Genomic DNA, 230,686 nt, shown 5'->3' with positions numbered 1-230,686 from the left:
ATTCAGTCACCAATACCGGGTAAAATAGAAAAATGGTACGTAAAAGAAGGTGACTTTGTATCAAAAGGAGATACGATCTTGTTTGTATCAGAGATTAAGAATGAGTATTTTGATCCTAATCTAGTGGCACGTACAGGACAACAGATCAAAGCAAAATCTATGTCGGTAACTTCATACGAAGGAAAAGTAAAAGCACTAGAAAATCAGGCAGCAGCCCTTGTTAATGAAAGAAGTCTAAAACTACAACAAGCCAAAAATAAACTTTTACAATCCAAGCTTAAGGTACAGAGTGATAGTATTAATTTTGAGGCTGCGAAGACTAATATTACAATAGCAGAACGCCAATATAATCGTGTTGTTCAACTTGAAAAAGAGGGATTAAAAGCACTTACAGATGTAGAAGAGAAACGGTTAAAGTTGCAAGAAACACAAGCCAAATTGATCTCTCAAGAAAATAAATTGCTTGCCAGTAAAAACGAAATAATTAACGCCCAAGTAGAGATAAACCGCATACGGGCAGAGTATACAGATAAAATATCTAAATCCCAGAGTGATCGTTTTACAGCACAGTCAAATCAATTTGATGCAGAAGCGCAAGTAACGAAACTAGAGAATCAATATACGAATTATGAAATGCGTAATGATTTGTATTATATCAAAGCTCCACAAAGTGGTTATATTAATAAAGCGTTGAGGTCTGGAGTTGGTGAGACATTTAAAGAAGGAGATAAATTAGTAAGTATTATGCCTTCAGTTTACGATCTGGCAGTAGAAACGTACGTAAAACCATTAGATTTACCATTAGTTCATATTGGAGAAAAAATACGAATTCAATTTGATGGTTGGCCGGCAATCATATTTAGTGGTTGGCCTAATGTATCTTATGGAACATACGGAGGTAAGGTAGTGGCTATAGAAACTTTTATAAGTGACAATGGAAAGTATAGAATACTAATAGCTCCAGATCCAGATGATCATGAGTGGCCAAAAATCCAGATTGGTTCCGGAGCAAATACAATGGCCTTGCTTGAAGACGTACCTATTTGGTTTGAACTTTGGCGAAAACTTAATGGTTTCCCTCCTAATTATTATCAGCCTAATGGAAAAAAAGAGAAATCCGAAAAAAAATAACATGAAGAACTACCTGTTTTATGTCTTGTTTTTTATTGTGACTTCTATATGTTCTCAAGAAAACGATAATGTCGCTCTCAAGTTTAAAGAATACTTGGGATATGTAAAAAAATATCACCCTGTAGCTAAACAAGCACAGCTAAACATAGGGATAGGTCAAGCCAAACTTATGAAAGCCCGCGGAGGTTTTGACCCTAAATTAGAGATAGATTATGATCGTAAAAAATTTAAAGGACTAGAATATTACGATCTGTTAAATGCTACATTTAAAGTGCCTACGTGGTACGGTATAGAATTTAAAGGCGGTTTTGAGCAAAATGATGGAGATTTTTTAAACCCGCAGAACTCTGTCCCTCAAGACGGACTATTTAATGCAGGTATTTCTATTCCTATTGGACAAGGTTTAGTGATCAACGATAGAATGGCTACACTTCGTAAGGCTAAATTTTTTAGAGAACAAACAAAAGCAGATAGAGATATTTTAATTAATACTATCCTTTACGATGCATCATTGGCCTATTTTGATTGGTTAAAAGCATATAATGAAAAAGAAATATATGATAGTTTTTTAAAAAATGCTAAAATACGTTTTGAAGGTATTAAAAAAAGTGTGCTTTTAGGGGATAAAGCGGCAATTGATACCGTAGAAGCCAAAATTACATTTCAGAATAGAGCGCTTAGTCTTGAACAAGCAAAAGTGAAGCTAACAAAACAATCTTTAATCTTATCAAACTTTTTATGGTTTGAGAATAACATTCCGGTAGAGTTACAACCAAATGTCATTCCTGATCCCAACGTAGAAACAGATATTGATGTGACTTTAGAAATAGAAGGAAGTCCGTTAAGTGATTTTACATTAGAAAATCACCCTAAATTGAAATCATTAAATTATAAAATCGAAGGATTAGAAATCGATAGAAAATTAAAAGCCAATAAATTATTGCCTAAAATAGACCTAGAATATAATTTTTTAACCGAGACTCCAGAAGTGTCAAGATCTTTTACTACTGCAGAGTACAAGGGTGGTGTTTCATTTAGGTTTCCTCTTTTTCTACGAAAAGAACGGGGAGATTTAAAATTGGCCAAATACAAAGTGCAAGATGCCGAATTTGAATTAGAGACTACTCAACTACAAATCAAAAATAAAGTAATAGGTATTTATGCAGAGTTAGAGTCTTTTACAACACAAAATCAACTTATAGCAACGATTGTTACAGATTATAATACATTACTTGCTGCAGAAGAACGTAAATTTAGTTTTGGAGAAAGTTCTTTGTTTTTAATCAATTCTCGAGAGCGTAGTCTTATTAATGCTAAATTAAAATCAGTAGAGGTACAAAATAAGTTTTTTAAAGCTAAAGCGAAGTTGTTTAATAGTTTAGCCGTTAATCCGCAAAGTCTATAGCACAACCTATTTAATTTTGAAAACTAATTACGAAAACTTATTGCTTATGTTTTCGATAATTTTTAGGATAGATGTTTTGTTTTTGTTTAGTAAATTCAATTTTTGTCATAACTAAAAAAATGCAAGATGTATTATATAGGATTTGATATAGGTAGTTCTTCTGTAAAGGCAGCTCTAGTAAATGCAACAACAGGAAAATCCATAGCATCCGTAAATGAGCCTGAAGAGGAAATGGAAATTGTCTCAGTTCATGAAGAATGGGCAGAGCAAAATCCAGAGCTTTGGTGGAAACACGTTTGCACCGCTTCAAAACGAATACTTAAAGAATGCAAAGTAAATTCAGAAGAAATCATTGGCATTGGTATTTCGTATCAGATGCATGGTTTGGTATTAATAGATGATAAAGGTTCCCTGATTAGAGATGCGATCATCTGGTGTGATAGTAGAGCTGTTGCTATTGGTAATAATGCTTTTGAAACGATAGGAGAAGAAAAATGCATGAGTACACTACTTAATTCACCAGCCAATTTTACGGCGTCTAAACTAAAATGGGTTAGAGATAATGAGCCAGAAGAATATAAAAAAATTCATAAATTCTTACTCCCTGGAGATTACATAGCGTATAAGTTTACTGGTATTGCCAATACAACAAAATCCGGTTTGTCTGAAGGTACACTTTGGGATTTTAAAGAAGATAAGCCCGCGCAATGGTTATTAGAACACTATGATATAACTCCAGATCTAATTCCTGAAATAGTATCTACATTTTCAGATCAAGGAAAATTATCTCCAGAAGGAGCAGAGGCTAGTGGTCTAGTAAGTGGCATTCCAGTTTTATATAGAGCAGGTGATCAGCCTAATAATGCATTATCCCTTAACGTGTTCAATCAAGGAGAAGTAGCTGCAACAGGAGGAACTTCAGGGGTGCTTTATGCAGTAACAGATACGTTATATGCCAAAGAAGGATTAAAATTAAATAATTTTGCGCATGTAAATCATGATACAGAACAGGTTCGAATAGGAAAACTATTATGCATTAATGGTGCTGGGATTCAATATAGATGGTTAAAGAAGAATCTTAAATTAGAAACAGATTCTTATCAAATGATGAATACTTATGCTGCCGAAATTCCTGTTGGATCTGATAATTTGCAACTCATTCCTTTTGGTAATGGAGCCGAACGTATGTTTGATAATAAGACTATTGGGACCCATATTAGTAACCTTAATTTAAACATACATACACGATCACATATTTTAAGAGCAGCTCTTGAGGGAATAGCTTTTTCTTTTGTATATGGTATGGAGATTTTAAAAAAGGACGGAACACCAATCAAAATTATACGAGCTGGAAATGACAATTTATTTCGCTCAGATATATTTTCAAATACCGTAGCTACGCTCATAGATCAGGAGATAGAAATTTATAATACTACAGGAGCAATAGGCGCGGCTAGAGCAGCTGGATTGACTAATGGTAGTTTTAAAGATTTTGGAACAATAGTTACGCAAAATGATTATGTCAAGACATATTCACCTCTTAAAAATCAAGAAGAATATAAAGTAGCTTACGAGAATTGGAAAAAAGAATTAAAAAGAATTATAAAAAATGATATAGAGTAGTTACTTTTATCATAGATAAAGACTATATCAAACTAAGTCAAAGAAAGAACTGATATTAAGAAACTTAAATTTGAGGACAAAAAATATAAAGATAAAACAGAAATCATTTGGTTTTCATCAACAAAAAGAAGTTTTTGTTTTATCATTAGAAAATGACCACGGAATGCGCCTTCGCGTAACTAATTTTGGAGCAAGTATTATGAGTTTAGATGTTCCTGATATATCTGGGGGATATACGAATGTTGTTGCTGGGTTTGACTCAATAACAGATTATATACAAAAATCTAAAAATAAAGAGTCAAAATTTCTTGGAGCTTCTATAGGAAGATATGCAGGTAGGATTTCCAACAAAAAAATAGAAATAAATAATATAGATTATCCACTTTATCATGAAGAAGGAGTGCATTTACATGGTGGAGAACATGGTTTTGATGAAAGTGTTTGGGAAATAGCTTATATAGATGACGATCAATCTGCAATAACACTCTCTTACCAAAGTGAAGATATGGAAGAAGGGTACCCTGGTAATCTTAATGTAAAGGTAATTTATCAATTAACAAATGATAATGAATTAAAGATTACCTACCACGCAGTTTCCGATCAGGATACTATAGTAAACTTAACTAACCATGCGTATTACAATCTTAATGGTGAGGATTCGATAAAGGATCATACTCTTCAATTAAATTGTTCGAAGTTTGTAGATGTAGACGAAAAACAATTGCCAACAGGGATTTTAAAACCAGTAATAGGTACAAAATATGATTTTTTAGTATCAAAAGGACTTCATAAGCTAGAACCTGGTAATATTATTGATAATGCTTTTGTTTTTGATCCTGAACAAGAAGCTAAAGCTACTTTAATGTCTGAGAGAACAGGGATTAGAATGGATATTTTAACCAATCAACCAGCTGTAGTTATTTATACGGTAGAAGAATTCCCAGATTGGGATTTTAGAAAAGGAATAGCCTATACAGCGTTTCCTGCTATATGTTTTGAAACGCAAAACTTTCCGGATGCACCAAATTATGATCATTTTCCTTCGGCTTTTTTAAAAGCTGGCGAATTTTACGAAAATAGTAGTACTTTTCGTTTTAGTAAGATGATTTAGTAGCTTAGAGGTTTAGTAGTTTCTCGTTCTATAAGGTTGGTTTTGATAACTTTGGTAACGTGAGATGTTTGGGTGTTTTCATTTTCCAATTTTTCAATCAACATCTGTGTAGCGGTTTCACCTAAATAAATACCATGTTGGCTAATGGTTGTTATCGCGGGTGTAACATATCTTGGCAAAACACCATTTGTAAAACCGATTAAAGAAATATCCTCAGGTACCTTGTATGCTTTTGAGTGTAACATTCTTAGTGTATTTACAGCAGAATCTTCTTCTAAACACAATATTGCATCAACAACTTTAGAGTCTAGTAGAATTTTTAATAAAGTATCTATATCATTAAATTCATCTACTTTTAAAATCATTGACTCATCTAACGGGATACCAGCTTCACGTAAAGCTTTCTTATATCCTTCTAACCTCAGTTTACCTACACTAAGATTATGAATTGTAGATACAATGGCAATATTTTTGCATCCTGTTTCTATAAAATGATTAGTGGCGTTATATGCGCCCTCTTTATCATTAACAATGACTTTATCACAAGAAATCTCATCAGCTACACGATCAAACATTACAATTGGAATTCCTTCATTAATTGCATTTTGAAAATGACTAAAATTTTGTTTTATCTGTGTTTCTTCGGCAATTGATAGTATGAAACCATCTAATGCAGAGTTTTTAAGAAGCTCCATTGCATTAACTTCTTTTTCATAAGATTCATTAGATATACAAGTGATAAGGTTATATCCATTGGCAGTAGCGGTTTTTTCTATACCAACAAATACTTTAGTAAAAAAATGATTCAAAATGTTTGGAATGATTACGCCAATTGTTTTAGTTTTTTTTTGATTTAAATTAAGAGCAACACTATTTGATCTGTACTTATGTTCTTTGGCATATTCCTGAATTTTAGTTTTAGTTTTTGTGCTTATTTCATAACTGTCGTTTAAAGCTTTTGAAACAGTCGCAATAGAAACACTAAATTCATTTGCAATATCTTTTAGCGTTATTCTTTTCTTTTTTTTCATGAGATAAATATAGTAACCTTTTGCTTTAGCACCGAATTTAAGGCCTATTCTTCAAAAATGAGTCTAGGTTCTTAAGTTTTTTAATTCGTATAATTTCCAGAAACGAATCGCCATAATTGTTTCTAATCTAAAAATTATAAAACTATATAGATTTTTAGCATTTTTGGATTTAGAAATTTAATCGTTTCGCTATTATTAGTAAAGATTTTTTGCTAATCTTAATATTCTCTTTTAGTTAGTATTTTTGGAAACTACTTTATGATAATTTTAGCAGGGACTATACTCTTTTTTATGAGATATATCAGTTATTGTAACTTTATAAAATCACTATTTTTGAAGAATGAAGGTTTTTGAAAAAAACAATAATATTTTTAGGTTGCTTTCTGAGGCTATTTCAGAAGCTATAGTTGTTGTTAATAACGAACAAATTATTGTTGCTAATAATGGATCTGCAAATGAGATTTTTGGATATGAAGAGGATGAATTAGTAGGGAAACCATTAAATATTTTAATTCCTAAAGAGTATCATCATAGTCACGATGGGCATTTTGATAGGTTTACAAAACATAAATCTAAAAGGCACATGGGCACCGGGCAAGATCTTTTTGGAATACGAAAAGATGGTACTATTTTTCCTGTAGAAGCAGGACTTAATCCATTTACAATTTATGGCAGTAATTATGTAATGGCTTTGATTACGGATATTACCATTAGAAAACAACAACAACAACAGATAACAGAATTAAATTCTCAGTTAGAACGTAAAATCGAGTTGCGTACAGAAGAACTTCATAGTACAATAAAAGAATTAAAAGAAGAAGTTAAACTTCGTAAAGAAGCAGAAGCAAAAACTAAAGAGTCCTTAAAAAAAGAACAAGATCTTAATGAGTTAAAAACTAAGTTTTTATCGTTAGTGTCTCATGAATTTAAAACACCATTAAGCGGTATCCTTACCTCTGCCACCTTAATAGGTAAATATACCCAAGAAGACCAACAGTCTAAAAGAGAAAAACATTTGGGTACCATAAAAAACAAAGTAAAATATCTAGATACTATTCTAAATGATTTTTTATCTATCGAACGACTAGAAACAGGAAAAGTATCCTATAAGTTTAGCTCGTTTCCATTAAGTAAAGTGATTAACGAGGTAATTTATAACGCTAATATGCTTCTTAAAGATGGACAACGTATTAATTATCCTCAAGATGTAGATGATTACACTATAGATTTTGATGAAAAAATACTGGAACTAATTTTGTCTAACCTGATTCATAATGCTGTAAAATATTCAGGCGAGCATAGTGTTATTGATTTACAAGTAAAATTAGAAGAAAAAACACTAGTATTTAAAATTATTGATCAAGGAATCGGAATTCCAGAAAAAGAACAACAATTTATTTTTAAACGATACTTTAGAGCAGAAAATGCGTTGTTAGATCAAGGTACAGGAATAGGGTTAAACATTGTAAAAAGTCACATAGAAAATTTAGGAGGTAGTATAACTTTTACTAGCCAAGAAAATAAGGGATCTACTTTCATTTTAAAAATACCAGTTACTAATAATGACCAATCAGTATGAAAACTATATTACTAATAGAAGACGATACAGCATTAAGAGAAAATACCGCAGAACTGTTAGAGTTGTCTAATTATAATGTAATTACCTCTCCAAATGGAAAAACAGGTATTATTAAAGCTAAAGATGAGAAGCCTGATATTATCGTTTGCGATATTATGATGCCAGAGGTCGATGGCTATGGTGTTTTAGAAAGCTTGTCTGGTGATGCTTCGACAAGCCATATTCCGTTCATTTTTTTGTCGGCCAAGACTGAGCACAAAGAAATAAGAAAAGGTATGGATTTAGGAGCAGATGATTATTTAACCAAACCTTTTGACGAAGAAGAATTGCTTAGTGCTATAGAAAGTCGTTTAGCAAAAGCACAGTTGCTTGCTAATGTATTAGAAGAAAATGCAGTGACCGAACAAGGTACAAAAGAAGATAAAGGTTTAAGAAGTCTGCATGAGCTTAAAAATTTTTTTGATGACAACGGCGAAATTTCAGAATTTAAAAAGGGAGAAACAATCTACAAAGAAGGAGAGCACTCAAATAAAATTTATTTGATTTTAAAAGGAGTTATCAAAACTCATAAAATGGATGAAGGAGGCAAAGAACTTATTACCGCTTTGTATAAGGCAGACGATTTTTTAGGATTTACCTCTTTTATGGATACGATACCTTATCAAGAATCTGCAACAGCAGTAGAAGAAGCCGAATTGGCTGGTGTTTCAAAAAATGATTTAAAAGATATACTAGAAAGAAGTAAAAATATCTCTCTAGAGTTAATGGAATTATTAACAGATAATCTTTCAGAAATCAAAGAACAATTATTGCAAATGGCCTATAGCTCTGTGCGTAAAAAAACAGCCCAAACCATTTTGCAATTTGCACAAGTACTTAATAAGAAACCAGAAGACAGTATTAAAATATCAAGAAATGATTTGGCAAGCGTTGCAGGGATTGCTACCGAGAGTTTGATACGCACATTATCGGGTTTTAAAAAAGATAAACTTATTGATATAGAAGGTCGTAATATTAGAATTATTGATCTAAAAGGACTTCAGCTTATTGAATAATTAATACTGTTAATACAGAGTCGGTATTAAAAAAATTAATATTTTTGTGATAATGAGAAATGTATTTCATAAAATAATGTCGATAAGTATGGCTTTCGTAGTTCTTATAACTACGATGTCATTTACTATAGATATGCATTATTGTGGTAATACATTGGTTGATGTAGCATTGTTTAAAGAAGCCAAGTCTTGTGGCATGGAAATGCAACAATACAATAACCAAAATATAGATTTGTCGTTTACTAAAAAGTCATGTTGTTCAGATAAAAAGATAATTATTGAAGGGCAAGACAACTTAAAAGATACTAGCAAAACCATAAATCTTGAACAAGAGATTTTTATTACATCTTTTATTTATTCTTATATCAATCTTTTTGAGGGGATTGAAGAAACCAAGATTCCTTTTACAGCGTATTCACCACCCTATATTAAACAAGATGTACAAGTGCTACATCAGGTTTTCCTTATTTGATTTTTAGATTATGTTCCAAGTAAATAGATAGATGCATCTATTTAGTTAGGCCTTGAATTGATTTTGTAGTTTGTGAAATAACTTCGAAAACATCTATGTATTAATGTCTAAAAATCACATGTATGCTCAATAAAAGCATAAAATTCTTAATCGAAAATAAACTTGTCGCAGTAGTATTGTTACTCCTATTTGTAGGCTGGGGTATCATTAATACACCTTTTAATTGGGATATAGGTTTCTTACCAAGCCACCCCGTTTCTGTTGATGCAATTCCAGATATTGGAGAAAACCAACAAATTGTATTTACCAAATGGCAAGGTCGTTCTCCTCAAGATATAGAGGATCAAATTACATATCCTTTAACGACAGCATTACTAGGTGTTCCTGGAGTCAAAACTATTCGAAGTTCATCTATGTTCGGATTTTCGAGTATCTATATCATTTTTGAAGAAGATGTAGAGTTTTATTGGTCTAGAAGTAGAATTCTTGAAAAACTAAATTCTTTGCCAAATGGTTTGCTACCGCAAAATGTAAATCCCGTATTGGGACCAGATGCTACTGGTTTAGGGCAAATTTTTTGGTATACTCTAGAAGGTAGAGATAAACAAGGTAAGGTAACAGGAGGTTGGAATTTACATGAACTACGAAGTATACAAGATTATTACATTAAATATGCGCTATCTTCTGTAGGAGGAGTAGCCGAGGTAGCTTCTGTTGGAGGTTATGTTCAGGAGTATCAGGTAGATGTAGATCCTGAAAAAATGAGACAATATAACGTGAAATTAAAACATGTTGTAAAGGCGGTTAAAGAGAGTAATCAAGATATAGGAGCACAAACCCTAGAAATCAATCAAGCTGAATATTTTGTTCGTGGTTTGGGGTATGTAAAATCTATTGCAGATATAGAAAATGCGGTAGTTGCTTCAGAAAATTTCGCATCTCTAAAAATTAAAGATATTGCAAATGTTACGTTAGGACCTGCTAGCAGACGAGGTATTTTGGATAAAGAAGGGGCAGAAGTTGTTGGTGGCGTTGTCGTGTCTCGCTACGGTGCAAACCCAATGGAGGTCATCAATAATGTGAAAACAAAAATAGAGGAATTAAAAGAAGGATTACCGTCAAAAGTACTAACAGATGGTCGTGTATCTCAACTTACGGTAGTTCCTTTTTATGATCGAACAATACTTATAAAAGAGACACTAGATACACTTCATGAGGCATTGATTTTAGAGATTTTGATTACCATTTTGGTGATCGTTGTTATGGTTTTTAACCTAAGAGTTTCTATTTTGATTTCAGGAGTATTACCAGTTGCTGTTTTGATGGTTTTTGTGACTATGAAGTTATGTAATGTAGACGCAAATATAGTAGCGCTATCAGGTATAGCAATAGCAATAGGCACAATGGTTGATATTGGCGTCATCCTATCCGAAAATATGATACGGCATATGGATGATGATAAGTTGCGCTTTCGAGAAAATGGTATAGCATATACAACTAACGAGATTATGTATAATGCGACGACAGAGGTTTCGGGAGCTATCCTAACAGCAGTGCTTACCACAATAATTAGTTTTGTACCTGTTTTTGCAATGATAGGTGCCGAAGGAAAATTATTTCGTCCGCTTGCTTTTACCAAAACAATGGCCCTTTTGGCTGCGTTGATCATTGCTTTGTTTTTAATACCTCCATTTGCAGCGTATTTATTTAAAAAAAGAAATACCAAATTATCATTAAAATACATAATACATATTTTACTCCTAGTATTAGGAATAGTAGCAATAATTTTGGGGTATTGGTTAGGTGTCATCCTACTTGCATTTGGTATAGCAGGTATTCTAAAAATAAGAGGTACGCTTGATGAGATAAAGGGAAACTTAATTAAAGTAATCATTTCTGTCATTGCTATCATAGGTATTCTTGCCCAATATTGGCGACCCTTAGGTTTTGATAGAAGTATAGCTGTAAACTTAATTTTTGTGGCTATAATTTGTTTTGTGGTTTTGGGAATTTTTATAGTTTTTAAAAGATATTACGAGCAGATTTTGAGATGGGCTTTAGAAAATAAAGTATTGTTTCTTATCATTCCTACAATCGTCTTTATTTCTGGATTGTGGATAATGAATACTACTGGAAAAGAATTTATGCCATCACTAGATGAAGGTTCTTTTTTACTAATGCCTACTTCCTTACCACATGCTGGAGTAGAAGAGAATAAACGTGTGTTACAACAGCTAGATATGGCAGTGGCTACAATCCCCGAAATAAAAACTGTCGTTGGTAAAGCCGGAAGAATAGAGTCGGCGCTGGACCCAGCACCATTATCGATGTATGAAAATATGATTCAGTATAAATCTGAATATATGCGTAATACCAAATCAAAGAGACAACGTTACAAAGTAAACGAAGATGGGCTTTTTGTATTAAAAGATAATAGCTTTACAATCAATCCCAATTCAGATATAGATCATGAAAAAATCAAGCATTACGCTGATAAACTAAGAGATCCATTCACTGTTAAAAGAGAACACTTAGTTAAGGACCAAGATGGTGAGTTTTATCGTAATTGGCGCCCTCAAATTAAGAATCCAGATGATATTTGGAACGAAATAATAAAAGTTACGAGATTACCAGGAATAACTTCTGCCCCTAAATTGCAACCTATTGAGACCCGATTGGTAATGCTCCAAACAGGAATGCGAGCGCCTATGGGGATTAAAATAAAAGGTCAGAATTTGACTCAAATAGAGACTTTTGGTATACGATTAGAAACTATGCTAAAACAAGTAAAAGGTGTAAAAGAACAAGCTGTTTTTGCAGATCGTATTGTAGGTAAACCGTATGTATTAATTGATATCAAAAGAGAACAGCTAGCAAGGTACGGCATATCAATTACAGATGTACAACAAGTTTTGCAAGTAGCTGTAGGAGGGGTGCCTCTTACACAGACTGTCGAAGGTCGTGAACGTTACAGAGTTCGAGTACGTTATCCTAGAGAGTTACGAGGTAATATAGACGATCTTAAAACGATTTATGTTCCTTTAAAAAAGGGTAATCCAATACCTCTTGGCGAATTAGTTGATATTCGTTATGAGCAAGGACCACAAGTAATTAAAAGTGAAGACACATTCCTTGTAGGGTATGTGTTATTTGATAAGCTTGATGGTTTTGCAGAAGTCGATGTAGTAGAAAGTGCACAAGCTTTGTTTAAACAAAAGATAGCTACAGGAGAATTAATTATTCCCAAAGGAGTTAGTTATCAATTTACAGGAACTTATGAAAATCAACTACGAGCGCAAAAAACACTTTCGCTTGTAGTTCCATTAGCACTTATAAGTATCTTTTTGATTTTGTATTTCCAGTTCAAATCAGTGACTACGTCTCTTATGGTATTTACTAGCATTGCTATCGCTTTTGCAGGAGGCTTTATTATGATTTGGCTCTATGGTCAGGATTGGTTTTTTAATTTTAACCTGTTTGGGGAGAATATGCGAGAATTGTTTAATATGAAAACTATCAATTTAAGTGTGGCAGTTTGGATAGGGTTCATTGCATTATTTGGAATCGCGACTGATGATGGAGTAGTAATGGCAACGTATCTTACGCAAACTTTTGATCGAGATAAACCAACAAGCAAAAGTAGTATTCGAGATACAGCATTAGAGGCTGCTCAAAAAAGAATCCGCCCTTGTTTAATGACTACAGTAACAACAGTCCTTGCCCTGTTTCCTATATTAACTTCTACAGGTAAAGGAAGTGATATTATGATACCAATGGCTATCCCGATTCTAGGAGGAATGGTGATTGATGTTACATCTTATTTTATTGTACCTGTTTTATACAGCTGGAGAGAAGAATTTAAATTAAAAATAGCGAACAAATGAAAAATATTAAAATTACGATTTGTGTTTTGTTTGTTTTCACTTTTCACTTTATTGAAGCACAACAATTACAATCTTTTATTGAAGATGCAAAACGCAATAATCCAGAGATTCAAGGATACCTTCTTCGACACAATATAGCCGAGGAAAAAATAAATGAAGCCAACTGGATTCCAAATACAGAATTTAGTGCAGGTTACTTTGTAAGTGAACCAGAAACTAGAACAGGAGCACAACGTGCACGATTTTCGGCAAGACAGAAATTACCTTGGTTTGGTGCCATTACCGCTAGAGAAAATTACGCAAGTGCAATGGCAGATGCCGAATATGTAGAAATCGCCATTGCAAAACGAAAATTAACACTTTCTGTTTCTCAGTCATATTATAGGCTTTATACTATAAAAGCAAAACAAAAAGTACTCAATGAAAATATTCGACTCTTAAAAACATATGAAAAACTAGCATTAACATCGGTAGAAGTAGGTAAAGCTTCTGTGGTTGATGTGCTACGCCTACAGATACGACAAAATGAATTACAACAACAAGTAGAAGTATTAGATGAAGCGTATTTAGGAGAACAAATAACCTTTAATAAACTCCTGAACAGAGAAGGAAATGTTGTAGTTAATATCTTAGAAGAATTATCGTTACCAAAAGAAGATGCAGTATATGATAGCAATAGATTACCATTTAATCCAGAGCTACTTAAATACGATAAATTGTATGAGTCTGTAGTACAATCAGAAGTATTAAATAAATCTGAACATAATCCCATGATAGGTTTTGGATTGGATTATGTACCTGTTTCTGAAAGACCTGATTTGAGTTTTTCTGATAATGGGAAAGATATTCTTATGCCTATGATTTCGGTATCCATTCCTGTTTTTAATAAAAAGTATGATTCAAAAAGTAAACAGAATGAGCTTAAACAGCTAGAAATAACGTCTCAAAAGGATAATCGATTAAATGTTTTAGAGTCTGCTTTTGCGAAAGCAATATCAAGACGAAATCAAGCAAGGATACAATATAATATGCAAGTTAAGAATATAAAGCAAACCAATGATGCCGAAGAAATTCTTATAAAAGGCTATGAAGCCGAAGCTATTAATTTTAATGAGTTATTGGATATACAAGAGCTAGGTTTAAAGTTTAAAATCAATCAAATAAGTGCTATATCGGCATATTATGAGGAAAGTGCGATAGTTAATTATTTAATAGCAGAATAAGACAAAACAATGAAATTTAAAAAATTATTATTGTCGAAATAAACAAAATACAATGAGTAAAAAAATAAAATCAATTTTAACGGCCTTACTAGTAGTTACAACAGTTTTAATAATATCTTGTAAAGGCAGTACTACAGAAACTAATATCGAAGTGATAAACGAAAGTAAAGGTAAAGAATATACTGCTGCTTACGTTTGTCCTATGCATTGCAAAGGAAGCGGGAGCGATAAAGAAGGTAAATGCCCTGTATGTAGTATGGCTTATGTGCCTAATAATGATTCCGAACATGTTGATCATCAACATGAATAAAAACAACTAGTAATTCTGATAGCATATTTAAGAATAGTACAGAGGTATCATTACTAGATTAAAAAAGAAAAGAAAATGACAGAGATATATACAATTACAGGAATGACTTGTAATGGATGCCGAACAGGTGTCGAAAAAAAACTTAATGGAATACCCGAAGTAAAAATGGCCACGGTAAACCTAGAAAAAGGAGAAGCCATTATTGCGACAGAAAAACCGATTAAGATTCATGATTTAGAATCTGTACTACCAGAAAAATATACGATTACCCCAAAACGAGGGCATCCAGTTATAGAGAATGACTCATCTACGGTAAAAAAAACAGGTAAATCAAAGCTTGAGCAATTAAAACCTTTACTTCTTATTTTGGGCTATATTACAGTAGCGAGTATACTTATTCATCGTAAGGATTGGAATGTAAGCGAAATGATGCTTGACTTTATGGGGTTATTTTATATTGTATTCAGCTTTTTTAAATTATTAGATTTAAAAGGATTTCCTGATAGTTTTGCAATGTATGATCCGTTAGCAAAAAAGATTCCCATATATGGTCGAATATACCCGTTTATAGAAATGGGATTAGGATTACTGTTTTTATTACGATTTGAAATTTTTATAGCTCTCGTTGTTACAATCATCATTTTGGGTATAACTACAATAGGGGTTACCAAAACTTTGTTGGACAAAAAAGCTATTCAATGTGCATGTCTAGGAACAGCTCTTAAGCTACCAATGACTGAAGCTACTTTTATAGAAAATGCAATTATGATAGTAATGGCAGTACTAATGTTAGTGAATTATATAGTATGAATAAAAACATTTTATATCTCGGTATTGCAGTTGGTATAGGAGTACTTACAGGTTATGTATTGTTTGGTAGTCATAATGCTTCTACGGCACAAGAAAAAATGTTAGATGATCATGAACATGTAGCTTCTGATAACCAAATTTGGACGTGCTCAATGCATCCACAGATTATGCAATCAGAATCGGGTGATTGTCCCATCTGCGGAATGGATTTAATCCCAAGAACTTCTGGAGAAAGTGGTTTGGAACCGAATGAAATCAAAATGACCGAAAATGCAATGGCATTAGCAAATATTCAAACGAGTATTATAGGTAATGCATCAACAGGTAAAGAAAAGGAAACAATTTCATTATCAGGTAAGATTGTAATTAATGAAGATAAAGTAGCAATTCAACCTGCCCATTTTAATGGTAGAATAGAAAAATTGTATATTACTTCGATAGGTGAAAGTGTTAAAAAAGGACAAGCTGTCGCTACCATATATTCTCCAGAATTAGTAGCTGCCCAACAAGAATTAATGACAACCTATACGCTAAGAGAATCGCAGCCACAATTATATAAAGCAGTACGCAACAAGTTTAAAAACTGGAAAATTCATGATTCACAACTAGATGAGGTTATAAAAACTGGTAAAACAAAAACAAGTTTTACTATTTATTCCCATGTTTCAGGTGTTGTTAGTGAAATAGGTGTTAGCAATGGAGCACATATTATGGATGGAAAACCTATCTTTAAAGTAACAAACTTAAATACGGTATGGGCAGAATTTGATGTTTATGAAAATCAAATTTCTCAATTTAAGAAAGGACAAAAAATAAAAGTTTCTACAAATGCATATCCAAATAAGCAGTTTGATGCTGTTATTTCGTTTATTGATCCTATTCTTAATACAAGTACAAGAACAGTAACGGTACGCACAACATTAGAAAACAAGAAAAGTTTACTCAAACCTGGCATGTTTGTATCAGGAAAAATCCAAAGTTCGATTAATGTTACAGAAAAATTAGTAAGTATTCCTGCAAGTGCACTTTTGTGGACAGGAAAACGTTCTTTGGTGTACGTAAAAACAGATCCTAACAGTCCTGTTTTTGAAATGCGAGAAGTAATAATAGGCACTCGTAATACAGATTCATATACTATTGTATCAGGTTTAAAAAATGGAGACGAAATTGTTACCAATGGTACATTTACTGTGGATGCCGCTGCCCAGTTACAAGGTAAAAAGTCAATGATGAACAAACCAAGTGTCAAAACAATATTGAGTAAGGATAAAAATATAAGAACACAAGAAAATAGCGATAGTGATGTAATGATAGAAATGAAATTACCAGAAAGTGTTCAAATAGCTTTTCAATCTGTTCTTGTATCTTATTTACAAATGAAAGATGCTTTTGTAGCCAGTGATGCCAATCAAGTCTCAGTTTTTGCTAAAGCAACATCCGAAAAAATGCAGGGGTTAATGAAAAGTGATTTAGGTAAATTAGAAAAGGAATACTTTCTAAATAGTATTGATTTATTAACATCAATATCTTCAAATAAAGATTTAGAAAAGCAACGATCTTTTTATGTAACACTTAATGAAAATTTGATTGCGCTTATTACGAATGTTACATCATTTAAAAACACACTTTACATACAAAAATGCCCTATGGCAAATAGTAACAAAGGGGCCGTATGGCTTAGTACAGAAAAAGAAATACGTAATCCTTACTTTGGTGATGAGATGTTAACCTGTGGTAGCACAATAGAAGTTATTCCGAGTTTATAACGTATTAGGATACATAAAGAATGGCTTAATAGTATAGATAAAATCAGATTAAAATAAACAATAAGGATCAATAACTGTTCATTAACTTGTTGTTTAAAAATTTATTCGTTTTAATAGTCCTGATTTGGAAAGTATATTAGATAAAATTTCATCCTCATTTTAGTATAAAAATTCGTTGAAAATTATAGTTTTTATAAATTCTCATAGATTATAAATACATGTTTGGCTTGAACCAAATTGATAATCATAGTATATAATAAAGTATTTATTTTTAAGTAAAATATTAGGCTTTATATGAAAAAAAGATTTCAATGTTAAGTTGAGATATTTCACGTTTAATTTAGGTCACTTCACTTAAATTATTAGTAATTCAACATTAATATCGAATTATCTTCACTAAGAATTCTAATGTCATTGTTGTTTATAAAATTATATAGATATGTATGGTACTCACTTCATCACAATCTTTTTGGCTTGTTTTTGTTTTTTCAATATACAAGCACAAGAATTAACAGACGAACAAAAAGAACGACTCGAATACAAAGTTGATATTTTTTCCTCAGGCGAAAAAGAGTTACAAAGATTATGGTATGAAGACCGCATGGATAAAATGAAGTTACGCGGAGAACTTCGAAAAGATTATCATAATATAGTTGTTTATCATGCTTATAAAATGAAACGCCTTGATGACTTGGATAAAGGCTTAAATGATAATAAAATACGTAAGCAACTCCAAAAACAACTGTTGTTACTTCATGAAGATGTTGAGGATATTTTGAGTCTAGAACAATTCGAGATTCATGAGAAAAGTTGGGAGGCCATCTTGAAAGCTGTTTTATCAGAAAAAGAATTGAACTAAAGATAGTTAGTTTAACAAAGTACCCTTAAGGGTAATAGGTTTTAAGTATACGATTTTAAATAACTAAATAAAGTATTATGATCTGGATAGAATTACTTGTTGTTCTCTTTTTTATTTTTTTAGGTTCAAAAATGGGAGGTATAGGTATTGGTTATGCCGGTGGTGCTGGTGTCGTGGTATTGACTCTTATTTTTGGATTAGAAGCAGGTTCTGTGCCTGTAGATGTGATTTTGATTATTATGGCAGTAATTTCTGCTATTGCTGCAATGCAGCGTGCAGGTGGCTTAGATTACTTAGTTCATTTATCAGAAAAAATTCTCCGCAAAAACCCAAAACGAGTTACTTTTATCGCTCCTACGGTTACGTATTGGATGACATTACTTGCAGGTACAGGACATACGGCTTATGCAGCTTTACCTGTAATTACTGAAGTAGCAAAAGAAGGTAATATAAGACCTTCAAAACCTTTAAGTATTTCGGTGGTAGCATCTCAAATTGCAATTACAGCTTCACCGATCTCAGCGGCAGTAGTGATTTTTGCGAGCTTTCTTGAGCCTTTAGGAGTGTCCTATCTACAGTTGTTAGGTGTGGCAATTCCTTCTACAATTTTAGCCTGTATGGTTGGTGCAATCGTGGCTAATAGATTAGGTAAACCACTTTCAGAAGATCCAGTTTATCAAGAAAGACTTAAGGCTGGACTTGTGAAACAAAAAAGTGGAGAGCGTCAAGAAAATTCAAAAAGCTCAAAATATTCTGTTGCAATATTTGGGGCGGCTATTCTAATTATAGTTACCTATGCTAGTTTGATTTCAAAAAAAGTAGGTCTAATTGCAGATCCAACAATTGGGCGTAATCATGCAATAATGGCAATTATGTTGCTTGCAGCTATGGTTATAGCATTGGTTTGTAAGATTAAGCTTAGTGATATACCAGGAATGTCAACTTTCAAATCAGGCATGAGTGCATGTATTTGTGTTTTGGGTGTTGCCTGGTTAGGAGACACCTTTGTGAGCAATCATATTGAAGAAATCAAGGAAGCCGCAGGTGGATTATTGAATCAGTATTCTTGGTTGCTAGCTATTGTATTATTCTTTGCGAGTATGCTTTTGTATTCACAAGCGGCTACTACAACAGCATTAATGCCAGCGGCATTGGCTTTGGGAGTAAGTCCACTAGCAGCCATTGCGTCTTTTGCAGCGGTTAGCGCATTATTTGTATTGCCTACATATCCAACCTTATTGGCCGCGGTAGAAATGGACGACACAGGTTCTACCAAAATAGGAAAATATGTATTTAATCATTCATTTATTATACCGGGAACGGTTACCATTGCCGCAAGTGTTGCATTTGGATTTCTATTTGGCAGTATGATATTATAAAGCAATAAAAAAACAAGAAAATATATAAAGATGAAAACGAGAGTAGAAGAAGACTTATTAGGAAAATTAGAAATAGACGAAAGCCTATACTATGGAGTTCACACACAAAGGGCCATTAATAATTTTGAAATTTCAAATTCAGTAATAGGAGACTATCCATTTTTTGTAAAAGGATTAGTAGTTACTAAAAAGGCTTGTGCATGCGCTAATAAAGAAATAGGAACGATTCCATCCGATAAAGCAGATATGATTATTCAAGCATGTGATGAAATTCTAGAAAATGTATATAAGTATATAGCATACTTTCCTTCAGATGTATTTCAAGGAGGAGCAGGTACTTCTGTAAATATGAATGCCAATGAGGTAATTGCAAATGTAGGTCTTGTTTTGAATGGTCATGAGAAAGGAAGTTATGATATTCTACATCCTAATGATCATGTAAATAAATCACAATCAACGAACGATGCATATCCAACAGGTTTTAGAGTAGCTGTTTATTATTATATCAATCATTTGTTGGAAAAAATCAATGTGTTAACGACTAGTTTCGATAGAAAAGCTGCCGAATTTAAAAAAGTCATTAAAATGGGGAGAACGCAATTACAAGATGCTGTACCTATGTCTTTGGGAGATGAATTTGGAGCTTGGTCTTCTAATCTAAAAGAAGAAACAAAAAACTTAAAAAATTGTCGTGATCTCATTTTAGAAGTTAATCTGGGCGCTACAGCAATCGGAACACGAGTAAATGCACCAGATGGTTTCACAGAACTGTCCATAGGATATTTACAACAATTCACAAAAGCTAGTTTTGTGCCTGCAGCCAATTTGATAGAAGCTACTTCTGACTGTGGAGCTTATGTTATGATTTCTGGAGCTTTGAAAAGAACAGCAGTTAAGTTGTCTAAAATTTGTAATGATTTAAGATTACTTTCTTCTGGGCCCAGATGTGGATTAAATGAAATTAACCTTCCAGAAATGCAAGCTGGTTCTTCGATCATGCCAGCGAAGGTAAATCCGGTAATTCCTGAAGTAGTAAATCAGGTATGTTTTAAGATTATAGGAAATGATGTGACAATTTCATTTGCTTCAGAAGCAGGACAATTACAGTTAAACGTTATGGAGCCAGTAATAGCACAATGTATGTTCGAGTCGGTTGAACTACTCTCTAATGCTTGCGTTACTCTTGCTAAAAAATGTATTGATGGTATTACATCAAATGAAGAACATACCAAGCAAATGGTATTCAATTCAGTAGGGATCATTACTTTTCTTAACCCATACATTGGCCACCATATGGGTGATGTTATTGGGAAAGAAGCTGTTGCTACAGGTAAAAGCATTCGTGAATTAGTATTGGAGAAGGAATTGCTTTCAGAAGAAGAATTAGATAAAATTCTAAGCGTAGATAATTTGATGCATCCTAAATATACAGCTGCATTACATAAACAGAATTGATTGTTCAAAAAAAATAGAGAATTATAAACTCTTTTATTATGAAATTCCTAAATATAAAAATAGTGGCTTTTCTAATTGCAGTTACTTTAACTGCTGTTGGGTTTGCTCAAGACACAGACCTCCCAAATGTTAAAATTCTAGCAACAGGAGGTACTATAGCAGGGGCTGCTTCATCGGCAACTTCTGGTAGTTACTCTGCAGGTCAAATTGGGATTCAGACCATGATTAATGCAGTTCCTGGTATAAAAAAACTAGCCGATGTTTCTGGAGAACAAGTTGCCAATGTAGGGTCACAAGATATAACGGTAGAAATCTGGTTGAAATTGGCAAATCGTATTAATGAACTGTTAGCTTCTGATGATGTAGATGGTATAGTCGTAACCCATGGTACTGATACGCAAGAAGAAACGGCGTATTTTCTAAGTTTGGTTGTCAAAAGTGATAAACCAGTGGTTACTACAGGTTCTATGCGTTCCTCAACATCCATAAGTGCAGAAGGTCCATTGAATCTATACAATGCTGTTGCTATCGCCTCAAATCCAGAAGCCAAAGGAAAAGGTGTGATGGTATCACTTAATGATCAAATACATGCTGCTCGTGACGTGAGTAAAATGAATACGACTAATGTGAACAGTTTTCAATCTCCGATTAAAGGAATGTTAGGAGGTGTGTTTTACGGTAGACTAGGCTTTTTTCGTGAGCCTAACACTAAATTTGGAAACACTAGTAAGTTTTCGATAACTGGTGTTAAAGAATTGCCTCGTGTGGATATTATCTATGCCTATGCTGATATGTCTCCAGATTTAATAGATATGCATGTGAAAGCTGGTGCCAAAGGTATTGTAATTGCAGGTGTTGGAAATGGTAATATGACGGATGCAATCTTGAAAGCAGCTAAAAAGGCGTACGAAGACCACGGTGTGATTATTGTCAGAAGCACCCGAGCAGCCACGGGATGGGTTTTGCGAGACAATGAATTTAAAGATGCCGATTATCATACGATCGCATCAGGAGATTTAAACCCTGCTAAAGCGAGAATTTTATTAATGCTTGCACTTTCTAAGGGTGAAAAATTAAATGATATGCAAGAACTTTTTTATACGTACTAATTTAACAGAAATAAATTATGCCAATAAATCCGTTGTTTTTTAGAAAAACATTAGTTGCAGGAACAGGATTATTCTTATGTGTTTTCTTAATAGTACATCTCTCTGCTAACTGCATTCTTCTGCTGCCAGAAGATATCGCAAGAGGAATGTATAATTCATATTCGACTACATTAAGAGAAAACCCTTTGATAAAGATTGTTGCCTATTTGTTGTATCTATCTATTATTCTTCATGTGGTATATGCATTATTGATTACTATCAGAAACAGAAAAGCTAAACCACAAAAATATGTTATGAATCACGCTAACGAAAATAGCACCTGGTCTTCTCGAAACATGGGGGTTTTAGGAACTCTTATTTTGATCTTTATCGTGATACATTTAGTAAATTTTTGGGCGCGTATCAAATTAGGATTTGGTGATGCAGTAGGATTAGATATACAGGGAAATAAAGATGTATATGAAGTAACGTATAGTCTTTTTCAAAACATTTATTATGTTATTTTTTATACGATTATTTCGGTACCTCTGGCATTTCACTTGTATCATGGTTTTAAAAGCGGTTTTAAGACTTTAGGCTTTTATCATAAAAAAGGATTAAAGATTATAGCAAAGTTCTCTTTGGGTTATGCTCTCATTATGGGTATTGGTTTCGGGATTATACCATTCATTGTTTATTTCAAATAGTAGCAGTAGTATGAAATTAGATTCAAAAATTCCAGAAGGAAAACTAGAAGACAAGTGGCGTAACTATCAGGTTACATCACAATTAATTAACCCTGCCAATAAAAAGAAGTTAAATGTTATTGTCGTAGGTTCAGGACTTTCCGGTGCAGGAGCAGCTTCTACGCTTGCAGAATTAGGATATGATGTACAGTGCTTTTGTTACCAGGATTCTGCCAGAAGGGCACACTCTGTAGCAGCACAGGGAGGCATCAATGCAGCTAAGAATTATCAACATGATGGAGATAGTGTTTGGAGAATGTTTTATGATACCTTAAAAGGAGGAGATTTTAGATCTCGTGAAGCCAATACGTATAGACTTGCAGAATTATCAGCTCCACTGATTGATCATTATGTACAACAAGGAGTTCCCTTTGCAAGAGAATATGGAGGCGTATTGGTTAATCGCAGTTTTGGGGGAGTACAGGTACAACGTACTTTTTATGCCAGAGGGCAAACAGGGCAACAATTATTAATGGCTGCATATTCTCAGTTGTATAAAATGGTACGTGCTAAGAAGGTAAAAATGTTCCCACGTAGTGAAATGCTAGATTTGGTAGTTATTAATGGAAAAGCAAAAGGAATCATTGTTCGTGATTTGGTAACAGGTGAATTAAAACGCTACGCGGCAGATGCAGTAGTACTTGCTACTGGTGGATATTCTCGTGTTTTTAGATTATCTACACTGGCTATTGGTTGTAATGGTAGTGCCTTATGGAAAGCTCATAAAAAAGGTGCCTTATTTGCAGCTCCTAGTTTTACACAAATTCATCCTACAGCCTTACCACAATCCAGTGAAGCACAATCTAAGCTTACTTTGATGTCTGAATCTTTACGAAATGATGGAAGAATATGGGTGCCTAAACAACAAGAAGATGCCAGAAAAGCAAACGATATCCCTGAAGAAGAACGAGATTACTATTTAGAACGTAGATATCCAAGTTTTGGAAACTTAGCACCTCGTGATATTGCTTCGCGAGCCGCAAAAGAAAGAATAGATGCAGGATATGGCGTTGGTAGATTAAAGAATGCCGTATATCTCGATTTTAAACATGCAATCGAAAAATTCGGAATCCAGACCATAAAAGATCGTTATGGTAATCTGTTTACGATGTATAAAAAAATTACAGGGATTGACGCTTATAAAGAACCCATGCAAATTTCACCTGCAGCTCATTTCTCTATGGGTGGATTGTGGGTAGATTATGAATTAATGACGACTATTCCAGGTTTATATGCTATAGGAGAATGTAATTTCTCTGATCATGGTGCAAATCGTCTAGGTGCAAATTCCCTGCTTCAAGCGAGTATTGATGGGTATTTCGTATTACCCAATACAATTAATAATTATCTGGCAAGCGCTTTAAAAGAAGAGCATCCTACTACAGACCATCCTGAATTTGAAAAGGCTGAAAAAGAGGTGAAAGCTAGTATTGATAGCATTTTAAATATTAATGGAACAAAAACTGTAGATCATTTCCATAGAGAATTAGGCAAGGTGATGTGGCAAGAGTGTGCTATGAGTCGCAACAAAGATGGTCTTGAAAAAGCGATAGAACAAATAGAAATAATACGAAATGAGTTCTGGAATGATGTAAAAGTTACAGGAGATAGTAAAGAATTAAATACAGAACTCGAAAAAGCTTTACGATTAGCCGATTTTATTGAACTAGGTATCCTTATGTGTACCGATGCGTTGGAGCGTGATGAATCTTGTGGAGCACATTTTAGAGAAGAATTCCAGACTGAAGATGGTGAAGCCGTGAGAGTAGATGACGACTATTCATATGTATCTGCTTGGGAGTATGATGATGGCGATTTTAAGCTGCACAAGGAAGAACTAGAATTTGAATTTGTAAAACCTTCGGTTAGAAGTTATAAATGATATATTATGCAAGTAACATTCAAAATATGGAGACAGGAAGGACCTGACTATAAAGGAGCGATTAGAGACTATGAAGTTGACGGATTGACTGGTGATATGTCTTTTCTCGAAGCACTGGATCATTTAAATGAATTATTGGTTCTTAAAAACGAAAAAGTAATTGCTTACGAATATGATTGTCGCGAAGGAATTTGTGGGCAATGTGGCGTTTTTATTAATGGTCGTGCACATGGCCCACACGATAATATGACTACCTGTCAATTGCATATGCGTAGCTTTAAAGATGGAGATACTATTGTTGTAGAACCTTGGAGAGCCTCTTCTTTTCCGGTGATTAAAGATTTGATTGTAGACCGTTCTGCTTTTGATAGAATTATAGAGCAAGGAGCATATATAACCGCAAAAACAGGAACCGCACCAGAGGCCAATGCAATTCCTATACCCAAAGAAGTGTCAGATAACGCTATGGATGCTGCTGCCTGTATTGGATGTGGAGCATGTGTAGCTACCTGTAAGAATTCTTCTGCAGCCTTATTTACTTCGGCAAAGATTAATCACTTAAATCAACTACCACAAGGAAAAGCAGAAGAACACAAACGTGTACAAGAGATGACCTATCAAATGGAAATTGAAGGATTTGGTAGTTGCACGTTTACAGGTGCCTGTGAAGTAGAATGTCCAGAGGAAATTTCAATACTAAATATAGCAGAAATGAATGCTCGTAATGCTAAAGCTAAGTTATTTGGTTAACCCTGTTTTTTTAAAAATATATAAAATGAAAAACGCCAATTTACCTTTGATAAAAATACTAATGATTGTTATGGCTTTGTTCCTAATGAATGGAATATCAGCACAAACCACTATCCCTGAAGAAACAACAACTTCAGAAACTGAAACAAAAGACTCAAATTGGATAGAAGAAATCACCTCTCGGGTTACGCCTTATGGTACTATACGAATTGGGGCTGGTTTTGCCGAAGAAGGTGAAATAGGAATTTCTAATAATGCGCCTCGTATAGGGTTAAAATTTAAACATGCGTTGTCCAATGACGAAGCAGAAAATTTTAATGTTATTGGTGGGATTGAATTTGGTGTAAACCTGGTATCCAGAGACGATACGGTAGAGTTTGCGGTTGACCCTGGAGCAGGAATTGCACAAGTAGGGGATGCCGTTTTTGCAAGATTAGGATTTGTGGGAGTATCTTATCAAGATTTTGAATTTACATTTGGGAAACAAAACTCCGTGTATTATACTTTAGGTGCGAATCAGATAGATCGTTTCCTTGCCTTTGGAGGAGCTGCTATTGGTGTTTGGAATATCTCTGATGGAGGAATTTCGGGTACAGGTCGTGCGAATCAGGTTTTTATTCTAAAATATAAGAACAAAGGGCTTACATTAGGAGCCCAAATGCAAGCAAGAAACATTTCTGATAATAGTGAGAGTATAGATACTTATGGGTTTGGTGTGAACTATACTATTGATGGATTTACCATTGGAGCCGGTTATAATAAAGTGAATGACGGAGTTGAAGACCCATTACCAAATCAAGCAAAAGAGGGAGATGAAGCCTTCGTTACTTCTGCTTCTTTTGAAAAAGATCGCTTTACGGTAGCTGCATCTTACGCTATTTTAAAACAACATCAACAAGTTGGGGATATTTTTTACGATGCTACCGGTATTGAATTCTATGCTCGTTATAAATTCTCAACTAATCAAAGATGGCATGTTGCTGCTGGTTTCAATTATTTAAAACCAGACGATGATGAAAACTTAGGAGATTTCGATTCCAAATTCGGAATTGTGGAAGTTGGATATAACTTTAAAAAAGCTAGTCACATTTTTGTTGCAGCAGATATCGATCAAAGTGAGGACAGCAATGGAGATAGCCGTAATCAAAGTGTTTTTGGCATAGGAATCCGATTTGGGTTTTGAATGAGACAGAATACTAAACAAACTGATTATGGATAAAATTATAAACCTTAAGTAATTATGGAAATAGGTCCTAGGGACACTATCGTTATAGCTTGTCTAGTATTATTTTTGGGCAAGTACATTAATAAGAAAATATCTTTTTTTAGAGCGTATAACATTCCTGAACCTGTTACAGGTGGAGTGATTTTCTCTATATTTTTTGGTATTCTGTATACTATTACAGGGATAGAGGTAAACTTTACTCTTGAATTGAGAGATGCGCTTCTCATCATCTTTTTTATAACTATAGGACTTTCATCAAGATTGAAAACGCTATTAAAAGGAGGAAAATCATTAATCCTACTTTTAGTATTAGCAGTAGTATATCTTTTTATCCAAAACCTAAATGGTATTGGCATAGCTTACATCACAGGTATGCCAAGCGTGACGGGAGTTTTAGGTGGGTCTGTTTCTTTCAGTGGAGGACATGGTACAACTATTGCTTGGGTACCCACTTTTCAGAATGATTTTGGAATTTCGAATGCCATGGAGATGGGTATTGCCTGTGCAACTATTGGCTTAGTACTTGGGGGTTTTATAGGAGGGCCCATTGCAAAATTTCTAATAAGAAAACACAATCTAAAACCAAAAGATAGTAAACCAGTTACAGTAGGAGTCCTCCATAATAAAGGAGATACTGTCGAAATGAATTATAATAACGTTTTACAAATGATATACTTCATCTTCTCAACAGCAGGATTAGGTATAGGGATTAATGAGTTACTTTCTTGGATAGGACTTTCTCTTCCTTCTTTTGTCACAGCTTTGTTTGCAGGTATTATCGTTACTAATCTAATTCCCGTATTTTCTAAAAAAATTGATTGGCAGCCTGAAAACTCAAAAGCCCTGGCTATGGCTTCGGATTTATCTTTGGGGCTTTTCTTAGCAATGTCATTAATGAGCCTTCAATTATGGACTCTTGCCGATTTAGCAGGACCACTACTTCTAATTGTAATTGCACAGGTGTTAGTGATTTCTGGTTTCGTAATTGTAGTTGTTTTTAGAATTATGGGTAAAGATTATGACGCAGCTGTAATAAGTGCAGGGTATGCTGGATTAGCTTTGGGCGCAACACCTACAGCTATTGCCAATATGACCGCGGTGACTAAGAAGTTTGGAGGATCACCCAAGGCATTCATTGTTGTACCTTTGGTAGGTGCTTTTTTTATTGACCTCTCTAATGCTTTAATTATTAAATTTTTATTAAGTGTTTTTGGGTAGTTATTACTTGATTTATTATGATATCAGTTATGAAAAAACTTTATTTGATTATTACGTTACTAACCTATTTTTTTAGTAATTCACAATCTTCTTCAGATAACCTGGAAAACAATCCCCAAAATAGATTCAGATTCATAGAAGTGAAATCTCATTTTGGTGCTTTTCTAAAATCAGATAATGCCTTGGGAAATAGTGGTATTTTAGATAATGGTTATGGTGGAGTAACTGTCAAAGTTGGTTGGCAGCCTACAAATCCAGAAGGTTGGGCAAGTAGATATGGATATCCATCCTATGGTATTGGAGCATATGCAGGGTTTTTAAGTGATGCTAATGTTTTTGGAAACCCAAATGCAATCTACGGTTTTATGAATTTTCCTATATCAAGATCTGATAAAAGAAATATCTTTAGTATAGAACCTTCTATAGGGATTACGTATAATTTAAATCCTTTTGATGAAGAGACTAATGAATTAAACACTTCTATAGGGGCAAGAGCGGCCGTTTATTTTAATATTGATTTTGGTTTTGCGTATAAATTTACACGAGAATTAGATCTATTGTACGGGTTTGATTTTAGCCATTTTAGCAACGGTTCTACTTTTAAACCCAATAATGGTCTTAACCTTTATGGTATTAATTTGGGTATGCGCTACCATTATAATGCAGCTCAATTTAAAAAGGATAATGATCCGTATACAAATAATGTATTACCAGCTAGATTTAAACGCCCTGCTCGCTCTGCGAGGGATATGACAGGTGGAAATTTTATAAGTGTATATGTAGCAGGAGGTATTGGACAAACCGATAGAGAAATAGGTACGAATATAGTATTTGGAACTTTTTCTGGTGTTCTGGATTATGAGCATCAGTTTAATGAAATGCATGCAATAACTGGTGGTGTTGATTTCTTTTATGATAATCGTTTTCGCGATGTTGAAGCCTCTGAACGAATATTAGCAGGTATACATGCAGGTTATGATTTTTCATTCTGGAAATTAGCGGTTAAATTTCAGTTAGGAACCTATTTGTCTAATGATAAGGGAAAAGGAGGATATTTTATGAGACCTGCGCTACGGTATAACATTTCTAAGACTTTCTTTGCACAAATTGGTCTTAAAACACTAGATGGAGGTTCTGCAGATTATATAGAATATGGTTTTGGTTTAAGACCATTTAAGTGGTAATTTTCCTGCTGTTCTAATACTTTGTGTTAATTTACTTCAGTGTAATTCGCCCTTAAACTATTTTGAATAAAAATTATACAAACCTCTTTACCACCAAAAGTGAAGAGGCTTTTTTGTGTTTATAGCTCATTTATTATAATTTTTATATCCATTACTTCTACTAATCCTTTGTCTAAAAACGTCTCACTATTAAGTTAGGAAGCTTCACTTTCGTTCTTGGTCGTTTCACCTAAAAAGTCAATAATTAAGAGCTAATCTCAAAGTACATTTGTATAAGAAATAAGAATAAAAATTTAATTGAAACAATAAAATTAAAGAGATGGAAACAGTAAACTTAAAGGTTATTTATAATCACAAAAATGAGAACGAAACAGATACTGTAACTAAACAAAATATAAGAACTCAGTTTGTTAAAAGGTTAGAGATACAAGTTAGAAATTGGTATCACAAATTAGAACTCTTAGGTAGTGCAGCAGGTACAGCAATTAGAAACTAGATTACAGAAAAATTAGTAACAAACAAAAGCCATAAAAAGATGAAAAGGATAAAAATAATTGTAATAAAAATTTCCGAAAATATCTGGAATAGTATACTACATAAAGAAGGCTATAAAAATAGAGAAGAATTTTTATTGGAGTACAAGAATAACGATGATAAGTTTCTATTCATCTAAAGAATTTAGAAATCATGAAAACAAAATACAGACTATTAGGAACTTTGATGGTATTAATACTTTTTTCTAGTTGTTCATCTGTAAAAGTCACAGATTCCTGGAGAAATCTTGAAATACCAAAGATAAAAGGTAAAAAGGTGATGGTGGTAAGTAAAACTGATGATCAAACAGCTAGGATACGTTTTGAGAACGATTTAGTTGAAAACTTAAACAAAAAAGGATACCATTCGGTAGAGAGTTATGTTGTTTTTCCCAAATCATCACCCACCAAAGAATTGACTGAATCTGAAACACTTGAAATAAAGAAAAAGCTTAAAAATAATGGTATAGACGTAGTAATTGTAACAGTACTAAAGCATTGTGAAGAATACACAAAAACGACTAGTAAAAATGATTCCTTTTATGCGATATACCCTTCGTATTATGGATTAGGATACTATAGAGGATTTTATGGGTATTATGGGACTGTATATATGGATTCTGAACCGGTTACAGTACTAACAGAGAATGCTAAAAAATATATCCTTGAAACGGTAGTATATGATCTAACGCAACCAGAAGAAAAACAATTACTGTCTGTAATTACAACAGAGATTGATGATCCACAAACTCTTGGGACAGTATCGATAGACTTCTCTAAAAAGGTAGTTAAAGAATTAAATAAATAAATATTTTTTTCATAATTAGGTTAAGTTGATTGCGGACAGTCGGGAACTTAAGTAGGTGTTTTCGGCTGTCTTTTTTTAAAAGCCTATAAGATATGATAGTGATAAAAAGAAAATGTTGATTTAAATACAGATATGAAGAGTATCCCCCACACCTTCATTTCTACTTAGAAGCCTCTAACTCCCAAACGGAGGCTTCTTCATTTTCAAAAACAAATGATAAAAACATGAGTGGCAATTCTAATATTATCAATCCAATTTTCCGTAAATTTAACAATCACCAATTAAAGAAGATATTATTTACATTGAGCTCTAGAAAAATCAAACACATTGTGATTTTAAGAATAGCATTGCTTATTGCAATGCTGATTAGCTTACCAAGAACATTATCTTTATTTGATATTACTAAGAAGTTGATCGATTCTTTTACAGAGGTTTCAGTAAAAGATATTATGATTCGTTTCTTATTTCTTTTTATACTATCATTAGTTTCTCTAGAACTTAATACCAATTTTAAGAGTATATATAGACAGTATTCTCTATTTGTGAGAACTAGTTTAACCATTGCGTTTAATACCATATTATTTTTAGGAATAGTACAATTATTCGTTACCGTATATCCTTTGGTAACAGGGCAGGTTTTATCAGAATCAGAAATTGGATTTACGTACTTTGTGTATTTTGTAATTTTAATGATTACAATTTTTATAGCTAGAATTCTGAAATATCAAATAATACACCATGAAGATCTTTTAGAGAACGAAAAACTTAAACAACAAAATCTTCAAAAAGAACTAACAGCGCTAAAGAATCAAATCAATCCCCATTTTCTTTTTAATTCTTTAAATTCTTTAAATTCTATAGTACGAGATAATAAGGAGGCAACAATGTTTATAAAAAAGCTATCTTTTATGTATCGATACATTTTACAAAGTGGAGAAAGAGATGTAGTCTCTTTACAGGAAGAACTTAAATTCTTAGATAGTTATGTCTATTTGGTAAAGAGTAGATATCGAGATCGTTTTAAAATAGATATAGATATAGATGCAGAATATCTGGAAAAGAAAGTTCCTCCGTTAGCGTTGCAATTGTTAGTAGAAAATGCCGTAAAACACAATGAGATTTCAGAAAGTAACCCTTTACAAGTAAACATATATTCAAAAGATTCTGATATTTATGTTGAAAATGAGATGCGATTAAGAACCTCATTTGTTGATAGTACAGGTAATGGATTGATGAACTTAGATAAACGATATTTTTTACTAAAAAAACAACATATCAGCATTAGTGCTATAGAGAATGTATTTAGAGTGAAACTGCCTTTAAATTAAACATATGAAAGTAATAATTGTTGAAGACGAAATTGCAGCAAGTGATCAACTCATTTTTTTATTGAATACGATAGATTCAAATATTGAAGTGGTGAAGGTTTTGGATTCTGTAAAAACAGCAATCAAGTATTTTTCTAATATTTCTGATGCATCACTTATTTTTATGGATATTCACCTAGCAGATGGTATTTCTTTTGAAATCTTTGAACAGGTTAAAATAGAAACACCTATTATTTTTACAACCGCTTATGATCAATATGCAATTAAAGCATTTAAGGTAAATAGTATAGATTATCTCTTAAAACCAATTGATGAAGATGAACTTTCTGAAGCTATTCAAAAGTTTAAAAATAGATCTAATGAGGATAGTTCTTTAAATAATCAAATTCATGGAATGTTGCAAGTGCTTCAGGCTAAAACAAAACCGTATAAAAGCACTTATCTGGTACATCATAAAGATGAATTACTGCCTATAAAAATCGAAAATATTGCTTATTTTTATATAGATACGGGTGTGGTGAAGGCAATTACCTCAGAAAATAAGGCATACATCATTGATAAAAAACTAGAAGATATCGAAGATGAATTAAATCCCGAAGTTTTTAACCGAGTGAATAGACAATTTATCATAAATAGAAATGCAATTGAAAATATTAAACACTATTTTAATGGTAAACTAATCGTTAATATAAGTCCAATAGCCAAAGAGCGCATTGTGGTAAGTAAAGCCAAAGCTACGGGGTTTAAAAAATGGGTGGACTTGTAATTAATTTAATAGTAATTTTGATAGAACAGTTAAGTTTTTTTGTAAGTTGTTTTTTTATTCCTAAAATATGCTGTTACTGCTAAGAGTATCATAAGTAATGCTAATACATACACAAAATTAGGAATAGGTATTGGATCTCCTGCAGCATAGCTATGTAATCCAGATAAATAGTAGTTCACACCAAAAGAAGTCATAATAATAGACCAAAAAGCAAATATACTAGCGGTATTTAATACAAAATTACTTTTCAATGCTGGTATCAATCGCAGATGTAATACAATAGCATACACAATAACACTAATTAACGCCCATGTTTCTTTAGGGTCCCAAGCCCAATAACGCCCCCAAGATTCATTGGCCCAAATGCCGCCTAAAAATGTGCCAACAGTTAATACAAATAGGCCAATTGTCATTGAGATTTCATTAATATAGGTAAGTTCTTTAATTTTAATGTTGATAACATTCTTGGTTTTGTCTGTTCTGATAATTATTAGAATCAATGCCATAAGGCCTAATACAGCAGACAATGCTAGAGGAGCATAACTACTTACAATAGTTGCTACGTGCACTTTTAACCAAAACGATTTTAGTACAGGCATTAGATTTGTTATCTCAGGGCTTAACCAATCTAGATAACTAACAAATAAGAGTGCTCCAGAGAACAAGGTAGCCAATGGCAGAGCAAAATCAGATTTTCTAAAAGTAAGCAATCCACAAAGTAACAATACCCATGCTACAAATACGAGCATTTCATAGCCATTACTCCAGGGTGCGTGTTGTGCCACATACCAACGCAGTATAATATTTCCTGTAAATAGTAAAAAACTAATGAGCGTAGTAACAATAATAATATTCCAAGCCCACTCAATGCCTTTGCTATGTTTAAATATTTTGACCATTGCTAGTAAGAGTAGTACAAATCCTAAAGTAAAAAACACTTGGAACAACCAAAAATTGAGGTTTAATTCATTGTACCACAACTCGGCCGCTATGCGTTTATCACTCGGAATAATTTCTTTACCCAAAACGTCTTGAAACTTCTTTATATACATTAAGTTTTCAAAGGCACTCTCGTAATCTTTTTTCAGTAAAGCTGTAAAATATTGAGGAATAATTCCTTTTGCAAAACGTGCATCTTCTGGAGGGAAATCTTCAAAATTGTGGGAATAGCTATGCCATTTATTAGTGTCATCAAGACTATTAGGAAAAACCTTTAAATAATTTCCGGAGAACACATTATATAAAATATTGAAGCGCTCATCTACTTTAATCACTTCTTTGTCAAATTCAGAACGCTCGGCAGGTTTTTTCTTATTAGCTTTTTCTACTTCTTCGGCTAGTAAATAGACTTCTTCATTATCTAAAAACCCAGAGAAAGGAACTAATCCGTTATCACTTATCGGTAAATTCTTAAAGAGTTCGCCTCCTTTAGTAAGATCTACTTTGATAATAGGAATGTTTTGCCAAGTATTAGGATCCACGTGCATAGCCAAAAATGCTTGGTTGGCATCTAGGGTAATGGTTTCTTCATTTTGTACGAGTTTGAAGTAAGGTTTTCTAGACAGTTTTCTTAGAAATTCAGAAGCTAGGGTATTTATAGGTTTAATACGTCCGTCCAGATCTTGCACCATTAATCGGCCAAACAATTCGGAATGATTTTTATCAATACGTTGTTGTTCTATTATGGCATTGGCATTACCAGCCCAAGGTGTATTTTGAGCAACCACTTCCGAAGAAAAAGAAAGCAGTAATACCCCAATAATAGCAAATTTAGTTTTTAATTTTTTTAGCTTTTTATTCACCGCAGCATAGTGAGATTTCCTTCCAAAGAGCGTAAAAAACATTCCTATTCCCATCAATAGATAGCCTAGATAGGTAATTGTTGTTCCTAATACATCATGATTCACCGCTAAGACCGTTCCTTTTTCATCTGTATCATAACTTGCTTGATAGAAACGATATCCGCCATAATCCAAGACATTATTCATAAAGATGCGATAAGGCATTTTTATACTATTGTTTTTATCTAAAACCGTTACTTCACTTGCATAAGCAGATGGACTTGTAGATCCAGGATACCGTTCTAATTGAAAATCATTCAACTTTACGGCAAAAGGCGTTTCTATCGCCTCGGCGCCATAGGATACTATAATGTCGAGATCATTAATTTTTGTATCGTGCTCACTGGGTAAAAAACCATCACGGTATAACATGGTGACAGTTTTCGTGTTATCACCAATAGTAATATCTACTTTTACGGCGTCGTCTTTTATCTCATCATTGTCCTTAGGTTTGTCAGCAAGACTTACTAGTTCTAACTCTCCTTTCGGATAATACTTCATAGGCACAAAAGAAGCATCACCATCACGATATAAGGTTCGAATTACAAGTGGATATAAGCTATCTTTTTTAATAGTACTAGCGGTTTGTGTAGCCATCACAAAGTTGCCTAACTCACGAGGTGTTTTAATAAAGAGTTCACCATTTTCTTCGGAAATTGTAATAATATCATCTCTATTTATTCCAAAACCCACTAAATGTTGGTGTTCACCAATTGCTTCTATTTCTCCTTTTTCTAAAAATATATTCTGTCGACCTTTCCCTGCAGTAACCACCATTTCGATCATTGGTTTACCATTAGGAGAATTTTCTTTTACCTGCGGAATAGCATCTGCAATAAAGTTGTTATGTGAGATTTTTACAGGTGTTCCATTAATATTTGTGTTGATAGTAAAATCATTATTACTAATAGGAGAGAATTCAATTTTTTTGCGAACGACTCGAGTATTGGTTCCATTTGAGATTTTAGCTGTTAAGTAATTCGCGTCGGATATGATTATATTAGAACTGGCACCTTCTCTAATACGCATAATACCGCCATAAGAGCTATAACGTGTAATTCCCGCGCCCAATAAGATGATGATAAATGCCAAATGAAACATCAAAATTGGCCATTTTTCTTTACGCCATAACCTGTATTTAAAGGTGTTTAGAAAAAAAGAAATTCCTAATCCTATCATGACCATTTCAAACCACCAAGCATCGTAAATGACTTTCCAGGCAGTTGCTGTTCCAAAATCATTTTCAACAAAAGTAGCTACTGCCATCGATGTCGCAAAAACAAATAATAAAAGTACAGCAAGGTTTGGAGAGGATAGGAAGCGATATAATTTATTCATGTTTCAGTTTAAAATAAAAAGACACCATCTTAAATTGAAGACGGTACCTTAATTTTGTATGTCAATAGTATATTATTTCTCTTCTGAAGTAGCATTAGTTGCATCAATAGATGATGCCTTAGCATCCGGATATGTTGCTTCTCTTACGACAGCTTCTTCCATCCATTTCGGGAGTAAAGTTTTCTTAAACTCGGCTTTTTCGGCACGAAGCTTTTCCATATTTAAGCCTACATACTGTTGTGCTTTTTCTTTTGTAGAAATGTCTGGCATTTCAACTTCTTGATTATGTCCTAGGGTAGCTAGCATACGAACTAACTTAACACGTGCTTCTTGTGCAATTACTAAACCACTGGCTAATACTCTTACTGTTTCTATTGGAGAATGAAATGATGCTCCATGAGAAGCAGCTCCATAATCCCAGCGCCATTGAGCATGACGAATGTCTTGTAAGATCGGTGCCATCTGATCTTTGCTAGCACCAAGTTCCCAACATTTACCAGCTTCTACATGTGCTTTCACTAATATGCTTTCTAATTTTAATCTTGTTTCGTTTGCTTTACGTTGACGTTCGTATACATTTCGCACCAATTTGCCCTCTTCTTCGCGATGGCATACTTGACAAGCGTTTTGCATATTGTTTAAAGGAGATTGTAAGTGATGATCCGTAAACTTCTGCCCCCCTTCACTTTTATATGGCATGTGACAATCTGCGCAAGACACACCTCGTTGTGCGTGAATACCCGTTACAAAAGTTTCGTAACCTGGATGTTGTGCTTTGAGCATAGGTGTTTTGGAAATTTTATGTTCCCAATCGGCAAAAGCAATAGCATCATAATACTCTTCCATATCTTCAACACTCATTCCGTTTTTCCATGGAAATTTTAAATATGGAACACCTTCTTTTCCTGGTATTTTCTTGTCAAAATAATATTCTACATGACATTGTGCGCATACTAAAGAACGCATTTCATTGTGTGTAGCTTGATTGATGTCTTTGCCCATTGCATCAAAAGCCTCTACTAATGCGGGGCGGGTGATTCGTAATTTCATACTGTTAGGATCATGACAATCTGCACAACCAATTGGATTTACAATTTCTGCACCTTTATCTGCCCATTTTCCTTTGTAGAATTCTGCGATCCCTATTTCATTCATTAATCGAGGTACATCAGGACTTTTACAGGTCCAACAAGTAGCTGGCATAGGACCATCTCCTTTTCCTGTAGGACCTCCTGTTCTAAGCGTATTATGAATATCTTTAATGGCATAACCATGACCACGACCTTGATTATAATCTTTTGAAAAACCGTACCCGGCAAATAGAACCACTAAATTAGGATCTTCTTCAAGAACATCTCTCATATGCGAACCTCCTTGAAAGGAGGCAAATGTGGTATCTAATGTTTGTAATGATGATTGATATTCTTTAGGATAGTTTAAACCCCATACTTCATTTCTAGGTTCGTTTTCGCTTATGTTTACTTGAGGAACAAAGGCATACTTTGCTTCACTTTTTCTATTAATAATACTTGAAGCAAGTAAGCCTAATAAAAAGACAACGATGATAGTAACTATAAATAACACTTTGTTTTTCATAATGCTGTGTTTATTTTGAATCTATTTCTTTTTGTAGCCACTCAGGAACTACAGACTCTGCTTGGTCAGTAGGTATGGGAGCTAAATTATATTTTATAGTAGAAATACCTTGCTTTTTGCCATGAGGTATTTCTACATGACAGCTCCAACACTGTCTATTTGTTCTATTTTCTCTATGATCTTCGATCCATCCATCGTATTTAATTTGGGTAACTTGTTGCACATGACAGCGAATACAATTAGCTTGTACAACGCGTTGCGAAGCTTCTTTCATTTTTATAACATCAGGCTCAGCTCGCATTGTAAAAACAGATGCATGATAAGAACCGTCTTTGGCTTTGAAATAGTATTTGTTAACGATGTTATCATGAGGCACGTGACACGCATTACAGTTAGCTACTTCTCTATGTGAACTATGCATCCAACTGTTATAAACAGGTGTCATTACATGGCAGTTAACACACGTTTGTGGATTATCACCCAAATATGACACCACTTCGGATTCTTTAGCCATGAATAGCCCTAATCCAATAAGGCAGGCAATAAAAAATACTGCAATGGTGCGCCAATGTGTTCCTTTTTTTGGTAATATTTTATCTTGTATTGCCAAGTTTTGTGTGAATTAGTATTTAAATTTAGACAAATTTATTTTAAAACATATGCCTTTTATCTTTTAGTGTTAATATACCTCACATATTTGAAATCATAACTTGATTTGTTGCCCTTCTCTTGCTAAAAAACAATTAGGAAAACGTTCCTGACATTCTTTTTCCATGTTTCTTAGAAAGTCATCATTATGATCAGGGTCATGATGAGTTAGATATAGTTGTTTAACGTTAGCCAATTCTGCTACCTGAATTGCTTGTTCCCAACTGCTGTGCCCCCAACCACGACGAGTTAATAATTCTTGTGGGGTATACTGAGCATCATGAATCAATACATCGGCATTTTTGCAAAATTCGATCACCTTGGGGTCCAATTGTTCACCGTGTTCTAGGTCTGTACAATACACAAATATTTTGCCTTCTGTTTCTAATCTATAGCCATGTGCACCACCAGGATGTGTATGTTTATTCGCTATTATTTGACCGCCATCAAAGGAAATTCTATCTTCTTTAGTTGTTGTAAAAGTAAAATTAGCACCCATATCATCTATACTTATAGGAAAATAAGTGCTTTCCATTTGTTTGGCTAATATTTCTTTGAAATCATCTATTTTTGGAGCATCATCCCCAATAACAAAAAACTCTATTTCTTTGTTAAGGTCATACGCAGGGGCAAAAAATGGAAAACCCTGAATATGATCCCAATGAAAATGAGAGAATGTCAAATAAATCTTATTACCAGGAAAAAGCTTTTTAGAGATAAGTTCTTTACCAAGCTTTCGAATACCTGTACCTGCATCAAAAACAAGCACGCTTTCTCCTTCCTGTCCACCAGATACTAGTACACAAGTGGTATTACCACCAAATTCCTGAAAACCCGATTCGCAAACTGGTGTTGAACCTCTAGTGCCGTAAAATGTTATAATCATAAATAGAGTTTAGTGAAAAACAGAGGTACTACAGTAAATCACTTATTAATATTTTTGATTTCATCTTTATATGTTTCCTGATCTATTCCCTTTTCGATAACAGCCAACGATTTAGCCACTATGTACTTTACATTTCCTGAAGTAAACCCTATTGCTTTGGCCATTCTCTCTAGCCAAATGGTTTGTTGCTCTCCTGTAATGGTACTGTCTTCAGAAATTAATTTTGTTAAGGTATACATACTTTCTAGTCGCTCATTATAGGTGTTGTTAGGGTCAAGTGGGTAGGTTAAATAGTTTTGAATAATATGATCATACTCTTCTCGTGAAACCCCTAAGGTTTCAGCTAAATGAGCTAAAAAAGCTTTTTCTTCTTCTGATATTTCACCATCTCTTAAGGTAATTTTAACAACTGCGCCAAATTGATAATGATAGGTACTCTTTGATTGCATAATATCGTAGTAAATAATTGCTATACAATAAAATTAGTTTATTTTAATACATCACAGATTATCTTTTTAGATCATTTTTTAAATTTAAAATATTATGAAACTAAACATCACAGGCCTACTATTATTTGTTTTTTTAACTGCATTTGGTCAAACACAAAAGGAAAAACAAGTAGAGAGAGAAAAAAATAAAGTAGAAATCTTTACTTCAGACGAGAAAGATAATTTACAAGTATTTGTTGCCAAACAAGTAGAACAAATGAAGCTTTCTGAAAAGTTAAGAGAAGAGTATTATGGTATTCTTTTATACTATACAAACAAAATGGGTCGTATTGGTGACAAAAATAAAGGATATACTGAAGCAGAGAAAAAAACTAAACTTGACGCTATGGTAATCAATTTAAACGATGAGGTTAAAGAATTTTTGACAGAAGAGCAATATGCCATACATCGAGAAAGTTTTGGTAAAATTGTTACTAGTGTTTATAATAGAAAAGGTTGGACTAAGCAATAATATAATGGTTACCATATCTTAATAAGTAATGCGTATCAAAGGTATTTTCTTTATTTTATGTGTTTGTTTTTTCTCCATTCATATGTTTGGACAAGAAAAAGGAGCTCAAAAAGATCAAAATCCGACTATAAAAATTTTCCAGAAAGAAGAAATTGATTATATCAAAAAATGGATGGAGAACTTTATATTGGACAAAGAGATGACCCCAGAAATAAATGAACGGTTTAAGATTGTTACTTCTTATTATGGTTTAAAAATGAAGCTTCTAGGAGAAAATACAAAACTGACCAAGATTGAAATTATTGGAAAATTTAATATCTTGATAAAAGAACAAAATAATGACCTTAAAGAAATGTTGCCCGCAGAACAATTTGAGAGTTTCTCTAAGCTTTATGATAAAATATCTTGGTCTGTGAACAAACGATTACATCAATTATAATGATTATATTTTTTTAACTGACAATACACACGCATCATCTTAGTCATATGAAAAATTTAAGATTACTGTTCTTACTTACCTTCATACACCTATTGGGGTATTCACAATCCTCAAAAACGGTAACAATAGGTATTCTAGCCGATAAATCATCAGAAGAAACGAAGCCCTTATTAGCAAAACTTCAAAACGAAATAAAAGCTGTAGTCGGTCAAAGTGCTACTATAGTGTTCAAAGAAGTACTCGAAAATGGATTTAATAATGAACTAGCAAAATCAAACTATCAAACATTAGTAAACTCAAATGCAGATATTATATTGGTATTTGGAGTCGTAAATACAATAATGATTGATGAGGTAGATGAATATTCAAAACCTATTATTCTTTTTGGTAGCGCAAATAGTGACTTTTATGATTTTGACGAAGACCAAAAGACATCAACAGTAAATAATATCAACTATCTCATTGCTCCTTTTTCATATACAGATGATTTGGATGTTTTTAAATCCTTGTATAATTATAAAAAAGTAGGTATTATAATTGATGACTTTTTACCCGGTATATTACCTGTCAAAAACCTATTTAATAACTATTTTTCTAAAAATGGAGGTTCTTATACACTTATTCCTCTTCAGAAAGATGGTAGTATAACCAGTGATTTAAATGATATAGATGCAGTATACCTTGCAGGTGGGTTTTACCTAAATGATAATGAATTCAAAACTTTGGTAACTACTATTAATTCTAAGAAACTCCCTTCATTTTCTGTGTATAGCAAAGAAGATGTAGAGAAAGGAATTTTAGCATCTAATCAGCCAGAAACCAATATTGATCAATTTTTTAGACGTATTGCACTCAATGTAGAAGCAATTATTGAAGGAACAAACGCATCTACATTACCTATATATTTAAATTATAAGAAGAAACTTTCTATAAACTATAATACTGCAAAGCAAATAGGGTTTCCGTTGCGTTACAGTATGCTTGCTAAGGCAGACTTTATAGGAGGAGAAAATGATGTAAAAGTCGGCACATCATATTCTATTATTGATATCATGAAAGGAGTGGTAGCAAAAAACCTTTCTCTTGATGTAGAACGAAAAAACATCGAGTTAAGCAGTCAGGATGTAAAAACTGCTAAGAGTAGTTATTTGCCAAACATAACAGCTAATGGAAACGGTGTGTATCTGGACCCAAAGGTTGCAGAGATTTCTAATGGTACTAATCCCGAGTTTTCTACTTCTGGAAACGTAACTCTTGAACAGGTAATCTATTCAGAAGGAGCTGGGGCCAATATTACAATCAATGAAAATCTACAAAAAGCACAAAAGGAAACCTATAATGCAGCAGAACTAGATGCATTGCTTAATGCTTCGGTAGCTTATTTTAATGCCTTGGTTTTGAAAACAAATGTTGCGATTCAAAATCAAAACCTTCAAGTAACCAAAAAGAATTTAGAAATCGCAGATCAAAACTTTGCAGCAGGAGAATCGGGCAAATCAGATGTATTACGTTTCAGGAGTCAATTAGCGCAGAATACGCAAAGTCTAATCAATGCAGAAAATCAAAAGCTACAGGCTTTTAATACGATTAATCAATTAATGAATAATCCGATCGCAACCGAAATTGATATTGATGATGCCAAAATATCAGAAGGAATATTCGAAAATTATAAGTATCAGGATTTTCTTGAGATTTTGGATGATCCAAAATTACGCCCAGCTTTAGTTAAGTTTTTAGTCGAAGAAGGAAATAAAAATGCTCCCGAATTAAAAAACATCGGTTACAATATGGAAGCTACTCAACGTAATTATCGACTTAATAACTTAGGGCGATTTGTTCCAGTGGTAGCCTTGCAAGGGCAATATAATCTTGCTATTTCACAATCAGGTAAAGGAACAATAGTTCCAGAAGGCTTTCCTAACGCTCCTGATGGTACATACAACGTGGGTGTCAATCTATCATTACCGATCTTTCAACAAAATCAAAGAAATATTAATAGACAAACAGCAAAAATTCAAGAAGATCAATTATTGATACAGAAAGAGAATGTAGAATTAAGTATCGAAAAAAACGTAAATGATATTTTATTGGATATGACCAATCAGATTGCAAACATCGAAATATCTAAAGTATCAGAAGAAACTGCCAAAGAGAGTTTAGATCTTACACAAAATGCATATGCCCAAGGCGCAGTGCCGCTTATTCAATTAATTGATGCCCAAACCAATTATTTGCAGGCTCAGCTTGCCAGAGCAACGGCCAATTATGACTATTTATTAACGTCAATGCAGTTAGAAAGAGCCATCGGTTATTTCTTTTTAATGAATACAGAGGCAAACAACCAAGATTTTATTCAAAGAGCTAATCAATATATTTTAAATAATAACTAATTAACGATTATGAAATTCGTAAAACATATAGTATTAATAGTATTTGGATTTTTGATGCTTACTGCTTGTAAAGATAAAGAGGTACAAAAAGAAGAAGTATTGAGACCTGTAGAATATCAGGTTGTCGGAAATTTAAATTCGCAAAAGATTAGAACGTTTAGCGGTGTTGCTAAAGCGGGTGATGAAATTGAATTAAGTTTTAGAAGTACCGGTATTATCACAACTCTGGATATCAAAGTAGGACAGAAAGTGAATAAAGGTGATTTGATAGCTAAATTAGATAATGTGCAAGCTAACCTTGCCTATGAGCAGTCAGTATCAGCACTAAATAGTGCTAAATCTGCTATGAATACTGCCAAATCTAGTTTGGATCGTATTAAGGCACTTTATGAAAAAGGGAGTAATTCATTAAGTGATTATGAGTCTGCTAAAAATTCATACCAAAGTGCATTGGATCAATATGAATCTGCAAAACGTAACAAAAGCATTCAGCAGTCGCAAATTAGTTATGGATATATTAAAGCTCCTAAAACTGGAATTATAGCGGCAAAAAATAGTCAGCTCAATGAAAATGTAAGTGCAGGGCAGGTCATTGCGATATTAAATGCAGGGAATCACACTAATATAGAGGTTGGATTACCAGAAAATATAATTAATAAAGTAAAATTAGGAATGAATCCTGATATTTCTTTTTCTGCTTTGGCAGGAAAAAAAATGAATGGAACAGTTATAGAAATAGCCCCTGTTGTCGACGAAAATTCTGCTACATACCCTATTACAATCGACATTACGGATCCCACTAAAGAAATTAAACCAGGTATGACTGCTAATGTTACGTTTAATTTTAAAGAAGAAAATGCTGAGACAGAAACAGTCTTGGTGATTCCTGTAAAATCGGTCGGAGAAGATGGTAATGGTAATTTTGTTTTTTTAATAGATTCTCAAGATGAAGCTGTAGGGGTTGTGAAGAAACATTCTATAGAAATTGGAGAACTTACTACAGATGGCTTTAAGGTTAAAAGTGGACTTTCTGAAGGTCAAAAAATCGCCACTGCAGGACTACAAACTTTATTAGACGGTCAAAAGGTGAAATTACAATAATTACTATCAAAAGAAAAACATATGAATTTTGCTAAATTTTCTATAGAAAAAAATCGTGTTGCTCTAAGTATTCTTACAGTAGTGATGGTAATGGGTATGGTTTTTTATGCTTCGCTCTCACGAGATAGTATGCCGCCATATACTATTCGTGTGGCATCTGTTGTTTCATCATTTCCTGGAGCAAGCCCTGAAAGAGTTGAGGAATTGGTAACCGATAAAATTGAAAAAATAGCACAAGAACTCCCCGAGTTAAAAAAAGTAACTAGTACTTCAAGAACCGGACTTTCTGTAGTTCAAGTAGAATTAAAAATGGAAGTTACTCCCGAAGAGTTACAAGCTGTTTGGGATCGATTACGACGTAAGTTAAATTCAATTCAGGGGCTACCCAATAATGTACAACCACAGCTGAATGATGATGGTATTGGTGAAGTATTTGGGATTGCTGTAGGAATTACTAGCGATGGATTTTCATATGCTGCTATGAAAGAACAAGCAGATGACCTTCGTGATGACCTTATTAAACTAGAAGATGCTGCTAAAGTAGAAATTAATGGTGCACAAGAAGAACGTGTTTTTGTAAAATTTGATAACACAAAACTTAAAGCGTATGGATTAACTTCAAGCAGTCTGCAAGGGATTATAGCAAATACAAATATTTTGAATTCTGGAGGTGAGGTCAATATCGAAGAAGAACGAATTATATTAGAACCTACTGGTAATTTTAATACCATTTCAGATATTAAAAATACGCTAATCCCTCTTGGACAAAGTGGGCAAGTGGTTAGCTTAGGAGATATTACAATAATTGAAAAAGGATATATCAACCCTCCAAAACAAAAGGTGCGTATTAATGGTAGGGATGCCGTGTCACTACACATATCTTTAAAAGAAGGAAGAAATATTATCAAATTAGGAGAAGAAATTGACCTGTTATTAGAACAATGGCAGGAGAAATTACCAGTTGGATTAGAAGTGGCTAGATTAGCATCTATTGATCAATATATAGATCTTAAGATAAGTGATTTTTTAGGGAATCTAATGCAGTCTATCGCGATAGTACTAGCAGTAATGTTGATTTTCTTAGGATTTAGAACAGGAATGGTTATAGCGAGCTTAATTCCAATTGTTACTATTACCACATTAATGGTTATGGGGCTAATAGATGTTGGACTTAATCAAATAACACTTGCTGCCTTGATTATGGCTTTGGGGATGATGGTTGACAATGCTATTGTGGTTGCAGAATCTATTATGGTAAAAATGGAAAATGGTATTGATGTAAAAAAAGCGGCTATTGATTCTTGTGCTGAGTTATTTATGCCATTGTTGATATCTACACTAACGACTTCAGCTGCGTTTTTAGCATTTTTTATGGCAGAGTCTGTAATGGGTGATATCATGGGGCCGATATTTGTGGTTATTACTATTGCACTCTTATCTTCTTGGATCATTTCGTTAAGTGTTATTACTTTGTTTTGTGTGTTTTTTCTTAAAATTAAAAAACAAGAAGGTGGGAAAGTCGGTTTTTTAGATCGTATGATTAATGGATTAAAGTCCAAATATAAAGACCTTATTCTATTAGCTTTAGCATGGAAAAAAACTGTTTTGGCAAGTATTGTAGTGTTGTTCTTTTTGTCACTCTATGGCTTCACCAAACTAGCATTTGTGTTTTTCCCGGATAGCGATCGTAATATGATCACAATAGATATCAACTTACCTCAAGGAACCAAAATTGAAAGCACCACAGAAACCATATTAGCTATTGAAGAATTTATAATTAATAATTTGAAGGTCGCAAACGAAAAACCTGACGGTATTGTAGATTGGTCTTCATATATTGGTGAAGGACCATCATCCTATGATTTGGGATATAACGCAGATGAACCCAATTCTAATTATGCTCATATTTTAGTCAATACATCATCTTTTTTAGTGAATAATGATATGGTAAAGCAGTTGGATGCTTTTTGTTTTAAAACATTTCCTAATGCAGATATCAAAGTGGGGCTATTAGGGTCGGGAGGTGGAGGAACTCCTATTGAGATAAAAGTATCTGGAGATGACCCTGATAAATTGGCTAGTATAGCTGAAGAAATCAAATCAAAACTCTTTGGTATTTCTGGGACCAAAAATATTAAAGATGATTGGGGACCCAAAGGGAAAAAATTTGTAATTGATATTGATCAAAATAAAGCACAAACAGCAGGAATTACAAATCAAGATGTAGCAATATCATTACAGACTGTACTAGATGGTTTTCAGGCAGGAGAATTTAGAGAAAATGACAAGTCTATTCCTATTGTAATGACTAGTAATCAAGGAAAACAACAGTCCTTAGCTTCTTTAGAAACCCTAAATATTTATGGGCAAAACTCTGGCAAAAGTGTTCCTTTATTACAAGTGGCTAGTATTATTCCGCAGTGGCAATATTCCAAAATAAAAAGATTAAACCTTACACGAACGATTAATGTGTCTAGTGAATTAACTGAAGATGGAAATGCTTCAGAAGTTACGGCAGTCATAACTCCTTGGTTAAAAGAACAAGAATCAAAATGGGGAAAAGAATATACCTATACTTTAGGAGGAGATGCAGAAAGCAGTGCAGAGAACATGGGGGCTGTAGCAAAATATTTACCACTATCAGCTTTTATCATTGTGATGTTATTGATTATACAATTTAACTCATTTCGTAAAATGACCATGATTGTGACTACAATCCCATTAGGTGTTATCGGGATGGTAATTGGGTTGTTATTATTTGGAGTTCCTTTTGGTTTTATGGCTTTTTTAGGAGTCATCTCTTTAGCCGGAATTGTAATTAATAACGCGATAGTGCTTATTGATCGAATAGAAATAGAAGAAAATGAACTTAAACGAAAGCCACAGGATGCAATAATAGCAGCTTGTATACAACGTTTTCGACCTATTCTATTAGCAACTTTTACTACGGTGTTAGGACTAATTCCATTATATCTGGGAGGAGGAGAGATGTGGGAACCTATGGCAGTAACCATTATGATAGGATTATTATTTGGTACAGTAATTACCTTATTATTCATCCCCGCTTTTTATAGTGTTTTGTACAAAGTAGATTATAAGGAGTATGAGTTTGATGATAAACTTTTGGAGTAGAAAATCATTGAATAAGGGGTAAGTGACTAATATGTAGGTTGAGCTCATCTGTTGAACCATACTAAAAATTACAGTATGATGCGAAGTAAAGGTATGATAGTAGTTTGTTTTCTTCTTGTAATGAGTATGGTAAAAGCGCAAGAAAAAAATCATATTAGTATAGATCCTATTTTGCCTATTTTTGGAACTTTTCAATTTCAATATGAACGAGCCATTAGTGATAAAATAAGTGTTGGAGTTTCGTTTGGAGTAAAAACAACCTCTGGTGTATTTAGAATTTCAGGTATTGATATAAACAGAATTTCTACTGATGATTTTAATTTTAAAGGAGTAAAAATCTTACCAGAATTTAGATGGTATATTCAAAATACTACCAAAAAATTAAGCGGTTTTTATGTAGGAGTATATACAAAATATCAGAATTTCACAGATGAAATCTTAGGTGTTTATACCGATAATAATGGTATAGATAATGCTATCGAAATTGATGCGAAAATAATAACACTTAGTGGGGGGGTAGAAATAGGTTATAAATTTATGATCCGGAAACGTTTCTTTATCGATTTTTTGATCGCAGGCCCTGGAATTAGTGCTAATAAGATTAAACTTATAGAAAAACAACCCATACCAGAATCATTTTATGATGATGTGTCCGAAGTTCTTTCTGAATATGAACTTTTTGACAATCTTAATCTTGATTTCCGGATAAATGGAAATCAGGATACTGATATTATACTTCCGGCATTTCGTTGGGGAATAAAATTGGGGTATTCATTTTAAAACTTTTTGATGATAAGAAAACTATATCCATATCGTTTTGAGCTCTTTTTATTTAGTCAAATTACAATTCTATTTGGATCTTTAATAATTCCAGGAGATTTTTTTGAAATGATAATGTCACCAATATTATTTTTAATCAATTTGGTCGCTGGAATTGTCTTGATTTCAAGAAAGAAAAGACTTATGCTATTTTTTATCATTTTGTTAATAGTATCAGGAATTGTTTTTAGTACAGATTTATTTGAAAATAATAATAGTAAGTTTTTAGCTTTTTTAAACATGGGAACGTATTTCCTGTTTTATGTGATTGTTACTTTTGAAATTATAAAACAAATCTGGGAAACTAAGTCTGTCGATAAAAATGTGATTTTTGGATTGATTAGTGGATATATTGCATTAGGACTAATCAGTTTTTTTATTTGTTTAAGTATAGAAATGGCTTATCCAAGTTCTTTTGCAGGACTAAATGCGACTATCGATCAACCTCAATTGTTTACAGAACGACTAATGTATTATGCCTACATTACCTTAATGACGATTGGCTACGGAGAGATTGTGCCTGTAACCACATTAGCTCAAAAAGCTGCAATTTTAATAGGAATGATCGGGCAATTTTATTTGGTTATTCTAACCGCTATTGTAGTCGGTAAATACATTAGTAGAACTAATGATTAACAGTATTTAATGATCATAAAAACAATCTTTTTAAATTGGAAGAAATTAAAATTAGAACAAGTACTTTACTGCTAATATCGCTTAGCATATCTTTCTTAATCAACCTGAATAGATTTTTATTTATTGTATATCCGGATTTATCCTATTTTAACGATGTTGCCGCTGGTTCCATTCCTGTTTTTTTATTTCGTTTCATAAGTTTTGCGGCATATTGTTTAATTGTTTTATACCTTATTATATATTCAAAAAAGTATTTACAAAGGTTTTCTAAGTTAGTAAGAGTATTAGTTTTTATCGTAATTATTATTGCTGTACCTATTGCGACTTTTTATCTAATAATGTGGGTTCACCATTTAGTACTGTTTAAAGTTGTAGAGCCAGAAAGAGAAGGAATACGTTATGTCTGGGTCGTTATGTGTATAACATCTGTTTTGATTGGGTGGTTACTTGTATTTCAACGAAAACAGAAAATTAGTGTATTAGAAAAAGAACAACTAAAAAAAGAAAATATTCAAAATGAATTAGTAGCACTCAACAATCAAATCAATCCTCATTTTTTATTTAATTCGCTAAATACGTTAAAGTATATTATCGAAACAAATCCAAAAAGCTCTATAGTTTATGTGGATCATTTGGCTTCTTTATACAGATATATATTACAAAGTAAAGATAAAGGGCTAGTTACATTACAACAAGAGTTGCAGGTTTTAGAAGCGTATATAAGATTAGCCAGAATTCGGTTTGGAGATAATTTTAATGTGAATATGCAACTTTCTGTTCATACTAAAACCACGCTAATTCCTATACTCTCCTTACAATTGTTAATAGAAAATGCCATCAAACATAATGAAGTTTCTGAAGAATTCCCTTTAATTATAGATATTTATAATGAAGACGATAGTATAGTGGTCAAGAATAAGATTCAACTCAAAAGTAAAAGCAGCTTAACAACAGGTGAAGGCCTGAAAAACCTAAATAAAAGGTTTGAACTACTTAAAAATAAGGCGATTAAAATAGATGTAGATACTTATTTTATTGTAAAACTACCCATACATTAAATAATCTTTGATTTAGGTAAAAACGGGATAAAAAAGTAAATAAATAGCATCATTTATATAGTATTTTGTTAAATTTATAGATATGCCTAATCGAAACACTTGTATATAATGAAAGTTCTGATTATCGAAGATGAGGTTTCTGCAAAAAAGTATTTGATACAATTATTGAATAAAATTGACCCAAATATTGAAATAGTAAAGACTATAGATAGTGTTAAATCTGCTGTCAAATATTTAAAAAAAGAGAATGATTTTGAGCTTATTTTTATGGATATTCAATTGGGTGATGGGATCTGTTTTGAGATTTTTGAACAAACTTTCGTTGATATTCCTATTATTTTTACCACAGCATATGATCAATACGCTATAGAAGCTTTCAAGGTTAATAGTGTATATTATTTATTAAAACCTATTAAGGAAGAAGACCTTGAAAATGCATTATTGAAATTTAAAAAGACAAGAACACATATTAATCACCAACATGATCAATTAAATATATTTTTAAAGAAAATGCAAGGAGGATCTAAAAATAAACATACTACTACTTTTTTGATTTCCGATAAAAATGCACTGCTACCAATAAAAACAAAGGATTTTTCATTCTTCTTTATTGAATCAAACATAGTGAGAGGTGTTACATTTTCTAATAAATCATATGCCCTAGATAAAACAATTAGTGAATTAGAAGAAGAACTAGATTCTGAACTGTTTTATAGGGTGAATAGGCAACTGTTAGTAAATCGTAACGGAGTAGATAGAGTGTATAATCATTTTTATGGTAAAGTGAAAATTGATGTTACGCCAGAGTTTGATGGCCCTATTATTATTAGCAAAGCCAAGGTTAAAACCTTTAAAAGCTGGCTAGTGTCTCATTAAAACCTTAATTTAGTCAGTTCATGACTTAATTTAGACACTTCACTTTTTTTTGTTTTTTTTAGTATGGTAGATCGAATACATTTATATACGTATATCATCATTTTTTACATCGTCAAGTAGAGAATTAATAGATTTCATACCCCGTAATGAAGCAATTGTATTTTGTATATCAAGTATCCTATTTCAAACCACTACTTCTTAGATTAGAAAATTGTGGTTTGGACGTAGCGAGTACAATTAGAAAGTCTGAAATAAGACATTTTGATTTGTCTAATTCTAAAAATTACATACCTACAGGAGTAGTACACGATTTTTTAGTTGCATTAAAAAAAGAATGCAAAATCGATAGTTTTGTAGACTATTTATCTTGTGGTTTTTGTCTCTCAGAATTGGGTAGTTTTGGCACGTATATAAAAGGACAACCAACCCTAAAAAAAGCAATTAGTGAGTTTGTTAAATTTAGCAATATTCTTCAGACAAACCTTAAGGCGGATTTAAGGATACATAAAGATATTGTTGTCTTTTCTTTTTCTTTCTTAGAGAAATGTTCACATGGTAGTAGAATATCCGAGAATATTATATTGGTAATACTTTGTCAATTATTTAAAATGTACTTAGGGAATAACTGGAATCCTATTACCATTTACATACCTAATACGGCTATTTCCGATATTAAGTCTTTGTCTCCCAGAGGGAAATATTTCGTTCAAAATAATCGATCAGAATATAAATTCGTTTTTTCTAAATCATTATTAGATACCGAGGTTTGTGCAATTTCTTTAAATTCAAGTATAGTTCCAGAATGTCAAGAAACTAATATCATAAATATTATTGAACAAGTCATATCTAGCTATGAGTGCGGTTGTATTCCTTCATTAAAAACATTATCTATCCATTTTAATACATCAGAAAGTAGTATGAAAAGGCTACTTAAATCTAATCAAACTAAATTTTCTAATATTCTTGAGGAGATATTGTATAATAGGGCAATACACCTTCTTACAAAATCTGATATGAATATTAATCTTATTAGCGAAAATTTAGGCTATTCTGATAGTCCAAACTTTATTAGATCGTTTAAAAAATGGACGGGTTTAACACCTGGTATTTATAGAGAGCATCTCAGAGTATCTTGAATATACAAATTAGAATATCAAAACAGTTAAAATGTTTAAATGAGATTAATTATAGATTTTTATAATTTGTCTCGAATTAATAATCTCTCATCAAGGCTATTTCCTTTAATGTAAATAACTTTAATTTTCTACTTTTTATAGTTTGAGATCTCTCAAAATAACTTCTAAGTGATAAATAATCTAAAATAAATCATAACCGATTGAGTCTCGTATTTATCAGATTCGCATTCTAATTTGTACACTTCACTTTAATAGTATCTAATTCATGGATTTATCCTATATAATTTTGTGTTTCAAAATAAGATATAAATACGAACTACTTGTATAGAATGTTGATTTATAAATAGAAAATTGAACTGCTATGATTGAATTTTTTGCATCAGTCTTGAATATGTTTCTTAGGGAGAAAAAGGCTATCTCTCAAAAAGAAGAAATTGATATGGAAGTTTGGTTTGACCTTCATCTATCAGAGATGAACTTATCCAAAACAATACAAACGCGATACAAGAGTATTGTTTTTCATTCTTTTTTGAAACTTTGGGCGATTTGTAATAGTGACGAAGAACTTAATGCTAAGAAATTTATTGATAAATTTAATGAGGTTGTTAACCAAAAGGATGTTGAGGTAAGAAAAATTTTATCAAGTGATCAGTATAAACAACACCAGAGTAATTTTAATGAATTCATGAGAATTATTATCACTCGCTTAAATTAATATTGATAATATAATATAAGTATAGTAGTACTACGGTAGTTTAAAAAGCCTCATTAATCCCAAAATAAAAACCACTATTTCCATTTTCGCCAAATCCAGTATCTAATCGTAGCCAAGTACTTTTGTTTTTAAGTAACTTAAAACGTATTCCGGCTCCTGCACTAGGTTTTATGTTACTTATGCTAAAGAAATTTTCAGGAGCACTTGCTACTTCGCCTACTAGTCCAAAAGCTGCCATTGTCCATCGCGGTTTAAAACGCCATCGATACTCTGTTTGAATAATGTACATATGTCTGTCTGTAAATCTGCCGTAGAAATAACCTCTTGCGCTATAGCTTCCACCAAATTTTGCTAAACCTTGAAAAGGTGCGCCTCCAAAAGTATTTTCACTATATACTTGCATCGCCAAGATGCTTGTTTTGGTTAATGATTCATATGCGCGTAAATCCAAAAAGAATTTATTATACCCATGTGTAGCCCCTAGAAGTTCGCTCGAGAATTGTGCGTTAAGCTTGTAATAACGACCTGATAGAGGAGAGCCTAGATCATCTCTAGTATCTAAATTGAAGGTAACACCTAATCCACTAATAATAGCTCGATCACTTCCTAAAATTGTTCCAGATTCTAAAATCCCACCTTCTTCGACCTCAGTGACATCATGATTCTCAAAGACATATTCAAATCCGAAATTAAGATTTGGGGGTAAGCGTCTTAGATAACCTATTTTTAATTTATGCGAAGTCATGTTATACACTTCTTCATTTCTGTCTGGTGTGCTATTACCGATACCCCAAAATAAATTAGGGTAGATCTCCCAGGTATAGTCTATATTTATAAAATAATCACCTTTACCTAAATAGATTTCTGGTTTGACCTCAAATAGAAATTGCTCGTTTAGAGTATAAATTCCGCTAAACAGGATGTTTGATAGGCGATCATTGTAGATGTTTTTTTTATTTAATAAGAAAAATTGTCCTCCACCACCAAAACCAAATTCAGTTTCTGGCGTATAAAAGGCAATAGGAACTCCTATAAATTGAATACTTTTTGTACTAGCTATAGTATCTGTTTTAAATACCGTTTCCTTACTTTGGGACCTAACTCCATTAAAAAATAAGAGTAAGAGAGCAACTGTATATGTCGAAATTTGCTTTTTCATTAGAATTGATCTACTAAAATGTTAAAACCAAACGAAAAAGAAATACTATTCACAAAAATGGCCTCAGAAGTTATAGTGTTTATTGGGGTTGATTCTTGATCAATATTGATCCATAATAGGTTGGTTTTTAGTCCAATATCAAAAGTAACTACATCGAAAAATGCATATGAGTATCCTACTCCTAGTAGTGTTCCAAAACCACCACCTTCAGCCAATTCTTCTATAAAACCATTTGTTTGCTCTATTCGAGTGTTGTCTCGGTATAGTACATATCCAGGTGATGCTTGAAAAAAAAGAGATCCACGCTCTACCTTTGAGAGATAATATGAAACTATTGGCCCCAGAAATAAGTTCTCTGTAGTTCTCTCAACTATCCCCGAATTATTGCTTCTATTAGCACTAATTGTACCTCCTACTAAAAAACGATTTTTAATAAATTTTCCGGTGGTGAGATTAACTCCGTATTCATTGGTAGTTGTAGTTTCATTAGTATTTCTTAATTCAATGGTACTTGAGTTAATAGTGCCTGATAATCCGGTAAGCCATTTCCCTTTACGAAATGGCGAAACTATGGTGTCTTTATTTTGAATTTGAGCAGTAATAAGATTACTAAATAGAATAAATAGACTGATGCTTATTATTTTTATTGAGTAGGAATGTTTCATTAATAAAAGCTTTGTTTTGGTATATTTGGAAAAAATAGGTTATCTTTTTAATAAGATGATTTTTCCATCTCGCAATACTTTTATTTCTAAAGGATCTGTTGGTTTTAGATTTTTTCCCAATTCACCAAGTCTTATCAAAGTATCATCAGTAAAATCGAAAATAATATCATTAAAGGCAAGTATAATATCACCGCCTATTATTAGTTTTTGTCCGTCAATTATGATTTCAGTATCACCTCCTTGTAATCCCATTTTGTGTAAAATAGAACCAAAAACCACACGCTGCACTAATAAACCACTATTTTGAGGTACGTTAAACAACCGTTTTGTTTTACCTACTAGAGGAAATGCATCAAAACCTAACCAAGGTGTTCTATTATTTGTCATTAGGTTTTTAGTAATATTTGCTGTAGCAGCAAAACCAATACCTTCAAAACCCCCTGATTTGGTTAGAATTTGACTTACAACACCAATTACCTCTCCCGTCATATTAAACATAGGTCCACCCGAATTACCAGTATTGATAGCAGCATCAGTCTGAATAAATTCTGTTTGCGTAAAAGGGTTTTTTCCTTTTTTATTTCTAATAATTCCACTTACATATCCAGAAGATAATGAGTGACTATAACCAAAAGGGGCGCCTACAATAAAAATTTGTTCTCCAATTTTTAATTGATCAGAATCTCCAAAAGAAACAGTTACTGCATTCTTTTTCGGAAATTCTAGTTTTATAAGGGCTACATCGGCTGTTTTAAATGTAGAGATTACTTTTGCCGGGATAACTTCTCCGTCCAGAAATCGAACTCTTAATTGTTCTGCTATGTCCACAACATGAGAAGCAGTAATAATCTCCGTATCCGAAACCATAAATCCAGACCCTAATCCTTCAGAAGTTATTGTTTTAGTAATACCACCATTTGACTCTAGCTTTGCTTCCTGAGTGAAAATTACAACTACTGCAGGATTTACTTTTTCATAAAGTTGAGACAAGTCTTGAGAAGACAGGGTAAGCACAAAGAAACTCGTCATCAAAAACAGTAGATACTTCATAATAGTATTATATGTAATTTTCATAAAATTAAAGACTTAATACCAGAGGGTAATTATCATTTAAGTTCAGCTAAATTGTAAAGAATCTTAAATGAGTTGTAGACTTGAACTAAATTGATAACCGCTTTTTTTGAAGATGCTCTAAATTTATAAGGTAATAGTGATTTCTACACTGTTTTGATCTAACAAAGTTTAGTAACCTGATAAATGTCATGTTTTAATTTAGATCGATAGATGACCTTTATCCTATATAATTAGGAATAGACCTCTATTCAGAATAACACTAACAATAGTATGCCAATCAAAAGTTATCTCGCCCACCCAATAACAGGTATGAAAAATGACCTTATCGTTTCCTTGACCCAATACGAGCAATGTGAAGTGATTCCCGCAGAAAATAATGAAGTAGTCATTTTGATTACTGATACTCAGGATGACACTGAAGAGCATATACTGAAAGAAAAAATAGAGGCAATACCAAGCTTAAAACTGTTAGCTATGGTTTCTGGGTTTAATACTACAAAAAACTAAGCCAATGTATACATCGACACTTACCGATAGAAGGGAATTTATTAAGAAAATGGCAATACTCTCGGCAATGACCGCCGCTGCGACAATGTTTCCGGGAATTATTTTTGCCGAAGAACAAGAAAGTAACATTCCTGAAGGGGCAAATCTGGATTGGAAAAAAGGACCTTGTAGATTTTGTGGAGTAGGTTGTGGCATTTTAGTAGGTACAGAAAATGGAAAAGCAGTAGCCGTAAAAGGAGATCCCAACAGTTCTGTAAATAAAGGCTTACTCTGTGTAAAAGGATATCATCAAATTATGTGTATCCAAGCAAAAGATAGATTAACACATGCATTGGTAAAGAAAAATGGCGCTTATGTTAAAACTCCTCTTAATGAAGCCTTAGATATTGTCGCTAATAAAATGAAGGAGACCATCCAGGAGCATGGTAAAGATGCTGTGGCAATGTATACCTCTGGACAGTCAACAATTCCTGAAGGATACGTTGCCTCTAAGTTTATGAAAGGAGCAATCGGGACTAATAATCTAGATTGTAATGCTCGTTTATGTATGGCAAGTGCCGTAGCAGGTTTTTTAACCAGTTTTGGAGCAGATGAACCCATGGGATGTTATGAGGATATTGATCATGCCGATTATTTTATAACCTGGGGTAATAATATGGCAGAAATGCATCCGGTATTATTTTCAAGAATGTTAGAACAAAAAAATAGAAGAGGGGCAAAGATTATTGATTTTGCTACACGTACAACACGTTCTAGTACAGCATCTAATAGATCAATATTATTTGAACCTCAAACTGATTTGGCCGTTGCAAATGCTATTTGTTATGAAATTGTTCATAACGGTTGGATGAATAAATCTTTTGTAGAAAAGCATTGTAATTTTAGTAAGGGGTTAACTAATATGGGATATGGTTTAGAAGATAACTATTCTTTTAATGATAAACCCTCAACAATAGATTTTGAAGCCTATAAAAAATTCTTAGAAGAGTATACTCCAGAAAAAGTAGCCAAATACTCAAAAGTGTCTGTAAAAGATATTAAGTATTTAGCTGCTATTTATGGAGACCCAAATAAAAAAGTAGTATCCTATTGGTGTATGGGGATGAACCAACATACTAGAGGAACTTGGATGAATAATTTGGTATATAATATTCATTTACTTACCGGAAAGATCTCTCAACCAGGTAATGGACCATTTTCTTTAACAGGGCAACCTTCGGCATGTGGTACGGCAAGAGAAGTAGGGACTTTTACTCATAAACTGCCTAAAGGTGTTGTGACGAATGAAAAGCACAGACGTCTTGCAGCAAAAATATGGAAAGTTCCCTATGAACGTATTCCGCCGAAACCGACATACCATGCTACCGAGATGTTTAGAGCTGTAGATCGTGGAGATATAAAATTTATATGGACCCAGGTTACTAATCCTTTGGTTTCATTACCAAAAACAGGGAGATATCGACCAGGTATGGAAAAGGATTCTTGCTTTGTGGTAGTTTCAGACGTTTTCCCAACACCAACATCAGATGTAGCAGATGTAATATTGCCAGCATCATGGCATATCGAAAAAAGTGGATTATACGGAAACTCTGAACGCAGAACCCAGCATTGGGATAAAATGGTAGAAGGGCCAGGTGAGACTACTCCTGATGCCTGGATGACGATAGAGGTTGCAAAACGAATGGGATTTGGAGATTTGTTTCCGTATAGTGAAGAAAATCATGTTGAAGAAATCTATAATGAGTATAGACAGTTTCATGAAGGACCAAAACACGGAATGGCACCACTAGAGGTGTTAAAAAAAGAATCAGGTGCAATATGGCCGTATGTAGATGGTAAATCTACACAATGGAGGTTTAATGCAAAGTATGACCCAGCATGTACTAATGGAGAAGATTTTCATTTCTATGGTAAACCTGATGGTAAAGCTGTGATCTGGGAAAGACCTTATGAGCCAGCTCCAGAGGTTCCTGATGCAGCATATCCGTTTTGGTTAAATACTGGTAGAGTAATCGAACATTGGCATACAGGTTCTATGACTCGCAGAATTCCAGTATTACATAAAGCTATGCCAGGTGCTTATGTAGAGTTTCATCCTGAGGATGCAGAAGCACTGGGAATTAGGAATGGTGAAAATATTAAGGTTTCATCTCGTAGAGGTTCATGTGTGCTACCTGCATCTATTAATGAACGAGGCTTACCTACCAAAGGCCAAGTTTTTGTGCCTTTCTTTGATGAAAATATGTTGATTAATGATGTTACGCTAGATGCCTTTTGTCCTATTTCAAAAGAGCCCGATTATAAAAAATGTGCCGTTAAAGTTGAAAAAGCATAGGGTATGAAAAAGAGACTAGGTATCATTTCATTCTTTGTGATTTTATTCATCACCTTTATTGTAATCTGGAATTATAGTTACAAAAAAGGACTAGAAGAAGCATATATTCCGATTAAGGAGCAATCCCTGGATTTTGGTATTCCTTCTGAAAAAGGAGTATTTACACGAGCCGAATTTGCATTGGATTATCTTAATATGCCTGTCGACGAAGCACACCAGCGAAGTTTAGAAACATACTATGATAATCGTGCATACCCAGGTGCACCACCAAGTATTCCACATGAGTTACTAAAAGGCGAAAGAGGAATTGGTGGTAAGGCTTGTCTGCAATGCCATCAAAACGGAGGTTTTGTAGACAAATTTGATGCTTATGCTCCGGTAACGCCACACCCAGAGATGATTAATTGCAGACAATGTCATGTCGCTCAAAATACACAAACACTTTTTGCAATTTCGAATGCTACTAAAATACAAGCACCTAAAGCAGGAGTCAATAATGCATTACCAGGAAGTCCACCTATGATGCCACATGGTATTCAAATGCGAGAGAATTGTTTGTCTTGTCATGCCGGCCCGGCAGCACCAAAAGAGATTCGGGTTACACATCCCGAAAGAGTAAATTGTCGTCAATGTCATGTGCCAGATATTCGTGAATTTGCAGATGTAGAAATTTTTAGAAGAACTAATAATCATCAAAATGAGTAGACAAAATTATATATTTCTTCTTAGTTGTATTTTCATTTTTATGCTTTTTTCTTGTAAGCACGGAGAAGGAGAATATCATAGTCTCACAGATAAAATCGAAGAAAAAAGCAAAGATTATCATGGTATTCCAGTTTCGTCTGAACCATATATAGATGATCTTAAAACTGTAGAGATTACTGAAGGAGAGCATACGTTTTTAATACCTGAACGTAAAAGTCAAATAACATCATATGCCTGTACAGAATGCCATTCTAAACCCTTAGAACAAATGAAAGGATCCGATTTTAAGAAAGCGCATTGGGATATTGGGTTGGTGCATGCAAACAAGGTAACTATGAATTGTGCTACGTGTCATAACGGGAATAACATGGATAATTTGCAAAGTCTTACAGGTAATTCAATTGATTTTAATAGGAGCTATAAATTATGCAGTCAGTGCCATAGTCAGCAATTTGAAGACTGGAAAGGTGGTGCCCACGGTAAAAATATAGGGGGATGGGCTGACCCCAGAGCTGCAATGACCTGTGTAAACTGTCATAATCCACATAAACCGCATATCGAATCCAGATGGCCATCTAGATTTAATACACAAAAAGTAAAAGAAAGAGAATAATCCAATAGCCTTTTTATGGTGATTTTAATAAAACGTAAGTTATGAGTGGGATTGGAAAATATTTTAAGTTAAACATGAATAGTGCAACGAGACAAACAACTGGTGGGGCTTGTAGTTGCGGTAATACATCTGGAGGATGTGGTTCTCATAGCGCAGATACAAGTGAACCAGCTCCTATAAAATCATCTTGTGGTTGCGGTAGTGATTCAGGAGGCTGTGAATCTTATAATAAACCTGAGATGGGAGATCAAGAATTTTTTGAGGCGGCAGTAGATGCTTCTATCGGTCAGGAAACTAAAAAAGATGGTTTCGACCAAGTATTCGAGGTAAAAATGGATCGACGCACAGCGTTCAGGAAGTTAACCGCCAGCCTTATGATTGGGGCTGGTGCAGTAAGTACATCCTGTAGTGTTACTAGTGGAGAAGAATCTAAAGAAAAAGCGCAGATCGATTGGGAAGAGCAGTTTAAAGGAAACTATAAATTGATGACAGACGAAGAACGAAATGCTACGGTAAATCGTTTAGTGCGATCTTATGAGCTTCGTAAAAAAGAGAATATTACTATGAAATCCACAGATGCACTAAAAGATGTATTGTTTGGATATGCTTTTAATATTTCAAAATGTCAAGGATATATGGATTGTGTAAATGCTTGCGTTGAAGAAAATAATCAGGATCGTAATTCGCAAATGCAGTATATCCGTATTCATGAAATGAAAGACGGAGAAGGTTTTAAGTTTAACGAGGCCGACGATAACTATTATCATGAGGTACCGGCTGAAGGCCATTTTTATATGGGCACACAGTGTTTTCATTGTGATAATCCCCCTTGTGTAGATGTGTGTCCTGTGCAGGCTACATGGCGAGAAGATGATGGACTTGTGGTAATTGATTATGATTGGTGTGTGGGATGTAGATACTGTATGGCTGCATGTCCATACGATGGACGTAGGTTTAATTGGAGTACTCCTGAAGTTCCTGAAGAAGAAATCAATAAAAACCAACACTATTTAGGAAATAGAATGCGTAAAAAAGGAGTCATGGAAAAATGTACGTTTTGTGTACAACGATCTAGATCAGGAAAAGACCCAGCTTGCGTTGAAGCATGCCCAACAGGAGCAAGAATTTTTGGTAACCTTTTAGATCCTAATAGTACAATTAGATGGGTATTAGCTAATAAAAAAGTATTTAGATTAAAAGAAGATTTAGGTACAGAACCTAAGTTTTGGTATTTCATGGATTAAAATAACATGCGTGAGGGATAGTAGCGGCATCCTTTTTTAATGTCATCCTGAGCTTGCTAAAGGATAGTACATTTATAAAGATATAGCGAATAGCCCGACCGAAGCATAGCGAAGGGCACGGACAAAAAAAAGATAAAATGAAAACACTAAGAGTTTTTGGAAGTTTAGTAAAAGATAGCCTAGATATCGTTTCAAAAGGTTCTATGCGATATAATATTTGGATGGGAGCGCTGACTTTTATAATGCTTTTAGGAATGTATTGTTACTCAATTCAGTTAGAAGAAGGGCTAAGTGTTACAGGTATGACTGATCGTGTGAGCTGGGGATTATACATTTCTAATTTTACATTTTTGGTAGGAGTGGCTGCTGCGGCAGTAATGCTAGTGATGCCGACATATGTGCTTAAGGATATAGATTTTAAACAAGCAGTATTGATTGGCGAAGGGCTTGCCGTAGCCGCATTGATTATGTGTTTGGCATTTGTTGTCGCAGATATGGGGGGACCATCTGTATTATGGCATATGATCCCAGGGATTGGTGTTTTTAATTTTCCTGCATCGATGTTAACTTGGGATGTTATTGTGCTTAATGGTTATTTATTTATAAATATTAGTATTCCGTTTTATATCTTATTTAGACATTATCAAGGAAAAGATGCAAATCCAAAAGTTTATGTGCCAGGCGCTATTTTATCAGTGTTGTGGGCCGTAGGAATACATTTGGTAACTGCTTTTTTATATCAGGGGCTACAGGCTCGACCGTTTTGGAATAATGCATTATTAGGGCCACGTTTTCTGGCTTCTGCATTTGCAGCTGGGCCCGCGTTAATTATTTTGGTGCTAGCAATTATTAGAAGTTTTACTGCCTTTAAAATAGAAGATAAAACCATCAAAAAAATAGCACTAATAGTTACTGTAGCTGCCCAGATTAATCTAATTATGTTGGTTTCTGAGTTATTTAAAGAGTTTTATGCCCCCACACATCATAGTGAAAGTGCTTTTTATCTATTCTTTGGTTTAGAAGGAAAAACGGCTTTACTACCTTGGATTTGGACAGCAATTTCATTAAATGTATTAGCCACAGTACTATTAACTTTTGGTAAGCTAAGAAACAATTTTAAAGTGCTTTATTTTTGTTGCTTTATTTTGTTTGTAGCCATATGGATCGAAAAAGGATTTGGATTAATTGTTCCTGGATTTATCCCTGGACCTTATGGTAAAATTGCAGAATATACCCCAACAGGTATAGAAGTAGGAGTTACTTTAGGTATTTGGGCTTTGGGAGCATTTGTATTTACGATACTTGCTAAAACAGCAATTGGGATAGAAGTAGGAAAGTTGAGATTTAGGGCAAAAGAGTAAGGCAAGAAAGGATTTTATTCGGGCATAAAACCCGAATTATTTACCTAATTTTGACATCGATCGATTTAGTATATACAGATGAAAAAATTACGGCCTATTATGTTTGTGGGTACGGGCTCAGATGTTGGTAAAAGTATGTTAGTAACTGGTATATGCAGATTACTAAGGCAAAAAGGCTATTCTCCTGCACCATTTAAAGCACAAAATATGTCGCTTAATAGTTTTGTGACTCCTGATGGATTCGAAATTGGGAGAGCACAAGCAGTACAGGCGGAAGCCTGCAAAATCGAATGTTCTACAGATATGAATCCTATTTTACTAAAACCTTCAGGGATTCATAAATCACAAGTAGTTTTAAATGGTAAACCTATTGGAGACCAAACGACAAAAGAGTATTTTTTAGGAAATAATAAAGAGCAACTTTTTAAAGAAGCCAAACTAGCATTTGGTCGACTTAATGAAAAATATACCCCAATAGTGCTTGAAGGCGCAGGTAGTATAAGCGAACTAAACCTTAAAGATCGCGATATTGTAAATATGAAGATGGCCGATGCTGCAGATGCAGATGTGTATCTTATTGCAGATATTGATAAAGGAGGTGTTTTTGCAAGTGTTTATGGTTCTATTGCATTACTTGAACCTTGGGAAAAGAAATTGATAAAAGGAATTATTATCAATAAGTTTCGAGGGGATGTTTCTTTATTTGAAGAAGGAAAAAGTATTCTAGAAGAGTTAACTGGAGTCCCCGTTTTAGGAATTGTACCCTATGCAAAAGACATATATATTGAAGAAGAAGACTCTCTTGGATTAGAGAAAAAGAAAAATAAAGCACGTGACGGAAGCATTAATATAGCCGTTGTACTATTACCATATATATCAAATTATACAGACTTTAATGTATTAGAAAAAGATGCTAGAACACATTTGTTCTATTCAAATGATCCCAAGAATATTTCAGAAGCCGATATTATAATACTACCAGGAAGTAAAAACACGATCCAAGATCTTTTGTTTCTAAGAGAAAAAGGAATCGCCAAGGTTATTTTAGAAGCACATCGCTTACAAAAAAATATAATCGGAATTTGTGGTGGATATCAAATGTTAGGAAATACTGTGGCAGATCCTCTAGGAATAGAGAGTGATATTAAAACAATTCCTGGACTAGGAATTTTGCCGATAACTACAAAATTGACAGCAGAAAAAACAACAACACAATGTAGTTTTTCTTTTAAAGAATATCCTAATGTTATAACGGGATATGAAATCCATATGGGCGAGACTACCATTGAGATTCCCAGTCCATTAAACTATAGTGTAACTGGTACAGAGGGGTACTTGTCTGGGAACTGTTGGGGTACTTATATTCATGGTATACTAGACAACGCAATTGTTATAGAGGATTTATTAAAAGATTTTACAGCTCCAAAAGTGGAAACTTCTTTTGACTATAAGGCTTACAAAGAAGAAAACTATAATAAATTAGCTGCTCTATTAGAAAAACATATCGATGTTGAAGCCATAATTTCTGAAATGCAATACGTATAATGATCTACGGACACGGTGATGATGGGTATAAATATGAAATCGAATTTGAAGCTAATTTTAGCTCAAATGTATGGTTTGAAAGAACATCGATTAGGCTTATTAATTACCTTAAAGAACAGTTGCCAAGTATAGCTAATTACCCAACACCTAATGCAGACGAACTAGCAAAAAAAATCGCCTTACACCATGGGTTAGGTAACGATGCTATTTTGATTACAAATGGTGCTACAGAAGCTTTTTATACTATAGCATCTCTATTTTATGCTAAAAAGGTTGCAATAGGTATACCTACTTTTTCTGAATATAATGATGCCTGTGTGAAAAATAAAATGGATATAACTTTTTTTCAACGTACAGATGTGTTGCTCACTAGTTTTGAAGAAGACTTGGTATTTATTTGTAATCCCAATAATCCTGATGGTTTTAGCAACACAGTTTTAGAGATAGAACAGGTATTAAAAAAGTTTCCAAATACAATTTTTATCATCGATGAGGCTTATATAGATTTTACCTTTCAAATAACTTCTTGTATTTCTCTTTTAAGGGATTTTGATAATCTGATTATTGTAAAATCATTAACCAAATTGTTTTCTATTCCAGGATTAAGACTAGGCTATATTTTGTGTAATCCAGAAGTTAAACATAAGCTTCAACAATCCAAAATGCCATGGAGCGTAAATACAATGGCTATAGAAGCTGGAAAATATATCTTCGATAATTATGCTGAAATGTGTCCAGATATGGCAATGTTGTTAGCGTACAGTGAATCTCTTCAACGACAAATTAATATGTTAGATAGTTTTAGTGTTATTCCATCAAAAACGAATTATTTTTTGGTAAAACTAAAAAATCCAGATGCAACACAATTGAAAGATTATTTAGCACACACTCATAAATTGTTAATTCGGGATGCTTCAAATTTTAAAGGCCTAAATGCAAATTATATTAGGATTGCGAGCCAAGATCCAAAAAAAAATGAATTGTTAGTTAATGCATTAAAAGAATGGAGTATACACTATTAATAATTCCTTTAGTACTAGGATATTTATTTGATTTGATATTTGGTGATCCAAGATGGTTACCACATCCAATACGACTATTCGGAAATAGTATTGCTTTTGGTGAAAAAAAGATGAATAAAGGTAGTTTTGTTTTTTTTAAAGGAACTGTACTTGCAGTACTATTAACAAGTACTACTTTCTTATTTTTTTATAGTATTCAAAGAATAGTAGTAGAGTATTCTTTAGGTTACTATGTTTTTTCAAGTGTTTTTGTGTTTTATGCCCTTGCAAATAGGAGCTTGATTAGTGAGGGTAAAGCAGTCTTTAAAGCTTTAGCACAAAGCCTAGAAAAAGGACGAAACCGATTATCTTGGATTGTAGGTAGAGAAACTGATCAATTAAACGAACAACAAATAAAAGCAGCAGTTTTTGAAACCATGTCAGAAAATTTAAGTGATGGAGTGATTGCACCATTATTTTATTATGCGGTTTTAGGTGTTCCTGGAGCAATGGGATATAAAATGATCAATACATTAGATTCTATGATCGGATATAAAAATGATCGATATATTAATTTTGGAAAATTTGCTGCCAAGTTAGACGATATTGTTAATTATCTACCATCTCGAATAACTGCTTTTTTGATGTTGGTAGTGACTTTCAAGCTTCATAAAATCCCTTTTGTTTTAAAGTATGGAAAACAGCATTCTAGTCCAAATGCAGGGTATCCAGAAGCTGCCCTGGCAGCAATTCTAAATTGTAGATTTGGCGGACCTAATTATTATCATGGAAAACTAGTAGAGAAACCCTATATAGGAGTAAATGAAAGAGTAATAATGGATCATGAAATAAAGATAGTGACAAGAATTAATCAAAAAGTAACCTTTGTTTTTATAGCTATGATCTGCTGTTTTTTTTATTTTTATTATGCATAAAAAATATATTATAACTGGTGCTCCTGGAACAGGAAAAACAAGCTTGATTAATGAATTAAATGAAAGGGGATATTTATGTTATGAAGAAATATCCAGAAAAATAATAAAAGGTCAACAAAAAGTAAACGGAAATAAGACACCATGGGGGGACGTTTCTGGTTTTGTAGATCTGGTATATACACAAACCATTAAAGAATTAACTAATCCCGTAGAACAAAATACTTTTATAGATCGTGGGTTACCAGATGCAATTGCATATTTAAACGCTAGATCATTATCAATACCAAAGTATTTATCTAATTTTCCGTTTGATACTCATTATGAACCCATCATTTTTTTGGCACCTCCCTGGAAAGAAATTTACACAAATGATCCGCAACGTCCTCAGTCTTTTCAAGAAGCTAAGCATATTCATAAGCATCTTATAGAAGTTTATCAAAACCTTAGTTTTTGTATTAAAATCTTGCCTAAAGTAACTTTAACAAAACGTGTAGATTTTATTCGATCTATTATTTAAGCAAAACAATTATATTCGCTGCGGATTAATGGTTCTTGTAGTGATACGAGATTAAAAGGGAATTTGGTGAGAATCCAAAACTGTTCCCGCAACTGTAATACATTTCAAGAATTACTGTCAAAAATGCCACTGTATACTGCATATGGGAAGGCGATAGTAATACGTAAGTCAGGAGACCTGCCATATAATTTTTAATATAAACTCTCGGGTAAAGAGTTGGATATTTTAGAATAAAGTATGGGTTTTTGACTTTTAAAAAAGATATAACACTTATGTCTTTTGAACTTTATTTTTCTATTTCTAAAACTTTTCCTGCTTAATTACGATTTTTTCACAGATGAAAAAACACACATTATGCAGTGTATTTTTGTTGATGAACTTATTTGGTTTTTCACAATCACAAAGTATTGTAAAAGGTATTGTAAAAGAAAATACTACAGGTTTAAGTATTTCGGACGTTTCTGTAACAGTTTCACAGCAAAACATAGGAACTAGTACCAATGGTAATGGAGAATATTCTATTAGATTACCTAAAGGCCAATACATTATTGAGTTTTCTGCAGTTGGTTTCACTACGGTTTCAAAAAAAATACAACTAGAAGAAGAATTACAGCCCCTTTATGTTGGGTTAAAGCGTTCTGAAACCATTTTATCTGAGATTATTATCGAATCAGATAAAGAAAAAGAAATTGATGAACATACTGTTTCTAAACTCTCTTTAAAATTAAGACCTATTACAAGTGCACAAGATTTACTGAGAACAGTTCCTGGATTATTTATAGCGCAACATGCTGGAGGAGGTAAAGCCGAACAAATATTTTTAAGAGGCTTTGATAATGATCATGGTACTGATTTTGCAGTTTTTGTTGATGATATACCAATAAACTTAACATCGCATGCGCATGGACAAGGGTATGCTGATTTACATTTTCTTATTCCTGAAACTGTTGGTGATGCAAGTTATTATAAGGGGCCTCATAAGACATCTATTGGTAATTTTGGAGTTTCTGGAGCTGCCTCTTATAGAACTAAAAGTAGATTGAATAAGAATTTAGTGAAATTAGAGTATGGTCAATATGACTATGTTCGTGCTTTAGGTATGGTTACCTTATTAGATCAGAAGAACTTTTTGACCAAAAACTATGAGAACGCATACATTGCTATAGAAGGCACTTATAATAGAAGTTTTTTTGATACTCCTCAAGATTTAAGAAGGTTAAATACTTTTTCTAAATATACTGCAGATATTAATGATACAAATACATTAGTCACCTCAATATCTACATTTCATAGCGATTGGAATGCCTCAGGGCAAATTCCATTGCGAGCAGTGCAATCTGGTTTGATAGGCAGGTACGGAGCGATAGACGATAGTGAAGGAGGAGATACAAAAAGAATTCATGGTACTATACAACTAAGTTCTGAACTTAATGAAAATATGGTTCTTAACAATCAATTGTACTATGTGTCTAACGATTTTAATTTATACTCCAATTTTAGCTTTTTTCAAAATGATCCTGTTAATGGGGATATGATACATCAATTCGAATACAGAAATATTTTTGGATATTCAGGGGCCTTAACTTTAAAAAGCATGATTGGGTCATTTGAAAGTAAAACAAAATTTGGCTTAGGAGTTCAATATAATGACAATAGATTGGGATTAAATAGAGGAGTTAGAAGAGTGTTTTTAGAATCAGTTAACCGATTTAGAGTAAAAGAAACCAATTATAGTTTGTATGCAGAAGAATTGCTTCATATCAATGAACGTTTTAGAATATTAATGGGGTTAAGAGGTGATTATTTTAATTTTGACTTAGAAGATATTCTCCCTGTGCAAGGTGCTGGAAACGAAAATGCTTTTCGACTTAGTCCTAAATTTAGTGTATACTACGACATAGCTCCTAACGTTCAATTGTATGCCAAGGCAAGTTCTGGATTCCATTCTAATTATACGCAAACAGTTATAAAAGACCCTTCTATTGATCCATTGCCAAAGGCAGTTGGATATGATCTAGGAGTAGAGTTTAAAATAGGAAAACATATACTAACCAATCTTACGGCATGGTATATACAAAGTGATGCAGAATTTGTTTTTATTACCGATTCTCCTGAGTTCGAAAATAGAGGCCGCTCTGAACGAGTGGGTGGAGATTTATCGTTGCATTATCAACCAAGATCATATTTATGGTTTGATACTAATATGAATTATAGTTACGGAACTTTATTAGATGAACCGCAAGAGGCAAATAAAATACCCTCTGCTCCTCGTTTTACTTCTACCGGTGGGGTAACTCTAAAATTACCAAACGGGATAAAAAGTTCGTTACGATATAGGTATTTAGCAGAGCGACCATTACTAGAGGATGAATCTGTGAGTGCAGATGCATATTTTCTAGGAGATTTTGTCATGAATTATACAAAACCCAAATATGAAATAGGGTTATCTATAGAAAATATTTTTAATCAAGATTGGGTAGAAGCTATATTTTATGATGCTTCTCAACTTCAGGGTGAAGCGGCTCCAGTCGATGATTTTCATTTTACACCAGGAACACCTTTTTCAGCCAAATTAAGTCTAACATATTTCTTTTAATTATGGGAAAAAATATACCTAAAGTATCGACAACATTTCAATTTTGTGATGGAGGGTCTTGTCAAAAAGCAAAAAGCGAAGTAGCAGTAAGAGAAGCTAGAGCATATCTTCGTAATCAAGGAGTATGGGATGAAACACATACCATAAAAACAAGATGCAATGGTAGGTGTGAGGATGCACCAACCTGGATCGTACAACCGGGTAATTTTTGGTATAAAAATGTTACTCCAGAAAAGGCTGTAGCTATTGTGAAATCTCATGTAGAAAAAGAGCAACCACAAGAAGAATATCTTTTATTTAAAGAGGGGTGGTCGGTATTGTTAACAGAAAATGAAAAAACAGTAGCTCCGCCAGTATTTAAATATAAAAAAGATATAGAATATGGTGAGGTTTTAATTGCGAGGGCTTTTGCCTCTGATCAACATTTATATCCTTTATTTCAATATTTCTTTCAACAACCTAGACCTATAGGCATACAAATAGGAGCGGGAGAGATCATTGTAATTAATCAACCACATACTGTAGATTATAATGATAAATATGAAGTAAAAATAACAGGAGAACAACTAGAGTTAGCACTTACTATTGCGGGTATTCCAAAGGATATAGCAGAAGATATAGCTGATCGTAAAGTAAGTATTGCAGAAGTTATCTGGCAAAGAAAAAAAACTATCTTTACCAAGGTGTTACGTCTTAAAAATAAAAAAGGAAAACACTTGGCTTCATTTTGGATTAAAGAAGAAGATAATAGTACATGGGAGCATCTGCTTACTATATATTTGTCTATGCAAATAGATAATATTCGAATAGAAGATGATCTAAGTGTAAATAAATTTTAATCCTCGTTTTGAAGTAATTTGATTTTTAAAACTTGAGCATGTGAATAGTAAACAGATAAGTATATTGGGTTGTGGGTGGCTAGGATTGCCATTGGCTGTTGATTTAGTGTCCAAAGGAATTAATGTGAAAGGATCTACAACAACAGCAACTAAAATTTCTGAGTTAGAAAAAGAAGGAATTATGCCTTTTTTACTAAAATTAGGAGAAGCTAATCAAGAGGTATCTAAAGATTTTTTAAAAGATAGCGAGATCATTGTTGTTAACTTTCCTCCTAAAAGAATTCCAAATATACTACAGGTATATACGCAACAAATAGCAGGCATATTACCTTATATTTCAAGCACTCAAAAAGTTATTTTTATTAGTTCAACTTCTGTATATCAAAATACAAATGATGAGGTTTTTGAAACGATTGATGTCCAACCTGAGAAAGCATCTGGATTAGCAGTTGCTGCTGTCGAAAAACTATTACAAGAACAATTGGGAGAACGCTTAACCATAATTCGATTTTGTGGGTTAATAGGGTACGATCGGTTACCAGGTAGATTTTTAGCCAATAAAAAAGAAGTACTTAACGGAGATGCGCCTATTAATGTAATTCATAGAGATGATTGTATCAGGCTAATACTTGCTGTGATAGAAAAAAATAGTTGGGGAGAGATCATTAACGGTTGTGCAGATCAGCACCCTTTACGAAAAGAGTTCTATACTATTGCGGCTAGAAATATAGGATTAACACCACCAAGTTTTATAAAACAGGAAACGATAGTCTATAAAATCATATCAAATACAAAAAGTAAAACGGTATTGGGCTTTGAATATAAATATCCAGACCCTTTAAAACTGATCTAATAATGCATGCTGTAGCAATAGTAGGCGCCGGACCAGGAGATCCGGATTTGTTAACCGTTAAAGCGCATCGACTTATAAAAGATGCACAAGTCATTCTACATGATAATTTAGTTTCTGATCGTATTATGGCGATAAGCCGGGAGGCAGAAAAAATATATGTAGGCCGAAAATTTGGAGATACTTCAGACCAGATTAGTAGGCAACAAAAAATTAACGAATTACTAGAATCGTATTACCGTCAAGGAAAAAAAGTGGTACGTCTCAAATCTGGAGATCCATATGTCTATGGTAGAGCGGCAGAAGAGGTTAGATATCTTACGATTAAGAAAATTCCTTTTGAAGTAATTCCGGGAATATCCGCGGCTCTAGCGGCAGCAAATATTCATAACATTCCAATTACAGAGAGAAACAAGTCTAATGCCATGCTTATTTGTACGGCACATACTGCCGATTATTCTTTTGAACAACTTAATGGGATAGCACATATGCTCAAAGCCGGAAATACAATTTCGATATATATGGGACTTAAAAGTTTACACAGAATTATACCTAAATTGTTAGAAGTTTGTAAAGATGATACAATTCCTGTAAATGCAGCTTCTAATGTATCGCGATCAAATCAGTCCTTAATTACAGGTACTTTAGGAAGTATAGAAGAACAAATTAAGAATAGTACAATACAGATGCCTGTAGTACTAATTATAGGAGCAAATCCTATATGTTAATGTAAAGAGAATTATACATAAGAAATGAAAGAAGGTATATTACTTTGTGGACATGGTAGTCGTAGAGAAGCTGCGATAACATCTTTTAAAAAGTTAGTTGCAATTTTGCAAGATCGGTATGAAAAAGAGTATGAAGTTGATTATGGTTTTTTAGAGTTTAATCATCCAACATACGAAGCTGCTGTAGAGCGAATGTATCTTAACGGGATTCGAAAAGTATATGCACTACCTGTTATTTTGTTTGCAGGTTCTCATGCTAAAAACGACATCCCGTACGAGTTAAATACAATACAAAGTTATCATGAAGATTTAACGATCACCATGGGCAAACATATTGGTGTAAATTCGTTTTTACTTGATTTAGCCGTAAAGCGAATTGAAGAAACTGAAGCTACGTTAACACCAATGGATCGAAAGGAAACTTGTTTGGTAGTAGTTGGTAGAGGTACCACAGATCCGGATGCAAATAGTGATGTTTGTAAGCTTACAAGTATGCTTTGGGAAGGAATGGGGTATGGATTTGCAACTACGGCATATAGTGGTACTGCGTACCCTAAGGTTGATGAATCATTGCAAATGATCGAAAAACTTGGTTTTAAACGTACAATTGTTATCCCATTTTTCTTTTTCACAGGCGTATTGTTAGAGCGTATTTATGGTCATGTAACTACTATGAATACTAATTCTGATCAAGAATTTATATATACAGCTCCGTTTGGTACAGATGAACTATTGATGAAGGCTTTTGATGAACGTTTAGAAGAAGCAAAGACAGGGACAGCCTATATGAATTGTCAACTTTGTAAATACAGAAAACAAGTAGTTGGTTTTGAACAAGATTATGGTGCAGAACAAGTAGGCCACCATTTGAACGTAAAAGGAATCCTTTTTGAAGAAGATGAAAAGCCTGGAGAGGTTAAAAACTCCTTAGGAACTAAGATTAAGAAAGTTCTGGGGATTTAGAAAAGTTACATTAGATATCTTTAAATTGTAAATTGGGTTTATGTATGAAGATTTTATTTGATTAAAGGGCTAACAATTTAAATAAACAATCGCTTAAATGATTTTTATTTAAATCGTTAGCAAAAGTTTTATTTTATAGCAATTACAGCACTTGTATTTCCAGTCAAATTCATGGTAGAAACCTGTGAAAAACCAATTTCACTTGCCCAAAGATTAAAGTCGGCTGCGGTAAAGTCAAAACCTTCGGGTGTTTCCATTAACATTTGTAATGACATCATTAGACCAAATGCATTTGTTCTTCTATCATCATCAATGATATTTTCAATTACAATTAATGCCCCTGCACTTGGTAAAGCATCATAGGCTTTTTTGATAAGTGTTTTCTTGTCTTGTAATCCCCAGTTATGAAGAATGTTCCCCATCGTAATAACATCAGACTGTGGGAATTCGTCTTTAAAAAAGTCACCTGACTTAACAGATATGCTATCACTTAATCCATTAGCTAAAATATTTTCTTTGGCAAGAATTTCTAATGGAGGTAGGTCAAAGGTAATGGATTTTATATGATTATTGTTTTGTACTACTTCTACGGCTAAATGTCCAGAAGAACCTCCTATATCACAATGTGTTTTGTAATTAGAAAAGTCAAATTTTTGAGACAACATCTTAAAATTGGAACTTTGAAGACCTTCCATAGCTTTTAAAAATTCTTTCAATTTTTGTTGGTCAGCATATATATCTTCAAAAATTGGAGCTCCTCCATTTTTTATTTCATTTTGAGGAATACCCGTTTTTAATCCTTCTTCGAGTGTATTCCAAAAGCCATACAACCTATTATTTGATAGTTCAAGCATGCCTCCAACGTAACTTGGTTTGTTCTTGTCAAGAAATAGATTTGTCTCCTCTGTGTTTGTATATATAGAAGATTCTTTTAATCCTGTTCTTTGTAAGAAGTTTAATGCGACTAAAGTGTCTAAAAAATCATAAAGCCCTCTGTCGTGTAGTCCTAATTTTTCCTTGATATTTTGACCAGCTAACTCTTCTTCCTCTGCTAAAAGAGTAAATAACCCCATATTAACTGCTGAGAGTAATGTTTTTGAAGCCCAGAATCCCAATCCAACTTGCATGATTTTTGAAGGGGTCAATTGTTTTTTAATTACAGTTTTACTTTCTTCCATAATGACGATTTGTTTACTTAATTTTTGTTAACGCTAGATAGATGAACTGAAGCAAATCAAATAAGTCAGAACCAATTGATCTATCTGCGCATTTTTATTTCTTTTAAACGTATAAAAATTCAGTACTATTATATAAAAAGAAATGACGTTTCGATTAAACACTAATCGAACTATTTACTATGGTGTTGTATGCTGTTTTATCTTGTTAAATAATTATAAATAAATACTGCATTTATAATAATTAGGATCCAGAATAAAATTCCATATAACCTAATTTTTCTAGCTTCTCGAGCCTTTTCGTCAAATCCATACTTTTCATAACGTTCAAATTCTGATTTTGAAAAATGATCATAATTTCTCCATTTTTGTGTTGGTATAAAAAAAGGTAAAAAGAAAAGAGGAATCCATTCACTAGGTGTTAATGGAGCAGTTTTACGATCATTTTGATTTTTTTTATACTTGAAATATTCAATTTCGACTTCTAATAGCTGTTTTTGAGTCAAATTCCGAGATTTTAATTCCAATTCAGCATTTTTAATGTCGGTTTTATTGCTCCCATTTTTTATAAGATCAAATAATTCAACATTCGTATATCTGTAAATCTTTTTATTGTTCATGAATATCCTACTCAATAGGTATATGAAGTTTAATACATGTGTTATAGTGGTACAAAACGTTACTAAGCTTTTCGATATTATCGATGCATTGGTTGCTAAATTTTACTTTTTGCAAGCATTTCGTCTTACCAAAAATACAAGAACTAATCGATTACTGATTAGCAGCTATGATCACGTACTTGGTGTTAACGTTTGTTTATTATTTCAATTGATATACTTCCTAGAGATTTAAGACATGAAGTTATATTTCCAGATATTCTTTTTGGGCTGGCATCAAATATCTGAATTTCCCCTCCAATACCTAATTTCAGAATTTTTGAGTAAGTTTCATCAGTAATTTTATTTCCGTTGATTATCACGGTTGGTAAATCTCCAATTTTTATTTTATATTTTCTGATGGTGAAATACTTTTCCAAGTATCCTGAATTTGGAAAGTAAATTTCAATTTTTGCATCTTTCAAATCAGTTAAATACATTTTAAGGTGATGGCCTGAATTATCGTTAATTTTTAGTTTTGGTCTCGTTATGTCTTGTACGTCAAATTTGATACTTTTAGATTTAGTGTTCACTCCAGAGTTATACAATTTAACCTCGAGTATTTTTTTAGGGGCTTTTTCAGTGGTACAATTGATATAATAATATCCTTGTTTGTCTTTTTTTAATAAACCTCTGTGTGGGTCAAAAACTTGAATACTGTCAGTGTTTGGCACAGAAATTTTGATTTTATTTTGGATTCCTCTGTATACTATTTTTGGGTAATTGGCATTTTCTATAACGATATCAGAATCATTATTTTGTCCGACAATAGTAATTGAAGAAAATAGTAGTAAAATGGTTATTAAAATGTATTTGCTCATCGATTTGTTTTAATAGACATTATGGTTAGTTTCTTTTTATTAGTTCGTCTATTTGCGGAATTAGAGGGCGGAAAAATGATTTCAATTGTTCAAAACTTTCATTATTATGAGCATAAGATGAAATAATATCAATTGGTCTTTCACTTTCTTTATTTTTAAGTCTGAAGTTTGCTCCACTATCCAATAAAGTTTTTACTACATCCATAGCGTTTTTAGGAGGTTTAGTTAGACTATCTTGAATCATACTGTCTATGGCTATATCAATAGCTTCTCTTAACGGTTTTCCGTTGTCAATATTTAAATCTGCTCCATTTTCAATAACAAATTTCAGTATACTTGTGTTTCCCGAGTTTATCGCAGCAATAATCGGTCTGATTCCAATTCCGTACTCTTCATTGATATCCGCTCCATTCATTATCATTCTAGAAGCAATTTCCAGATTTGATTCGTCAATATGGGCATTTAATTCTTTCATTTATTTTACATCAACCACAACGTCTTTTGCATGTTGTGTTTGCCTACCGAAGGCGACATTTGCAATATACAAATTGTTGTAGCGCGTTTTTTATTTCAATCGGTTAAACATTTTCTTTTCCTCTAACTCATAAATTATTTCTTCGCAGATTAAGTTTAGTTTCGCAATTGATAGATCGTTATTTGATTCGTAATTCAAGTTTTTATTATTCTCTTCAGTTTTTAAATTATATTTATTAAATTTCTTTTGAAATTTAGTCGAATCTTTAAAAAACCAAAAATGCCTTTGTGGTGAATGACTGCGAGTAGAAACGTATGAATATTTTTTCCCATTTACTATACTGTCTGCTTTTGTAGTGTAGATTTTAACTTCGTCTTTTTTTAGATTATCTATATTCTTTTCGTAAAACTCAAGAGATTTTGAATCAGTTAGTTTTATAGAATTGAATCCACCACAATTATCGTATTTTTTAATCCAAGTTTCATTTCCATTTTTCCAAAAACCATACATATTGAAGTTATATCCTTTAGGTTTGCAAACAGTCGTCTCTCCCTTTTTAAGGATTAGAAAACTAGAACTATAAGTTATATGCTTGACGATAAAAAAGTTTGAAATATTTTCCAATTTCATTTCCGACCTAAATTTAGTAATTAGTAATTCTGTTGGGTCATCTTTTTCTTGTCCGAAAGTCAGATTGAATATTATAAGTAAGATTATTAATGTGAATTTCTGCATTTGCTAAATTTGCTACAACGTTTAATATGTGTGTCATTGCAAGGTAAAATGTTACCTAACTTTTCGACTTTTCTGCAAGCATTCAATTTAACCCGTTTTCTTTTTTGTACTCATAACTTTTACTTTTAAAGTATTTCAAAACTTTTAACGCATCTATAGTCTCCGGCAATTTAGAAAAATCAGGGTGATTTACGCAAAAATCAAGAAAATCGGCAATATTTGTTTGAGGTATTCCCAGTGCTTCGGATAATACTTGCTTTGAAAACAAATTATCTATTTCATTTTCAATTTTAATATGCTTATCAAGTAAGACGCGATTTTTAAGCTTTTTTGTTCTACCTGAAATCTTATTAAGCAATTTAGTAACATTTACGGTTGCAGCAACTCCATAAAATTTAATTAACTTTCCGTCATCGGCTTCAAAAAGTAATCTCTCGTTTTTAGTTTTCACTTTTATATTTGCTTTAGGTAGTCCCAAAGATGTGGAAGTAATAACAGGGTTAGTATCAAACTTTTTTATATCAAGAGCAACTGTACCTGTTAGATTATGTGGTAGAATTACAACTTCGTCTAAATTGACAATTTTTTCTTCTAAATCAACTTGAATTTTCTTTTGATTTAGAATTTCATCTGTTATAACGATTTCCTTCTTTCTATAACTAACAGCAGAGAATTGTAATGTATCTTGCAATTTAACTTCAATGCTGAAAAACCCTTTAATATCAGTAATCGTAGATTTTTTAGAATTTATATTAACAACTAAAATATCAGAGACAGTATAATTTGGACTTGTAACTATGCCAGTCAATTCCACAATATTTTCTTGACTATATCCGATTATCGAAGTCAATAAAATAGGTAGTAATATAAATAGGCGAAACGAGTCTTTATTATTCACATATTATGTATTGGGTTTTAATACAAAACCTTAAAATATTGTGACTGTTGCAGATTTATACTAATAAGAGATAATGTTTTGTGTATGAGGAGTAGCGGATTAAATACAACTATTTTTCAAAAAGCAATTTACTGAATAAATACAATAGCGGTTCGAGTTTGCACTGGAACCGTTATTGTTTTTATACCTTGTTGTGTGTTCATCTATTTTCTTGAATGAAGACCAATTGTATTTCCTTCAGTATCTAGGAATATTGAGATAAATCCAAATTCTCCTATTGGTGTTTTTGATTTTAGAAGTTTTCCTCCTGCACTTTCAATTCTTATTTCTTCAGTAGTACAATCATTAGATGCGAAATAAACAACTGTATTGTTTTCATTAGCAACATAGTTTTCTTTTTCGACCAGAGCCCCTGTTGCATTTGCTCCATTATTTTCGAACGGAAATGTAGATTGTTGTCCCCATTCAATAGGTAAGTCAGTTAACTTTATTGCAAAAACAGTTTCATAAAATTTCTTAGCTCTTTCTAGGTTTGCTACATTAATATCAAACCAACAAACAGGATTTACAGTATTCATTTTTATCATTTTTAAGTTCTCTACAAAGTTGAGAATGGTTTGAGACTTAAAATTGTAAAAATGGGACAACACTATTTTTTTGAATCAAAAATCAATGACATTTTTAAATCCTCTCCGTAAAATTCTTTTGGTGTAATTCCTGTAAATTCTTTAAAATCTTTAATGAAATGTGACTGGTCAAAGTACTCATTTTCGTAGGTCAAATCGGTTAAGTTTGTCTTTTCGTTTTGTAAAAGCGATTTTAGTGTTGCCTGTAGTCGCACAATTTTTGAAAGTTGTTTTGGACTTAAGCCTACATTTGACGAAAATTTTCTAGCTAATATTCTCCGACTTAAACTGGCTTGGTTTGATAATTCATTAACTGAAAGTTGTCCTTTGTATTTCACAATTGTTTCTATTGTAGAGTTTACAATTCGGTCTTTTACCTCTTTGCTTTTTAATAACTCCAGCAGAAATTTTTCAGCTATGTTGATTCGCTGACTAGTGTTTTTAGCATCTAAAATTTCTTGCTCTAATTTTTTTCCTTTTTCACCAAACAACTCTTTTAAAGCAATAGGTTTGTTTTCCATTTCTTTTATGGGAATGTTGGTAAAAGGTGAAAATCCATTTGGATTAAATCGAATTACAAAAGTTCCTGTTTCTCCTGCAGGCTCAACAATATAAGGTTTAGTAAGTTGACCTATTAAAAAACATCTTGGTTGCAGAAAACTTTTCCCACTTTTAGGATGATGCCAATACAAGTCGCCATAATGAAAAATTAATTTCACTGTTCCGTCCGGAACAATAGTGTTCCTAGTAGGGGTGTTTTCAAAAGAACTTTCCAATGTCCAATAACATTTTACAAAGTCTTCTAATTCACTATTGGGCTCAAATATTTTTGGGTTCACTCGGTTTCTTTTTTCAAGGTGACGCACAACATTCAGTGTATAAAACGTAGCGTGTAAAAAGATACTACATTTTCTAATTCGCACTGAGCCAATTTTTATATTTTGTTTTAATTTTCTGTTTTAAAGCCAAATTAAAAGATTTGGCAGACATTATAAAAATAGACTAAACTTTTGATTAAGAATCAAACCCCGTATTAATGATAGCCTTTGTTGTATGCAGTATTACTTAGCACTGAATTTCACAATGATAGTTTCCCATTTTTGTCCGAATAATTGATTCTTAACAACTCCAAAATCCTTATTTCTTAAAGAAGCTAAATAGATGTCTTTTATATTTACATTGAGATTGTCAGATTCCTTGGATTCTTTTAGTTCAATTATGTTACCTAATTTTTGACCAGTTAGTTCTGCTATCATTTTTCCCTTTTCTTTCGCTTTTTTGAGAAGTTTTGAAAATAACTTTTTCTCAGATAACTCAGGATTTTCATATTCAATTTCACCAATAGAAGCTTTTATGAAATCCAATTTTTTCAATTCAGTGGTTAAATTTTCTAATTCTTTTGAGTTTGATAATTCAACAGCAAAGCCATATTTCCAAAAACCGACATAATCGTGAATCTGAAATTCACTGTTGTTTAAAGGTCTAATTTTATATTTTCTGTTTCTTAAAAAAAGTTCAAGTTGCTCATATTTTTCCTGCATTTTTGATTTTGCTAAATCTTTATCAGAACTTAAGAATTTGGATTCACTGATTTGAACATTATATTCAAATTTTACAGGTTTCAATCTGATAGAGTCTTTAACTTTTATTTCAATGAATCCATTTTGAGCAAATCCAATATTTGTCAATAGTAGTATTAGGTATAATATTTTCTTCATTTTTTTGATATTGCATACAACGGACTTGTGTATGAGTAGTAGTGGATTTCTACTCACAAATCTTTCGCTTTTGCACTGACCTTTATTTTATATTTGTATTTTCATTTAATTACTTAAACCGCTATTACTTATACACCGTGTTATACACTGGTTATTTTATACTCTCCTCAATCCATTTCTTATAAAAGCTAATACGAGCATAATATTCAGTTACTCCATAAACACCTTGTTTTCCGCTATCAATATCTGTTTGATTTGAGCTAACCCCAACAATATATCTCACGTTACCTATGTCAATAAAAGCAGGTCCACCACTATCACCAGGTCCACTTACTCCTTCTAATTCTGTAGTGTTTTCTGATTGTGGGCTATCAAAATTAAAGATAATCCATTGACCATCTACTTCATCTATTCTATTAGTTGCTCCTCGTGTAATTTTATCCCAATTTTGCGGACCTGTTAATCCAGTTCCGAAATCTCCTCTACCTACAATGGTTATTTGTTTTCCTTTTTCGTTTTGTTTATCGTATAGTTTTGCAAAAGGAATACTTGTTACACTTCCTTTAATTTTAATGAGAGCTATATCATTTTCTATAGACGTTTCGCTTATTTGGAAGTTTGGGTGAATAATTGCTTTTTCTACATCATATTGTTTATTGTTAATACTCACTTGTGGTATTTCGCCATTTTCTAATTCTTCTTTTAACAGAATAGCTGCGTGTGCAGCTGTTACGGCCCAATTTTCTTTAATCAGTGTAGCCTCACCATCAGATAAATGACAAATTTGAGGGTATTTTTTTCCTAATTCAATAAAACGTTCATCTGGTATGTCGTGGCGAACTATTAAACTCATTAATGAAAATGACATAATTAAAAATAATAGGATTGAGCTTACTTTTTTCATTTCTATCTTAACTAAAGGTTAATGAGTGTTATGCTTTTCAAACTTGTGTAAAGAGGACTTGTGTATGGAACGTAGCGTGTCAAGAAGCACTAGCTTTTCGGATTACCACAGAGCCGAATTTTTATATTTTGTTTTTAATTTATCAATCTTAAAAGCCAAATTAAAATTTTTACGGTCTTTGTAAATAAGCTCACAACTTTCGATTTAGCATTTACTGACTATGTTTTATAAACCGTGTTGTAAGTAGTTTTTGACATATACCCTAATTCTACTAATTCTTTTTTGTCATTGATTTCTTTTAAATATCCATTTTGCAAGTAAACGATTTTATCTGCTAAATTTATTACATTTTCATAGTCATGGTCAGTTACAATATAACCTTTTAATAATTTCATTTTTTTTATGTATTCTATGATGTAATCTTTTATAATTGGACTAACTCCATTAAAAGGTTCGTCCAGTAAAATATATTTTGCATTTGAATGAATAGTCAATAGAATCTCTATTATTCTTTTCTCTCCCCCTGATAAATCTTGATTCTTTTTATTCAGTAGTGGTTTGACGTATTCGTTTTCAATTACAATTGGTCTATTTTCTTTTTGTAAGAACAAATTTATTAATGATTTTATTGAAATGTTATTTGGCAAGAAGCTATCTTGAGGTAAATAGCTGATTAGATTTCTTCCATCATATACATTTTTTATAATTTTATTTCCAACTCTAACAAATTTCGAATCTGCTTTTTCAGCACCATAAATAATTTTGAGTAGTGTAGATTTCCCAGAACCATTTAACCCAATCAAACCTTTAATTTCTCCTTTTTTGCAAGAAATAAAAACATCGCTCAAAATAATTTTATTATTGTAAGATTTAGTAAGGCTATCTATATGAAGTTTACTCATATTATAATTAAAATAAAGAAATTAATTAATGCAGTAATAAATGTTGAAACCCAAAGCATAATATTACTTAATCCTAAATTATAGTAATAAAAGTATTGATTTTTGTTTTTAATATCATAAACGTAATATTGAGCGAAAGGAACTATAAGTGAAAAACCCAATCCAATTGTTTGATGATTTATAAAACCAGTAAATAGGAAGCCTAAAATTCCGATTGCTATTGAGGTTAAATAGGATATAAAAAATATCTTTTTTTGGAATATAAGTATGTTTTTCAATATTCTCAAAAGAGTGGATTTTTAAATTACTTAAAACGTTAAGTGTATGTTAACGGGTAAACATATTTCTCTTGTATGAGTAACTAAATTAGTAAATCTTTTACTTTTTTAATTTTTTTTTGGTAATGAGTATAAATTTTGGTTGGTTTTGCTCTCACATTATAAGAACCAAGATTAAGAAGGTGTCAAGAATATAGTAATGTATTAATCTTCTAATATTGCAGTCTTAATCCATGAGGACATAGATTTAAAAAAACTACTTTTTGTTTCCATTTTGTCAATTTCAGATTGATTAATTAGGCGTTTGAAATACCTTTTTTCAGAATGTCTAGCGTATAGTTCTCCTTCGAAACGATAAGCCTTTGAAAACATTTTTATTCCTGTGATAAATTCTTTGAGATTGGGAAAGTTAGTATTTATAAATGTCTCTATAGTTTCATTTTCTGATATAAAGAGTTCACCAGTACTACCGTTGATGATTTCGTAATTGCCATTATTTCTTTTAGAAAGAAATAAGATTAACCGTTGTCCATTTTTTGGAAATTTAATGCGTCTATCACAGGTCCATTCTCTCCACATAGTAACAGTGATTTTTTGTGCAGATGTACCTTTAACAAATTCAGAAATTTGAAAATCGTATTCATATACAGAAAAAGATACCGCAGAAATAGCACCAACGACAATTAAATCAGCTTTTGAAATAATAACAGGGTATGATAACGTTCTTTTTTTAAAATTAGAGTTTGTTGTAAATCCTAAAATTAATAGTATAGAAATCAAATTTTTCATAGCTAATGTTTATATTATTCTGTTAACCCCTCACTTTCAAGATATAAAATTTCCAATTGTTCTTTTATTTCATTTGATGGGTTTTTCCACATACCGCGTTGTATGGCTTCTAATAAACGCTCACTCATATCCTTTAATGCCCAGGGGTTATTTTTTTGTATAAATTCTTTGTTTTTTGGAGTTAATAAATAACTCTCAGTAATTCCTTCATACATAAAATCATCGATAAGATTTGTAGTGGCGTCATAAGCAAAAAGATAATCTAAAGTAGCAGCCATTTCAAAAGCACCTTTGTATCCATGTCGTTGCACACCGTTAATCCATTTTGGATTAATTACTCGGGATCGATACACTTTTAAAAGTTCTTCTTTTAATGTTTTTACTTTTGGGTTTTCTGGTCTAGAGTTATCACCAAAATATATAGCTGCGTCTTCTCCTTTTATTGTTTTTACAGCATTTGCCAAGCCACCATGAAATTGATAATAATCATCACTATCTAGAATATCATGTTCACGATTATCCTGATTTTGCATGACAATCTGCATGGCTTGTAGTCGATATTGAAATGACTCATGTGCAGAGACTCCTTTTTTAGAGTTGCCATACGCATAACCGCTCCAGTTAATATATACTTTGGCAAGATCTTCTTGTGTTTGCCAGTTTTTTTCGTCTATTACAGCTTGCAATCCGGCACCATACGCTCCTGGTTTAGATCCAAAAACACGATACAACGCACGTTGTGTTGCTTCATCTTTTGGTAATCCTTGTTCTTGCCATTGTTGTTGTTCTGCTAAAAAACGCTTGCGTATAGGATTGTCTTCTACAGACTCATCCAGATGTGCTAAACGTGTAACAACGGCATTAAATAGATTTATAACATCAGGAAATGCATCTCTAAAAAAACCTGAAATCCTTAAGGTTACGTCTATTCTAGGCCTTTTTAATTTTAGTAATGGAATGATTTCAAAATCGGTGACTCTACGATTTACATTTTTCCAGATGGGTCGAACTCCCATAAGTGCGAATGCTTGTGCAATATCATCACCTCCTGTGCGCATCGTTGATGTTCCCCAAACTGAAACTCCAATAGTTTCGGGATAATCGCCATTTTCTTGTAAGTATCTATCAATAATGAGTTGTGCACTTTTTTCTCCAAGTCGATAGGCAGTTTCGGTAGGTATGGTTCGTACATCTACAGAATAGAAGTTTCTTCCTGTTGGTAGTAAATCTAACCGTCCACGAGTAGGGGCACCAGACGGTCCAGAAGGCACGTAATAACCATTTAATCCATTTAATAGAAAATCCAACTCATCGGTTGTTTTTTGCACTTTTACTAATGTGCTAGTTTTTATATGTTGGATTATTTGGAACGTTAAAGGATACAATGTAGTTTCTTCTCCCTTTTCTAAATAAGAGATTAACAATCGCTTTACAATGTGTTCTAATTGCGCAACTACTTGCCCAGCAGTTTTACAAAATACACCTTCAATAGTAAGCTCCATTACTGCTGTATACGGAATCTCTAATATGTTCTCTTCAATACCAAGATCTTTGGCTAATACTTGAGTAATCCCCTGTTGTTTATATCCGGGAACTCTATGCAATGCAATTAATAAATCTATTAGCTGTTCATTAACTGGTGCTTTACCAAAAATGTGTAATCCATCTCTAATTTGTGCTTCTTTTAATTCACATAAATACCCATCTAGCTTAATTAGTAGTTCGTCTACATCATCTGATGCAATACCTAGATCTACATTTAACTTGGTTTCTTTAACCAGTCCAGATATCTCTTTTTCTAATGCTCGAGATCGTTTTGGGTCTAAGGAAGCAGCCTCATAGTATTCGTCTACTAGATGTTCCAGCTTCATTAAATTTCCATAGCTCTCTGCTCTAGTCATAGGTGGAATCAGGTGATCGATAATCACTGCTTGATTTCTCCTTTTTGCTTGTGTTCCTTCCCCGGGGTCATTAATAATAAAAGGATAAAAGTGAGGTAGTGCACCAAATACAGCTGCCGGGAAACAGGTTTCAGCATTTAAGGATACACTTTTTCCCGGTAACCATTCTAGATTACCGTGTTTTCCTAGATGAATAACAGCATCTGCTTGATAATTTTCTTGTAACCAGAAATAATAGGCTAAATATTGATAAGTAGGCGGTAAATCAGGTGAATGATAAATTGCCTGTGGGTCTTGGTTATATCCTCGAGAGGGTTGAATACTTACAAAAATATTACCTAATAAAAATCCCGAAATGATAAAACCATTTTCAGTACAATAGGGATCATTATCTGGAGTACCCCATTGCTCGGTAACCTTATTTTGTAGTTCTTGGGATAATAACGAAAAGCATTGTTTAAATTCGTTATGACTAAACACTAGAGCATGTGGTCTTGTAGTTGTAGTAGTGATATTGTTGGTAGTGACCTGGGTAATCCAATGCATGATTTCGGTACCACTTTTTGGTAATTGCGTCCCTAGATCATAACCTTCTGTTTGTAACGCTTGCAGTAATACCACACAACTCTCAGGAGTATCCAAACCTACACCATTAGCTAAACGACTATCTTTATTTGGATAATTAGGTAAAATAATAGCTACTTTTTTTTCACTATTCTTTTTAACCTGAAGTGAAGTCCATCGCTTAGCTAGCTCTGCTGTAAATTCACATGCAGGAATATAAGCTTCATATTTTAGAATAGAACTATCTGTAAGACTATCTTTTTCTATTTCCTTTTTAAAAGAAACCGCACGTCCTATTATACGCCCATCTATTTCGGGCAAGGCAATATTCATTGCTATATCTGTAGGAGGAAGACCAAAAAGTCCTTCTTCCCAGACTTTTTTATTTGCTGTAGAAAATATTGCTTGTAATACAGGAATTTTTAAGTTTTCAAAAATAAATTCAGAGCCGTCCATAGGTTTTATAGTAAACCCTGTAGTGTTTATGATAGTATGAATATCGCGTTTCCCTGAATGCGTCATTAACGATTGTACTTGTTCTACTAATTTTGAATCTCTAAGGTTACTAGTAAAAACCACAAAAGTATTCATCCCTTTAGCATGTAATGCCTTACTTATTGCCTGTATTGGAGATAGGTTATCTGAAAGATAATGTGTGCGATATGCTAATATAACTACATTGGGTCTTGAAGAGTTAAGTGAAAGTTCAAGTGTTTCCTGTTCTAATAATCCAGTTTCACAAGTAAATAAAAATACATCAGCTATTGATTTAACTGGAGTAATGTTTATCTGATCATTAAAAAACGTATATCGCAGATAATTCAAAAAAGCTACTGAATTTTCTTTTCCTCCCTCTTGTAAATACTGTCGCGATTGGTGTGCGATCTGAATATCAACAGAAGATAGTTTCATTAGCTCAAAATCGGGTTCATGAGCAGGTAAGAACAAAATAGTGTTACCAATTCGTTCCTGTAGTTCGACTAGGGATTCTATTAAGTATTTGTAGTAACTAATACCTCCCAACATGCTACAAATGATAACTTTGGCTTTTTCAAGGACTTCCTCAAGATAGGTGTCAATTGTTAATTCTTGTTTAAGATATACTAGATTGGTCATACGTAAACTTGGTAAAGTATCTCCTTCGGTTTCATACAATTGTTTGTATGCTTCATTCATGGTATGAATCTCGGTATCGCCAGCACTTAGAAATACAATATCCCCGGGTTGTTGTTCGATATAAAAAATTTCATCATCATTTGGATTCCATCCACCAGGTATTGTTGCTACTAAATGCATATATCTTTTGGTTTTAACGCTGCCCAATACAAGTGAATATAGCTAGCGTATACATTTTTATAAGTATATATTTTTGTTGAAATTTCTTTATCTCTTGCGGTGAAAACTTTTCCAATACTAGAGTTGGTTTGATCATTAAGTATTTTAGAATAATGAAATTCATGTCCCCAGATTTCTAAACCCTCAAAAAGTACTTTACGATAGCCTAAGGATAACTTTTTATTTTCCATAGAGGTACTATAGTCAAATATATTGACCATAGAATGTGCCAACCCCTTTTCATCTATAATCGCCTTTCCTAGATACATCATTCCTCCGCATTCTGCATAGATAGTTACACCTAGATTAGCGGCATTTCTGATTTGGTTGCACATGCTTACATTTTGAGATAATTTTTCTAAATATAATTCTGGGTAGCCACCTGCTAAATAAATGTAATCGGTTTCTGGAAGCTGTGAGTCATGAATTGGGCTAAAATATACAATACGTCCTATAGATTCTAACCACTTTAAATTTTCTATATAGGTAAAGCTAAACGCCTCATCTTTTGCAATAGCAATTGTTTTTGTTTTAGAGGGAGTTTTGACTTGTGCTTTTTCTCTTGCTATCTTATTGATTTCTTTGGCAGATTCTAATAGCTTTGAGACAGAGATGTTTGAGGTTATATGAGAAGCAGCTTTTTCTATTATCGTTTCAAAAGTCTTATCAATATGTAGACCCAGATGTCGAGATGGTATAGCAATTTCTTCATTAGGAGGGATATATCCCAATGATGGAATACCAACCGTATCACAAGCTTCTTTCAAGAAAGCATAATGAGATTCTGTTTTAACAAAATTAAATAGTACTCCAGCTATTTGAACTTCAGGATCAAATGTTTTTAATCCATGCAAAATAGGAGCAATTGTATATGCCATACTACTGGCATTGACAACTAAAATAACAGGAATATCTAATAACTTGGCAATTGCAGCAGAACTTCCTTGATCTTTTACAGCACCATCAAATAACCCCATAACACCTTCGATAATACTGATGTCGGTACCTTGTTGATAGTTATTAAATGTGCGTATCACATGTTCTTCTGGCATCATTACTACGTCTAAATTCACAGCAGGTTTTCTGGCTGCAGTACTATGATGGATAGTATCAATATAGTCCGGACCACACTTAAAAGGTTGTACATTTAAACCTTGATTTGAAAACCAACGACATAAACTTAACGTTACCGTTGTTTTCCCAGAATTACTCCATGGAGCTGCTATTAAAAATGCTTTAGACATATGAATTAAAAATCAGAAATCGCAGTATAATTTAATTGTAAGATTTTAGCCATTTCTTTTGCTTTACCTAATTTTACAAAACCTAATTCTGTATCTATAATAGTCGTTTTAGATATTTTACTAAGATATTTTTTATAGGTGGTTATAGCATATTGAAAAGAATCTTTGGCCCCTGCGTTAGCTTTGCCATCTGTAAAAACAAATAGCTGCACCGTTTGGAGGTTTAAGGATTTTAATACTTCATAAACTTTAAAAAATGCAGCTCCTAAATTGGTTTTCCCTTGAGTTCTTAATTGCTGATTTATAGAGGTGATTTCTTTTGTGTTTGTAGTGAACTCTTGTAGAATTTTAGCAGACGACCCCTGCAAACCAACTATAGCATACTGTATTTTATGTAAAGGGTGTGATAGTACGGTTTTTTCGATAACCCCTTTTAAATAGGCCATTTGTTGATCTATTGCCATAGAAGCACTGGTATCTACTAAAAATACAATACGCGCTATTGCTTTTTGTACTAGTTGTTTATGAATACGATTAAAAACTCCTGATTTTAAATAGGCTTTTACAGATTTTGCTATTGCGATCTCAGTGTGAGGATTTAAAGGATAGGGTGCTGATGAAATATTAGAAAGAGGATTTAGTTTAATGTTTTGTTTGTTGTTTTTCTTTGGAGCAGAAAACTGTAGTCCTTGTTGTACCGATTTAGGTAATTGAAATTCTGCCTTAGTAGAGGCTTGAGCTATTGATTCTTCTTGTGAATCTTTATTTTTTTGATTGGTATCATCATTTTCGTTTGTAGTATTAGGTGGAGTATATTCTTTTGCTCGATGTTGTAGTACAAATGGTGCAATACTATTTATAATTTCAAGAGTTACTTCTGGATAATTATAATAGGCTGCATATGCTCTGGCAGTCTTTAATAATAAAATATCCGCACGCATTCCTTCTACTTTATTAGTGATCGTTAACTCTGCACAAAATTCTTGAACGTCTTCTGGAATGATGACATTTTGTAATCGCTGTTTTCCAAGAAGAACCTGTTCTTTTATTTTCTGTTCTTCAGACTCAAATTTTATAAAGAATGTTTCTGGGTCGTTATCAAATGAGAGACGTTGCATAGCGATCTGAGAACGTATTTTTTTATCTGCAGGAGTATTAATATTTACACTAAGACCAAAACGATCTAATAGTTGTGGTCGTAACACTCCTTCTTCTGGATTCATCGTTCCTACCATACAAAAACGGCTATCTACCCATTGCGATATGCCTTCGCGTTCTAGATGATATCCTCCCGTTGCAGAAGCATCCAACAATATATCCATTAGATAATCATTAAGAAGATTAATTTCATCAATGTATAAAAACCCTTGATGCGCCAGAGCTAATAACCCTTTGTCTACAATAGATACTTTTTTATTAATTAATGTTTCTAAATCGACGCTACCCAATACTCTGTCTTCTGTGGCACCAATTGGTAGGTTTACAAATGGAAAATTTTTCCCCATCAACTGACTTAACCCTCTTACCATTGTAGTTTTGGCAGTGCCTTTATCACCTGTTGCTAATACTCCGCCAATGGTTGGGTCGACTAAATTAAGTAACAAGCATAATTTTAAATCTTCTTGTGCTAGTATAGCAGTAAAAGGGTAATTATATTTTGATTGCATCTATTTCTATATAAGAGTTGTAAAAATAAGGATTTATGCAGGTAGAATGGTCATCCTTTTTTGTTTAAATATCACTTTTATGAGGATATAAAAGAAGATGATGTGCGTGGTACTTAAAAGTATTTATTTCTGAATCATTTGAATATAACAAACAATACTTTTTATCAGAATATTCTGTGTGTTTAAGGATACCCCTATAAAATAATAAAAACTTTACAAACCTAATTTCCTAATATTTTCCTATTTTTAGAATAGCTATTGATTTTTTCTGTTTCTAGAGAATTATTCAATTTCTAGTCAAAATGCTAAGGAATACTAAGCTTATTCGAGCTAGAGTATTCGTTAGAAGTCAGTCTTTCTAATTACCCCTACTTTTTTGAATATCGATATGGCTTTCTATGTAGTAAATAGTCATATTGAAAAACCTACTTTACATGAAAAAAATTTTAGCAATAGATGATCAGCAACTTGTTTTATTATCCTTAGAAAAACACCTGTCGGATCAAGGATACATTATCGAATGTGCAAGTGATGGACAATCAGGACTAGAACTGTTTGATAGTTTTAAGCCTGATATTGTGATTGTGGATATTAACATGGATGGAATGTCTGGTCTTGAGGTTATTGAAAATATTCGTCAAGAAAAAAAATCAGACGTTAAGATTTTGGTGATGTCTGGTAATACTAATGAAGATACCATTCTAGATGGTTTTGATTTAGGTATAGATGACTATATGAAAAAACCACTATCACTTAATGAAATTTCGGCAAGAATAGCAAGAATATTTGGAATAAGATCAAGAAAGAAAACAGAAAACAACACTAAAGGTCAAATGTTACAAAGACATTGCGTAGGAGTTGTTATCCCATGTTATAATGAAGAAACAAGAATCTTGAGTAAAGAATTTACCGATTTTACTCATAGTAACTTAGGATATCATTTATGTTTTGTGAATGATGGAAGTACAGATAATACATTAGAAGTTTTAAAAAAATTATCTGAAGGTAGAGAAGATAATATAAGTGTTTATAATTGCGAAAAAAATGGAGGAAAAGGAGAAGCAGTGCGACAAGGGGTTTTGCATTTGGCAAAAGACCCGCAATTGGATTATATAGGATATTTAGATGCTGACTTGTCCACAGATTTTAAGGATTTTGATGATTTGGTTAAGACGATAGAGTCCTCAAAATTTAAAATAGTAAGTGGCTCGAGAATGAGTAGGATGGGAGCAAATATTACAAAAGAATCTGCGCGTAAAATAATAAGTAAAACGATCAATCTGATTATTCGAAATATCTTGAGTATGTCATTTAATGATACGCAATGTGGTGCTAAAATTATGGATAGAGAAATAGTCAATGAAATGTTCCGAGAGAAGTTTATTACAAAATGGTTGTTTGATGTTGAAATCTTTATGAAGATGCGCAAATTTTACGGAAAAGAAAAAGCAATTTCTTATATATGCGAGCAACCTCTTAAACGTTGGATACATGCAGACGGTTCTAAGTTATCTATGAAAGATTCTGTGAAAATTGTTGGGCAACTTGCTCAAATTGCTTATCACTATAATTTTAAAGTCAAATCAAAGGTCAGTTGAAATTAGATGTATAAAAGAAAATAGTTCTGCAAAAGGTTACAGAGTATCTATGTATTCTGTGATCATTTGTAGAACTTTTTCGAAATCTTCTTTAAGTTCGTAATTCCCATCCTTTAGATTGTTTTCATAATCTGTTGCGATTTCATAACTTTTTTCAAGTCCAAAAATGCTTACCTTGTGCTTAAGTTTATGTACGTCTTCTGCAGCTTTTATTAGATTTTTATTTTCTAAATTACTGAAATATTGAGCTTTTTCTAGAGGGAATTCTTTTTTGATAACATTAAAGATTCTTTCTTCAAAAGTTTTATCTCCATTAGATAACTTATTGATTTCGGATAAGTTTGGTTGTTCCATTGTAGTTGGTTTTTAATTAGAACATGATCGTCTGATAATTTGGAATATTAAAACCATTCTAGGAGTGCTCTTTGTAACATAATTAATCCTACCACAATAGAAATGATTCCAATAATGCCGTTCATCCATTTAAAGATAGAAATATTTCGCTCTATAAAACGACTCATTGTAAAAATTAAGACATAGCTATATATTGCCATAGAGAGAATAACACCAATTGATTCTATAATCAATATCCAGATAGCATCAGAAACCGTATCAGCACTTATAATTAATGCAGATGTAAGCGCACCTCCGGTTCCAGCCAACCCATGTAACATCCCAATCCAAAAAGAACGATTAATCGGGTTCATAGCTATTTCTTCACCAGTTTTACCATGTAAATGAATAGGATTATTAGCCATATGTTCATGAGCTTCTATTTTTTTATGATCCGCCATCATCTCGTTGACCTTGTGGTTTCTACGAATAGCCATAATACCTAACCAAATCATAATAGGGCCCACTGAAAACTCAGCCCAGAAAGATAAGCCTTCAATAAAAGTTAACAGCGCAGTTCTAAAAATCAACGCTATTCCTCCAAATAGTAATAAAGTAACAGAATGTCCTAATGCCCACTGAGAAGCAGTAAAAACCGTTTTTAAATTGACTTTTTTCTTTTGAATAGCATTTTCTGCTGCTAAAACAGAAACAGCCGACATATGATCAGGTTCAAAAGAATGTAATACTCCTGCAATAAGAGGTCTGGCAAGATTCATTATGTTCATAAAGGATACGCTATATGGATTCCATCATTATTGATCAAATACATCTGAAGATGCACATTTGGGGCTATATTCTGACAATGATAATGACATCTTTTTATTAGTTCTTGATAAAATTTTTCTTGGCTGGCAAAAGTAAAAATTTCTCTAAGACGTCCGGCCATATTTAATGCTAAAACTTTGTTAGCAATCTCTTCTGGGTAGCCACATGCTATTGCTAATTCATAAATAAAATTTTTGTCCCAGGTTGTTTTACCGCTATGTGTATTGGTATTGCCTTGTGCTAGTTTTGCAGCTTTACCAAGCATAATACCCATAGATACTTTTGTGATTTGTTGAGATTGATGAATTTTTTCAAAAGTTTCCTGAATCCAGTTTCCGTAATGAATACAAGAAATATCATCTATTTCAGGAAACAAGCCTTTCAACATTTTTTCGCTACGTGCACCAGAATTAATTAATAATTCGGTTTTTTTATTGGCAATAGCAACATCTATTCCTTGTTGGATGCTTGCAATATATGAGGCTGCAGAAAAAGGAGTTACTACTCCCGAGGTGCCTAAAATTGAAATGCCATATAGAATTCCTAATCGACTATTAAGGGTTCTTTTAGCTAATTGTTCGCCATCTTTAACGGATACTTTAATATGTACTCCTTTGGTTTCTATTTGATGATCTGATAATATTTTTTTGCAAACAGTACTCATCATTTTTCTAGGTACAGGATTAATTGCCGGTTCACCTACAGGAATTTCTAATCCAGGAAGTGTTACTAGTCCAACTCCTTTACCTCTTACAAAAACAATTTCTTTAAGTGTATTAAAAGAAACTGTTACCGAGATGTGTGCTTTATGTGTTACATCAGGGTCGTCACCGGCATCTTTTATGGTAGCGTATTTGGCTTCGTTTGTAGTAAGAGAGATTAAGTTTACTTTGAATGTAACTGTTTCTCCAATAGGTAATGTAACCGATACTTCTTTTAGTTTGTTTTGTGTGACTAGACTTAATAAAGCAGCCTTGGTGCATGCTGTAGCGCAAGCTCCGGTTGTGTAACCTCTGCGTAATGGTTTGTTAGGTATGTCTTGTAGTTCGCTCAAAAATTAAGTTACCAGTTTTGTCAATTCGTCTGTAGTATCTATACAAAGATACCGATTCGAAATTTCTGGTTTTTTTAAAATTACTATAGGTATTTTTAAATGAAGAGCCGCTTGTATTTTTTCTTCTAGTTTACCATTATTGCCACTTTCTTTGGTTAAAATAACATCTGGAGCTATCTTCTCGAACAATTTTATTTCTTCTTTTTTAGATTGTGGGTATCCAAAAAGTAAATGTGTTTTAGGGAAATTAGCTTCTAAGGCAATAGCACGAGAAGAATCTCTGTCTAAAATACGAAACCAAGTGGGATGTGTTTTCCAATATGATTTAAGTTTTATGATGGTTTGCACACCAGATAAAGCAAGCAATGATTGGTAATTATTCGTGTGAAAAAGGTTTATGGCTTCTTCAAAACTATCAATATGTGATACAAGTCGATGTGAAACTCGTGTTGAGAATTTTCTTTGATAACGAATTAAAGGAATTGGTAAAGAAAGCTTAGCAATAGTTTGGTGTAATTGTATAGCAAAGGGGTGCGAAGCATTAATAATGATGGTAATGTTATTCGTAAGACAGAAAGATTCTAGTAGGGTTGAGGTCATCTCACCAAATATGGGAGTTCCTTGCCCTGTATAATCTACTTGAGTTTTGGTAGAATAATAATATGAAAGATCCAGTTTATCAAGTGTTTTAGCTACTTGTTTACCTTCTGTAGTACCACCAAAAACCAGTATCATGAATTCTCAGCTATTTTTTCTTTTTTTCTAAAAATATGATGCCATTTATCATCATATAACCATGATCGGTTCTTTCTTGCTCCAATGGCTTCGCCTACTACAATCATAACTGTTCTAGTAAGTTTATTAGTTTTAATAATTTGTGTCAATTCAGAAAGAGTACCGATCCAAACTTTTTCATCGGGCCAACTTACACGATAAAGTATGGCTAAGGGAGTATCTTCAGGATAGTATTCTAAGAGTTGTTTTTGTATTTTCTTGGCAATACCAACACTTAAGAAAATACACATTGTAGCTCTTAGCTTAGCCATATCAGCTATTTTCTCATGTTCAGGCATCGGTGTGTTTCCTTCTCCTCTTGTAAGAATTATAGTTTGTGCAACTTCCGGAATTGTAAATTCTGATTTTAGGTATGCTGCAGCTGCTTGAAAAGAAGAAATTCCAGGAACGATATAATACTCATATCCTTTTTCATCAAAAATAGTCATCTGTTCTTGTATAGCACCATAAATGGATGGGTCGCCAGAATGTAATCGTACAATAGATTTTCCTTGGGTATAATACCTGTCTATGATTGCTATTTGTTCTTCTAGGGTCATAGAAGCCGAGTTTCTAACCAGCGCTCCTTCCTTTGCCATATGCGTTAATGCTTCAGGAACTAAACTACCAGCATAGAGGATACAATCTGCATTTTCTAGAATGTATTGACCCTTTAGGGTTAACAGTTCGGGGTTTCCTGATCCCGCACCTATAATGGCAATACTTGCTTTTCGTTCGTAAACGCCTACTAGGCTAAAAGCATACGTAAACTTTTTACCTGATTGGGTGAGTACTTTGGTTTTCTCAACAAGCCATTTGGATTGCCCTGCAATTAGTGCTGCGGCTGCTTCGGATACTCCATAAACTCCCACTTTTTTCTTAACCACTTCAGAAGGGTTAGCAACGTCGATAGTATTTAGTTCATCTCCTGTATAAGTAATAAAAGGAATTTTATTTCGTGAAGCGAAATCAAGATAAGCTTGTTCTTCGTTTTTGATTGAGGCAGATCCAATAGCATAAATGCTTTCTTTTGCAATCCCTTTTTGATATAAAGCAGACTCCATATCTTCAATTAATAATGAAGGTGCAATATCTTTGGCACAACCACTACCTATTGCGATACAGGGAGCATAGTAGGTAATTATAGGGGTTTTACAATCTATAACTTCATATCCTACATAAATTATTAATTCATAGGTATCTAGGCTACAATCTTCAAGATCGTAATATATATCGACAAAATCGGGACAGCTTTTTTCTAAATATGATGTGCCTTTATCTTTTATTTTTAAGATGAGTGCTGTGGATTTTCTATTTACAAATAAAGAGATGATTTCGTTGGTACCAGTATTGCTTTTTGCTTTCCAACCATATGTTTCTGCAAGTGTATCTAATGACCACAATTCTTGCAGATCACTCGAGGTAGAAAGTACCGCCTGCGCATCTAATATTCTGCCTACTTGTTTTGTGAGTATATTTGCTTTTCCAACATGTCCGCTAAGAACAGATTGCACAAATTTACTTTGATCGTCCACGTTTATTATTGCAGGATCTGATGTTTTATCTTTGATATGTGGAGCAATACTACGAACACATATGCCTAATGCACCTACAAAAACCCAAGCATCGTAGCTATTAAAAGAAGCACTCATTAATTGACTGGCAGTATCAATTTGGTGAATGTCTTTGTTAGCCGTTACCTTTCTTGTGGTGTACACTTTAGAACGGTAGAATTCTTTTTGCAGTGTTTTGGCTATTTGTAGTCCTTGATCTGTAAAGCAGAGTATGGCGATTTTTAGAGTATGTTCTGACATAAATATTTAGAAGGGAATTATGAAAAATATCAAAAACAAAGATACCAGAAGTTATGTTGAATCAAGCTTAGTTTTTGATACTTTTTGCCTTTAATAATGTAATAGGATTATGAGCATCTACAGTAATAATATGTTCGGTTATGATCTTGTATTCAATATTAGCGCAGCTTCGTTTAAACTGTTGGATCGAATTTTCTTTTACGGCATTAATAATAATGGTAGTTGTGGGTTTTAAAAAAGATTGAATTTTTAAAAAAAAGTCTTCTAGTTTACCACCATGTCCCCCAATAAATATAGTATCGGGTCTTGGTAATTTATTTAGATCTTGTTCTAAGAAATCTCCAATAATAGCTTGAATCCCAGGAGCTCCAAAACGTTTTTGATTTTCGTTGAGTATCGCTTTACATTCTTTTCTTTTTTCAAAAGCAATTATTTCTACTTCCGGGTTTTTTAATTTTGCTTCAATACTAATAGATCCAGTACAAAAACCAATATCCCAGAATACCGAAGAGTTTAAAATTTCTAAAAGATGTAATGTTAGTAATCGAATAGGCATTTTGGTAATCATTTTAGGCCTATTCTGTAATCCTGCAAAGTCTTTATCTTTTATTCCGAAGTCTATAACACGATGATTTTTCTTTTTTAAAAGGACACAATTTAAGGGATGAAACTCTTTTTTTGCAGCTTCATATAATGATAACTCATGAAATTTTTCGTTATCGCCCTCTATATCCTCCCCAACAATAATATCATAATTTGTATAGCCATAATCAATCATACGTTTCGCAATTGCTGCTGGGTTTTTCTCTTGGTCGGTAAGTACACCGATCAATTTGTTTTGTTGGATTATACTGACATCAAATGTTTTCCATGTTCTGCCATGAACACTAACTGTTTGCAGTTGATTACTATTGGTATTTGTTGCATTTGCTAGTAATTGAATAGCACTAAAATAGGGTTCGATTATGATTTCAGTATTTGGATATTTGTTTTTTAACGTGTTTGCAAATCCATAAAACAGCGGGTTTCCCGACGCAAAAATGATAATGGGGGCTTCTACTTTTTCATAGGTTTTATAAACCTCTGACATCGGAGATTGAATATATATCCATTGATGATTTTCTGGGAGACTATGCTTAACCAATTCATAATGGCGTTTTCCTCCACTAAATATGTGATGTTTTAGAATAATTTGTAGCTGCTCTTTATTAAAATTAGGCGCTTTATTTCCAATGCCTATAATATGAAAAGTCATAACGATATTTGTATATAGCTTTAGTAATTTAGGAAGGATTATATTGCTCTTCTACAACTACTTCTTGTCGCATTTTTTTTCTATCCCATTTCCTAAGCTCTAACTCAGGTTGGTTATAAAACATATCTGTATACCCAAAACATAAATAACCTATCAATTGATTTTCAGATGGTGCATTAAGTACTTTTTTAACTTTTTTTGGATCTAAAATGCTTACCCATCCCATTCCGATATTTAAAGATCTTGCCATAAGCCACATGTTCTGTATGGCACATACCACACTATATTTTCCCATATTCGGCATACTGGTTTGACCTAATACGGGGCCCTTTTTAGGTTTGTAAAATACAGCGATATTTAAAGGAGATTCTATAATCCCTTCTAATTTAAGTTTTATATACTCTTTTTGCTTTTCCTCTTCGAATAATAGAGCCGCCTGAGCAGTTTCTTCAGAAAATGTTTCTTTTATTGCACGTTTGGTTGCTTGATCTTTTATGAGTACAAATTCCCACGGTTGAGAAAATCCAACAGAAGGGGCCGAAAATGCAGCTTCTAGTATCGTATCAATTGCTGTATGAGGAATCGGGGTACTCAAGAAACGATTTCCACGAACATCTCTGCGATGCATTAAAATTTCTTTTAATAATTCTTGCTCATTTTTATCAAACAATCGTTGCGAGTGTTCTATCATAATGCCACAGATTTAGCTTCTTCAAGGGTAAAAGCTGCATTTACAATAGCAGCAGCAAAATTGCTTCCTCCTCTTTTTTCTGAAATTAGCGCATAAGGAGTATTTGTTATCGTTTTTAAACGTTCTTTAGATTCAATTACATTAATAAATCCAACTGGGGCTCCAATAACACCGGTAGGGGATAGTATACCTTCATGAATTTGATCTGTTATCTCAATTAATGCTGTAGGCGCATTACCGATAACAAATAACGCTTTTGGATATTTTTTTGCTGCCAATTTTATACCAGCTTGTGTTCTTGTTAATCCCTCTTTTTCAGCTAAGGTTAAAGCTTCTGGATCATTTAATAAACAAACGACCTGATTATTGTATTTATTGGTATATGCCTTTGTGATCCCCGCTTGTACCATAGTTACATCAGTTACAATGGTGCCTCCATCTTTAAGGTATTCATGCCAAATAGCAATAGCTTTTTCTGATGTATTTATATAATTGATATACTCAAAATCTCCTGATGTATGAATACATCGAATAGCTGCCCAAAGTGTATCTTTTTGTAATGTGTTTGGGGGGATATTATTAAGTATTTCTGTAAAACTAGCCTGTTGGATCTCTAATCCTGTTTCTGGTTTTCTATTTAAATATCCTCTGGGGGTAATTAAATTGTCTTTATATCTAAACGTTTGACTATTCCCAATAAGCACCACACAAAACATATCAACATCATTAATATCTAGATTTTCTAATGTGGTGATTTTAATATGTTCTTCTGTTCTTCCTAATTGTTTACAAATAGCAACGGGGGTTTCTGCATTGCGATATTCTAGGTATATATCTTTTAAAGCCTTAAGTTGCCAATACCTTTTCTTACTTCTTGGGTTGTATAATCCGGTAACAAAATCTCCTATTGCAGCTGCCCTAATACGATTTTCAATAGTGGTCCAAGGGGTCATTAAATCAGACAAAGAAATACAACAAAAATCATGACCTAAAACAGCTCCTAATTTACTGCCGGCTGTAATAAAAGCAGAAATACCAGGTACAGTTTCTACAGGTATTTCTAATTGCTGCTCTGCAACTTTTTGATATACAATTGATGCCATAGCATAAATACTGGCATCTCCTGAACCAATAACAACAACAGATTCTCCTTCTAGGGCATGTTGGATTGCAATTTCGGCTCTTTTTTCTTCTTCGCTAAGTTCTTTTCCTATACATAGTGCATTAGGCTGCACCAAATGTTGTATAAATTGAAAATAATAATGATACCCAATGAGTACTGTAGCCTCTGAAATTGCTTTTGTAGCCATGGGAATAATATAGTCTGAATGTCCAGGGCCTAGCCCTACAACTTTGATCATTTCTTAATAATTAATAATGAGAAATATGGTATTTCTCTATGAGTCAGTTTGGTTAAATCTGAAGTAATATATTCTTGATTAGTTCCTAAGCGCTCGCAATAGTAGCAGTTCCAATCTTTTTTTGCTAATTCTAACCGAAAATTATTCCATCCGGATCTTATTTTCATTAATATCACAGTGTCAAATACTTCAAAATACTTAGTGATTTCTGAAATTTCTTTAATTCTTGGGATCACTGCAATCTTATCATCTAATAGACTTAAGGGTACTAAATGTTGCGCAGCACCTAGCGAAAAAGAATTGATTCCAGGGATCAAAGAAACTGGTAATTGTAAATCTTGAAGTTCGGCCAATAGATATGAAAAAGAAGCATATAAACTAATATCTCCTTCACATACGATAGCTATTTTTTTTCCTAAATGGTAAGCTTCTTTAATTTCTTTTGCTGTTTGAGCATAGACTGTAGAAGCTTGTGTTCTATCACTAGACATTTTTAGGAAAAAACCTTTAAGTTCTTTCTTCTCTAACCCATGATATTGTAAAATAGGAAATACATAACTTTTTTTAGTACCCTTTGTGATAGATCCAGGATAAAAAATAAGATCGACTTCTTTTAAGGTGCGTAATGCTTTTAAAGTCAAGAGCTCTGGATCTCCGGGACCCAAAGCAATGCCATAGATGGTTTGCAAAATTATGTTGTTTTTTTCTTTTTTCTTTTATACAAAAAGAGTTGCCATTTTTCTTCTGCGACTCCTGCTTTATCCATTTCTGCTCTGGCCATAGTAAAGAATAGGTCTGATAATCTGTTAATATAAGCCACCACGTACTCTTCTACAGATGATGGATCTTCATGCATAAGGGTTACAAGTCTTCGTTCTCCTCTTCTAATTTGCGTGCGGCATACATGGCATAGTGCCGAAATTTCATTACCTCCAGGCAATAAAAAATAATCAGAAGGAGAACTGATCTGTGCTTCCATAGCATCCATCCATTGTTCGCAAAAATCGGCTCCGTCTACAGGTTTTGGGTTGGTGTTTTCTTTTTTAGAATTAGAAGGTCTTGCCAAATGTGACATCATATCCATTAAATCCTTTTGAATTTTATGTAGATTTTGTTGCCATTCATGATCATTTTCTAGCTTAGATCTTAGTAACCCAATGGTAGAATTAGCCTCATCTAATGCTCCATTACATTCTATGCGGGCAGAGTCCTTATATTCTCTTTTTCCTCCAAAAACTCCGGTCATACCGGTGTCTCCTTTACGTGTGTATATTTTCATAAACTTAAGCCTCTATAGGTGTCGTTAGTTTTGCTTCTAATGCCTGTTGTAATTTATCTTCTTCTATTTGCTCACCAATAATTACGAGGCGTGTTGCTTTTAGCTCACCTTCATTCCATCTTCTATCAAAATAGTTTTCGAATCGATCTGCTACTCCCTGAACAATCATACGCATAGGTTTTCCGGGTACGTGAATGATCCCTTTAATTCTATAAATGTGATGCTCTTTTACAAGAGATTTTAATGTTTTAATTAATATCTCTGGCGTATGTGGGATTGCTACATTAATAACGATAGAATTGATCTTTTCATCATGTTCATGATCGTGATGGTGGTCGTGCCCGTGCTCATGATCATGATGGTGATGCGCTTCATGATGAGAATGTTTGCTATCTACATGATCTTCGGCTTTAGCATCGATTCCTAGTAGTACTTCAGTAGGAATATTTCCTTTTACTGCAGAAATTAGCTTAATATTATCTCCTACTCGGTTTTGTATAACATCACGGACTTGAATATATTGTTCTTCATTAATCAGATCAGATTTTGTCATGATGATAAGGTCTGCACAAGATAATTGATCTTCAAATAGTTCTTCAATAGAAGATTCGTGATCTAGGTTCTCATCATCTAGTCGTTGTGATTGCACTTTATCTCGATCGCAAATTTCTCCTGTAGCTTGACCAACGCAATCTACAACGGTAATCACTGCATCTACTGTTATTTGAGGTTTAAGGTCAGGCCAGTTAAAGGCTTTTAATAGAGGTTTAGGCAACGCTAAACCAGATGTTTCTACAATAATATGATCTATATCCTTTTTACGCTCCATTAACTGTAACATCGTCGGTAAAAATTCTTCTTGAACTGTGCAACACAAACAACCGTTACTTAACTCTAATATGTTTTCTTCTTCACATCCACAGTCATTTCCTTTTAGAATTTCACCGTCCATTCCTAATTCACCAAATTCATTCACGATGATAGCTAATCGTTTCCCGTTAGCATTTTTTGCAATGTTATGTATAAGGGTTGTTTTGCCTGATCCCAGAAAACCTGTAATGATCGTTACAGGTATTTTATGTGTGTTTAAAGCCATAGTATTTTTATCAAAATGATTCTAAACAAAACTATTTATTATAGTTTAAAGGAAAAAAGAAATTTGGATATGTTTATGATATAATTGATAAAGGCTATGTATGGTTCTTTAAACATGTATGAGTTTCTTTTTTATTGTAAAGCTGGTTGTACAATTTTTATGACTTTTTCTCTTTTATGGTATTAAGATTTTAAGAGAACAAAACATAAATAAATATTGAATAATGTAATTTCATTTCTATATATCGAGAATTATCGATATATTTATGTGTATGAATTTAAAATTAGCAACAGAAATAGGAAAATGTTTATCTAATAACCCTAGGGTACAAATTCTAGAATGGTTGAAAGAACCTGAAAAACATTTCCCCCCTCACGAGACTTTAAAGCACTTTAATGATGGGGTTTGTGTAACCTATATTCAAGAAAAAGCAGGGCTATCACAATCTACGATTTCTACGTATCTGGCTAATATGGAAAAATGCGGTTTATTGATCATAACTAGACACGGCAAATGGTCATACTTTAAACGAAATGAGGAATTAATTAGACAATACACTGAATTTCTCCTGTAATGTTTTAAGTCATTATATAAAAAATATCAATCATCAAATTAACAGTTTGATGTTGCAAGAAGCTATTTTAATTTAAAAAACAAATTATGAAAATACTAGTCATTGGTGGTTCGGGAACCATTGGTAAAAAGATTGTAGAGTTTTTTTCAAAAGAGCATCAAGTTATTGTTGCAGGTAGAAGTTCTAAAGATTACCCAGTAGATATCGCAGATACCAAATCCATCAAAGAATTATATAAAAAAGTAAAAGAAACAGGAAAAGTAGATGCCATAATATGTGCTGCAGGTGAGGCAAAATGGGCTCCGTTTAAAGATCTTTCTGAAACTGATTTTCATATAGGGTTAAGAAGTAAATTAATGGGGCAAGTAAATGTAGTTAGATATGGACATAAATGTTTGAAAAAGAAAGGATCTATAACACTTACTACAGGGATACTGGCCGATGATCCCGTATATCAAACCACTAGTGCCGCAATGGTTAATGGGGGTATACATAGTTTTGTGCAAGCTGTAGCTATAGAAATGAGGAAAAAAATAAGAGTAAATGTGGTGTCATCTGGTGTGGTTGTAGATGCACATCATAAATATGAAAGCTATTTCCCTGGCCATCCTCCTATCCCTATGGAGAAAATGATAATGGGATACAGAAAAAGCGTTAGCGGTAGAGTTAATGGTGAGGTTATTAGAATATATTCTTAAGAGCATTAATGCATAATAAATCAATATTTATAGATGGAAAAGATAGTAGTTATAGGCGGTGGGTTAATGGGAAGTTCGGTCGCATGGAAATTAGTTGATCGTGATGCAAAAGTAGTAATGATCGAACAACAAGGTCAGAACTATTTTAAAGGATCAAGTATTGGAAATACGCGTATTGCTAGAAGTTTGGGCCCGAAAAAAGATGTGTTTTCATATGCTCATAATAAAACGATCCAAGAAGTTACTAGACTACTCGAGTATTTAAATGAAGAAGAACCAAAACAACAACATACCATAGATGAAATTTATTCGACATCTCCTGTTTCCTATCTTTATCATAAAAACGAATATGCCAAAATTGAAAAATTAAGATTTAAAAAACAAAAAAAGGATTTTAATAGAGCCTCGCCGAGTTCTTCTTTTAGAAAATTTGGAATGTCGATTCCTGATGATACAATTTTAGTTCGAGAGAAAAGACAATATTCGGGGACTTTAAATCCAACCGAGTTATTAAAAAAACTGCGTTCGGGAATTGAAAAAAAAGGAGGAGAGATAAAGTATGAACATCAGGTAGTTGGGCTTGTAAAAAAAGATGACATTTTTGAAGTAAGCGTTTTGAATATGAAAACACAAAAAAATCATAAACTCAAAGCTAAAAAAGTTGTTGTTTGCTCGGGAGCATATACGGTAAACGTACTTAAAGAGTTTGCCCCTTATTTTAATAAGATTATAAGCCCAAAAAAAGTTGTGCTATCGTTTTTTAAGATTACCGATGATCGTTATGGGCAGTTGTCCGAAGTAGAGAAAGAAGCATTATTTAATAGTCTACCATTCTTTTCTCAAATAAAACAAGAGTATTTTGCAATGATATCCGAACTTAAAGAAGGAGTTTCTCCTATAATAAAAGCTGGGGGGCATCAAAGAAGACGAAATATTCATGACCTAGAAAAAATCTGGGACGAAAAGCCACAAAAAAAAGAACTAAAATGGATAAAAAAACAGTTTAAGAAACACCTGGAAATGCTAGAGATCTATGTGTCAAAAAAGGATATTGAAGAAGTTAAAAGCTATAATTGTGTATATTCAGAGACAAGAACAAAAACACCTATAGTCACTCATATTTTTAATAAGTATGGAGTTCTTGATACGAATATAGCGGTTGTTGGAGGAATGTCAGGTATAGGTGCCAAAGGCTGTTTGTGCTATGGTCTATTAGCTTCGGATCTACTATTAGGAAAAAACGACAAACCTGATAAGATGTATAAAAAAATGACCAAGGCATTTGGTAATCCATCTGTTAATTTATATACAAAAAGAATAAAACCAGGAAGATTGTTTTGAGTTTATAATGATATTGTTTTTTTAGAAAAATTTGGATAGTTTATCAAACCAAAAACTAACCAAATCAATATAAGTTAAAGCGGATGATTTAAATTTATTTATTATGATTATGAAACTCGAATTAGGTCAAGAGTTTTATGTTAAATCATAACTGTATTAAGTAATAAAGTTTGTTTTGTTAGGTTTGTTAACGAAATAAAAGCATAGTAAAGCCACAAATTAAAAATAAGGTAAACAATAAACATACAATGACTGGAGAAACAGATATTTCTAAACTAATAAAAGGAATGACTCCTAAATTAAACAAAGGTGAATACGTGTTTTCGACAGTAACTAACCTTAATAAAATAGATAGAGCAGACACTATTTGTGAATTTAAAGAAAAAGAAGGGACTACTATTGTTATTGAAAGAAAAAAAGCAAACGAATTAAACCTAAGTTATGATTATGTTGCTTCTTGGATTACGCTTATGATTCATTCATCTCTTGATGCAGTAGGTTTAACCGCCATATTTTCTACAGAACTAGCAAAAAATGGAATTAGCTGTAATGTAATAGCAGGATATTATCATGACCATATTTTTGTTGACAAAAAAGATGCTGACCAAGCAATTCGTGTTTTAAGAGAATTGTCTGAAAATCAAAAATAAAATCGGTTGACAGCAGTGATTATGAATCATAAAAGTTTTTACACTTACCTTAAGATTTTGTATTTATTAAAATCCACCAAATCTTTTAATAATCTGTTTGAGATGTAATATGAATTTATAAACTATGTATGTAATTTGTTAGTACTATTCTTAATTCTTTATTTTTTTAAACAGATAGCCATGAGTTCATATTTGAAATCTACCCTTTAGTGTAGCATTTAATCACTAATGGAATGGTAATTTTGTAATAAACCCCATTATATGAAAACTAGATATAGTCGAAATAGAATATACCTGAATGCGAATGAGCAAGAAACCATTAAGAATTATCCAATAATTTTAGGAGGTTGCGGCATAGGAAGTGTGATAGCCGAGTGTATATTGAGGCTTGGTTTTGAAAATATTACTATTATTGATGGCGATCAAGTAGAATTGTCTAATCTAAACCGTCAAAATTATACTCAAAATGATGTCTCTATTGATAAAACAGAAGCAATTAAAAACAGATTAAAATCTATTAATGAGAATGCGACTATTACCGTTCATAATTGTTTTTTGACTACAGAAAATGTTGAACAGTATATCAAAGGACATAAAATAGCTATTAATGCCTTGGATTTCACTTCTGAAGTACCTTTAGTCTTTGATAAGATTTGCCAAGAGAATAATATCCCTATTTTGCATCCGTATAATTTGGGATGGGGTGGATTAGTTACCGTAATTGCACCTAATGGATTGGCATTAAATACAATAGAAAAATTTGATGAAAATTTTAGTGAAGTAAATATGGTAGAATATGCGTCTAATTATTTAAAATTTTGGGGAACACCTCATACTTGGATAGACGATATTATAGAAAAATATAAAAACGAAGAAGAGAGTTTACCTCCTCCTCAACTGTCTATAGCATCATGGACGGTAGCTGGAATGTGCGCACATTTACTTTTTAATATCGCTACTAACAAAGAGTACAAGAAATTCCCCGAATTCTACTTGTCTACTATAATGAATAGCTAAATTAACTTATTATTTGTAGCATGTGCAATGGCTTCAGAAATGTTAACTACCTCTAATTTTTCAAATAATTTTCTTCTATGAAATTTTACTGTATCAGGTGAAACAAATATAGCTTCAGCAACTTCATTTATCGTATATCCTCTTGTAGAGTATTGTAGTATTTCTTTTTCTCGACTTGTTAATTTTATTTTTTCTGTATTCGTCCAGAAATCACCTTCCAGATCATATTTAAATACTTTATTATCTCCTTTTTTGTAAATCTTTATATTTCCCGAATTATGCTCAGCAGAAAGTGAAATAATACAAATAGATTTCCATATTTTGCCATCTTTAGTCAAAAATAAAGGAGTTAGTTTTTGATTAATTAAAATCTTCTTTCCTTCTTGATTTTTAAGACAATAGTCATAAGATATAGTATGGTTCTTTCTTTCTTCTAGAGGTATTTTGTCAAAAAAGTCAAACCCAACAGTGTTTATTTTTAAAAGAAGATCTAAATCAGGTTTTATGACATATTTAAAATAGAAAGCATACCCCATTTCTTTAACTTCTTGCGCAGTATGCCCACATAAAAATAACGGATTATCAGATACGTACTCAAATTCTTTTTTATGATAATCAATAACATAAATACTCTTATAAGTAGTTCTGGCAAATGCCTTTATTGGTTCTAAATAATTAGCAGTTTGTTTGTGCTCATCATTAGAAATGTTGTTAACTGTGTTTTTAAAATGAAAAAAATCGTTTATATCTTCCATAAATAAAATATCCTCTAAAACAAAGATATACTTTTTTAATCGAGAAGGATAATCAAACTACACAAAAGTGTAGTTCTTTTATAGATCCCTCATTACTACCTTTTTGTGTAATGATGAGGCTGTTTTATCTAGATAGCTTTGGCAGTAAAATATTTCAATATGATACTCACACAAACCTATTTAGAAAAGCTTGGATCAGATCAAATATTAAATTTGGCAGAATTCATTGTTACAGAAAATTTTAACCATCATTCAAATCAAATTTTACCAAAAGATTACAGAAAAGATGTACGTTCAATTTATGATGAAGAAGTAACATATTATAATAATTCAGAAATTTATGTTACTAAGGATTGTATAGGATCAATTTTAGGAGCTATTCGTGTCTTAAGGTGGAATTATGTAGACACCTTACCTCTTCAAAAGATTTTTAGAATTAATCCATTATTGTGCATTAATCAAACCAATATAAATAACATTTTCCATATCGGGAGGTTTGCGATAAAAAAAGGAGTACGCGATATTAACTTGTTTAAGCAATTAATGGTTTGTGCTATAGCTCCTGTTTGTCAACATAAAGACAATATAGTTTTTGCAGAATGTGATGGAAAATTACTACGAATATTGTCTTTATTAGGTATAAAAGCAACCATTATAGGCAAGTCTATAGATTATTTAGGATCAGAAACTATTCCAATAGTAATGGCATATGATGGATTAATAGATTTTTACAATAAAAATAAGTCATTAGCCTCTGTTCGCAAGTCAACGCCTCAAGTAGAATCTTCAAGACTACCCAAAAGTGTAGTTTTCAATACTCCAGCATACAACTACTCTTTAGTGTAGTCAAAATTGAAACAGTACGCATTAATTTTGAGATATAGATATACAAATTATATGAAAGATACAATCATCATAGCACTCCTAACATTAACAAGCTGTTTAGCTTATACTCAGACGTATCAAGGCATCGTTAGAGATTCGCAAAATAAGGCAATAGCTTATGCTAATGTGATTGTACAGAATGCTACTGATGATTCGCTAATTACAGGAGTTATAACAGATGAAGAAGGAAAATTTAATATATCAGTTAAAACAGATCTACCTTTTGTTTTACTAATTAGTTTTATTGGTTATGAAAATTGGAAAAAACAAATAACCATACATGAAGATACAGATTTAGGTATCATTTCTTTAGTAGAAAGTAATAATCAGTTAGACGAAGTTGTTATTAGGGCCGAGAAAAAACTGATTGAACGAAAAGTAGATAGGTTAATATTTAATGTCGAAAATTCAATTGCTGCAAGTGGAGGTGATGCACTGGATGCATTAAAGGTAGCGCCACGAATTAGGGTTCAGAATGACGAGATTTCTATGATAGGAAAAAGCGGAATGAGGGTTCTAGTAAACAATAAACTTATACAATTAGCAGGAGATGATTTATCTAATTTTCTAAAAACAATTAGAACAGATGATATAAAAAGTATCGAAGTAATTACTAACCCACCTGCAAAATATGCTGCAGAAGGTAATAGTGGATTAATAAATATTAACTTAAAGAAAGCGAAGCTTAATAGTTGGAACACCTCATTACGTTCATCGTATCAACAAGCAACTTATCCTACAGGCAACGTAGGAGTAGGATTTACGTATCAAAAAAATAAGTGGTCTTTATTTTCTGATGTTAACTATTCTAACGGATCGATAGCTCCTTTAAGAAGAAATAAAATATCTTATCCTGAACAGTTCTGGAATGAACGAAGCAATCGCCGAGATTACAAAGATCTTATTGCCTATAAATTAGGGACTAATTATCAAATTTCAGATAAAACAAGTATAGGTGTTCAGTATATAGGAAATTATGGCAAACCAGATATAGTCGAAAATAATAGAGCAACGCTAACCAATAATTTAACACAAGAATTAGATTCTTTAATTAGCACGAGAGCAAGAACGAATAGAGAGAAAAAATACAATTCGATCAATACAAATTTTACCTATACTATTGATTCGATTGGTAAGATACTCTCGGTAGATATTGATTTCTTTAAATATCAAAATAATGATAATAGAAATGTGTCATCAAATAATTTCTTAGGTGATGGTTCTTTAATAACGGATTCCTTTTTTTCTGCTCAAAATATAGGAAAACAAGATATCACTAATTATTCTGCGAATCTTGATATGGAACACCCATTAAAAAATATAAGCCTTAATTATGGAGGGAGGCTATCGTTTTCTGAAACAGATAACAAGGTTGTCTTTAATGATTTGTCGTCGGGAGTTTCTGTTTTTGATCCTTCTCAAAGTGACGAGTTTAACTACACAGAAAATACCCAGGCACTATATTTCTCAGCCCACAAAAATTTTGGAGATAAAATAGAAGCAAAAATAGGCGTGAGAATGGAAAATACTGAAATTAAAGGGCAGTCTATTGTATCCAACCAAACGAACAATAATTCGTATACAGAATTTTTTCCAACGGCTTACCTATCATATGTACCTAGTGATATGCATACATTTTCTCTAAACTATGGTAGACGAATCGATAGACCTACATTTAGTTGGCTAAATCCCTTTAGGTGGTATTCTTCTAACTTTTCATTCTCTGAAGGAAATCCTAATCTAACACCTTCATTTACTCATAATATCGAGTTGGATTATACCTATAATGATAACTGGATTAATTCATTGTACTTTTCTAGCTTAGAGGACGGTTTTGAGTATGTTACGATTGTAGACGAAACAACAAATACACAACGGTTGTTTGCACAAAATTTTATAAAGACAAATATAATAGGACTTTATGAAATGATATCATTCGAACCATTTAAAGGAGTTTCTACAAGCCTAGTAATGAATGTGTATTACAGTGACTCCAGATCAAGTATACCTGTGACAAATCAATCACTAACAGGATGGAATTTAGAGAGCTATATAGGAAGTGATTTTGTACTTTATAAAGACAAAAAAATACTTTTTAATGTATCATATATATTGGCTTCTGATGGAGTGGATAATTTAGACAGGAACACTGCTCTATCACAATTAGATGCATCATTAAAGTTTTTCTTACTAGATAAAAATTTACAAATAACCTTATCAGGAAATGATATTCTTAAAAGTAATCAACCTGAATATAAAGGGTTCTCAAATAACTTAAGAACAAGCTTCAAAAACTATTATGATACCAGAAATTTTAGAGTATCTCTGGTATACAATATTGGTAAAAAAATAGATGTTGAAGAACGTGAAATTAAAAACGAAGAAGAAAAAGATAGAATTAATTAAGAAATACTTGCAAGTAAGACCAAAGAAGAGCTCTTAAGTCTTTAAACTAATGGGCCAACAAACTATTAATTTATAAATTTTTTAAACATGAAAAATCAAAAATTTGATGTAAAAGGCTTCTTAAATGTAAAAACTCTTTCTCCACTAGAAGAAACTCAAGTAAAAGGAGGAACAGATAAAGTGAAAGTAAAAGTAAAAGTGAAAATTAAAGCTGCGGCTTAATTAACTTTTCTGAAATTATTATCACTAGAACTAAGGAGTGTAAGCACTCCTTAGTTTTACATCTAACTTAAAATTAATGAATTATGGATACGTTAATCGAAAAAGAAATAAAATTTAATGAGAATTGGTGGGACGATTTTTGCTTGAAAAACGAAAATTTTACAAAAACGAGTGTAATTGAAAATGCTTTAAGTGATATCGATGTAAAAAAACTAAGCATAGAGGTTCTAAATATTTTGAAAAATATGTTTGAGTATAATGTTAATGTAGAGGGTTTTCGTTTTTATTTAGGAGATGAGGAACAAAATGAAAATTACATTAAAAAAAATATATTCAACAACCCTCCTTTAGAAAATGAAGACATTTTAGCATATTCAGAAAGAGTGTTTAAAGGTGAGAAATTTGCTATTATCATGAATTTTACCGAAAAGTATTCGAATGAAATGGCAAAGATAATTAGAGAAAAAATAGATCCGCTAATCCAAAAAAAGGGATACCCGTTATTAGGCCTGGACGGAACTATTTTTATTGGAAATTATGAGTATACTCCTTTAGGAATACATCAAGATAGAAGAGGAGAAAATGTAATACATTTTCACTTAGGACCAGGAGATAAAATTATGTATAACTGGGAAGATGACGTTTATGCAAAATATGCAGATTCAAAGCCTAACAACCCTAATATAGAACCGTTACTACAGCATGCGCAAAAATATCAGTTTAAAACAGGAGATGTGTATTATATGCCCTGGAATAAATGGCATGTAGGGTATTCAGGAGAGTTGTCTTCAGCTATTACATTATGGTTTAATAACCCTACTAAACAGACATACACTGAAGAAATGTTTAAATCATTTACGTTACAATACATTAATGAAGATGATTCTATTCTAAGTTTAGATAGTGATACCAGTAATGTTAAACCTTTATTAGCAGTAGAGAATATTCAAAAAGATAATACCCTTTTTGATGTTTTAAATTATGTTAGTGAAGAATATAGATTAGCAATTCTAAGCAACGGGGGATGGTCTGGTTTACCCACAACCTTATCATTAGAAAAAGTCTTTGATTTAGAAGAAGACTATATCATGTTAAAAGATAAAAAAATCAGTACTCCCAATTTCTTCAAAATATATTTCACAAAATATGAGGATGAGTTAACTTTTTTTGCCAGAGGTTATAAAATGGAAATAAAATATCATCCAGAACTAGAGAATATCATTAAAAAATTGAATACTCATGAAGTATGTAGTGTCGATTCTTTAATAAAAGATCTTTCAAAAGATTGGCCCATAGAAGCTAGCCTTTATTTTCTGGCTTTGCTATACGATAAAAAAGCAATTGAGATTATTGAATAACAGCCAAAAGAAAATCCTATGATTAGTTTTAGTATTTCGGCTAAGAATGACGGAGCCAATGTAAAGTTAGTAAGTACAAATAAAAAATTTGTATTCACTTCTACTTTCAAGAAAAATAAAAAAGAAGAAATAGTTTCTTATTTAGAAAATGCGATAGGCTTGCCTAAAGCAGACGACACCAACATAAACATAACTATCGAAAATCCTTATGGGGTTAGTATAATCTTAAATGATCAATCAATAAAAATAAAGTTGAAGAGTACCAAAAACGATACTGGTATTACAAAAGAACTGGTAACAAAATTAAATACTATTGTTAAAGATGTATCAAACATTATTAATAGTTAAACCGGTATTACATTCAAATTTATACTAAAGAGTATACCATAATTAGGATTATGTTTCTGATAATTAATAACTCATAATTTCATCTAAAATATATTTTTATGTCTTTTCAATTCACACATCAGCATGATAATATGGATTGTGGACCTGCTTGTCTAAGTATGGTTGCCAGTAGTCATGGAAAAAATTATCCTTTAAAGTATTTAAAAGAAAATTCTTCGATTACTCGAGAAGGTGTGTCTTTAAATGGAATAAGAGAAGCAGGAAATGATATCGGGTTTGATGCTATAGCGACCAAATTAAATATCGAAGAACTTAAAGGACGAAAAGATTATTTTCCTGCTATTCTTCATTGGAATCAGAACCATTTTGTAGTATTAAGAAAAGTCTCTAAAAATATATTTACCAATAAATACTATTACCATATTGCAGATCCTGCACATGGCTTAATTAAACTTTCAGAACAAAAGTTTTTAGAATCTTGGTACTCTGAAGACGAAGACGGAATAATTTTATTTTTAATACCGAGAGAAGAGTTTTATGAAAAAGAAGTTGTCGAAAAAGAAGAAATATCAATTAAATATATTTTAAGCTTTCTTACCCCATATCGCAAACAGCTAACCTATATGTTTTTATTATTACTGTTTGGTAGTGGTTTAACCCTAATTTTTCCTTTTTTAACGCAAATGTTGATCGATAAAGGAGTTAATGCTAAGGATATTGATTTTATCTTTATAATTCTTTCGGCTCAGTTGGGTGTGTTTTTAGGAACTATTACTATAGATATTTTTAGAAACTGGTTAATGCTCTATATTGGAACAAATTTGAGTATTACTATTATTTCAGATTTTATAAAAAACATTTTAAAACTTCCCATTAAGTTTTTTGATACAAAAAAGAAAGGAGATTTTATACAAAGAATACAGGATAACGAACGAATAGAAGAGTTTTTAACCTCTCAAAGTTTAACCACGTTCTTCTCGATTATAACTTTTGTTGTGTTTTTTGGAGTGTTTATATATTATGATTACAAAATATTTGTAGTCTACCTTTTTTTAACAGTAATATCTGTTATGTGGTCCTTCTTTTGGCTCAAAAAACGTAAACGGTTAGATTATTATAGATTTCAACAAAGAAGTCAAGATCAGGAATCTATTTATGAAATCATCAATGGTGTAACAGAAATGAAAATCAACCAATTTGAAGATTTTAAACGATTAGAATGGGAAAAAATTCAAAAAAAACTGTTTAACCTTAATATCAGGATTCTTAGAATAAACCAAATACAAATTTCTGGTTTCGAATTTATTAATCAGTTAAAAAATATAATTGTAACCTTTTTAGCAGCAACTTTTGTGGTCGAAGGTAAGATGACTTTAGGAGCATTATTAAGTGTGTCTTATATAATAGGGCAAATGAACTCACCAATTGATCAGTTAATTAGTTTCTTTCGCTCTTTGCAAGATGCCAAATTAAGTTTAGAACGATTAAACGAAGTCCAAAATCACCCAACAGAAGAACAAGACGATCAAAAAAAGCTTCAAAATATAGAAGCGATAAAAGAAAATGGCATAAAAAAGGGGATACGATTAGTAAATGTTAGTTTTAAATACGGAACAGCAATAGCACCAAATATTTTAGAAAACGTAAACCTATGTATTCCCGAAGGAAAGGTGACAGCAATCGTAGGAGCTAGTGGTAGTGGTAAAACTACGCTAATGAAATTGTTATTACGTTTTTATAATCCTAATAATGGTAAGATATTTTTTAATGATACAAATATACTCGACCTATCTCCAAAAAGTATAAGAGAAAACTGCGGAGTAGTCATGCAAGATGGTTACATTTTTTCTGATACTATAGAAAGAAACATAGCTACAGGAGACACCGATATAGATTATAAAAAGCTTGCTTATGCACTTAAAATTGCCAATATAGAAGAGTATATAGAATCTCTGCCGTTAAAATTAAAAACAAAAATAGGAGCCGCTGGCAATGGCATTTCTGGAGGGCAGCAACAAAGAATCCTTATTGCCAGAGCTATATATAAAAATCCGAGGTACATATTTTTTGATGAAGCTACTAGTGCCCTAGATGCAGAAAACGAAAAAATAATTCACGATAATTTACAAGGCTTTTTTAAGAATAGAACAGTAGTGATCATCGCACATAGGCTATCAACGGTAAAAAATGCAGATCAAATTATCGTTTTAAAGAAAGGTGGCATCGTAGAATATGGCAATCATCAAGAACTGGTAAGTACCAAAGGGGATTATTATAGTTTGGTGAAAAACCAATTAGAGCTGGGCTCTTAAAAGAGTGTAAGAGAGTATCAATGAATATACTACTGTGATGATGAGTAAAGACCAGAGTAAATAATGCGGTTAAAACAAAGCCTTAAAAATAAATTGATCATTCGTTTGCAATAAAAATGATGTGTTTTTTATTGTAGAATATCCCTGACTATTTTTAGTTGGGGATTATTTTTTTATGCAATTGCGGTTTGCCGTAAAGAAGTGAAAATAAATGTAAATATATTCACGGTTATAAATATTAAAAAAGTGAACATATATCTTGATTAACATGGTATATGTATACTTGTATACTAAAAATATGTTTACTAGTGAACATAACGAATTGTTAGGTGCAATTAGATGGAAGACTTAAAACCAAATAATACGGAGCTAAAATTTCTAACCTTAGCATACAATCGATTTTATGATTTGTATGATGAGGTAATGAATGATGATTATTGGCAAAAGGATGAATGGGAAAGGTTTTCGAAAATAAAACAAGCCTTCGCTATTTATGCGGAATTGTTAAACTACGAACCGATTAAACATGTGATTGAGCAATTAAAAACTGCCAGACCACCAATGGAATCAGAAATTGGTAGTGAACTGTTTAAATTTGTAAGGAATGTTGTGTCTCACTTTCCATTCTTTAACTCTTGGGATTCAGTTTGGGTTAGTAAACCGATCATTAATTGGTATCGAGAAGGATTAACAATCGATCGATTCTTAAAGAAATATGAAGGACACCAGGAAGTCAAGTACCGGTTTTGGGAAGAAAAAAAGAAGAGAATGACCTACTTGAAAATAAGTTTCCCTGAAGCCTATAATGATAAATCCAAAATATTTCTCAATGAAATGATTTCAGAAAAAGAAGGCGTGAAATTCTCTTTCATTCTTATGAGACAGATTATGGATACACAAGTAGAAGAAGTAAAAGAGATTAAAGAATGAAGAATTTCAATTTTTTCAAAACTACAATGCCGAACACCAGAAAGGCTGACTTTTACTTGGGCTGTTTAGATGGTTCGGTATTTATTGATTTCAATAGAATAGGAACAAACAAAATATCATTAGTCCGAATTTCATTTGACGGATATGGATGCTGTAATTTGGATAAAAAAGCTGAATCGCTAAATAAAGAGGAATCGGCATTATTTATTGAGGAGTTGAATAAAGAAAACTTAAATCAAGAAGCAATAACGGCATTGGTAAAAAAGACGATAGAAATAAATGAAGAACATATTTGGAATGATGCTCTTCAAGAATATGAGTTAATAGAAAAGGATAAAAAAAGCACCTAACACTGTATATGAAATCATAGCACCCTGCGGGATGCTCCGCTTCATATACTTAACGTTATAAGCAATAAGCCAAAACCTGAAAAGAGAAAAATATGAATACTCACGCTGACAAAACACAGGATAATAAAAGACAATCGATATCAGCTGCTAGTTCTCAAGTGCAGAGCGGTAGTGATTCTACTTTTCAATTCGTCGACAATCGACCTGAAGCTGTTGTCCAGCGGATACTGCAAGAGATGGCTAATAATAGTCCACAAGCTAAACAAGCTGCTCAATTGCAGGAAATGACAAATAATTATTCTGCGCAACAACAAAATCCCATTCAAAAGAAAGAAAATAACACAGGGTTACCTGACAATTTGAAATCAGGTATAGAAAATCTCTCTGGTTATTCCATGGATGATGTGAAGGTTCATTACAATTCAGGTAAACCTGCGCAATTACAGGCCCATGCTTACGCTCAAGGGACAGATATTCATTTAGACTCTGGACAGGAAAAACATTTACCTCATGAGGCTTGGCATGTTGTACAACAGAAGCAAGGAAGAGTAAAGCCAACAATGCAAATGAAAGGCAAGGTGAATGTGAATAATGATGCTGGGTTGGAGAAAGAGGCAGATTTGATGGGAGCTAAGGCTTTATTTGAGAGTAGTTTTACAAGTAATCAGAAATTAAATAATGAAATTACTAGTTCGTATAGCGAATCACCTACAACAGTTCAAATGAAACCTACTTTGGCTAAAGTAGTTTGGGGTGTTACTCACGCTGTTAAAGAAGTGGATGGAAGTATATTAGGGGAAGGTGGATATGAAGAAAGTGAAATTGGACCTTGGGGCGAGCTAGTACAGAATGAAGTAGTCAAGGTTGATGATGAAGATCTTTTTATCTCTCGAAGAGGGGCTAATCAAGAAATTGAAGCAAATAGAGAAAGCGATAGGACAAGACAACCTAATGTAGAATGGATTAGAGCATTGAAAATAAAAGGCATTGATGTAAAAGCCTTAAATGTATATATCAGAAGTGAAACGATCCATATAGGTGAAGATGTAGTTGACCCTGAAGCAGGTTGGTCTAAGGTCACGGTTAAGGATGTTGTCTGGGATGATGATGTTATGTTACAGGGTGTTAAAAAGATAGGTGATGAATATGCAGAAGTTACTGAAGGGCGAACTCATGATAAAGGTAGAAATATTTGCTCTACTGACTCGATGGATCAAGATGATGAGGGTTTAGATGTAGCACGAGACTTTGCTGATAATCCACCCTATCGTGATATAAGTACATATGGCGACAATGCCAGAACTAAATTTGCTGAATCACAGGGCAGTTCCCTAATAGGTGTTATGCAAATTACGGTTGAAGGAAAGGATTCTGATCGTTATCTATATATTAAATGGTTATTAGGAAGCAGGTCTAGTAGAGGCGCTGGTGTAGCACTAGTACGAAGTGCGCTGGAACATGCCATTCAGAAATCTATCATGAAAGTAAAAGTTGAAAGTGCAAAGTCTGCTGTGGACTGGTATGAAAAGCGAGGGTTTTCAAAGGTTGGTAATGCACAACACATGAACGATATGAACGAAGAAGAAACGTGGGATGATGTGCATATCGATTGTGGATGTGCTGAAATGGAACTCCAATTCTATTGGGGCAAGAAATAGTAACATTGAAATAGAAGTTGACCCTTTTAATCAATTTGAGTTTTTTAATATTAACAATTTCAAAATAAATAGAATTAACAATATTAAATTTGAGATTATATTTGATTTTAATATTTATGACTTCTCAGAAAATGATTGGATTGAGAGTAAACTTATTGCCAGATATGAAAAAATGAAAGAATAAAACCTATACTAATATTGCGCACAAGACCCAGTTATCCTTAGTCTTTTTACTAGTATAGTAAAAGCATTCTTGGTTTTTAAAAAAAATACATATTTATACTTGTTGTGATCCCAATGATAAAAAGTTCGAACTTTTTAACTGATTATCTAGATAGTGTTTTTAATCATGTAAAAGAGTATAAAGCCTTAATGAAAGCTAGCTAAGACTATTCTGCCTGAAAATATTTTGACTCTTATGTAACTTTTGGAGAGAATAAAAAATAACGGTTTTGTACCCTGTGCTTCTTATCCTATTCATTCGAAAAGCAAGGAATAACATCTTCTTCAAAGTAAGGTTTTTGATTTGCCCAAAACATATAATTAACCTTCAAAAAATATTTTGCAAAAGAATTTAGCATTGGAACAAAATTTCTTCTATCCTTTTTACCGTTGTCTTTATTTTCTTCATAATCTTTATCAGTCCCCGTTTTACTAATATAATTTCCGTCTTGAATCGCAATTCCAAGAGGAACTGTGAATTTTCCTTCGTGCATTTGTGCAAGAGCGTGATTCAGCTGTCCTTTTCTAGTAACCATTAAATCAGGTCCGCCAAGTCCAACACCAATGTCTTCTCCATATTTGTAAATGCTTTTTAAATATCCTTTGTCGTCAAATGGTAGCCATTCTCCAGGAATAAAATTAGCGTATATCATCGTTGTTACATTTGGAAATGCTTTTTTAACTGCTAACATATTATTTTTAATTCCCTTAAGATAATTTGCTTCGGTAAAACTAGGATCTGTTTTACTACTAACTCCAATAGCTGTCTCCTGAAGATTAATTCCTTCTATTTCCTTATTAAACTCGTTTCCTAATGCCATAAGTAATATTGCAAAACGTTCTTGAACTTTTTTATTCCATCTTTTAGCTGTCCAACCTTCGGGTTCTCCATCATCATTATATTGAAAAACTGCACCTCCATCATATTCATTAGTCAACAAATAATTTGGAACAGCTTTATACCTTTTATCAAATGTGGCATCTTGTAACTGAATAAAAAGTTTTTTCCCATACTTTTTTAGATAGGCTATATCTTCTTTAATTATAGAAAAATCGTATTGCCCTTTTTTAGGTTCTAATTCTTTCCAAGAATACATTATCTGTGCTCCTTGAAACCGAGGTATGAATAATAATGGATGTTTTGTAATTAATTCTCTATCTCTTGAAAAATACACAAAATGTCGAATACTATCTTGGGGTATTGGACAAGTGAAATTGATATATTTTTTATAGGCATCTTTATATTTTTCGGATGGGTTTCTCTCATTTTGTGCATTTAATGATATACATATAAATAGCAAAAGAGAGGAAGTGAAAAAACGTTTAATTTTCATTTAGGTATTCAGGTTTTGCATTGAGTACAACAATTGTATAAAGGATATATATCCTTTATTTCCTGAATATAAAAGTAATAATAATCAACAAAAAAGCGAGACAATATTGTCTCGCTTTGGTAAAAATTGTCTTGTTGTGACCTCGGCAGGATTGGTTAATTCCCTTTCCTGACAAAGCTCCACTTTGAAAATCACAAAAAGAATCATTTCGCGATTTCCCAAAAAAGAAGCGAGCTTCATTTCTGAAACTCGCTTAGAATTCACATTTTTTGTGATCTATTTGTGACCTCGGCAGGATTCAAACCTGCAACCTCTTGAGCCGTAATCAAGTGCACTATTCAGTTATGCTACGAGGCCGTTTTGCGGGTGCAAATATAACGGTTTTTTATATTGCTAACAACATTTATATAATTTTTTTGAGAACTAAAAAAAAGCTACTCATTAAGTGTAGAAAAATAAGTTCTAATCACCTAATTAGAGTAGCTAGGTACATTAACTATAACATTTTGTATTATAGTCTTTTAGTTAGCTTTATGATTTATTGACTTTGACCTGTCATCATTTTTTTTGCTAAATCTGCGCCAATCAAGGATTGCAATAAATTACCATTACTATCTTTTTTACCACCATCTTGGATGTAAATTTCAGGTAGTTTAAGCTCTTTAAGTTCCCGGGCAATGTTAACCGAAGTTTTATATTCCCACTCAGCTCGCTCTTGAGGAGTTAATCCAGCATTTACCAATTTTGCATTTTCATAAGACTGTGCATCTGCCATGGTCTTTTGCGTTTTTGCTTTAAACTGTGCTACCTCATAATTTTTACGTTCCTCGATAAGATTAAATTCGGCTACTTTGGCTTTGGTTTCAGCTTCAATAGTTTTTTGAATTTGTTCTTTTTCAAGTCGTGCACGTTCTGTTGCTTTTTCAGCTTCACCTTTTGCAATTTCTTTTTGAGCACGATAAAACTGTCGTTCTGCTTGTTGTTTTTCTAGTTGCGTTTGTGCTACCTCTTCTTTTTGTAACTGCAAACGCTTATCAAAAGTAGTTTCCCAATCGATTTCTGTAACAACAGCCTGTACTACAGTAAGACCATAGGCCTTTAATGAATTTCCATGTTCTCGTATTGGCTCTCCATTAATATATTTAATTCTATAGCGTTTTTGTTTAGAATCTTTGTTTACGACCGTTCGAACTATTGTACTGTCACCAATAATTTCTCTTTGTTCACTTGCGATATACTCTTCTAAGACATACATACCATTCTCTAATTGATCTTTAAAATATCGATCAAAGTCAGAGGCCTGACCAGAAATATAGTCTTGTGCATCCATAAGTTTACAAGTGTTTTTTATAGATTGATCGATATTGGGTATAATTCTAGAACGAATTAAGTTTTTTTCTGTCTTATTACGATCGGCAACCGATAAAAACTGAGTCTCGTCTGCCGTATTGATACTAATCACAACAGAAGTTGCAATTCTTGCTTTTACGGCATCACTAAACGCCCAATACTTTGCGATATCTACATTGGCATATTTACTTTGTTCTCCTAATTCCCCATCTTTTTTGTTAGGGATCACGTATTTGATTGGCAGTTCAAATTGTATAGGGATTAATCGACCCCACATTTTGGTATTAATACCTTGATGTACTACTGCTTTTTGACTCCCCCATGGGTATTGCACCGCATAGGCAGTACCTGGTTCTGCATAGAAGAACATACCAGAGATAACACTAAGTATAAAACCGATCCCGATCATCTGGAAATTACGTTGTTTTGTAAACCAGTTTAAGGCTTTTATAGTTTTAAAAAAAGGTTTGATAATGAGCATGATAATTCCAACAAGAATCATCAGAATTCCAATAATTGTTAGCATATAAGATAAATTTTTTAAGGTTGAATGATTGTTTTTTGTTTACCCGAAGAAGTAATTTTGTTTACATGATTACTGTGTTTTTAGATATGAATATTAAGATTAGTTTGTTACTGCTTTTTTAATATATCAGAAGAAAAAGTATTGGCAAAGCTTTTATAATAAAATCTACAAAACTGATTATGTATTTATAACTATAAAGATGAATGTTGTTTTAAATTGAAATGTTTAAGTCTTGAAAGATGTTAATGAATATAACTTTAATATAATTTTTGGTTTATGTATGTAATAATTGAAGGCGATTTTTTAGTGTTGTTTTTATTTTCAAGGGGATTTTCATGTTTTTTTCGGCTCTTTTTTTAATTTTCATTATTTTCGACCGATGAACATACAAGATTTTATTCGAGATATTTCTGATTTTCCTAAACCTGGAATTTTATTTAAAGACATTACTCCTTTATTGGCTAATCATGAGGCTTTAGTAAGTTGCGCTGATCAGTTGTCAAGCTTTTGTCCTAAGGATGTAAAAATAGACAAAGTGATAGGTATAGAATCAAGGGGATTTATAATTGGTGCAATGATTGCAGAACGCCTTGGTGCTGGGTTTGTTCCGGTTAGAAAGAAAGGAAAATTACCATATACAGTAAAATCTAGAAGTTATGGACTTGAGTATGGTGAGGACACTTTAGAGATTCATACCGATGCTATTGTGCCGGGAGAGCATGTTTTAATCCATGATGATGTATTAGCTACAGGAGGAACTGCAAAGGCAGTATGTGATTTGGTTACAGAATTGGGGGGTAAAGTTGTACAGTGTAATTTTATTATGCAACTCGATTTTTTAAAAGGAAAAGATAAATTAGATGTTCCTATACAATCATTACTAACTTATAGTTAAAAAAGAAGCCCTCATATAATGAAGGCTTCTCAACAAAAACTATAAAATTAATGGGAATATTATTTTTTAGTAGTTGCTATTATTGCTCCGTCTTTTGCTTTATCACCATAAATACTGATAGCTGTTTCGGGTTTTAGGAAATCCACTTTATCCAGTTGATCTGTTTTTGCGAGCTTATCTAACGTATCAAAGCTTACTTCTTTTCCATCTATGATAATGAGTTTTTCTATATCGGGATTATCGATAAAATTAAATTTTTGATGTTTTCCGTTTTGAAAAGGGCGTAATTTTTGACCGTTAAATGTAAATGCGCCGTCCTCATCTTCTTCAAATGTAAAAGAACTCATAATTTGATCTTTTAATTTCTGAAAATCAAAATGGTTTCCGTTAATCGAAAGAGAGTCTGATTCTTCATCAAAGTTAAAATTAAACGCAAAATTGTGTTTTTTCATAATACTGTCCATGTCTACCTGAACATGATTAAAACCAGATTGACTTTTCCAAGCTGCGATATCAAATACTCCAGAGTTTGAGATATATAAATTTCCATCTTTATAGCCAAGCTTGATTTCGGAAATAGGAGTATTTGAAGAAGAGGAGTATTGACTTTTAGAGTTACCTTTCTTAAGAACAATACTTAAGCTGGTAAGCTCATTTTTGTTATTATACTCGATTTTCTTAAGTATTAATTCAATACCACTCTCTGCAAAGAAAGCTTTTAGATCTTCGAGTTCTTTTTCTGAAGTATTCTTGTTTATAACTGCAGTTACTTCATCAGATTGTTTTGTGCTGATTTTTAATGGTTTGCTAGAATCTGATGTAGAAGCGGTTAAGGATAATGTACCTAGTACAGTCATTCCTAAAAGTATCCATTTTTTCATCTGTTCGTATTTTAGGTTATTTGTTTAGTGATGTTATAACTTCATCATAATTACGAAGAATTGATAATGGTGTTGCAAAAAAAAATGATTTTTTATGCTAGGGGAGTGTAGTATGCTTTATAAAGCTCTTTTGGTTACATATAATCTCCATCCAAATATAAGTAGTTGTAATTTTGAAGCTTTGCCTAGATCTAGGCGCCTTTTGGTAAAACTTGGAAGAATCAGTTTATTGATTTTGGCAAGGATAGAAAATAGTATTTTTTTCATATTACTAAAATACTCAAAAACTCGCTTTGTTAAGTGAGTTTTTGAGTAAAAATAACAATTATGCAATATGCTAAATAGTTATATTTTTATGATCATAGATATTGATTTGCTTGTTTATTTTTTTGTTTTAACTTCAATAACTCCATTCTCACCTTTTTTACCATATTTTTTTTCGGCTTTCTTTCCTTTATAAACATTCATGCTTTCAATATTTTCAGTGTCTAAGTTTTCCATTTCTTCTTTTGACGACTCTTTTCCGTCAATAAAAAATAGTGGATCTTTTTTAGCTCCGCCGTTAAAAAAAGCATAGGTTTTTTTGTCTTTTGTGTTTATTTTGAAATACCCTTCTTCTGGACCATGAACTTCTTCTCGGATGATTTTTCCGTCTTTATCCTTTATTTTAACAGTTTTAGATCCATTATTGTTAGAAACAATATACTCTTGTTTGTTATTGTCAGAATGGACCTCTAGTATTTGATCTTTGCCTTTTTCACGTATTGATATAGAATTAATATGATCAGATTGTCCTATACTTATACCATGTGTTTTGCTGTTATATAAAATTACAAAAGACTGTATGGGGGATTCATTTTGTAAAGAGTAGTTGGCATTGCTCTTTTTAGAAGATACATTTACCATAATACCTATTATTTCATTATTTGTATTTCTTTGGATGTTAGAAAACTTGATATCTACATCATATTCATCTTTAAAAGTGTCTTTGATACGATTTAAATCTTTTTTGGATGAGCTTTTGGTGATTTTAAATTTTACTATTTTTTTATCTCCTTTAGTGGCATTGCTAGAGGTTGTAGTATTGTTTTCTTTTATTTTGACAATTTCATTGGTATTAAAACTCCATAAGAATAAGCTTAGGAGTGGGATCACAATAGCAATTTTCCATAATTGTTTTTTCTGAGAATTTTGTTTGTTTAACATAACAATTCGTTTTTTGATTAATGATTGATAAAAATTATTAGTAATAGTAGAGTAGTTATTTGATGATACACTCACCAAAGTCATAAAATATTCTTTCTTAGAGTTTACTTGATTAATAGTTTCTCTGTCGGCAATAAATTCTAGATTTTGTTCAGTGCTTTTTTTGTAAAACCAAACAATAGGATTAATCCACTGAAAGATTAAGAAGAGATTGGTAATAATGATGTCTAATGTGTGGTTTTGAGTGACATGTATTTTTTCATGTTTAAGAATCATACTAAGCTCTTGACTAGAGTGTAACTTTGGATTGTAAACGATATAGTTAAAAAATGAAAAAGGACTTATATCTTCTTGAACTTGAACAAATTTGAATTTTGTTTCTTGGGTGTAATTATGATTTTGTATAAGTTTAAATAAGGATATTAATTGAATCGCGAAGCGAATTGAAAATACAAGCACACCTAATAAGTAAGTTATAAAACCTATGAGCCACCAATTTACTTTTGTGGATAGTTCATTTATTGGGGAATTTTGTTTTGATGCTATAAGGTATATGTCAGGTTGATCAATAAATGTGATAAAAGTAAACTCAACAAAAGGTAGTACAAGAGATAATAAGATTCCTGTTAGTAAAAAATGCCTATTAACAGTAAAAAAAGTATTTTTTCGAAGTAGTACATAATATACCAGGTAAAAAATGGCTAGTAATATACTGGATTTAAGAATGTATAGTAAGAAAGCTTCCATATTATTTCTTTTGTTCGATTACTTTTAAAATTTCCCTAAGTTCATCGGCTGTAATTTTTTCTTCTTTAGCAAAAAAAGACACCATGTTTTTATAAGAGTTATTAAAGTATTGTGACATGGCTGTGGTCACAAAACGATTTCTATACTCTTCTTTATCTATAATAGGAAAATACTGATGCGTTTTGCCAAATGCCTGATGATCCACATATCCTTTTTCTTCTAAATTACGTATGATAGTTGATACGGTATTGTAATGCACAGTGTTGTTAAGTTCTGCTTGTACTTCTTTTGCAAATGCTTTTTGAAGTTTCCAGAGTGCTTGCATTACTTCTTCTTCTTTATTCGTAAGTTTTTGCATGGTGAGTTTTTTATTTGATTCAAATGTAAAACTACTTTTTTAGTTATACAACTAATTTTGTAGTTATTTAACTATTTTTTTAGTTTTCAGATGCTGATAGGGATAAGACTAAATAAAAAAATAGTAGCCTATACCTATAAACTAAGAGATACTTATTTTATATTCGCAAGCAAATATTTTACGATGATTATAAGTGTATTTTATGTTTTAATAGGGCTTGTTCTATTGGTTGTAGGAGGTGAGTTTTTGGTGCGCTCTTCTGTGTCCTTATCTTTTAGACTTAAGCTGTCAAGAATGGTTATTGGTTTAACTGTGGTTTCTTTTGCTACTTCTGCACCTGAGTTGTTGGTGAGTGTGCAAGCTGCGTTAGATGGGTTGTCTGATATCTCTTTGGGTAATGTAGTTGGATCTAATATTGCTAATATAGGATTGGTATTAGGAATTACAGCTATAATTGGTCCTCTAGCCATTGATAAAGATTTTTATAAGTTTAATTGGCCTGTAATGGTTTTGTTATCTTTTGCATTATATCTTCTTTTGAATAATGATGGAGTTTTGACGCAGCTAGAAGGAGGCTTACTTTTAGTATCATTATTTACGTATCTTTTTTTATTACTTAGACGAGCTAGAAAACATGCAGATACAGTTGTAGAGGAAGTAGATGATTCTCTTCAAAAGACTTCAAATTTTAAAATCATAATATGGCTTTTAATAGGAGGATGTGCACTTTACTTTGGTTCAGAATTATTAGTAAGTGGAGCTGAAAATATAGCCTTGACAATGGGTGTTAGTGAAGGAGTAATTGCCGTAACCTTAATTGCTGTAGGTACAAGTGTGCCAGAATTAGCTGCCTCTGTTATTGCGGCGCTTAAACAAGAAAAAGCAATTTCTTTAGGGAATCTTATTGGGTCAAATATATTTAATATTGCTTCGGTTTTAGGAATTACATCTTTGATACAACCAATAATAGTCAAAGATGAATCTCTTATGAGTGTTAATATCTATTGGATGCTAGGGTTTGCATTGGTGTTATTACCTCTTGCATTTATCCCTAAGCGAATGACACTAGGTCGCCCTAAAGGACTTTTGATTTTTATAGCTTATGCTATTTTTATAGCTTTAGTTTTTATAAAATAAAATTTATAGCAAGATCATATGCTAAATAAAAAACCTCTCAATAACATTGAGAGGTTTTTTAGCGTTTAACCAACATGAGTAGTTAGTTGTATATTGGGTTTATGCTAATATTGCAGATACATCTGCAGTTTTCACAGTTTTCACAATTCTAGCAGCAATTTTATAAGGATCACCGTTTGAAGCTGGACGACGATCTTCTAACCATCCTTTCCATCCATTCTCTACAGTAATAATAGGGATTCTTATAGATGCACCTCTATCAGAAATTCCATAAGAGAATTCATGGATAGATTGTGTTTCGTGCTCACCAGTTAATCTTTGGTCGTTAAATTCACCGTATACAGCAATGTGCTCTTTTGTTACAGGTCTAAAAGCTTCACAAATAGTTTCGTAAACTTCTTTAGAACCACAAGTTCTTAATACTTCGTTAGAGAAGTTTGCGTGCATACCAGAACCATTCCAGTCACCTTTTATTGGTTTTGGGTGGTATTCAATATAGTATCCATACTGCTCAGTTAGACGATCTAATAAATATCTTGCGATCCAGATCTCATCACCTGCTTTTTTTGCTCCTTTAGCAAACAATTGAAATTCCCATTGTCCACTTGCAACTTCTTGGTTGATCCCTTCAAAATTAAGACCAGCATCGATACAAAGGTTTGCATGCTCTTCAACAAAGTCTCTTCCATGCGTATTTCTTCCTCCCACAGAGCAATAGTACATTCCTTGTGGACCAGGATATCCACCAACAGGGAAACCTAATGGTAACTGTGTTGCCGTATCCATAATAAAGTATTCTTGTTCAAAACCAAACCAGAAATCATTATCATTATCGTCAATAGTAGCACGTGCATTAGATTCATGTGGAGTCCCATCTGAATTTAAAACCTCGGTCATTACTAGATATCCATCTCTTCTAGAAGGATCAGGATAGATTGCTACTGGCTTTAATAAACAATCAGAAGAACCACCTTCGGCTTGTTTAGTAGAGCTACCATCAAAAGACCACATTGGGCAGTCTTCTAGCTTTCCGCTAAAATCTTCTTCAACTTTTGTTTTACTTCTTAGATTAGCAGTTGGTTTGTAACCATCTAGCCAAATGTATTCTAATTTAGCTTTACTCATAATTAATACTTTATAAATTGAACTCTTATAGATTTCAAAAATAATTTATCTTTCGAGATAACCAAAAAAAAAGGGGGTGATATAGTTAACTATCTAATCATTTTTATTAACACCCTACTTTTTTGGGGGGTATTTTTAAAAATCATCAATTTTAAAAGAATATATTTTTCATATTCACAATAAAAAGTTCTTATATCTTTGCAAAAAACTTAAGCAATCATGTCAACACTGAGATTTCAAGCACTAAAAGAGACGTTAAATCGTAGTTCTGTGGCAGTTACAGAAACAGAACGTCGTTCGGTATTATTTGGGGAAAATGTATTTAATCAAGCAACTATGTTGCAATACTTAACCAAAGACGCTCATAATAGTGTAGTGGATGCTATAGAGCATGGTTCTAAGATTGATCGTAAAATAGCCGATCAAATAGCATCTGCAATGAAAGATTGGGCATTATCAAAAGGAGTAACGCATTATACGCATTGGTTTCAACCTCTTACCGGAGCTACGGCAGAAAAACATGATGCTTTTTTCGAGACCATTGGTAATGGTCAGGCAATAGAACGATTTGGAGGAGGACAGTTAGTACAGCAAGAACCTGATGCATCGTCTTTTCCACACGGAGGTATTCGAAATACATTTGAAGCTAGGGGTTATACCGCTTGGGATCCTACTTCGCCAGCATTCATATATGGTACAACTTTATGTATTCCTACTGTTTTTGTTGCGTATACAGGTGAGGCATTAGACTATAAAACACCCTTGTTAAGAGCATTGCAAGCAGTCGATCAGGCGGCGACAGCAGTGGCTAAATATTTTGATAAAAACGTAAAAAAAGTAAATGCATCCTTAGGATGGGAACAAGAATATTTCTTAATCGATCAGGCTTTAGTAAACTCTAGGCCTGATATTGTGATGACGGGTAGAACACTGTTAGGGCATTCACCCGCAAAAGGACAACAGTTAGACGATCATTATTTTGGTAGTATTCCTACAAGAGCTTTAAATTTCATGAAAGATTTAGAAGTCGAATGTATGTTGCTAGGTATTCCTGTTAAGACTCGTCATAATGAAGTAGCCCCAAATCAATTTGAGTTGGCACCTATATATGAAGAAACAAACCTAGCTGTAGATCATAATTCACTTTTAATGGATATTATGGCAAAAGTAGCTACAAGACATAAATTAGTGGTTTTACTACATGAAAAACCTTTTGCAGGAGTAAATGGATCAGGTAAACATAATAACTGGTCTTTAAGCACAAATACAGGTATTAATCTTTTAGGACCTGGTAAGACGCCAATGAGTAACCTTCAGTTTTTGACATTTTTTATTAATACGATTAAGGCTATTAATGAAAATGAAGAACTCATGAGAGCAGGTATTGCATCTGCAAGTAATGATCATAGATTGGGAGCTAATGAAGCTCCGCCAGCAATAATGTCTGTATTTATAGGAGAACAACTTACTGCAGTTCTTAAAGAATTAGAAGGAGTTACAGATGGTAAACTTTCTCCTCAAGAAAAAACAGATCTGAAACTAAATGTAGTAGGAAAAATCCCTGAAATTTTATTGGATAATACAGATCGAAATAGGACTTCTCCTTTCGCATTTACAGGAAATAAATTTGAATTTAGAGCTGTAGGATCCAAAGCTAACTGCGCCAATCCAATGACTATTCTAAACACGATAGTTGCAAAACAACTGGTAGAATTTAAAAAAGAAGTTGACGCTTTAATCGATAAGAAAAATCTTAAAAAAGATGAAGCTATTTTTAATGTTCTTCGTGAATACATTAAAAAATCAAAAAATATTCTTTTTGAAGGAAATGGGTATAGCGTAGAATGGGAGAAAGAAGCGAAAAAAAGAAAACTAAGTAATAATAAAACAACCCCAGAAGCTTTAAAAGCAAAAGTGTCTCAAAAGAACATTGCTCTTTTTGAAGAAATGGGAGTGATGAACAAAATAGAATCTGAAGCTCGGTACGAAATAGAAATTGAAGAATATGTAATGCGTATTCAGATTGAAAGCCGCGTGTTAGGAGATATTGCAAGAAATCACGTAATTCCTACAGCGATACGTTATCAAAATATGCTTATTAATAATGTTTCTGGCCTCAAAGAGCTTTACGAAAAAGATTTTAAGAAGTATGCTAAGGAACAAATGGAAATTATTGAAGAAATTTCTGAACATATAGGTAAGATTAATACCAAGGTTAACGAAATGACCGAAGGACGTAAAAAAGCAAATAAACTTCAAAATTTAGATCAAAAGGCAGCCGATTATTGTAATCTGATAAAACCTATTTTTGACGAAATCAGATATAGTTGTGATACATTAGAGTTACTTATCGATGATGAATTGTGGCCATTAACTAAATATAGGGAGCTTCTTTTTACGCGATAAGTAGGAATTGACTTACCGAGTTGCTTTTTTATACTAGTGTTAACATATTGAAAAAGCTGTTAAATCCTTAATAGATTCGCATAAAAATTTCATATTACGGGTTTTCCGTAACGTATTTCATCGAATAGTTGAAAAATTCGCAATAACCGCCTTGATATTTTTTATAAATTTGTTTTAGTCAGACAGTGGTTTTGGCAATACCCCCTAGTACCCCAGAATATTTTAACGGTAGATTGCATATTTGATAGAACTTTCGGGTTTCTTAAATGGTTTGTTGTGCAAAATTTTAATGAAGTAAACTCATAAATCACTTTAATTATATTACGTATGAAAACAGCAATTCTTAGCCTTACGGCTTTATTAAGTGCGACATTAATGGTGGCACAGTCTAACACAAGTAATGTTAGTCAATCGGGAGAAGATAATACTTCTAATATTACTCAGGTAGGGGGAGAAAACTCGTCTATAACTGTACAAGAAGGTATGGCTAATAGCGCAGTAGCTAATCAAGGTAGTGAGGCGTTTAGTTCTACAGGAGGTACAGTTGCACAGACTCAAAACGGAGTTAAAAACTCTGCTACAGCGCAACATGAAGAATTTGACAACACAATAGTACAAACACAAAACGGAGACGGTAACTCGGCAAGTGCTACTCAAAACTTGGCATTTACTGGAGGAGCTAATGCTTCAAGCCAAGATCAACTAGGAAATAGAAATGAAGGAACTGTTTCTCAAGAAGGTATTTCTAATGCTGCGTTTCAGGTGCAGATAGGAGACGGTAACTCTGGTTCTACTACACAAGAAGGTCTTTTTAATGCAAGTGAGATGACACAAGAAGGTGCTTCTAACGTTGCTTCAATTGCACAAGTAGGAGAAAATAATTTTTCTCAGCAATTACAGTCAGGAGATGCTAACAGTGGATCTGGAGAACAATGGGGTCTTAATAATGCCCTAATCCAAGATCAAAGTGGAGGTGGTAACTCTGCAACTTCTTTACAAGGAAGTAGTAGTTTTGACTCTAGAGGAGGAGAAGTACAACAAGTACAAATAGGAGAAGAGAATACTGCTTTTGCACAACACGAAGAAGATAACAATAGAGCTCTTCAGGGTCAATTAGGAGACGGTAATAATGCAAGTGTTTCTCAAAATCTTGGGTCTTTTGGTGGAGATAACTTTGCAATCCAAATTCAAAGAGGAAATGGTAATACCTTAACAGCTTCACAAAATGGTAATGCTAATAGTTCTGACCAAGATCAAACAGGAGATAGTAACAACGGAAGTGTAACACAATCAGGAGATGAGAATTCTGCTGTTCAATCTCAAATAGGAGTTGGTAACGAAGCTACTGCATTACAAGGAGGAACATTTTTTACTTCTAGAGGTGGGGCTATTAACCAAACACAATCAGGAGATCAGAATAGTGCATTTGCAAGACATGAAGAAGATAATAATACAATTAATCAATTTCAGTTAGGAAATAGCAATAGTGCATCTGCTGTGCAGAATATAAACTTTTTTGGAGGAGAAAACTTTTCTCAACAATTTCAAATAGGTGATGGAAACAGCTCAGATATTACTCAAGAAGGAGTTACAGGAATAAGAGGAGAAAGTAATGTTGGTAGTCATATCCAAATAGGAGATGAGAACAGTGCTCTTACCTCTCAAAATGGAGCAAGCAATATTAGCGATATCCTTCAGGATGGTGTTAGTAACCTTGCTAGTGATACTCAATTTGGAACAGGAAACAGAACGTTTGTAACTCAAACAGGTGAGGCACATAGTAGCATCATTCTTCAAAATGGAACTAATAATTCTGCTGTAGTTACACAAACTGGTGCAGGTGGAGGATCTTCAAGATAAGATTGACCTAAAAATTTAATATCTTTACAAAGAAGTTATAAAAGAGTTACGCTTAATATTAAGCGTAACTCTTCTCTTGATTTTAATACCAGAAAAAAAATGAATAAAAATAAAATCACTCAAATAATAGCAATTTTATTGCTATCCACAACAATGTTGTGTGCTCAGAACACAGATGAGGGACAGGTTTTAAATACTGATCAGGAAACATTTATAACCCTATCACAAATTAATAATCAAGCATCTAGAGATATAGTTTCTACAACGCAGACTGTAAATTCAGTTTTTATTCAACAAATAGGAACAAATAACGTAGTGTTATCCAATATAATTGCAGCATCGTCAGATATTAAAATATTTCAAAAAGGCGATCAAAATATTGTTGAATTGGAAGAATCTGGAAGAGAAATTGAAAAACTGATTTCGCAAACTGGAAATAATAATGCTGTTGTTGATTTTTCGTTTAATCCAAATATTTCAACACGTCTAGAGCTTATTCAAGAAGGGGATAATTTGACTTTTGAACGATTTGGTACTAATGAGTTATCAAAAAATTTAAAATTTAAAATGACTGGTGATTCACGTTCAATAATTGTTAGAAGCTTTTAAGTTTCTATAACACCCCATAAGTAATTGTTATGAGACTAGGATTAAGTATATTTTTTATATCCCTTTTTCAGGTTTCAATTGCCCAACAGCATACAAATACTGATGTGGTTGCTAAAATAAAAACAAATATAGTTGATGAAACGATTACAGCTATAGCTACTGCTACCAATACTACAGAGGTATATAAAAGCTTACGATTCAAGCTTACTGTTTTTAGAACAAATGCTCAGAATCAAATCTCAAAGAACGTTCAGGAAGAACGTTTTACGTTGGAAGCCAATGAGACAAAAGAACTAGCTATGGGTTCTATGAGTACTAAAGATCCTGATAAAATTGTAGTATTGTTACTTGTTTATGAAGAAGATAATATAATAGGGAAGGATCGTTTAGCTTTTAATGAAAAGGCAAAAGAAAATACAGAACAAGACACATCAGAAGATGATGGTCTAGAGTTAAAGGGAATTGTTATAGAAGAAACTAAAACCAAACCAGGGAGGGATTTTTACGAATTTTTTTATAATTCATATACATTAAATCAAATCAATGGTAATAAAGTGGTTGAGGTACATGAAACATTAAGTTTTGGAAGAACTACAATACTTCAGGTTAAGATAGAAGACAATACCATCCATCAATTTATAGGTAAACCAGATTTGGAATATTTAGAACAAATGTCGAAAATTGCAATTCGAAAAGTGTATAAATATTTTAAAGACCTTAAAAAACAAAAGAATGACATTTTTCAATATTAGTGGTAACATGATTATTGAAAAATTTTAAGTATAAATTAAATGAAATCAATTACGTTAACCTTATTTCTGGTTTTTTCGGTATGTAGCTTTTCTTTTGGACAAGATTTGGTGTACAGAGCAAAGAACCCGGCTTTTGGAGGAGATACCTTTAACTATCAATGGTTACTAAGTTCTGCCGAAGCACAAAACAAATTTACAGATGATAGTAATTCAGGAAGAGACGAAAGATCAGATCTAGAACGTTTTACTGAAAACTTAAATAATCAATTATTAAGTCAAATTTCCAGAACATTATTTATCCAGCAATTTGGTCAAAATGGAGAGTTAACCGAAGGGACCTTTAGTTTCGGAACTTTGTTTATAGAAATCTTTCCATCGGGAGAAGGTCTTGTAATTAATATTTTAGATACAAGTACTGGAGATCAATCCCAAGTAATAATTCCAAATTAAATTTTGATGTACAATACATTTTATAAAGTAATCACAATTTTTTGTTGTGCACTTTTACTAACTGGATGTGGTGCATATTTTAATCAACCCATTGTTGTTGAAAATGCTCGAATCGGTGAAGACACAAAGTCTACAAAAGTACTTAGAGAATTACCACCTCCTGTAGAACCAGTAGTAGTAGGGGTATATAAATTTAGAGACCAAACAGGACAGTACAAGCCTACCGAGAGTGGAAGTACATTTAGTACCGCTGTTACACAAGGAGCTACCACAATTTTGGTAAAAGCTCTTGAAGATTCTAAGTGGTTCGTTCCTATAGAAAGAGAAAACCTAAGTAACCTTCTTAATGAACGTAATATCATAAGGTCTACTAGAAAAGAATATAGAAAAACTAAAAATCCGAATGAACCACAGTTACCACCACTTTTGTATGCAGGTATAATTTTAGAGGGAGGAATCGTTTCATATGATTCGAATATTATAACAGGAGGTTTAGGAGCTAGGTATTTTGGAATAGGAGCCTCAACTCAATATAGACAAGATAGAATTACAATTTACCTAAGAGCTGTCTCAACTTCTAGCGGTAAAATACTGAAAACAGTATATGTGTCCAAAACAATATTATCACAGGCTCTTGATGCAAACTTTTTTAGGTATGTACGATTTAGAAGATTATTAGAAGCAGAAACTGGATTTACAAAAAATGAACCAGCTCAAATGGCTGTATCTGAAGCTATCGAAAAAGCTGTAGAGTCATTAATAGTAGAGGGTATCGAAGATAAACTATGGGCGGTTAAAGCAAATAGCGAAACTGTGAACGATTTAATTTCAGAATATAGAGCAGAAAAAGACGAAGCACAAAATACAGGGCTATATGAGCGATATTTTAAAGAAAGAAGAGGTAAAAAGTCCGTATTTGCAAAAGGAGGAGGAGCTTTGATTAATGGTGATTTTAATAACCCTGAACTCTCTTACTCTGCAAGAGCCGGAGTTCGATATTATTTTAATCCATTTATTAATGCCAATGCCAGTATTCATAAATTTGAATTGATTAATCAAAATTCATTTTCTGAAGGTTTTAATGCAATTGATTTAAATGCGGAAATTACATTATTACCTTTTGAAAAACTATCTCCTTTCTTTTTTGGAGGCTTTGGTACAGTGAATAATGACGGTTTTAGCAGAACTTTTTTTAAGTTACAATATGGAGGCGGAGTAGAATATTTAATTTCAAATAATATAGGTGTTTCTCTAACAGGAACTCATAATGCAGTACTTGGAGATAGGTTAGATAACGTAGCGCAAGGAAAACGAGATGATCAATACTTTACTTTTTCTCTAGGGTTAAATTGGTATTTTGATACGCCAATAAAAATGAATAAAAAATCACGAAAGAAAGAGCAAGAGCGCGGGGCAGAGTTACAAAAACTTAGAAAGAGAAATAGGAAAGTCAGAAAAGAAAACCTGACTCCACAAGAGTAATACGTAATCGAAGCATTAGATTGAATAAAATTTATCTTGTCTAATAGGCGAGTATTAAAATCGAAATAAAGTGAAAGGATTTATCAGTAAAATAATATTGTTTTTAATAGTAATAGCTACAGTTTCTTGTAGTGAAGATACTATTGATTTAGAAGGTTTAGGTTCTGTAAGAGGAAGAGTAGTAAGAGAAGGTACAAATGAACCGATAGAAAATGTAAAAATCTCAACTAACCCTGGATCAAGTACGGTTTTTACTGATGAAGATGGGTTTTACTTGTTGCAAAATGTACCATCAGGAGATTATTCACTTACAGCACAAAAAGAAGGTTTTTTGGCAGTTTTTAAATCTGTTACTGTTATTGCCGATAAAACAGTAGAGCTAGTTTTAGAATTAGATGTGGCAACTGCAGGAAATAGACCTCCTGTAGCGCCAACGTTAGTGACTCCCTTAGATAATGCAGAGGATCAACCTATCGAAGTAAAGTTAGTGTGGAGTGCCAGTGATCCGGATGATGATACCTTAACGTATACGGTGACACTTCGAAATGAAGAAAATAGTACCGTAGAGGTTTTTGAAAATATAACCGATACTACATATACAGTTTCGAACCTTGCTTACGGTATAAAGTATTTTTGGCAAGTGAGTGCCAATGACGATATTAATCCAGCTGTAAATAGTACAACCTTTGCTTTTACAACAGCTATTCCTCCAAATAATCGAATTGTTTTTACACGATTAGTTGAAGGAAATAGTGTTATTTATTCTGCAGATGAAAGTGGTAATACAGAAATAGCACTTACTTCAAAATCTAAAAATAGCTTCAGACCAAGAAGAAATGTAAGTACTGGTAAAATTGCTTTTTTACAATCAGTGGGATCACAAACGCATTTGTTTACAATGAATGAAGATGGGTCTCAGGTTCGACAAGTCACATCTCAAGTTGGTGTTTCAGGGTTTAATCTTGAAGAAATAGATTTCTCTTGGGATAATAATGGATCAAGATTATTGTTTCCAAATCAAGATAAATTATATGCAATCAACGCTGCAGGTGGTGGACTTAGTTTGATGTATCAAACTACAGATGGAAGTTTGATTACAGAGATAGATAAAAATGATAATACTGGATTGATAGCTCTAAAAACAAATGATTTAGATGGTTATTCTGTAAATATTTTTACAATTAATAGTAGTGGTGTTCTGCAACAAACCGTATTAACGGGTATGCCAGGAGCTGCAGGTGGTATAAATTTATCTATTGACGGAACTAAACTATTATATACAAGAGATATCTCGGGATCAGAAAATACAAATTATCGCAGACTGGACTCACATATGTTTATTCATAATTTTAATGGGGATCCTACAGTTGATTTATCAACAGATAAGGTATCGGGAACCAATGATTTAGATGCACGATTTGCACCTAACGATGCTAGTGTAATTTATGTGAATACATCTAATGACGGCATTTCGGATAATACAATTGAGATCGTAGAGATCTCTGATCTTGATGACAGAGTTAAAGTATTAGAAAAAGCAGCTATGCCAGATTGGGAATAAAATTCTTAATCTGACTTGTTTAGAATTGCATATGCATTATATGAAAAGAGTTATATAGCAATAAATGGTTGTTATTAATTCATTCTATCTTATTCGTAAATCACGTTAATTAAATTATCTTTGCGCTTTAATTTCTGGTAAAATGAGTCAAGAAGTAAGTAAGCGTTATGCACAACGTGGTGTTTCTGCATCCAAAGAAGATGTACATAGTGCAATTAAAAATATTGATAAAGGGCTTTTTCCGAAGGCATTTTGTAAAATAGTTCCTGATTATCTTACAAATGATGAAGCATATTGTCTTATTATGCATGCAGATGGTGCAGGTACTAAATCTTCTTTGGCATATATGTACTGGAAAGAAACAGGCGACCTTTCTGTCTGGAAAGGTATTGCACAAGATGCATTGATCATGAATATAGATGATCTATTATGTATTGGTGCTACAGATAATATTATGTTATCGTCTACTATAGGTAGAAATAAAAATCTTATTCCAGGAGAAGTTATTTCTGCAATTATTAATGGAACCGAGGAACTATTAGCAGAACTGAAAAATTTTGGTGTAGAGATTCATTCTACAGGAGGAGAGACAGCAGATGTAGGTGACTTGGTGCGCACTATAATTGTAGACTCTACAGTAACTGCTCGTATGAAAAGAGAAGACGTTATAGATAACGCAAATATCAAAGAAGGTGATGTTATTGTAGGATTGTCATCCTCTGGACAAGCCACATATGAAACAACCTATAATGGTGGTATGGGTAGTAATGGATTAACGTCCGCACGTCATGATGTTTTTCATAAAACATTAGCTAAAAAGTATCCAGAAAGTTTTGATCCTTCAGTACCTGCTGATTTGGTTTATTCTGGAGCAACAAGTCTTACCGATGCTGTTAAAGATGCACCTATAGATGCAGGTAAACTAGTGTTGTCTCCAACGCGAACCTATGCACCAATTATTAAAAAAATATTGTCAAAGTTTAATAGCGAGACTATTCATGGTATGGTTCACTGCAGTGGTGGAGCACAAACTAAAATTTTACATTTTATAGATAACTTGCATATCATAAAAGATAATCTTTTTGACGTACCTCCCTTGTTTAAATTGATACAAGAAAATTCAGGAACAGATTGGAAAGAAATGTATCAAGTTTTTAATATGGGGCATAGAATGGAATTGTATGTTTCTCCAGAGATAGCAGATGATATTATAGCAATTTCAAAAAGTTTTAATGTAGATGCTCAAATAGTAGGAAAAGTAGAAGCTTCTAATGAGAAAAGACTTACTATCAAAAGTGAATTTGGCACATACGTATACTAATTATTGAATAGTGGCGTCATACTTTTTCACAGAAGATCCAATTTTGTAAGTATAAATCGTTTGCAAAACGTTTTTTTGAAAAGATATCAATGATATTTTTAACTCACCTAATTACACACTATTTAATTAGGTGAGTTAAAAATATGTTTATTAGTTTTGTTATGTCGTTTTGGTAGGATCAAGGCCGCCGCTTCCGTTACTACAATTACATTCATCCTCGTCTTCGTCTATTATTTCAATTTGAGTTCCTCCTTTTATTTTATACTTTGCAGTATTACCAAGCTTAGTTATTTTAATTTTCTTTAAGCTAATTTTTGTAGAATTTTGTTTTTTCATGGTATGTGTAAATTGAATTGTTAAGTCTCGATAAAAGTAGATAAAAAATCACAGAGAATATAACAGGAACAGTTATACTAAGGTCAGAATTTATAAATTTTCACCTGTTTTTTAGGTTTAGAAATAATTAAAGCTGTTGATTTTTAGTTCTTTTAACGTATTCTGCAGGATTACAATGTTTCTTTTTAAAAAAGGCTTTGGCAAAAGATTGTATATTGTTAAAACCTACTTCTTGGGCCATTGATTTAATAGAATATTGTCTGAATTTTTTATTCTCTTCTATTTGTTTTGTGCAATAATCTATTCTTAAATCATTAATATAGTTAACAAAATTCTTTTTCTTTTCTAAATTAATGAATTTTGATAAGTAAGTAGAATTTGTTTTCAAACTCTTAGAAACAGAAGTCAGCGTCAAGTTGTTTTTTAGATATTCATGATTTTTTTCGAAACGCTCTAATTTTACAAATATTTTTTGTTTTAATTCAGGAGCAAGATCGATATTAGATGTCGTTGTAGCTTTCTTTTTGTGAAGTTGTTTTAAATCCTCGGGAGGTATTTCTTGTGTTTTTCTATTTCTTCTGTTTTGATTATAATAAAGGAAGGCAAAAATAAACATGATTATAATTCCGCTTAAAGTAAATAATAGATACTCGGTTTTTAACCCTACTTTGTTTTGATAAGTTATTCTTTTGATCAGTTGATTTTTTTCTTTAACTAGACTAGCAGTATCATAGTTCTTGATAATATGATTGTTTAGTAGGTTGTTTTTTATATTAGAAATACTATCCAACCGTATTAATTTCTCCATTGTTTTTAGTTGATTACCTTGATCTTTGTCTTTTTTATAATGGTCTATCAGTAATGTGAAAACTTCTCGATTTTCCAACATATAATTTGACTCATGTATCAAAGTATCTACTCTTTTCAAGTATCCAACAGCTCTTTGTTCTTTCCCGATTTTTAGTAGTGTTTTAGCTAAGTATAAATAAGTAATTCTAACATTTGCATCTTGAGTATTTTCTTTCAATAATACCATAGCTTTTTGTAAACTATCTAATGCAGTATTATATTTTTTTCTGTAAAAGCTATTAACTCCATAAGCGCATAACAAATCAGGATAATAATAGGTGTGCTCTCCAGAAAGACTTGATTTAATTCCTTTTTTTAAATAAAAATTAGCAGAATCGTAAAGTTTTAAACGATTATAACTATCCGATAATTTGTAAAGTGTAGCAAGGTAGTGTTGACGAAATCTTTTTGTAGTATCCTGACTTAATAGGAATGCAAAATTTTCCTTATATGCGTTTAAGGCTTCATGATCTTTTCCTAAGGCTGTTTTTAATAGGGTAATATTGTGTTTTAAGGCAATAATTATACTAAGATTGTTGCTTATTTCTGCATACTTCTGCGATTGTAGGTATGATTCTAATGCTTTGTCATATTGTTCATTTCTATACAAAATAAGACCTTTTAAAAGGTGCCCTAACGCTGGGTGTCGAATGTCTTTGACGTCTTTAGGAATTGCAATCATCGAATCCGTATATTTTAAAGCATCATTTGGTTTTTTTTTATTCAGTTCATAAAATATGCGATATGCATTGGCAATTTGAATATAATTTTTTTTTCTCTTAGCTTTTGAAAGATAGATAAGAGCTATTTTCTTAATTAAAATAGTGTCGTTCCTGTTTTTCCAAAATAAGGAGTTTAATGCTTCAAAAGATTTATTCTTTAATGAACTCGATTTTATAGAGTCACTTTCTATTTTGATTTGAAAACTAGCCTCCATTGCAGAGATAGAAGTAATACTTAAGAAGAGTAAAATAATAAAATAATAAAGCTTCATGAATATATTCTAGCTCTTAATAAGGGTTAAACATTATGCAATATAATGGATAACCTTATAAATAAAATGGAAATTTTACACTTAAAAAACTGCATACTTAAAAGAGATTAATAATCAGATAATTCTACCCGTTTTGGACTTTAAAGTAGTGCGTAAAATTTATAAATCGATAGGTCAATATTTATAAATGCTTAGTATGCCGTATTGCAAAAAGCTTAGTTGATCTCTACATTTGTACTTGTTAATTTATGATTTCATAAATGTGGTTTTTGCGCAAAAAAGTGGGGAAATTATACACCCCCAAAAATATACATAACCTTAAATTTTTAGTCGAATATGTTCACGTTAAAAAAGCGTGACAAAACCAAATCAAAACACTAAATAATGAAAAAACTAATCTTTTTAGGCATATTGTTGTGTCTTAATGTAACGGCCTATGCTCAAAATATTCCATTCAATGATATTAATTTTAAAAATGCACTATTAAACCATGCACGTGTTACGATTGATACGAATGGCGATAATCAAATTAGTTTTGAAGAAGCAGAAAATACTACTTTTTTAAGAATAGATAACGCTAATATTAGCGATTTGTCAGAAATTAAACATTTTATAAATTTAGGTTATCTATCTGTGTCTATCAATAACCTGACGAGTATTGATATATCTCAAAATTTAAAATTAAGAGAATTACATATTAGTCAAAATAAGTTAACCTCAATTGACGTATCTAAACACCTATTATTAAAACATCTTAATATAGGGTATAATCAGTTGACCTCTTTAGATGTAACACAAAACGAAAAATTAGAACAGTTATCGGCTAGTAGTAATCAGTTAACCTCGTTAGATGTGACTGAAAACAAAGAATTAGAAAACATATATGTAGCTAATAATCAATTGGTCTCTTTGGATCTGTCAACACATACAAAATTAGTTGCTGTAAATGCATCCCGAAATATGTTGACGGCAATAGATGTTTCTCAAAGTGCAGGATTAACAAATTTAACCATTAATATTAATGAGTTATCATCATTGGATATTACCAAAAACCCAGAATTACAGTATTTGCAATTGAGCGGTAATGATCTAACTAGTTTAGACTTAACGCAAAACAAAAAGTTAGAGATATTATACGCATTTTCCAATGAGTTCACTGAGTTGGATGTATCTATGAATACAGAACTAACGCTATTGAGATTTCCAAACAATAAGTTAACCTCAATAGATCTTTCACAAAATAAAAAACTAACATCTTTATGGGCATTTAATAATAAATTTACAGCTATAGATATATCCAATAATATAGCATTAGAAGATGCGTCCTTGGGTAATCAACCTTTAGCTACCTTAGATTTATCGAAAAATGTTAATTTGACTTCGCTTAGAGTTGTAAGAAGTCAGTTAGCATTATTAGATGCTAGAAATTGTAATTTGACTACTATAGATTTAGATGACAACCCTAACCTTAATATTGCATATCTAACAGGGCAAAAATTTCAAACTACTCCTAGGTTAGGAATATCTTTTAAAAATTGTCCTGAAATAAAATTTATATGTGTAGATGAAGAATATATAGCGCCCGTTCAAAACCTTTTTAATATACCAGGATATACTTCTTGTGATGTAAGTAGTAGTTGCGATCAAAATTACTACGTTATTTCAGGAAAGGTGACCTTTGATTTAGATAACGATGGTTGTGATAGTAGTGACGAAGGTTTTTCTGATTTAAAGTTTGCATTATCAGGTGGTTCAATAGGTTTTAGAGAGGTTTTTCCAAGCAATTCAGGAGTGTATACTACGATTGTAAATGCCGGAGACTATTTTATGTTTCCTATTTTTGAAAACCCTGCTTATTTTAATATAGACCCTGCACCATCATTTCCTCCAACACCTATACGTTTTCCTTTGGATGGTCTCAATGTAATAAAAGATTTTTGTGTTACTCCTAATGGGATTCATAATGATCTAGAAGTGGTAATTATACCAACAGGAGTTGGGCCAAGACCTGGATTTGACACTGCGTATACAATTATTTACAAAAACAAGGGTACTAGCACGCAATCAGGTAGTGTAACTTTAGATTATATGCAAGATATTTTATCGTTGGTATCTGCTAATCCAAACACGACTAGTATAACTACAAACCAACTATCTTGGGGTTTTAGCGATTTAAAACCGTTAGAATCTAGAGAGATTACTATAGTGCTTAATATTAATAAACCTACAGATACCCCAGCAGTAAATGATGGTGATATACTAAGCTATACTGCTACTGTTACAGGTACTACTGATGAAACTCCTGATGATAATATCGTTTTATTAAATCAGACGGTAAGAAATTCTTACGATCCTAATGATAAAATTTGCCTAGAAGGAGATACGATCGAACCTAAAGATCTAGGAAAATATTTACATTATATGATTCGATTTGAGAATAAAGGAACGGCAGATGCTGTTAACATTACAGTTAAGGATGATATAGATACTACTAAGTTAGATATCAAGTCATTTATTCCTTTGAAAGCGAGTCACTCTTATACAACGATAGTGAATAACAAGAAAGAGGTTGAATTTGTTTTTAATGATATTAACCTTCCTTTTGATGATGCTAATAATGATGGGTATATCTTATTTAAGATAAAAACGAAATCAGATCTTAAAGAAGGAGATGTTATTAATAATAAAGCTGCAATTTATTTTGATTTTAATCTTCCGATAATTACAGAAGTAGAAGCAGTAACTATCAAGAAAAAAGTGGTAGAAGAACCAGTCTTTACTGATTATTTTACATTATCGCCAAATCCAACTACAGGGATTATGTCATTGACTCCAGTAAACACTAATATTTCTGTTCAACATATCAGTATTCATGATATTGCCGGAAGAATTGTGGGCTTTTTTAGTGGAGATACCAGGGACTTTAATGTAAGTTACTTGTATGCTAACACTTATTTTATGAAATTGCATAGTGACAAAGGAGTATTATCAACTACATTTATTAAGATAAATTAAAAGATTTTAGGGCTAATTTAAATATAAGGGCTTTCGCATGTAAATGGGAAAGCCCTTTTTTGATAAGAGTTTGAGGGAATAAAAAATTTATAATCAGCGATATAGTAATTATTTAATACTAGCACTATACTTTTTTCTTAGCAAATCTAATTTAGGGTCTATGTAGCGCTTGCAAAAGGGTTTCTTAGGGTTTTCTAAATAATAATTGTGAAGCTCATCTCTTGATGGTTTAAATTCATCAAAAGCTAATACTTCAGTTATTAGTGGTGATTCAAATAGTAGTTGCAATGAGTCAAGTATGTTTTTTATGGGTTGTTTTTCTGATAAAGAAAAGTAATAAATAGCACTTCTATACTTTTTTCTAAAATTATGGTTAGATGTGCTTTTGTGTGTGTATAAGTGAATTTCTATTAAATCCCGAGTACTTATAATTTTAGGGTTGTAATGCACAATTACACCTTCAGAAAAATAATTGTTCTCATCAGTGCTCCTAATATAACCTTGTTCTACTCTAGAAACACCTTTTAAAGATTGAAAAACTGCTTCGGTACACCAATGACACCCGCCACCTAATCCTATTTTTTGAAAACTATCCATCGCCATAAAGATCAGAAAATAATCTAAAATTCAAACACTTTGTTTTCTAGTGATCATCAAAATTATCTTATATAATTTATTAAGATCTGTGAAATATACTCAAAATTGAATGGAAAAATACTTAAAGATATATGTGTATTGAACCCGAGTAATTAGATTTTGATAGATGTCGGTTATCGCTATATTTTATAGCTTGTCATATATGTATTTCTCTGATATGAGGAATGTTTTTTTTTGCCTATTTGGTACACTCTAAAAAAATGAACTAGACAATTTTTAGAAGAAGATAATTCTCAAAAAAGAATTGATAAGGGCTAGTTGTATTTTAGTTTAGTGCTTTTTGTATAGGTGTTTTCAAGGGCTTGGATATGTACAGCTAATCTTTTTTCTTTTGAAACAACCATCATATTTTTGATATTGAGTATAGTTTTTTTAAATTCTTAATACCTTTTTTTTATTGTTAGCATTGTTTTACTTCGATTTTGCACTTAGATTCTTATTTAAAGAGAAAAGAATATGACATTATGAATATTTTTTTGAAATCTTCGTAATATATTCATACTAAAACTCTTAATGATATTATAAATTTGTAACTTATAAGGGTATAACGCTGTTATTTTTAACAGAATTTATCGTCTAACAAAATTGAACTTTATTTTAGTTTGTTATGATACCACCCAAATTACCAAATAACGAAAAACAAAGGCAGATTGCAGTAGAGAAATATGAGCTATTAGATACATTGCCAGAAGAAAGTTATGACAATATCACATCTTTAATGTCATATATTTGTGAAACACCTATATCTCTAATAACACTTTTAGATGGAGATAGAAACTTTATAAAATCACATCATGGAATTTCGATGAGTGAATCTCCAAGAGAAATTTCGTTTTGTGGTCATGCCATAAATTCAGATGACCCTTTAACCATAATTGAAGATTCGCGTAAAGATGAACGATTTTTTGATAACCCATTGGTGAGTAAACATGATGCGATTTTTTATGCTGGAGCTCCTTTAATAGATTCAAATGGTTACAAGTTGGGAACTTTATGCGTTTATGATACGAAACCTAGGAAATTAACCGATCAGCAACAACAGGCTTTAATTTCAATGTCTAAGCAAGTGGTAAGCTTATTTGAACATAGATATCAAAATCTTAAATTGTTAGAAACGCAAGAGCGACTTCAAATGCGAAATGAAGATTTAACAAAATTTGCAGGTGTTGTATCTCATGACCTTAAATCGCCGCTAGCTAATATTATTTCAATTACAGAACTAATCGAATATGATGGAAAAGGTAAACTTGATGAAGAAACATTACAATATTTACAATATTTAAAAAGTTCATCATATTCTCTAAGAGATTATATAGATGGAATTTTAAAATTTTATAAAAGTGATGATCTGTTAAAAAACAAAAGCGAGAATATTAGTTTTGATGAAATCATTACAGAATTAAAAAAAATTACAGATACCGAAGGTCATGTGACTTTTGAGTGTACTAATTGTAAAGAGTATTTGATAGTTAATAAATCAGCTCTTATGCAGATATTAATTAATCTTATCACAAATGCGATAAAATATCATAAGGGTGTTGATGGTGTTGTTATTCAAATTGATCTTAAAGAAAAAGATGATTTTTATGAGTTTTCTGTTACAGATAACGGAGATGGTATCCCAAAAGAATATTTGAATAAGATTTTTGATCTTTTTTCTGTGGTAGGCGTTGCCGATAAAGACGGAAATATGGGAACAGGTATAGGTTTGGCAACGGTTAAAAAAATTGTAACTAATCTGGGAGGAGAAATTAAAGTGTTTTCTAAAGAAGGAGAAGGAAGTACATTTATATTCACGATTGCTAAACTTTTCCAAGAAAACGAATACGAATTACAGCCACATACGATCCAAAAGAAGTAATTTTTACAAAATTCATAAAGGTCGAAGTAAGTCATTAGTATCGCAACGGGTATGAGCTTTAGACAAAAAAAGCTTACTTTTGTAAATTCTACAGATTAGGATACATTTACTATGATTGATAAATTAAATATTGTTAAGCAAAGATTTGATGAGGTGAGTGATTTAATCATTCAACCAGATATTATTGCTGATCAAAAAAGATACATAAGACTTAATAAGGAATATAAAGATTTCAAAGCCATTATGGATGAAAGAGAAATCTATATTGAACTTACGAATAATATTAAAGAAGCTGAAGAAATCATTGCAGATGGAAGTGATGAAGAGATGGTGGAAATGGCTAAAATGCAATTAGAAGAAGCTAAAGAAGAATTACCTGCTCTTGAAGAGAAAATTAGATACATGCTTGTGCCTAAAGATCCAGAAGATGCAAAAAATTGTGTAGTAGAGATTCGTGCTGGAACGGGAGGGGATGAAGCTAGTATTTTTGCGGGAGATTTATTTAGAATGTATACCAAGTATTGTGAAGGTCGAGGATGGAGTACTAGTGTTGTAGATCTTAATGAAGGAACAAGTGGTGGATACAAAGAAATCATTTTTGAAGTAAATGGAGAAGACGTTTATGGTATTTTAAAGTTTGAAGCTGGTGTACACCGTGTTCAACGTGTTCCGCAAACGGAAACCCAAGGTAGAGTGCATACTAGTGCCGCAACTGTAATGGTATTGCCTGAAGCCGAAGAATTTGATATAGAACTCGATATGCAAGAGGTTCGTATCGAGCGTACCACTTCTACAGGACCAGGAGGACAGTCAGTGAATACAACATATTCTGCAATTAAATTACATCATGAGCCGACAGGAATGATAGTAAGTTGTCAGGATCAGAAATCATCACATAAAAACCTTGAAAAAGCACTAAAGGTATTACGTTCTCGTTTGTATGAGATGGAGTTAGCAAAGAAACAAGCAGCAGACTCCGAGAAACGTAAAAGTATGGTTTCTTCTGGTGACCGTTCTGCAAAAATTAGAACATATAATTATCCGCAAGGTAGGGTTACAGATCATCGTATTGGATTAACATTATATGATTTAAGTAATATAATCGATGGAGATATCCAAAAGATTATAGATGAGCTTCAATTAGTAGCTAATACTGAAAAATTAAAAGAATCGAACGAGGTTTTCTAAGTACCTTAAAAATTATAGAAAAATGCAACTCATTTATTTTGAGTTGCATTTTTTTTCATACAATTCCTGTATAGTTATAAAATTTTTCAACTCTTTATTTAGGACTTTTTTAGAAACTAAAGGGCAGTCTTTTAAATATTCTGCAGTCTCTTTATGATTGAAACCAAAAATGCTTGATAACAAAATAAAGAATTTATATTCTCCTTCCTTTCTGTAATAGGAATGATAATCATAATACCCCGAATCTGGATCTCTAAATTCTCTATTGTAATAATTTAGTTTACCCTTTTTAATTACTTTTAGAAATGCACGTTCTCCATCATTTCGATTAAGTGTTCTGAATAAGAAGTTGCCACGATTAAAAGATTTTAAAGCAATCCTATGACTTTCGAATACATTATTTCCCGCTTTATAAGATTTAATGTCTTTAGCACCATATCTTTTCTTTCCAGTTTGCTTGCTTTTAAAATGTATTCTCTCAAATAAATCACCAAATGGTTCTGGAGTGCGATCTTTTACAATACCATGAATTGTATCCCCTGAGTGTAGCACTACATAACCTGATAAGTAATGCTTTTGGGTAAAGGCATTCATCGAATATAGGAATACAATAATATAAAAAGGTAAAAATCTAATCATTTTGAAACGTTATTTAGACAAGAGTTATCAAATTTCATTCCATCATGATTTTTTGATTTGTGGATTTATTAATATGATTAACAGTATGATTTTGAGAATGTTCCTTGGTTTGTTGAAATCAAATTGTTTTTAAAATGTATTTTAAATAAAATACCTTACACTATATATATTGTGTAAGGTATTTGTAAAATAATATATAATAAATAGAGAGTTTCTTTATTTAGGGTTTTTAGCTTTTAGTTCATCTCTAACCATTTTACCAGAAGTGGTTATCTGATTTTCAGACCAACCACCCATGCCACTTGCTCCGGGTTTAAGTGCCGCAGAAGCTTCTTGTTTATCTGCGATGGACCAGTTTAACCATGATATTTTATTTCTATCTAAAAAATCCCACCAAGCTCGAGCTTCATTAGTGTCAATAAATCCGTCACCTGTAGCCTCGGTAGTTCCATATTCTGTAACAAAGATAGGGATACCAGCATCCAAAGCACGTTGAGCTTTGTCTCTTAAAAACTGCTTATGAGTAGAGGCGTAGTAGTGCAGTGTGTAAGCCACATTAACATCATTTATAGTATTTCCTATTACTTCATCAACATCTTGAGACCATGTACGTGTACCACAAATAACAAGGTTATCAGGATCGTGTTTTCTAATCTCAGCAATTACTTGTTCATGATATGGTTTTAGAACATCTTTCCATGATGGGGCTTGTAATGGTTCGTTATAAATTTCGTAAATAATATTAGGTTGATTACCATATTTTTGTGCGACTTCAGCAAAGAATGCTTTAGCCTCATCTACATGGTCTTCGGCATGGTGACTATGCCAATCTACGATAACATAAATTCCTTCTTGGATTGCAGCATCAATAACAGTAAATACTTTTTGCTTTTCGAATGCTCTATTAGAAAGATAACCATCACTATCCTCTACACCCATAGCCGCTCTAACAATATTACAATTCCAGTCCTTTTTTAACCAGCTTACAGCTTCTTTTGTATAGTATTGTCCCATCCATTGTGACCAGAATAAGGACATTCCTCTAAGTTGTACCGCATTATTGTTTTTATCAACAATTCTATTTCCAGAGGCTTGTAGTAGACCAAAAGTTGCAACTGCAGATGAGCCATCAGTGTCGCCTGTTGTTCCAGTTGTACCTGTTGTTCCAGTTGTGCCTGTGGTTCCGGTTGTTCCAGTCGTACCTGTAGTTCCAGTTGTTCCTGTCGTACCTGTGGTTCCGGTTGTTCCAGTCGTACCTGTGGTTCCGGTTGTTCCAGTCGTACCTGTGGTTCCGGTTGTACCTGTAGTTCCAGTCGTACCTGTGGTTCCTGAATCACCATCGGGAGTGTCTGCATCAGACTCGCAAGAAGTCATTGTTGCCAGAATTAGAAAAATAGTTATTATACCTTTTACTATTCTCATGTTTTTGTGTTTAATAATATTAATAATACGTATACTCGGTTAATGTAATGTTAGAAATGAGTTTAATCTGGTTAAGATTAAATAAGTTATATCGCTTAGAGATAGCTTACTTGCGATTCAATATATCGAAAAGCTAAAAACACTTCAATAGTAAAACAATTATACAGGTTAATTTCCTCTAAAAAAATTGATTTTTTATTCTAAAACGTATTTTATGCATTCATATTTTGTAAAACGCAGTATGTAGAAGTTTCAAGGTGTTTTGCTTTTAATAGCTTGTAATTTTAAGTTTTGAAACTTTATTTACTTATGAGGGGATCAAATTTTAAGAGTATAGAATGCCAAGTATTTTTTGTAGTATATGAAATCTGAAGGTTATAATAATTTGAAATACTATGAACGAATGATGATCCAAGACCAGTAGATTCGAGAGAATCACAAAACTTTTTGAGACCATTTATGATGATGCTATTGGGGATTTTTAGATCAGATAAACTTTTGGTCTTGATGTAAACTACGAATTTTAGAAAGACTAGTTTAATGTAAATAGGATAGTGTTGTGCGTTAGTTGACTCGTTAAATAATTGTTTGTTGAAAGTGAAAAAACCTGTATAGTTCTACAGGTTTTTTTATTACTTAGATAATTCTTTTATAAATTGATTAAGATCAACTTCTATAAAATCGTATAGTATAAATCAAATCGATTTTAAGCAACATTCTTCTTGCCAAAAGATCTTACTACAAAATAGATGCCTGCTATAATAAAAGGTATACTTAACCATTGCCCAGTGGATAAGGCTTCTCCTAAAGAGTCTTCAAAACCTCCTTGACTTTTCTTAACGTATTCTACAAAAAAGCGTACGGTCCAAAGTAGAATTAAAAACAAGCCAAAAAGGAAACCTCTATTGTTGCGTTTGTCTGTTTTCCAGTAGACGAACAGTAAAATGAATGCTACGAATATATAACCAAATGCCTCATAAAGTTGTGCAGGATGTCGATAGGGTACAGTGTCTAATAAATCAGAAAACTGAGGGTTTTCTACTACAGCATTATATGCGTCATTTACATTTTTGATTCCTGTTTCTTTAATAACTTCAGATTTTCTTAATCCTTCTCTAACAAATTTTACTCCAAAAGCAGAATCTCCAGATTCATTACCAATAATTTCAGAATTAAAGAAATTTCCTAAACGAACAAATATAGCTCCAAAAGCAACAGGTATTACTATTCTATCTAATATCCATAGAATATTTTTTTGAATCACGTTTTTAGAATAATAATACATAGCTACAATAACACCAATTGCAGCACCATGACTAGCTAACCCTTGAAATCCTATGAATTCAAATTTAGGTTTAAATCGCATAGGTAAAATAATTTCTAAAAGATTGTTTCTATAATAATCCCAGTCATAAAAAAACACATGCCCTAATCGTGCTCCCAGAAGAGTGGCCACAACCGCATAGATAAAAATAGAATCTAACTTTTCCATAGATAGATTTTCTCTAATGTATATTTTTTTCATCAGAAACCATCCTAATGAGAAGGCTACAACGAACATTAGACTATAAAAACGGATTACAAAAAAACCAAGGTCTATACCTTCAATTGGATTCCAGATAATTTTTGAGAATATCATGTGTGCGATTTATTTTCGAAAGTAAATATAGGTATTTATATGGGAAATAAAAGAGTATGCTTTTATCATTGATACATTCTTTAGTTTCCTTGTTTTTTTACAGTTTTATCATTAATATCAGGGACTGGGTCGTACCCTTTACCACCCCAAGGATGACAACTAAATATTCTTTTAGTAGCCAAAATACCTCCTTTTAATAGGCCATGTTTTTGTAAAGCTTCAATAGTATAATGAGAGCAAGTGGGTTGGTACCTGCAAGTTGCCGGAGTTAAGGGTGAAATCAAATTTTGATATAATTTCACCAATAGAACAAAAGGAAAAATCAAAACTTTTTTCATAGCCTTTTAAACTCTAAAACGATCTAATTTACAGAAAAGGTAGTGCCTTCTCGACTATCTTTAAGCTGGATTCCTATAGCTATAAGCTCGTCTCTTATTTTATCACTAGTAGCAAAGTCTTTATTTGCCCTTGCTTCTGCTCTAAGTTTGATAAGTAACTCTACGGTACCCGAAAGTTTATCGTCAGAGTTTGTTGCAGCTTCATTTATATTTAATAACCCTAATACATCAAAGACGAAACCTCGAATAGTATGACTTAGCAATTCTATATCTTCTTTAGTGATTGTAGCCTTATCTTCTTTAGCGGTATTAATAAATTTAACAGCATCAAATAATTTAGCAATTAGGATCGGACTGTTAAAATCATCATTCATAGCTTCATAACATGCTTTTCTCCATTCAGAAACATTAAGCCCTTCAGTTTTAGGACTAGGGTTAAGTGTTTCTATTGTTTTGATGGCATCCATTAATCTATAAAACCCTTTTTCAGAAGCTTCTAAAGCATCGTTAGAAAAATCCAGAATACTTCTGTAATGTGCTTGCATCATAAAAAAACGAACAATAGAAGGGTCAAAAGGTTTGTCTAAAAAAGTGTTGTTACCAGAAAAAAGCTCTCCAGGGGATATGGTATTCCCTGTAGACTTAGACATTTTTTTGCCATTAAGCGTAAGCATATTAGCATGCATCCAATAGTTTACTGGTGTTTGACCACAAGCTGCTTCACCTTGAGCAATTTCACATTCGTGATGAGGGAATTTTAAATCCATTCCTCCGCCATGGATATCAAAACGTTCACCAAGGTATTTTGTACTCATAACAGTACATTCAAGATGCCAACCAGGAAAACCATCGCTCCAAGGAGAAGGCCATCTCATAATATGTTGCGGTTCTGCTTTTTTCCAAAGCGCAAAATCCTGTGGAGTTTTTTTATCACTCTGGGCAGATAACTCACGAGTATTGGCAATCATATCCTCAAGATTACGACCACTTAATTTTCCGTAATTATTTGTTTCATTAAATTTCTGAACATCAAAATATACCGAACCATTAGATTCATAAGCGTAGCCATTATCAATAATGGTTTTTATGATTTCTATTTGTTCTACGATATGCCCTGTTGCAGTAGGTTCAATACTTGGCGCAATAGCATTGAATTTTGACATTACATGGTGAAAATCTAAGGTGTAACGCTGTACAATTTCCATAGGTTCCAGTTGTTCAAGTCTTGCTTTTTTTGCGACTTTATCTTCTCCTTCTTCAGCATCGTTTTCTAAATGGCCAGCATCCGTAATATTTCTTACGTATCTTACTTTGTACCCAAGATGTTTTAAGTATCTAAACACCATGTCAAAAGAAATAAATGTTCGACAATTACCAAGGTGTACGTTACTGTAAACTGTAGGTCCACAAACATACATGCCGATATTACCGTCTGTAATAGGAGTAAAAATCTCTTTTTGGCTAGAAATCGAATTATAAATTTTTAATTCTTCAGTTTTGTACAAAGGAGTTATTGCCATAATCTAAATTAATGCTGAATTTTTAGTTGTAAAATTGATTTAAAATGTAGTGTCTAGTTTAATGTAGTCCAGAAATTCTCTTCGTACCGCATCTTCTTTAAACTTACCACCAAATTCACTGGTAACAGTACTACTTTCGATATCTCTAATGCCTCTTGAGTTAACGCATAAATGCTTGGCATCAATAACACACGCTACATCTTTTGTGCCTAACACAACTTGAAGGTCTTGAACAATTTGCATTGTCATACGTTCTTGTACTTGTGGTCGTTTGGCATAATAATCGACAATACGATTCATTTTAGACAAACCAACTACGGTACCATTAGAAATATACGCTACATGTGCACGACCTACAATAGGAAGTAAATGATGCTCGCAAGTTGAATATACTGTGATATTTTTCTCAACAAGCATTTCGCCATATTTGTAATTATTTTCAAATGTAGAAGCATCTGGCTTTCTTTGAGGGTGAAGTCCAGAAAAAATTTCATTTACAAACATTTTGGCAACACGCTGCGGAGTACCTTTAAGACTATCATCTGTTAGATCCAGTCCTAATGTTTCTAAAATATGCTTTACATCATCTTTGATTAGAGCGATTTTTTCTTTATCACTAAGTTTAAAGGCATCTTCTCTTAGAGGAGTGGTAGCGCTAGTAGCTACATGATTATCACCTAGCGCTTCAATAGCTTCAAGGGCCTTGTCAATTTTCACACGTCAATTTTTAAATTTATTATTCTTTTTGAATAAAAATGGGAAGTAATCTTTAATCACTCCCATATTATGGGATGCAAAGATACGATTTTGTTGTTTTACTTGGTAAAAGCTATGTTAAACAATTGGATTTACTAGTTTTTTTAAAGAAGTTCTGTATATTTAAATCCCAAATCTTAAATCTACATATTAAAAGTAGGATTTTTAACGTTATGTAAATATGGCAAAAGTTATACCTAAAATTTTATCGTTAGTTGTTTTTATCTGTTTGAGTAATTTTTCTGCAATTGCACAACTCGATTTTGATGTTGCTTGTAGATCTTCTCAACCATTTTGTTCAGATGCAGCACAAGAACTTACTTTTCCTAATATTACAGGAGAAGATATTAGCTTTAATGGGCTAGGATGCCTTAATAGTACTCGTAATTCTTCGTGGTATTTTATTAGAATTGATCAAGCCGGAGAATTGATTTTTGATATACAACAATGGGTTGATGGTAATGGTAATAGTAGATTAGACAGAGGAGAACGACAGTTGGATGTGGATTTTATAGCATGGGGACCATTTCCCACTTCGTTTATAAATTGTGAAGATTTGGCGATGGGTTGTGATAATAATGGCGATGGTGAAGGTCTGCGCCCAGAAGAGTGTGTTAATAATGTTGATGATCCAGACTATTATGTATTGGATCAAGATAATACAAATATTGTAGATTGTAGCTTTGCACGAACCCCTGAAGATAATGTGTTTATTGAAACGTTAACAATACCTAATGCGCAATCAGGAGAATATTACTTTATATTAATAACTAATTTTTCTGATGAAGCAGGAGTAATTCAATTACAGCAAACTAATCTGGATGAAGACAATGCCGGTACTACAGATTGTAGTATTCTTGATCCCGGAGTAGGGCCAGATGTAGCTACTTGTGGCGAACTTCCTGTTACTATTGAAGGTAGATTTCCAGGTGCTATAAGTTATAGATGGTTTCGTGGTAATTTGGGAACTACTAATTTTACAACTGCAGTTCCCGATCCAGAAGGAATGTTTCCTTTTTTAGAAGTAAATGCTCCTGGTGCTTATCAGTTGATAGGATATTCGGATGCTGGAAGGACAGTTGAGGTTGGAAGGGATGATTTGGTGGTGTTGGATGTGTCAAACGTTGTAGAATCAGTAGGATTTGATATTGCAGAAGAATCTTTTGCTGGTGAGTATACTATTACTGCAAGTGTTGTTGCTTCTCCTGAGGCAATAGCCTCTGGCTTTGATGCTACGCCCACAATAAATGGTGAGAATTTTGATTTTGAATATCGATTAGATAGGGACTTAGGAAATGGTTTTTTTGAATTTAGACCTTTTCAGTCTAGTCCTGTTTTTTCAGGAGTTCCTCCAGGAGATTATCGAATTACTGCTAGATATAGGGATTGTCCTGCCAGTGAAAGAGAGTCTGAGGTTTTTATGATCTTGGGATACCCAAAGTATTTTACGCCAAATGGAGATGGTTTTCATGATACTTGGAGTTTAGTTAATATAGAAAACCAACCTACTGCCTTGATTTATATATTTGATAGATATGGTAAGCTGCTTAAGCAATTAAGACCTGGAGGCCCAGGATGGGACGGTACATATAATGGGAATAATATGCCATCATCAGATTATTGGTTTAGAGTAGAATTTAATGAGCCTAGAGATCCGAATATGCGCAGAAGGGTGTTTGCGGGTAATTTTTCTTTAATACGATAAACGATAAAGTCGTAACTATAAAACAAAAAAGCTGAAGGTATACCTTCAGCTTTTTTGTTTTATGTTTTTGTCTCTACGTATTAAAAATTCATAGAGGCTGTAAGTGTTATGTTCTCGGTATAATTTTCTATTAAGACAGAGTTGCTAAATCCAGAGCCAGGATAAAGTTGGTCATTCCGTTTTTGTTGTGTGTAGTCATAAGCTACGTCAAATTTGAATTGCTCAAAAGCATAACCGAAGCCAGCAGAGAATCCATTTTTATTGCCTAAAATCAAAGTGTTTTTGTAAGGGCTCTTTTCAAAACTATAACCACCTCTATAGCTCCAGTTTCCATCTCTCCATTCGCTTCCAATTCTAAACGTATAAGCATTCTGTAAGTTGTCTTCTACAAAGCTATTTAAATTAGAAAAATCATTGTTATTGTCAGAGCTAAGTCTAGAAGAGCTATAATCTTTAAAAGAATAATCCATGCTTATGAGGCCTTGTTGTCCAAATAGAATTGCAACACTACCTGTGTATTTTGCAGGAGTGCGTAATGTGTATTCAGGAAAAATATTTACCACATCAGGGTTTACTATTGCTGTTCCATTTGCGTTACTGAATGTTTCTAATCGTTGTGTGGTTTCTTCTTCTATAGAGTACCAAGTTGGAGATTCGTAAGAAGCACCTAATCGAAGTATATTTGCTACTTTGGCAATTGCTCCTACTTGTGCAGAAAACCCAGCACCAATAGTAGATAATCTATTCGTGAAAAGAACCTCGTTTATAGCGCTACCGGTGTTATTATTTGTTTCAAAGAATTCTGTAAATCTATCATAACTGATAAAATGAGAATTTAGATTAACACCAACATAAAAATCTTGATCAATTTGTGCGCCAAGGTTTACTGTAAACTTTCCATTTAAACCAGTGCTTTCATAGATATAATCTTGATCAAAAACCCCAGATGCAATATTAGATGAGTATCCTGTTCCTGTAGGATCATCTAAGTCATTGGCCTCTATAATCAAAGTTTCGTGTCCTAAGAATGCTTGTTGAGCTCTAACTCCTTCATTTTCTCCTAAAAAAGCGTATAAACCATCAATTGTTTCACCAGCTCTTGGAGTGATTAACCCAAGTTGAATACCTTGTGCATCTGCTAAAAATAAATCGTCAATAGAATTTCTTGTAGTTCCCAGTACAACAAATTCATCTTTGTTGTCTGTTGTTTGGTCATATGTTAAGCCTAATGAGATTTTATTAATACCAGAAGATTCACTATTGTAATTATCGTAAATAAAAACGGCACCTAATTGATTAAAATTGATGTTTGTAGAACTTGTGTTCCGAAAATTGTTAAACGGATTTAGGTCATTACCAAAAACAACATCATTGTTGATTGATTGAGATGATAGAGTTATGGCTCCGTGAGAATTTAAAAATACAGCCGACCCCGCTGGGTTAACATGTAAGGCGGATAAATCACCACCAAGAGCACCAAAAGCCCCACTCAAAGCTCGATAACGAGCAGTTCCTCTTATTTCTTGTTGAGAGTATCGGATTACATCACTAATATCTTGAGCATTCAAAAAAGATATAGACAAAATACCTATGCATAAGAATAGCTTTTTCATTTTTTACTGTGTTGATTTAAAATAGACATAAGAAATTCTTCTTCATCTAAATAGTTATTGTGTTTGTCATAATAACTATTTAGATGATATAGAATTAATATATTTTGTAGAATAATACCTTAGGAAATAAGGTAAGGTGTTACCAAAGTTTTATTTATCTTCTTCCTCTACTTCTTGAAGAAGATCTACTTCCTCCAGAACGTGAATAACCGCTACTTCTAGAAGAACCGCTTCTTGAGTATCCTGAACTCCTACTTCTAGAAGAACCAGAAGAAGGGTTGTATGATCTACTTCTTGACGAAGAGCTAGATCTTGGAGTGTATGATCTCGTATTGGTTCTAGGCGCAGAAGATCTTGAGTAATTATTGTTTGATGATCTTGAACGAGAGCTATATGTTCCCGACCTGTTGTTTGAGTAAGATCCACTTCTACTTCTGTTGCTAGCATCTGCAGATACTCTTCTACGGTTAGTGTAACCCTGTCTTCCTCTGCTATAATTTGAGTTTCTGGATCTGCTGTAGTTTGAGTTTCTCGATCGATTAGCGTAGTTTGAATTTCTTGATCTTGTGCTGTATCTAGAGTTGTAATATCCATTTCGACTTCTGGAATTGTATGCGTATGCATCTCTTCCTCTGTTAAAACGGTTATAAGCTACATATGGGTTTCTTCCATAAAAACCTCTTCCGTAGAATCCTCTTCCATAAAAGCCTCTTCCCCAAAATCCACGACTGTATCCATAGCCATAAAAAGCAGGGCCGTAGAAGCCAAAACCACCATAAGCATACGGGTTACCCCATCCTCCCCATCCGGGTCCGTAAAATCCATTCCATCCCCATCCGTCATAAATTCCCCATCCTGCTCCGTACCAATCATTCCATCCCCATCCATTAAATCCAAAACCAACTCCTAAGAAAGGACGGTTCCATCCACCGTTATTAACAACATTTACGGTTATTTCATCATAATCACTTCCCCAAGAAGGTCTGCCTCCTTCATAATTAAGTGCTGTTGCAGTTGTATCTGCTGCATTATAACCTTCACTAGAGTATGAATCTACATCAGTGAAAATAGCCTCTTCTTGTATTGCATTGTCAATTTGAGATGACTTCTCAGAAAAGTAGCTTGAATAGTAATTTGATTTTTTTTGTGTCGTATTAGGCTTGGTTTCAATATTCCTGCGATTTGCAGCCTCACCATAAATACCATCATTATAAGGTACATATTCATATGAGCCACATGAGGTCAACATTAATAAGCCAGCCAAAAGTAAAACACCAAAGGCTCCGTTTTTTTGAAAATAATTTTTAAGACTCATATCTTCTTATTTTATTGTTGAACATTACAAATTTAGTTAGTTTTGCGCTAACAAAATTATATTTAACATAGCCACAATATTTGTGCCAAATAGTAGTTTATGAGTAAGAATTTAACAAAGCGGAGCGAAGATTATTCAAAATGGTATAATGAATTAGTCGTCAAAGCTGATTTAGCCGAGAATTCTGCAGTAAGAGGATGTATGGTTATAAAACCATATGGGTATGCTATCTGGGAAAAAATGCAGGCAGAATTAGATAGAAAATTTAAAGAAACAGGTCATCAAAATGCTTATTTTCCATTGTTTGTGCCTAAAAGTCTTTTTGAAGCTGAAGAAAAAAACGCAGAAGGTTTTGCAAAAGAATGTGCTGTTGTTACTCATTATAGATTAAAAACTGATCCAGAAGATGCTTCGAAATTAATTGTTGATCCAAATGCAAAGTTGGAAGAAGAGTTGATCGTTAGGCCTACGTCTGAAGCTATTATTTGGAATACATATAAAGGTTGGATACAATCCTATCGAGATTTACCCTTGTTAATTAATCAATGGGCAAATGTAGTGAGATGGGAGATGAGGACACGTCTTTTTCTTCGTACAGCAGAGTTTTTATGGCAAGAAGGGCATACTGCTCATTCAACCAGGAATGAGGCTATTGCCGAAACAGAGCAAATGAATAATGTATATGCTGATTTTGCTGAGAATTTTATGGCAATACCTGTTATTAAAGGAAGAAAAACAGAAAGTGAAAGATTTGCTGGTGCAGAGGATACATATTGTATTGAAGCTTTAATGCAAGATGGGAAAGCTCTTCAGGCGGGTACATCACATTTCTTGGGACAAAATTTTGCAAAAGCATTTGATGTTAAGTTTACTTCTAAGGAAGGGAAGCAGGATTATGTTTGGGCTACATCATGGGGAGTTTCTACTAGATTAATGGGAGCTTTGATTATGACTCATAGTGATGACAATGGATTGGTGTTACCTCCAAATTTGGCGCCTATTCAGGTTGTGATCGTTCCAATATATAAAGGAGAAGATCAATTACATCAAATTTCCGAAGTAGCAAATGAATTAGTTGTTGATTTAAGGGCTAGAGGTATTTCTGTAAAATTTGATAATCGAGATACGCATAGACCGGGTGCTAAATTTGCTCAGTATGAATTGCAAGGTGTTCCTTTACGAGTAGCGATTGGTCCAAAAGATTTGGAGAAAGGAACTGTTGAGTTGGCTAGAAGAGATACCTTGAGTAAGCAATTTGTAGCTAAAGATCAGGTTGTCGAAACAATTGATTCTCTTTTAAAGGAGATTCAGGATAGTCTTCATAAAAAAGCTACTGATTTTAGAGATGATCACATTACAGAGGTAAATACTTTTGAAGAGTTTAAAGAGGTTTTAGAAAATAAAGGAGGTTTTATCTCTGCGCATTGGGATGGAACCGAGGAGACAGAGCAAAAGATAAAAGAGCTTACAAAGGCTACTATACGATGTATTCCTTTTGATGCAAAAGAAGAAAAAGGGAATTGTGTGTACACAGGAAACCCATCAGAAATACGTGTTTTGTTTGCTAAAGCGTACTAAGATTTAAAAAAAATAAAATAACACTTGCGGCATTAAAAAATAGTTGTATTTTTGCATCCGCAATTAGGCAAACAAGGCCCGTTCGTCTATCGGCTAGGACGCCAGGTTTTCATCCTGGTAAGAGGGGTTCGATTCCCCTACGGGCTACAAATATTGATAATTTATTGCAGGTTTATTGTGAAAATAATAAATTTGCATCCTTAAAAAGGAAAATGGCCCGTTCGTCTATCGGCTAGGACGCCAGGTTTTCATCCTGGTAAGAGGGGTTCGATTCCCCTACGGGCTACAATAGTATAGTAAGAAATTTAACAGAACAAAGAGATGGCAAATCATAAGTCAGCATTAAAGAGAATCAGAAGTAATGAGACTAGACGTCTTAGAAACAGATATCAGCATAAAACTACGCGTAATGCTATTAAGAAATTACGTGAGGCTGATAAGAAGGAGGCTGAGACTTTATTTCCTACAGTGATTTCGATGCTAGACAAGTTAGCAAAGAATAATGTAATTCATAAGAATAAAGCGGCTAACTTAAAGTCTCAATTAGCAAAGTACGTAGCTGCATTATAGTAGTATAAACGTTACTTCTTATAATATTATAAGCTTTTTCACAATGTGGAAAGGCTTTTTTTGTTCAAGATATTTTAAAATAACCAATATTATTTTTTGTCATGCAAAGTCTTGTTGATCTTATAAAACCCTACTTTAAAAAGCCGTGGTTCTTTAAACTGGCATTTAATGTTTCTCCGATGTATAGAAGGTCTGTAGGAAGGGTCATAAAAGTCTCAGAAGATTTGCATTCGGTTGAAATTAAAATACCTATAAATTATAAAAATAGAAACTACTCTGGAGCGATATTTGGTGGAAGTTTATTTTCTGCTACAGACCCTATTATGATGATTCAATTGATTCAAATTTTGGGAAATGATTTTGTGGTTTGGGATAAAGAAGCGTCGATAAGATATAAAATCCCTGTACGAGAAAAGGTTTATGCTTTATTTGAGTTTACTCCAAACGAGATTAAAGAAATAAGGGATTTGGTTCTTGAGCGACAAGAAATAGATATTACTAAAAAGGTCTTTATAAAGAATAGGAAAGGAAAAATTTTTGCGGAGGTTACAAAAGTTTTATATGTTGCTGATCATATATTTTATAAAGAGAAAATGAAAAAAAGAAAATTGAAGTCTTCTTGAGATTTTATGTAATGGGCTATTGAGTGTGAAAAAACTATTTGTTTTTTTCTTCTATCCAACGAGACATATATTCTGTACTTCGCAAGGTGTGATATTGAAGCATATTACCTATAAAATTATATTTACGATGTACTTCTAGGGTATTGGCGATTGTTTTGAGTCGCTCATTATACTTTGATTCAAAACTTTCTTTTTGAAACCTCGTGTTTATGATCTCTATGCCATTCTGTTGAGATTGACTCCATAAGTGGTGGTCAGAGTATAGTCTAACTGCGGCTTTTGCAAAAGTAATTGGATCATCGGTAACAAAACCATTCCAGTCAGAATCTTCATGTAGCATACCTTCGGCACCTATTGTTGTGGTAATGCTGGGGGTACCGCAAAGCATAGCTTCTGCGAGTTTTCCTTTGATTCCTGCGCCGAACTGTAATGGAGCTAGGCATACTCTTGCGTTTTTCATAACTTCAGAGGCATTGTGTGCTCGTCCTTTTATATAGAATCCATCTTGAGGGTTGTTTAGTTGTATTGCTTTAGCGGGAGGATATGCGCCATAAATGTGCATTTCTGTATCTGGTAACTTTTGTTTAATCAAAGGCCAAATAGTTTCTTTTAGATAAAGCACACTTTTCCAGTTAGGTTCGTGTTTAAAATTCCCGATGGTAATAAAATGTTTTCTATGCTCAAAACTTGGCCAATCACTTTTGGTGTTAGAATTAATTGGGTCTAATAAAAAGGGGAGGTAGTGTAGTAGTTGTTTATTGATACCAAAAACTTCTTCTAAAAGTTTCATCTCAAAATCCGAAATAATAAGCGATAGGTCGCATCTGTATATACTGGCAATTTCTCTTTTGGTAATATCGTTATTAAAAAGTTCTTCTGTTTTGAAGGTTTTGTTCTTTTTTAAGGATTCTTGTCTTGATTTTCTTAAGCAATGTAAGTCTTCGGTGTTTAATATTTTTATCGAATTAGGAGCGTGTTTGGTTACTCTCCATCCAAATTGCTCCTCCATCATGAATCTATCAAACATGACTATAGCGGGCTGTAAGTCTTTTATAAAATGATCAAAACTTGAGGAATTAACACTAATAGAAGTTTTTGTGACCCCTATTTTTTCAAGGTTAATCATATGTTCGCTATCTGTAGCGGGACTGGCAAAGGTTACTTTATGACCTTGTTTAAGGAACATATGTATAAGTTGTAGCATGCGACTTCCTGCGGCAGAAGAGTTGGGTTCTGGCCATACAAAGCCAATGATTAGCACATGGTTCATTTTAATTTCAAATTAATAATCAAAAAAGCCTCAGTGTAACTGAGGCTCTGTATAATATATAAATAAGATTGCTTTTTTACAATTTAGCAAAAAGCGCTTCCATTTTTTCTTTTTCTTCTCTTGCAAGTTCTTGGTCTACTAAAATTCTACCACTATGCTCATCTGTAATGATTTTTTTTCGAGAAGCTATTTCCATTTGTACTTGAGGAGGAATTGTAAAGAATGAACCTCCAGATGCTCCACGCTCAATCGCAACAACAGCTAATCCATTTTTTACATTTTGTCTTATTCTGTTATAGGCACCAATTAGTCGCTCTTCGATATCTCTTTGGAAATCCTGAGATTTTGCAATTAATGCTTCTTCTTCTTTTTGAGTTTCGGCTAAAATTGCATCAAGCTCACCTTTCTTGTGTGAAAGATGTTCATTTCGTTCTCCTAATTTTCCTTTAGTTTGACTAATGATCTCATTCTTCTGAACGATTTGTGCCTTGTGCTCTTTAATGTGTTTTTCAGCTAATTGAATTTCTAATTCTTGAAATTCTACCTCTTTACTTAGTGAATTGTATTCACGGTTGTTACGCACATTCTTTTGTTGTTCTCCGTATTTTTTGATTAGCGCTTTAGCTTCTTCAATAAGATTCTTTTTACTCTTGATATTTTCATCAATAGTTTCAAGATCATTGTTTAGCTTTTCTAATCTTTTATTTAAGCCGGCTACTTCGTCTTCTAGATCTTCAACCTCTAAAGGTAATTCTCCACGTACGTTTCTGATCTCATCAACTCTAGAGTCAATTAATTGCAAATCGTATAATGCTCTTAATTTTTGCTCAACAGTAACTTCTTTCTTTGCCATATTTATAGGTATTGAATAGGATTGGTGTTTTTATCCGATAAAATGATGGCAAAATTACTGATTTTTTTTCTAAGATAACTAACAATTAGGTTTTTTGTGTATTGTTCGCTTTCATAATGGCCAATATCTGCAATTATAAGTTTGTTTTCGGCTTCATAAAATTGGTGGTATTTTAGATCTGCTGTAATAAAAATATCTGCGCCAGCGCGCTGTGCGTTTTTAATTGCAAAACTACCACTGCCTCCTAGAACCGCAACTTTTTTTATTGGTTTTCTTAATAATGCAGAGTGTTTTACGCAACCAGTTTTAAATACTTTTTTTAAGTGTTGTAAAAATTTCTCTTCTTCCATGGCATCAGGTAATTCTCCTATCATTCCTATGCCGATATTTTGATTTTGGTTTTCTAATGTTGTAATCTCATAGGCAACCTCTTCATAAGAGTGGTTTTTAAAAAGTGCCTTTAAAATTTTGTTTTGATTATGTTTAGCAAAGGTTACCTGTAATTGTGTTTCATTTTCATGATGTGTTTTGCCTATCTTACCTAATGTAGGATTTGCTTGTTCTAATGGTTTGAACGTTCCAGTACCTTCAGAAGAGAAACTACAATTACTGTAGTTCCCAATAGCTCCTGCTCCAGCTTCAAAAAGTTTACTACGCAAGTTTTCTGCTTCTTTATTAGGAACATAGGTAACTAATTTCTTTATATTTCCATTTTGAGGAATTAGAATTTTTCGATTAACCAGTCCTAATTGTTGTGACATCATATCATTTACGCCAAGTAAAGCATTGTCAAGAGCTGTATGAATGGCAAAAATTGCAATATCATGTTTAATTGCCTTCATTACAACTCGTTCTACATAATTTTTGCCATTAAATTTTTTTATGCCTTTAAATATAATAGGATGAAAGCTAACTATTAGGTTGCATTTTTTTTCTATTGCCTCATCTACTATGGTTTCTAAAGTATCCAGAGTAACTAGAATTCCAGTGACTGTTGTTTGTGAATCTCCGACAAGTAATCCAACATTGTCAAAATCTTCTGCGTATGCACTTGGGGCTAAAGCTTCAAGGTGTTGTATGACCTCTTTTATTTGCATGATAGTATTCTTTTTGAGTAAAAAATGAATGTAAAAAAACTTTTCACAATAATCAAAGTTACGTTTTATACTTTTGTGTTGAATATTACTATTTAAAAAACTAGAAACATTTGAATTTATTACGAAAAATACTTTTTCCGATTGTTCCCATATATTATGCTGTAACATGGTTGAGAAATGTGTTGTATGATTTTGGAATTAAAGCATCAAAGAAGTATGATTTTCCTATTATTGCTGTAGGCAACCTTAGTGTTGGGGGCACTGGAAAATCACCTATGGTTGAGTATTTAATTGGGTTACTTAAAAACGAAATAAATGTTGGGACATTAAGTAGAGGGTATAAAAGAGAAACAAAAGGTTTTCAACTCGTGCAATCTTCTTCGACTGCGAGAGAAGTAGGAGATGAGCCTCTTCAATTTAAAACTAAATTTAAAAATGTTACAGTTGGTGTTGATGGAAATCGGCAGCGGGGGATTGCTAATTTAAGGTCCTTAACTCCTAAACCCGAAACTATTATTCTTGATGACGCCTATCAACATAGAAAAGTAAAGGCAGGTCTTTATATTTTGCTAACAGCTTATTATAACCTTTACACAAGTGATATTCTTTTACCTACTGGAGATTTAAGAGAGCCAAGAAAAGGGGCGAGACGTGCAGATATAATTGTTGTTACCAAATGTCCAATAGGTATTTCTGATAAAGAGAAACAGGATATAGCTAGAAAACTTAATATCAAAGATGAACAATCTTTGTTTTTTAGTAGTATTTCTTATGGAAAAGATCTTATGTGTTCTTCGGGTAGTAGGTCAATAGATTTGTTTAAAGAAAGTTCTTTTGCTCTTGTTACGGGTATTGCAACGCCTAAGCCATTATTAGATTACTACCATTCTTTGGGGTTGAAATTTGACCATATTAATTTTCCTGATCATCATAATTTTTCTGATAAAGAACTTATAGAATTAGAAAAGAACAAATGTATAGTTACAACGGAAAAGGATTATACGAGACTTGCGTCTGAGCTTTCTATGAAAAATATATGGTATCAACCCATTGAAATGCAATTTTTGGCTGATAAGGAAGCTTTTGAAGACCTTATTTTAAAATATGTTAAGGAAGATATGTAAGTGTATTTAGATGCATCTCCTTTTGTGCGTTTGCTAGGAGGGCATTTTCTACATTGTGGTTTGCTTTTTTATTAAGGCTTTATGAAGTTTAGTGAAAAACTCTTCAGTTTTATAAGGTTTTGGTATAATATCATTAAATCCGTTGTCATAAAATTCGTCCAAATTATCATCTAATGTAACCGCAGTAAGAGCAATAATAGGTATTTCTGTATTAAACTCTCTAATTTGTTTGGTGGCTTCGATACCACTTATTCCTGGCATATGAATATCCATTAAAATTAAATCAAAACTATTTTCTTTTACTTTGTGTACTGCTATATCTCCGTTATCTGCAACATCACATTTTACTTTGTTTTTTTCTAATATTTTTCTGGTAATAAGTTGATTAATCTTATTGTCTTCTACGATTAATATGTTTTTATCTACTAATACATTATAGTCTATTTTTTTAGCTTCTTCTGTATAGTTAGAGTTTTTGTTTTCGAAGATGTCAAATTTAAGACTGAATAAAAATTTAGAACCTTTTCCTAGTTCACTTTCTAATTTTATTTCGCTATCCATTAATGACAATAGATTTTTCACGATCGATAGCCCTAATCCAGTACCTCCAAACTTTCTATTAATCTGAACTGAGCCTTGAGTGAAATTTTCGAAAATATTTTGTTGTTTTTTTTCTGAAATACCTACACCATTATCTTCTATTTCAAAACTTAAAAATACCTTAGTATCTATTTTGTTAATAGCCTTAACGCGTATCCAAATGTCTCCATTTTGGGTGAATTTTATAGAATTTCCAATCAGATTAATCAAGATTTGAGAGACTTTTAAAGGATCTCCTTTTAATTTGGTAGGAATAGATTCGTCAAACTCATAGTGCAACTTATTATTTCTGTCTTTTGCAGATTTGCCTAATGCTATTAATACATCATTTATTCTTTTCTTTAAATTAAATGATGTGCTTTCTATTTCTACCTTATTTGCTTCCAACTTATTTAAATCCAGTATATTATTGATTAAAGATAATAAGTATTCTCCAGAAAATTTCAAAGAATTAAGGTGTTCTTTTTGATTAGGAGTTGGACTTTCTTCTAGTAAAAGGTGTGTTAACCCAGTTACAGCATATAATGGCGTTCTTAATTCGTGCGTTATGGTCGATAGAAACTGAATTTTAGCTTCACCTGCTCTTTCTGCATTTTCCTTAGCAAGAATAAGTTCGGTGTTTTTATTTTGTAATAGCTCATTTGCCCTAGCTCTTAGATTGTTATTCTTGTATAAAGAGAGTGTTAATAGTGATAAAATAGTTATTAATGCTATACTAAGAATAGTTGTGAGACGGCCTAGTTTAAGAGATTTTTGTTGTTGAATGTTTTCTTCTGTTAATTCTTCGATAAGAACATTATTCTCATTAAGATTTAGTTTAGCTCCAGCTTCTTGTGCAATAATCTCTTTATTTGTATTAAATAAAGAATCTTTTATTTTTTCATGAGCTCTTAGATAGCTCAAAGAAGTTAAATAATCTCCCTTTTTTTCATAAATCCTACTGTACAGTTCGTTAGACTCAGATCGTATTTCAGAAAAGCTCTGTTTTATTCCGATTTGCATAGACGAGTCATTGGTTGCTTCTGCGTTATCAAGCTCACCAATAGCTAGTTGAGCTTTGGCCATATTTACATATAACTTTGCCTTAAGATACGCTAAATTGTAGGTTTTAATAATAGGAAGTCCTCCTTTAAAGTGTTTTATAGCTTCCTTTGGTTGATTTTGTGAAAGGGCTAGGAGTCCTTGATTTAATTTAATAGAGCCTTCTAGTCCTTCTATATCTTTCTTTTTAGTAAGGGCTAGTGCTTTATCTAAAATTTCATTTGTCGTTTGGTATTTTTTAAGCTGTGTAGCGATAGATGCATAGATAGCGTACGAATGTGCAAGCATAATCTCATCATTATCTTCTGTTTGTATCTGAATTGCATCTAAGATTTGATCTTCTGCTTTTTCTAAATCCCTTAGTTCTCTGTAAAGTTTGGCAAGAACCATGTTTGTTTTTGCACGATAAGTACGATTTTGATTTTGGAGGGCAATTTCTTTAGCACGGATGATATTAGAAAGTGCAGGTTCTAGTTTTGCTTGATCAATAGATTGACTGGCCTTTATTAAATAATTGTCAATGGAGTCCTTTATCTGTTGGTTTTTTATAACACCTTGTTCTGTTTGAGAATAGGTAAAAAAACAACAAATGAATAAAACTATTGCTATAAATTGTTTAATTGGGGTTGGCATTTTTCCTTTAAAAATCTGAACTAAGATAGTTATTTCTTGGAAATGTTAATAATTAAATCAATTAATCTGTGACTATAACCTATTTCATTATCATACCAACCTATGATTTTTACCATGTTTCCAATTACCGAAGTCATTAGAGAATCAAAGACACATGAGTGACTGTTTCCAAGAATATCTACAGATACTATTGGATCTTGCGTATACGCTAAAATCCCTTTTAGATAGGTCTCGGAAGCTTTTTTGAATGCATCATTAACTTCTTCGATAGAAGTTTGTCTTTGGACATTAAAGGTGATGTCTGTTAAAGATCCGTTAGGTACGGGAACTCGTATGCCACATCCTCCAATTACATCACTTAAATCAGGGAAAATTTTTGTTAAAGCCTTAGCTGCTCCTGTTGTTGTAGGTACAATAGATTGGCTTGCAGCTCTAGCACGTCTTAAATCTCTATGCGGTTGATCGTGTAAACTTTGATCAGTAGTATAACTATGGATCGTTGTAATGTATGCCTGTTCAATACCGCATAAATCATTAATAATCTTAATCATTGGAGCAGCGTTATTTGTAGTACAAGACGCATTAGATACAATACGTTCTGTACCTTCTAGAACACCATCGTTTATTCCTAGAACGATAGTTTTTATACTATCCTCTGAAGGAGGAGCGGATAAAATAACCTTTTTTGCTCCTGCGATTAAATGTTTTTCAGAGAGTGCTAAAGTTTTAAAGAGTCCAGTAGCTTCAATGACGATATCGACATTATATTTAGCCCATTTGCAATGTGCAGGATCCTTTTCGTTAGTTAAAGGGTAAGATTCACCATCAACAATAATATCATTTTTAGTATGAGATATTTCATTTGGTAATACCCCATGTATACTATCGTATTTTAAGAGATGACTTAAGGTCTTTGTATCTGCAAGATCATTAATTGCTACAACTTTTATATTTGTATGATTAATTAATAATCTGAAAAGATTTCGTCCAATTCGTCCAAAACCATTAATGGCAATTCTAATGGGTGTATTCATTAAATTCTGAGTTATTTTTTGATCAGACTTTTTACAATAAATGCTTTTGGGCTTTATAAGAAGATCGTACTAAAGCACCACTTTCAACATGTCTAAATCCCATTTCCAGACCTATCTCTTCATATTTTTTAAATTGATCGGGAGTAATAAATTGTTTTACAGGAAGATGTTTTTTACTTGGTTGGAGATATTGACCAATTGTCACTATATCTAAATTAACTTCTCTTAAATCTTTAAGTACCTGAATAACTTCATCTTCTGTTTCTCCAAGGCCAAGCATTATGCCACTCTTTGTTCGATTAATGCCTTGGTCTTTTAAGTATTTAAGTACCTCTAGGCTTTGTTCATACTTGGCTTGAATACGAACTTCTCTGGTTAATCTTTTTACAGTTTCCATGTTGTGGGAAACAACCTCTGGTTTTACCGCTATAATTCTATCGATATTCGTTTTCTTTCCTTGGAAATCAGGAATCAAAGTTTCTAAGGTTGTATTTGGGTTCATTCTGCGTATTGCTTGAATGGTTTCTGCCCAAATAATTGAACCACCATCAGCTAGATCATCTCTATCAACCGATGTAACAACAGCGTGTTTTATATTCATAATCTTAATAGAACGTGCTACTTTTTCAGGTTCTTCCCAGTCAACAGTTTCAGGTCTTCCTGTTTTAACACCACAAAAACCGCAAGAACGGGTACAGATATTACCTAAAATCATGAAAGTAGCTGTTCCTTCGCTCCAACATTCACCCATATTAGGACAGCTTCCTGATGTACAAATCGTATGTAGATCATATTTGTCTACCAAGCCTCTTAACTCAGTATATTTTTTGCCTGTAGGTAGTTTTACTCTTAACCATTTTGGTTTCCCCTTAGGAGGGGCTGCAGCCGCAACATCATTATTCATTCTAACAATATTTTTAGCAAAAATACGAAGAAAGCTTAGATAACGGTAGTAATAAAGAAAAAGTTATGATTCGTTGAATGGCTTGATTCTATTTATAAAGTAGAATGTTTTGTTTTACTATTTTGATGTGTTAACAAGTTCCCTAACAATAAGTTAAAATTAAGTTAACATAAAATTTTTCTTTATTTTAAAAGTTATGTGAGTAAAAGAGAAAAAAATCATGCATGACGAATTGATAAGCCCCAAAAAACGACAAAATAGTAGAAAGCGTGTAGAAAAATGGTTGATAAGGAATCAACAATATATCAATATTACTGCGATAGAAAAAGAAATATCTGCGCCTAAAGGCTTGATTCAGAAGTTTGTTAAATATGATAAAAAGATTAATGACAAATGGATAGATCCTTTATTCGCGGTTATTAAGAATTTTACATCTTTTAATTTACGATCGTAAAAGTTTTCAAAGATTAATTATTCGCTAGCTGTCGTAATAATTTCAGACAATAATTTTTTGGCTCTTAGTAGTTTGACTTTTATATTATTTATTGGTTCGTTTAGGTGGTCTGCTATTTCTTTATAGCTTAATTCTTGAAAATAACGCAAATTGATAACTTCCTGATAGGGAAGTTTTAATTGCTTTATATATAATAACAATTGTGCAAGATTTTGTTCTGTAATTAGTTTATCCTCTGGTGTAGGATTATCATCTACTATTTTATATACTGAATCGTCAACGTTAAGCGTTGTTTTTGATCGTATAGATGCATTTTTTTTTCTTAGGAGATCAATATGGATGTTCTTAGAGATTTGGATTAACCAAGTCTTAAAATTGTATTCTTCTTTAAAAGTATCAATCTTATCAAAAGCTTTAGAAAAACTTTGTATAGTTATATCTTCAGCTTCATATTCATCTTCTGTTCTTTTGAGTTGGAAATTATAAACATCATTCCAAAAAGTATGCAAAAGATAATTAAAGGACGTTTGTTTTCCATCTTTAGCTTTACTAATATGTTCTTCTAATAAAATGGAATTCTCTTTTTTCAATGAATTGTTTTTGGATACGATACAGAGAGGTGACTTACTTAGAATGTTCTGTTTCATTACAATTAGAAAACTGATCTGGAGTTTTTCCGCATAAAGAACAAGATTCACCATCTTTATTAAGAAAAGGGCTTTGACTAGCACAAGTACCTGCAAATTCACCTCCTTTTTTAGCCCAAAGTTTAATTGCAATTCCTGCAAAAGCCAAAAGTAAAAGACCGATAGTAAGTAAAATAAGTTTCATTTGTAAACTATAAAAAATTAATAATTCAAAAAATTATTGCGAAATGTCTCAAAAATGAAACAATATATCTTAAACAATTTTAGTGCAAAGATACAAAGAATGTGAAGTTACAGTAGTTTTAAAGGAAAAATTAAGTTTTTTATAAGTTCTTATGATTGCTAGTTTAAAGAAATGTTAAGAATCAAGATTATAGTATATTCACTTCGGTTTCGAGCTTAATATTAAATTTATCGAGTACTTCTTTTTTAATATTTAACGATACTTCTAATATTTCTTTACCAGTTGCTTTGTTGTAATTTACTAAAACTAGGGCTTGTTTTTCATGTACTCCAGCGTCTCCCCAACGTTTTCCTTTAAAACCACATTGTTCAATGAGCCAACCTGCAGGTATCTTAATTGATTCTTCGTTTATCTTGTATGAAGGAATTGTAGGGTATAGGTTTTTTAATTGTAAATATTGAGTTGAAGAAATAACAGGGTTTTTAAAAAAACTACCACTGTTTCCTATTTTTGCCGGATCAGGTAGTTTACTTTTTCGAATTTCTATAACCGCTTCAGAAACATCTTTTATAGTAGGTTTGCTGATTTTTTTTGTTGCTAATGCAGCTTCTATTGCTCCGTAATTAGTATTTAAAATATGATTTTTTTTTGTTAGTTTAAAAGTTACTTTGGTGATAATGTATCTACCTTTTACCTCATTTTTAAAAATCGAATTACGATATTCAAATTTACATTCTTTAGCAGTAAATGTACATGAATGTCCAGTAGAAATCTCGACAGCTTCACAACTCACAAAAGTATCCTTAAGTTCTACTCCATAAGCTCCAATATTTTGAATTGGTGCGCTACCGACATAACCAGGAATTAAGGATAAATTTTCTAGTCCACCATAATTTTTAGAAATACAATATTGAACAAATTCATGCCAGTTTTCACCTGCGTTTGCCGTAACGATCACAGAATCTTCTGATTCTTTTTCAACTTTAATGCCTTTAATGGCTATGTGTAATACTAAAGCGTCTAAATTTTTAGTCAATAGCATATTACTACCACCACTAAGAATAAATATTGGTTTTTTAGTTTCTTTTAATAGGATTGTTTTAAGCTCAGTTTCTGATGTAATTTCTAAAAACTCAGCGGCAGTAACATCAATGCCAAAGGTGTTATATTCTCGTAAAGATTTATGGTATGCGATTTTCATTAATCGTTATATTTTTCTAGCGCTAATTTCACTATGTTAATTGCTTTTTTTAAGTCTCTACGATTAAGTACATAAGCAATTCTTACTTGGTTGATACCTTTGTCTGGGCTTGAATAAAATCCTGAGGCCGGTGCTAACATGACAGTTTCGTTATTTACAACAAATTTATCTAAAATCCATTCGGCAAAATGATCTGCATTTTTTATTGGTAACTCAGCAATACAATAAAAAGCGCCTTTTGGCAGCGAAACTTTAACTCCAGGAATTTCTTTAAGTCCTGCGACTAGTGTATCTCTTCTTGCTTTATATTTTGCTACAGTTTCAATATAGTATGACTCTGGAGCTTCTAATGCTGCTTCACTCGCAATTTGTGCGAGTGTAGGAGGACTTAACCTTGCTTGAGCAAATTTCATTGCTGTCTGCATTACACTCTTGTTTTTGCTAACTAAACACCCTATTCGTGCGCCACACATACTGTATCGTTTAGAGACAGAATCAACAACGATTGCATGTTCATTTAGTTCAGTTTCTTGTAGAATCGAATAGTGTTCTGATCCATCATAAACAAATTCCCTATAGACTTCATCAGAAATCAAAAACAAGTCGTATTTGATTGCCAAGTTTGCCAACTGTTTTATTTCATCCTTGCTATATAAGTACCCTGTTGGATTTCCAGGGTTACATATTAAAATAGCTTTGGTTTTTGGAGTAATAAGTTTTTCAAACTCATTTATAGATGGTAGTGCAAAGCCATTTTCAATTTTTGAAACAACAGGAACTACTTTTACAGTTGATTGAGTTGAAAAACTATAGTAATTAGCATAAAAAGGTTCGGGGACGATAATTTCATCTCCCGGATCAGTTATACTTCCCATTGTGAAAATAAGTGCTTCGCTACCTCCTGTGGTAACTAAAATATCATCAGATGAGATCGTAATATCATGTTTGGCGTAGTAGCTTGATAATTTTTCTCTAAAACTTTCAAAACCGGCAGAGTGGCTATATCCAATAACATCCAAAGTATTGTTTTTGACTGCATTTATAGCCTCTATAGGGGTTTTAATATCGGGTTGACCGATATTAAGACGGTATATGTGTTTACCGTCTTTTTCTGCTTTTTCGGCAAAGGGAACCAATTTACGAATTGGAGACTCGGGCATTGCATTACCTTTGCTTGATACTACTGGCATCTCATTTAATTTAAAAAAGTAAATAGCGGTAAATTTCTTAATTATTTTAAGAAATTGATGTATAATTTGAATGATTTTTCAACTATTTGCATATATTTAGTGTAATGAAGATTTTAGTATTAGATTTTTATCATTTTCTTAAAAGTAAGGTTTTAATAGTATTGTTAATTTTTAATCTTACGCTTTCGGCCCAAACAAATTTTAGACTACCTAATGGAGTGAGTAGTGATAAGATTAGATTTGAGCTCGCAAATAACCTCATTATAATCCCTGTTTTTATTAATGGTATTGAACTTTCTTTCATTCTGGATACAGGTGTAGGATCTACCATAATTTTTAGTGTTGATAATAAAAGTTCTCTTGAGCTTAAAAATGCATCAAAAATTTATTTGAGAGGATTAGGCAATGGAGAACCTGTAGAAGCAATTAAATCTCTGAATAATCAATTAAGTATAGGAAAAGCAAATAGTGGCAACCACAAAGTTTACCTGATTTTTGACGAATCGATTAATTTTTCTCCACGAATGGGGTTTCCGGTTCATGGAATTATTGGGTATGATTTTTTTAAGGATTTTGTGGTCGATATCAACTATTCAAAAAAGTATATCAAACTTAGTGATCCTAAGACTTATAAATATAAAAAATGTAAAAAGTGTTATGAAACAAATATAGATTTTGGCAATCAGAAAAAAAGACCAGTAATAACTGCTAAGTATTTATCAAAAACAAAAGGCTTAATAGATGTAAGATTACTTTTAGATTCGGGATCAGGTTCGTCTTTATGGTTATTCGAAAACGAAGAGAAAGGTATTTCTATACCAGATAATACATTTAGGGATTTTTTAGGCAAAGGGTTTAATGGAGATATTTATGGAGAAAAGACCAAAATTGATGAATTCAAAATAGGCGATTTTGAGATGAAAAATGTTACAACTTCATTTCCTGATTCAATATATATACAAGGAATATCACTACAAAAACGACAAGGTTCATTAGGAGGTAACGTTTTGAGAAAATTTAACCTTATTGTGGATTATCCTCATGAGAAAATATCTTTTAAAAAGAATAAAGATTTTGATAAACCTTTTTATTACAATATGAGTGGACTTTCAATTCAACATGTTGGTTTTACGGTATCTGCAAAAAATTACGACTATGAAGAAAAGAAAACTCAGGCGTATTTAGGGTTAAATGAAGTTGTAACCAAGAAAACATATCAATTGGCAAATAACTTTCTTTTAATTCCAAAATATGAGATTTCTGATATTAGGGATAACTCACCAGCAGATGACATTGGATTGCAAAAAGGAGATATTATTCTAAAAGTTAATGGGCGAGAGGCTTATAAGTTCAAATTATCAGAAATTAACAACTTATTTTATTCAGAAGAAGGAAAAAAAATAAAAATGACTGTGTTGCGGCTTGGCGTAAAACTGAATTACGAGTTTTATCTTAAGAAGGTTATCTAATATGAAAAAGGTTTTACTCTTATGTGAGTAAAACCTTTTTCATATTAGTATGTAAATTTTATTAGTTCTTTTTTTCTAAAACACTTTGTTGATCTAGAACAGTACCTTTAATTTTTATAGACATTGTAGCCTCTTCTGCATTAGAATAAACAGAGATAGTCTTACGTATAGGTCCTACTCTTTTTGTGTCATACTTTACTTCAATCACTCCATTTTCTCCTGGTGCAATTGGTCCTTCTGGTTTTTTAGGAATTGTACATCCGCAACTAGAGTATACTCTTGAGATAATTAAAGGTGCATTTCCTGTATTTGTAAATTCAAATTTACGAACACCATCACTACCTTTGGCTATCTCACCATAATCAACAACTTCAGTTTTAAATTCTATTTTAGGCTTCTCCTGAGCATTTACAGATACTGCAAGGAAACCAATAAATAAAATCATGATCACTTTTTTCATAATGTAGGTTTTTATTAATCGTAAAAGTACTTACTTTTTATCCAACTTCAAAATTGTAAAAGACTTTCAAGTTGTCGTATTTAATAATTACTTTTGCATTTTAAAATTCAAAAATTAGACCAAAGTATGGCAATAGCTGCAAAATACGATGCAAAATCAGTAGAAGAGAAGTGGTATAAGTACTGGCTTCAACATAATTATTTTCATTCTGAAGTAGATGATCGAGAAGCATATACTATTGTCATTCCGCCTCCAAATGTAACAGGTGTCTTACATATGGGGCACATGCTTAATAATACAATACAAGACGTATTAATACGTAGAGCTCGTTTGAAAGGATATAATGCCTGTTGGGTACCTGGTACAGATCATGCGTCTATTGCGACAGAGGCTAAGGTTGTTGCAAAACTTAAGGAAGACGGTATTAATAAGAATGATCTTACGCGTGAAGAGTTTTTAGAACATGCATGGGAATGGACACATAAGCACGGGGGGATAATTCTCGAACAACTTAAGAAATTAGGTGCATCTTGTGATTGGGAGCGTACAGCCTTTACCATGGATGACAATTTGTCTGCTTCTGTAATTAAAGTTTTTGTTGATTTGTATAATAAAGGACTTATTTACAGAGGATATCGTATGGTAAATTGGGATCCTGAAGCAAAAACAACCTTGTCTGATGAAGAAGTGATTTATGAAGAAAAACAAGGGAACTTGTACTATTTAAAGTATAAAATTGAAGGCAGTGACGATACACTAACCATCGCTACCACACGCCCTGAGACGATTATGGGTGATACGGCTATTTGTATTAATCCTAATGATGAAAGATTTACACATCTTAAAGGGAAAAAAGCTATAGTACCTATTGCAAATCGCATTATTCCAATTATTGAAGATGAATATGTAGATATGGAGTTTGGTACCGGGTGTCTAAAAGTAACTCCTGCCCATGACCAAAATGATAAGGTTTTAGGGGATAAGCATAATTTAGAGGTGATTGATATTTTTAATGATGATGCTAGTCTTAATTCATTTGGATTGCACTATGAAGGAAAAGATCGATTCGTGGTTCGAAAAGAAATTGTAAAAGAATTAGAATCTATAGGAGTTTTAGAAAAAACTGAAACTCATCTAAATAAAGTAGGTACAAGTGAACGTACTAAGGCAGTGATAGAACCAAAGTTAAGTGATCAATGGTTCTTAAAGATGAAAGACTTAGCACAACCAGCTTTGGATTCTGTTTTAAATAAGGATGTGAATCTTGTGCCTGAAAAATTCATCAATACCTATCGCTATTGGATGGAAAACGTTAGAGATTGGAATATCTCTCGTCAGTTATGGTGGGGACATCAAATTCCTGCATATTTCTATGGTGATGGGAAAGAAGATTTTGTGGTTGCCGAGAGTGCTGAGGAAGCTTTATCACTAGCTCAAGAAAAAACAGGAAATAAGGCACTTCTGGCTACAGATTTAACACAAGATCCGGATGCACTAGATACTTGGTTTTCTTCTTGGTTATGGCCTATGAGTGTGTTTAATGGTATTTTGGAGCCAGATAATAAAGAAATTAATTATTATTACCCTACAAATGATTTAGTTACAGCTCCAGAAATTCTTTTCTTTTGGGTTGCGCGTATGATCATTGCAGGATATGAATATAGAGGTGAAAAACCATTTACCAATGTGTACCTTACAGGGATAGTTAGGGATAAGCAACGACGTAAGATGTCTAAATCCTTAGGTAACTCACCAGACCCTTTAGATTTAATAGAGCAGTATGGTGCTGATGGTATTAGAGTAGGGATGTTGTTAAGCTCACCGGCAGGAAATGATTTAATGTTTGATGAAGATCTTTGTAAGCAAGGAAGTGGTTTTGTAAATAAGATATTTAATGCTTCTAAACTTATTTTTGGCTGGGAAGTAGATGATGCTATCGAGCAACCAAAAGCCTCTGCTGTGGCTATAGATTGGTATACTTCAAAGTTTCATAAAGCACTGGTTGAGTTAGAAAATAATTATAACAAATATCGTATTAGTGATGCTTTAATGACTACCTATAAATTAATATGGGATGATTTCTGTGGTTGGTTGTTAGAGATGATTAAACCTGCTTATCAGAGTCCGATTGATGCAAAGACATATAAAGAGGTGATCGCTATTTTAGAGGATAACTTAAAGATACTTCATCCTTTTGTTCCTTTTATATCCGAAGAAATTTGGCAACAAATTACTGATAGAACACCAGAACAAGCATTAATTATCGAAAGTTGGCCAAAAAGTAAAACTATTGATGAAAAATTAACTCAGGAATTTGAGATTGCAGCTGAAGTAATTTCTGGGATTAGAACGATACGTAAAGAAAAAAATATTGCTTTTAAGGATGCAATTACACTTTCTGTATTAAATAACGAAAAAAGTAATACCACTTTTGATAGTGTGATTAGTAAATTAGGAAACCTGTCTGCTTTAGCATATGTTGAGGATAAAGTTGAAGGGGCATTATCTTTTAGAGTAAAATCAAATGAATACTTTATTCCTGTATCTGGAGCAATAAATATTGAAGAAGAGGTTAAAAAACTGTCAGAAGAGTTAGCTTATACAGAAGGTTTCTTAAAATCTGTACAGAAAAAATTACAGAATGAGAGATTTGTGAATAACGCACCAGATAAAGTTATTGCAATCGAAAGAAAGAAAGAAGCTGATGCAGAAGCTAAAATAGTAACATTAAAATCTAGTTTAGCAGGACTAAAAGGTTAATTTAAGAGTAAATATTTATAATACTAAGAATTAAAAAAAAGCTTTGATTAAATTCAAGGCTTTTTTTGTTTAATCAGGGATGTATTTATCTACCAATTCTATGTACTTTATCATCGCTTCTTTTGGAGAAATGTTTTGCGCCTGAAAAAAAGCATTGAGCTTAAAGGCATTTCGTAACTCGCTGTTACCAGAAGGAGTGTAGTAGCCTTGAGTATGGGTGGCTCTTTTGTAATATGCATAAAAATACAGCATAATATCAGGTGGCAATACTGTTGTTGTATTACATGCACGTTTATATGCATTATCAAAAGCAATATTTAATTCTTCCTCGGTCATGTTAGTTCAACTTCTTTTTAAGGAAAATATTGAGAAGGATAAACTCAATTAAAAAGGTTAACTTCTATCGTGATCATATTTTTTAAGTAAGGTGTTTTTTTACAATTTTTATAAAGTTGCAATAACACTTTCTCCTCCTCTAACTTTTTGATTCAAAGTAACATTAACTTTCGTTCCAATTGGTAGGTATACATCTACTCTAGAGCCAAACTTAATGAAACCACTATCAGATCCCTGTACAACTTGTTTTCCTTCTGTTGCATAGTTTACGATTCTTTTTGCCAAAGCTCCAGCAATTTGTCGATATAATACTTCAATATTATCATTTTTTACAACAACAGTAGTTCTTTCATTTTCTTCAGAAGCTTTAGGATGCCATGCAACCAAATATTTTCCAGGATGATACTTACTAAAAACTACTTTACCTTTAATAGGATGTCTTGTAACATGGACATTGATAGGAGACATAAAAATAGAAACTTGTAGTCTTTTATCCTTAAAATGTTCTTTTTCATGGACTTCTTCGATAACGACAACTTTACCGTCAACAGGTGCAACAACAGTGTTTTCATCTATCGTGGTTTGTCTTTTCGGGTTCCTGAAAAACTGTAATATCAAAACTAAAAAAGCTAATGTTAATACGAGTATTGCTATTTGCCATTCTTCTGATTGTATTGCGACATAGGATGCTACATTGATCCCTATGAATAATACAATTGCAACTGATATTATTTTAAATCCTTCTTTATGAAACATATCTTAAAATTTGTAAAAATGCGTATAAAAATGGGCTGGCAAATATAACACTGTCCAAACGGTCATAAATACCGCCATGCCCCGGCATTATGGTACCACTATCCTTAACTCCAGCTTGTCGTTTAAATTTAGATTGTATTAAGTCTCCTAGAGTACCAAAAATACTCATAATTATACTTATAATCAACCATATAGTGATAGATAAAGTGTTAGAGAAAAAAGCAATTAAAAACCCTGCAATTATTGAAAAAATAAAACCTCCTATAAACCCTTCGATAGTTTTTTTAGGAGATATACGTTCGAGCAATTTATGTTTCCCAAAGTTTTTACCCACCAGATACGCAAAAGTATCATTGACCCAAGTAATTAGAAATGCTCCTGCAATAATTTGAGGTTGGTATTCTCCAGAATATTTTGGGATAAGGGTTAAAAAAACCAAAGCCGTTATCAAATAAAAAATACTTGTACCATATTTTCGTTTTTCGAACATAGGAATTATTCGAATAGTTACTAAATCTTTAACAAGAAACAGTTCGGTAATAACTGTAAGGGCCAAAACAGGAATAATTAGATATATATGTTCTTGAAAAACATTAAGTACAACTAGGATAATAACAAAGATGAAATATAATCTTTTGTTATTAAGGTGAATTAATTTTTGAAATTCATAGACAGAGATAATACCAAAAACTAGAAATACGGCAATAAAAGTATATTCATTAATAAATATAGATATTAATAATATTGAGACGTATAAAAATCCCGATAAAGCTCTTGTAAGTAATTCCTTCATATTATAAATCTTCCAGAAGCAGCAAATATAGATTTTTTGAACTATTTCCATAGCTTAAGAAATCCTTTTCTTTTTGTGGCTCGAAGTCTTTTATTGTTGTGATATTTGAAGGAATGGAATTCTTGTTTTTGTTTTTTATGCCTTTTAATCCTTCTCCTATGTTTTTAACCATTTGACTAGTAGAGGCTAATATGATAAAATTATCGGGTAATTCTGTAAGTTTTTTTTCTCTTAGTTGATTTGAAGACACTAATATGGCTCCGCTATCTGCAATTAGATATTCACAAGTGGCAAAAAAGAAAGACGCCGAAGTATTTTTTACATAATTTAAGTTGAAACCAGTAAATTTATGTTCTAGTCCCATTTCAAATGTGCAAACATCCTTTTCATACCAATCATTTTCTAAAAGAATCTTATCAAAAGAGTCTAAAACTTCATCATCTTTATCGCAATACAAAAATTTACCTCCGTTTCTTTTAAAGTTCATCATGAAACTTTCATCAATCGGGAGATCGATTTCAGGCATATACTTGCTGCGATCCTCAATGTGGCGCTCTTTACTCTTTTGGTCTGATTTAGATTTCGAAAAAAAGATTTTTCTAAATAGACTCATTTTTAAATTGTGATTGGGAAATTACTTTTTTTACAATACTTTCAAAGATAAAAAAAATCTTAACCTAAATATTCGTTAGGTTAAGATTTTTCAATTTACAAGTAAAAACTTTTAATTTTAACTTGGTTTTATAGTCAAACAAGCATTAAGAAGGTTCTACAACGATCTCTTCTTCTTTTTGTCCAAAGGGTCTTTCTCCAAAAATTTTCTCTAAATTATCTTTGAAAATAACCTCTTTTTCTAATAATACTTCTGCTAGTTCTGTAAGTTTATCTTTATGTTTTTCTAATAATTCAATAGCACGTTGATATTGTTCCTCAATGATATTCGAAATTTCTTTATCAATAAGTTCGCTAGTTTGCTCACTATATGGTTTTGTGAAATTGTATTCACTTTGTCCCGAAGAATCATAATAAGTAAGATTACCTACTTTCTCGTTTAACCCGTAAACGGTTACCATTGCTCTTGCTTGTTTAGTAACTTTTTCTAGGTCACTTAATGCTCCAGTCGAAATTTCATTAAAGATTACTTTCTCTGCAGCTCTTCCTCCAAGTGCAGCGCACATCTCGTCGAGCATTTGATTTGGTCGTACAATAAGTCTTTCTTCAGGAAGGTACCAGGCAGCACCTAGGGATTGCCCTCTAGGAACAATTGTAACTTTTACCAAAGGAGCGGCATGTTCTAACATCCAACTTACTGTGGCGTGACCTGCTTCATGAAAAGCGATTGCTCGTTTTTCTGAAGGGGTAATAATTTTGTTCTTTTTCTCAAGACCACCAACGATTCTATCTACAGCATCAAGAAAATCTTGCTTGCCAACAGCCTTTTTACCATTACGAGCAGCTATAAGTGCAGCTTCATTACAGACATTGGCAATATCTGCTCCAGAGAAACCTGGAGTTTGTTTTGCCATAAATTCTGTATCTAATTCGTTTTCAACTTTCTTTAAAGGTTTTAAATGAACATCAAAGATTTCTTTACGTTCTCGAATATCTGGTAAATCAACATAGATTTGACGATCAAAACGACCGGCACGTAATAATGCTTTATCCAGCACATCAGCTCGGTTTGTGGCAGCGATAACAATTACATTGGTATTGGTTCCGAAACCATCCATTTCTGTTAGTAATTGATTTAATGTATTTTCTCTTTCATCGTTAGAACCAGAAAAATTACTTTTCCCTCTTGCTCTACCAACAGCATCAATTTCATCAATAAAAATAATTGCGGGAGATTTTTCTTTAGCTTGTTTAAACAAATCTCTAACTCTAGAGGCACCAACACCAACAAACATCTCTACAAAGTCAGAACCAGATAAAGAAAAGAAAGGTACTTTAGCTTCTCCAGCAACAGCTTTAGCTAATAAGGTTTTACCTGTACCTGGAGGTCCTACTAGCAATGCTCCTTTTGGTATCTTACCTCCTAATGATGTATACTTTTCAGGATTTTTCAAGAAGTCTACGATTTCTTGAACTTCTTCTTTAGCCCCCTCAAGGCCTGCAACGTTTTCAAAAGAAACTTTTACTTCTGTGTTTTGATCAAAAAGTTTGGCCTTTGACTTACCTATATTAAAGATTTGTCCACCAGCTCCACCACCAGAACCGCCGCTCATTCGTCGCATAATAAATATCCAAATACCAATTATTAAAGCAAATGGTAATAGAGTAACTAGAATTTCACCCCATACATTACTTTCAGTTTCATAACTTATAGGTGTAGTGAGGTTGTTCTCATTCTTTATTTGTGCAATTTTATTTTCAAAATTTTGCAAATCCCCAAATTCAAACTGATAATCTGGATCATTAGGACTGGCGGGTAAAATAGAATTGCTTTTGTTTTTCTTGTGTTTGTCTAGCGATTTAGCTTCTGGAGTCAAGAATACTTTTACTTTTCTGTGGTTAATAACCACAACTTTTGCTACTTCTCCGTTTTTTAAATATTCTTGAAACTCATTGGGGGCTGTTTTTGGAGCGGATCCTATACCACTACCTCCCATAAAATTTAATACTACAAAACCAATAATAATAACTGCATAAATCCAATATGCGCTAAACTTTGGTTTTTTGTTAGGTTCTGTTTTTTTATCTTCTTTAGCCATTTACGCTTTGCTTTTAATAATTTGTTTCAATAATTGTAGTTTTCGCATCTCCCCATAATCCTTCTATATCATAGAATTCTCGGATGTGTTTTTGGAAAACATGCACTACAACATTTACATAATCAATTAATACCCATTCTGCATTTTCACTACCTTCAACATGCCAAGGCTTGTCTTTCAGTTTTTTACTTACGGTTTTTTGAATGGAATTTACAATTGCATTTACTTGAGTGTTAGAAGTACCATTGCAGATAACAAAGTAATTGCATACTGTATTTTCGATTTCTCTTAAATCCAAAATGTTGATATCATTACCCTTTACTTCTTCAATACCTTTTATAATTTCAGTGATTAATTGATCGGTATCAATTTCTTTTTTAGTCATGCATTTTTTTAATTTGTGTAAAGTTATTACTTTTTATCATTTTACTGTGCGTATTATACGGACATTTATGAAACTTTTACACCTTTTGTATGGATATAATCAAAGTTGATGCCATTGACTCAACAAATACTTTTCTTAGAGACCTTAATCGTAAAAAACAATTTACAAACCCAATTTGTGTCTGGGCCAAAGAACAAATCGCTGGTAAAGGACAGATGGGTACTGTATGGCAAAGTAACCCAGGAGAAAACCTTACGTGTAGTGTGTTTATGCAGGTTAACAGTATAAAGCTGACGGATCAGTTTTATATTTCAATGGCAAGTTCTTTAGCAGTTTGCGATGCTTTAAGTGATTTTATGGTAACAAAATTATCTATAAAATGGCCTAACGACATTCTGTCAGATAAACAAAAAATATGTGGTATTTTAATAGAAAATGTTGTTAAAAATGGCAGTTTAACGGGGGTGATTATCGGTATAGGAATCAATATCAATCAAACTTCGTTTATAAACTTACCCCAAGCGGGTTCATTAAAAGAGATTTTAGGAACACATTTTAATGTAGAAGAGGTTTTACAAGTTTTATTGAAAAAGTTGGTTTATAGATTTTCGAAACTAAGCGTTTCGAATTTTAAAAACTTAAAAGAAGAATATGAAACTGTACTTTTTAGAAAAAATAAACCCTCTACATTTTTAGATGTAAAGGGTAATTCTTTTGTTGGTATAATTCAATCAGTAACAAACCAAGGTAAATTACAAGTACTTCTTGAAGATGAAATTGTTAGTGCATTTGATCTTAAAGAAATTTCATTACTGTATTAAATTATAGTTTTCCAATATTCTCACTTAGTGTATTTATGAAATTCTGGATTGGTGTTTTGATCATCATTGCCATCATGGCATTAAATTGCCCGTCAAAAGTCAACTTAGTAGTGCTTTTTCCATCTTCTGTATTCACAATATCTGCAGTTAAAGTAAACGGTAATTTATCACTGGCAGCTCCTAAAACTACTTGGCTAGACGGAGTGTTTTCTTTTTGATCTAATACAAGTTCTGGCATTCCTTTTAATTGAAAAAGAAATCTTGAATCCGTTATTTTTTCAAATTTTTGTTTGCTTTCAGGCATAAGCTGCTCAAAGTTTTCAACTTTAGTCAAAAATTCAAATACTTCTTCTGCAGTTTTATTTACAGTTACCGTAGGGCTTTCTAAATTCATAATAGTATTTAATTGTTATATGTTCCACTCTGCAGGATTAGTTTTCCAATCTTGTAGTGTTTTATGTTGTTCTTTTGTGATATAGGCTGTATCTAAAGCCTGTTCTAAGAGGTTTTCATAATTACTTAAGGTGTGTAGTGCTAAAGCTTCTTGTTCAAAATTTTCAACAGCTATATCAAAGCCATAATTGAAAATAGCAACCATTCCTTTTACATCTGCCTTATCTTCTCTTAATGCTTTTACTGCATTAAGGCTACTTTTTCCAGTACTGATAAGGTCTTCTACAACCACAACGCTTTTATTACTAGGAACAATACCTTCAATTTGATTTTTTCTACCATGCTTTTTAGCTTCTGGTCGAACATAAATAAATGGAAGATTTAAAACTTCGGCAACCAATAAACCAATGCCAATAGCTCCTGTAGCAACGCCAGCAATAACATCAGGTTTGCCATAGGTTTGCTCAATAAATGTAGCAAGGTTTTTAGCGAGTGTTTTTCTTATTTCTGGATAGGATAACGTAATTCGATTATCACAATAGATAGGAGATTTCCATCCAGATGCCCAAGTAAAAGGTTCTTGCGGTTGTAATTTAATTGCATTAATTTGCAACAATAACTCAGCAGTTTTTTTTGCTGTATTTTTATCAAAAATCATAGTTGCAAATGTATAAAGTTTTTGTGAATAATACGCCTATTATTCTTTCTACAAAAAGGGTAATTGATGGATATCAAACGATTCCTATTAAAAAGGTTGTGTTTCCTGAAATTATTAGAGATGTTTTAGGAAAAGAAGCTGCTAATGAAGAAGCCAAATACCATTTTTATCATAAAAATGAGAATAAATTGATTGATCATCTGTATGCTAAGTTGCCAGTAGTTGTAGCAGGAGGAGGAAAGGCATATAATACCAAAGACGAAATTCTTTTTATTTACCGAAACGGAAAATGGGACTTGCCAAAAGGCAAGATTGAAAAAAATGAACATATTGAAACTGCTGCAATACGAGAGGTAGAAGAAGAGACAGGAGTAACTGGACTAGAAATCACTAAGTTTTTATATAAAACATTTCATGTTTTTAAAAGAAATGGAGAGTTTAGGTTAAAAGTAACTTATTGGTTCGAGATGAAAACAGAGTATGATGGAGTATTGTTACCGCAAAAAGAAGAAGGTATTACTAAAGTAAAATGGAAGAATAAGAAAAAAGCTAAAAAAGCTTTAACAAATTCCTATGCAAATATCAAAAAACTCTTTTCACATGATTATTTATCTTAATTGATGAAGTTGTATTATACATTACTTTTTAGACGTATAAATCGTCATCTTAAAGAGCTGGGAATAGAACCAATAATCGCATATGTAGCTATTCCATGTTTTATGTATTGGGGATCATCAAGTTTTTTTGAAAAAGTAATGTATGCAAACTACCTGTATCCATTATTGGTTGTTTTTTTTGTAGCCACTATTAGTTTTTCAAAACATGATGATTTTTTAAAGCAGCAATTTTCTAACCTTATATATAGAGGCATTAACGTTCTTAATAATGTGTTTTTAGTTCTGCCTTTTTTATTTTTTTTAGTGTATAAACAACTTTATGCAGAATCTATACTAGTTTTACTTTTAGGGGTAATATTATCTTTCTTAAAGAAGCTGAGCAAGGTCAATTTCGTACTACCGACCCCTTTTTATAGATGGCCACATGAGTTTATAGTGGGTTTTAGAAAAACATTTTGGGTATTTTTATTGTCCTATGGTGTTTCTGTTATTTCTATACTCGTAGATAATTTTAATTTAGGAGTTTTCGGAATTGTGTCTATTTTTTTTATTTGCTCATTGTATTATTCAAATTTAGAACCTCAGTTTTACATTTGGGTACATGCTATGACACCAGAAGAATTTTTAAAAAACAAAATAACAATAGCTATTCGATATAGTATTTTATTAACCATCCCGATAGTATCAATTTTGGCAATCTTTTATTTTGATCAAATATACATCGCTTTAATGTTTGAAGTTTTGGGTGTTCTATACGTCGTTATGTATATACTAATGAAATATGCTTTTAATAGTTTAGGAAATGCAATGTTTCAAGGTATAATAGGAGTCCTGTGTCTTTTTTTTCCTCCTGCAATGTTTTTATTGATTCCTTATTTTTATTATAAAGCAAAAAGCAACTTAACCACCTTATTAAAATGATAAAAATAGACTCATTATATAAATCATACGATAATAAAGAAGTGTTGCAAAACATAAACCTATCTTTTAAACCAGGTGAGATTCATGGAGTTGTTGGTGAAAACGGAGCTGGGAAAACAACTTTGTTTCGTTGTATTTCGGGTATGAATAGTTTTAAAGGGAAAATTAATTATAATAAAGGAGTAATAAAGAATGTGATAGGTTTTTTGCCAACTAACCCTTATTTTCTTTCAAAAATTACCGGAAAAGAATATTTGCAGCTAGTATGTAATGCCAGAAAAATCAAATTAACCGATAGTAAAGAAAAAAATATTTTTGACCTACCGCTGAATAAGTATGCTGAAACATACTCTACAGGAATGAAAAAAAAGCTAGCGCTTACAGGAATTTTATTACAGAACAATGCTATTTTTATTTTAGATGAACCTTTTAATGGTGTTGATGTTCATAGCAATATTGTAATTAACCAAGTGCTTTTAAAATTAAAGGAACTCAATAAAATAGTAATTCTTTCTTCTCATATTTTTTCGACGCTTCATGAAACCTGTGATTATTTACATTATTTAAAAGAAGGTCGTATCAAAAAAAGTGTAGATAAAACAGATTTTGATAGTGTAGAACAAGAAATGAAAGCTTCTGGTATTGAGGCCAGAATTGATAGGTTAAACCTATAATATCTTTATTTAGGAATTCTATAAACAGGATATCTAAGATGCGCTTTTTCGTAGTGTTCGGATTGTTTGTGTAGCCAATCTAATTGCGCATACCAGTTGTTAGCAAAAGCAGTATCTTTTTTCTTTTTCTGAAATTTAATTCTTAATTCATTGTTTTGCGATAGTAATTCGTTTGCTTTATCTTCCCATACATAGGGTGAAAATCCTTCTTTTTGCTGTAAGATAGTGTCAAAGAAGTTCCAATTAAAAAACGAATCAGGAGCTTGTGGTTCTAAGGTTTCTATGAGATACCTAAATCCTTTTTGGTGCGTTAGGATGACCATATCTCCTTTGGTGAATGTAATCTCTTCTTTACTGGTTTTAACTTGGGTATTATAGTGAAGGTAATGTCCTTCATAAGGGGTGTTTCTGCTGTTATAATCTTTTACATGGTACGTTTCAACGGTAATTGTAGAATCTTGCTCTAAAACTTTAAATTCTATATTATTTCTTTTTAAAAGTTCTTTAATTGTCCACCATCCTTGCGGTATAATATACGCTTTTGGTACTTTTATGTTAACTGCACTTTTAAAATAATTTTTATACTTTACTTTTTTAGTAAAAGGTTTTTTCTGGTCGTATTTCAAACGTTTAGCTCCTGTGATTTTACTTTCTATAAAGTTTCCTTCATATCCTTTAAAATCAAAAGTTGTAATTTTAGTAGTGTCTAATTTCCATTGTACAGTGTAATTTTCTTGTGTAACCACATCAGAAAAAGCCTTTTCTCTTAGTTTAGTAATTTTAGTTCCATCTTTTTCGATGATCTCAATCATAGATTTCATGAGTTCATAAGTACCTTCGACTCTTTTTTTGTAGGGTTTAAGCATATGTGTTTCGACCATCATGCCCAATGTGTTCCATAATGTTGTGTACCCTGTAGAATACCTGGGTGAGTCCATGAATTGTGTCCAACCTTTTTCTGGAGTTGTTCCCCAGACGTTTACATATGGTGTGATATCCCATTTTTTGTTGACTAGAGCGGCTTCGAGTTGCGGATGCATTTCTTGATGTAAATAATTTCCTAATGCTCCTCCTAATTTATTGTGTTGTGTAAAAAGATGTGTGAGCGTGTATTGATAATCGGCACCATTACTCACATGATTATCGATAAAAACATCGGGTTGAACTAAATGAAATAGTTTGGCGAAGGTTTGAGCATTCTTAGTGTCGTTTTTTATAAAATCACGATTAAGATCATAATTTCTGGCATTTCCTCTAAAACCATATGCTATTGGACCATTCTGATTGGTTCGAGTACCAGAATTTCGATTTAATGCTCCTCCTATATTATAAATTGGGATAGTAACTAAAGTTGTGTTTTTCGGAGCTTTTATTTTTTTTTGTGCAATATCCCTAAATAGTAACATAGTTGCATCAATACCATCACTTTCTCCCGGGTGAATGCCATTATTAATTAATAAAATTCTATTATTTGAGCGAATTTTATCAAAATTAAATTCGCCATTCGGGTCTAGTGTTACCATATGTAGTGGATTTCCACTATCTGTTGCTCCAATTTCTCTAATATTAATTTCAGGAAAAGTATTTGCTAAATTTTGATAATATGCAATAACTTCTGTGTAGGAAGGAGTTTGAGTTCCTTGACTTTTTTCAAAGGTAGTTGTGAAATCAATTGTAGAGGTAGTTTTCTTTTCAGGATTAGAACAAGAAAGTATAAAAAGTAGAAAACTTAGAGTTGGTATTAGTTTTTGCATGATAGACTTGTATATGGGCTAAATATACTAAGATTTAAGATTTTCAAATCTTCTAAAACGTTTTAGTTTAAGTTGTAAATTAGATAGAAGTTCATTTTACTTGCCTTACTATAAAATAAACGTATTTTTGCACCCTCAAAATACAACAACTATGACTGAGTTTGTAAGAAAAAGAGTGGCGAATGCTAAAAATGATATTTTATCAGGATTAACAGTAGCATTAGCTTTAGTACCCGAAGCAGTTGCTTTCGCCTTTGTAGCGGGAGTAGATCCATTGGTAGGCTTATATGCAGCTTTTATGATTGGATTGATTACTTCTATTTTTGGAGGTCGACCAGGGATGATCTCTGGAGCTACAGGAGCGTTAGCAGTAGTTATGGTAAGTTTAGTGGCAGAAGGAAATGCCATGGGAGCTCCTGGTGAACAACTCGGGTTATATTATCTTTTTGCAACAGTAATCCTAATGGGGGGCATACAAATGCTAGCTGGTGTTTTAAAGCTTGGTAAATTTGTGCGTTTAATACCACACCCTGTAATGATGGGTTTTGTAAACGGTTTGGCAATAGTAATTTTTCTTTCCCAGTTAGGAATGTTCAAAGAGTTTGTGGATGGTGAAAAGACTTGGATGCAAGGTGGGGATTTGATATTAATGATAGGCCTTGTATTATTAACTATGGCCATTATGTGGGGATTACCTAAAATAAAAGCAACCTCAAAATTACCAGAAGCATTAATTGGTATTGCAGTAGTTTCTGCCATTGTGATTTTTGGAAAACTAGATGTGGCTACAGTAGGTAGTTTTATTAAAGATGGCGGAGGAGAAGGCTTAAAAGGTGGATTACCACAATTTCAGTTTGATATTTTTAGTAAAATACCTATGAATTTTGAAACATTTAAATTTATAGGGCCATACTCATTAATTTTAGCGGCTATTGGATTGATAGAGTCTTTAATGACTTTAAATCTTATTGATGAATTAACCGAAACTAGAGGAAATTCAAACAGAGAATGTTTAGCACAAGGAGGAGCAAACATTGTGACAGGACTTTTTGGTGGTATGGGTGGTTGCGCTATGATTGGGCAATCGATTATTAATATAAAAGGAGGGGGACGTACAAGACTATCAGGTATTGTAGCCGCTGTTACTTTGTTATTGTTTATTTTGTTTGCATCTGGTTTAATAGAGCAAGTTCCTATAGCAGCGCTAGTAGGAGTAATGTTTATGGTTGTGATCGGTACGTTTGCATGGTCTAGTTTTAGAATACTTAATAAAATACCACTTACTGATGCTATTGTGTTAATAGCTGTGTCTTCATTAACTGTATTTTTTGATTTAGCTGTTGCAGTAATTGCAGGAGTAATTATGTCTGCATTGGCTTTTGCTTGGGAGAATGCCAAGAAAATTAGAGCAAGAAAGCATATAAAAGAAGATGGTACCAAAGTGTATGAAATTTGGGGCCCTCTTTTCTTTGGAAGTATACAGGCGTTTAATAGTAAATTTGATATCGCAAATGATCCCGAGAACGTAGAAATAGATTTTATAGAATCTCGCGTAAGCGATCACTCTGCATTAGAGGCTGTCTTTAATCTTGTTGGTAAATATGAAGAGGCAGGCAAAACAGTTAGAATAAAACACCTTAGCGAAGAATGCCAAGCATTAATGATTAAAGCTTCTCCAAGACTAGCAAATGTTATTGAACATGATGTAGATGACCCTAGATATCACGTGATGGCTAAAGCCATGAAATAAATAAAGCTTATATTTCGATTTTAAAATAGAAATAATTATAAATGGATATTCCTTTTGAACCTGTAGTATTTGGTGTTAAAGTGAATATCCATTTAATTTTAGAATACGCTGCATTTTTTATTGGGTTTCGATATTACGTATATCTCAAAAAACGAATTCAAGACCCAATACCTTCTACAAATCGACTTTCTATTATTATTGGTGCTGTCTTTGGTGCTTTTTTAGGGTCTCGTATTTTAGGTTTTTTAGAAAATCCAATAGTAGATTTCACGCCAGAATATTTAATCTATTTGCTTAGTGTTAAAACCATAATGGGTGGGCTTTTTGGAGGATTGCTTGGTGTAGAACTAGCTAAGAAAATTATTAAAGAAAATAAGTCTTCAGGGGATTTGTTTACCTATCCAATAATTTTAGGAATTATTATTGGTAGAATAGGATGTTTTTTGGCTGGTATTAACGAGTTTACTTATGGAAAAGAAACAACCTCTTTTTTAGGAATGGACTTAGGTGATGGTGTGTTTAGATACCCAATTGCCTTGTTTGAAATCGTTTTTCTGATAGTGCTTTGGTGGTGTTTGAGATATTTTCAGAGAAATTATAAATATAAAAACGGACTGTTATTTCAGTATTTTATGATCTCTTACTTTTTATTTCGATTTTGTATAGAATTTCTAAAACCCAATGTTTTTTTGATTTTCGGATTAAGTAGTATTCAGTATTTGTGTATCTTATGCTGGATTTACTATCATAAAACTATTCGAAAACTATTTTATGCCTACTAGAAAGTATACGTATTACGATTATACCTTAAGTTTATGTCCAACTTGTCTTAAGAGAATAGATGCCAAAATTGTCTTTGAAGAAGACAAAGTTTATATGCTAAAACGATGTCCAGAGCATGGACGATCTAAGGTGTTAATAGCAGATGATATAGAATATTATAAGAACATTAGAAACTATAATAAACCTTCAGAATTCCCTTATAAATTTAATACAACTACAGATTATGGTTGTCCTTATGATTGTGGATTATGTCCTGATCATGAGCAACATTCTTGTTTGTCGATAATAGAAGTAACGGATCGTTGCAATCTAACATGCCCTACTTGTTATGCTTCTTCATCACCTCATTATGGTAGACATCGTTCTTTAGATGAAATTAAAAAGATGTTAGATACCATTGTTGAAAATGAAAAAGAACCAGATGTTGTGCAGATAAGTGGGGGAGAACCCACAATTCATCCTCAGTTTTTTGAAATTTTGGATTATGCAAAACAATTACCAATTAGACATTTAATGGTGAATACTAATGGTGTTCGTATCGCCAAGGATATAAAGTTCACAGAACAATTGGCTAGTTATATGCCGGACTTTGAAATTTATCTTCAGTTTGATTCTTTGCAAGCGGACGTCCTAGAGAAATTAAGAGGAGAAGATCTCACCAAAGTTAGAAAGCAGGCGATAACCCATTTAAATCAGTTTAATCTTTCAACCACCTTAGTAGTTACATTACAAAAAGGGTTAAATGATAATGAAATGGGAGAAGTTATATCTTTTGCGACAAAACAAAAATGTGTTCGTGGGGTGACATTTCAGCCTACACAAATTGCTGGGCGATTAGAGGATTTTGACACGCAAACCGATAGAATTACATTAACCGAAGTAAGAAGAAAGATTCTAGAACAATTTCCTGTATTTGAGTCTGATGATTTGATACCTGTGCCTTGTAATCCAGACGCATTGGTCATGGGGTATGCATTAAAAAACGAAGATGGGATTTTACCACTTACACGATATATCAATCCTGCAGATTTATTAGATAATGGTAAAAATACTATTGTCTATGAGCAAGATTCAGAATTACATGGTAAGGTATTAGAGTTGTTTAGTACAGGTAACTCTGTTGAGACCGCTTCAGAAAATTTACAATCTATTATGTGTTGTTTGCCAGAAATTGATGCGCCAGACTTAGGGTATGATAATCTTTTTAGAATCATAATTATGCAGTTTATAGATGCGTATAACTTTGATGTAAGAGCAATTAAAAAATCTTGTGTACATATCGTAAATAAGGATTATAAAATCATTCCGTTTGAGACGATGAATTTGTTTTATCGCGATGATAAACAAGAGTATTTAGAACAATTAAGAAAAGAAACAGTATGATAACAAATTCAATTTTATTAGAAGGTGGAAATTATGCAGGAATCGTTTATCTAATTTTATTAATTCTTCTTGGGCCACCAGTACTTCTAGCTATTATTGGTTTGATTTTGTTTAAAACCACTAGTCGCAAAGCAGGAAAAGTATTCTTTATACTTGCTGGTATATATCTTGTAGTTGGACTCGGAATTTGTGGGGCTATGCTCTCAGCTTGATTAATGCCTTTCTAAAATATACATTGTTTCATTCAATATTTCCTTTTTACTATTGATATTAGTGTCTGTAGTATAGATTTTCGATAATTCGAACTCATCAGTATGTTCCTTTAAGGTATATCCTTCTATTTTAGAAAAATAAGAGTGGGGAATGGTTTGATGAGAAAAAGAATCATTAGTATCATTATGACTGTCAAAATAATGTAAAAGGCGCTTGTATACTTCAGTTTGTTCAACATCCGGAAGATAAGTAACACATCCAACCATATCACCTGGGTTCTGCAGTTCTTTAAAAACAGTAAACAATTTATTTGTAGTTTTTCGATCCAAAAAAAAGAAAACACCTTCAATTAATATGAATATTGGTTTTTTTTTGATCATTGGAGACAATATTGCTATTATTTGTTGTATACTATTTTGATTAAAATCAATGGCAGTGTATTGGATATCCCTTTGGGGTAATTTGTGTTCTTTTGTCCAGTGATCTATTTTGTCTTTTTTATAATCAATGATATCTTTTTTATCTATTTCTATAGTAGCGATTGATGAGTCAAAAGAGAATTGATACATACTAAAACCAGAACCAAAATTAATGAGTGTTCCGCCATTGTTGGCTTTAAAAAAACCTCTTATTTCTTCATAAAAAAAGCGATTTCTAAGACTATGTAAAATAGCTTCATGTTTTGATACAGTAGTAAGAATTTCTGGTATTAAAGCATCAGTATCTGGATTGTTCCATAATTTGGCATAAATGTCTTTGCTTATATCCTCATGATATGATCTGTAAGTTGATACTATAAAAGCAGTTTCGTGAATTTGCATATTACCCTAGAATTATTGTTATAGTAATGATTAATTAATAAAAGCAATGTTTATTTAGTTAATTTTTATTAATAGTGTTAATATATTTATTATTTTTAAATGTTTATTTTACATTTAAAAAGAAATTTATACTAAAGAATGCTTCATCGTTCGTTTTTTCTTCTTTAATGTAAACGTTTTGTTTTCGAATTTCATGATGCATGTTTTTTGGCTACCTCTTTTAAAACAAAACAAGTTAAATAACTAGATATAGCTAAGTTATAATATCTAATTAAGAATAAGACATTTTGCTTAAACAGAAATAGGTGATTAGTTCACTTTTCTAAAGTAGAATTATATATATCATAATATTTATTAACCAGTAGCGAATATTAACACACAAAACACAAAAAAATGAAAACCTTAAACTTTATTTTAGGGGTAATGATGCTTTTGTCATTGCCAAGCGTAACTGCGCAAACAAAAGTAGATATAGATATGTCTACAGAACGATATTTAGGGACAGTATCAGATTTGGATAGGACTAAATATTTTACCATTCATAGTAATTCAAACGATGCAGATCATCAAAAGCTTTATAAGGATTTTAATGTCACGCGTGGTAGAGGCTTTTGGGGAGCTTTTTCCTATGCAAAAAACAAAACGGGTGTAGTAGGAGAATACCCAGAATATATAGCTTCAGATAATACTAGTGAACGAAATGTTTCGCGCTTTGTCGCCACAGAACATCCAAGAAATGTAGTTAGATATGATTTAGATAAAGAAAAAGGAGCTGCTTGGGCGGCCGAATATTACAAAAATCATGTAAATGATTCTGGTAGACCAGAGTTTTTTGAGCCTATGAATGAACCTTTTGTACATTCTGGAGATGCAGTATTTTCAGAACAACAGCCCGATGCTCAAAAAATGCGTATTCGAATGGCAGAATGGTTTGGTGCAATAGGTAAAAAGTTTGATGAAACTCCCGAATTATCAAAAATGAAAGTAATAGGGTATTCTAGTGCTTGGCCCTCTATGGAACTGTGGGATTTTGGACATTGGGATTCACGTATGAAAATGTTTATGGATGTAGCAGGAGATCATATTGATGCATTTGCCACACATCTGTATGATGGTGTTAATGTAACAGGACAGGATAATAAACGATCAGGAAGTAATTCTGAAGCTATTTTGGATCTGATAGAAACATACAGTTATGCAAAATGGGGAGTCATTAAACCTCATGCGATCACAGAATATGGTGGTATCGAAAGAGGATATCCAGCTGGGTATAGTGATATTAAAAGTGCTATATCTTTAAAATCAATTAATGCTCTTTTATTTAACCTATTAGAAAGAGAGAATAGAATGGCAATCTCTATTCCTTTTATTACAGGTAAAGCAACTTGGTATATTAATGCTTCTAATAATTATCAAACGTATATACCAGCACTATGGAGACCTTTATCGATTACACCAACAGATAACCCAAATAGACCAATTTTAGAAGACTGGAGTTATACAGCTAAAATAGATTTCTATAAACTATGGTCTGATGTAAAAGGGAAAAGAATTCTTGTTAATAGTAGCAATCCAGATGTTCAAATTCAAGGATTCGCAACAGATAAAAAAGTGTATGTAGCATTAAATAATTTAGATGATAAAGAACAAGTTGTAGAGCTTAATATGGTTTCTGGTTTGTCTGGTTTACAAAAAATTAGAAGTAAGAGTTTACGGATATATGAAAACTCTAATCCCGAATATACAGATTCCGAAATAGAAAAAGCACCTAATACGATAACTTTAATTCCAAATGAAACCGTTGTTTTAGAGTATACATTTAATACGGACTTAGCTTTTGCAAATACAATTCGAAGTAAAAACTATTATACTACAAAACACCTTCAAAAAATAGAAGCTAACACGGATATTGTTTTTAATTTTAATAATGTCCAAGTGGGAAGTGGGTTTGCTAAGTTAAAAATGGCAATCGGAAGAAAGCATAATGTTTCTAAATCTCCAAAACTAAAAATAAACGGAGTAGAAGTTCATGTACCAACAAATTGGAAAGGATATGATCAAAGAAATAGAGGTGACTTTTTTGGAACCATCGATATACCTTTTCCGATAGAGTTGTTAAAAGTAGACAATACGATAACTGTAAACTTCCCTGATAGTGGGGGTAGAGTAAGTTCAATGATTTTAGAAGTTGAAAAGTATGATAAAGCTGTGATTGGAAAGAAAGACACAATTCTTTTTCCTGAAGTTATTACAAGTCTTCCGATAGCTGATTCTTATAGTATAAATGTTAATTATGAAGCAACAACAAACCGTGAGATTATTGCTGAGTTTTGGTTAGCAAAAAGTAAGCTCGCAAGCAGTAAACGATTAGTGGTACCTGCAGGATCAGGTACTAGATCAATAAGTTTAAAATTACCTGCTATGGCAGAACCAGGAGACCAATACTCTTTTAAGACATATATCAGGCCTATCGGAGAAAACGAAGGGAAATATCTGGATACTGCACAAATAGATAATATTGTTATCTCAGAAATTATAGAGTATGATGATCTTGTATCATTTAAAGATGCGCCTACTACGATTCCTTCAACAACATCCTATTCTTTTAATTTAGATTATGAAGCTTCAACTGATAGAGAAATTGTTGTAGAATTCTGGTCAGCTACCAACTGGATGGGGCAACAAAAAGAAATTGTGCCAACAGGGCGAGGTGTTAAATCGATAACAGTAAACTTATCTTCTGCTCCGTCACCTGGTGAGGGTTATGTTTATAAAACCCATATACGACCATTGGGTACAAATTGGCAACAAGCAATTGATACAGATCAGGTTAATAATGTTACCATAATTGGTGGAGGAGAGAAAGAAGATATGTTGTTTAATATCAATAATCTAAGAATATCTTCAAATCCCGTTAAGGAAAAGTTTACAATTCATAATTTAACAAACCCAGTATTGATACAGGTGTCGAATTTAAAAGGGCAAAAGGTACTGTCAAAAGTTATCAGTAAATATAATAGTATAGACGTGTCTAGTTATAAACGAGGTATTTACTTTATATCAATTAATAATTCTCCTTTTACTAAATTTTTAAAACAATAAGAGTAACATGAAAAAGGCCGCTTAGACTATCAAAGCGGCTTTTTTTATTTGTTTTGATAGAGTTCTTTCTTTTACAAGAAAGACTTTGTCTTTTTTGTTAATTAAGTATTTGTTAGTCAAAGTTTTAGTTATTTGTTTTTAAATATGTGTGTCTCAAGTATTATTTTGACTGGTAAACCACATCTCTTTCGAATTCTTTCTATATGGTTACGAATTCTATTTTTTAAGTAACGAATAATAGCTTACACAGATATAGGTATTAGAGGGGTATTAATTTCACTTTAATTATTGAATAAACTCAACTAGTATTAGCTTACAAATAAAGTAATAGATTACATAAACACACACAAAAAAAACATCTTAAAACCACCTAAACTAACTAACACATGATTCAATTAAGAACGCTAGTAATTTTGCTATTACTAGTAATGTTGCGAACACCTTTGTTTTCGCAAACGGTAACTATCGATTATAAAACTCAAAAGTTTTTGGGGAATATTTCTCAATTAGATCGTACTAAATATTTTACGCTTCACGATAATTCGAACGATACAGACAGTAAAAAGTTCTATGCAGACTTTAATGTAAGCCCTGGAAGAGGCTTTTGGGGTCCTTTCTCGCACGCAAACAGTAAAACCGGATCTGTAGGTAACTATCCCAATTTTATTAACTCCAACAATACATCGGTTCGTAATGTTACGAGATATGTAGGAACAGAGCATCCAAGAAATGTTGTACGATATAATTTGAATAAAGAAAAAGGAGCTGCATGGGCTGCAGAATACTATAAAAATCATGTTGATGATTCTGGACGCCCAGAATTTTTTGAGCCGATGAATGAACCTTTTGTACATGCTGGAGATGATGTTTTTAAACCACAACAACCCGATAATAAAAAGATGAAGTATCGAATGGCAGAGTGGTTTGGAGCAATAGGTAAAAAATTTGATGAAACTCCCGAATTAGCAAAAATTAAAGTAATTGGATATTCTAGTGCTTGGCCATCTTTAGAACTATGGGATTTTAGACATTGGAACGAGAATATGAAGATGTTTATGGATGTTGCAGGTAATCACATGGATGCCTTTGCAGTTCATCTTTACGATGGTGTTAATGTAACAGGACAGGATAATAAAAGATCAGGAAGTAACTCTGAAGCGATATTAGATTTAATAGAGACGTATAGTTATACAAAATGGGGTAGAGTAAAACCACATGCAATTACAGAATATGGAGGTATTGAAAAAGGATATGGACCAAATTATAGTGATATAAAAAGTGCAATCTCTTTAAAATCTATAAACGGAATTCTATTTAACCTTTTAGATAGAGAGGATAGAATGGCTATTTCTATTCCTTTTATAACGGGCAAAGCAAGATGGCATATTACAGGAGCAAATAACTATCAGCCTTATACGCCTTCTCTTTGGAGACCTTTATCTGTAACACCAACATCTAATCCTAATAAACCTATACTCAAAAATTGGAAGTATACAGCAAAAATTGATTTCTATAGACTTTGGTCAGAAGTAAAAGGAAAAAGAGTTCTAGTAAAAAGTGATAATCCTGACATACAAATTCAAGGTTTTGTTAATGGTAAAAAACTGTATGTAGCCCTAAATAATTTAGATGATAAAACGCAAAAAGCTACCTTGAATATGACTTCAAATTTGGCTGGATTGCAAAAGGTAAGGATTAAGAGTTTAAAAATATTTGATAATGCTAATCCAAAATATAGTGATACAGAAAGAACTACTGCCCCAGCTAATATTACTTTAATAGCAGGCGAAACTGTAGTGTTAGAATATACTTTTGCCAACACAATTTCTTCAACAAATACTATTCGTACTGTAAACTATTATTCTAAAAAACATCTTCAAACAATAAATGCAAATTCAGAAATTTCATTTTCATTTAATGGTGTAAAAACAGGAACAGGTTATGCGAATTTAAAAATGTCAATTGGCCGAAAACATGATAAATCAAAATCACCAATAGTCAAAGTAAACGGTACTAGAGTTTCTGTACCAGCAAATTGGAAAGGTTACGATCAGAGAAATAGAAATGATTTCTTTGGTACAATTGATATACCTGTAGCGATGAATTTGCTTAAAGGAAATACTACCGTTACGGTACAATTTCCAGATGGTGGAGGTAGAATTAGTTCTGTAATTCTAGGTGTTAATAAATATGATAATGATGTTGTTGAAGAGAATAAAGACACAATTTCATTTTCAAATATTAATAGCGTATTACAAGTTGCAGATTCATATACTGTAGATGTTGATTATGAAGCCGCTAAAAACAGAGAAATTCAAGTAGGTTTTTGGTCATCAACAGGATGGATTGCAAGTAGTGCTGTACAAACTGTTTCTGCAGGAAAAGGAACAAAATCGATTACAGTACAATTACCAAAACCTACTGAACCAGGTACAGGGTATGTTTTTAAAGCGCACATACGACCAGTAGGAGGGACTTGGCAAGAAGCATTAAAATGGGCACAGGTAAATAGCATTACTATTGAAGCGGTACCTCAATTTAAAGATGAGGTTTCTTTTAAAGATCCCAAAACAACAATCATATCAGCAGATTCTTATAATTTTGATATCGGATACGAGGCTTCAACAAATAGAGAACTAGTAGTAGAGTTTTGGTCGTCTTTAGGTTGGGTTGCACAACAAAAGGAAGTAGTTACTGCAGGAAAAGGAGTAAAATCTATTACTGTGAAACTTCCTAGTAAGCCAGCGCCAGGTACAGGGTATGTTTACAAAACGCATATACGCCCTATAGGCACTACTTGGAGAGAAGCATTACAATGGGATACAGTTAATGGTATTACTGTAATTGCAGAAAACACTCAATTGATAGCAAACGGAACTTATTATATCAGTTCCTCTGAAAATAGTCAACGACTATTGTCAAGAGCATTAGAAAAACATAGCGCTGTGATGCGCAATCCTGGTAATTTTGAAGATCAAAAATGGATTTTCGAGCACAAAGGAGATGATGTCTATACTATAAAAAACAAAGGAACAAATAGATATTTAGAAGTGCCATTTGGGAGTTGTGTTAATGGAGCAAATGTTGCAACATGGACAGATGCAACCGATGCTCATAAACAATGGAAAGCTGTATCAAATGGAAATGGTATTTTTGGATTAAAACCTATGCACTGTATACAAAAAAGTCTCGACAGAGCTGCTGGAGCAACAAATGCGAATGCACAATTATGGGATTACAACAGTGGTAATAGAAATCAAAAATGGAAAATTGTTCCAGCTGATAATACTTTAAGTAAGAGTGCTGTAACAAGAGAAGTTGCAAGTTTTGATGCAAAAAAATTAATAATAGCACCAAACCCTGTAAAAGAGGCCTTGGTATTGTACAACTTGAATACATTTTCTGATATCCGTATCTTGGATCTTAGGGGGCAAGAAGTTATGTCTAAACGGATCAAAGAAAAAAATGATGAAAATATAATTGATGTTTCAGGATTAGAAAGTGGTGTATATTTCATTGTTATAAACAATGGGCCTGCAGTGAAAATCTTGAAAGAATAGGTATATATAATTAAAAAAGAGGAGTAAATATCTTTTTTTGTCCTTAGTCAGTCAGAGGGAGTGTCCCTATGATTTGAGAGCGTTTCATAACAATAGTATTGTCGCATTCTCAAATCATGGGATACTCTTTATGACATCAAAGAATTTTTTAGATAATTCTAAGCAACTCCAATAAAAATGTCAACAATGGCATCTGTAGGGTTTTGAGCTTCTTCTCCATATACTTCAAAATCGGTAGTATAATCTCTGTTTAGATTTGAATTCCAAATTTCACCCCATTTTTCATAAATAACGCCTTTAGTAAGATCTCCTTCTGCTGTGAATCTAGAATAAGTATTTTTATTAATTTCGATACCTGTCATTCCATCCGGAATATTATCTAAATTTTCTACTTTACATCCTAATACAGTCGTATAACCTTCTGTATAATCACTTTCATAATCTGTATATAAAGCGTAGATAGAATCTTCAAGTCTATTAGGTATTTTATCAATTGTATTTTCAGACATAAATGTATTCCATAATGCAGGTATATCATGGGTAGCCTGATTGTTTTTATTTGTTGTTCGTACAGAAATTCCGATTACAGAGAAGGGTTGAAGTTTTACTTTTGTCATAATGATAAGTGTTGAAATGATTAATATTAATACAAAAGTAATTTGAAGTACTGACAGGTGTGTGTCAGTAGTAAAATAAAATTGTGTTTTACAGATACTATTTATGTTTAAAGAAATGTTAACAATATAAATAGTTATGTAATTCTGTTTGAAACTATATATTGTAATATGATCTTTTTGCTTAGTTTTTACTTAAACAAACCCTAGTTTACTAAAATTTTTCTGTAATACAGTATGATCATCTACATCTAACCAATTATTTAAAATTGTGGCATATATACTTCTAAAATCAATAGTATATTTAATATCACCATTAGCGTCTAAGTCGGCTAAATTTGGCAATTCGTTATAAATTCCTGGTTTTTTAAGAGCCCCACCAATAACGATTGCATTGTTTGCAGCGCCATGATCTGTTCCTCTACTGCCATTTTGCTTTACACGTCGTCCAAATTCTGAAAAAGTTAAAATGATTGTATCTTTAAACCTATCATTTTTCTTTAGGTCTTTAACTAAGGCTCCTACACCTTCTGAATATACCTTAAGCAATCTATCTTGACTAGTAAGCTGATTGACATGACTGTCAAAACCGCCTAGAGTACTATAAAATACTCTTGTTTTTAAACCAGAAATAATAAAATCAGCTATAGTTTTTAGATGTTTAGCAAATGGGTTTTGAGGATATACTGTGTTGGTTGTATATATTTTAGAAGTTTCATTGATATATGATGCAGAAGAGTAGGTCTCTAGCATGGTTTTATATAAATATCCTTGATTATCTTCGTCTAACATATCTTTTGAAGTGTGTTTAACGATGTTCTTAAAAAAAGGTTCTCTAGTATTATTATGTAATTGATTAGGATCAGAGACTGCAATACCGTTAATTTTGTTTCCTTTCATGGCAAGTGATAAAGAATCGTCGACTTCAATAGCTTGATACGAGTTTTGGCAATTTGCATCTAGATATCTGCCTACCCATCCAGTAGATAAATATTGATTAGTCTGACTTGCTGTTTGCCAAATATCTGTACTTCTAAAATGTGACCGATTTGGATTTGGGTAACCTACATTATTAAGTATTGCTACTTCACCAGAGTCATATAATCGCGCAATTTCTTTAAGACTATCATTAAAAGCTAGGTCGTTCGTGATTTTTAGAGTTTCTGTAGCCTTTTTTGCTATAGAAGGTCTAAGATTGTGGTAAATATCATTGCTAATAGGAATAATACTGTTCAATCCATCATTGCCGCCAGAAAGTTGAATGATAATTACATTTTTATATCCAGATAGTTGATTAGGAGATAAAAACTCCATTCCTTTTAAAAAAGAAGGAATTAGTGTAATTCCTGAAGCAAAAACGGATTGTTTTAAAAAATCTCTTCGTTCCATAATTTAGTAGTTTTAGCAAAGTTGATATTCTGGTAGGCTTAATAATTCTATTACAAAGTTTTTTGTGTTAGTAGAGTCAAGGTTTGACAACACTTTTTTTGCGGCATTTGATACTTTGGGTTGAAGCATAAAATCAATTAATTTGGCTCTGTCTTTTTGTTCTAAGGTTCCTAAAAACGAATTCCAATTAGGAGTAGCTTTTACCTTTTTTTGTATTTGAGAACGGATTTTATTGTAGTTTTTTTGTTGGATAATCATATTTTCTGGCATATCACCTTTTTCATTCCATTCGATAACACCATTGTTTAATAAGATAGAGGTTAATTTTAATCGAAGCATTAATGTAGAATTGTCAATCCAAGTTTTTCCACCTGGCCAACCCGCTACATTGGGAGGGAAAAATAAAGTTTGGTTAAGCTTACGTTGTAGATACAGTAATACCTTGGGGTTATCATATTTTATATTGAATGTTCTGCTAAGTCCTACTAGTAACTCGATAGGTGATTTGATTTTAGAACCAATATTTTCAGAATTATAAAACCAATCACTTTTGAATATAGCTTTGAGTAGTACTTTGATATCATAGTTAGAATTATAAAAAACAGTAGTGAGCTCTTCAATATGTTTATTATTGCTATTTGGACTTACAAAATATTGATATACTTTCTCAGTAATATAACGTGCTGTTTGTTTCTTTGATAATAACATTTTGATAATATCCTCACCTTTAAAATTTCCAGTTTTACCAAAAATGGTCTTAGATTCAAAATCATGATGCTTTTGTCTAAATACAAAATCACCTTCTTTATTAAAATTCCAACCTGTAAAGGCTCTTGCAGCTTCTTTGATATCGGTTTCGGTGTAACCATTATCTCTACCTAAAGTAAATAATTCCATTACTTCTCGGGCAAAGTTTTCATTAGGGTGGTTCTTTCTATTTTGACGATTGTTCAGAAATAATAACATCGCTGGAGATTTTGATACTTGCATTAACATTTCGCCAAAATTTCCTAATGCATGCTTTCTAATTACATTATTTAGGTGAATACATGCACGTGGAGTTTTAAGTCTAACCGAAAAGTGATCATGAAAAAATAATGTCATTTTTTCTCTTAAGACTTCATTTGTGGTTGTTAATTGTTTAAACCATAATAGGTTAAGCTCGTGCATTTTTGTTCTACGAAGCTTTCGTAATTTTTTTCGTTCTTCAGTGCTTAAGTCTTTTTGATTTTTTGATAGTATATCAAAGTTCATTGATAGCGGGCTATTGGAGATACTGTGATCAAAAATTTGATCTACGATGTCTTTTTTGCTATGCGCTCTAATAGATTTTAATGTTTTAGAAGAAATGCCAAATCCAGCTCGCCAATAGAGGTGTTGGATATGTTTGTCAGTTAATCTATCTGCCATGACTATAAGGTTTTATAGTTTAGACTCGATTGTGACGATAAGGTTTAATTTCTTAAATAATATTATAAAAAAAAGGCTTTTCAGATGTATCTGAAAAGCCTTTTTTAAATGTGTTTTTTTGGTTTATTCACATTTTATTTCATTTGTTGTGGCATCAACAGCAGTCGCAGAACCTTCAGTAACTCCATCAGTAAATAATACAAATTTATCAATAGCGTGACCTCTAGATCTTCCAGAAACTTCTACGGTATAATCACCTGCTGTTTCAAAAACAACGAAAATATTGTGACCATCATTATCACTCGTTGAGGATTGCCAGTGCCATGCACTAGCAGTGTTCATATAAATTTTAAACCAACCATCTTGACCAGAACCATTAGGTACTGTTGTGGCTTGTCCTTCACTTTCAGGAATTGGCTCTTGCATTGTTCCTTTAGGATATACAATATTTCCATTTCCTTTTCTTCCATAAAAATGTTTAGCATCGGCTATTCTGAGCCACGAATCATTATGTTCTGTACCATTAGTACCAATAGTAATACGAGATCGCCATATAAATCTATAAGTTCCCGGAGTACTAACTCTAATTTTATAAGTTAATGTACCATTTGCGGGTTGATTAAAGGCATCAGCACCATTCCAAACTAAATACCCTGGTCCAGAAAAATCTGCAGCACTTTTTGTAAGTGTCCAATCGGTATTGTTAAAAACTGCATTTTCAGACTCGATTACAAGTAGACCGTCTTTTTCAACAAAAACTGCTGCTGCTCCACTTTCACATCCGCCATTATTTGGATCTACATCGGGGGTATCTACATCGCCTCCATTAGTATCAGGTGATTGATCATCGTCGCTACTACAAGCGATAAGCATAAGGCTCATTAGTAAGAATAATGAGGAATACTTTAGTGTTTTTAGTGTCATAATTATAAGTTTAGTGAGGTTTTTGTGAATATTAAATGTAGGGAGTTTATGAATATTTTGACAATACATATAGATTGATTTATTTAGAATTAACCAAACGTTATTAATATTGAATCATTTGTTTTAGTGCTTATTCTATTATGGCTTTTTCTGCTCAATAAGATCCCACGTATTGCCATAAAGATCTTTAAAAACGACTACGGTACCATAAATCTCATTTCTGGGTTCTTCTAAAAATGAAACGCCTTTTGATTTCATAATAGTATAATCATCCCAAAAATTATCTGTGTGTAAAAACATAAAAACTCTTCCACCAGTTTGATTGCCAATTGCTTGTTGTTGTTCTGGAGTTGCTGCTTGGGCTAATAATATTGTAGTTTCATTAGTATCAGTTGGTGAGATAAGAACCCACCGTTTTGAATCACTAAGTTTTGTGTCTTCAATTAATTTGAAATTTAACTTTTCTACATAAAATTGAATCGCTTCATCATAATTTTCGACGACTAATGTAACACTACCTAATTTACGATGCATATGTATGATTTAGAAACGTACTGTATCTGGGACTAATCCAGAAACATCACCTCCATTACGAATAACATCGCGAACTATAGAAGAAGAAATATAACTTTTGCCAGATGAGGTCAACAAGAAAACAGTTTCAATTTCAGACATTTTTCTATTTGTATGTGCAATGGCTTTTTCGAATTCAAAATCCCCTGGATTGCGTAATCCTCTTAAAATGAATTGAGCATTTTGTTTTTTACAAAAATCTACTGTTAACCCTTTATAAGTCATTACTTTAATTTTGGGTTCATTTTTAAAAGATTCTTGTATAAATTGTTTTCGTTCTTCAAGAGAAAACATATACTTTTTATCAGCATTAACACCAATAGCTAGTATGACTTCATCAAATAGGGTTAAACCTCTTTCTATAATATCGTAATGTCCCAACGTGATGGGGTCAAATGATCCAGGAAAAACAGCTCTTCTCATTAGTGATTATTAAATAGATATGTACACAAAGATAAATGAAATTATAAATTCTGTTTTATGAGATCACTTTTTTTGATTATTTATAGCCTCTTCTATGGTATTCGTTAGAAGATCTTTAATACTTATTCCAGCAGCTAGAGCTTGTTGAGGTAGAATACTAGCTTCGCTAAATCCTGGATTAGTATTCATTTCAATAAAATAGGGTTCTCCGTTGTGAAATATATATTCGCTACGCGAAAATCCTTTCATCTTTAAAATTTGATATACTTTTAGTGCTAAATCCTTAACTTTTTTAGTGTCAGAATCAGATAATCTTGCTGGTGTAATTTCTTCTGACTTACCTAGGTATTTAGCCTCATAGTCAAAAAACTCATTTTCTGAAACAATTTCAGTGATTGGTAATACAGTATCTTTGCCTTTGTAAGTGATAACACCCACTGATACCTCTGTTCCACTTAAGAAAGATTCTATAATGATCTCATCATCCTCTTTATACGCTACATCAATTGCTGGAATAAGATCGTTTTCGGTATTTACTTTTGAAACTCCATAACTACTACCAGCTTTATTCGCTTTAACAAAACAGGGTAATCCGACAGTTTTTATAATCTCTTCTGTATTAATACTATCCCCTTTATTTAAAAAATAATTAGTTGCAGTTGGGATTCCGTATGGTTTTAAGGTACTTATACAATCTCTTTTATTAAAAGTAAGTGCAGCTTGGTAAAAGTCACAAGCGGTTTGTGGGATTTCGATTAATTCGAAATAAGCCTGTAGTAGACCGTCTTCACCCGGAGTACCATGAACAATATTAAATGCAGCGTCAAAATGAGTTTTAACGTTATTAATGGTTAATGAAAAATCATTTTTATCAATATCGTATTGTTGATTATCATCACTTACATAAGCCCATTTTTCTTTAGTAATGTGTATACGGTAAGGATTGTATAATTCTCTATCTAGGTGTTTGTATACGACATTTCCGCTTTGGATAGATATATCAAATTCACTAGAATATCCTCCCATTACAATGGCAATGTTTTTCTTCATTAAATGATATTTTAAAAACAAAAATATCATTTATCTTATAAGAAAAGCTTAAAACTTTCCGTTTTTATATATTTGTCGAAATTATATACCATTTTATGAATGTAGTTATAAAATTCTTTAGAGATCTTTTTAAGTTTGTATATAGTAAAATATTCTTAATACAACTGGTTATAGCGGTTACAATGCTTGCGATTCTTTCGTATGTCGCTCTGGAATGGTTAGAAAGTACTACAAATCATCACCAACGTATTATTGTACCAAGTTTAAGTAAAAAGAATTTAGATGATGTTGAAAAAATTCTCGAAGAGAAAGATTTGCGATATGAAGTTCAAGATTCTGCTACTTTTAATCCAGATTACCCTAGATATTCTGTTGTAGAGCAAAACCCTGCTGCAGGAAGTGAAGTTAAAGAAAAACGTAAAATATATATCACAATTAATCCTTCAGGATATCGTAAAATAGAGGTGCCTAATGTTGTGTTACAAACAAGAAGGCAAGCAGAACCTAAACTCATTGCCCTTGGTTTTAAGGTGGGTACGATAACATACAAACCTAATATGTCTGATCAAGTGCTAGAATTAAGACATAAAGGAAAAAGAATAAAGGCAGGGACAATGCTTATGAAGACATCGACTATTGACTTGGTAGTTGGAGATGGTAAAGGGTTGAAACTGAATCTATCTAACTAATAAGATACACTATTTTGGAAGAGAATATGGATGCAGCTGGTTTTGACCCTAATGAAGATGATCTCTATGAACATCATAGATTTGTTGCCGGAGCAGGACAAGTGCCTTTGCGAGTAGATAAGTTTTTGATGAATTTTGTAGAAAATGCAACACGAAACAAAATACAACAGGCGGCAAAAGATGGTAGCGTATTTGTAAATGATATTGCAGTAAAATCTAATTACAAAGTAAAACCCAATGATGTGGTTAGAGTTCTGTTTTCTCATCCGCCATATGAGAATCTTTTGACTCCCGAAAATATTCCGTTAGATATTGTTTATGAGGATGATGCGTTGCTTGTGGTAAATAAACCAGCAGGAATGGTAGTACATCCTGGTCATGGTAATTATTCGGGAACTTTAATTAATGCATTAATTTATCATTTTGATAATCTGCCTAATAATAGTAGTGACAGACCAGGTTTAGTGCATCGTATAGATAAAGATACTAGTGGTTTATTAGTAATTGCAAAAACTGAAGAGGCAATGACCCATTTGGCAAAACAGTTTTTTGATAAGACCAGTAAACGCGAATATGTGGCGATTGTTTGGGGTAACATCGATGAAGAAGAAGGGACTATTGAAGGAAATATTGGTCGTCATCCAAAAAACAGGTTGCAAAACACTGTTTTTGAAGGAGAAGATGAGCATAAAGGAAAAGTCGCCGTTACTCATTTTAATGTTTTAGAAAGGCTAGGATATGTAACATTAGTATCCTGTAAATTAGAAACAGGAAGAACGCATCAGATTCGTGTACACATGAAGTATATAGGACATACACTATTTAATGATGAGCGTTATGGAGGCGAAAAAATTCTAAAAGGAACTACATTTACGAAATATAAGCAGTTTGTAGAAAATTGTTTTAAAATTCTACCAAGACAAGCTTTGCATGCAAAAACACTTGGTTTTGTGCACCCAGTAACAGGAAAAGAAATGTATTTTGATACCCCCATCCCAGATGATATGACACAATGTATAGAACGGTGGAGAAATTATGCCAAAAATCAATTATTAGAGTAGTAAATTATTGATTTACTGAAAGTAATCGTTATTCTTATTATTAAAGTGTTTTTGTAATATTAAGTAAAAGTTACTAAAAACTTTATTTTGAAATAAATAGGGATTCCTAAACAATTAATAGTACATTTGCCTTTTAATAATTTATAATGAATAAAGGAACAGTAAAATTTTTCAATGATTCCAAAGGATTTGGATTCATTACAGAAGAAGGATCAAACAAAGATCACTTTGTACACATCTCAGGCTTAATCGACGAAGTTCGTGAAGGAGATGAAGTTGAGTTTGACCTTAAAGAAGGTAAAAAAGGATTAAACGCAGTAAATGTTAAAGTGATTTAATAGATACAAATTAATTTTTTTTAAAGTACAAGCCCATCAAAATTTGATGGGCTTTTTATATATAGTAATACAAGTAATTATGTATGCATAAGCTTATTTTTTGTAAGTTTAGTAAAATCGATGAATAGCCATTAAGATCTTCTCGGCTCTTCCTAGTTCTAATGTTTTAATATATTTATATGTTCTATTTAGATACTGTTGTATTTTAGGGTTGTCTTTATATTCTTTTCGAGTTTCATATAAATCAAGCGCAATTTGTAAATCTTCTGGAGTAAATGAAACTCCTGTGTATTCTTGTAGAACTTGTAGATATGTAAAGCCAAACTCTTGGGTTGGCTCTATCATAGTACCTTCACCAAAGTCATTCCAAGTAATAATTTGAATAAAATCAGAACGTTCATGATGAGTGTAGTTAAGCGTTTCTACAAAAGTATATCCTTGTTTGGTGTCAATACTCCAATCATTTATGCCATCAATCCATCCACCTGCGGTATAAAAACTTTTAAACCCAGGATAAGATGAACCTACAGTGATCTTATTTGTTGCTTCATAGGTGTTGTAATAATAATCATGTGCAAGTAAGTGGTCTTTATCTACCCATAAAAATTCTCCAGTTGCATTAGAACCAACATTGCCCTTTGAAGCCCAGAGTGTTAAGAAATCAGGGCGATTGTCTTCTGGTAAAATGTTAAATACTTGATTCCATTCGTTCTCAGTCGTTAAGTAATTAGGTCCAAATATAAATAGCAGGTTTTTATCATTATGCTTCATGTAGTTAGGGCTTGAAAAGTATTCTTTGTTGATATAAGAAAAATCTTCTTTAACAGCTTCGACAATATCATTTGATAAAGAGGCTTGTGCTGCTAGTGCCGCTGCTCTATCTTCATACATAATGGAAAAGTTCATTCCTAAATCTTCAAGAGTATCTATAAAAGTCTCTGTGGATTTTTTGATCAGTCCATAATCGTGAAGATCTCTGCTACCATACCAATCGAAAATAACACCATCAACACCTGAAAGTTTCATCATTAAAAAGTGATATTCTTGTAAATCAGGATCAGAGGAAGAATAAGGACCAATAAGAGGGTAGTAATATGATGCAATTTGCAAATTACCGTTTTCATCTTTGATTTCAGGATTTTGATTAGTCATTGTCCAATGTTGTCCCCAATACCCGTCAAAATCTTTACTTTGAAACCATGGCATATAATGTACATATACCTTTTTAGGGTTTTCTTTTACGATATCCATACCAGAAATATCTACAATAGCTCCTTGTTTCTCTAAAGCTATAAATTCAAGTTCTTCTTCCAGAACTTTTAATAGTTGGGCATCAGTAAATGTAGAGTCTTGAACAACCTCCTTAATAGATTCATCTTCTATTTGTTGTTCTTTTGAATACATATAATCATCTTCTTTTTCACAAGAATAGGAAAGGATGATCAAAAAAATAATACAAACAATAATCGAATTGGATGGTCTTAACATATTACAATTAACTTTTTATGGATTAAAAAAACGTCTAAACTATTTTGCATTTAAGAAACGAAGTGTGAAAACGCTATAGAATTCATAGATAGCTATATTCTAGAATTCAGTTTTTGACGAAATAGAGGGTTTTTCCTCTTATGTAATACGTTATTGACGTTAAAGGTACATTATAATTTTGTTCTAAAAAAAATATTTTTAAGATTATTTTAACATCGACATCCTTTTCCTACATTTTTAAGATTATGTGTTTTAAAAAGCGTAACCTGTTGTTTAACAGGTTTAAATGGCGATATATCTATAGAAGTGAGCATGAAATTTGATGAAGAATATAGTTTTCTTATAACAGAAAGTAGAGGAGGTATGGGCTAACTATATCGATAAATTTAATAATATGAAAGTAGGTGAAAAAGAAAAAGGCTACTCTAAAAAAGTAGCCTTTTGAAAAAAAATAGTAGATCTTATTGAACTGCAAACTTGAAGACTGCAGAGTTAGATTCGTTTCCAACTTCATCTCTAGTTACAATTTGCCAAAAATATAGTTTGTTTGACTCTACCACAACATCTTTGGTTGTTATAGTATTGTCTACTGTCGTTTCTATTTTGGTTGCAGGGGGATTGTCTTCTCCAAAATAAATATCATATTCTTTGATGTCATTATCATCATCTTTTCCTGTCCAATCTAAAGTCACCAAGGTAGTTGGTGCTAAAGAAGCATTTAGTCCTGGGTTATTTGGAGTTGCAGCATACGGTACAAAAGATATTTCTGCAATTCCGGCTGCAGTAAATGTTTGCTCACTAGATTCAGCGGTTTCTGTTGTTCCGTTTTTTGAAGCAACTACAACCCAGCTATAATTGGCTCCAGGAATTATGTTATCAATATCCAAAACGATATCAGTGGTGGTAGCAGTAATACTTTCATTTCGAGTTGTACCATCAACTTCGTTTTTTAGAGAAACTTCGTACATGTTATCAACGACACCTGTCCAACGAAAAGTAATGGTATATGTTCTGTTTGTGTCTCCAGGATTACCAGTTAAGTCTTTAGCTTCTGTGCATAAAGAATTATTTTCAGGAAATACTAAACTAGCTGCTGTGGGCGGCGTGACAGGTGGATCAGGAGCAGGGCTATCACTATCAGAACTACATGCAGCTATTACTAAACAGGATGCTATATATAAAAATATCTTTTTCATTATTTTGTAATTTTAAGTGTTGTTGATGAATTTGAAGTATTCACAATGACGAAATACATACCAGATGTCAAATCTTGCAAGTTAACTTGAGATATTCCATTTGTTGAAGTTGAAGATTTTGAGATCACTAATTTTCCAGCAATATCAAATATTTCAATATTCGTGGTTCCCGAAGTATTTGTTTCAATAGTAAGATTATCTACTACAGGATTGGGATAGGCAATAATCGAATCTCCAATTATTATTTTTTGATCGAATTTACCTTGACACTCTTTTTCACCTTGAACTTGTAAATTGTTTACTCCATCTTTAAGGGACAAAGTCAAACTGTTTTCTGTAGTGGTAAATTCATTACCATTAAGATTAATTTTAAATTCATTACTTCCAGACAGATCTAAAATTACTTGTTTAGCAGTTTGAAAAACTCTAGTACTTGCTTTAAGGTTTTCAGGTTCAGAAATAACAATTTCAAAATTAAAAGTATCTTGAGAATTAGTATCTGTAATAACTAGATTGTAAGTACCAGCATCTAAATTTTCAATACTTATATCCTTAGTAAAGTTTATACTAGCAGCACTGTTTATTTGATAAGAATAGGCACCATTTGCTAGTGCAGAAATTTCAATAATCCCATTATTTTCAGAAGCACAAGTTTCTCCAATGCTTTTTACTGTAAATTCAGCTAAAGTAAATTCTCGATATGTAATAGTAACAGTCCCTGTGCCACTTAATGAGGTTGCAGTTTCTGTAACTTGATATGTAATAGCTGGAGGATTTGCAGAAAATTGAGTATTCGGTGTAAAAGTTAAGACTCCTGAAGATTCGTTGTATGCCCAATCTCCTAACACACCAGCACTTAACGTGTTTTCGACAGTTGTTGTACTAGGGTCTAGATCTACAGTAACTCCAGATGGATTTAGTGTTGTGCCATTACTGGTGGTATCATTATTTAATATAGAAATAGAAACTACACCAGGATTATTATCGGTACTTGAGTCATTATTTATTGCTGGTGGTTGAATATATTCAAAATTAATAGTAGCCTCATCTGATAGGCTATTAGCTATCTCTGTAAGTGAATATGTAATATCAGTAGGGTTAGCTGTAAAACCAGATAAAGGGACAAAACTTACTATTCCATTGGTGGCATTATATGACCAGGTACCTTCATTAGCGACAATAAGCTCTGTTTGTTGACCAGTTGTAGTTGTATCTAAGTCAACGGTAACTTCAGAAGCAATAGGTGTTGAACCATCTTCTTTTTTATCGTTAGTTAGAATATTAAGGCTTATTGTTGTTCCTCTGGGGTTATTTTCACTAGTATCATCAACAGCATCAATATTAGGCTCGATTACTCTAAGCTTCAAAGTAGGGTCAGGACCTCCAATAAACTGTGGATCATCTCCAGGAGAATTGATAAAAATTGGCACTTCATAATCACCTACCGGTAAAGGTCCGCTTAATGTTATATTAAATGTACCAGCAGCTGTAGTCGGTGCGCCAGGACGTATAGATGCAAACCCACCAGTGACACCTGTAGTACCTGCACGCAGGTTAAAATCAACGGTTTGGCTTGATTTAAGAGTTGCATATTCTACATCAATAGAGAAAGAAGTTTGAGTATTTGTTATGATTAAGGCAATTTCATCAGATTCAGGGTTGGTGAGTACAACAAAGGCTTCATTACTTGTGAACTCAAAAGAATCAATATTGAATAACTCTCCTGCGGCACCACTATATTCAAAACGAAGTTTACTTAAACCTCTTTTGTCAAGAGTAATTGTCCCAGTAAAATCCTGAAAAGTAGTAACGCCTCCTGTATCTGTTATAGTTATTGTTGTCAGTTCGTTAGTACCGCTAAATATTTTGACTGTACCGCCTCCGCCAGCAGGAGTACTAGCTCTAACAGTAACATCAAAACTACCTGGAACCGAAACATCAACGTCGTATGTTGATGAGTCACCATTATTAACAGAGTCAATAATAGTACCATTCACATTGGTGCCATTATTTACAACAAACTCTTCGGCTTGCACTATTCCAGGAATATCTATAGCTAAACAAACGTTTTCAATATCATTTAAACATCTATCATCACTATTGTCTACAAATCCGTTCACAGGTCCACAACTTTGGATAGTAACATTTGGGTCTCCTAGTCCGTCACCATCTTCATCTGCATATAATGTAGTTTCTGTACAGGGACCTTCTTCAGTTTCAAGAGATAAAACAACTGATGCAATTCTACCTCCAGCCTGAGTATATCTAACCGTCACTGTATTGTTTCCATCACTTATAATGTTGTGAGGTACATCTAATTCTAAAACACCAAAAAAATCAGCCCTTCCGGTTTGGTCATTACCTTTCCAATTTGAAGGAATTGTTAATGTTGTACCATTAAACGTAACTTCACTAGGTAATCTATCTAAGTTAGTAGGCGTAGTACTTCCTACTCCTGTTGTTATCGGGATACCAACACCAAGACGAAGTGTAGCGTCGCCAGAAGTACCTTTTACTACTCCATCTATTGTAAATGTTTTTGGGTCATTAGCGGTAATTATAACAGTAGGCGCTTTATCTACAGAAGCTTGAGTCGAGGTACCATAATATTTTTTTCGAATAATACTACTGGTAAATTGGATAGCAGTGTCATACGTTATTTTTAGCATTCTAGTTTCTCCTACTTTTAAGGTTACACTAGAAGGTAATGTGTTACTGTCTGTTCCTGGTTCATAGATTGGCGTATTTTGACCATTTATCACTAAAAAGGACGTGCTAACATTTGTGACAGTACCAGTAGTATTAAGAAAGTTTAAATTTACTGCTTTATCAGCACTGTCTAAATTATTTAATGCAACATAGGCTGTATTACCATCAACAAAAGCTTGAACTTGAACATCTAAATTGTCACTAGTAATTCTGGCACGATCACCTTTGACATCTTTCCAGAATTTGAAGAAATTTTCTTTAAACGTTAGTACAAACTCATCATTTCTAAATAAGCCAGTGTTAGGATCTCTTACCGATAATACTTCGGTTGGACGTAAATAGGCGGGTACATATGGTTGCGGAGTTCCATCACCGCCATCAGCATTAAAGTCATTATAAAAGAAATCTGCACGACCTGTAATAAAAGGGATACAAATTTCAATATTATCTTGACGTTCAAAAAAGTTAAACAACATACTATTCAGTCCGTTTATTGTAATAGCAGCAGCGGATTCATTATAAAATCCAGGTGCGGGTCCAAGAGGGAAATCTCTTTCAATCACACCAAATTCTGTTATAGCTAGTTTTTTAGGTTCTCCTAAAACTTCATCGGTATAGGCTTCTAATAAATCTAGTATAGCTTCCGAATTACTTCCGGATCGACCATTTGATTGTCCAATTTGATTTACACCATCATAAGGGTGTACAGAAAGTGCGTCAATATCTGCGCCAGCTACATCTATAAAAAGTTTCATGTGGTTTTGCCATGTCTCACTAAAATCTCTTCTTGCATATGATGGGAAAGCACTAGAAAAACCTATTACCTTCATTTTAGCTAATTCAGGAGTATTATGTATACCTCTTGCCATGTCACGAAACCATTCACTCATTTTTCGAACTACATCCTGACCGGTTGGCGCAGCAGCATTGATAAAGTTATTTGCCTTTATAAAGGGTTCATTAAAAGGTTCCCAATACTCAGGTCTATTATTAGTGTCAACGACATCAACAAAGTATCGTGCTGCAGAAATAGCACCTGTCGTAGGATCAGAATCTGCGGTCCATGAACTTGCAGGGTTACTGGTAGCAATAAACCTTCTAACAGGCCTTACAATACCATCAGAAGTAGCAGGTGTAGTTGGATAGTTTCCTATAGGATTTACAAAACTTCTATCAGAATGAGGGTCAAAAAAACGACGACCAAATCCAAAATTGTTGTCTTTCAAAAAAGTAGGGAAAGCAGGTTCTTCACTTGCATTATGAAGGTTAAAATATTTTGATCGGTCAAGATTAGATTCTTCTCCTAAAAAACGCTGTTTTTCAAGATCAATAGAAACATTGACAGTTTGGGCAAAAATACTGTAGCTTACTAATAGAAAAGTTAGCAATAGTAGTTTTGGGTATAAATTATTCATACATTAAGCTTTAAATTTAATTACACAAATAAAAATTATTTTTTAGATAGTCGTTTAACTATATGTTCTTATTGTTAAAACATATGGTTTTCTTAAGTATAAGACTTCTTTTTTGTGTTAATGGCTTCGATTAACTCATAGATAGGGTTAAATGTTGCCTTATGTTAAAATGGCTTTATGATTTAATATAAATATCTGGGCAGTATTTACGAGAAAACAAACGCAAGAGTAGTAACAAATAGGTGCTAAATTAAAGATGTCTTTAAGATAGAAATTCTTAATGTAAGTATAGATAATCAATACTATAATAGATTTTAATAAAGCGTAAGTAATATTATTTTTAGTAGCATAAACTTTTTGTCATGCAAACGAATCGAATTGGAGTTATACTTTATGTTAAAAAATATAAAGAGTGTATCTTTTTTTATGAAAAAATCTTGAAACTTGAAATTTTATTTCAAAATGATGTCTTGACTTGTTTTGATCTATTTGGAACGTATTTAATGGTTGAAATTGAGGATAGAAGTGATTATTTAGTTCTTGCTTCGGGACATTTAAAAAATTTTAGTTGTATACGTATTAATGTCGATAGGGTGGATGGTATTGCTAATACGCTTAAAAAAAATGGTGTTGATGTGGATTATCAGGAACATTCTTGGGGAACAGTTGCAAAATTCTTTGATCCCGATGGTAATCTTATAGCTTTTAAAGATGAAGAAAGTTTCATTCACCAAATTAATGACTACAAGAGTTGAATTAAGAATAACTTTTTTAAATACCTAAATAGATAAGAAATACTTAATTCGGTTTTTATAATCCAAGCACTATTGTATTTTTGATACAAGAAAAAGAAAATATATACAAATGAAAATCGTTATTTCTCCTGCCAAATCATTAGATTTTGAAACTACATTACCTACTCAGCAATATACAACACCTTCTTTTTTAGAAGAAGCAGAGAAATTAAACGCAGTACTTCAGAAAAAGACACCAAAAAAGCTGTCAGAATTAATGGGTATTAGTGATAAACTGGCTCAACTTAATTGGCAGCGTAACCAAGATTGGCATATTCCATTTACTGCCGATAATTCGAGACCAGCAGTTTACGCTTTTAATGGTGATGTTTATACGGGATTGGATGCTTATACAATACCCGAAAATAAATTAGAGATATTACAAGATAAATTAAGGATATTATCTGGTCAATACGGAATTTTAAAACCTTTAGATCTTATGCAACCTTATAGATTAGAAATGGGAACCAAACTTAAAATTGGGAGAAAAAATAATCTATATGAATTTTGGAAAAAACAACTTACTCAAACTTTGAATGAAGAACTAGACGAGAACGAACTATTTGTAAACTTAGCAAGTAATGAATATTTTAGTGTTATAGATACCAAAGCATTAAAAGTGCCTGTGATTACACCACAATTTAAAGATTGGAAAGGAGATAAGCTAAAAATGATAAGTTTCTTTGCCAAGAAAGCCAGAGGTATGATGGTACGTTATATTATCGATACCGGAGCAGAAACAATAGATGATTTAAAAGGGTTCAATTACGATGGCTACGGTTTTAGTGAAGAGAATAGCACAAAGCCTAATGAAATCGTTTTTATACGATAAAATATACCAATAGATCAAGCTTTTGTTTGATTTCATAAATTGAAATTATATACTAAACCTATAAATGAATAGCCTTGCAGTATTAAACTGCAAGGTTATTTTTCTTTTAAAAGATGCATCTAATTTTACTATCTTCACTTTTTAGTATAGAAGATAAATCGTTAGATGCAAAAAATTATTACTATTCTTGATAGAATCGGTGAAAAGATAGGAGAACTGGTTAGTTGGGTAGCTGTGCTGCTTGCCATTTCGATAGGGTTAGATGTTATTCTTCGTTACATTTTTCAGTTTACTTATGTTTGGATGATAGAAGTAGAAATATATCTGTTTGGGATGATGTTTCTATTGGCCTCAGGTTATACATTTAAATATAGGAAACACGTTAGAGTAGATATTTTTTATGCTAAACTTTCAAAAAAAGGAAAAGCATGGGTGGATCTTTTAGGAGGTCTTTTTTTATTAATTCCGTGGTGTTATGTAGTTATCGTTTCTTCATGGTATTATGGATTGTCTTCTTTTGTGATAGGTGAAACTTCTCCTCAACCGGGTGGATTGCCAGGGTTGTATGTGCTTAAATTTTGTATTACGCTTGGGTTTGTTTTTCTTTTGTTTCAAGGAATATCACATATCTTAAAGTCAATTCAGGTCATTTTTAATACCGATAATTAATGGAGTATTTGGCAATAATTTTATTTATACTAATTTTTATACTCATTCTTAGAGGTTACCCCGTTGCTTTTACTTTAGGAGGTATTTCTGTTGCGTTTGCGTTTGGGGTATCTATTTTGGCTCCAGAAGTTTTTCAGATGTCTACTTTTTATTTACTTCCTTCTCGTATTATGGGGGTCGTTAATAATTATGTGCTTATGGCAGTTCCCTTATTTATTTTTATGGGGATTATGCTTGAAAAGTCTGGTCTAGCACAGAGTTTGTTAGAGACAATGGCAATGATGTTTGGAAGAGTTCGAGGTGGATTGGCAATTTCTGTAGTAATAGTAGGAGCCTTGCTAGCTGCTTCAACAGGAATTGTTGGAGCAACGGTAGTGACAATGGGATTAATTAGCTTGCCGACAATGTTAAAAAGAGGGTATAAAACCGAACTAGCTACAGGAGTTATTGCTTCTTCAGGTACTCTAGGACAAATAATACCACCTTCGATCGTATTAGTATTATTGGCAGATACGATTAATAGTTCTTCAAGAGGAGCTGTATCTGTAGATGTTGGTGCTTTGTTTTCTGCAGCTTTACTTCCAGGAGGGATATTGGTTGTTCTATATATTGTTTACATTCTAATTAAATCGTCTATCCATAAAGACGATGCTCCCAGTATTCCAGCTAAGGAAATAAAGGCATTTAGAGGAGAAAATTTTGGAATAAAAATCATTAAGGTATTGTTCTTACCAATTTTGCTTATTGCATTAGTGTTAGGATCAATTTTTACGGGAATAGCCTCGCCCACAGAAGCATCAGCGATAGGTGCGATAGGAGCCACTGTTTTAACCATTTTACAAAAGAAATTTTCTCTTAGTATTTTAAAAGAAGTAGCACAAGAGACAGCAAAACTTACATCAATGGTATTCTTTATACTTCTGGGAGCTACGACTTTTACTTTAGTATTCAGAACATTAGGTGGAGATTCGTATTTGCAGGAATTAATTATGTCTTCGAACTTAACGCCGTTATTGTTCTTGTTATTGGTAATGGTTGTGATTTTTATAGCAGGTTTTTTTATAGACTTTATAGAAATTGTCTTCATCATTGTTCCTGTTGTTACTCCAATATTTAATGCCTATGGTATGGATATGTTATGGGTAGGTATACTAATCGCTTTAAATTTGCAGACATCATTTTTGACACCTCCGTTTGGATTTGCTTTATTTTATCTTAAAGGAGTAGCTCCAGACAATGTGACAACCGGTCAGATTTATAGAGGGATTATTCCTTTTATCATGATTCAATTAATTATTGTTGGTATAGTAGTGTTTTTTCCGGAGATTATTTTTATCTCGAAGTAATTTTAAATAATAAAATAAGAGTAATAAAACCATGAATTTGTTTCAGTTTAAAAAGAGTAAACTCTTAATGTTATTTGTCCTGTCAGTACTAGTTTTATCAATTGTTTCATGTCTTGGTGATCCACCAGCTAGTATGAATGTGAATTCATATGATGTATCTAAACCAGACAAAGTGTTTTATTGGAAAATGACGACTACTTGGCCACCTAATTTTCCGGTTGTGGGAGAAGTGGCAGAAAAGTATGCAAAGTGGGTGGATGAGATGTCCAACGGACAAATTAAAATTAAAGTTTATGGAGGTGGAGAACTGGTGCCGCCATTAGAAGCATTCGATGCAGTATCTCAAGGCAGTATCGAAATGGGGTGTGGAGCTTCATACTATTGGGCTGGTAAGACACCAGCAGCACAATTTTTTGCTGCGGTACCTTTTGGAATGAATAGCCAACAAATTACTTCTTGGTTAGAAGTTGGAGGAGGTTACGAATTATGGAAAAAAACATATGCCAAATTTAATCTTGTACCTTATATGGGAGGAAATACAGGAGTACAAATGGGAGGTTGGTTTAATCGAGAGATTAATACGATTGAAGATTTTAAAGGATTAAAAATGAGACTTCCTGGCATAGGAGGTAAAGTACTTGAAAAAGCAGGAGGAGCCGCAGTTTTGGTAGCAGGTAGCGAGGTATATACAAGCTTAGAACGAGGAGTAATTGATGCTACAGAATGGATTGGGCCTTATCATGATTATAAAATGGGCTTTCATAAAATTGCTAAATACTATTATACACCGGGTTGGCATGAGACAGGTTCACAACTAGAATTTTTTATTAATAAAAATTTACATGATGGATTGCCACCTCATTTACAGTCAATTTTAATGGCTGCAGCAAAACGAGCTCAGGTATGGGTTTTATCAGAGTTTGATAAGCAAAACGGAATCTATCTAGATAAGTTAATCAATGAAGAAGGTGTTCAGGTGAGAGAGTTTTCTAAAGAAACTCTTGATGCTTTAAGAGGGTATACAGATGAAGCTATACTTGAAATGATAGGAGATGATCCCCTATCTAAAGAAGTGTATGAAAGTTATTCTAATTTTCAAAATAGAATAGCCAAATGGTCAGAGGTTACAGAAAAAGCGTATTATAATAAAATTCAGAAATAATGCTTCTATATCTTTATAAAGCAATAACCCGTTTATAGGGTGTTAAAACAGGTTATTGCTGTAAATCTTTAAAGTTCAATCACTGTTTCATTACCATCCTTGTCCGTTTGGGTAGCCTTATTATCACATTCTCCATCACCATAATTCAAAGTCGTTGTGTCATCATTTTGGGTAGTTGTTACAACTCCGCTTACAATATAATTACAGCCTATTTCTTTACGTAAAGGAGTATTGATTTCTACAGTATAGATATCTCCATTACTAAATTCGGTTGTGCTACTTCCAGACGTTAATGTATAGTATTGTGAGCCTTCAGGTGCGTCTGTCGAGGATTCAATAACAATTTCATTATTAAAATTTGACTTATTCGTGGCAGTAAGTCCTTCGTCCCAAGTAAAAGAGAAATCAGAACTTGTAGAAAAAGTAGTATTTGTACTTTCTGTTCTAAACGTAAATGTAGTAGTAGCAGTTCCACTCACTGTTATGTCCTTGTATTTAAAATTTTCAAGACCATAGGAAATTTCTACTTTATTATCAGCGTTTAATTTCACATCAAAACTCATGCGAATGATACCAGAAATAGTTTCACCATTTACTTCACAACCATCTCCAAAATCAATAACTACTGTTCTTATATCTTCAATTACTTCATTTGAGATCGTGGCACAATCATTAATTTTGTTATTGTTTCTAGCTGTTGGTAGCAAACCTGATTGACTACCAAAGGTGCTTTCTACCATAGAATTTATTTCGTTAGTGGCTGCTTCAATGTCTTTAAACTGTTGACTTGTAGTTACGGGACCTATTGGATTCTGATCATTATCATCTTCTTGACAACTTATCAAAAAAGTAGATGAAACTAATACGATACTTAAAAAAGCAATGACTCTGTTTTTCATTTGTAAATGTTTTAAAAATTTTTGTCTGTAGTAATAGTGTTAGGATAACGATGCTGAATCACAGAATCTTATGAGACGTATCGTTAATTATTGTTAAGTCATTGTTAATCTTTATAAAGCTGTTGCTATACTCATTAAAGATTGAAGAAGTTTTTTATGATTTAAATAATGCCTTTCCTTAAAAAGAAATCATATTATAAGTGATTTATTCCTATATATTTTATACATTCTATTGCAAAGAATCTTTCTTATCAATATCTTCGCAGCGAATGTTCGCTAAAAGTGTTTTTAACTCAAATTTTATAGTATGCAAATCAAAAAGGTTTTAGTAGCCAATCGAGGTGAAATTGCAATCAGAATTTTTAGAGCTTGTACAGAGATCGGATTACAAACTGTAGGGATTTATACCTACGAAGACCGCTATTCTTTACATCGTTACAAGGCCGATGAAGCATATCAAATTGGGGAGAATAACCAACCACTTAAACCTTATTTGAATATTGATGCTATTATAAAGGTTGCAAAAAAAAATAATGTTGATGCAATTCATCCTGGCTATGGTTTTCTTTCTGAAAACGCGAATTTTGCACAAAAATGCTTAGAAAACGACATTATCTTTATTGGACCTAAGGTATCGGTACTTCGTTCGTTAGGAGATAAAATTACAGCCAAAAAAGTTGCTATAGATAATAATATACCCATTATTCAAAGTAATAAAGAAGATCTTAAAGATGTTCAAATAGCTATTAAAGAAGCAAAACGTATTGGTTTTCCTGTGATGTTAAAGGCTGCTTCTGGTGGAGGTGGTCGTGGTATGAGGGTTATTAGAAATCAAGAAGAACTCGAGAAAGCCTTTCCCGAATCCCAAAGAGAAGCACTAAATGCTTTTGGTGACGATACTGTGTTTTTAGAAAAATTTGTGGAAAACCCAAAGCATATTGAAATACAGATTGTAGCCGATCAACATGGTAATATGGTACACCTTTTTGAGCGTGATTGTTCTGTACAACGTCGTTATCAAAAGGTAATTGAGTATGCACCATCTTTTGGTGTGGCCGAAGAAATAAAGCAAAGTTTATATGCTTATGCTTTATCTATTTGTAAAGCAGTAGACTATAATAATATCGGGACAGTAGAATTTCTTGTTGATGATGATGATAGTATTTATTTTATTGAAGTAAACCCGAGAGTCCAAGTTGAGCATACCGTAACAGAAATTGTTACAGGTATTGATCTTATTAAAGCCCAAATATTTATTGCAGGAGGATATAAATTATCAGACAAACAGATTAAAATAGAAAGTCAGGAGAGCCTTAAAACTAATGGATTTGCACTGCAATGTAGAATAACCACAGAAGATCCAGAAAATGATTTTAAACCCGATTATGGTACCATTACGACATATCGTAGTGCTTCTGGTTTTGGAATACGATTAGATGCGGGTAGTGTTTATCAAGGAGTAACTATTTCTCCATTTTTTGATTCAATGTTGGTTAAAGTATCAGCAAATAGCCGAACATTAGATGGAGCTTGTCGAAAAATGCGAAGAGCGTTGTCAGAATTTAGAATACGTGGTGTTAAGACCAATATGCCATTTTTAGATAATATTCTTAACCATGAAACCTTTAGAAAAGGAGAGGTGACGGTTAATTTTATTCGTGATACTAAATCTCTATTTGCAATTAGGGAGTCTCGTAACAGAGCGACAAAGCTAGTGAACTTCTTAGGAGATGTAATTGTTAATGGTAATCCCGACGTAAAGAAAATAGACAAAACAAAAACTTTTGTCACTCCAACAATACCAAAATTTGAAGAAAATGCCTTGTATACAAAAGGGACTAAAGATCTTTTAACAGAACTTGGACCAGAAAAATTTGCAAAATGGTTAAAAAATGAAAAGAAGATTCATTTTACAGATACCACAATGCGTGACGCACATCAAAGTCTCTTGGCAACCAGAATGCGTACATATGATATGCTAAAAGTTGCAGAAGGATTTGCTAAAAATCATCCAGAGGTGTTTAGTATGGAAGTATGGGGGGGAGCAACTTTTGATGTATGTCTAAGGTTTCTAAATGAGAACCCTTGGGAACGTCTAAGAGAGTTGCGTAAAGCCATGCCTAATATTCTTCTGCAAATGCTAATAAGAGGTTCTAATGGAGTTGGATATACTGCCTATCCTGACAATTTGATTGGCAAGTTTGTAGAACAATCTTGGGAGAATGGGGTAGATGTTTTTAGAATATTTGATTCTCTAAACTGGATGAAATCAATAGCACCTTGTATAGAACACGTTAGAACTAGAACAGGTGGATTGGCAGAAGGGTCATTGTGCTATACAGGTGACATTCTTGACCCAAATCGTACTAAATATACGTTAGAGTATTATATCCAATTAGCTAAAGATATTGAGAATGCTGGTGCACATATCCTAGGAATAAAAGATATGGCAGGACTTTTAAAGCCATATGCTGCTTATGAACTAGTCTCTGCATTGAAATCAGAAATTAACATACCTATTCATTTACACACGCACGATACATCATCAGTGCAATCTGCAACATACCTTAAGGCAATAGAAGCAGGAGTAGATGTAGTCGATGTTGCCCTTGGCGGATTATCGGGATTAACAGCGCAACCAAATTTTAATGCCGTTTTAGAAATGTTGAAGTTTAATGATCGTGAAAACTCAATAGATATTCCAAAATTAAATGAATACTCTAATTATTGGGAAGCCGTACGTGAATATTACTATGTTTTTGAATCAGGGTTAAAAGCAGGAACAGGAGAAGTGTATCAACATGAAATCCCAGGAGGACAATACTCTAATCTTAAACCGCAAGCGCAAGCATTAGGACTATCTGATCGTTTTCATGAAATTACTAAGATGTATGGAGAAGTAAACGAGCTTTTTGGAGATATAGTTAAGGTAACTCCTAGTTCTAAAGTAGTCGGCGATATGGCTCAATACTTGGTAAGTAACAATTTGACCATAGAAGACGTAAAAAAACGAGGAGAAACTATTTCCTTTCCTCAATCTGTTGTTAGTTTGTTTAAAGGAGAACTGGGGCAACCCGTAGGTGAGTTTCCTAAAGATCTTCAAAAATCAATACTTAAAGATCAAAAGGCATTTACAGATAGACCCAATGCCCATTTAGAACCTGTAGATTTTGAGGCAGAATTTAAAGATTTTGAAAAAGTCTTCAAGAAAGGAATGGGAAGAGCATTAGATATTACAGACTTTCTTTCGTACAAATTATATCCAAAAGTATTCCTAGGAGCTTATAATCATCACTTAAAGTATGGTAATGTGATGAATATTCCTACCAAAAATTTCTTTTATGGAATGGATCTCGAAGAAGAAATTATAGTAACACTAGATCAAGGAAAAACTTTATTAGTGCAGTTAATTTCTGTAGGAGATCCAAATGATGAAGGTGTAGTTACTGTATTCTTTAAAATTAACGGACAAACACGTAATGTAGAAATACAAGATAGCGCAATTAAAGTAGATAAGGTTAGTCATGTAAAAGTAGATAAAGCAGATGATAAACAAATAGGAGCTCCGTTACAAGGTTCTTTATCTTCAATATTGGTAAAATCGGGACAAGAAGTTAAAAAGAATGAACCACTATTTATTATTGAGGCCATGAAAATGGAAACTACTATTACCGCTAATGAAGATGCAGTAGTCAAGAAAATAATATTAAAATCTGGCACTATGGTAGAGGCTGATGATTTAGTGATTACTTTAAAATAAAGCAAAAAAAGGGGGCACAAGCCCCCTCTTTTTGTAACAGATTAATACTTGTAATCAAAATGACAAGGAACATCTGGTTCAACGGATTGATTACAAGGACGAGTTTCGTTATCATTATCATTTCCACCTTGAATTGCTTTTTGTTTTAAACGAGAAATCATATTCTTGTTTAAAGCTAATTTTGTTAATTTTTTTTTCTTCATTTTGAATAAATTATAGATTAAAGTAATACAAACAGGAACTATTTGAAAAGTCTTATCATTTTGAGTGAAGTCTAGAAATAATGTACGTGTTTTTAATACATTTTGACTTCGCTCAACATGATAAATAAAAACTAGTTATCACAATCTTTTATGGCATCTCCAAAATCTGGTAGAGAATTACATCCTTCACGAGTTTGACAACCCCCTAATTGACTACCTACTACATAGTAGCCTCCTTTAACTTGTTGAAGTTGAAACTTAGAAATCATACTTTTGTTTAAGGCTAATTTGGTTAAATTTTTTTTCTTCATTTTAAATAAATTATAGATTAAAATATCCGAACATTTATAGACAATCGGTTTTTTTGTCTAGAAAACTTGATAATAATATTTAAACAGTACTGTTATAGATTAATGTTTCATGTATTAGAAATGTTTCGTGTAAATTGATTAAAGTTTTGTTAATAAAATTATTCCTTTTTTAAACTCTATATGGTATAGAGATGTACAGAGTTTTCTCTATTTTCGCAGGTATGCAATACTTTTTAATTATCGCTTTACAGGCCTTTTGTATCTATCACGCAGTTAAAAACCGAAATAACTACTATTGGTTTTTCGTTATTCTATTCTTACCGGTAATAGGTAGTGTTATCTATCTTTTTACTCAGGTATTTAATAAGAAAGATCTTGATGTAGTACAACATGAGATTGTAAATGCAATAAACCCGACCAAAAAGGTTAAGGATTTACAAAAGCAGTTAGATTTTGCAGACACATTTCAAAATCGTGTAAACCTTGCAGATGCTTTATTCGAGAATGGGGATTTTACTAACGCTATACAAGAGTATGAAAAGTCCTTAGAGAGTAATCATAATCAAGATGTTGGAGTACTTAAAAAATTAATCGAAAGTTATGCTAAGGTTCAGAACCATGAAAAAGTCATTTTTTATGCTGAAAAAATAGAAAACTTAACCGAGTTTAAAGGTTCAAGAAGTCAATTTTTATTTGGGTTAGCATTAGAAGAACAAGGAGATTCCGAAAAGGGCGAGGAACATTTAAAACAGATCGATCAGAGGTATTCTAACTATCATGAACGATATATTCTTGCACAGTTTTTGGTAAAGAAAGGAAAAACAGACGAGGCGAAAGAAATACTTTCTGAAATAATAGTAGAGTCGCAACATATGACCAAACCCAATCGAAACAAATATCGAACAGTAGTAAATGATGTCAAAAAATTAAGTAGTTCTTTATAGATAGGCAACTCTAAATAGTTCAGTATTGTAGATAATATAGTAACAACTACAAGTTAAACCCTTTGTAGTTCGGAAAATCTTTCTATTTTTACAGTACGTATACATCCCCGGGAAACATTGAGAATCAGACCTATCGAAATATCATTATTTATCCTATCTGTTTTAGGAGTATTGTTTGGACTTATGTTTTTGAGTGAAAAAGGTGGAGTTCAAAAAGAACAAACCCAAGATGATGGATTTTCATTTGAAGGGATTTCACTAAAATACCCAGCATACACAACATTTTTAGGATTAGATAAAGATCAAGATTCTTCTCTAACCCGTCAGGACATTTTAAAGGTTACTGAAATTGTAAAACCTTTAGAAATTGAAATGTCAGATAGTAAAAATGATATTGCGTTGACTAAAGAGATAAAACAGTTGCCTGATTTCTCTAAAATAGATACTACACAACTTATTAGAATAAAATATCCAAGTGATAACCCTGATTTTGCAAATGAATTGAGAAAAAAACTTTCATCTAGATCCTGTAGGATTATACATTATGGTGACTCTCAAATAGAAGGGGATCGAATTACGGCATATTTACGTAATAGACTCCAGCATATGTATGGAGGCAGTGGTCCGGGTTTTCTTCCAATTTTACCTGTGTATAGGCAGATAAGTGCTTTAATAGAACCAAGCGAAAATTGGGAACGTTTTGCATATTTTGATCCTACAAAGAAAAAGTTTTCTCATAAAAAATATGGAGCGTATTTATCGGCTTCACGATTTACACCATATCAAAAAATTCGCCCTGATAGCTTAGCTTTAGACTCTTTACCGCTAATTAAAGCTTCGGTAACGATAGGAAAATCTAAAAAAACGTATGCTAAATTTAGGAGGTTTACCAAAATAGGATTGCATTACGGTAATGCTAATAGCCCTATAAAAGTATCTGTGTATAATGATGATGTTTTGATACAACAAGATACCCTTATTGCCGATGGCAGATATCATCATTATAAAATAAGGACATCGACCACTCCCACGAATCTTAAAATTGAATTTGAAGGTAAAGTAAGTGCAGATTTTTATGGATTAACATTAGATGGAGGCTCCAGAGTACAAATTGATAATGTTGCTATGCGAGGAGCTTCTGGAACTATTTTTACGAGTACTAATGCAGCGACATATAGTAGGATGGTGAGAAGCTTGGATCCTAAAATTGTAATTATGCAATATGGTGGTAATACCATGCCGTACCTTAAAGATTCAACAGATGTTGATAAATATGCAAAGCGTGTTGCAAGCCAAGTAAATTGGATACGACGTAGAGCAAAAAAATCTAGTTTTATATTTATTGGACCTACCGATATGTGTCTTCCCGTTAATGGTAAGATGGAAACTTATCCTATGCTACCGTATTTAAATGCGAAGTTAATGGAGACTTGTCTTTCTAATAATGTAGCCTATTGGAGTATGTATGATGCAATGGGAGGGAAAGGGTCAATGGAGTTATGGGTAGACGAGAAACTTACAGCAAAGGATTATATGCACTTTACCTGGAAAGGAACCAAAATTATTTCAGAATTATTTTTTACAGCCCTATACCTTGACCTCAAAAAACCTGATAAAAATGACAATGCATAACAAATTATCTTTTTTTCTATGGCTTTTAACCATGCCATTGATGGCACAAACCTATGTTCTAGATACTATTCAAGATAAATATCCTTTCGTTAATTGGAAAGCCAATACCATTAAAATGGCAGAAAATTCGCCTGCTTTTAAAAAATTGTACTGTAAACTTGATACAATAGCCAAAGGCGGACAAGAAAAACTACATGTTTTTCATATTGGAGGATCCCATATACAAGCTGATATTTACTCAAATCGTCTTAGATCCTATCTACAAACTATGAGTCCAACTGCCAAGGGGCAACGCGGCTTTATATACCCTTTTAGTATTGCTAAAACTAATAATCCAGGTAATTACAGAGTGGAATATGATGGGCAATGGTCTGGATATCGATGTTCTGTGCGTAAGGATAGTGTAGCATGGGGATTATCAGGAGTAACGGCAGTTTTTAAAGATTCTATTGCAAACATTAAAATAAAAGTTAATGGTAATAACTATCATAAAAAGATGTATGACTTTAATAGAATCAGAATTTTTTATGATAATTGGACTTCTGATTATGAAATTTCCTTTAAACAAGATTCTTTAGTCTCAAAAGTAAACGAAAATAAAAAAGCTCATTTTATAGAGTTTGCCTTACACAAGAGTGTTGAAGAAATAGAGTTTTGCGTGCGTAAAATAGAAAATATTGAGAATGCAGAGTTCTTAATGATGGGAATAGAATTAATGAATGATAATAATGGAATTGAATATACTTCTATAGGGGTAAATGGCGGAAGCTTTTCTTATTACGATAGATGTCGTTATTTTGAAGACCAACTATTATTATACAAACCTGATTTGTTTATAGTATCAGTAGGAACAAACGATGCCTATCATCCGGATTTTAACCCAGAAGAATATAAAAAGTATTATACAGAACTTATCCAGTTAATACAAAAAGCAAATCCAGATTGTGCAGTATTGCTCACTGTGCCTAATGATTCTTATTACAAAAAAAAGATTCCAAACCCTAGAACAAGAGTAGCCCAAAAAATTATTTATGAGGTCGCCAAAGAACAACAAATGGCGGTTTGGGATTTTTATGAAATAATGGGAGGATTTAATTCTTCGCAAAATTGGTACAAAAATAAGCTTATGCCTAGTGATCGCATTCATTTTACTGTAATGGGGTATAGAATTAAAGCAGATCTTTTATTGCAGGCCTTAGCACATTCTTGGGAGAGTGAATTACAATTACAACCAAATTCTATTTTGAATCAGATAATTAATGAATAGACTTTTTGACATATTTTCTTTTTCCGAAGATTTTCCATTAATCTTTACGCAGGCTAATTTTTGGATATTCTTTGCCGTTATTTATTTTATATATGCAACTGTCTACAATAAAAAAAGCCTAAGAAGTGCGTACCTATTTGCTATAAGTTTATTATTCTATTATAAAACTAGTGGTCTTTTTATAGGGATCTTATTGTTTAGTACTGTCAATGATTTCTTTTTAGGAAAAGCCATTTATAATAGTAAGTCCGTAATCTTTCAAAAAATATTAGTGGCCATTAGTGTTATCGTTAATTTGACAACATTGTGCTACTTTAAATATGCTTATTTTTTTACAGACTCATACAACTATCTTTTTGAGACAGACTATGAAGTAATTAATTATCTAGCTCAATGGACAAATACCTGGAGTGGTACGGATTATTTTACCGTAGATAAGATTATTCTGCCTGTCGGGATTTCATTTTATACTTTTCAAACGATAAGTTATAGTGTAGATATTTATCGAAAACAGATAGAACCTCTAAAATCCATTATTGATTTTGGTTTTTTTGTGAGTTTCTTTCCTCAATTAGTGGCAGGCCCTATTGTTAGAGCGTCTGATTTTGTGCCACAAATCCGTAAAGATATTAATATCACAAAAGAAGATTTTGGTAATGCTACATTTATGATTTTAAAAGGCCTTATCAAAAAAATGCTTTTTGCTGATTATATAGCAGCTAATTTTATGGACAGAGTGTTTGATGTTCCTGAGATGTTCTCTGGTTTTACAAACATTATGGCAATGTTTGGTTACTCATTGCAAATTTATGGGGATTTTTCGGGTTACACAGATATTGCTATTGGTTTAGCATTACTTATGGGGTATAAATTACCTGTAAACTTTAATTCGCCTTATAAAGCCATACATTGTGGTGATTTTTGGAGGCGTTGGCATATTTCATTATCCAGTTGGCTTAAGGACTACTTATACATCCCGATAGGAGGTAATCGAAACGGAAGTGTATTTTCTTATGTCTTTATAACAGTGTTTACTTTTTTAGGAGCATTTGCATATGCAGATTTTGGAATAGCTATAATCGCTACTGCAGGAGCAGGTTTGTTATTAATAGTTACCTTATTTTCTTCTAAATTAGCTTGGCATTTTAATCGTAATGTTAATATCATGATTACAATGTTAGTAGGAGGTCTTTGGCATGGGGCTTCATGGAAATTTGTAATCTGGGGAGGACTTAACGGTATAGGTATTGTGACATATAAATATTGGCGTTTGATAAGTCCGTATGAAAATTCTAAGGCCTGGTATGCTATAGTATGGCGTATTGCGCTAACATTTATTTTTATCACATTCACACGTGTCTATTTTAGAGGAAATAGCATGGATCATATCGATAGATTCTATCAACAAGTAATGACAAATATGGACTGGCAAAATGCCTTACTTGTACTTTGGGAATATCGTACTGTATTTATTATTATGTTGATAGGATATATTACCCATTGGTTGCCCTATAAAACTAAAGATTGGGTTTTAGATCAGTTTATTAAGAGTAATATGGTTATAAAAGCAGTTGTAGTAATTGTTGTTGCTATGATCTGCTACCAAACATATGCCGCGGATTTTCAGCCGTTTATTTATTTCCAATTCTAAGTGTAGTTGTGTTTTAGACGTGACCTTTTACTAGGTTATAGGTCGGGCTATTCATTATATTTTTTATTTTTGCCTACTTGGACAGGCTCAGCGTGACAAATAAAAAAGATACCACTTCTATCTTTCACGTGAATAATTTTTTTCCGTTTTATATATATTACATTTATCTTCGTAATTCTTATTTCATAATTTGTTTCAACATATTCATCCATACGAACCCTTTTTCCCTATAGGTGCTACGAAATTGATTGTAGGTACATTGCCACCTCCGCGATTTACAGTTGGCGAGCTTAACGAAAAAGATGTTGATTTTTGTTATGGCAGTAGTAATGGGTTGCTTTGGCCTGTTCTGGACAAAATTTTTGATCTACATCTAAAGTATGAAACAACTAACGAAGCAGCTAACCAAAGGAGAGGTTTTCTAACATCGCGCGGGATTGGTGTTTGTGATATAGTGCATAGTTGCGAAAGATCAAAAATTGATGCCTCGGATTTAGGAATGCAAAATATCAAACTTAGAGACATGATAGGGTATTTACAACAATATCCAAAAATTGATACCTTAATCTTTACAGGAGGAAATAGTAAGAATGGACCTGAATATTTCTTTAGAAAACATTTAAAATCTTATGATAAAAAACTAGAAGTGGTATCAAATGATGTCCCTAGAATTCATAAATTTTATATAGAAGATAGAATCATTAAAACAGTATCACTTACGGCACCCTCAGGAGCAGCCAATCGCGCTATTGGGAGTATGCAAGAATATAAAAACCGTAAAAATAAAGATGCAAAATTTAATACGTTAGATTTTAGAGTACTACAGTATAGAAAGTTTTTTTGAAATAAATAATATCATCAGTTTTCTAGTATGCTAAATCGTAAAAAAGAACTTTTTGATTGTATTTTTATGATTTGTATTAAAGAAATAAGAGGTTTCTTTTTCAAGAAACCTCTTATGCATTCTACGTTAATTTATGGTTTTAATCCCTCCAAGTTTCTAGTGCTTTTACTGCTTCATCAGTATAATCAGTAAATAGACCATCTACGCCAGCATCAAAAAATAAATGATATTCTCTTTCTGGATTTCCACCACTCCATTGCGTGTTTTCATTACGAAATGTATATGGATGTACCAATAAGTTATTTTTATGAGCAAGTGATATAAAATCTGTTGCAGGTAACAGAGTAAGCTCTCCGGATTCTTCGGTTTTATATGAAATGATAAAAGGTTTCCAAGGTCCAATACCATCAGCATAAGTCGCTGTAAACTTCATTCCTTCTTCAGTAGTAAAAAACTCATACGTTCTAGAGTCTCCATTGCTATAAAAATCAAAAGGAGAACCATACGATATAAAATCTCCTGAAGGCACATTATAATCTAAAGATCCATCTTTGTTAATGTTATAGGTAGAAATTAATTGTACCAGTTTTACAGGTGATTTAGAATTAATGTATTGCAAAGGTTCAACCTCGAAACATTGCACAAATACAGGCGCATTTTTAAGATTTAATCCAGCCTTTTTTAGGGTATATAGTAGTTTATTTTCCATTACATGTGTTCCAAAGAAGTTGTTATGAAATAACGGATGTTTGATTTCGGGATATATCCCAATTGTTTTTCCTCCTTTGATAGACTGT

At 32.7% G+C, this 230,686-nt stretch carries 201 protein-coding genes, 3 tRNA genes and 1 riboswitch (2 of these 205 only partly in view); of the genes, 115 read left to right on the top strand and 89 right to left on the bottom strand.

Annotated features, from left to right (window positions below; genetic code table 11):
• The 4 genes from AWE51_RS13825 to AWE51_RS13810 form a co-directional block, all read left to right on the top strand.
• Positions 1–1,131: the 3' portion of an HlyD family secretion protein gene (locus tag AWE51_RS13825; protein ID WP_066314382.1), read on the top strand. The gene continues 219 nt to the left of window position 1, outside the view; only the last 1,131 of its 1,350 coding nucleotides appear in the window; its start codon lies beyond the left edge, outside the window; it ends in the stop codon at positions 1,129–1,131.
• Between the two features lies 1 nt (position 1,132).
• Positions 1,133–2,536 (top strand): TolC family protein, encoded by a 1,404-nt coding sequence (locus tag AWE51_RS13820; protein ID WP_066314669.1) that lies wholly within the window; start codon positions 1,133–1,135, stop codon positions 2,534–2,536.
• A gap of 126 nt (positions 2,537–2,662) precedes the next feature.
• Positions 2,663–4,159: a xylulokinase gene (locus AWE51_RS13815; RefSeq protein ID WP_066314381.1), complete on the top strand. Its 1,497-nt coding sequence runs from the start codon at positions 2,663–2,665 to the stop codon at positions 4,157–4,159.
• 70 nt (positions 4,160–4,229) lie between these two features.
• Positions 4,230–5,270, top strand: a complete 1,041-nt coding sequence (locus tag AWE51_RS13810; protein WP_082832439.1) for an aldose epimerase family protein — start codon at positions 4,230–4,232, stop codon at positions 5,268–5,270.
• On the opposite strand, the gene AWE51_RS13805 is transcribed toward AWE51_RS13810, so the two are convergent.
• Positions 5,267–6,301, bottom strand: coding sequence for a LacI family DNA-binding transcriptional regulator (locus AWE51_RS13805; RefSeq protein ID WP_066314380.1), 1,035 nt, complete (start codon positions 6,299–6,301; stop codon positions 5,267–5,269). The genes AWE51_RS13810 and AWE51_RS13805 overlap by 4 nt on opposite strands.
• Before the next feature lie 340 nt (positions 6,302–6,641).
• Here AWE51_RS13805 and AWE51_RS13800 point away from each other — a divergent pair, with 340 nt between their 5' ends.
• The 23 genes from AWE51_RS13800 to AWE51_RS13700 all read left to right on the top strand — a co-directional run bounded on the left by AWE51_RS13800 (position 6,642) and on the right by AWE51_RS13700 (position 32,621).
• Positions 6,642–7,880, top strand: coding sequence for a PAS domain-containing sensor histidine kinase (locus AWE51_RS13800; protein ID WP_066314379.1), 1,239 nt, complete (start codon positions 6,642–6,644; stop codon positions 7,878–7,880).
• A complete protein-coding gene (locus AWE51_RS13795; RefSeq protein ID WP_066314377.1) occupies positions 7,877–8,935 on the top strand; it encodes a response regulator in 1,059 nt (352 codons plus the stop codon). The genes AWE51_RS13800 and AWE51_RS13795 overlap by 4 nt, the downstream gene beginning before the upstream one ends.
• Positions 8,936–8,987: 52 nt before the next feature.
• Positions 8,988–9,407, top strand: a complete 420-nt coding sequence (locus AWE51_RS13790; protein WP_066314375.1) for an HYC_CC_PP family protein — start codon at positions 8,988–8,990, stop codon at positions 9,405–9,407.
• 122 nt (positions 9,408–9,529) lie between these two features.
• The gene (locus AWE51_RS13785; protein ID WP_066314374.1) at positions 9,530–13,291 is read left to right on the top strand and encodes an efflux RND transporter permease subunit; all 3,762 of its coding nucleotides are present in this window, start codon (positions 9,530–9,532) and stop codon (positions 13,289–13,291) included.
• On the top strand, positions 13,288–14,514 hold the full coding sequence (locus AWE51_RS13780; RefSeq protein WP_066314372.1) for a TolC family protein: 1,227 nt from the start codon (positions 13,288–13,290) through the stop codon (positions 14,512–14,514). Before AWE51_RS13785 ends, AWE51_RS13780 begins: the two co-directional genes overlap by 4 nt.
• A gap of 52 nt (positions 14,515–14,566) precedes the next feature.
• Positions 14,567–14,824 carry a heavy metal-binding domain-containing protein gene (locus tag AWE51_RS13775; protein WP_066314371.1) on the top strand — a complete coding sequence of 86 codons (258 nt, stop codon included), beginning with the start codon at positions 14,567–14,569 and terminating at the stop codon, positions 14,822–14,824.
• A 75-nt stretch (positions 14,825–14,899) separates the two neighbouring features.
• Entirely contained in the window at positions 14,900–15,634 is a 735-nt protein-coding gene (locus AWE51_RS13770) for a heavy-metal-associated domain-containing protein (RefSeq protein ID WP_066314370.1), read from the top strand.
• On the top strand, positions 15,631–17,400 hold the full coding sequence (locus AWE51_RS13765) for an efflux RND transporter periplasmic adaptor subunit (protein ID WP_066314366.1): 1,770 nt from the start codon (positions 15,631–15,633) through the stop codon (positions 17,398–17,400). Before AWE51_RS13770 ends, AWE51_RS13765 begins: the two co-directional genes overlap by 4 nt.
• 439 nt (positions 17,401–17,839) lie before the next feature.
• Positions 17,840–18,259, top strand: coding sequence for a hypothetical protein (locus tag AWE51_RS13760; RefSeq protein ID WP_066314364.1), 420 nt, complete (start codon positions 17,840–17,842; stop codon positions 18,257–18,259).
• Positions 18,260–18,336: 77 nt separating this feature from the next.
• Positions 18,337–19,638 carry an anaerobic C4-dicarboxylate transporter gene (locus AWE51_RS13755; RefSeq protein WP_066314362.1) on the top strand — a complete coding sequence of 434 codons (1,302 nt, stop codon included), beginning with the start codon at positions 18,337–18,339 and terminating at the stop codon, positions 19,636–19,638.
• 30 nt (positions 19,639–19,668) lie between these two features.
• Positions 19,669–21,093: an aspartate ammonia-lyase gene (aspA, locus tag AWE51_RS13750; RefSeq protein ID WP_066314361.1), complete on the top strand. Its 1,425-nt coding sequence runs from the start codon at positions 19,669–19,671 to the stop codon at positions 21,091–21,093.
• Between the two features lie 38 nt (positions 21,094–21,131).
• A complete protein-coding gene (locus AWE51_RS13745) occupies positions 21,132–22,202 on the top strand; it encodes a type II asparaginase (protein ID WP_066314360.1) in 1,071 nt (356 codons plus the stop codon).
• Positions 22,203–22,219: 17 nt separating this feature from the next.
• On the top strand, positions 22,220–22,888 hold the full coding sequence (locus AWE51_RS13740) for a succinate dehydrogenase cytochrome b subunit (RefSeq protein ID WP_082832438.1): 669 nt from the start codon (positions 22,220–22,222) through the stop codon (positions 22,886–22,888).
• 10 nt (positions 22,889–22,898) lie between these two features.
• Entirely contained in the window at positions 22,899–24,809 is a 1,911-nt protein-coding gene (locus AWE51_RS13735) for a fumarate reductase/succinate dehydrogenase flavoprotein subunit (RefSeq protein WP_066314358.1), read from the top strand.
• A 6-nt stretch (positions 24,810–24,815) separates the two neighbouring features.
• Positions 24,816–25,559 (top strand): succinate dehydrogenase/fumarate reductase iron-sulfur subunit, encoded by a 744-nt coding sequence (locus tag AWE51_RS13730; protein WP_066314357.1) that lies wholly within the window; start codon positions 24,816–24,818, stop codon positions 25,557–25,559.
• A gap of 25 nt (positions 25,560–25,584) precedes the next feature.
• Complete coding sequence (locus AWE51_RS13725) at positions 25,585–26,742, top strand: porin (RefSeq protein ID WP_157766099.1); 1,158 nt, start codon at positions 25,585–25,587, stop codon at positions 26,740–26,742.
• Between the two features lie 57 nt (positions 26,743–26,799).
• Entirely contained in the window at positions 26,800–28,002 is a 1,203-nt protein-coding gene (gene gltS, locus AWE51_RS13720; protein WP_066314355.1) for a sodium/glutamate symporter, read from the top strand.
• Positions 28,003–28,031: 29 nt separating this feature from the next.
• Positions 28,032–29,186, top strand: coding sequence for an acyloxyacyl hydrolase (locus AWE51_RS13715; RefSeq protein ID WP_157766098.1), 1,155 nt, complete (start codon positions 28,032–28,034; stop codon positions 29,184–29,186).
• 319 nt (positions 29,187–29,505) lie between these two features.
• The gene (locus AWE51_RS26500) at positions 29,506–29,682 is read left to right on the top strand and encodes a hypothetical protein (RefSeq protein WP_157766097.1); all 177 of its coding nucleotides are present in this window, start codon (positions 29,506–29,508) and stop codon (positions 29,680–29,682) included.
• Positions 29,683–29,721: 39 nt separating this feature from the next.
• The gene (locus AWE51_RS27015; protein ID WP_157766096.1) at positions 29,722–29,859 is read left to right on the top strand and encodes a hypothetical protein; all 138 of its coding nucleotides are present in this window, start codon (positions 29,722–29,724) and stop codon (positions 29,857–29,859) included.
• Between the two features lie 14 nt (positions 29,860–29,873).
• Positions 29,874–30,527, top strand: coding sequence for a hypothetical protein (locus AWE51_RS13710; RefSeq protein WP_066314348.1), 654 nt, complete (start codon positions 29,874–29,876; stop codon positions 30,525–30,527).
• Positions 30,528–30,751: 224 nt separating this feature from the next.
• Positions 30,752–31,855 (top strand): sensor histidine kinase, encoded by a 1,104-nt coding sequence (locus AWE51_RS13705; RefSeq protein ID WP_066314346.1) that lies wholly within the window; start codon positions 30,752–30,754, stop codon positions 31,853–31,855.
• A gap of 4 nt (positions 31,856–31,859) precedes the next feature.
• The gene (locus AWE51_RS13700) at positions 31,860–32,621 is read left to right on the top strand and encodes a LytR/AlgR family response regulator transcription factor (RefSeq protein ID WP_066314344.1); all 762 of its coding nucleotides are present in this window, start codon (positions 31,860–31,862) and stop codon (positions 32,619–32,621) included.
• A gap of 29 nt (positions 32,622–32,650) precedes the next feature.
• Here the strand turns inward: AWE51_RS13700 and ccsA are convergent, their stop codons facing one another.
• The 5 genes from ccsA to AWE51_RS13675 all read right to left on the bottom strand — a co-directional run bounded on the left by ccsA (position 32,651) and on the right by AWE51_RS13675 (position 39,379).
• Entirely contained in the window at positions 32,651–35,800 is a 3,150-nt protein-coding gene (gene ccsA / locus AWE51_RS13695; protein WP_066314343.1) for a cytochrome c biogenesis protein, read from the bottom strand.
• A gap of 72 nt (positions 35,801–35,872) precedes the next feature.
• Positions 35,873–37,396: an ammonia-forming cytochrome c nitrite reductase gene (gene nrfA, locus AWE51_RS13690; RefSeq protein WP_066314341.1), complete on the bottom strand. Its 1,524-nt coding sequence runs from the start codon at positions 37,394–37,396 to the stop codon at positions 35,873–35,875.
• Between the two features lie 10 nt (positions 37,397–37,406).
• Entirely contained in the window at positions 37,407–38,006 is a 600-nt protein-coding gene (gene nrfH, locus AWE51_RS13685) for a cytochrome c nitrite reductase small subunit (protein ID WP_066314340.1), read from the bottom strand.
• Between the two features lie 93 nt (positions 38,007–38,099).
• Positions 38,100–38,930: an MBL fold metallo-hydrolase gene (locus tag AWE51_RS13680; RefSeq protein ID WP_066314335.1), complete on the bottom strand. Its 831-nt coding sequence runs from the start codon at positions 38,928–38,930 to the stop codon at positions 38,100–38,102.
• A gap of 38 nt (positions 38,931–38,968) precedes the next feature.
• Complete coding sequence (locus tag AWE51_RS13675) at positions 38,969–39,379, bottom strand: hypothetical protein (RefSeq protein ID WP_066314334.1); 411 nt, start codon at positions 39,377–39,379, stop codon at positions 38,969–38,971.
• A 94-nt stretch (positions 39,380–39,473) separates the two neighbouring features.
• On the opposite strand from AWE51_RS13675, the gene AWE51_RS13670 reads away from it, so the two are divergent.
• From AWE51_RS13670 to AWE51_RS13615, 11 genes are all read left to right on the top strand, one after another.
• On the top strand, positions 39,474–39,890 hold the full coding sequence (locus AWE51_RS13670; RefSeq protein WP_066314330.1) for a hypothetical protein: 417 nt from the start codon (positions 39,474–39,476) through the stop codon (positions 39,888–39,890).
• Positions 39,891–39,972: 82 nt separating this feature from the next.
• Positions 39,973–40,329, top strand: coding sequence for a hypothetical protein (locus AWE51_RS13665; protein ID WP_118505813.1), 357 nt, complete (start codon positions 39,973–39,975; stop codon positions 40,327–40,329).
• A 47-nt stretch (positions 40,330–40,376) separates the two neighbouring features.
• On the top strand, positions 40,377–42,719 hold the full coding sequence (locus AWE51_RS13660; protein ID WP_066314325.1) for a TolC family protein: 2,343 nt from the start codon (positions 40,377–40,379) through the stop codon (positions 42,717–42,719).
• Positions 42,720–42,728: 9 nt separating this feature from the next.
• Entirely contained in the window at positions 42,729–43,820 is a 1,092-nt protein-coding gene (locus tag AWE51_RS13655; RefSeq protein WP_082832435.1) for an efflux RND transporter periplasmic adaptor subunit, read from the top strand.
• A 21-nt stretch (positions 43,821–43,841) separates the two neighbouring features.
• Complete coding sequence (locus AWE51_RS13650) at positions 43,842–46,952, top strand: efflux RND transporter permease subunit (protein WP_066314321.1); 3,111 nt, start codon at positions 43,842–43,844, stop codon at positions 46,950–46,952.
• Between the two features lie 75 nt (positions 46,953–47,027).
• A complete protein-coding gene (locus tag AWE51_RS13645) occupies positions 47,028–47,732 on the top strand; it encodes a DUF3575 domain-containing protein (protein WP_082832434.1) in 705 nt (234 codons plus the stop codon).
• Positions 47,733–47,741: 9 nt separating this feature from the next.
• Positions 47,742–48,407: an ion channel gene (locus tag AWE51_RS26145; RefSeq protein WP_082832433.1), complete on the top strand. Its 666-nt coding sequence runs from the start codon at positions 47,742–47,744 to the stop codon at positions 48,405–48,407.
• 35 nt (positions 48,408–48,442) lie between these two features.
• Positions 48,443–49,465 carry a sensor histidine kinase gene (locus AWE51_RS13630; protein ID WP_066314313.1) on the top strand — a complete coding sequence of 341 codons (1,023 nt, stop codon included), beginning with the start codon at positions 48,443–48,445 and terminating at the stop codon, positions 49,463–49,465.
• 108 nt (positions 49,466–49,573) lie between these two features.
• Positions 49,574–50,341 (top strand): LytR/AlgR family response regulator transcription factor, encoded by a 768-nt coding sequence (locus tag AWE51_RS13625; protein WP_066314312.1) that lies wholly within the window; start codon positions 49,574–49,576, stop codon positions 50,339–50,341.
• A gap of 146 nt (positions 50,342–50,487) precedes the next feature.
• Entirely contained in the window at positions 50,488–51,477 is a 990-nt protein-coding gene (locus AWE51_RS13620) for a helix-turn-helix domain-containing protein (protein ID WP_066314308.1), read from the top strand.
• A 361-nt stretch (positions 51,478–51,838) separates the two neighbouring features.
• Positions 51,839–52,192, top strand: a complete 354-nt coding sequence (locus tag AWE51_RS13615) for a hypothetical protein (protein ID WP_066314307.1) — start codon at positions 51,839–51,841, stop codon at positions 52,190–52,192.
• A gap of 40 nt (positions 52,193–52,232) precedes the next feature.
• On the opposite strand, the gene AWE51_RS13610 is transcribed toward AWE51_RS13615, so the two are convergent.
• The 3 genes from AWE51_RS13610 to AWE51_RS13600 are packed head-to-tail and all read right to left on the bottom strand — an operon-like array spanning position 52,233 to position 55,090.
• A complete protein-coding gene (locus AWE51_RS13610; RefSeq protein ID WP_066314306.1) occupies positions 52,233–53,351 on the bottom strand; it encodes a BamA/TamA family outer membrane protein in 1,119 nt (372 codons plus the stop codon).
• Positions 53,351–54,016 (bottom strand): DUF481 domain-containing protein, encoded by a 666-nt coding sequence (locus AWE51_RS13605; RefSeq protein WP_066314305.1) that lies wholly within the window; start codon positions 54,014–54,016, stop codon positions 53,351–53,353. Before AWE51_RS13605 ends, AWE51_RS13610 begins: the two co-directional genes overlap by 1 nt.
• Before the next feature lie 39 nt (positions 54,017–54,055).
• Positions 54,056–55,090, bottom strand: coding sequence for a S1C family serine protease (locus tag AWE51_RS13600; protein ID WP_099098785.1), 1,035 nt, complete (start codon positions 55,088–55,090; stop codon positions 54,056–54,058).
• Positions 55,091–55,360: 270 nt separating this feature from the next.
• On the opposite strand from AWE51_RS13600, the gene AWE51_RS13595 reads away from it, so the two are divergent.
• The 15 genes from AWE51_RS13595 to AWE51_RS13525 all read left to right on the top strand — a co-directional run bounded on the left by AWE51_RS13595 (position 55,361) and on the right by AWE51_RS13525 (position 71,829).
• Entirely contained in the window at positions 55,361–55,597 is a 237-nt protein-coding gene (locus tag AWE51_RS13595) for a hypothetical protein (RefSeq protein WP_066314302.1), read from the top strand.
• Positions 55,598–55,601: 4 nt separating this feature from the next.
• The gene (locus tag AWE51_RS13590; RefSeq protein ID WP_066314301.1) at positions 55,602–57,932 is read left to right on the top strand and encodes a molybdopterin-dependent oxidoreductase; all 2,331 of its coding nucleotides are present in this window, start codon (positions 55,602–55,604) and stop codon (positions 57,930–57,932) included.
• 3 nt (positions 57,933–57,935) lie between these two features.
• The gene (locus AWE51_RS13585) at positions 57,936–58,637 is read left to right on the top strand and encodes a cytochrome C (protein WP_066314300.1); all 702 of its coding nucleotides are present in this window, start codon (positions 57,936–57,938) and stop codon (positions 58,635–58,637) included.
• Positions 58,630–59,250: a cytochrome c3 family protein gene (locus AWE51_RS13580; RefSeq protein WP_066314298.1), complete on the top strand. Its 621-nt coding sequence runs from the start codon at positions 58,630–58,632 to the stop codon at positions 59,248–59,250. Before AWE51_RS13585 ends, AWE51_RS13580 begins: the two co-directional genes overlap by 8 nt.
• Positions 59,251–59,291: 41 nt before the next feature.
• Positions 59,292–60,494 (top strand): 4Fe-4S dicluster domain-containing protein, encoded by a 1,203-nt coding sequence (locus tag AWE51_RS13575; protein WP_066314296.1) that lies wholly within the window; start codon positions 59,292–59,294, stop codon positions 60,492–60,494.
• Between the two features lie 137 nt (positions 60,495–60,631).
• Entirely contained in the window at positions 60,632–61,855 is a 1,224-nt protein-coding gene (gene dsrP, locus AWE51_RS13570; protein WP_066314294.1) for a sulfate reduction electron transfer complex DsrMKJOP subunit DsrP, read from the top strand.
• Positions 61,856–61,933: 78 nt separating this feature from the next.
• The gene (locus AWE51_RS13565; RefSeq protein WP_066314292.1) at positions 61,934–63,400 is read left to right on the top strand and encodes a cobyric acid synthase; all 1,467 of its coding nucleotides are present in this window, start codon (positions 61,934–61,936) and stop codon (positions 63,398–63,400) included.
• Positions 63,400–64,422, top strand: a complete 1,023-nt coding sequence (locus tag AWE51_RS13560) for a pyridoxal phosphate-dependent aminotransferase (protein WP_066314290.1) — start codon at positions 63,400–63,402, stop codon at positions 64,420–64,422. The genes AWE51_RS13565 and AWE51_RS13560 overlap by 1 nt, the downstream gene beginning before the upstream one ends.
• Positions 64,404–65,336: an adenosylcobinamide-phosphate synthase CbiB gene (gene cbiB, locus AWE51_RS13555; protein WP_066314288.1), complete on the top strand. Its 933-nt coding sequence runs from the start codon at positions 64,404–64,406 to the stop codon at positions 65,334–65,336. The genes AWE51_RS13560 and cbiB overlap by 19 nt, the downstream gene beginning before the upstream one ends.
• On the top strand, positions 65,329–65,853 hold the full coding sequence (locus AWE51_RS13550; RefSeq protein WP_066314286.1) for an AAA family ATPase: 525 nt from the start codon (positions 65,329–65,331) through the stop codon (positions 65,851–65,853). Before cbiB ends, AWE51_RS13550 begins: the two co-directional genes overlap by 8 nt.
• 12 nt (positions 65,854–65,865) lie before the next feature.
• Positions 65,866–66,052: riboswitch (cobalamin riboswitch) on the top strand.
• A 138-nt stretch (positions 66,053–66,190) separates the two neighbouring features.
• Positions 66,191–68,449 carry a TonB-dependent receptor gene (locus AWE51_RS13545; RefSeq protein WP_066314285.1) on the top strand — a complete coding sequence of 753 codons (2,259 nt, stop codon included), beginning with the start codon at positions 66,191–66,193 and terminating at the stop codon, positions 68,447–68,449.
• Between the two features lie 2 nt (positions 68,450–68,451).
• Positions 68,452–69,288, top strand: coding sequence for a (2Fe-2S) ferredoxin domain-containing protein (locus AWE51_RS13540; protein ID WP_066314284.1), 837 nt, complete (start codon positions 68,452–68,454; stop codon positions 69,286–69,288).
• 40 nt (positions 69,289–69,328) lie between these two features.
• On the top strand, positions 69,329–70,141 hold the full coding sequence (locus AWE51_RS13535; protein WP_066314282.1) for an NAD(P)-binding domain-containing protein: 813 nt from the start codon (positions 69,329–69,331) through the stop codon (positions 70,139–70,141).
• Positions 70,142–70,143: 2 nt separating this feature from the next.
• Complete coding sequence (cobA, locus tag AWE51_RS13530; protein ID WP_066314280.1) at positions 70,144–70,866, top strand: uroporphyrinogen-III C-methyltransferase; 723 nt, start codon at positions 70,144–70,146, stop codon at positions 70,864–70,866.
• 24 nt (positions 70,867–70,890) lie between these two features.
• Positions 70,891–71,829 (top strand): sirohydrochlorin chelatase, encoded by a 939-nt coding sequence (locus tag AWE51_RS13525; RefSeq protein ID WP_066314278.1) that lies wholly within the window; start codon positions 70,891–70,893, stop codon positions 71,827–71,829.
• A gap of 128 nt (positions 71,830–71,957) precedes the next feature.
• Here AWE51_RS13525 and AWE51_RS13520 read toward each other — a convergent pair whose 3' ends face one another.
• The 15 genes from AWE51_RS13520 to AWE51_RS13445 form a co-directional block, all read right to left on the bottom strand.
• Positions 71,958–73,007 carry a methyltransferase gene (locus AWE51_RS13520; protein WP_066314276.1) on the bottom strand — a complete coding sequence of 350 codons (1,050 nt, stop codon included), beginning with the start codon at positions 73,005–73,007 and terminating at the stop codon, positions 71,958–71,960.
• A 197-nt stretch (positions 73,008–73,204) separates the two neighbouring features.
• Complete coding sequence (locus AWE51_RS13515; RefSeq protein ID WP_082832432.1) at positions 73,205–73,624, bottom strand: hypothetical protein; 420 nt, start codon at positions 73,622–73,624, stop codon at positions 73,205–73,207.
• 185 nt (positions 73,625–73,809) lie between these two features.
• A complete protein-coding gene (locus AWE51_RS13510) occupies positions 73,810–74,481 on the bottom strand; it encodes a GldM family protein (protein WP_066314275.1) in 672 nt (223 codons plus the stop codon).
• Between the two features lie 25 nt (positions 74,482–74,506).
• The gene (locus tag AWE51_RS13505) at positions 74,507–74,956 is read right to left on the bottom strand and encodes an ankyrin repeat domain-containing protein (protein WP_066314274.1); all 450 of its coding nucleotides are present in this window, start codon (positions 74,954–74,956) and stop codon (positions 74,507–74,509) included.
• 90 nt (positions 74,957–75,046) lie between these two features.
• Positions 75,047–75,586 carry a hypothetical protein gene (locus tag AWE51_RS13500; protein ID WP_157766095.1) on the bottom strand — a complete coding sequence of 180 codons (540 nt, stop codon included), beginning with the start codon at positions 75,584–75,586 and terminating at the stop codon, positions 75,047–75,049.
• Between the two features lie 187 nt (positions 75,587–75,773).
• A complete protein-coding gene (locus tag AWE51_RS13495) occupies positions 75,774–76,589 on the bottom strand; it encodes a carboxypeptidase-like regulatory domain-containing protein (RefSeq protein WP_066314271.1) in 816 nt (271 codons plus the stop codon).
• Between the two features lie 203 nt (positions 76,590–76,792).
• The gene (locus AWE51_RS13490; protein ID WP_066314269.1) at positions 76,793–77,167 is read right to left on the bottom strand and encodes a VOC family protein; all 375 of its coding nucleotides are present in this window, start codon (positions 77,165–77,167) and stop codon (positions 76,793–76,795) included.
• Positions 77,168–77,238: 71 nt separating this feature from the next.
• The gene (locus tag AWE51_RS13485) at positions 77,239–78,054 is read right to left on the bottom strand and encodes a helix-turn-helix transcriptional regulator (protein WP_066314268.1); all 816 of its coding nucleotides are present in this window, start codon (positions 78,052–78,054) and stop codon (positions 77,239–77,241) included.
• 222 nt (positions 78,055–78,276) lie between these two features.
• A complete protein-coding gene (locus AWE51_RS13480) occupies positions 78,277–78,933 on the bottom strand; it encodes a hypothetical protein (protein WP_066314266.1) in 657 nt (218 codons plus the stop codon).
• 151 nt (positions 78,934–79,084) lie between these two features.
• A complete protein-coding gene (locus AWE51_RS13475) occupies positions 79,085–79,801 on the bottom strand; it encodes a trypsin-like serine protease (RefSeq protein WP_066314264.1) in 717 nt (238 codons plus the stop codon).
• A gap of 254 nt (positions 79,802–80,055) precedes the next feature.
• On the bottom strand, positions 80,056–80,739 hold the full coding sequence (locus tag AWE51_RS13470; RefSeq protein ID WP_066314263.1) for an ATP-binding cassette domain-containing protein: 684 nt from the start codon (positions 80,737–80,739) through the stop codon (positions 80,056–80,058).
• A 482-nt stretch (positions 80,740–81,221) separates the two neighbouring features.
• Positions 81,222–81,806: a hypothetical protein gene (locus AWE51_RS13460; RefSeq protein ID WP_066314260.1), complete on the bottom strand. Its 585-nt coding sequence runs from the start codon at positions 81,804–81,806 to the stop codon at positions 81,222–81,224.
• Positions 81,807–81,820: 14 nt separating this feature from the next.
• On the bottom strand, positions 81,821–85,567 hold the full coding sequence (gene cobN / locus AWE51_RS13455) for a cobaltochelatase subunit CobN (protein ID WP_066314259.1): 3,747 nt from the start codon (positions 85,565–85,567) through the stop codon (positions 81,821–81,823).
• Positions 85,558–86,850 (bottom strand): cobyrinate a,c-diamide synthase, encoded by a 1,293-nt coding sequence (locus tag AWE51_RS13450; RefSeq protein ID WP_066314257.1) that lies wholly within the window; start codon positions 86,848–86,850, stop codon positions 85,558–85,560. The genes cobN and AWE51_RS13450 overlap by 10 nt, the downstream gene beginning before the upstream one ends.
• A gap of 5 nt (positions 86,851–86,855) precedes the next feature.
• A complete protein-coding gene (locus AWE51_RS13445; protein ID WP_066314255.1) occupies positions 86,856–88,517 on the bottom strand; it encodes a VWA domain-containing protein in 1,662 nt (553 codons plus the stop codon).
• 434 nt (positions 88,518–88,951) lie between these two features.
• Here AWE51_RS13445 and AWE51_RS13440 point away from each other — a divergent pair, with 434 nt between their 5' ends.
• On the top strand, positions 88,952–90,115 hold the full coding sequence (locus tag AWE51_RS13440) for a response regulator (protein ID WP_066314253.1): 1,164 nt from the start codon (positions 88,952–88,954) through the stop codon (positions 90,113–90,115).
• Between the two features lie 36 nt (positions 90,116–90,151).
• Here AWE51_RS13440 and AWE51_RS13435 read toward each other — a convergent pair whose 3' ends face one another.
• From AWE51_RS13435 to cobW, 11 genes are all read right to left on the bottom strand, one after another.
• Positions 90,152–90,469: a histidine kinase gene (locus AWE51_RS13435; RefSeq protein WP_066314251.1), complete on the bottom strand. Its 318-nt coding sequence runs from the start codon at positions 90,467–90,469 to the stop codon at positions 90,152–90,154.
• A gap of 47 nt (positions 90,470–90,516) precedes the next feature.
• Positions 90,517–91,236, bottom strand: coding sequence for a cytochrome c biogenesis protein CcdA (locus AWE51_RS13430; protein ID WP_066314248.1), 720 nt, complete (start codon positions 91,234–91,236; stop codon positions 90,517–90,519).
• Complete coding sequence (locus AWE51_RS26140) at positions 91,233–92,330, bottom strand: cobalt-precorrin-5B (C(1))-methyltransferase (RefSeq protein ID WP_082832430.1); 1,098 nt, start codon at positions 92,328–92,330, stop codon at positions 91,233–91,235. Before AWE51_RS26140 ends, AWE51_RS13430 begins: the two co-directional genes overlap by 4 nt.
• Positions 92,331–92,333: 3 nt before the next feature.
• Complete coding sequence (locus AWE51_RS26135; protein ID WP_082832429.1) at positions 92,334–93,065, bottom strand: precorrin-6A/cobalt-precorrin-6A reductase; 732 nt, start codon at positions 93,063–93,065, stop codon at positions 92,334–92,336.
• On the bottom strand, positions 93,062–94,918 hold the full coding sequence (cobM, locus tag AWE51_RS13420) for a precorrin-4 C(11)-methyltransferase (protein ID WP_066314246.1): 1,857 nt from the start codon (positions 94,916–94,918) through the stop codon (positions 93,062–93,064). The genes AWE51_RS26135 and cobM overlap by 4 nt, the downstream gene beginning before the upstream one ends.
• Before the next feature lie 67 nt (positions 94,919–94,985).
• Positions 94,986–96,173 (bottom strand): precorrin-6y C5,15-methyltransferase (decarboxylating) subunit CbiE, encoded by a 1,188-nt coding sequence (gene cbiE, locus AWE51_RS13415; protein WP_066314245.1) that lies wholly within the window; start codon positions 96,171–96,173, stop codon positions 94,986–94,988.
• 28 nt (positions 96,174–96,201) lie between these two features.
• Positions 96,202–96,864, bottom strand: coding sequence for a 5,6-dimethylbenzimidazole synthase (gene bluB, locus AWE51_RS13410; RefSeq protein ID WP_066314243.1), 663 nt, complete (start codon positions 96,862–96,864; stop codon positions 96,202–96,204).
• On the bottom strand, positions 96,861–98,225 hold the full coding sequence (cobJ, locus tag AWE51_RS13405; protein WP_066314242.1) for a precorrin-3B C(17)-methyltransferase: 1,365 nt from the start codon (positions 98,223–98,225) through the stop codon (positions 96,861–96,863). The genes bluB and cobJ overlap by 4 nt, the downstream gene beginning before the upstream one ends.
• Positions 98,222–98,914 carry a precorrin-2 C(20)-methyltransferase gene (cobI, locus tag AWE51_RS13400; protein ID WP_232517386.1) on the bottom strand — a complete coding sequence of 231 codons (693 nt, stop codon included), beginning with the start codon at positions 98,912–98,914 and terminating at the stop codon, positions 98,222–98,224. Before cobI ends, cobJ begins: the two co-directional genes overlap by 4 nt.
• 2 nt (positions 98,915–98,916) lie before the next feature.
• Complete coding sequence (locus AWE51_RS13395) at positions 98,917–99,504, bottom strand: cob(I)yrinic acid a,c-diamide adenosyltransferase (RefSeq protein WP_066314239.1); 588 nt, start codon at positions 99,502–99,504, stop codon at positions 98,917–98,919.
• 4 nt (positions 99,505–99,508) lie between these two features.
• On the bottom strand, positions 99,509–100,600 hold the full coding sequence (gene cobW / locus AWE51_RS13390) for a cobalamin biosynthesis protein CobW (protein ID WP_066314237.1): 1,092 nt from the start codon (positions 100,598–100,600) through the stop codon (positions 99,509–99,511).
• Positions 100,601–100,871: 271 nt separating this feature from the next.
• On the opposite strand from cobW, the gene AWE51_RS13385 reads away from it, so the two are divergent.
• From AWE51_RS13385 to AWE51_RS13365, 5 genes are all read left to right on the top strand, one after another.
• Positions 100,872–101,174, top strand: coding sequence for an ArsR/SmtB family transcription factor (locus AWE51_RS13385; RefSeq protein ID WP_066314235.1), 303 nt, complete (start codon positions 100,872–100,874; stop codon positions 101,172–101,174).
• 86 nt (positions 101,175–101,260) lie between these two features.
• Positions 101,261–101,872 (top strand): short chain dehydrogenase, encoded by a 612-nt coding sequence (locus tag AWE51_RS13380; RefSeq protein ID WP_066314234.1) that lies wholly within the window; start codon positions 101,261–101,263, stop codon positions 101,870–101,872.
• A 33-nt stretch (positions 101,873–101,905) separates the two neighbouring features.
• Complete coding sequence (locus tag AWE51_RS13375; protein ID WP_066314232.1) at positions 101,906–103,213, top strand: NAD(P)/FAD-dependent oxidoreductase; 1,308 nt, start codon at positions 101,906–101,908, stop codon at positions 103,211–103,213.
• A gap of 248 nt (positions 103,214–103,461) precedes the next feature.
• Positions 103,462–103,863, top strand: coding sequence for an ACT domain-containing protein (locus AWE51_RS13370; protein WP_066314230.1), 402 nt, complete (start codon positions 103,462–103,464; stop codon positions 103,861–103,863).
• 261 nt (positions 103,864–104,124) lie between these two features.
• Entirely contained in the window at positions 104,125–104,880 is a 756-nt protein-coding gene (locus AWE51_RS13365) for a ThiF family adenylyltransferase (RefSeq protein ID WP_066314228.1), read from the top strand.
• Here the strand turns inward: AWE51_RS13365 and AWE51_RS13360 are convergent.
• Positions 104,877–105,635, bottom strand: coding sequence for a response regulator transcription factor (locus AWE51_RS13360; RefSeq protein WP_066314227.1), 759 nt, complete (start codon positions 105,633–105,635; stop codon positions 104,877–104,879). The genes AWE51_RS13365 and AWE51_RS13360 overlap by 4 nt on opposite strands.
• A 159-nt stretch (positions 105,636–105,794) precedes the next feature.
• On the opposite strand from AWE51_RS13360, the gene AWE51_RS13355 reads away from it, so the two are divergent.
• The 9 genes from AWE51_RS13355 (at position 105,795) to AWE51_RS13320 (ending at position 116,104) form a co-directional block, all read left to right on the top strand.
• Positions 105,795–106,481 (top strand): hypothetical protein, encoded by a 687-nt coding sequence (locus tag AWE51_RS13355; protein ID WP_066314225.1) that lies wholly within the window; start codon positions 105,795–105,797, stop codon positions 106,479–106,481.
• A gap of 51 nt (positions 106,482–106,532) precedes the next feature.
• Positions 106,533–108,926 carry a TonB-dependent receptor domain-containing protein gene (locus AWE51_RS13350; protein ID WP_066314223.1) on the top strand — a complete coding sequence of 798 codons (2,394 nt, stop codon included), beginning with the start codon at positions 106,533–106,535 and terminating at the stop codon, positions 108,924–108,926.
• A gap of 87 nt (positions 108,927–109,013) precedes the next feature.
• On the top strand, positions 109,014–109,148 hold the full coding sequence (locus tag AWE51_RS27125; protein ID WP_255420533.1) for a hypothetical protein: 135 nt from the start codon (positions 109,014–109,016) through the stop codon (positions 109,146–109,148).
• 83 nt (positions 109,149–109,231) lie between these two features.
• Positions 109,232–110,506 carry a hypothetical protein gene (locus AWE51_RS13345; protein ID WP_066314222.1) on the top strand — a complete coding sequence of 425 codons (1,275 nt, stop codon included), beginning with the start codon at positions 109,232–109,234 and terminating at the stop codon, positions 110,504–110,506.
• An 18-nt stretch (positions 110,507–110,524) separates the two neighbouring features.
• The gene (locus AWE51_RS13340) at positions 110,525–110,854 is read left to right on the top strand and encodes a hypothetical protein (protein WP_066314221.1); all 330 of its coding nucleotides are present in this window, start codon (positions 110,525–110,527) and stop codon (positions 110,852–110,854) included.
• A 98-nt stretch (positions 110,855–110,952) separates the two neighbouring features.
• Entirely contained in the window at positions 110,953–113,166 is a 2,214-nt protein-coding gene (locus AWE51_RS13335; protein ID WP_066314220.1) for a peptidase domain-containing ABC transporter, read from the top strand.
• A 339-nt stretch (positions 113,167–113,505) separates the two neighbouring features.
• Positions 113,506–114,096, top strand: a complete 591-nt coding sequence (locus AWE51_RS13330; RefSeq protein ID WP_066314218.1) for a hypothetical protein — start codon at positions 113,506–113,508, stop codon at positions 114,094–114,096.
• Positions 114,093–114,446, top strand: a complete 354-nt coding sequence (locus tag AWE51_RS13325; protein WP_082832428.1) for a hypothetical protein — start codon at positions 114,093–114,095, stop codon at positions 114,444–114,446. Before AWE51_RS13330 ends, AWE51_RS13325 begins: the two co-directional genes overlap by 4 nt.
• Positions 114,447–114,538: 92 nt before the next feature.
• Positions 114,539–116,104 carry a GNAT family N-acetyltransferase gene (locus AWE51_RS13320; protein ID WP_066314216.1) on the top strand — a complete coding sequence of 522 codons (1,566 nt, stop codon included), beginning with the start codon at positions 114,539–114,541 and terminating at the stop codon, positions 116,102–116,104.
• A 473-nt stretch (positions 116,105–116,577) separates the two neighbouring features.
• Here the strand turns inward: AWE51_RS13320 and AWE51_RS13315 are convergent, their stop codons facing one another.
• The 3 genes from AWE51_RS13315 to AWE51_RS13305 form a co-directional block, all read right to left on the bottom strand.
• Entirely contained in the window at positions 116,578–117,660 is a 1,083-nt protein-coding gene (locus tag AWE51_RS13315; RefSeq protein ID WP_066314214.1) for a hypothetical protein, read from the bottom strand.
• 283 nt (positions 117,661–117,943) lie between these two features.
• Positions 117,944–118,017 (bottom strand) — tRNA-Arg (locus tag AWE51_RS13310).
• 181 nt (positions 118,018–118,198) lie between these two features.
• Positions 118,199–119,536 (bottom strand): SPFH domain-containing protein, encoded by a 1,338-nt coding sequence (locus AWE51_RS13305; protein WP_066314209.1) that lies wholly within the window; start codon positions 119,534–119,536, stop codon positions 118,199–118,201.
• A gap of 379 nt (positions 119,537–119,915) precedes the next feature.
• On the opposite strand from AWE51_RS13305, the gene AWE51_RS13300 reads away from it, so the two are divergent.
• Positions 119,916–120,431 carry an adenine phosphoribosyltransferase gene (locus AWE51_RS13300; protein WP_066314207.1) on the top strand — a complete coding sequence of 172 codons (516 nt, stop codon included), beginning with the start codon at positions 119,916–119,918 and terminating at the stop codon, positions 120,429–120,431.
• A gap of 59 nt (positions 120,432–120,490) precedes the next feature.
• Here the strand turns inward: AWE51_RS13300 and AWE51_RS13295 are convergent, their stop codons facing one another.
• The 4 genes from AWE51_RS13295 to AWE51_RS13280 all read right to left on the bottom strand — a co-directional run bounded on the left by AWE51_RS13295 (position 120,491) and on the right by AWE51_RS13280 (position 123,623).
• The gene (locus tag AWE51_RS13295) at positions 120,491–121,312 is read right to left on the bottom strand and encodes a hypothetical protein (RefSeq protein WP_066314206.1); all 822 of its coding nucleotides are present in this window, start codon (positions 121,310–121,312) and stop codon (positions 120,491–120,493) included.
• 117 nt (positions 121,313–121,429) lie between these two features.
• A complete protein-coding gene (locus AWE51_RS27010) occupies positions 121,430–121,579 on the bottom strand; it encodes an SsrA-binding protein (RefSeq protein ID WP_066314204.1) in 150 nt (49 codons plus the stop codon).
• A gap of 114 nt (positions 121,580–121,693) precedes the next feature.
• The gene (locus AWE51_RS13285) at positions 121,694–123,265 is read right to left on the bottom strand and encodes a M56 family metallopeptidase (protein WP_066314203.1); all 1,572 of its coding nucleotides are present in this window, start codon (positions 123,263–123,265) and stop codon (positions 121,694–121,696) included.
• A gap of 1 nt (position 123,266) precedes the next feature.
• Entirely contained in the window at positions 123,267–123,623 is a 357-nt protein-coding gene (locus AWE51_RS13280) for a BlaI/MecI/CopY family transcriptional regulator (protein ID WP_066314201.1), read from the bottom strand.
• Between the two features lie 189 nt (positions 123,624–123,812).
• Here AWE51_RS13280 and AWE51_RS13275 point away from each other — a divergent pair, with 189 nt between their 5' ends.
• Positions 123,813–124,760, top strand: coding sequence for a calcium/sodium antiporter (locus AWE51_RS13275; protein ID WP_066314654.1), 948 nt, complete (start codon positions 123,813–123,815; stop codon positions 124,758–124,760).
• A gap of 99 nt (positions 124,761–124,859) precedes the next feature.
• On the opposite strand, the gene AWE51_RS13270 is transcribed toward AWE51_RS13275, so the two are convergent.
• Positions 124,860–125,885, bottom strand: a complete 1,026-nt coding sequence (locus AWE51_RS13270) for a glutamine synthetase beta-grasp domain-containing protein (RefSeq protein ID WP_066314200.1) — start codon at positions 125,883–125,885, stop codon at positions 124,860–124,862.
• Positions 125,886–126,104: 219 nt separating this feature from the next.
• On the opposite strand from AWE51_RS13270, the gene AWE51_RS13265 reads away from it, so the two are divergent.
• The 8 genes from AWE51_RS13265 (at position 126,105) to AWE51_RS13230 (ending at position 136,326) form a co-directional block, all read left to right on the top strand.
• The gene (locus tag AWE51_RS13265; protein ID WP_066314199.1) at positions 126,105–128,291 is read left to right on the top strand and encodes a glutamine synthetase III family protein; all 2,187 of its coding nucleotides are present in this window, start codon (positions 126,105–126,107) and stop codon (positions 128,289–128,291) included.
• 327 nt (positions 128,292–128,618) lie between these two features.
• A complete protein-coding gene (locus AWE51_RS13260) occupies positions 128,619–130,151 on the top strand; it encodes a hypothetical protein (RefSeq protein ID WP_066314198.1) in 1,533 nt (510 codons plus the stop codon).
• Positions 130,152–130,250: 99 nt separating this feature from the next.
• Positions 130,251–130,760: a hypothetical protein gene (locus AWE51_RS13255; RefSeq protein WP_066314197.1), complete on the top strand. Its 510-nt coding sequence runs from the start codon at positions 130,251–130,253 to the stop codon at positions 130,758–130,760.
• A gap of 29 nt (positions 130,761–130,789) precedes the next feature.
• Positions 130,790–131,512, top strand: a complete 723-nt coding sequence (locus AWE51_RS13250; protein WP_066314195.1) for a CsgE family curli-type amyloid fiber assembly protein — start codon at positions 130,790–130,792, stop codon at positions 131,510–131,512.
• 39 nt (positions 131,513–131,551) lie between these two features.
• Positions 131,552–131,962, top strand: coding sequence for a curli production assembly/transport component CsgF (locus AWE51_RS13245; RefSeq protein ID WP_066314194.1), 411 nt, complete (start codon positions 131,552–131,554; stop codon positions 131,960–131,962).
• A gap of 6 nt (positions 131,963–131,968) precedes the next feature.
• Positions 131,969–133,444: a CsgG/HfaB family protein gene (locus AWE51_RS13240; RefSeq protein ID WP_066314193.1), complete on the top strand. Its 1,476-nt coding sequence runs from the start codon at positions 131,969–131,971 to the stop codon at positions 133,442–133,444.
• Positions 133,445–133,514: 70 nt separating this feature from the next.
• Positions 133,515–135,005: a carboxypeptidase regulatory-like domain-containing protein gene (locus AWE51_RS13235; RefSeq protein WP_066314192.1), complete on the top strand. Its 1,491-nt coding sequence runs from the start codon at positions 133,515–133,517 to the stop codon at positions 135,003–135,005.
• 142 nt (positions 135,006–135,147) lie between these two features.
• Positions 135,148–136,326, top strand: coding sequence for an AIR synthase related protein (locus tag AWE51_RS13230; RefSeq protein ID WP_066314190.1), 1,179 nt, complete (start codon positions 135,148–135,150; stop codon positions 136,324–136,326).
• Positions 136,327–136,485: 159 nt separating this feature from the next.
• On the opposite strand, the gene AWE51_RS26485 is transcribed toward AWE51_RS13230, so the two are convergent.
• Positions 136,486–136,662 (bottom strand): hypothetical protein, encoded by a 177-nt coding sequence (locus AWE51_RS26485; RefSeq protein ID WP_157766093.1) that lies wholly within the window; start codon positions 136,660–136,662, stop codon positions 136,486–136,488.
• Positions 136,663–136,789: 127 nt separating this feature from the next.
• Positions 136,790–138,505 carry a helix-turn-helix domain-containing protein gene (locus tag AWE51_RS13225; protein ID WP_066314185.1) on the bottom strand — a complete coding sequence of 572 codons (1,716 nt, stop codon included), beginning with the start codon at positions 138,503–138,505 and terminating at the stop codon, positions 136,790–136,792.
• A gap of 384 nt (positions 138,506–138,889) precedes the next feature.
• Here AWE51_RS13225 and AWE51_RS13220 point away from each other — a divergent pair, with 384 nt between their 5' ends.
• Positions 138,890–141,520, top strand: coding sequence for a DUF7619 domain-containing protein (locus AWE51_RS13220; RefSeq protein ID WP_066314179.1), 2,631 nt, complete (start codon positions 138,890–138,892; stop codon positions 141,518–141,520).
• 108 nt (positions 141,521–141,628) lie between these two features.
• Here the strand turns inward: AWE51_RS13220 and AWE51_RS13215 are convergent, their stop codons facing one another.
• Positions 141,629–142,117, bottom strand: a complete 489-nt coding sequence (locus AWE51_RS13215; protein WP_066314653.1) for a peptide-methionine (S)-S-oxide reductase — start codon at positions 142,115–142,117, stop codon at positions 141,629–141,631.
• A gap of 667 nt (positions 142,118–142,784) precedes the next feature.
• On the opposite strand from AWE51_RS13215, the gene AWE51_RS13210 reads away from it, so the two are divergent.
• A complete protein-coding gene (locus AWE51_RS13210; protein WP_066314178.1) occupies positions 142,785–144,038 on the top strand; it encodes a GAF domain-containing sensor histidine kinase in 1,254 nt (417 codons plus the stop codon).
• Between the two features lie 111 nt (positions 144,039–144,149).
• Positions 144,150–145,226 (top strand): peptide chain release factor 1, encoded by a 1,077-nt coding sequence (gene prfA, locus AWE51_RS13205; RefSeq protein ID WP_066314176.1) that lies wholly within the window; start codon positions 144,150–144,152, stop codon positions 145,224–145,226.
• A gap of 33 nt (positions 145,227–145,259) precedes the next feature.
• Here the strand turns inward: prfA and AWE51_RS13200 are convergent, their stop codons facing one another.
• The 6 genes from AWE51_RS13200 to folE form a co-directional block, all read right to left on the bottom strand.
• A complete protein-coding gene (locus tag AWE51_RS13200; RefSeq protein ID WP_066314174.1) occupies positions 145,260–145,865 on the bottom strand; it encodes a hypothetical protein in 606 nt (201 codons plus the stop codon).
• A 216-nt stretch (positions 145,866–146,081) separates the two neighbouring features.
• The gene (locus AWE51_RS13195; RefSeq protein ID WP_066314172.1) at positions 146,082–147,287 is read right to left on the bottom strand and encodes a glycoside hydrolase family 5 protein; all 1,206 of its coding nucleotides are present in this window, start codon (positions 147,285–147,287) and stop codon (positions 146,082–146,084) included.
• Between the two features lie 706 nt (positions 147,288–147,993).
• A complete protein-coding gene (lgt, locus tag AWE51_RS13190) occupies positions 147,994–148,926 on the bottom strand; it encodes a prolipoprotein diacylglyceryl transferase (protein WP_066314170.1) in 933 nt (310 codons plus the stop codon).
• An 80-nt stretch (positions 148,927–149,006) separates the two neighbouring features.
• Complete coding sequence (gene yidD, locus AWE51_RS13185) at positions 149,007–149,264, bottom strand: membrane protein insertion efficiency factor YidD (protein ID WP_066314168.1); 258 nt, start codon at positions 149,262–149,264, stop codon at positions 149,007–149,009.
• Between the two features lie 23 nt (positions 149,265–149,287).
• Positions 149,288–150,784 (bottom strand): cysteine--tRNA ligase, encoded by a 1,497-nt coding sequence (gene cysS / locus AWE51_RS13180; protein ID WP_066314165.1) that lies wholly within the window; start codon positions 150,782–150,784, stop codon positions 149,288–149,290.
• 39 nt (positions 150,785–150,823) lie between these two features.
• Positions 150,824–151,501, bottom strand: a complete 678-nt coding sequence (folE, locus tag AWE51_RS13175) for a GTP cyclohydrolase I FolE (protein ID WP_066314164.1) — start codon at positions 151,499–151,501, stop codon at positions 150,824–150,826.
• Between the two features lie 220 nt (positions 151,502–151,721).
• On the opposite strand from folE, the gene AWE51_RS13170 reads away from it, so the two are divergent.
• On the top strand, positions 151,722–153,245 hold the full coding sequence (locus tag AWE51_RS13170; RefSeq protein ID WP_066314163.1) for a T9SS type B sorting domain-containing protein: 1,524 nt from the start codon (positions 151,722–151,724) through the stop codon (positions 153,243–153,245).
• Between the two features lie 80 nt (positions 153,246–153,325).
• On the opposite strand, the gene AWE51_RS13165 is transcribed toward AWE51_RS13170, so the two are convergent.
• Both AWE51_RS13165 and AWE51_RS13160 read right to left on the bottom strand, forming a co-directional pair.
• Entirely contained in the window at positions 153,326–154,858 is a 1,533-nt protein-coding gene (locus AWE51_RS13165) for an OmpP1/FadL family transporter (RefSeq protein ID WP_066314162.1), read from the bottom strand.
• A gap of 154 nt (positions 154,859–155,012) precedes the next feature.
• A complete protein-coding gene (locus AWE51_RS13160; RefSeq protein ID WP_066314160.1) occupies positions 155,013–156,173 on the bottom strand; it encodes a hypothetical protein in 1,161 nt (386 codons plus the stop codon).
• Positions 156,174–156,272: 99 nt separating this feature from the next.
• Here AWE51_RS13160 and proS point away from each other — a divergent pair, with 99 nt between their 5' ends.
• From proS to AWE51_RS13135, 5 genes are all read left to right on the top strand, one after another.
• Complete coding sequence (gene proS, locus AWE51_RS13155) at positions 156,273–157,751, top strand: proline--tRNA ligase (RefSeq protein ID WP_066314155.1); 1,479 nt, start codon at positions 156,273–156,275, stop codon at positions 157,749–157,751.
• A gap of 75 nt (positions 157,752–157,826) precedes the next feature.
• Positions 157,827–157,898: transfer RNA gene (locus tag AWE51_RS13150), tRNA-Glu, on the top strand.
• 67 nt (positions 157,899–157,965) lie between these two features.
• Positions 157,966–158,037: transfer RNA gene (locus AWE51_RS13145), tRNA-Glu, on the top strand.
• A gap of 35 nt (positions 158,038–158,072) precedes the next feature.
• Positions 158,073–158,321, top strand: a complete 249-nt coding sequence (gene rpsT, locus AWE51_RS13140; protein ID WP_066314154.1) for a 30S ribosomal protein S20 — start codon at positions 158,073–158,075, stop codon at positions 158,319–158,321.
• Between the two features lie 101 nt (positions 158,322–158,422).
• Positions 158,423–158,944 (top strand): DUF4442 domain-containing protein, encoded by a 522-nt coding sequence (locus AWE51_RS13135; RefSeq protein WP_066314153.1) that lies wholly within the window; start codon positions 158,423–158,425, stop codon positions 158,942–158,944.
• A 34-nt stretch (positions 158,945–158,978) separates the two neighbouring features.
• Here the strand turns inward: AWE51_RS13135 and AWE51_RS13130 are convergent, their stop codons facing one another.
• The 3 genes from AWE51_RS13130 to AWE51_RS13120 all read right to left on the bottom strand — a co-directional run bounded on the left by AWE51_RS13130 (position 158,979) and on the right by AWE51_RS13120 (position 162,164).
• A complete protein-coding gene (locus AWE51_RS13130) occupies positions 158,979–160,214 on the bottom strand; it encodes a glycosyltransferase (protein ID WP_066314152.1) in 1,236 nt (411 codons plus the stop codon).
• A gap of 76 nt (positions 160,215–160,290) precedes the next feature.
• Positions 160,291–161,067 (bottom strand): zinc ribbon domain-containing protein, encoded by a 777-nt coding sequence (locus AWE51_RS13125; protein ID WP_066314150.1) that lies wholly within the window; start codon positions 161,065–161,067, stop codon positions 160,291–160,293.
• A 2-nt stretch (positions 161,068–161,069) separates the two neighbouring features.
• Complete coding sequence (locus AWE51_RS13120) at positions 161,070–162,164, bottom strand: Nif3-like dinuclear metal center hexameric protein (protein ID WP_066314146.1); 1,095 nt, start codon at positions 162,162–162,164, stop codon at positions 161,070–161,072.
• Between the two features lie 110 nt (positions 162,165–162,274).
• Here AWE51_RS13120 and lpxK point away from each other — a divergent pair, with 110 nt between their 5' ends.
• On the top strand, positions 162,275–163,288 hold the full coding sequence (gene lpxK, locus AWE51_RS13115) for a tetraacyldisaccharide 4'-kinase (protein WP_066314145.1): 1,014 nt from the start codon (positions 162,275–162,277) through the stop codon (positions 163,286–163,288).
• 48 nt (positions 163,289–163,336) lie between these two features.
• Here the strand turns inward: lpxK and AWE51_RS13110 are convergent, their stop codons facing one another.
• The 3 genes from AWE51_RS13110 to lipA are packed head-to-tail and all read right to left on the bottom strand — an operon-like array spanning position 163,337 to position 167,500.
• A complete protein-coding gene (locus AWE51_RS13110) occupies positions 163,337–165,562 on the bottom strand; it encodes a tetratricopeptide repeat-containing hybrid sensor histidine kinase/response regulator (RefSeq protein ID WP_066314144.1) in 2,226 nt (741 codons plus the stop codon).
• 29 nt (positions 165,563–165,591) lie between these two features.
• A complete protein-coding gene (gene gap / locus AWE51_RS13105) occupies positions 165,592–166,596 on the bottom strand; it encodes a type I glyceraldehyde-3-phosphate dehydrogenase (protein ID WP_066314142.1) in 1,005 nt (334 codons plus the stop codon).
• Positions 166,597–166,627: 31 nt separating this feature from the next.
• Positions 166,628–167,500: a lipoyl synthase gene (gene lipA / locus AWE51_RS13100; RefSeq protein WP_066314141.1), complete on the bottom strand. Its 873-nt coding sequence runs from the start codon at positions 167,498–167,500 to the stop codon at positions 166,628–166,630.
• A 220-nt stretch (positions 167,501–167,720) separates the two neighbouring features.
• Here lipA and AWE51_RS13095 point away from each other — a divergent pair, with 220 nt between their 5' ends.
• A complete protein-coding gene (locus tag AWE51_RS13095) occupies positions 167,721–167,954 on the top strand; it encodes a hypothetical protein (protein ID WP_066314140.1) in 234 nt (77 codons plus the stop codon).
• 17 nt (positions 167,955–167,971) lie between these two features.
• Here the strand turns inward: AWE51_RS13095 and AWE51_RS13090 are convergent, their stop codons facing one another.
• The 4 genes from AWE51_RS13090 to AWE51_RS13075 form a co-directional block, all read right to left on the bottom strand.
• Positions 167,972–168,544 (bottom strand): RNA polymerase sigma factor, encoded by a 573-nt coding sequence (locus tag AWE51_RS13090; RefSeq protein WP_232517384.1) that lies wholly within the window; start codon positions 168,542–168,544, stop codon positions 167,972–167,974.
• A gap of 34 nt (positions 168,545–168,578) precedes the next feature.
• On the bottom strand, positions 168,579–168,785 hold the full coding sequence (locus AWE51_RS13085; RefSeq protein ID WP_066314135.1) for a membrane or secreted protein: 207 nt from the start codon (positions 168,783–168,785) through the stop codon (positions 168,579–168,581).
• Positions 168,786–168,972: 187 nt separating this feature from the next.
• Entirely contained in the window at positions 168,973–169,986 is a 1,014-nt protein-coding gene (gene murB, locus AWE51_RS13080; RefSeq protein WP_066314133.1) for a UDP-N-acetylmuramate dehydrogenase, read from the bottom strand.
• Positions 169,986–171,176, bottom strand: coding sequence for a pyridoxal phosphate-dependent aminotransferase (locus tag AWE51_RS13075; RefSeq protein ID WP_066314132.1), 1,191 nt, complete (start codon positions 171,174–171,176; stop codon positions 169,986–169,988). The genes murB and AWE51_RS13075 overlap by 1 nt, the downstream gene beginning before the upstream one ends.
• 104 nt (positions 171,177–171,280) lie before the next feature.
• On the opposite strand from AWE51_RS13075, the gene AWE51_RS13070 reads away from it, so the two are divergent.
• Entirely contained in the window at positions 171,281–172,645 is a 1,365-nt protein-coding gene (locus tag AWE51_RS13070) for a pepsin/retropepsin-like aspartic protease family protein (protein ID WP_066314130.1), read from the top strand.
• Positions 172,646–172,706: 61 nt separating this feature from the next.
• On the opposite strand, the gene AWE51_RS13065 is transcribed toward AWE51_RS13070, so the two are convergent.
• A complete protein-coding gene (locus AWE51_RS13065; protein ID WP_066314129.1) occupies positions 172,707–173,105 on the bottom strand; it encodes a DUF1573 domain-containing protein in 399 nt (132 codons plus the stop codon).
• Between the two features lie 126 nt (positions 173,106–173,231).
• On the opposite strand from AWE51_RS13065, the gene AWE51_RS13060 reads away from it, so the two are divergent.
• Positions 173,232–175,865 (top strand): valine--tRNA ligase, encoded by a 2,634-nt coding sequence (locus AWE51_RS13060; protein ID WP_066314127.1) that lies wholly within the window; start codon positions 173,232–173,234, stop codon positions 175,863–175,865.
• A gap of 69 nt (positions 175,866–175,934) precedes the next feature.
• On the opposite strand, the gene AWE51_RS13055 is transcribed toward AWE51_RS13060, so the two are convergent.
• From AWE51_RS13055 to rsfS, 6 genes are all read right to left on the bottom strand, one after another.
• Positions 175,935–176,201, bottom strand: coding sequence for an acyl-CoA-binding protein (locus AWE51_RS13055; protein WP_066314126.1), 267 nt, complete (start codon positions 176,199–176,201; stop codon positions 175,935–175,937).
• Positions 176,202–176,309: 108 nt separating this feature from the next.
• A complete protein-coding gene (locus AWE51_RS13050; protein ID WP_066314125.1) occupies positions 176,310–176,957 on the bottom strand; it encodes a phosphatidylserine decarboxylase family protein in 648 nt (215 codons plus the stop codon).
• Positions 176,947–177,750, bottom strand: a complete 804-nt coding sequence (locus AWE51_RS13045) for a phosphatidate cytidylyltransferase (protein ID WP_066314123.1) — start codon at positions 177,748–177,750, stop codon at positions 176,947–176,949. Before AWE51_RS13045 ends, AWE51_RS13050 begins: the two co-directional genes overlap by 11 nt.
• Before the next feature lies 1 nt (position 177,751).
• On the bottom strand, positions 177,752–178,363 hold the full coding sequence (locus AWE51_RS13040) for an LUD domain-containing protein (protein WP_066314120.1): 612 nt from the start codon (positions 178,361–178,363) through the stop codon (positions 177,752–177,754).
• Positions 178,364–178,508: 145 nt separating this feature from the next.
• Positions 178,509–180,461, bottom strand: coding sequence for an ATP-dependent zinc metalloprotease FtsH (gene ftsH, locus AWE51_RS13035; protein ID WP_066314119.1), 1,953 nt, complete (start codon positions 180,459–180,461; stop codon positions 178,509–178,511).
• A 13-nt stretch (positions 180,462–180,474) separates the two neighbouring features.
• The gene (gene rsfS, locus AWE51_RS13030; protein WP_066314118.1) at positions 180,475–180,846 is read right to left on the bottom strand and encodes a ribosome silencing factor; all 372 of its coding nucleotides are present in this window, start codon (positions 180,844–180,846) and stop codon (positions 180,475–180,477) included.
• Positions 180,847–180,935: 89 nt separating this feature from the next.
• Here rsfS and AWE51_RS13025 point away from each other — a divergent pair, with 89 nt between their 5' ends.
• Positions 180,936–181,667 carry a biotin--[acetyl-CoA-carboxylase] ligase gene (locus tag AWE51_RS13025; protein WP_066314116.1) on the top strand — a complete coding sequence of 244 codons (732 nt, stop codon included), beginning with the start codon at positions 180,936–180,938 and terminating at the stop codon, positions 181,665–181,667.
• A gap of 1 nt (position 181,668) precedes the next feature.
• Here AWE51_RS13025 and AWE51_RS13020 read toward each other — a convergent pair whose 3' ends face one another.
• Both AWE51_RS13020 and pyrE read right to left on the bottom strand, forming a co-directional pair.
• The gene (locus AWE51_RS13020; protein ID WP_066314115.1) at positions 181,669–182,061 is read right to left on the bottom strand and encodes an SRPBCC family protein; all 393 of its coding nucleotides are present in this window, start codon (positions 182,059–182,061) and stop codon (positions 181,669–181,671) included.
• A 15-nt stretch (positions 182,062–182,076) separates the two neighbouring features.
• Complete coding sequence (gene pyrE, locus AWE51_RS13015) at positions 182,077–182,718, bottom strand: orotate phosphoribosyltransferase (RefSeq protein ID WP_066314113.1); 642 nt, start codon at positions 182,716–182,718, stop codon at positions 182,077–182,079.
• Positions 182,719–182,726: 8 nt separating this feature from the next.
• Here pyrE and AWE51_RS13010 point away from each other — a divergent pair, with 8 nt between their 5' ends.
• Genes AWE51_RS13010 through AWE51_RS13000 form a run of 3 tightly spaced genes read left to right on the top strand, consistent with a single transcriptional unit; the run spans position 182,727 to position 184,930 of the window.
• Positions 182,727–183,335 carry an NUDIX hydrolase gene (locus AWE51_RS13010; RefSeq protein ID WP_066314112.1) on the top strand — a complete coding sequence of 203 codons (609 nt, stop codon included), beginning with the start codon at positions 182,727–182,729 and terminating at the stop codon, positions 183,333–183,335.
• A 3-nt stretch (positions 183,336–183,338) separates the two neighbouring features.
• Entirely contained in the window at positions 183,339–184,256 is a 918-nt protein-coding gene (locus AWE51_RS13005; RefSeq protein ID WP_066314111.1) for a hypothetical protein, read from the top strand.
• Positions 184,253–184,930: an ABC transporter ATP-binding protein gene (locus tag AWE51_RS13000; protein ID WP_066314109.1), complete on the top strand. Its 678-nt coding sequence runs from the start codon at positions 184,253–184,255 to the stop codon at positions 184,928–184,930. The genes AWE51_RS13005 and AWE51_RS13000 overlap by 4 nt, the downstream gene beginning before the upstream one ends.
• Positions 184,931–184,935: 5 nt before the next feature.
• Here the strand turns inward: AWE51_RS13000 and AWE51_RS12995 are convergent, their stop codons facing one another.
• Positions 184,936–186,684: a M14 family metallopeptidase gene (locus AWE51_RS12995; RefSeq protein WP_066314107.1), complete on the bottom strand. Its 1,749-nt coding sequence runs from the start codon at positions 186,682–186,684 to the stop codon at positions 184,936–184,938.
• 151 nt (positions 186,685–186,835) lie between these two features.
• Here AWE51_RS12995 and AWE51_RS12990 point away from each other — a divergent pair, with 151 nt between their 5' ends.
• The 4 genes from AWE51_RS12990 to AWE51_RS12975 are packed head-to-tail and all read left to right on the top strand — an operon-like array spanning position 186,836 to position 190,812.
• The gene (locus tag AWE51_RS12990) at positions 186,836–188,434 is read left to right on the top strand and encodes a SulP family inorganic anion transporter (RefSeq protein ID WP_066314106.1); all 1,599 of its coding nucleotides are present in this window, start codon (positions 186,836–186,838) and stop codon (positions 188,432–188,434) included.
• A 41-nt stretch (positions 188,435–188,475) separates the two neighbouring features.
• Entirely contained in the window at positions 188,476–189,216 is a 741-nt protein-coding gene (locus AWE51_RS12985; RefSeq protein ID WP_066314104.1) for a prolipoprotein diacylglyceryl transferase family protein, read from the top strand.
• Positions 189,206–190,600 carry a radical SAM protein gene (locus AWE51_RS12980; protein WP_066314102.1) on the top strand — a complete coding sequence of 465 codons (1,395 nt, stop codon included), beginning with the start codon at positions 189,206–189,208 and terminating at the stop codon, positions 190,598–190,600. Before AWE51_RS12985 ends, AWE51_RS12980 begins: the two co-directional genes overlap by 11 nt.
• Complete coding sequence (locus AWE51_RS12975) at positions 190,597–190,812, top strand: hypothetical protein (RefSeq protein WP_066314100.1); 216 nt, start codon at positions 190,597–190,599, stop codon at positions 190,810–190,812. The genes AWE51_RS12980 and AWE51_RS12975 overlap by 4 nt, the downstream gene beginning before the upstream one ends.
• Here the strand turns inward: AWE51_RS12975 and AWE51_RS12970 are convergent, their stop codons facing one another.
• On the bottom strand, positions 190,813–191,634 hold the full coding sequence (locus AWE51_RS12970) for a class I SAM-dependent methyltransferase (RefSeq protein WP_066314097.1): 822 nt from the start codon (positions 191,632–191,634) through the stop codon (positions 190,813–190,815).
• A 393-nt stretch (positions 191,635–192,027) separates the two neighbouring features.
• On the opposite strand from AWE51_RS12970, the gene AWE51_RS12965 reads away from it, so the two are divergent.
• The gene (locus AWE51_RS12965; RefSeq protein WP_066314096.1) at positions 192,028–194,736 is read left to right on the top strand and encodes a T9SS type A sorting domain-containing protein; all 2,709 of its coding nucleotides are present in this window, start codon (positions 192,028–192,030) and stop codon (positions 194,734–194,736) included.
• A gap of 386 nt (positions 194,737–195,122) precedes the next feature.
• Complete coding sequence (locus tag AWE51_RS12960) at positions 195,123–198,296, top strand: RICIN domain-containing protein (protein WP_066314095.1); 3,174 nt, start codon at positions 195,123–195,125, stop codon at positions 198,294–198,296.
• A gap of 158 nt (positions 198,297–198,454) precedes the next feature.
• Here AWE51_RS12960 and AWE51_RS12955 read toward each other — a convergent pair whose 3' ends face one another.
• From AWE51_RS12955 to AWE51_RS12925, 7 genes are all read right to left on the bottom strand, one after another.
• The gene (locus tag AWE51_RS12955) at positions 198,455–198,913 is read right to left on the bottom strand and encodes a GyrI-like domain-containing protein (RefSeq protein ID WP_066314094.1); all 459 of its coding nucleotides are present in this window, start codon (positions 198,911–198,913) and stop codon (positions 198,455–198,457) included.
• A gap of 192 nt (positions 198,914–199,105) precedes the next feature.
• Positions 199,106–200,299 (bottom strand): DUF1501 domain-containing protein, encoded by a 1,194-nt coding sequence (locus AWE51_RS12950; RefSeq protein ID WP_066314091.1) that lies wholly within the window; start codon positions 200,297–200,299, stop codon positions 199,106–199,108.
• 12 nt (positions 200,300–200,311) lie between these two features.
• Positions 200,312–201,709, bottom strand: a complete 1,398-nt coding sequence (locus AWE51_RS12945; protein WP_066314090.1) for a DUF1800 domain-containing protein — start codon at positions 201,707–201,709, stop codon at positions 200,312–200,314.
• Positions 201,710–201,832: 123 nt separating this feature from the next.
• The gene (locus tag AWE51_RS12940; RefSeq protein WP_066314089.1) at positions 201,833–202,633 is read right to left on the bottom strand and encodes a hypothetical protein; all 801 of its coding nucleotides are present in this window, start codon (positions 202,631–202,633) and stop codon (positions 201,833–201,835) included.
• Positions 202,634–202,771: 138 nt separating this feature from the next.
• On the bottom strand, positions 202,772–203,167 hold the full coding sequence (locus tag AWE51_RS12935; RefSeq protein WP_066314088.1) for a VOC family protein: 396 nt from the start codon (positions 203,165–203,167) through the stop codon (positions 202,772–202,774).
• A gap of 9 nt (positions 203,168–203,176) precedes the next feature.
• Complete coding sequence (gene coaD, locus AWE51_RS12930; protein ID WP_066314087.1) at positions 203,177–203,629, bottom strand: pantetheine-phosphate adenylyltransferase; 453 nt, start codon at positions 203,627–203,629, stop codon at positions 203,177–203,179.
• 63 nt (positions 203,630–203,692) lie between these two features.
• Entirely contained in the window at positions 203,693–204,679 is a 987-nt protein-coding gene (locus AWE51_RS12925) for a D-alanine--D-alanine ligase (RefSeq protein WP_066314086.1), read from the bottom strand.
• A gap of 95 nt (positions 204,680–204,774) precedes the next feature.
• On the opposite strand from AWE51_RS12925, the gene AWE51_RS12920 reads away from it, so the two are divergent.
• The 3 genes from AWE51_RS12920 to AWE51_RS12910 all read left to right on the top strand — a co-directional run bounded on the left by AWE51_RS12920 (position 204,775) and on the right by AWE51_RS12910 (position 206,767).
• Positions 204,775–205,368 (top strand): PASTA domain-containing protein, encoded by a 594-nt coding sequence (locus AWE51_RS12920; protein ID WP_066314084.1) that lies wholly within the window; start codon positions 204,775–204,777, stop codon positions 205,366–205,368.
• 26 nt (positions 205,369–205,394) lie between these two features.
• Entirely contained in the window at positions 205,395–206,429 is a 1,035-nt protein-coding gene (locus AWE51_RS12915) for an RluA family pseudouridine synthase (protein WP_066314651.1), read from the top strand.
• Between the two features lie 146 nt (positions 206,430–206,575).
• Positions 206,576–206,767, top strand: a complete 192-nt coding sequence (locus tag AWE51_RS12910) for a cold-shock protein (protein WP_066314082.1) — start codon at positions 206,576–206,578, stop codon at positions 206,765–206,767.
• A gap of 108 nt (positions 206,768–206,875) precedes the next feature.
• Here AWE51_RS12910 and AWE51_RS12905 read toward each other — a convergent pair whose 3' ends face one another.
• From AWE51_RS12905 to AWE51_RS12895, 3 genes are all read right to left on the bottom strand, one after another.
• Positions 206,876–208,255 carry a glycoside hydrolase family 71/99-like protein gene (locus AWE51_RS12905; RefSeq protein ID WP_066314081.1) on the bottom strand — a complete coding sequence of 460 codons (1,380 nt, stop codon included), beginning with the start codon at positions 208,253–208,255 and terminating at the stop codon, positions 206,876–206,878.
• Between the two features lie 461 nt (positions 208,256–208,716).
• Complete coding sequence (locus AWE51_RS12900) at positions 208,717–209,451, bottom strand: hypothetical protein (RefSeq protein ID WP_066314080.1); 735 nt, start codon at positions 209,449–209,451, stop codon at positions 208,717–208,719.
• The gene (locus AWE51_RS12895; protein WP_066314076.1) at positions 209,451–213,575 is read right to left on the bottom strand and encodes a T9SS type A sorting domain-containing protein; all 4,125 of its coding nucleotides are present in this window, start codon (positions 213,573–213,575) and stop codon (positions 209,451–209,453) included. Before AWE51_RS12895 ends, AWE51_RS12900 begins: the two co-directional genes overlap by 1 nt.
• 362 nt (positions 213,576–213,937) lie before the next feature.
• Here AWE51_RS12895 and AWE51_RS12890 point away from each other — a divergent pair, with 362 nt between their 5' ends.
• The 5 genes from AWE51_RS12890 to AWE51_RS12870 all read left to right on the top strand — a co-directional run bounded on the left by AWE51_RS12890 (position 213,938) and on the right by AWE51_RS12870 (position 218,378).
• Positions 213,938–214,330 carry a VOC family protein gene (locus AWE51_RS12890; protein ID WP_066314074.1) on the top strand — a complete coding sequence of 131 codons (393 nt, stop codon included), beginning with the start codon at positions 213,938–213,940 and terminating at the stop codon, positions 214,328–214,330.
• A 109-nt stretch (positions 214,331–214,439) separates the two neighbouring features.
• Positions 214,440–215,201, top strand: a complete 762-nt coding sequence (gene yaaA / locus AWE51_RS12885; RefSeq protein WP_066314073.1) for a peroxide stress protein YaaA — start codon at positions 214,440–214,442, stop codon at positions 215,199–215,201.
• Between the two features lie 165 nt (positions 215,202–215,366).
• Positions 215,367–215,870 (top strand): TRAP transporter small permease subunit, encoded by a 504-nt coding sequence (locus AWE51_RS12880; protein ID WP_066314072.1) that lies wholly within the window; start codon positions 215,367–215,369, stop codon positions 215,868–215,870.
• The gene (locus AWE51_RS12875; protein WP_066314071.1) at positions 215,870–217,216 is read left to right on the top strand and encodes a TRAP transporter large permease; all 1,347 of its coding nucleotides are present in this window, start codon (positions 215,870–215,872) and stop codon (positions 217,214–217,216) included. The genes AWE51_RS12880 and AWE51_RS12875 overlap by 1 nt, the downstream gene beginning before the upstream one ends.
• Before the next feature lie 31 nt (positions 217,217–217,247).
• Positions 217,248–218,378: a TRAP transporter substrate-binding protein gene (locus AWE51_RS12870; protein WP_082832425.1), complete on the top strand. Its 1,131-nt coding sequence runs from the start codon at positions 217,248–217,250 to the stop codon at positions 218,376–218,378.
• 68 nt (positions 218,379–218,446) lie between these two features.
• Here AWE51_RS12870 and AWE51_RS12865 read toward each other — a convergent pair whose 3' ends face one another.
• On the bottom strand, positions 218,447–219,277 hold the full coding sequence (locus AWE51_RS12865) for a hypothetical protein (protein ID WP_066314068.1): 831 nt from the start codon (positions 219,275–219,277) through the stop codon (positions 218,447–218,449).
• 307 nt (positions 219,278–219,584) lie between these two features.
• Here AWE51_RS12865 and AWE51_RS12860 point away from each other — a divergent pair, with 307 nt between their 5' ends.
• Complete coding sequence (locus tag AWE51_RS12860; RefSeq protein ID WP_066314067.1) at positions 219,585–223,037, top strand: pyruvate carboxylase; 3,453 nt, start codon at positions 219,585–219,587, stop codon at positions 223,035–223,037.
• A gap of 334 nt (positions 223,038–223,371) precedes the next feature.
• On the opposite strand, the gene AWE51_RS12855 is transcribed toward AWE51_RS12860, so the two are convergent.
• Positions 223,372–223,551: a hypothetical protein gene (locus AWE51_RS12855; RefSeq protein ID WP_066314065.1), complete on the bottom strand. Its 180-nt coding sequence runs from the start codon at positions 223,549–223,551 to the stop codon at positions 223,372–223,374.
• 221 nt (positions 223,552–223,772) lie between these two features.
• Here AWE51_RS12855 and AWE51_RS12850 point away from each other — a divergent pair, with 221 nt between their 5' ends.
• The 5 genes from AWE51_RS12850 to AWE51_RS12830 all read left to right on the top strand — a co-directional run bounded on the left by AWE51_RS12850 (position 223,773) and on the right by AWE51_RS12830 (position 229,889).
• Positions 223,773–224,495: a tetratricopeptide repeat protein gene (locus AWE51_RS12850; protein ID WP_157766092.1), complete on the top strand. Its 723-nt coding sequence runs from the start codon at positions 223,773–223,775 to the stop codon at positions 224,493–224,495.
• 117 nt (positions 224,496–224,612) lie between these two features.
• The gene (locus AWE51_RS12845; protein WP_082832424.1) at positions 224,613–226,127 is read left to right on the top strand and encodes an SGNH/GDSL hydrolase family protein; all 1,515 of its coding nucleotides are present in this window, start codon (positions 224,613–224,615) and stop codon (positions 226,125–226,127) included.
• Positions 226,128–226,167: 40 nt separating this feature from the next.
• Positions 226,168–227,394: a GDSL-type esterase/lipase family protein gene (locus tag AWE51_RS12840; protein ID WP_157766091.1), complete on the top strand. Its 1,227-nt coding sequence runs from the start codon at positions 226,168–226,170 to the stop codon at positions 227,392–227,394.
• A complete protein-coding gene (locus tag AWE51_RS12835) occupies positions 227,387–229,045 on the top strand; it encodes an MBOAT family O-acyltransferase (RefSeq protein ID WP_066314058.1) in 1,659 nt (552 codons plus the stop codon). Before AWE51_RS12840 ends, AWE51_RS12835 begins: the two co-directional genes overlap by 8 nt.
• A 190-nt stretch (positions 229,046–229,235) precedes the next feature.
• On the top strand, positions 229,236–229,889 hold the full coding sequence (locus tag AWE51_RS12830; RefSeq protein WP_066314057.1) for a uracil-DNA glycosylase family protein: 654 nt from the start codon (positions 229,236–229,238) through the stop codon (positions 229,887–229,889).
• A gap of 139 nt (positions 229,890–230,028) precedes the next feature.
• Here AWE51_RS12830 and AWE51_RS12825 read toward each other — a convergent pair whose 3' ends face one another.
• Positions 230,029–230,686 carry the 3' portion of a glycerophosphodiester phosphodiesterase gene (locus AWE51_RS12825; protein WP_066314055.1) on the bottom strand. 479 nt of this gene lie beyond the right edge of the window, so 658 of the gene's 1,137 nt are visible here — the last part of the coding sequence; its start codon lies beyond the right edge, outside the window — the gene reads right to left on this strand; it ends in the stop codon at positions 230,029–230,031.

The organism is Aquimarina aggregata (genome assembly GCF_001632745.1).
Taxonomy (GTDB): domain Bacteria; phylum Bacteroidota; class Bacteroidia; order Flavobacteriales; family Flavobacteriaceae; genus Aquimarina; species Aquimarina aggregata.
The sequence above is the reverse complement of the archived record's forward strand: the minus strand, read 5'-3'. Positions and strand labels throughout refer to the sequence as shown.

Excerpts from the sequence above, each read along its gene's own strand:
- AWE51_RS13820 (WP_066314669.1), top strand. The coding sequence starts at position 1,133 with ATGAAGAACTACCTGTTTTATGTCTTGTTTTTTATTGTGACTTCTATA.
- AWE51_RS13815 (WP_066314381.1), top strand. The coding sequence starts at position 2,663 with ATGTATTATATAGGATTTGATATAGGTAGTTCTTCTGTAAAGGCAGCT.
- AWE51_RS13805 (WP_066314380.1), bottom strand. The coding sequence starts at position 6,301 with ATGAAAAAAAAGAAAAGAATAACGCTAAAAGATATTGCAAATGAATTT.
- AWE51_RS13800 (WP_066314379.1), top strand. The coding sequence starts at position 6,642 with ATGAAGGTTTTTGAAAAAAACAATAATATTTTTAGGTTGCTTTCTGAG.
- AWE51_RS13795 (WP_066314377.1), top strand. The coding sequence starts at position 7,877 with ATGAAAACTATATTACTAATAGAAGACGATACAGCATTAAGAGAAAAT.
- AWE51_RS13790 (WP_066314375.1), top strand. The coding sequence starts at position 8,988 with ATGAGAAATGTATTTCATAAAATAATGTCGATAAGTATGGCTTTCGTA.
- AWE51_RS13785 (WP_066314374.1), top strand. The coding sequence starts at position 9,530 with ATGCTCAATAAAAGCATAAAATTCTTAATCGAAAATAAACTTGTCGCA.
- AWE51_RS13780 (WP_066314372.1), top strand. The coding sequence starts at position 13,288 with ATGAAAAATATTAAAATTACGATTTGTGTTTTGTTTGTTTTCACTTTT.
- AWE51_RS13775 (WP_066314371.1), top strand. The coding sequence starts at position 14,567 with ATGAGTAAAAAAATAAAATCAATTTTAACGGCCTTACTAGTAGTTACA.
- AWE51_RS13770 (WP_066314370.1), top strand. The coding sequence starts at position 14,900 with ATGACAGAGATATATACAATTACAGGAATGACTTGTAATGGATGCCGA.
- AWE51_RS13765 (WP_066314366.1), top strand. The coding sequence starts at position 15,631 with ATGAATAAAAACATTTTATATCTCGGTATTGCAGTTGGTATAGGAGTA.
- AWE51_RS13760 (WP_066314364.1), top strand. The coding sequence starts at position 17,840 with ATGTATGGTACTCACTTCATCACAATCTTTTTGGCTTGTTTTTGTTTT.
- AWE51_RS13755 (WP_066314362.1), top strand. The coding sequence starts at position 18,337 with ATGATCTGGATAGAATTACTTGTTGTTCTCTTTTTTATTTTTTTAGGT.
- aspA (WP_066314361.1), top strand. The coding sequence starts at position 19,669 with ATGAAAACGAGAGTAGAAGAAGACTTATTAGGAAAATTAGAAATAGAC.
- AWE51_RS13745 (WP_066314360.1), top strand. The coding sequence starts at position 21,132 with ATGAAATTCCTAAATATAAAAATAGTGGCTTTTCTAATTGCAGTTACT.
- AWE51_RS13740 (WP_082832438.1), top strand. The coding sequence starts at position 22,220 with ATGCCAATAAATCCGTTGTTTTTTAGAAAAACATTAGTTGCAGGAACA.
- AWE51_RS13735 (WP_066314358.1), top strand. The coding sequence starts at position 22,899 with ATGAAATTAGATTCAAAAATTCCAGAAGGAAAACTAGAAGACAAGTGG.
- AWE51_RS13730 (WP_066314357.1), top strand. The coding sequence starts at position 24,816 with ATGCAAGTAACATTCAAAATATGGAGACAGGAAGGACCTGACTATAAA.
- AWE51_RS13725 (WP_157766099.1), top strand. The coding sequence starts at position 25,585 with ATGAAAAACGCCAATTTACCTTTGATAAAAATACTAATGATTGTTATG.
- gltS (WP_066314355.1), top strand. The coding sequence starts at position 26,800 with ATGGAAATAGGTCCTAGGGACACTATCGTTATAGCTTGTCTAGTATTA.
- AWE51_RS13715 (WP_157766098.1), top strand. The coding sequence starts at position 28,032 with ATGAAAAAACTTTATTTGATTATTACGTTACTAACCTATTTTTTTAGT.
- AWE51_RS26500 (WP_157766097.1), top strand. The coding sequence starts at position 29,506 with ATGGAAACAGTAAACTTAAAGGTTATTTATAATCACAAAAATGAGAAC.
- AWE51_RS27015 (WP_157766096.1), top strand. The coding sequence starts at position 29,722 with ATGAAAAGGATAAAAATAATTGTAATAAAAATTTCCGAAAATATCTGG.
- AWE51_RS13710 (WP_066314348.1), top strand. The coding sequence starts at position 29,874 with ATGAAAACAAAATACAGACTATTAGGAACTTTGATGGTATTAATACTT.
- AWE51_RS13705 (WP_066314346.1), top strand. The coding sequence starts at position 30,752 with ATGAGTGGCAATTCTAATATTATCAATCCAATTTTCCGTAAATTTAAC.
- AWE51_RS13700 (WP_066314344.1), top strand. The coding sequence starts at position 31,860 with ATGAAAGTAATAATTGTTGAAGACGAAATTGCAGCAAGTGATCAACTC.
- ccsA (WP_066314343.1), bottom strand. The coding sequence starts at position 35,800 with ATGAATAAATTATATCGCTTCCTATCCTCTCCAAACCTTGCTGTACTT.
- nrfA (WP_066314341.1), bottom strand. The coding sequence starts at position 37,396 with ATGAAAAACAAAGTGTTATTTATAGTTACTATCATCGTTGTCTTTTTA.
- AWE51_RS13680 (WP_066314335.1), bottom strand. The coding sequence starts at position 38,930 with ATGATTATAACATTTTACGGCACTAGAGGTTCAACACCAGTTTGCGAA.
- AWE51_RS13675 (WP_066314334.1), bottom strand. The coding sequence starts at position 39,379 with ATGCAATCAAAGAGTACCTATCATTATCAATTTGGCGCAGTTGTTAAA.
- AWE51_RS13670 (WP_066314330.1), top strand. The coding sequence starts at position 39,474 with ATGAAACTAAACATCACAGGCCTACTATTATTTGTTTTTTTAACTGCA.
- AWE51_RS13665 (WP_118505813.1), top strand. The coding sequence starts at position 39,973 with ATGTTTGGACAAGAAAAAGGAGCTCAAAAAGATCAAAATCCGACTATA.
- AWE51_RS13660 (WP_066314325.1), top strand. The coding sequence starts at position 40,377 with ATGAAAAATTTAAGATTACTGTTCTTACTTACCTTCATACACCTATTG.
- AWE51_RS13655 (WP_082832435.1), top strand. The coding sequence starts at position 42,729 with ATGAAATTCGTAAAACATATAGTATTAATAGTATTTGGATTTTTGATG.
- AWE51_RS13650 (WP_066314321.1), top strand. The coding sequence starts at position 43,842 with ATGAATTTTGCTAAATTTTCTATAGAAAAAAATCGTGTTGCTCTAAGT.
- AWE51_RS13645 (WP_082832434.1), top strand. The coding sequence starts at position 47,028 with ATGATGCGAAGTAAAGGTATGATAGTAGTTTGTTTTCTTCTTGTAATG.
- AWE51_RS26145 (WP_082832433.1), top strand. The coding sequence starts at position 47,742 with ATGATAAGAAAACTATATCCATATCGTTTTGAGCTCTTTTTATTTAGT.
- AWE51_RS13625 (WP_066314312.1), top strand. The coding sequence starts at position 49,574 with ATGAAAGTTCTGATTATCGAAGATGAGGTTTCTGCAAAAAAGTATTTG.
- AWE51_RS13620 (WP_066314308.1), top strand. The coding sequence starts at position 50,488 with ATGAAGCAATTGTATTTTGTATATCAAGTATCCTATTTCAAACCACTA.
- AWE51_RS13615 (WP_066314307.1), top strand. The coding sequence starts at position 51,839 with ATGATTGAATTTTTTGCATCAGTCTTGAATATGTTTCTTAGGGAGAAA.
- AWE51_RS13610 (WP_066314306.1), bottom strand. The coding sequence starts at position 53,351 with ATGAAAAAGCAAATTTCGACATATACAGTTGCTCTCTTACTCTTATTT.
- AWE51_RS13605 (WP_066314305.1), bottom strand. The coding sequence starts at position 54,016 with ATGAAACATTCCTACTCAATAAAAATAATAAGCATCAGTCTATTTATT.
- AWE51_RS13600 (WP_099098785.1), bottom strand. The coding sequence starts at position 55,090 with ATGAAAATTACATATAATACTATTATGAAGTATCTACTGTTTTTGATG.
- AWE51_RS13595 (WP_066314302.1), top strand. The coding sequence starts at position 55,361 with ATGCCAATCAAAAGTTATCTCGCCCACCCAATAACAGGTATGAAAAAT.
- AWE51_RS13590 (WP_066314301.1), top strand. The coding sequence starts at position 55,602 with ATGTATACATCGACACTTACCGATAGAAGGGAATTTATTAAGAAAATG.
- AWE51_RS13585 (WP_066314300.1), top strand. The coding sequence starts at position 57,936 with ATGAAAAAGAGACTAGGTATCATTTCATTCTTTGTGATTTTATTCATC.
- AWE51_RS13580 (WP_066314298.1), top strand. The coding sequence starts at position 58,630 with ATGAGTAGACAAAATTATATATTTCTTCTTAGTTGTATTTTCATTTTT.
- AWE51_RS13575 (WP_066314296.1), top strand. The coding sequence starts at position 59,292 with ATGAGTGGGATTGGAAAATATTTTAAGTTAAACATGAATAGTGCAACG.
- dsrP (WP_066314294.1), top strand. The coding sequence starts at position 60,632 with ATGAAAACACTAAGAGTTTTTGGAAGTTTAGTAAAAGATAGCCTAGAT.
- AWE51_RS13565 (WP_066314292.1), top strand. The coding sequence starts at position 61,934 with ATGAAAAAATTACGGCCTATTATGTTTGTGGGTACGGGCTCAGATGTT.
- AWE51_RS13560 (WP_066314290.1), top strand. The coding sequence starts at position 63,400 with ATGATCTACGGACACGGTGATGATGGGTATAAATATGAAATCGAATTT.
- cbiB (WP_066314288.1), top strand. The coding sequence starts at position 64,404 with ATGGAGTATACACTATTAATAATTCCTTTAGTACTAGGATATTTATTT.
- AWE51_RS13550 (WP_066314286.1), top strand. The coding sequence starts at position 65,329 with ATGCATAAAAAATATATTATAACTGGTGCTCCTGGAACAGGAAAAACA.
- AWE51_RS13545 (WP_066314285.1), top strand. The coding sequence starts at position 66,191 with ATGAAAAAACACACATTATGCAGTGTATTTTTGTTGATGAACTTATTT.
- AWE51_RS13540 (WP_066314284.1), top strand. The coding sequence starts at position 68,452 with ATGGGAAAAAATATACCTAAAGTATCGACAACATTTCAATTTTGTGAT.
- cobA (WP_066314280.1), top strand. The coding sequence starts at position 70,144 with ATGCATGCTGTAGCAATAGTAGGCGCCGGACCAGGAGATCCGGATTTG.
- AWE51_RS13525 (WP_066314278.1), top strand. The coding sequence starts at position 70,891 with ATGAAAGAAGGTATATTACTTTGTGGACATGGTAGTCGTAGAGAAGCT.
- AWE51_RS13520 (WP_066314276.1), bottom strand. The coding sequence starts at position 73,007 with ATGGAAGAAAGTAAAACTGTAATTAAAAAACAATTGACCCCTTCAAAA.
- AWE51_RS13515 (WP_082832432.1), bottom strand. The coding sequence starts at position 73,624 with ATGAACAATAAAAAGATTTACAGATATACGAATGTTGAATTATTTGAT.
- AWE51_RS13510 (WP_066314275.1), bottom strand. The coding sequence starts at position 74,481 with ATGAGCAAATACATTTTAATAACCATTTTACTACTATTTTCTTCAATT.
- AWE51_RS13505 (WP_066314274.1), bottom strand. The coding sequence starts at position 74,956 with ATGAAAGAATTAAATGCCCATATTGACGAATCAAATCTGGAAATTGCT.
- AWE51_RS13500 (WP_157766095.1), bottom strand. The coding sequence starts at position 75,586 with ATGAAATTGGAAAATATTTCAAACTTTTTTATCGTCAAGCATATAACT.
- AWE51_RS13490 (WP_066314269.1), bottom strand. The coding sequence starts at position 77,167 with ATGAATACTGTAAATCCTGTTTGTTGGTTTGATATTAATGTAGCAAAC.
- AWE51_RS13480 (WP_066314266.1), bottom strand. The coding sequence starts at position 78,933 with ATGAAGAAAATATTATACCTAATACTACTATTGACAAATATTGGATTT.
- AWE51_RS13475 (WP_066314264.1), bottom strand. The coding sequence starts at position 79,801 with ATGTCATTTTCATTAATGAGTTTAATAGTTCGCCACGACATACCAGAT.
- AWE51_RS13470 (WP_066314263.1), bottom strand. The coding sequence starts at position 80,739 with ATGAGTAAACTTCATATAGATAGCCTTACTAAATCTTACAATAATAAA.
- AWE51_RS13460 (WP_066314260.1), bottom strand. The coding sequence starts at position 81,806 with ATGAAAAATTTGATTTCTATACTATTAATTTTAGGATTTACAACAAAC.
- cobN (WP_066314259.1), bottom strand. The coding sequence starts at position 85,567 with ATGCATTTAGTAGCAACAATACCTGGTGGATGGAATCCAAATGATGAT.
- AWE51_RS13450 (WP_066314257.1), bottom strand. The coding sequence starts at position 86,850 with ATGTCTAAAGCATTTTTAATAGCAGCTCCATGGAGTAATTCTGGGAAA.
- AWE51_RS13445 (WP_066314255.1), bottom strand. The coding sequence starts at position 88,517 with ATGCAATCAAAATATAATTACCCTTTTACTGCTATACTAGCACAAGAA.
- AWE51_RS13440 (WP_066314253.1), top strand. The coding sequence starts at position 88,952 with ATGAAAAAAATTTTAGCAATAGATGATCAGCAACTTGTTTTATTATCC.
- AWE51_RS13435 (WP_066314251.1), bottom strand. The coding sequence starts at position 90,469 with ATGGAACAACCAAACTTATCCGAAATCAATAAGTTATCTAATGGAGAT.
- AWE51_RS13430 (WP_066314248.1), bottom strand. The coding sequence starts at position 91,236 with ATGAACATAATGAATCTTGCCAGACCTCTTATTGCAGGAGTATTACAT.
- AWE51_RS26135 (WP_082832429.1), bottom strand. The coding sequence starts at position 93,065 with ATGATACTGGTTTTTGGTGGTACTACAGAAGGTAAACAAGTAGCTAAA.
- cobM (WP_066314246.1), bottom strand. The coding sequence starts at position 94,918 with ATGTCAGAACATACTCTAAAAATCGCCATACTCTGCTTTACAGATCAA.
- cbiE (WP_066314245.1), bottom strand. The coding sequence starts at position 96,173 with ATGACTTTTCATATTATAGGCATTGGAAATAAAGCGCCTAATTTTAAT.
- bluB (WP_066314243.1), bottom strand. The coding sequence starts at position 96,864 with ATGATAGAACACTCGCAACGATTGTTTGATAAAAATGAGCAAGAATTA.
- cobJ (WP_066314242.1), bottom strand. The coding sequence starts at position 98,225 with ATGATCAAAGTTGTAGGGCTAGGCCCTGGACATTCAGACTATATTATT.
- AWE51_RS13395 (WP_066314239.1), bottom strand. The coding sequence starts at position 99,504 with ATGAAAATATACACACGTAAAGGAGACACCGGTATGACCGGAGTTTTT.
- cobW (WP_066314237.1), bottom strand. The coding sequence starts at position 100,600 with ATGGCTTTAAACACACATAAAATACCTGTAACGATCATTACAGGTTTT.
- AWE51_RS13385 (WP_066314235.1), top strand. The coding sequence starts at position 100,872 with ATGAATTTAAAATTAGCAACAGAAATAGGAAAATGTTTATCTAATAAC.
- AWE51_RS13380 (WP_066314234.1), top strand. The coding sequence starts at position 101,261 with ATGAAAATACTAGTCATTGGTGGTTCGGGAACCATTGGTAAAAAGATT.
- AWE51_RS13375 (WP_066314232.1), top strand. The coding sequence starts at position 101,906 with ATGGAAAAGATAGTAGTTATAGGCGGTGGGTTAATGGGAAGTTCGGTC.
- AWE51_RS13370 (WP_066314230.1), top strand. The coding sequence starts at position 103,462 with ATGACTGGAGAAACAGATATTTCTAAACTAATAAAAGGAATGACTCCT.
- AWE51_RS13365 (WP_066314228.1), top strand. The coding sequence starts at position 104,125 with ATGAAAACTAGATATAGTCGAAATAGAATATACCTGAATGCGAATGAG.
- AWE51_RS13360 (WP_066314227.1), bottom strand. The coding sequence starts at position 105,635 with ATGGAAGATATAAACGATTTTTTTCATTTTAAAAACACAGTTAACAAC.
- AWE51_RS13355 (WP_066314225.1), top strand. The coding sequence starts at position 105,795 with ATGATACTCACACAAACCTATTTAGAAAAGCTTGGATCAGATCAAATA.
- AWE51_RS13350 (WP_066314223.1), top strand. The coding sequence starts at position 106,533 with ATGAAAGATACAATCATCATAGCACTCCTAACATTAACAAGCTGTTTA.
- AWE51_RS27125 (WP_255420533.1), top strand. The coding sequence starts at position 109,014 with ATGAAAAATCAAAAATTTGATGTAAAAGGCTTCTTAAATGTAAAAACT.
- AWE51_RS13345 (WP_066314222.1), top strand. The coding sequence starts at position 109,232 with ATGGATACGTTAATCGAAAAAGAAATAAAATTTAATGAGAATTGGTGG.
- AWE51_RS13340 (WP_066314221.1), top strand. The coding sequence starts at position 110,525 with ATGATTAGTTTTAGTATTTCGGCTAAGAATGACGGAGCCAATGTAAAG.
- AWE51_RS13335 (WP_066314220.1), top strand. The coding sequence starts at position 110,953 with ATGTCTTTTCAATTCACACATCAGCATGATAATATGGATTGTGGACCT.
- AWE51_RS13330 (WP_066314218.1), top strand. The coding sequence starts at position 113,506 with ATGGAAGACTTAAAACCAAATAATACGGAGCTAAAATTTCTAACCTTA.
- AWE51_RS13325 (WP_082832428.1), top strand. The coding sequence starts at position 114,093 with ATGAAGAATTTCAATTTTTTCAAAACTACAATGCCGAACACCAGAAAG.
- AWE51_RS13320 (WP_066314216.1), top strand. The coding sequence starts at position 114,539 with ATGAATACTCACGCTGACAAAACACAGGATAATAAAAGACAATCGATA.
- AWE51_RS13315 (WP_066314214.1), bottom strand. The coding sequence starts at position 117,660 with ATGAAAATTAAACGTTTTTTCACTTCCTCTCTTTTGCTATTTATATGT.
- AWE51_RS13305 (WP_066314209.1), bottom strand. The coding sequence starts at position 119,536 with ATGCTAACAATTATTGGAATTCTGATGATTCTTGTTGGAATTATCATG.
- AWE51_RS13300 (WP_066314207.1), top strand. The coding sequence starts at position 119,916 with ATGAACATACAAGATTTTATTCGAGATATTTCTGATTTTCCTAAACCT.
- AWE51_RS13295 (WP_066314206.1), bottom strand. The coding sequence starts at position 121,312 with ATGAAAAAATGGATACTTTTAGGAATGACTGTACTAGGTACATTATCC.
- AWE51_RS27010 (WP_066314204.1), bottom strand. The coding sequence starts at position 121,579 with ATGAAAAAAATACTATTTTCTATCCTTGCCAAAATCAATAAACTGATT.
- AWE51_RS13285 (WP_066314203.1), bottom strand. The coding sequence starts at position 123,265 with ATGGAAGCTTTCTTACTATACATTCTTAAATCCAGTATATTACTAGCC.
- AWE51_RS13280 (WP_066314201.1), bottom strand. The coding sequence starts at position 123,623 with ATGCAAAAACTTACGAATAAAGAAGAAGAAGTAATGCAAGCACTCTGG.
- AWE51_RS13270 (WP_066314200.1), bottom strand. The coding sequence starts at position 125,885 with ATGAGTAAAGCTAAATTAGAATACATTTGGCTAGATGGTTACAAACCA.
- AWE51_RS13265 (WP_066314199.1), top strand. The coding sequence starts at position 126,105 with ATGTCAACACTGAGATTTCAAGCACTAAAAGAGACGTTAAATCGTAGT.
- AWE51_RS13260 (WP_066314198.1), top strand. The coding sequence starts at position 128,619 with ATGAAAACAGCAATTCTTAGCCTTACGGCTTTATTAAGTGCGACATTA.
- AWE51_RS13255 (WP_066314197.1), top strand. The coding sequence starts at position 130,251 with ATGAATAAAAATAAAATCACTCAAATAATAGCAATTTTATTGCTATCC.
- AWE51_RS13250 (WP_066314195.1), top strand. The coding sequence starts at position 130,790 with ATGAGACTAGGATTAAGTATATTTTTTATATCCCTTTTTCAGGTTTCA.
- AWE51_RS13245 (WP_066314194.1), top strand. The coding sequence starts at position 131,552 with ATGAAATCAATTACGTTAACCTTATTTCTGGTTTTTTCGGTATGTAGC.
- AWE51_RS13240 (WP_066314193.1), top strand. The coding sequence starts at position 131,969 with ATGTACAATACATTTTATAAAGTAATCACAATTTTTTGTTGTGCACTT.
- AWE51_RS13230 (WP_066314190.1), top strand. The coding sequence starts at position 135,148 with ATGAGTCAAGAAGTAAGTAAGCGTTATGCACAACGTGGTGTTTCTGCA.
- AWE51_RS26485 (WP_157766093.1), bottom strand. The coding sequence starts at position 136,662 with ATGAAAAAACAAAATTCTACAAAAATTAGCTTAAAGAAAATTAAAATA.
- AWE51_RS13225 (WP_066314185.1), bottom strand. The coding sequence starts at position 138,505 with ATGAAGCTTTATTATTTTATTATTTTACTCTTCTTAAGTATTACTTCT.
- AWE51_RS13220 (WP_066314179.1), top strand. The coding sequence starts at position 138,890 with ATGAAAAAACTAATCTTTTTAGGCATATTGTTGTGTCTTAATGTAACG.
- AWE51_RS13215 (WP_066314653.1), bottom strand. The coding sequence starts at position 142,117 with ATGGATAGTTTTCAAAAAATAGGATTAGGTGGCGGGTGTCATTGGTGT.
- AWE51_RS13210 (WP_066314178.1), top strand. The coding sequence starts at position 142,785 with ATGATACCACCCAAATTACCAAATAACGAAAAACAAAGGCAGATTGCA.
- prfA (WP_066314176.1), top strand. The coding sequence starts at position 144,150 with ATGATTGATAAATTAAATATTGTTAAGCAAAGATTTGATGAGGTGAGT.
- AWE51_RS13200 (WP_066314174.1), bottom strand. The coding sequence starts at position 145,865 with ATGATTAGATTTTTACCTTTTTATATTATTGTATTCCTATATTCGATG.
- AWE51_RS13195 (WP_066314172.1), bottom strand. The coding sequence starts at position 147,287 with ATGAGAATAGTAAAAGGTATAATAACTATTTTTCTAATTCTGGCAACA.
- lgt (WP_066314170.1), bottom strand. The coding sequence starts at position 148,926 with ATGATATTCTCAAAAATTATCTGGAATCCAATTGAAGGTATAGACCTT.
- yidD (WP_066314168.1), bottom strand. The coding sequence starts at position 149,264 with ATGAAAAAAGTTTTGATTTTTCCTTTTGTTCTATTGGTGAAATTATAT.
- cysS (WP_066314165.1), bottom strand. The coding sequence starts at position 150,784 with ATGGCAATAACTCCTTTGTACAAAACTGAAGAATTAAAAATTTATAAT.
- AWE51_RS13170 (WP_066314163.1), top strand. The coding sequence starts at position 151,722 with ATGGCAAAAGTTATACCTAAAATTTTATCGTTAGTTGTTTTTATCTGT.
- AWE51_RS13165 (WP_066314162.1), bottom strand. The coding sequence starts at position 154,858 with ATGAAAAAGCTATTCTTATGCATAGGTATTTTGTCTATATCTTTTTTG.
- AWE51_RS13160 (WP_066314160.1), bottom strand. The coding sequence starts at position 156,173 with ATGAGTCTTAAAAATTATTTTCAAAAAAACGGAGCCTTTGGTGTTTTA.
- proS (WP_066314155.1), top strand. The coding sequence starts at position 156,273 with ATGAGTAAGAATTTAACAAAGCGGAGCGAAGATTATTCAAAATGGTAT.
- rpsT (WP_066314154.1), top strand. The coding sequence starts at position 158,073 with ATGGCAAATCATAAGTCAGCATTAAAGAGAATCAGAAGTAATGAGACT.
- AWE51_RS13135 (WP_066314153.1), top strand. The coding sequence starts at position 158,423 with ATGCAAAGTCTTGTTGATCTTATAAAACCCTACTTTAAAAAGCCGTGG.
- AWE51_RS13130 (WP_066314152.1), bottom strand. The coding sequence starts at position 160,214 with ATGAACCATGTGCTAATCATTGGCTTTGTATGGCCAGAACCCAACTCT.
- AWE51_RS13125 (WP_066314150.1), bottom strand. The coding sequence starts at position 161,067 with ATGGCAAAGAAAGAAGTTACTGTTGAGCAAAAATTAAGAGCATTATAC.
- AWE51_RS13120 (WP_066314146.1), bottom strand. The coding sequence starts at position 162,164 with ATGCAAATAAAAGAGGTCATACAACACCTTGAAGCTTTAGCCCCAAGT.
- AWE51_RS13110 (WP_066314144.1), bottom strand. The coding sequence starts at position 165,562 with ATGCCAACCCCAATTAAACAATTTATAGCAATAGTTTTATTCATTTGT.
- gap (WP_066314142.1), bottom strand. The coding sequence starts at position 166,596 with ATGAATACACCCATTAGAATTGCCATTAATGGTTTTGGACGAATTGGA.
- lipA (WP_066314141.1), bottom strand. The coding sequence starts at position 167,500 with ATGAATAATGATGTTGCGGCTGCAGCCCCTCCTAAGGGGAAACCAAAA.
- AWE51_RS13095 (WP_066314140.1), top strand. The coding sequence starts at position 167,721 with ATGCATGACGAATTGATAAGCCCCAAAAAACGACAAAATAGTAGAAAG.
- AWE51_RS13085 (WP_066314135.1), bottom strand. The coding sequence starts at position 168,785 with ATGAAACTTATTTTACTTACTATCGGTCTTTTACTTTTGGCTTTTGCA.
- murB (WP_066314133.1), bottom strand. The coding sequence starts at position 169,986 with ATGAAAATCGCATACCATAAATCTTTACGAGAATATAACACCTTTGGC.
- AWE51_RS13075 (WP_066314132.1), bottom strand. The coding sequence starts at position 171,176 with ATGCCAGTAGTATCAAGCAAAGGTAATGCAATGCCCGAGTCTCCAATT.
- AWE51_RS13070 (WP_066314130.1), top strand. The coding sequence starts at position 171,281 with ATGAAGATTTTAGTATTAGATTTTTATCATTTTCTTAAAAGTAAGGTT.
- AWE51_RS13065 (WP_066314129.1), bottom strand. The coding sequence starts at position 173,105 with ATGAAAAAAGTGATCATGATTTTATTTATTGGTTTCCTTGCAGTATCT.
- AWE51_RS13060 (WP_066314127.1), top strand. The coding sequence starts at position 173,232 with ATGGCAATAGCTGCAAAATACGATGCAAAATCAGTAGAAGAGAAGTGG.
- AWE51_RS13055 (WP_066314126.1), bottom strand. The coding sequence starts at position 176,201 with ATGACCGAGGAAGAATTAAATATTGCTTTTGATAATGCATATAAACGT.
- AWE51_RS13050 (WP_066314125.1), bottom strand. The coding sequence starts at position 176,957 with ATGTTTCATAAAGAAGGATTTAAAATAATATCAGTTGCAATTGTATTA.
- AWE51_RS13045 (WP_066314123.1), bottom strand. The coding sequence starts at position 177,750 with ATGAAGGAATTACTTACAAGAGCTTTATCGGGATTTTTATACGTCTCA.
- AWE51_RS13040 (WP_066314120.1), bottom strand. The coding sequence starts at position 178,363 with ATGAGTCTATTTAGAAAAATCTTTTTTTCGAAATCTAAATCAGACCAA.
- ftsH (WP_066314119.1), bottom strand. The coding sequence starts at position 180,461 with ATGGCTAAAGAAGATAAAAAAACAGAACCTAACAAAAAACCAAAGTTT.
- rsfS (WP_066314118.1), bottom strand. The coding sequence starts at position 180,846 with ATGACTAAAAAAGAAATTGATACCGATCAATTAATCACTGAAATTATA.
- AWE51_RS13025 (WP_066314116.1), top strand. The coding sequence starts at position 180,936 with ATGGATATAATCAAAGTTGATGCCATTGACTCAACAAATACTTTTCTT.
- AWE51_RS13020 (WP_066314115.1), bottom strand. The coding sequence starts at position 182,061 with ATGAATTTAGAAAGCCCTACGGTAACTGTAAATAAAACTGCAGAAGAA.
- pyrE (WP_066314113.1), bottom strand. The coding sequence starts at position 182,718 with ATGATTTTTGATAAAAATACAGCAAAAAAAACTGCTGAGTTATTGTTG.
- AWE51_RS13010 (WP_066314112.1), top strand. The coding sequence starts at position 182,727 with ATGTATAAAGTTTTTGTGAATAATACGCCTATTATTCTTTCTACAAAA.
- AWE51_RS13005 (WP_066314111.1), top strand. The coding sequence starts at position 183,339 with ATGAAGTTGTATTATACATTACTTTTTAGACGTATAAATCGTCATCTT.
- AWE51_RS13000 (WP_066314109.1), top strand. The coding sequence starts at position 184,253 with ATGATAAAAATAGACTCATTATATAAATCATACGATAATAAAGAAGTG.
- AWE51_RS12995 (WP_066314107.1), bottom strand. The coding sequence starts at position 186,684 with ATGCAAAAACTAATACCAACTCTAAGTTTTCTACTTTTTATACTTTCT.
- AWE51_RS12990 (WP_066314106.1), top strand. The coding sequence starts at position 186,836 with ATGACTGAGTTTGTAAGAAAAAGAGTGGCGAATGCTAAAAATGATATT.
- AWE51_RS12985 (WP_066314104.1), top strand. The coding sequence starts at position 188,476 with ATGGATATTCCTTTTGAACCTGTAGTATTTGGTGTTAAAGTGAATATC.
- AWE51_RS12980 (WP_066314102.1), top strand. The coding sequence starts at position 189,206 with ATGCCTACTAGAAAGTATACGTATTACGATTATACCTTAAGTTTATGT.
- AWE51_RS12975 (WP_066314100.1), top strand. The coding sequence starts at position 190,597 with ATGATAACAAATTCAATTTTATTAGAAGGTGGAAATTATGCAGGAATC.
- AWE51_RS12970 (WP_066314097.1), bottom strand. The coding sequence starts at position 191,634 with ATGCAAATTCACGAAACTGCTTTTATAGTATCAACTTACAGATCATAT.
- AWE51_RS12965 (WP_066314096.1), top strand. The coding sequence starts at position 192,028 with ATGAAAACCTTAAACTTTATTTTAGGGGTAATGATGCTTTTGTCATTG.
- AWE51_RS12960 (WP_066314095.1), top strand. The coding sequence starts at position 195,123 with ATGATTCAATTAAGAACGCTAGTAATTTTGCTATTACTAGTAATGTTG.
- AWE51_RS12955 (WP_066314094.1), bottom strand. The coding sequence starts at position 198,913 with ATGACAAAAGTAAAACTTCAACCCTTCTCTGTAATCGGAATTTCTGTA.
- AWE51_RS12950 (WP_066314091.1), bottom strand. The coding sequence starts at position 200,299 with ATGGAACGAAGAGATTTTTTAAAACAATCCGTTTTTGCTTCAGGAATT.
- AWE51_RS12945 (WP_066314090.1), bottom strand. The coding sequence starts at position 201,709 with ATGGCAGATAGATTAACTGACAAACATATCCAACACCTCTATTGGCGA.
- AWE51_RS12940 (WP_066314089.1), bottom strand. The coding sequence starts at position 202,633 with ATGACACTAAAAACACTAAAGTATTCCTCATTATTCTTACTAATGAGC.
- AWE51_RS12935 (WP_066314088.1), bottom strand. The coding sequence starts at position 203,167 with ATGCATCGTAAATTAGGTAGTGTTACATTAGTCGTCGAAAATTATGAT.
- coaD (WP_066314087.1), bottom strand. The coding sequence starts at position 203,629 with ATGAGAAGAGCTGTTTTTCCTGGATCATTTGACCCCATCACGTTGGGA.
- AWE51_RS12925 (WP_066314086.1), bottom strand. The coding sequence starts at position 204,679 with ATGAAGAAAAACATTGCCATTGTAATGGGAGGATATTCTAGTGAATTT.
- AWE51_RS12920 (WP_066314084.1), top strand. The coding sequence starts at position 204,775 with ATGAATGTAGTTATAAAATTCTTTAGAGATCTTTTTAAGTTTGTATAT.
- AWE51_RS12915 (WP_066314651.1), top strand. The coding sequence starts at position 205,395 with ATGGATGCAGCTGGTTTTGACCCTAATGAAGATGATCTCTATGAACAT.
- AWE51_RS12910 (WP_066314082.1), top strand. The coding sequence starts at position 206,576 with ATGAATAAAGGAACAGTAAAATTTTTCAATGATTCCAAAGGATTTGGA.
- AWE51_RS12905 (WP_066314081.1), bottom strand. The coding sequence starts at position 208,255 with ATGTTAAGACCATCCAATTCGATTATTGTTTGTATTATTTTTTTGATC.
- AWE51_RS12900 (WP_066314080.1), bottom strand. The coding sequence starts at position 209,451 with ATGAAAAAGATATTTTTATATATAGCATCCTGTTTAGTAATAGCTGCA.
- AWE51_RS12895 (WP_066314076.1), bottom strand. The coding sequence starts at position 213,575 with ATGAATAATTTATACCCAAAACTACTATTGCTAACTTTTCTATTAGTA.
- AWE51_RS12890 (WP_066314074.1), top strand. The coding sequence starts at position 213,938 with ATGCAAACGAATCGAATTGGAGTTATACTTTATGTTAAAAAATATAAA.
- yaaA (WP_066314073.1), top strand. The coding sequence starts at position 214,440 with ATGAAAATCGTTATTTCTCCTGCCAAATCATTAGATTTTGAAACTACA.
- AWE51_RS12880 (WP_066314072.1), top strand. The coding sequence starts at position 215,367 with ATGCAAAAAATTATTACTATTCTTGATAGAATCGGTGAAAAGATAGGA.
- AWE51_RS12875 (WP_066314071.1), top strand. The coding sequence starts at position 215,870 with ATGGAGTATTTGGCAATAATTTTATTTATACTAATTTTTATACTCATT.
- AWE51_RS12870 (WP_082832425.1), top strand. The coding sequence starts at position 217,248 with ATGAATTTGTTTCAGTTTAAAAAGAGTAAACTCTTAATGTTATTTGTC.
- AWE51_RS12865 (WP_066314068.1), bottom strand. The coding sequence starts at position 219,277 with ATGAAAAACAGAGTCATTGCTTTTTTAAGTATCGTATTAGTTTCATCT.
- AWE51_RS12860 (WP_066314067.1), top strand. The coding sequence starts at position 219,585 with ATGCAAATCAAAAAGGTTTTAGTAGCCAATCGAGGTGAAATTGCAATC.
- AWE51_RS12855 (WP_066314065.1), bottom strand. The coding sequence starts at position 223,551 with ATGAAGAAAAAAAATTTAACCAAATTAGCCTTAAACAAAAGTATGATT.
- AWE51_RS12850 (WP_157766092.1), top strand. The coding sequence starts at position 223,773 with ATGCAATACTTTTTAATTATCGCTTTACAGGCCTTTTGTATCTATCAC.
- AWE51_RS12840 (WP_157766091.1), top strand. The coding sequence starts at position 226,168 with ATGGCACAAACCTATGTTCTAGATACTATTCAAGATAAATATCCTTTC.
- AWE51_RS12835 (WP_066314058.1), top strand. The coding sequence starts at position 227,387 with ATGAATAGACTTTTTGACATATTTTCTTTTTCCGAAGATTTTCCATTA.